215 protein-coding genes, 9 tRNA genes, 1 other RNA gene and 1 pseudogene (2 of these 226 cut by a window edge) are annotated in these 222,677 nt (G+C 69.9%); 113 read left to right on the top strand and 113 right to left on the bottom strand.

The annotated features are described in order from the left end of the window. On the top strand, positions 1-261 hold the end of the coding sequence (locus ABD169_RS10860; protein WP_052961515.1) for a hypothetical protein. Its footprint begins 309 nt before the window's first position; only the last 261 of its 570 coding nucleotides appear in the window; its start codon lies beyond the left edge, outside the window; its stop codon occupies positions 259-261. Positions 262-276: 15 nt separating this feature from the next. Here the strand turns inward: ABD169_RS10860 and ABD169_RS10855 are convergent, their stop codons facing one another. Beyond that, positions 277-1,254, bottom strand: a complete 978-nt coding sequence (locus ABD169_RS10855; RefSeq protein WP_344032165.1) for an RNA polymerase sigma factor — start codon at positions 1,252-1,254, stop codon at positions 277-279. Continuing rightward, on the bottom strand, positions 1,224-2,201 hold the full coding sequence (locus ABD169_RS10850) for a TIGR00730 family Rossman fold protein (RefSeq protein ID WP_344032163.1): 978 nt from the start codon (positions 2,199-2,201) through the stop codon (positions 1,224-1,226). Before ABD169_RS10850 ends, ABD169_RS10855 begins: the two co-directional genes overlap by 31 nt. A gap of 74 nt (positions 2,202-2,275) precedes the next feature. Here ABD169_RS10850 and ABD169_RS10845 point away from each other — a divergent pair, with 74 nt between their 5' ends. Further along, a complete protein-coding gene (locus ABD169_RS10845) occupies positions 2,276-3,079 on the top strand; it encodes an aspartate dehydrogenase domain-containing protein (protein WP_344032161.1) in 804 nt (267 codons plus the stop codon). 20 nt (positions 3,080-3,099) lie between these two features. Here ABD169_RS10845 and ABD169_RS10840 read toward each other — a convergent pair whose 3' ends face one another. Both ABD169_RS10840 and ABD169_RS10835 read right to left on the bottom strand, forming a co-directional pair. Then, entirely contained in the window at positions 3,100-4,554 is a 1,455-nt protein-coding gene (locus ABD169_RS10840) for an MFS transporter (RefSeq protein ID WP_344032159.1), read from the bottom strand. Then, complete coding sequence (locus tag ABD169_RS10835) at positions 4,551-5,894, bottom strand: M20/M25/M40 family metallo-hydrolase (RefSeq protein ID WP_344032157.1); 1,344 nt, start codon at positions 5,892-5,894, stop codon at positions 4,551-4,553. The genes ABD169_RS10840 and ABD169_RS10835 overlap by 4 nt, the downstream gene beginning before the upstream one ends. 104 nt (positions 5,895-5,998) lie before the next feature. Between ABD169_RS10835 and ABD169_RS10830 the strand changes: the two genes are divergently transcribed. Next, positions 5,999-6,709: a hypothetical protein gene (locus ABD169_RS10830; RefSeq protein ID WP_344032155.1), complete on the top strand. Its 711-nt coding sequence runs from the start codon at positions 5,999-6,001 to the stop codon at positions 6,707-6,709. Positions 6,710-6,749: 40 nt separating this feature from the next. Here ABD169_RS10830 and ABD169_RS10825 read toward each other — a convergent pair whose 3' ends face one another. Genes ABD169_RS10825 through ABD169_RS10815 form a run of 3 tightly spaced genes read right to left on the bottom strand, consistent with a single transcriptional unit; the run spans position 6,750 to position 10,075 of the window. Further along, on the bottom strand, positions 6,750-7,733 hold the full coding sequence (locus ABD169_RS10825) for an epimerase (RefSeq protein ID WP_344032153.1): 984 nt from the start codon (positions 7,731-7,733) through the stop codon (positions 6,750-6,752). Beyond that, positions 7,730-8,590 (bottom strand): universal stress protein, encoded by an 861-nt coding sequence (locus ABD169_RS10820; protein ID WP_344032151.1) that lies wholly within the window; start codon positions 8,588-8,590, stop codon positions 7,730-7,732. The genes ABD169_RS10825 and ABD169_RS10820 overlap by 4 nt, the downstream gene beginning before the upstream one ends. Positions 8,591-8,635: 45 nt before the next feature. Then, positions 8,636-10,075, bottom strand: a complete 1,440-nt coding sequence (locus ABD169_RS10815) for a glyceraldehyde-3-phosphate dehydrogenase (RefSeq protein WP_344032149.1) — start codon at positions 10,073-10,075, stop codon at positions 8,636-8,638. A gap of 230 nt (positions 10,076-10,305) precedes the next feature. Between ABD169_RS10815 and ABD169_RS10810 the strand changes: the two genes are divergently transcribed. The 5 genes from ABD169_RS10810 to ABD169_RS10790 all read left to right on the top strand — a co-directional run bounded on the left by ABD169_RS10810 (position 10,306) and on the right by ABD169_RS10790 (position 14,653). Next, a complete protein-coding gene (locus tag ABD169_RS10810; protein ID WP_046456328.1) occupies positions 10,306-11,220 on the top strand; it encodes a MetQ/NlpA family ABC transporter substrate-binding protein in 915 nt (304 codons plus the stop codon). A 127-nt stretch (positions 11,221-11,347) separates the two neighbouring features. After that, positions 11,348-12,376: a methionine ABC transporter ATP-binding protein gene (locus ABD169_RS10805; RefSeq protein ID WP_344032146.1), complete on the top strand. Its 1,029-nt coding sequence runs from the start codon at positions 11,348-11,350 to the stop codon at positions 12,374-12,376. Next, positions 12,376-13,041, top strand: a complete 666-nt coding sequence (locus ABD169_RS10800) for a methionine ABC transporter permease (protein WP_344032144.1) — start codon at positions 12,376-12,378, stop codon at positions 13,039-13,041. Before ABD169_RS10805 ends, ABD169_RS10800 begins: the two co-directional genes overlap by 1 nt. A 2-nt stretch (positions 13,042-13,043) precedes the next feature. Next, entirely contained in the window at positions 13,044-13,913 is an 870-nt protein-coding gene (locus tag ABD169_RS10795; protein WP_344032142.1) for a Nif3-like dinuclear metal center hexameric protein, read from the top strand. An 11-nt stretch (positions 13,914-13,924) separates the two neighbouring features. After that, positions 13,925-14,653 (top strand): zinc ribbon domain-containing protein, encoded by a 729-nt coding sequence (locus ABD169_RS10790; RefSeq protein WP_344032141.1) that lies wholly within the window; start codon positions 13,925-13,927, stop codon positions 14,651-14,653. A gap of 7 nt (positions 14,654-14,660) precedes the next feature. Here ABD169_RS10790 and ABD169_RS10785 read toward each other — a convergent pair whose 3' ends face one another. Continuing rightward, a complete protein-coding gene (locus ABD169_RS10785; protein ID WP_344032139.1) occupies positions 14,661-15,350 on the bottom strand; it encodes an ArsR/SmtB family transcription factor in 690 nt (229 codons plus the stop codon). Between the two features lie 65 nt (positions 15,351-15,415). Here ABD169_RS10785 and ABD169_RS10780 point away from each other — a divergent pair, with 65 nt between their 5' ends. Beyond that, positions 15,416-16,048, top strand: coding sequence for a flavin reductase family protein (locus tag ABD169_RS10780; protein WP_344032137.1), 633 nt, complete (start codon positions 15,416-15,418; stop codon positions 16,046-16,048). A gap of 15 nt (positions 16,049-16,063) precedes the next feature. Then, an RNA gene (gene rnpB, locus ABD169_RS10775) (RNase P RNA component class A) lies at positions 16,064-16,440 on the top strand. Positions 16,441-16,634: 194 nt separating this feature from the next. On the opposite strand, the gene map is transcribed toward rnpB, so the two are convergent. Then, positions 16,635-17,507: a type I methionyl aminopeptidase gene (gene map, locus ABD169_RS10770; protein WP_344032135.1), complete on the bottom strand. Its 873-nt coding sequence runs from the start codon at positions 17,505-17,507 to the stop codon at positions 16,635-16,637. Positions 17,508-17,525: 18 nt separating this feature from the next. Between map and ABD169_RS10765 the strand changes: the two genes are divergently transcribed. The 3 genes from ABD169_RS10765 to ABD169_RS10755 all read left to right on the top strand — a co-directional run bounded on the left by ABD169_RS10765 (position 17,526) and on the right by ABD169_RS10755 (position 22,294). Continuing rightward, a complete protein-coding gene (locus ABD169_RS10765; protein WP_046456320.1) occupies positions 17,526-17,729 on the top strand; it encodes a hypothetical protein in 204 nt (67 codons plus the stop codon). Between the two features lie 82 nt (positions 17,730-17,811). Beyond that, the gene (gene glnA / locus ABD169_RS10760) at positions 17,812-19,149 is read left to right on the top strand and encodes a type I glutamate--ammonia ligase (protein ID WP_046456319.1); all 1,338 of its coding nucleotides are present in this window, start codon (positions 17,812-17,814) and stop codon (positions 19,147-19,149) included. Positions 19,150-19,156: 7 nt separating this feature from the next. Beyond that, positions 19,157-22,294 (top strand): bifunctional [glutamine synthetase] adenylyltransferase/[glutamine synthetase]-adenylyl-L-tyrosine phosphorylase, encoded by a 3,138-nt coding sequence (locus ABD169_RS10755; protein WP_344032133.1) that lies wholly within the window; start codon positions 19,157-19,159, stop codon positions 22,292-22,294. Between the two features lie 32 nt (positions 22,295-22,326). Here the strand turns inward: ABD169_RS10755 and ABD169_RS10750 are convergent, their stop codons facing one another. Both ABD169_RS10750 and ABD169_RS10745 read right to left on the bottom strand, forming a co-directional pair. Beyond that, on the bottom strand, positions 22,327-22,749 hold the full coding sequence (locus ABD169_RS10750) for a hypothetical protein (RefSeq protein WP_344032131.1): 423 nt from the start codon (positions 22,747-22,749) through the stop codon (positions 22,327-22,329). A 25-nt stretch (positions 22,750-22,774) separates the two neighbouring features. Next, positions 22,775-23,242 carry a hypothetical protein gene (locus ABD169_RS10745; protein ID WP_344032129.1) on the bottom strand — a complete coding sequence of 156 codons (468 nt, stop codon included), beginning with the start codon at positions 23,240-23,242 and terminating at the stop codon, positions 22,775-22,777. 263 nt (positions 23,243-23,505) lie between these two features. On the opposite strand from ABD169_RS10745, the gene ABD169_RS10740 reads away from it, so the two are divergent. Both ABD169_RS10740 and ABD169_RS10735 read left to right on the top strand, forming a co-directional pair. Beyond that, complete coding sequence (locus tag ABD169_RS10740; protein WP_344032126.1) at positions 23,506-23,676, top strand: hypothetical protein; 171 nt, start codon at positions 23,506-23,508, stop codon at positions 23,674-23,676. A gap of 602 nt (positions 23,677-24,278) precedes the next feature. Then, positions 24,279-26,360 (top strand): KAP family P-loop NTPase fold protein, encoded by a 2,082-nt coding sequence (locus ABD169_RS10735; RefSeq protein WP_344032124.1) that lies wholly within the window; start codon positions 24,279-24,281, stop codon positions 26,358-26,360. Positions 26,361-26,378: 18 nt separating this feature from the next. Here ABD169_RS10735 and ABD169_RS16190 read toward each other — a convergent pair whose 3' ends face one another. From ABD169_RS16190 to glnA (ABD169_RS10725), 3 genes are all read right to left on the bottom strand, one after another. Further along, positions 26,379-26,690: an IS3 family transposase gene (locus tag ABD169_RS16190; protein ID WP_425560969.1), complete on the bottom strand. Its 312-nt coding sequence runs from the start codon at positions 26,688-26,690 to the stop codon at positions 26,379-26,381. 212 nt (positions 26,691-26,902) lie between these two features. Then, positions 26,903-27,130, bottom strand: a complete 228-nt coding sequence (locus tag ABD169_RS10730) for a transposase (protein WP_344032122.1) — start codon at positions 27,128-27,130, stop codon at positions 26,903-26,905. Positions 27,131-27,412: 282 nt separating this feature from the next. After that, the gene (gene glnA, locus ABD169_RS10725) at positions 27,413-28,837 is read right to left on the bottom strand and encodes a type I glutamate--ammonia ligase (protein ID WP_046453825.1); all 1,425 of its coding nucleotides are present in this window, start codon (positions 28,835-28,837) and stop codon (positions 27,413-27,415) included. 163 nt (positions 28,838-29,000) lie between these two features. Between glnA (ABD169_RS10725) and ABD169_RS10720 the strand changes: the two genes are divergently transcribed. Then, positions 29,001-29,432: an RDD family protein gene (locus ABD169_RS10720; RefSeq protein ID WP_046453826.1), complete on the top strand. Its 432-nt coding sequence runs from the start codon at positions 29,001-29,003 to the stop codon at positions 29,430-29,432. 199 nt (positions 29,433-29,631) lie between these two features. Here ABD169_RS10720 and ABD169_RS10715 read toward each other — a convergent pair whose 3' ends face one another. From ABD169_RS10715 to lpdA, 3 genes are all read right to left on the bottom strand, one after another. Beyond that, the gene (locus ABD169_RS10715) at positions 29,632-30,333 is read right to left on the bottom strand and encodes a DUF4191 domain-containing protein (protein ID WP_046453827.1); all 702 of its coding nucleotides are present in this window, start codon (positions 30,331-30,333) and stop codon (positions 29,632-29,634) included. A gap of 900 nt (positions 30,334-31,233) precedes the next feature. Next, positions 31,234-32,982 carry a 2-oxoglutarate dehydrogenase, E2 component, dihydrolipoamide succinyltransferase gene (gene sucB, locus ABD169_RS10710; protein WP_344032118.1) on the bottom strand — a complete coding sequence of 583 codons (1,749 nt, stop codon included), beginning with the start codon at positions 32,980-32,982 and terminating at the stop codon, positions 31,234-31,236. Between the two features lie 39 nt (positions 32,983-33,021). Next, positions 33,022-34,395, bottom strand: coding sequence for a dihydrolipoyl dehydrogenase (lpdA, locus tag ABD169_RS10705; RefSeq protein WP_046455088.1), 1,374 nt, complete (start codon positions 34,393-34,395; stop codon positions 33,022-33,024). 175 nt (positions 34,396-34,570) lie between these two features. On the opposite strand from lpdA, the gene ABD169_RS10700 reads away from it, so the two are divergent. Both ABD169_RS10700 and ABD169_RS10695 read left to right on the top strand, forming a co-directional pair. Beyond that, positions 34,571-35,527, top strand: a complete 957-nt coding sequence (locus tag ABD169_RS10700; protein ID WP_046455087.1) for a proteasome assembly chaperone family protein — start codon at positions 34,571-34,573, stop codon at positions 35,525-35,527. A 225-nt stretch (positions 35,528-35,752) separates the two neighbouring features. Then, entirely contained in the window at positions 35,753-37,060 is a 1,308-nt protein-coding gene (locus ABD169_RS10695) for an RNA polymerase sigma factor (RefSeq protein ID WP_344032115.1), read from the top strand. 86 nt (positions 37,061-37,146) lie between these two features. On the opposite strand, the gene ABD169_RS10690 is transcribed toward ABD169_RS10695, so the two are convergent. Beyond that, positions 37,147-37,368 carry a DUF7455 domain-containing protein gene (locus ABD169_RS10690; protein ID WP_046455085.1) on the bottom strand — a complete coding sequence of 74 codons (222 nt, stop codon included), beginning with the start codon at positions 37,366-37,368 and terminating at the stop codon, positions 37,147-37,149. Positions 37,369-37,591: 223 nt separating this feature from the next. On the opposite strand from ABD169_RS10690, the gene ABD169_RS10685 reads away from it, so the two are divergent. Both ABD169_RS10685 and ABD169_RS10680 read left to right on the top strand, forming a co-directional pair. Continuing rightward, positions 37,592-39,685: a DNA gyrase/topoisomerase IV subunit B gene (locus ABD169_RS10685; protein WP_046455084.1), complete on the top strand. Its 2,094-nt coding sequence runs from the start codon at positions 37,592-37,594 to the stop codon at positions 39,683-39,685. 300 nt (positions 39,686-39,985) lie between these two features. Continuing rightward, positions 39,986-40,879, top strand: a complete 894-nt coding sequence (locus ABD169_RS10680) for an EamA family transporter (RefSeq protein WP_344032113.1) — start codon at positions 39,986-39,988, stop codon at positions 40,877-40,879. A 7-nt stretch (positions 40,880-40,886) separates the two neighbouring features. Here the strand turns inward: ABD169_RS10680 and ABD169_RS10675 are convergent, their stop codons facing one another. Next, the gene (locus ABD169_RS10675; protein WP_344032111.1) at positions 40,887-43,337 is read right to left on the bottom strand and encodes a DNA gyrase/topoisomerase IV subunit A; all 2,451 of its coding nucleotides are present in this window, start codon (positions 43,335-43,337) and stop codon (positions 40,887-40,889) included. Positions 43,338-43,430: 93 nt separating this feature from the next. Here ABD169_RS10675 and ABD169_RS10670 point away from each other — a divergent pair, with 93 nt between their 5' ends. Further along, positions 43,431-44,654: an alkaline phosphatase family protein gene (locus tag ABD169_RS10670; protein WP_344032109.1), complete on the top strand. Its 1,224-nt coding sequence runs from the start codon at positions 43,431-43,433 to the stop codon at positions 44,652-44,654. 58 nt (positions 44,655-44,712) lie between these two features. On the opposite strand, the gene sepH is transcribed toward ABD169_RS10670, so the two are convergent. Then, the gene (sepH, locus tag ABD169_RS10665; RefSeq protein WP_344032107.1) at positions 44,713-45,885 is read right to left on the bottom strand and encodes a septation protein SepH; all 1,173 of its coding nucleotides are present in this window, start codon (positions 45,883-45,885) and stop codon (positions 44,713-44,715) included. A gap of 254 nt (positions 45,886-46,139) precedes the next feature. On the opposite strand from sepH, the gene ABD169_RS10660 reads away from it, so the two are divergent. Beyond that, a complete protein-coding gene (locus tag ABD169_RS10660; RefSeq protein ID WP_046455082.1) occupies positions 46,140-46,430 on the top strand; it encodes a DUF4193 domain-containing protein in 291 nt (96 codons plus the stop codon). 75 nt (positions 46,431-46,505) lie between these two features. Here the strand turns inward: ABD169_RS10660 and ABD169_RS10655 are convergent, their stop codons facing one another. Continuing rightward, complete coding sequence (locus ABD169_RS10655) at positions 46,506-46,958, bottom strand: DUF3093 domain-containing protein (protein WP_231580830.1); 453 nt, start codon at positions 46,956-46,958, stop codon at positions 46,506-46,508. 42 nt (positions 46,959-47,000) lie between these two features. On the opposite strand from ABD169_RS10655, the gene dut reads away from it, so the two are divergent. The 5 genes from dut to dxs all read left to right on the top strand — a co-directional run bounded on the left by dut (position 47,001) and on the right by dxs (position 53,811). Continuing rightward, on the top strand, positions 47,001-47,441 hold the full coding sequence (gene dut, locus ABD169_RS10650; protein WP_046455080.1) for a dUTP diphosphatase: 441 nt from the start codon (positions 47,001-47,003) through the stop codon (positions 47,439-47,441). Between the two features lie 70 nt (positions 47,442-47,511). Continuing rightward, a complete protein-coding gene (locus ABD169_RS10645; RefSeq protein ID WP_046455079.1) occupies positions 47,512-48,177 on the top strand; it encodes a DUF3710 domain-containing protein in 666 nt (221 codons plus the stop codon). Further along, positions 48,174-48,959 (top strand): DUF3159 domain-containing protein, encoded by a 786-nt coding sequence (locus ABD169_RS10640; RefSeq protein ID WP_344032104.1) that lies wholly within the window; start codon positions 48,174-48,176, stop codon positions 48,957-48,959. The genes ABD169_RS10645 and ABD169_RS10640 overlap by 4 nt, the downstream gene beginning before the upstream one ends. A 152-nt stretch (positions 48,960-49,111) precedes the next feature. Further along, positions 49,112-51,784, top strand: a complete 2,673-nt coding sequence (gene acnA, locus ABD169_RS10635; protein ID WP_344032102.1) for an aconitate hydratase AcnA — start codon at positions 49,112-49,114, stop codon at positions 51,782-51,784. A gap of 110 nt (positions 51,785-51,894) precedes the next feature. Continuing rightward, a complete protein-coding gene (dxs, locus tag ABD169_RS10630) occupies positions 51,895-53,811 on the top strand; it encodes a 1-deoxy-D-xylulose-5-phosphate synthase (protein WP_344032100.1) in 1,917 nt (638 codons plus the stop codon). 190 nt (positions 53,812-54,001) lie between these two features. Here dxs and ABD169_RS10625 read toward each other — a convergent pair whose 3' ends face one another. The 4 genes from ABD169_RS10625 to ABD169_RS10610 form a co-directional block, all read right to left on the bottom strand. Continuing rightward, positions 54,002-56,137, bottom strand: coding sequence for a 3-hydroxyacyl-CoA dehydrogenase NAD-binding domain-containing protein (locus tag ABD169_RS10625; RefSeq protein ID WP_344032098.1), 2,136 nt, complete (start codon positions 56,135-56,137; stop codon positions 54,002-54,004). Between the two features lie 6 nt (positions 56,138-56,143). After that, positions 56,144-57,346: a thiolase family protein gene (locus tag ABD169_RS10620; protein ID WP_046455074.1), complete on the bottom strand. Its 1,203-nt coding sequence runs from the start codon at positions 57,344-57,346 to the stop codon at positions 56,144-56,146. Positions 57,347-57,457: 111 nt separating this feature from the next. Continuing rightward, a complete protein-coding gene (locus tag ABD169_RS10615) occupies positions 57,458-58,633 on the bottom strand; it encodes an HRDC domain-containing protein (protein WP_344032382.1) in 1,176 nt (391 codons plus the stop codon). Positions 58,634-58,672: 39 nt separating this feature from the next. Next, on the bottom strand, positions 58,673-59,290 hold the full coding sequence (locus ABD169_RS10610; RefSeq protein WP_344032095.1) for a DUF3000 domain-containing protein: 618 nt from the start codon (positions 59,288-59,290) through the stop codon (positions 58,673-58,675). Positions 59,291-59,365: 75 nt separating this feature from the next. On the opposite strand from ABD169_RS10610, the gene ABD169_RS10605 reads away from it, so the two are divergent. The 3 genes from ABD169_RS10605 to ABD169_RS10595 are packed head-to-tail and all read left to right on the top strand — an operon-like array spanning position 59,366 to position 62,251. After that, on the top strand, positions 59,366-60,607 hold the full coding sequence (locus ABD169_RS10605; RefSeq protein WP_344032093.1) for an alpha/beta hydrolase family protein: 1,242 nt from the start codon (positions 59,366-59,368) through the stop codon (positions 60,605-60,607). Positions 60,608-60,617: 10 nt separating this feature from the next. Then, positions 60,618-61,685 carry a cell division protein ZapE gene (zapE, locus tag ABD169_RS10600; RefSeq protein WP_046455096.1) on the top strand — a complete coding sequence of 356 codons (1,068 nt, stop codon included), beginning with the start codon at positions 60,618-60,620 and terminating at the stop codon, positions 61,683-61,685. Beyond that, positions 61,682-62,251, top strand: coding sequence for a type II toxin-antitoxin system PemK/MazF family toxin (locus tag ABD169_RS10595; RefSeq protein WP_344032090.1), 570 nt, complete (start codon positions 61,682-61,684; stop codon positions 62,249-62,251). Before zapE ends, ABD169_RS10595 begins: the two co-directional genes overlap by 4 nt. A 37-nt stretch (positions 62,252-62,288) precedes the next feature. Here ABD169_RS10595 and ABD169_RS10590 read toward each other — a convergent pair whose 3' ends face one another. Beyond that, the gene (locus ABD169_RS10590; RefSeq protein WP_344032088.1) at positions 62,289-62,645 is read right to left on the bottom strand and encodes a VOC family protein; all 357 of its coding nucleotides are present in this window, start codon (positions 62,643-62,645) and stop codon (positions 62,289-62,291) included. 196 nt (positions 62,646-62,841) lie between these two features. Between ABD169_RS10590 and ABD169_RS10585 the strand changes: the two genes are divergently transcribed. Beyond that, positions 62,842-63,561 carry a PASTA domain-containing protein gene (locus tag ABD169_RS10585; RefSeq protein WP_344032087.1) on the top strand — a complete coding sequence of 240 codons (720 nt, stop codon included), beginning with the start codon at positions 62,842-62,844 and terminating at the stop codon, positions 63,559-63,561. 61 nt (positions 63,562-63,622) lie between these two features. Here the strand turns inward: ABD169_RS10585 and ABD169_RS10580 are convergent, their stop codons facing one another. Next, the gene (locus ABD169_RS10580; protein WP_344032085.1) at positions 63,623-64,414 is read right to left on the bottom strand and encodes a class I SAM-dependent methyltransferase; all 792 of its coding nucleotides are present in this window, start codon (positions 64,412-64,414) and stop codon (positions 63,623-63,625) included. Between the two features lie 385 nt (positions 64,415-64,799). On the opposite strand from ABD169_RS10580, the gene ABD169_RS10575 reads away from it, so the two are divergent. Next, positions 64,800-65,342, top strand: coding sequence for a GNAT family N-acetyltransferase (locus ABD169_RS10575; RefSeq protein ID WP_344032083.1), 543 nt, complete (start codon positions 64,800-64,802; stop codon positions 65,340-65,342). Next, positions 65,339-65,827: pseudogene (locus tag ABD169_RS10570) on the top strand (DUF1990 domain-containing protein). Before ABD169_RS10575 ends, ABD169_RS10570 begins: the two are co-directional and overlap by 4 nt. On the opposite strand, the gene ABD169_RS10565 reads toward ABD169_RS10570, so the two are convergent. The 3 genes from ABD169_RS10565 to ABD169_RS10555 form a co-directional block, all read right to left on the bottom strand. After that, the gene (locus tag ABD169_RS10565) at positions 65,824-66,720 is read right to left on the bottom strand and encodes a phosphodiesterase (protein ID WP_344032082.1); all 897 of its coding nucleotides are present in this window, start codon (positions 66,718-66,720) and stop codon (positions 65,824-65,826) included. The pseudogene ABD169_RS10570 and the gene ABD169_RS10565 sit on opposite strands and share 4 nt — an antisense overlap. Positions 66,721-66,790: 70 nt before the next feature. Then, a complete protein-coding gene (gene msrA, locus ABD169_RS10560; RefSeq protein ID WP_046455066.1) occupies positions 66,791-67,339 on the bottom strand; it encodes a peptide-methionine (S)-S-oxide reductase MsrA in 549 nt (182 codons plus the stop codon). Next, positions 67,336-68,439 carry a helix-turn-helix transcriptional regulator gene (locus ABD169_RS10555; RefSeq protein WP_344032080.1) on the bottom strand — a complete coding sequence of 368 codons (1,104 nt, stop codon included), beginning with the start codon at positions 68,437-68,439 and terminating at the stop codon, positions 67,336-67,338. Before ABD169_RS10555 ends, msrA begins: the two co-directional genes overlap by 4 nt. A 102-nt stretch (positions 68,440-68,541) precedes the next feature. Between ABD169_RS10555 and ABD169_RS10550 the strand changes: the two genes are divergently transcribed. Further along, positions 68,542-68,904 carry a VOC family protein gene (locus tag ABD169_RS10550; RefSeq protein ID WP_344032078.1) on the top strand — a complete coding sequence of 121 codons (363 nt, stop codon included), beginning with the start codon at positions 68,542-68,544 and terminating at the stop codon, positions 68,902-68,904. Positions 68,905-68,968: 64 nt separating this feature from the next. Here the strand turns inward: ABD169_RS10550 and ABD169_RS10545 are convergent. Continuing rightward, positions 68,969-69,041 (bottom strand) — tRNA-Val (locus ABD169_RS10545). 106 nt (positions 69,042-69,147) lie between these two features. Further along, positions 69,148-70,164 (bottom strand): hypothetical protein, encoded by a 1,017-nt coding sequence (locus ABD169_RS10540; protein ID WP_052961345.1) that lies wholly within the window; start codon positions 70,162-70,164, stop codon positions 69,148-69,150. 178 nt (positions 70,165-70,342) lie between these two features. On the opposite strand from ABD169_RS10540, the gene ABD169_RS10535 reads away from it, so the two are divergent. From ABD169_RS10535 to ABD169_RS10520, 4 genes are all read left to right on the top strand, one after another. Beyond that, positions 70,343-70,418: transfer RNA gene (locus ABD169_RS10535), tRNA-Gly, on the top strand. Between the two features lie 45 nt (positions 70,419-70,463). Further along, a tRNA-Cys gene (locus tag ABD169_RS10530) sits at positions 70,464-70,534 on the top strand. Positions 70,535-70,565: 31 nt separating this feature from the next. Further along, a tRNA-Val gene (locus ABD169_RS10525) sits at positions 70,566-70,637 on the top strand. 121 nt (positions 70,638-70,758) lie between these two features. Further along, positions 70,759-71,457, top strand: a complete 699-nt coding sequence (locus ABD169_RS10520; RefSeq protein ID WP_344032076.1) for a hypothetical protein — start codon at positions 70,759-70,761, stop codon at positions 71,455-71,457. A gap of 97 nt (positions 71,458-71,554) precedes the next feature. Here the strand turns inward: ABD169_RS10520 and ABD169_RS10515 are convergent, their stop codons facing one another. Next, entirely contained in the window at positions 71,555-72,694 is a 1,140-nt protein-coding gene (locus tag ABD169_RS10515; protein ID WP_344032074.1) for an epoxide hydrolase family protein, read from the bottom strand. Between the two features lie 62 nt (positions 72,695-72,756). On the opposite strand from ABD169_RS10515, the gene ABD169_RS10510 reads away from it, so the two are divergent. Then, on the top strand, positions 72,757-73,710 hold the full coding sequence (locus ABD169_RS10510) for a helix-turn-helix transcriptional regulator (protein WP_344032072.1): 954 nt from the start codon (positions 72,757-72,759) through the stop codon (positions 73,708-73,710). 48 nt (positions 73,711-73,758) lie between these two features. On the opposite strand, the gene ABD169_RS10505 is transcribed toward ABD169_RS10510, so the two are convergent. After that, positions 73,759-74,520 (bottom strand): SDR family NAD(P)-dependent oxidoreductase, encoded by a 762-nt coding sequence (locus ABD169_RS10505; RefSeq protein WP_344032070.1) that lies wholly within the window; start codon positions 74,518-74,520, stop codon positions 73,759-73,761. 91 nt (positions 74,521-74,611) lie between these two features. Here ABD169_RS10505 and ABD169_RS10500 point away from each other — a divergent pair, with 91 nt between their 5' ends. Continuing rightward, a complete protein-coding gene (locus ABD169_RS10500; protein ID WP_344032068.1) occupies positions 74,612-75,028 on the top strand; it encodes a VOC family protein in 417 nt (138 codons plus the stop codon). Between the two features lie 19 nt (positions 75,029-75,047). Here the strand turns inward: ABD169_RS10500 and ABD169_RS10495 are convergent, their stop codons facing one another. Further along, the gene (locus ABD169_RS10495) at positions 75,048-75,716 is read right to left on the bottom strand and encodes a peptidylprolyl isomerase (protein WP_344032066.1); all 669 of its coding nucleotides are present in this window, start codon (positions 75,714-75,716) and stop codon (positions 75,048-75,050) included. 165 nt (positions 75,717-75,881) lie between these two features. Between ABD169_RS10495 and ABD169_RS10490 the strand changes: the two genes are divergently transcribed. Continuing rightward, positions 75,882-76,349: a PaaI family thioesterase gene (locus ABD169_RS10490; RefSeq protein ID WP_344032064.1), complete on the top strand. Its 468-nt coding sequence runs from the start codon at positions 75,882-75,884 to the stop codon at positions 76,347-76,349. Between the two features lie 25 nt (positions 76,350-76,374). Here ABD169_RS10490 and ABD169_RS10485 read toward each other — a convergent pair whose 3' ends face one another. After that, the gene (locus ABD169_RS10485) at positions 76,375-76,941 is read right to left on the bottom strand and encodes a TetR/AcrR family transcriptional regulator (RefSeq protein ID WP_344032063.1); all 567 of its coding nucleotides are present in this window, start codon (positions 76,939-76,941) and stop codon (positions 76,375-76,377) included. Next, entirely contained in the window at positions 76,934-77,749 is an 816-nt protein-coding gene (locus ABD169_RS10480) for an alpha/beta fold hydrolase (RefSeq protein WP_344032061.1), read from the bottom strand. The genes ABD169_RS10485 and ABD169_RS10480 overlap by 8 nt, the downstream gene beginning before the upstream one ends. A gap of 88 nt (positions 77,750-77,837) precedes the next feature. On the opposite strand from ABD169_RS10480, the gene ABD169_RS10475 reads away from it, so the two are divergent. The 5 genes from ABD169_RS10475 (at position 77,838) to ruvC (ending at position 82,231) form a co-directional block, all read left to right on the top strand. Next, positions 77,838-78,122: a hypothetical protein gene (locus ABD169_RS10475; RefSeq protein WP_344032059.1), complete on the top strand. Its 285-nt coding sequence runs from the start codon at positions 77,838-77,840 to the stop codon at positions 78,120-78,122. Between the two features lie 104 nt (positions 78,123-78,226). Next, a complete protein-coding gene (thrS, locus tag ABD169_RS10470; RefSeq protein WP_344032057.1) occupies positions 78,227-80,191 on the top strand; it encodes a threonine--tRNA ligase in 1,965 nt (654 codons plus the stop codon). Then, positions 80,179-80,736 carry an HIT family protein gene (locus ABD169_RS10465; RefSeq protein ID WP_344032055.1) on the top strand — a complete coding sequence of 186 codons (558 nt, stop codon included), beginning with the start codon at positions 80,179-80,181 and terminating at the stop codon, positions 80,734-80,736. Before thrS ends, ABD169_RS10465 begins: the two co-directional genes overlap by 13 nt. Before the next feature lie 68 nt (positions 80,737-80,804). Beyond that, positions 80,805-81,569, top strand: coding sequence for a YebC/PmpR family DNA-binding transcriptional regulator (locus tag ABD169_RS10460; RefSeq protein ID WP_046456729.1), 765 nt, complete (start codon positions 80,805-80,807; stop codon positions 81,567-81,569). 65 nt (positions 81,570-81,634) lie between these two features. Further along, positions 81,635-82,231, top strand: coding sequence for a crossover junction endodeoxyribonuclease RuvC (gene ruvC, locus ABD169_RS10455; RefSeq protein ID WP_046456728.1), 597 nt, complete (start codon positions 81,635-81,637; stop codon positions 82,229-82,231). 13 nt (positions 82,232-82,244) lie between these two features. Here the strand turns inward: ruvC and ABD169_RS10450 are convergent, their stop codons facing one another. Continuing rightward, positions 82,245-84,185, bottom strand: a complete 1,941-nt coding sequence (locus ABD169_RS10450) for a primary-amine oxidase (RefSeq protein WP_344032053.1) — start codon at positions 84,183-84,185, stop codon at positions 82,245-82,247. Positions 84,186-84,245: 60 nt separating this feature from the next. Further along, positions 84,246-84,995, bottom strand: coding sequence for a trimeric intracellular cation channel family protein (locus ABD169_RS10445; protein WP_046456726.1), 750 nt, complete (start codon positions 84,993-84,995; stop codon positions 84,246-84,248). A 47-nt stretch (positions 84,996-85,042) separates the two neighbouring features. Between ABD169_RS10445 and recO the strand changes: the two genes are divergently transcribed. The 14 genes from recO (at position 85,043) to clpX (ending at position 97,606) form a co-directional block, all read left to right on the top strand. Beyond that, the gene (gene recO / locus ABD169_RS10440) at positions 85,043-85,777 is read left to right on the top strand and encodes a DNA repair protein RecO (RefSeq protein WP_046456725.1); all 735 of its coding nucleotides are present in this window, start codon (positions 85,043-85,045) and stop codon (positions 85,775-85,777) included. Positions 85,778-85,798: 21 nt separating this feature from the next. Beyond that, positions 85,799-86,584 carry an isoprenyl transferase gene (locus ABD169_RS10435; RefSeq protein WP_344032051.1) on the top strand — a complete coding sequence of 262 codons (786 nt, stop codon included), beginning with the start codon at positions 85,799-85,801 and terminating at the stop codon, positions 86,582-86,584. 38 nt (positions 86,585-86,622) lie between these two features. Further along, positions 86,623-87,813 carry a tRNA dihydrouridine synthase DusB gene (gene dusB, locus ABD169_RS10430; protein ID WP_344032049.1) on the top strand — a complete coding sequence of 397 codons (1,191 nt, stop codon included), beginning with the start codon at positions 86,623-86,625 and terminating at the stop codon, positions 87,811-87,813. Beyond that, entirely contained in the window at positions 87,806-89,059 is a 1,254-nt protein-coding gene (locus ABD169_RS10425) for a deoxyguanosinetriphosphate triphosphohydrolase (protein ID WP_344032047.1), read from the top strand. Before dusB ends, ABD169_RS10425 begins: the two co-directional genes overlap by 8 nt. Positions 89,060-89,089: 30 nt before the next feature. Beyond that, complete coding sequence (gene dnaG / locus ABD169_RS10420) at positions 89,090-90,973, top strand: DNA primase (RefSeq protein ID WP_344032045.1); 1,884 nt, start codon at positions 89,090-89,092, stop codon at positions 90,971-90,973. A gap of 68 nt (positions 90,974-91,041) precedes the next feature. Beyond that, a complete protein-coding gene (locus ABD169_RS10415) occupies positions 91,042-91,890 on the top strand; it encodes an ATP-binding cassette domain-containing protein (RefSeq protein ID WP_344032044.1) in 849 nt (282 codons plus the stop codon). A 91-nt stretch (positions 91,891-91,981) separates the two neighbouring features. Next, a tRNA-Asn gene (locus ABD169_RS10410) sits at positions 91,982-92,054 on the top strand. A gap of 152 nt (positions 92,055-92,206) precedes the next feature. Further along, positions 92,207-92,788, top strand: a complete 582-nt coding sequence (locus ABD169_RS10405; RefSeq protein ID WP_344032043.1) for a gamma carbonic anhydrase family protein — start codon at positions 92,207-92,209, stop codon at positions 92,786-92,788. 89 nt (positions 92,789-92,877) lie between these two features. Beyond that, positions 92,878-92,948: transfer RNA gene (locus ABD169_RS10400), tRNA-Gly, on the top strand. Positions 92,949-93,138: 190 nt separating this feature from the next. Continuing rightward, positions 93,139-93,213: transfer RNA gene (locus ABD169_RS10395), tRNA-Pro, on the top strand. Positions 93,214-93,279: 66 nt separating this feature from the next. Further along, positions 93,280-94,776 (top strand): trigger factor, encoded by a 1,497-nt coding sequence (gene tig, locus ABD169_RS10390; protein ID WP_344032041.1) that lies wholly within the window; start codon positions 93,280-93,282, stop codon positions 94,774-94,776. Between the two features lie 134 nt (positions 94,777-94,910). Further along, positions 94,911-95,507, top strand: coding sequence for an ATP-dependent Clp protease proteolytic subunit (locus ABD169_RS10385; RefSeq protein ID WP_255350876.1), 597 nt, complete (start codon positions 94,911-94,913; stop codon positions 95,505-95,507). Between the two features lie 25 nt (positions 95,508-95,532). Beyond that, entirely contained in the window at positions 95,533-96,213 is a 681-nt protein-coding gene (locus ABD169_RS10380) for an ATP-dependent Clp protease proteolytic subunit (RefSeq protein ID WP_344032039.1), read from the top strand. Between the two features lie 118 nt (positions 96,214-96,331). Continuing rightward, a complete protein-coding gene (clpX, locus tag ABD169_RS10375) occupies positions 96,332-97,606 on the top strand; it encodes an ATP-dependent Clp protease ATP-binding subunit ClpX (RefSeq protein ID WP_046456716.1) in 1,275 nt (424 codons plus the stop codon). A 21-nt stretch (positions 97,607-97,627) separates the two neighbouring features. Here the strand turns inward: clpX and ABD169_RS10370 are convergent, their stop codons facing one another. Genes ABD169_RS10370 through valS form a run of 3 tightly spaced genes read right to left on the bottom strand, consistent with a single transcriptional unit; the run spans position 97,628 to position 101,054 of the window. Beyond that, positions 97,628-98,179 (bottom strand): hypothetical protein, encoded by a 552-nt coding sequence (locus ABD169_RS10370; RefSeq protein ID WP_344032037.1) that lies wholly within the window; start codon positions 98,177-98,179, stop codon positions 97,628-97,630. A gap of 7 nt (positions 98,180-98,186) precedes the next feature. Then, positions 98,187-98,432 carry a Fe-S oxidoreductase gene (locus ABD169_RS10365; protein WP_344032035.1) on the bottom strand — a complete coding sequence of 82 codons (246 nt, stop codon included), beginning with the start codon at positions 98,430-98,432 and terminating at the stop codon, positions 98,187-98,189. A 30-nt stretch (positions 98,433-98,462) separates the two neighbouring features. Further along, entirely contained in the window at positions 98,463-101,054 is a 2,592-nt protein-coding gene (valS, locus tag ABD169_RS10360; protein WP_344032033.1) for a valine--tRNA ligase, read from the bottom strand. 165 nt (positions 101,055-101,219) lie between these two features. On the opposite strand from valS, the gene ABD169_RS10355 reads away from it, so the two are divergent. Then, positions 101,220-101,966, top strand: a complete 747-nt coding sequence (locus ABD169_RS10355; RefSeq protein ID WP_344032031.1) for a hypothetical protein — start codon at positions 101,220-101,222, stop codon at positions 101,964-101,966. On the opposite strand, the gene ABD169_RS10350 is transcribed toward ABD169_RS10355, so the two are convergent. The 3 genes from ABD169_RS10350 to ABD169_RS10340 form a co-directional block, all read right to left on the bottom strand. Further along, positions 101,963-102,580 (bottom strand): TetR family transcriptional regulator, encoded by a 618-nt coding sequence (locus ABD169_RS10350; RefSeq protein ID WP_344032029.1) that lies wholly within the window; start codon positions 102,578-102,580, stop codon positions 101,963-101,965. The two genes, ABD169_RS10355 and ABD169_RS10350, sit on opposite strands and share 4 nt — an antisense overlap. Positions 102,581-102,615: 35 nt before the next feature. Continuing rightward, entirely contained in the window at positions 102,616-103,785 is a 1,170-nt protein-coding gene (locus ABD169_RS10345; RefSeq protein ID WP_344032027.1) for an RtcB family protein, read from the bottom strand. A gap of 318 nt (positions 103,786-104,103) precedes the next feature. After that, a complete protein-coding gene (locus ABD169_RS10340; RefSeq protein WP_344032025.1) occupies positions 104,104-104,577 on the bottom strand; it encodes a GyrI-like domain-containing protein in 474 nt (157 codons plus the stop codon). A 339-nt stretch (positions 104,578-104,916) separates the two neighbouring features. On the opposite strand from ABD169_RS10340, the gene ileS reads away from it, so the two are divergent. From ileS to ndk, 4 genes are read left to right on the top strand one after another with little or no spacing between them, the layout of a single operon-like run. Beyond that, a complete protein-coding gene (gene ileS, locus ABD169_RS10335; RefSeq protein ID WP_344032023.1) occupies positions 104,917-108,297 on the top strand; it encodes an isoleucine--tRNA ligase in 3,381 nt (1,126 codons plus the stop codon). Continuing rightward, entirely contained in the window at positions 108,294-109,643 is a 1,350-nt protein-coding gene (locus ABD169_RS10330) for a bifunctional folylpolyglutamate synthase/dihydrofolate synthase (protein WP_344032021.1), read from the top strand. The genes ileS and ABD169_RS10330 overlap by 4 nt, the downstream gene beginning before the upstream one ends. Continuing rightward, a complete protein-coding gene (locus tag ABD169_RS10325; RefSeq protein ID WP_344032019.1) occupies positions 109,640-110,116 on the top strand; it encodes a DUF4233 domain-containing protein in 477 nt (158 codons plus the stop codon). The genes ABD169_RS10330 and ABD169_RS10325 overlap by 4 nt, the downstream gene beginning before the upstream one ends. A gap of 55 nt (positions 110,117-110,171) precedes the next feature. Beyond that, a complete protein-coding gene (ndk, locus tag ABD169_RS10320) occupies positions 110,172-110,588 on the top strand; it encodes a nucleoside-diphosphate kinase (protein ID WP_046456706.1) in 417 nt (138 codons plus the stop codon). 152 nt (positions 110,589-110,740) lie between these two features. Here the strand turns inward: ndk and murG are convergent, their stop codons facing one another. After that, entirely contained in the window at positions 110,741-111,817 is a 1,077-nt protein-coding gene (gene murG / locus ABD169_RS10315) for an undecaprenyldiphospho-muramoylpentapeptide beta-N-acetylglucosaminyltransferase (RefSeq protein WP_344032017.1), read from the bottom strand. Between the two features lie 87 nt (positions 111,818-111,904). Between murG and alr the strand changes: the two genes are divergently transcribed. Both alr and ABD169_RS10305 read left to right on the top strand, forming a co-directional pair. Then, entirely contained in the window at positions 111,905-113,044 is a 1,140-nt protein-coding gene (gene alr, locus ABD169_RS10310; RefSeq protein WP_344032015.1) for an alanine racemase, read from the top strand. Beyond that, on the top strand, positions 113,041-114,027 hold the full coding sequence (locus tag ABD169_RS10305) for a D-alanine--D-alanine ligase family protein (RefSeq protein WP_344032013.1): 987 nt from the start codon (positions 113,041-113,043) through the stop codon (positions 114,025-114,027). The genes alr and ABD169_RS10305 overlap by 4 nt, the downstream gene beginning before the upstream one ends. 67 nt (positions 114,028-114,094) lie before the next feature. Here ABD169_RS10305 and ABD169_RS10300 read toward each other — a convergent pair whose 3' ends face one another. Then, on the bottom strand, positions 114,095-115,219 hold the full coding sequence (locus tag ABD169_RS10300; protein ID WP_344032011.1) for a serine hydrolase domain-containing protein: 1,125 nt from the start codon (positions 115,217-115,219) through the stop codon (positions 114,095-114,097). Between the two features lie 153 nt (positions 115,220-115,372). Between ABD169_RS10300 and ABD169_RS10295 the strand changes: the two genes are divergently transcribed. Together ABD169_RS10295 and ABD169_RS10290 are read left to right on the top strand one after the other, a co-directional pair. Beyond that, entirely contained in the window at positions 115,373-116,392 is a 1,020-nt protein-coding gene (locus ABD169_RS10295; protein WP_344032009.1) for an ATP-binding cassette domain-containing protein, read from the top strand. Continuing rightward, entirely contained in the window at positions 116,389-117,213 is an 825-nt protein-coding gene (locus ABD169_RS10290) for an ABC transporter permease (protein WP_046456700.1), read from the top strand. The genes ABD169_RS10295 and ABD169_RS10290 overlap by 4 nt, the downstream gene beginning before the upstream one ends. 34 nt (positions 117,214-117,247) lie before the next feature. Here ABD169_RS10290 and ABD169_RS10285 read toward each other — a convergent pair whose 3' ends face one another. Next, entirely contained in the window at positions 117,248-120,604 is a 3,357-nt protein-coding gene (locus ABD169_RS10285; RefSeq protein ID WP_344032007.1) for an AfsR/SARP family transcriptional regulator, read from the bottom strand. Between the two features lie 55 nt (positions 120,605-120,659). Here ABD169_RS10285 and uvrB point away from each other — a divergent pair, with 55 nt between their 5' ends. Both uvrB and ABD169_RS10275 read left to right on the top strand, forming a co-directional pair. Beyond that, positions 120,660-122,750, top strand: coding sequence for an excinuclease ABC subunit UvrB (gene uvrB, locus ABD169_RS10280; RefSeq protein WP_344032005.1), 2,091 nt, complete (start codon positions 120,660-120,662; stop codon positions 122,748-122,750). 15 nt (positions 122,751-122,765) lie between these two features. Continuing rightward, positions 122,766-123,560: a helix-turn-helix domain-containing protein gene (locus tag ABD169_RS10275; RefSeq protein ID WP_344032003.1), complete on the top strand. Its 795-nt coding sequence runs from the start codon at positions 122,766-122,768 to the stop codon at positions 123,558-123,560. Here the strand turns inward: ABD169_RS10275 and ABD169_RS10270 are convergent. Next, entirely contained in the window at positions 123,527-123,937 is a 411-nt protein-coding gene (locus ABD169_RS10270; RefSeq protein WP_344032001.1) for a VOC family protein, read from the bottom strand. The genes ABD169_RS10275 and ABD169_RS10270 overlap by 34 nt on opposite strands. 129 nt (positions 123,938-124,066) lie before the next feature. Here ABD169_RS10270 and uvrA point away from each other — a divergent pair, with 129 nt between their 5' ends. The 10 genes from uvrA (at position 124,067) to ABD169_RS10220 (ending at position 135,681) form a co-directional block, all read left to right on the top strand. After that, positions 124,067-126,961 (top strand): excinuclease ABC subunit UvrA, encoded by a 2,895-nt coding sequence (gene uvrA / locus ABD169_RS10265; protein ID WP_046456696.1) that lies wholly within the window; start codon positions 124,067-124,069, stop codon positions 126,959-126,961. After that, complete coding sequence (gene uvrC, locus ABD169_RS10260; RefSeq protein WP_046456695.1) at positions 126,961-128,883, top strand: excinuclease ABC subunit UvrC; 1,923 nt, start codon at positions 126,961-126,963, stop codon at positions 128,881-128,883. Before uvrA ends, uvrC begins: the two co-directional genes overlap by 1 nt. Beyond that, positions 128,880-129,755, top strand: coding sequence for an RNase adapter RapZ (rapZ, locus tag ABD169_RS10255; protein ID WP_046456694.1), 876 nt, complete (start codon positions 128,880-128,882; stop codon positions 129,753-129,755). Before uvrC ends, rapZ begins: the two co-directional genes overlap by 4 nt. Positions 129,756-129,820: 65 nt before the next feature. After that, complete coding sequence (gene whiA, locus ABD169_RS10250; RefSeq protein WP_099724998.1) at positions 129,821-130,801, top strand: DNA-binding protein WhiA; 981 nt, start codon at positions 129,821-129,823, stop codon at positions 130,799-130,801. A gap of 102 nt (positions 130,802-130,903) precedes the next feature. Next, complete coding sequence (locus tag ABD169_RS10245; RefSeq protein WP_046456692.1) at positions 130,904-131,533, top strand: superoxide dismutase; 630 nt, start codon at positions 130,904-130,906, stop codon at positions 131,531-131,533. Between the two features lie 154 nt (positions 131,534-131,687). Beyond that, positions 131,688-132,695 (top strand): type I glyceraldehyde-3-phosphate dehydrogenase, encoded by a 1,008-nt coding sequence (gene gap / locus ABD169_RS10240; RefSeq protein WP_046456691.1) that lies wholly within the window; start codon positions 131,688-131,690, stop codon positions 132,693-132,695. Positions 132,696-132,766: 71 nt separating this feature from the next. After that, complete coding sequence (locus ABD169_RS10235; RefSeq protein ID WP_344031997.1) at positions 132,767-133,969, top strand: phosphoglycerate kinase; 1,203 nt, start codon at positions 132,767-132,769, stop codon at positions 133,967-133,969. Continuing rightward, positions 133,966-134,901, top strand: coding sequence for a triose-phosphate isomerase (tpiA, locus tag ABD169_RS10230; RefSeq protein WP_344031996.1), 936 nt, complete (start codon positions 133,966-133,968; stop codon positions 134,899-134,901). The genes ABD169_RS10235 and tpiA overlap by 4 nt, the downstream gene beginning before the upstream one ends. A gap of 97 nt (positions 134,902-134,998) precedes the next feature. Then, on the top strand, positions 134,999-135,247 hold the full coding sequence (secG, locus tag ABD169_RS10225) for a preprotein translocase subunit SecG (protein WP_046456770.1): 249 nt from the start codon (positions 134,999-135,001) through the stop codon (positions 135,245-135,247). A 68-nt stretch (positions 135,248-135,315) separates the two neighbouring features. Then, a complete protein-coding gene (locus tag ABD169_RS10220) occupies positions 135,316-135,681 on the top strand; it encodes an RNA polymerase-binding protein RbpA (protein ID WP_344031994.1) in 366 nt (121 codons plus the stop codon). Between the two features lie 49 nt (positions 135,682-135,730). Here ABD169_RS10220 and pgl read toward each other — a convergent pair whose 3' ends face one another. The 6 genes from pgl to tkt are packed head-to-tail and all read right to left on the bottom strand — an operon-like array spanning position 135,731 to position 143,963. Beyond that, the gene (gene pgl, locus ABD169_RS10215) at positions 135,731-136,462 is read right to left on the bottom strand and encodes a 6-phosphogluconolactonase (protein WP_344031992.1); all 732 of its coding nucleotides are present in this window, start codon (positions 136,460-136,462) and stop codon (positions 135,731-135,733) included. Continuing rightward, positions 136,459-137,478 (bottom strand): glucose-6-phosphate dehydrogenase assembly protein OpcA, encoded by a 1,020-nt coding sequence (locus ABD169_RS10210; protein ID WP_344031990.1) that lies wholly within the window; start codon positions 137,476-137,478, stop codon positions 136,459-136,461. Before ABD169_RS10210 ends, pgl begins: the two co-directional genes overlap by 4 nt. Beyond that, positions 137,475-138,986: a glucose-6-phosphate dehydrogenase gene (gene zwf, locus ABD169_RS10205; protein WP_046456686.1), complete on the bottom strand. Its 1,512-nt coding sequence runs from the start codon at positions 138,984-138,986 to the stop codon at positions 137,475-137,477. Before zwf ends, ABD169_RS10210 begins: the two co-directional genes overlap by 4 nt. Further along, positions 138,983-140,734 carry a glucose-6-phosphate isomerase gene (locus ABD169_RS10200; RefSeq protein WP_344031988.1) on the bottom strand — a complete coding sequence of 584 codons (1,752 nt, stop codon included), beginning with the start codon at positions 140,732-140,734 and terminating at the stop codon, positions 138,983-138,985. The genes zwf and ABD169_RS10200 overlap by 4 nt, the downstream gene beginning before the upstream one ends. Continuing rightward, complete coding sequence (tal, locus tag ABD169_RS10195) at positions 140,731-141,852, bottom strand: transaldolase (protein WP_344031986.1); 1,122 nt, start codon at positions 141,850-141,852, stop codon at positions 140,731-140,733. Before tal ends, ABD169_RS10200 begins: the two co-directional genes overlap by 4 nt. Positions 141,853-141,872: 20 nt before the next feature. Beyond that, the gene (gene tkt / locus ABD169_RS10190; protein ID WP_344031983.1) at positions 141,873-143,963 is read right to left on the bottom strand and encodes a transketolase; all 2,091 of its coding nucleotides are present in this window, start codon (positions 143,961-143,963) and stop codon (positions 141,873-141,875) included. An 86-nt stretch (positions 143,964-144,049) separates the two neighbouring features. Between tkt and ABD169_RS10185 the strand changes: the two genes are divergently transcribed. After that, a complete protein-coding gene (locus ABD169_RS10185) occupies positions 144,050-144,982 on the top strand; it encodes a heme o synthase (protein ID WP_046456683.1) in 933 nt (310 codons plus the stop codon). A gap of 109 nt (positions 144,983-145,091) precedes the next feature. Next, complete coding sequence (locus ABD169_RS10180) at positions 145,092-147,104, top strand: KAP family P-loop NTPase fold protein (RefSeq protein WP_344031981.1); 2,013 nt, start codon at positions 145,092-145,094, stop codon at positions 147,102-147,104. Positions 147,105-147,117: 13 nt separating this feature from the next. On the opposite strand, the gene ABD169_RS10175 is transcribed toward ABD169_RS10180, so the two are convergent. The 5 genes from ABD169_RS10175 to ABD169_RS10155 form a co-directional block, all read right to left on the bottom strand. Beyond that, positions 147,118-148,359 (bottom strand): FAD-dependent oxidoreductase, encoded by a 1,242-nt coding sequence (locus tag ABD169_RS10175; protein ID WP_344031979.1) that lies wholly within the window; start codon positions 148,357-148,359, stop codon positions 147,118-147,120. After that, on the bottom strand, positions 148,356-149,075 hold the full coding sequence (locus tag ABD169_RS10170) for a methyltransferase domain-containing protein (protein WP_344031977.1): 720 nt from the start codon (positions 149,073-149,075) through the stop codon (positions 148,356-148,358). Before ABD169_RS10170 ends, ABD169_RS10175 begins: the two co-directional genes overlap by 4 nt. Then, complete coding sequence (locus ABD169_RS10165) at positions 149,072-150,184, bottom strand: type III polyketide synthase (RefSeq protein WP_344031975.1); 1,113 nt, start codon at positions 150,182-150,184, stop codon at positions 149,072-149,074. The genes ABD169_RS10170 and ABD169_RS10165 overlap by 4 nt, the downstream gene beginning before the upstream one ends. 70 nt (positions 150,185-150,254) lie before the next feature. After that, complete coding sequence (locus ABD169_RS10160) at positions 150,255-150,767, bottom strand: hypothetical protein (protein ID WP_344031973.1); 513 nt, start codon at positions 150,765-150,767, stop codon at positions 150,255-150,257. 2 nt (positions 150,768-150,769) lie between these two features. Then, positions 150,770-151,702 (bottom strand): COX15/CtaA family protein, encoded by a 933-nt coding sequence (locus ABD169_RS10155; RefSeq protein WP_344031970.1) that lies wholly within the window; start codon positions 151,700-151,702, stop codon positions 150,770-150,772. A gap of 281 nt (positions 151,703-151,983) precedes the next feature. Here ABD169_RS10155 and sufB point away from each other — a divergent pair, with 281 nt between their 5' ends. The 7 genes from sufB (at position 151,984) to ABD169_RS10120 (ending at position 158,496) form a co-directional block, all read left to right on the top strand. Then, entirely contained in the window at positions 151,984-153,402 is a 1,419-nt protein-coding gene (gene sufB, locus ABD169_RS10150; RefSeq protein WP_046456766.1) for a Fe-S cluster assembly protein SufB, read from the top strand. Continuing rightward, on the top strand, positions 153,402-154,592 hold the full coding sequence (gene sufD, locus ABD169_RS10145) for a Fe-S cluster assembly protein SufD (protein WP_344031968.1): 1,191 nt from the start codon (positions 153,402-153,404) through the stop codon (positions 154,590-154,592). The genes sufB and sufD overlap by 1 nt, the downstream gene beginning before the upstream one ends. Next, on the top strand, positions 154,589-154,915 hold the full coding sequence (locus ABD169_RS10140) for a non-heme iron oxygenase ferredoxin subunit (protein WP_046456673.1): 327 nt from the start codon (positions 154,589-154,591) through the stop codon (positions 154,913-154,915). Before sufD ends, ABD169_RS10140 begins: the two co-directional genes overlap by 4 nt. Before the next feature lie 3 nt (positions 154,916-154,918). Continuing rightward, entirely contained in the window at positions 154,919-155,680 is a 762-nt protein-coding gene (sufC, locus tag ABD169_RS10135) for a Fe-S cluster assembly ATPase SufC (protein WP_046456672.1), read from the top strand. Between the two features lie 9 nt (positions 155,681-155,689). Next, positions 155,690-156,034 carry a metal-sulfur cluster assembly factor gene (locus ABD169_RS10130; protein WP_046456671.1) on the top strand — a complete coding sequence of 115 codons (345 nt, stop codon included), beginning with the start codon at positions 155,690-155,692 and terminating at the stop codon, positions 156,032-156,034. 87 nt (positions 156,035-156,121) lie between these two features. Next, the gene (locus ABD169_RS10125) at positions 156,122-157,720 is read left to right on the top strand and encodes an ABC-F family ATP-binding cassette domain-containing protein (RefSeq protein ID WP_046456670.1); all 1,599 of its coding nucleotides are present in this window, start codon (positions 156,122-156,124) and stop codon (positions 157,718-157,720) included. A 20-nt stretch (positions 157,721-157,740) separates the two neighbouring features. Next, positions 157,741-158,496 carry a hypothetical protein gene (locus ABD169_RS10120; protein WP_344031965.1) on the top strand — a complete coding sequence of 252 codons (756 nt, stop codon included), beginning with the start codon at positions 157,741-157,743 and terminating at the stop codon, positions 158,494-158,496. On the opposite strand, the gene ABD169_RS10115 is transcribed toward ABD169_RS10120, so the two are convergent. From ABD169_RS10115 to ABD169_RS10100, 4 genes are read right to left on the bottom strand one after another with little or no spacing between them, the layout of a single operon-like run. Then, positions 158,493-159,371 (bottom strand): cutinase family protein, encoded by an 879-nt coding sequence (locus ABD169_RS10115; RefSeq protein WP_344031964.1) that lies wholly within the window; start codon positions 159,369-159,371, stop codon positions 158,493-158,495. The two genes, ABD169_RS10120 and ABD169_RS10115, sit on opposite strands and share 4 nt — an antisense overlap. Continuing rightward, positions 159,364-160,212: an SURF1 family cytochrome oxidase biogenesis protein gene (locus ABD169_RS10110; protein WP_344031962.1), complete on the bottom strand. Its 849-nt coding sequence runs from the start codon at positions 160,210-160,212 to the stop codon at positions 159,364-159,366. Before ABD169_RS10110 ends, ABD169_RS10115 begins: the two co-directional genes overlap by 8 nt. After that, positions 160,209-160,424, bottom strand: coding sequence for a hypothetical protein (locus ABD169_RS10105; RefSeq protein ID WP_046456667.1), 216 nt, complete (start codon positions 160,422-160,424; stop codon positions 160,209-160,211). Before ABD169_RS10105 ends, ABD169_RS10110 begins: the two co-directional genes overlap by 4 nt. Positions 160,425-160,462: 38 nt before the next feature. Continuing rightward, positions 160,463-160,870 carry a DUF3099 domain-containing protein gene (locus tag ABD169_RS10100; protein ID WP_046456764.1) on the bottom strand — a complete coding sequence of 136 codons (408 nt, stop codon included), beginning with the start codon at positions 160,868-160,870 and terminating at the stop codon, positions 160,463-160,465. A gap of 105 nt (positions 160,871-160,975) precedes the next feature. Between ABD169_RS10100 and fabG the strand changes: the two genes are divergently transcribed. Both fabG and ABD169_RS10090 read left to right on the top strand, forming a co-directional pair. Next, positions 160,976-161,689, top strand: coding sequence for a 3-oxoacyl-ACP reductase FabG (fabG, locus tag ABD169_RS10095; protein WP_344031958.1), 714 nt, complete (start codon positions 160,976-160,978; stop codon positions 161,687-161,689). Between the two features lie 76 nt (positions 161,690-161,765). Continuing rightward, on the top strand, positions 161,766-162,575 hold the full coding sequence (locus ABD169_RS10090) for an isocitrate lyase/PEP mutase family protein (protein ID WP_344031956.1): 810 nt from the start codon (positions 161,766-161,768) through the stop codon (positions 162,573-162,575). A gap of 91 nt (positions 162,576-162,666) precedes the next feature. Here the strand turns inward: ABD169_RS10090 and serB are convergent, their stop codons facing one another. Next, the gene (gene serB, locus ABD169_RS10085) at positions 162,667-163,317 is read right to left on the bottom strand and encodes a phosphoserine phosphatase SerB (RefSeq protein ID WP_344031954.1); all 651 of its coding nucleotides are present in this window, start codon (positions 163,315-163,317) and stop codon (positions 162,667-162,669) included. Between the two features lie 41 nt (positions 163,318-163,358). Here serB and ABD169_RS10080 point away from each other — a divergent pair, with 41 nt between their 5' ends. Further along, complete coding sequence (locus ABD169_RS10080; protein WP_344031949.1) at positions 163,359-164,144, top strand: ABC transporter ATP-binding protein; 786 nt, start codon at positions 163,359-163,361, stop codon at positions 164,142-164,144. Between the two features lie 141 nt (positions 164,145-164,285). Further along, on the top strand, positions 164,286-164,534 hold the full coding sequence (locus ABD169_RS10075; protein ID WP_046456662.1) for a type B 50S ribosomal protein L31: 249 nt from the start codon (positions 164,286-164,288) through the stop codon (positions 164,532-164,534). An 828-nt stretch (positions 164,535-165,362) separates the two neighbouring features. Here the strand turns inward: ABD169_RS10075 and ABD169_RS10070 are convergent. After that, complete coding sequence (locus ABD169_RS10070; RefSeq protein WP_046456661.1) at positions 165,363-166,073, bottom strand: exonuclease domain-containing protein; 711 nt, start codon at positions 166,071-166,073, stop codon at positions 165,363-165,365. Between the two features lie 147 nt (positions 166,074-166,220). Between ABD169_RS10070 and ABD169_RS10065 the strand changes: the two genes are divergently transcribed. The 3 genes from ABD169_RS10065 to ABD169_RS10055 are packed head-to-tail and all read left to right on the top strand — an operon-like array spanning position 166,221 to position 168,720. Beyond that, on the top strand, positions 166,221-167,102 hold the full coding sequence (locus ABD169_RS10065) for an alpha/beta fold hydrolase (RefSeq protein ID WP_344031946.1): 882 nt from the start codon (positions 166,221-166,223) through the stop codon (positions 167,100-167,102). Beyond that, a complete protein-coding gene (locus ABD169_RS10060) occupies positions 167,099-167,938 on the top strand; it encodes a TrmH family RNA methyltransferase (protein ID WP_046456659.1) in 840 nt (279 codons plus the stop codon). Before ABD169_RS10065 ends, ABD169_RS10060 begins: the two co-directional genes overlap by 4 nt. Then, a complete protein-coding gene (locus tag ABD169_RS10055) occupies positions 167,935-168,720 on the top strand; it encodes a phosphatase PAP2 family protein (RefSeq protein ID WP_231580914.1) in 786 nt (261 codons plus the stop codon). Before ABD169_RS10060 ends, ABD169_RS10055 begins: the two co-directional genes overlap by 4 nt. A 35-nt stretch (positions 168,721-168,755) precedes the next feature. Here ABD169_RS10055 and ABD169_RS10050 read toward each other — a convergent pair whose 3' ends face one another. The 3 genes from ABD169_RS10050 to ABD169_RS10040 all read right to left on the bottom strand — a co-directional run bounded on the left by ABD169_RS10050 (position 168,756) and on the right by ABD169_RS10040 (position 171,102). Continuing rightward, on the bottom strand, positions 168,756-169,430 hold the full coding sequence (locus tag ABD169_RS10050; RefSeq protein WP_344031943.1) for a cation efflux transmembrane domain-containing protein: 675 nt from the start codon (positions 169,428-169,430) through the stop codon (positions 168,756-168,758). Continuing rightward, a complete protein-coding gene (gene cmtR, locus ABD169_RS10045; protein ID WP_344031941.1) occupies positions 169,430-169,783 on the bottom strand; it encodes a Cd(II)/Pb(II)-sensing metalloregulatory transcriptional regulator CmtR in 354 nt (117 codons plus the stop codon). Before cmtR ends, ABD169_RS10050 begins: the two co-directional genes overlap by 1 nt. Positions 169,784-170,712: 929 nt before the next feature. After that, the gene (locus ABD169_RS10040) at positions 170,713-171,102 is read right to left on the bottom strand and encodes a VOC family protein (RefSeq protein WP_344031939.1); all 390 of its coding nucleotides are present in this window, start codon (positions 171,100-171,102) and stop codon (positions 170,713-170,715) included. Positions 171,103-171,359: 257 nt separating this feature from the next. On the opposite strand from ABD169_RS10040, the gene ABD169_RS10035 reads away from it, so the two are divergent. Together ABD169_RS10035 and ABD169_RS10030 are read left to right on the top strand one after the other, a co-directional pair. Continuing rightward, positions 171,360-172,217, top strand: coding sequence for a tyrosine-type recombinase/integrase (locus ABD169_RS10035; RefSeq protein ID WP_344031937.1), 858 nt, complete (start codon positions 171,360-171,362; stop codon positions 172,215-172,217). After that, positions 172,214-172,636, top strand: a complete 423-nt coding sequence (locus ABD169_RS10030; protein WP_344031935.1) for a hypothetical protein — start codon at positions 172,214-172,216, stop codon at positions 172,634-172,636. The genes ABD169_RS10035 and ABD169_RS10030 overlap by 4 nt, the downstream gene beginning before the upstream one ends. Here the strand turns inward: ABD169_RS10030 and ABD169_RS10025 are convergent. The 22 genes from ABD169_RS10025 to ABD169_RS09920 form a co-directional block, all read right to left on the bottom strand. After that, the gene (locus ABD169_RS10025; RefSeq protein ID WP_344031934.1) at positions 172,633-172,851 is read right to left on the bottom strand and encodes a phage holin; all 219 of its coding nucleotides are present in this window, start codon (positions 172,849-172,851) and stop codon (positions 172,633-172,635) included. The genes ABD169_RS10030 and ABD169_RS10025 overlap by 4 nt on opposite strands. Next, on the bottom strand, positions 172,848-173,087 hold the full coding sequence (locus ABD169_RS10020; RefSeq protein WP_344031933.1) for a hypothetical protein: 240 nt from the start codon (positions 173,085-173,087) through the stop codon (positions 172,848-172,850). The genes ABD169_RS10025 and ABD169_RS10020 overlap by 4 nt, the downstream gene beginning before the upstream one ends. Then, positions 173,084-173,749 carry a hypothetical protein gene (locus ABD169_RS10015; RefSeq protein WP_344031931.1) on the bottom strand — a complete coding sequence of 222 codons (666 nt, stop codon included), beginning with the start codon at positions 173,747-173,749 and terminating at the stop codon, positions 173,084-173,086. Before ABD169_RS10015 ends, ABD169_RS10020 begins: the two co-directional genes overlap by 4 nt. Next, positions 173,746-174,213: a hypothetical protein gene (locus ABD169_RS10010; RefSeq protein ID WP_344031929.1), complete on the bottom strand. Its 468-nt coding sequence runs from the start codon at positions 174,211-174,213 to the stop codon at positions 173,746-173,748. Before ABD169_RS10010 ends, ABD169_RS10015 begins: the two co-directional genes overlap by 4 nt. Positions 174,214-174,223: 10 nt before the next feature. Beyond that, entirely contained in the window at positions 174,224-175,648 is a 1,425-nt protein-coding gene (locus tag ABD169_RS10005) for a hypothetical protein (RefSeq protein ID WP_344031927.1), read from the bottom strand. Further along, positions 175,645-177,555, bottom strand: a complete 1,911-nt coding sequence (locus tag ABD169_RS10000; RefSeq protein WP_344031925.1) for a phage tail tape measure protein — start codon at positions 177,553-177,555, stop codon at positions 175,645-175,647. Before ABD169_RS10000 ends, ABD169_RS10005 begins: the two co-directional genes overlap by 4 nt. Before the next feature lie 77 nt (positions 177,556-177,632). Beyond that, entirely contained in the window at positions 177,633-178,034 is a 402-nt protein-coding gene (locus ABD169_RS09995; protein ID WP_344031923.1) for a hypothetical protein, read from the bottom strand. Between the two features lie 3 nt (positions 178,035-178,037). Then, the gene (locus ABD169_RS09990) at positions 178,038-178,445 is read right to left on the bottom strand and encodes an HK97 gp10 family phage protein (RefSeq protein ID WP_344031921.1); all 408 of its coding nucleotides are present in this window, start codon (positions 178,443-178,445) and stop codon (positions 178,038-178,040) included. Positions 178,446-178,454: 9 nt separating this feature from the next. Further along, positions 178,455-178,856 (bottom strand): hypothetical protein, encoded by a 402-nt coding sequence (locus ABD169_RS09985; protein ID WP_344031919.1) that lies wholly within the window; start codon positions 178,854-178,856, stop codon positions 178,455-178,457. An 8-nt stretch (positions 178,857-178,864) separates the two neighbouring features. Beyond that, on the bottom strand, positions 178,865-179,239 hold the full coding sequence (locus ABD169_RS09980) for a hypothetical protein (RefSeq protein ID WP_344031917.1): 375 nt from the start codon (positions 179,237-179,239) through the stop codon (positions 178,865-178,867). 2 nt (positions 179,240-179,241) lie between these two features. Next, positions 179,242-179,580, bottom strand: coding sequence for a hypothetical protein (locus tag ABD169_RS09975; protein ID WP_344031916.1), 339 nt, complete (start codon positions 179,578-179,580; stop codon positions 179,242-179,244). Between the two features lie 3 nt (positions 179,581-179,583). Next, on the bottom strand, positions 179,584-181,164 hold the full coding sequence (locus ABD169_RS09970; RefSeq protein WP_344031914.1) for a phage major capsid protein: 1,581 nt from the start codon (positions 181,162-181,164) through the stop codon (positions 179,584-179,586). Continuing rightward, positions 181,161-182,396 (bottom strand): phage portal protein, encoded by a 1,236-nt coding sequence (locus tag ABD169_RS09965; RefSeq protein ID WP_344031912.1) that lies wholly within the window; start codon positions 182,394-182,396, stop codon positions 181,161-181,163. Before ABD169_RS09965 ends, ABD169_RS09970 begins: the two co-directional genes overlap by 4 nt. 91 nt (positions 182,397-182,487) lie before the next feature. Next, a complete protein-coding gene (locus ABD169_RS09960; protein ID WP_344031910.1) occupies positions 182,488-183,909 on the bottom strand; it encodes a hypothetical protein in 1,422 nt (473 codons plus the stop codon). Then, complete coding sequence (locus ABD169_RS09955) at positions 183,872-184,246, bottom strand: hypothetical protein (RefSeq protein WP_344031908.1); 375 nt, start codon at positions 184,244-184,246, stop codon at positions 183,872-183,874. Before ABD169_RS09955 ends, ABD169_RS09960 begins: the two co-directional genes overlap by 38 nt. Positions 184,247-184,347: 101 nt before the next feature. Then, positions 184,348-185,076 (bottom strand): HNH endonuclease, encoded by a 729-nt coding sequence (locus tag ABD169_RS09950; RefSeq protein ID WP_344031906.1) that lies wholly within the window; start codon positions 185,074-185,076, stop codon positions 184,348-184,350. Further along, a complete protein-coding gene (locus ABD169_RS09945) occupies positions 185,066-185,272 on the bottom strand; it encodes a hypothetical protein (RefSeq protein WP_344031904.1) in 207 nt (68 codons plus the stop codon). The genes ABD169_RS09950 and ABD169_RS09945 overlap by 11 nt, the downstream gene beginning before the upstream one ends. Before the next feature lie 82 nt (positions 185,273-185,354). Continuing rightward, complete coding sequence (locus ABD169_RS09940) at positions 185,355-185,681, bottom strand: hypothetical protein (protein ID WP_344031902.1); 327 nt, start codon at positions 185,679-185,681, stop codon at positions 185,355-185,357. Further along, a complete protein-coding gene (locus ABD169_RS09935) occupies positions 185,678-186,118 on the bottom strand; it encodes a hypothetical protein (RefSeq protein ID WP_344031900.1) in 441 nt (146 codons plus the stop codon). Before ABD169_RS09935 ends, ABD169_RS09940 begins: the two co-directional genes overlap by 4 nt. Next, a complete protein-coding gene (locus ABD169_RS09930) occupies positions 186,115-186,441 on the bottom strand; it encodes a hypothetical protein (protein ID WP_344031898.1) in 327 nt (108 codons plus the stop codon). Before ABD169_RS09930 ends, ABD169_RS09935 begins: the two co-directional genes overlap by 4 nt. Before the next feature lie 82 nt (positions 186,442-186,523). Then, positions 186,524-187,411 (bottom strand): hypothetical protein, encoded by an 888-nt coding sequence (locus ABD169_RS09925; protein WP_344031896.1) that lies wholly within the window; start codon positions 187,409-187,411, stop codon positions 186,524-186,526. 59 nt (positions 187,412-187,470) lie between these two features. Next, positions 187,471-187,680, bottom strand: a complete 210-nt coding sequence (locus tag ABD169_RS09920) for a helix-turn-helix domain-containing protein (RefSeq protein WP_344031894.1) — start codon at positions 187,678-187,680, stop codon at positions 187,471-187,473. Positions 187,681-187,694: 14 nt separating this feature from the next. Between ABD169_RS09920 and ABD169_RS16185 the strand changes: the two genes are divergently transcribed. Continuing rightward, a complete protein-coding gene (locus tag ABD169_RS16185; RefSeq protein WP_425560968.1) occupies positions 187,695-188,051 on the top strand; it encodes a helix-turn-helix domain-containing protein in 357 nt (118 codons plus the stop codon). Here the strand turns inward: ABD169_RS16185 and ABD169_RS09915 are convergent. Both ABD169_RS09915 and ABD169_RS09910 read right to left on the bottom strand, forming a co-directional pair. Next, positions 188,008-188,083 (bottom strand) — tRNA-Val (locus ABD169_RS09915). The genes ABD169_RS16185 and ABD169_RS09915 overlap by 44 nt on opposite strands. Before the next feature lie 65 nt (positions 188,084-188,148). After that, on the bottom strand, positions 188,149-188,613 hold the full coding sequence (locus tag ABD169_RS09910) for a peroxiredoxin (RefSeq protein ID WP_344031892.1): 465 nt from the start codon (positions 188,611-188,613) through the stop codon (positions 188,149-188,151). 280 nt (positions 188,614-188,893) lie between these two features. On the opposite strand from ABD169_RS09910, the gene aceE reads away from it, so the two are divergent. The 6 genes from aceE to ABD169_RS09880 all read left to right on the top strand — a co-directional run bounded on the left by aceE (position 188,894) and on the right by ABD169_RS09880 (position 196,549). Continuing rightward, a complete protein-coding gene (aceE, locus tag ABD169_RS09905) occupies positions 188,894-191,620 on the top strand; it encodes a pyruvate dehydrogenase (acetyl-transferring), homodimeric type (protein ID WP_344031890.1) in 2,727 nt (908 codons plus the stop codon). Between the two features lie 14 nt (positions 191,621-191,634). Then, positions 191,635-192,831, top strand: a complete 1,197-nt coding sequence (locus tag ABD169_RS09900) for a PucR family transcriptional regulator (RefSeq protein WP_344031889.1) — start codon at positions 191,635-191,637, stop codon at positions 192,829-192,831. A 79-nt stretch (positions 192,832-192,910) separates the two neighbouring features. Then, entirely contained in the window at positions 192,911-193,828 is a 918-nt protein-coding gene (locus ABD169_RS09895) for an ACP S-malonyltransferase (RefSeq protein WP_344031887.1), read from the top strand. A 17-nt stretch (positions 193,829-193,845) separates the two neighbouring features. Further along, complete coding sequence (locus ABD169_RS09890) at positions 193,846-194,850, top strand: beta-ketoacyl-ACP synthase III (protein WP_344031885.1); 1,005 nt, start codon at positions 193,846-193,848, stop codon at positions 194,848-194,850. A gap of 58 nt (positions 194,851-194,908) precedes the next feature. Next, on the top strand, positions 194,909-195,157 hold the full coding sequence (locus ABD169_RS09885) for an acyl carrier protein (protein WP_017794148.1): 249 nt from the start codon (positions 194,909-194,911) through the stop codon (positions 195,155-195,157). A 150-nt stretch (positions 195,158-195,307) separates the two neighbouring features. Then, positions 195,308-196,549 carry a beta-ketoacyl-[acyl-carrier-protein] synthase family protein gene (locus ABD169_RS09880; protein ID WP_046456650.1) on the top strand — a complete coding sequence of 414 codons (1,242 nt, stop codon included), beginning with the start codon at positions 195,308-195,310 and terminating at the stop codon, positions 196,547-196,549. 169 nt (positions 196,550-196,718) lie between these two features. On the opposite strand, the gene ABD169_RS09875 is transcribed toward ABD169_RS09880, so the two are convergent. Continuing rightward, on the bottom strand, positions 196,719-197,237 hold the full coding sequence (locus tag ABD169_RS09875) for a DUF3145 family protein (RefSeq protein WP_099725064.1): 519 nt from the start codon (positions 197,235-197,237) through the stop codon (positions 196,719-196,721). Between the two features lie 146 nt (positions 197,238-197,383). After that, on the bottom strand, positions 197,384-197,839 hold the full coding sequence (locus tag ABD169_RS09870; protein WP_344031882.1) for a VOC family protein: 456 nt from the start codon (positions 197,837-197,839) through the stop codon (positions 197,384-197,386). Between the two features lie 127 nt (positions 197,840-197,966). On the opposite strand from ABD169_RS09870, the gene ABD169_RS09865 reads away from it, so the two are divergent. Further along, positions 197,967-198,824 carry a glutamine amidotransferase gene (locus ABD169_RS09865; RefSeq protein WP_344031880.1) on the top strand — a complete coding sequence of 286 codons (858 nt, stop codon included), beginning with the start codon at positions 197,967-197,969 and terminating at the stop codon, positions 198,822-198,824. A gap of 2 nt (positions 198,825-198,826) precedes the next feature. Then, entirely contained in the window at positions 198,827-199,567 is a 741-nt protein-coding gene (locus ABD169_RS09860) for an alpha/beta fold hydrolase (protein WP_344031878.1), read from the top strand. Here ABD169_RS09860 and ABD169_RS09855 read toward each other — a convergent pair. From ABD169_RS09855 to ABD169_RS09820, 8 genes are all read right to left on the bottom strand, one after another. Continuing rightward, positions 199,564-200,706: an FAD-dependent oxidoreductase gene (locus ABD169_RS09855; protein WP_344031876.1), complete on the bottom strand. Its 1,143-nt coding sequence runs from the start codon at positions 200,704-200,706 to the stop codon at positions 199,564-199,566. The genes ABD169_RS09860 and ABD169_RS09855 overlap by 4 nt on opposite strands. A 90-nt stretch (positions 200,707-200,796) precedes the next feature. Then, on the bottom strand, positions 200,797-202,536 hold the full coding sequence (locus ABD169_RS09850; RefSeq protein ID WP_344031874.1) for an MDR family MFS transporter: 1,740 nt from the start codon (positions 202,534-202,536) through the stop codon (positions 200,797-200,799). 159 nt (positions 202,537-202,695) lie between these two features. Continuing rightward, complete coding sequence (locus ABD169_RS09845) at positions 202,696-203,358, bottom strand: TetR/AcrR family transcriptional regulator (RefSeq protein ID WP_344031872.1); 663 nt, start codon at positions 203,356-203,358, stop codon at positions 202,696-202,698. Positions 203,359-203,535: 177 nt separating this feature from the next. Continuing rightward, positions 203,536-203,814, bottom strand: coding sequence for a hypothetical protein (locus ABD169_RS09840; protein WP_344031871.1), 279 nt, complete (start codon positions 203,812-203,814; stop codon positions 203,536-203,538). A 287-nt stretch (positions 203,815-204,101) separates the two neighbouring features. Next, positions 204,102-205,055: a cytochrome c oxidase assembly protein gene (locus tag ABD169_RS09835; protein WP_344031869.1), complete on the bottom strand. Its 954-nt coding sequence runs from the start codon at positions 205,053-205,055 to the stop codon at positions 204,102-204,104. Between the two features lie 136 nt (positions 205,056-205,191). After that, positions 205,192-205,629: a hypothetical protein gene (locus tag ABD169_RS09830; protein ID WP_344031867.1), complete on the bottom strand. Its 438-nt coding sequence runs from the start codon at positions 205,627-205,629 to the stop codon at positions 205,192-205,194. A gap of 78 nt (positions 205,630-205,707) precedes the next feature. Further along, positions 205,708-206,367 carry a hypothetical protein gene (locus ABD169_RS09825; RefSeq protein WP_344031865.1) on the bottom strand — a complete coding sequence of 220 codons (660 nt, stop codon included), beginning with the start codon at positions 206,365-206,367 and terminating at the stop codon, positions 205,708-205,710. Positions 206,368-206,466: 99 nt separating this feature from the next. Then, complete coding sequence (locus ABD169_RS09820; protein ID WP_344031863.1) at positions 206,467-207,006, bottom strand: AAA family ATPase; 540 nt, start codon at positions 207,004-207,006, stop codon at positions 206,467-206,469. A 104-nt stretch (positions 207,007-207,110) separates the two neighbouring features. Here ABD169_RS09820 and ABD169_RS09815 point away from each other — a divergent pair, with 104 nt between their 5' ends. Continuing rightward, entirely contained in the window at positions 207,111-207,731 is a 621-nt protein-coding gene (locus ABD169_RS09815; RefSeq protein ID WP_344031861.1) for a hypothetical protein, read from the top strand. Between the two features lie 525 nt (positions 207,732-208,256). On the opposite strand, the gene ABD169_RS09810 is transcribed toward ABD169_RS09815, so the two are convergent. Continuing rightward, positions 208,257-208,490 (bottom strand): hypothetical protein, encoded by a 234-nt coding sequence (locus tag ABD169_RS09810; RefSeq protein ID WP_344031859.1) that lies wholly within the window; start codon positions 208,488-208,490, stop codon positions 208,257-208,259. A gap of 130 nt (positions 208,491-208,620) precedes the next feature. Continuing rightward, positions 208,621-209,073 (bottom strand): AAA family ATPase, encoded by a 453-nt coding sequence (locus ABD169_RS09805; RefSeq protein ID WP_344031857.1) that lies wholly within the window; start codon positions 209,071-209,073, stop codon positions 208,621-208,623. Between the two features lie 1,660 nt (positions 209,074-210,733). Here ABD169_RS09805 and ABD169_RS09800 point away from each other — a divergent pair. After that, complete coding sequence (locus tag ABD169_RS09800; RefSeq protein ID WP_344031856.1) at positions 210,734-211,024, top strand: hypothetical protein; 291 nt, start codon at positions 210,734-210,736, stop codon at positions 211,022-211,024. A gap of 393 nt (positions 211,025-211,417) precedes the next feature. Here ABD169_RS09800 and ABD169_RS09795 read toward each other — a convergent pair. Beyond that, a tRNA-Ile gene (locus ABD169_RS09795) sits at positions 211,418-211,491 on the bottom strand. A gap of 17 nt (positions 211,492-211,508) precedes the next feature. Next, positions 211,509-211,874, bottom strand: coding sequence for a hypothetical protein (locus tag ABD169_RS09790; RefSeq protein WP_046456642.1), 366 nt, complete (start codon positions 211,872-211,874; stop codon positions 211,509-211,511). A gap of 64 nt (positions 211,875-211,938) precedes the next feature. On the opposite strand from ABD169_RS09790, the gene ABD169_RS09785 reads away from it, so the two are divergent. Further along, positions 211,939-212,619, top strand: coding sequence for a DNA-3-methyladenine glycosylase (locus ABD169_RS09785; protein ID WP_344031854.1), 681 nt, complete (start codon positions 211,939-211,941; stop codon positions 212,617-212,619). 38 nt (positions 212,620-212,657) lie between these two features. Here ABD169_RS09785 and ABD169_RS09780 read toward each other — a convergent pair whose 3' ends face one another. Both ABD169_RS09780 and ABD169_RS09775 read right to left on the bottom strand, forming a co-directional pair. Next, positions 212,658-213,326, bottom strand: a complete 669-nt coding sequence (locus tag ABD169_RS09780) for a response regulator (RefSeq protein ID WP_344031852.1) — start codon at positions 213,324-213,326, stop codon at positions 212,658-212,660. After that, positions 213,323-214,582 carry a sensor histidine kinase gene (locus ABD169_RS09775; protein WP_344031851.1) on the bottom strand — a complete coding sequence of 420 codons (1,260 nt, stop codon included), beginning with the start codon at positions 214,580-214,582 and terminating at the stop codon, positions 213,323-213,325. The genes ABD169_RS09780 and ABD169_RS09775 overlap by 4 nt, the downstream gene beginning before the upstream one ends. 160 nt (positions 214,583-214,742) lie before the next feature. On the opposite strand from ABD169_RS09775, the gene ABD169_RS09770 reads away from it, so the two are divergent. Together ABD169_RS09770 and ABD169_RS09765 are read left to right on the top strand one after the other, a co-directional pair. Further along, positions 214,743-216,221, top strand: a complete 1,479-nt coding sequence (locus ABD169_RS09770) for an ABC transporter permease (protein WP_344031849.1) — start codon at positions 214,743-214,745, stop codon at positions 216,219-216,221. Positions 216,222-216,367: 146 nt separating this feature from the next. Then, positions 216,368-217,039: an ABC transporter ATP-binding protein gene (locus ABD169_RS09765; protein WP_046456756.1), complete on the top strand. Its 672-nt coding sequence runs from the start codon at positions 216,368-216,370 to the stop codon at positions 217,037-217,039. Here the strand turns inward: ABD169_RS09765 and ABD169_RS09760 are convergent. The 4 genes in view from ABD169_RS09760 to carB are tightly spaced (at most 32 nt apart) and all read right to left on the bottom strand, a layout consistent with a single transcriptional unit that may run on beyond the window. Beyond that, positions 217,036-218,058 (bottom strand): DMT family transporter, encoded by a 1,023-nt coding sequence (locus ABD169_RS09760; RefSeq protein ID WP_344031845.1) that lies wholly within the window; start codon positions 218,056-218,058, stop codon positions 217,036-217,038. The genes ABD169_RS09765 and ABD169_RS09760 overlap by 4 nt on opposite strands. Positions 218,059-218,067: 9 nt before the next feature. Next, positions 218,068-218,964 carry a guanylate kinase gene (gene gmk, locus ABD169_RS09755; RefSeq protein WP_231580910.1) on the bottom strand — a complete coding sequence of 299 codons (897 nt, stop codon included), beginning with the start codon at positions 218,962-218,964 and terminating at the stop codon, positions 218,068-218,070. 32 nt (positions 218,965-218,996) lie between these two features. Continuing rightward, on the bottom strand, positions 218,997-219,857 hold the full coding sequence (gene pyrF / locus ABD169_RS09750) for an orotidine-5'-phosphate decarboxylase (protein ID WP_344031844.1): 861 nt from the start codon (positions 219,855-219,857) through the stop codon (positions 218,997-218,999). Beyond that, positions 219,854-222,677, bottom strand: partial view of a carbamoyl-phosphate synthase large subunit gene (carB, locus tag ABD169_RS09745; protein ID WP_344031842.1) — the 3' portion only. Its footprint extends 473 nt past the window's final position; 2,824 of the gene's 3,297 nt are visible here — the last part of the coding sequence; the start codon falls outside the window, past its right edge; the stop codon is at positions 219,854-219,856. The genes pyrF and carB overlap by 4 nt, the downstream gene beginning before the upstream one ends.

Here is a 222,677-nt window from a genome sequence, read left to right as displayed (position 1 = left end):
GCGCAGTTCATGTTCAGCGGCGCGGTCGAGTGGGGCGGCTACAAGTTCACCTACTACAGCCAGCAGGTGCTGCCGGGTCAGGGACTCGAGGTGCCCGGACGGCACGTCAACGAGGACGGCTACGTGAGCGACGGCGACGGCTTCATCGTGCTCGCGGGTTCGGCGCCGAAGGGCACCGTGTTCCCGACCCCGTTCGGGTACCAGGGCAAGATCTACGACCGCGGCACCGTCGGCAACCACCTCGACGTCTACATCCGCTGACCGGTCGGACCCGGACTACCTCGGTTCCGCGTCCAGCCGCCGCATCCTCTGCTCCAACCGCGTCCGCTCGGCGGCGTCCTCGGCGAGCAGCAGCGCTTCTTCGAACGCCGTGCGCGCCTCGTCCCGGCGGCCCAGCTGCACGAGGAGGTCGGCGCGGGCCGCGGCGAGGCCCTCAGCCGCGGCGAGCTCCGGATCCCCTGCGAGCCGATCGAGCTCGGTCAGTCCGGCGGCGGGGCCTCGCAGGAAGCCGAGCGCGATGGCGCGGTGCAGCAGGATCGTGGGGGACGGCCGAGCCTCGGCGAGCACCTCGTACAGGCCGTGGATCTGCGCCCAGTCGGTGTCCGCGAACGTCTCGGCGTCGTCGTGCACCGCCGCGATGGCGGCCGTGAGCGCGAATCGGCCCGGCGCGCCGCCGCCGAGCTCGCTCAGCGCGCGATCGAGGAGGCGGGTGCCCTCCGCGATCCGGGAACGATCCCACCGGCGGCGATCCTGCGCATCGAGCGGGACCGGAAGCCCCTCGTGGTCGGTGCGGGCCGGGCGCCGCGCATCGATCAGCAGCAGGAGCGCCAGCAGGGCCACGGCCTCGGACTCGCCGGGCAGCAGCTCGACGAGCATCCGTGCCAGGTCGATCCCGCGCTCGGCGAGCTCGGGCCGGACCTGTTCCGCATCGAGGGGCGCCGTGCGCCCGGACGTGAAGACGAGATGCACGACCGCGAGGACCGGTTCGAGCCGATCCTGCAGCTCGGTCGGATCCGGATCCCGTTCGGGGAGCCCGGTCTCCGCGATCCGCTGAGCGGCGCGCGTGATCCGATCGGCCATCGTCGTCTCGGAGACCCGCAGCGAATCCGCGATCTCGGAAACGGGAAGACCGCAGACGAGACGCAGCGTCAGGGCGAGCTGCTCCTCCTCCGACAGGGTGGGATCGCAGCAGGCGAAGAGGAGCCGCAGGCGGTCGTCCACGCTCAGCCCCACTTCGCCGGGGGCGGCGTCCACTCCGAGAGTCGGCGCAGCAGCGCTTCCGGGTCGCTCTCGACGATCAGCGAGTCGAGGTACCGCTGGGCGAGGAACCCGCGCTCGACCATGTCGCCGAGCGCCGTGAGCATCGGCTGCCAGTATCTGTCGACGTCGACGAGCGCGACGGGACGGTTGTGCAGCCCGAGGTTCATCCAGGTGAAAGCCTCGAAGAACTCCTCCAGGGTTCCCGGTCCGCCCGGGAGCGCGACCAGCGCGTCGGCGAGTGCGATCATGCGCCGCTTGCGCGCGTGCATGTCGGGGACCACCTCGAGCCGGGTGAGCCCGGCATGACCGATCTCGCCGTCGACGAGCCGCTGCGGGATCACCCCGAACGCCTCGCCGCCGTCCGCCAGCACCGCATCGGCGACCACACCCATCAGACCGACCTTGCCGCCGCCGTACACCAGGTCGATGCCCCGAGCGGCGAGCACTGCCCCGAACTCCTCGGCGGCTCGCGCGAAGCGGGGATCCGCGCCCATCGCCGATCCCGTGTACACGGCGATCCGCTGCGGTGCGAGACGCGCGAGCGGTGTGCGATCGATCAGGCCGGGGAAGACGTGCTCGGAGTTGAGCGGAGCCATGCTCCCGCGCGCTGCCGAGGGATCCACCCACTCCAGGTGCTCGATCTCGGCGCGGGGCGCATCCACCGCCCGGAACGGATGCTCGAACACATCGGCCACCAGGGAGTGCCCCGGCTCGTTCGCCGCCGCCGTCGTGAACCGGCCGATCCCGCGCAGCAGGAGCGGATCCAGCTCGACACCCAGCTCCTCGGCGAACTCCCGCACTGCCGTGTCGCGGGGATCCTCGCCGACCTCCGGCTTGCCGCCGGGCAGCATCAGCATCGAGGTGCCGCGCTTGCGCACGTTCAGCACCCGCCCCGACTCGTCCCGCATCACGACCGCACCGACCCGAATGGTTCTGCTCACCGCAGCAGCCTATCGAGCCGCACCCGCGCGACCCCCGATTGGAAGCGGCGTCGCACGGCACCTAGGCTGGCCCCATGCCCCAGCAGCCCCCGATCCGCGTCGCCCTCCTCGGGCTCGGCGCGATCGGCGCGCGCGTGGCCGACGGACTGCGGAACGGGGCAGCGCCCGGCGCCGTCCTGGCCGGCGCGGTCGTCCGCACCCCGGGAGCCGCGACCGCGCGGGGGATCGCCGAACTCGATCTCGACGACGCCATCGCCTCCAGCGGCCTGGTCGTCGAGTGCGCGGGAGTCCCCGCCGCCCGCGAACTCGGTCCGCGGGTCATCGCCGCGGGGCGCGACCTGCTGCTCGTCTCGATCGGCGCCCTCGCCGACCCCGCGGATCGTGCCCGGTTGCTCGACGGCCCCGGCGTCTGCCGTCTCTCCTCCGGAGCGATCGGCGGCCTCGACCTCCTGCGCGCCGCGACGCGCGACGGCGGACTCGCCCGGGCCTCGCTCACCACCACCAAGCGTCCCGCAGCCCTCGTGCAGCCCTGGATGACCGAGACCGAGCGGGCCGCCCTGCTCGGCCTCACCGAACCGACCCGGATCCTCACCGGCACCGTGCAGGACGCGATCGCACGGTTCCCGAGCTCGCTCAACGTCGCCGTGGCGCTCGCCGCCGCCACCGGACTCTGGCACGAGACCGAGGTGCGACTGGTCGCGGACCCCCGTGCCCCGCGTACCGAGCACGTGATCGAAGCCTCGGGCCCCGCAGGGGAGTACCGCTTCGCCGCTGCGAACGCTCCGCTGCCCGAACGGCCCGCATCGAGCGGGATCGTGTCGCAGGCGGTGCTGTGCGGCATCGCGGACCTCGCACGGCCCGGGGGCGCGTTCGTCTAGCCGCCGCCGATGCGGCGCCGCTACGCGTTCGCCGCGGCGATCGACTCGCGATCCTGGAACGCGGTGCGCGGGACGAAGCACAGCAGCACGGCCGAGCAGAGCGCGCTCGCACCGCACACGATCCAGACGATCATGTACCCGGACAGCGACCCCGCCGTAGCCGTCTCGCCAGCCGCCGCACCCGTCGCACCGTGCAGCAGCGCGATCCCGAACACGCAGGAAGCCAGCGCCCCGCCGACGGTCTTCACCGAATTGGTGAGACCCGTCGCGACGCCCGTCTGCGTCTCGGGCGCCGCCGACGCCGCGGCCGCAGGGAGCGCCGCGACGAGCGCCCCGGACCCGAGCCCCGCGACGACCATGTTCGCGACCACCTGGCCGTACCCGTCGTGGAAGGGCAGGAAGAGCAGGTACCCCACGCCGATGCAGGTCGACGCCACCACGAGCGCCAACCGCGGCGTGATCCGACGCGCCAGCTTCGGGAACAGCAGCGCCCCCGTGATCATCGCGATCAGGTAGAAGCCGATCAGGAGCGACGCGCCGAACCCCGACGCACCGAGCCCGTAGCCGTAGCGCTCGGGATCGGTGCGCGCGAAGGTCGACAGCGGAGCCTGCGCCCCCAGCACGCTCATCCCGAAGAGGCCGGCGGTCAGGAAGATCGGCAGCAGCGCCGGCGACCGGAACATGCGCACATCGATCAGCGGATCCGGATGACGCAGCTCCCACAGGGCGAAGGGAACGATGAGCAGGAGGCCGAGCCCCAGCGCCACCCAGGGCAGCGGTTCACCCGCACCCTGCAGACGGAGCAGACTGAAACCGCCCGTCAGCGCCAGCAGCGCGAGGGAGATGAGCGACGCACCGACCCAGTCGAACTCGCCCCGGTTCGGGATCCCGACGTCGGACACCCCGAACCGGACGACGAAGAAGCAGATCACCACGCACACCGCGGGGACCGAGAGCACGACGGGCAGGGGCAGCACATCGATGAGCGCCCCACCGCCCAACGCACCCAGGATCGCGCCCAGCTCGAGCGCCGCCACCAGGATGCCCGCGGCGCGCGTCGTCAGCACCGAACGCCCATCGCTGCCCCGGGTCCGCGACCAGATGATCGCGATCTCGAGGGGGAGCCAGACCACGTAGAAGCCCTGCAACGCCCACGCCGCCAGGAACACCCCGAAGTTGTCGGTGAACGGCAGCACCGCGCTCGCCGCAGCGGTCACCGCGGTCGAGACGAGCAGGATCCGCTTGTGCCCGATCATGTCGCCGAGCTTCGCGAGCGCGGGCACGATGAGCGCGGACAGCATCAGCTGCGATCCCTCGAGCCAGTTCACGTCGGCGTCGCGCACGTCGAGGTGGCGCGCGATGTCGGTGAGCATCGGCGTGTAGTAGCCCTGCAGGATCCCGCTCGTGAACTCCACGAAGGCGAGCAGGCCCACGATTCCCGCGACGCTGCGGAGCGTGATGCGCGACACGGTCACAGCCCCATCAGCAGTGCACGGTGGAAGCGCTCGCCGCGTTCCAGCTCGGAGACGGAGACGCGCTCGTCGACGCCGTGGATCGTGGCGCGGAGCTCGGCCGACATGGCGAGCGGAGCGAAGCGGTAGACCGCCGGACAGAATCGATGGAAGTACCGGGAGTCGGTCGCGGCCATCATCACGTAGGGGACCGTCGCCGCCTCGGGGTGGGACGTTCCGACCGAGCGGGCGATGAGCGCGAACTGCGCGTTGTCGGTGCGCGACTCGGCCGAGGGCTCGCTGCCCTCGAGCAGCTCGACCCGTACCCCGCGATCCCCGATCCGGCGCGTCACCCGACGGGTCGCCGAGGCGACGCTCTCTCCCAGCGCGATACGCAGGTTCAGAGTCGCAGTCGCCTGCGACGGCAGCACGTTCGCCGCGGTGCCGCCCGACTGCATGGTCGCGGCGATCGTGGTGCGCACGAGTGCCGCGGGCTCGCCGCCGAGCCGCGCGAAGAGCCGCGCGGTGACCGGAGGCATCGCCGCGAGCGCGCGGAGCAGGAGGCCTGCGGGGCGGTTCGCGCGCGCGGAGAAGAGCCGCAGCATGCGCGAGATCCCGGCGGGCGTGCGCGGGCGGAACGTCGTGGGACCGAGCCGGTCGACCGCCCGGGCGATCCGGCCGACCGCGGTGCGGGTCGGCGGAGCGGACGCGTGGCCGCCGTCGCCGCGGGCGCTGAGCTGCAGGGTCGCGATGCCCTTCTCGCCGACGCCGACCATGGCGGCGGCGCCTCGGACGAAGGGCAGCGGCGCGTCGACGACGGCGCCGCCCTCGTCGATCACCATCCAGGGCACGATGCCCCGCTGCCGCAGGGCCTGCGCGATCGCCTCCGCCGCGTCGCCGAACGTCTCCTCGTTCCCGCCGAACGAGAGGTAGACCTCGCGGGCCGGTGCGAAGCCCGCGGCGAGCAGGTTCTCGACGGCCTCCAGCACCACCAGCAGCGGCCCCTTGTCGTCGAGCGCGCCGCGCCCGAAGACGAAGCCGTCGGCCACGACGCCGGCGAACGGCGGATGCGTCCAGTCGTCGCTCTCGTCGACGGGGACGACGTCGAAGTGCGCCATCAGCACGAGCGGCTCGCGCTCGTGCGCCGCGCCGTGCCAGCGGTAGAGCAGGCCGAGCGTGCCGACGCGCTCCAGCTCGAGGCGCTCGTGCACGAGCGGGTAGAGCTCGCGCAACAGCTCGACGAAGGCCTCGAAGGGGGCATCACCGCGCGTCTCGTGCTCGGCCGAGACGGTGGGCAGCTGGATCATGCGCGAGAGGCGCTCGGCCGCGCCGCCGCGCGCCGCAACATCGATGTCACTGGGCATGGCAAAACCCTAGTGGGTCGGACTCCTGTTTCCTTACTCGTATCGCGATATGATCGCTCCGACCATGGTGCGACGCACCGTGCGCGAAGGAGCGAGGGGATCCGATGCCGCGAACGACCGACCTCACACGAACCGGGATCGCGCTCGCGATCGGAACCGCGGCCTGCGCGGTCGCGGCGCTCTCCGCCTGCGCACCGGCTTCCACGACCTCGACGCCGAGCTCCTCGCCGAGCGTCTCGCAGTCGCCCCGGGCGAGCACGGACCCCATCGAGCACGAGGCGCCCGTCGATCCGACGGTGGTCGGAACCGGCCTGTCCGTCGTCTCGCTGGCCGAAGCCGACACCGCGGGAACGCACGAGGCGTCGCCCTGGTCCGCAGGGGATCCGCTGCCGGACTACCTGGAGCGAGCGCTGAGTCACGAGGCCCCGGTCGTCGATCCCGCGTCGCTGTCCCGGATCGTCGCGACGCACGGAGTCGAAGCCTGGATCGGTACCGGCGTCGAGCAGCTCGCCGGGAAGACCTGCATCGTCGAGGCCCAGTCGCAGATCCCCGTGGTCGAGACCAGCTGCGTCGATCCGGCCGAGTTCGAAGCGAAGGGCGCTGCGGCGCTGCTGCGGCTTCCGAATGGCACGCAGGCGCTCGAGGCGCGCGTGCTCCCGGAGCGGGCGCGCGGGACCGGGATCGTCGCGGGGATGTGGGAGGCACCGAACGATCGGATCCTGCTGCTCGCGAAGCCGCCGACGGTGGACAGCCCGGAGGTCCGCGTCCCCACCGGGGACGGTTCGGCGCCGATCATCGTCGGGACGATGGGCTGAGCAGCGGCGCCACGCCGGTCGGCGAAGCTGAACGCGCGGGTCAGGCGAAGGATTCGCGCAGCGCCGGTTCGAGCTGCGGGTAGGCGAAGCGGAATCCCGCCTCCTGGAGTCGCTCGGGCAGGACCCAGCGGCTCTTCAGCACGAGCTCGGTCTCGGTGCGGATCGCGGCGGCCCCGATCTCGAGCATCCACCGCGGCATCGGCACGCCGAACGGGATCCCCAGCACGCGGCGCACGGTCGCCTGCAGCTCCCGATTGGTCGACGGGTTCGGCGAAGCGACGTTGATCGGTCCGTCGAGCTCCGGACGGGACTCGATGAACCCGACGATGCGCGCGACGTCCTCGACGTGGATCCAGCTGAAACGCTGCGCGCCCCAACGGGCGCCGAAGCGGTGCGCGGTGCCCGCCCTGCGGCGGCTCGCGGGGATCGGCCAGCGGCCGTCCCACTGCGCTCCGCCGAGGCCCAGGCGGGCCAGCGCGCCGATGGGACCGAGCACTCCACCGTGGCCGAGCACGATCGCCGTGCGCAGCGCGACGCGGCGGGTGCCGGGCAGTTCGCCCGAGAAGAACTCGCGCTCCCAAGCGCGGGCGATGCCGACCGAGAACCCCTCGCCGAGCTCGCCCGCGCGCTCCGTCATGGGGCGGTCCTCCGCGTGCCGGTAGATGGTCGCGGTGGACGCGTTGATCCACAGCGGGGGCGGTGCATCCGCGGCGCGGATCGCGCGTCCCAGCGCTGCGGTGGTGCCGACGCGCGAGCGGAGGATCTCGGCGCGGTTCGCGGGGGTGTAGCGGCAGTTGACGCTCTTGCCGGCGAGGCCGAGCACCAGCGACGCGCCGTCGACGGCGCGGGCGAGGCCCGCATCGTCGTCCCAGCGCAGATCGGCTCCGCGTCGGCCGACCGTGAGGACCTGCCGACCGGACTCGCGCAGACGCTGCACGAGCACGCCGCCCATGAAACCCCCGGCTCCACCGACGACCACGCGGCCGGTCGGCTGAGCCGGGGACTCCGAGGAACCGGTGGTCACTCGGCGCGGGTCACGAGGGTCGGGCAGGGCAGTTCCTGCAGCACGCCGTGGCTGACCGAGCCGAGCAGCAGGCGGGAGAATCCGCCGTGACCGCGGCTGCCGACCACGAGCAGGTCGGCGCCCGTCGCGGCCTCGACCAGAGCGGTCACCGGGGGAGCCTGCACGAGCTTGCGCTGCAGCTCGAGATCGGGGTAGCGCTCGGCGAGGCCGGCGGTGCCGATCGCGATGGCCTCCTCGGCCGCCGAACGCTGCGCGGCGATGAGGTCCTCGCTCCAGAGGTACTCGAGGCCGGGCGTGAGGGGCGGCATCCAGGCATAGACCGCGATGAGCGGCACGCCGGCCCGGGACGCCTCGGCTGCGGCGACGGCAATCGCGCGCTTCGAGGGCTCGGATCCGTCGACGCCGACCACGATGCCGGGGACGCGCTCGACCTCCTCCGCGGTGCGCGGCTTCGGGATCACGGCGACCGGGCAGTGCGCAACCGCGGCGACCTTGACGGCGCGAGTGCCGAAGAAGGTGCCGGCGAAGCGGCTGCCCGAGTGGGCGCCCAGCACGAGGAGATCCGCGCGCTTCGACGCCTGCTCGAGCTCGGTGACGGGGTGGCCCACCACGGCGGTGCCGGTGACCGAGCCCGCGAAGCCGCTGCGCTTGGCGTAGGCGCACTCGGCGGCCAGCATCTCGTCGGATGCCTTCTGCGCCTCGGAGACGAAGGCGACGCTCTCGGAGAGGAAGGTGTCGTCGGTGACGTACATCAACTCCACCGACGCGCCGCGTTCGCCGGCCCGCCTCAACCCCCAATCGAGCGCTGCTCGACTCTGCTCGGAACCGTCTACTCCGATGATGAACTTCTCGGACATGGTGCTCCTTTCGGGGGCTGAGGCGGGTGGGGCCGGGCCGGGCTGCTAGGCCTCCAGCGCCGGGAGGTGAGCCGGGTGGCTGCCGGCGAGCTGCTCGATGATGCGGACCACCTGGCAGCTGTAGCCGTACTCGTTGTCGTACCAGACGTAGACCACGGCGCTGTCGCCGGTCACGATGGTCGCGAGGCCGTCCACGATGCCGGCGCGGTTCGAACCGACGAAGTCGGTCGAGACGATCTCGGCGGACTCGACGTAGTCGATCTGCGTGCGCAGCGCGCCCGTGAGCGAGACCTGCTCGAGGAGCGAGTTGAGCTCCTCGCGGGTGGTCTCGCGCTCGAGCTGCAGGTTGAGCACGGCCATCGAGACGTCGGGGGTGGGAACGCGGATCGCGTTGCCGGTGAGCTTGCCCTCGAACTCGGGGAGCGCCTTCGACACGGCCTTCGCGGCACCGGTCTCGGTCAGCACCATGTTGAGCGCCGCCGAGCGGCCGCGACGGTCGCCCTTGTGGAAGTTGTCGATCAGGTTCTGATCGTTGGTGTACGAGTGCACGGTCTCGACGTGCCCGCGCTTGACGCCGAAGTGGTCGTTCATGACCTTGAGCACCGGCGTGATGGCGTTCGTGGTGCAGGAGGCCGCGCTGAGGATGGTGTGCTCGTCGGTGATCTTCGAGCTGTTCACGCCGTACACGACGTTGAGCATGTCGCCCTTGCCGGGAGCGGTGAGCAGCACGCGCGAGATGCCCTGGTTCTGCAGGTGCTGGCCCAGGCCCTCGGCATCGCGCCAGCGGCCCGTGTTGTCGACGAGGATCGCGTCCTCGATGCCGTACTGCGTGTAGTCGACGCTCGCGGGGTCGTTCGAGTAGATGACCTGGATGCGCACGCCGTTGGCGAGGATCGCGTCCTCGTCCTCGAGCACCTTGATGGTGCCGTTGAAGGGGCCGTGCACCGAATCGCGCTTGAGCAGGTTGGCGCGCTTCGCGAGATCGTTCTCGGAGCCCTTGCGCACGACGATCGCGCGCAGGTTCAGGCCGTTGCCGCTGCCCGAGTGATCGATGATGATGCGGGCGAGCAGGCGGCCGATGCGGCCGAAGCCGTAGAGCACGACGTCGGTGCCGTTGCCACGCTCGGCCTCGAGCGCGGGAGCGAGCTCGGCGCGCAGGTAGGCCTCGAGGTCGTTCTGGCCCGACGCGCGGAAGCCGTTGGCGAGCAGCGCGAGGTCGACCGAGACGGGGCCGGGCTGGATCTTCGCCAGCGCTTCGACGACCGCCGACGACTCGTCGAGCGGCAGCTCGACGTCGTCGATCTTGCGCGCGAAGCTGTGCGCCCGGATGATGTCGATCGGGGAGCGGCCCACCAGGCTGCGCCCGTGCACCGACATGACCACGTCGTGATCCCGATACAGCTGACCGATGAGCGGGATCATCCGCTCGGCGAGCTCCTGCTTGGCCTTCCAAGCTTCGAGGTGTGCATCCGCGCGCTGGATCATGTGAACGGTGGGTTCCTTCCGTGGAATGTCGAGGACTCCCGGCCTGCCCGCCGGCGCCGTCTGAGGCGTCGTACCTCAGTATCCCATGCGCGTGCCCGCCGCGCGTCCGCGGCGCTCCGATTTCGCAGGATCCTCGGCTCCGTCATGAAACGTCACGCAGTTCGCGTCGGCCCCGCGGCATCGCCCAGACTCGTGGGGACCGAGCCAGATCGTCACGAAACGAGGAATCCATGGCACTCAGCAAGAAGCGCGGCATCATCGCCGCTTCGATCACCGCCCTGGCGCTCGTGGCTACCACCGCGCTCGCCGGCTGCGCGACCTCGAACGACTCCGCGGACTCCGGGTCGTCCGATGCGAAGCACGTCAAGATCGGCGTGGTGGGCGCCAGCGACCCGTACTGGAAGACCTTCGTCGATGCCGCCAAGAAGGAGGGCATCGACGTCGAGCTGAAGGACTTCACCGACTACAACCAGCCGAACCCCGCGCTCAGCGCCGGTGAGCTCGACCTGAACCAGTTCCAGCACATCGTCTACCTCGCGGACTACAACGTGCAGAACAACGACGACCTCGTGCCGGTGGGCTCGACGGCGATCTACCCGCTCGCCGTGTTCTCGACCAAGCACAAGAAGCTCGACGAGATCCCCAAGGGCGGCACCGTCGCGATCCCGTCGGATCCGACGAACCGCGCCCGCGGCCTGAACGTGCTGCAGTCGGCGGGTCTGCTGAAGCTCAAGGACGGCGGCACGCTGTTCTCGACCCCGAAGGACATCGACGAGGGCGCCTCGAAGGTGAAGGTCAAGGAGATGGACGCGTCGTTCACCGCGACCTCGCTCGCCGACGTCGACGGCGCGGTCGTGAACAACGACTTCGTCACGAAGGCCGGCCTGAAGTTCTCGGACGCCCTCTACCAGGACGACCCCAAGGACGCCGGCGCGAAGTACTTCATCAACATCTTCGCCGCGAAGAAGAAGGACGCCGACAACCCGACCTTCAAGAAGCTCATCGACCTCTACCAGAGCGACGAGGCCGTGCAGAAGGGCGTGCTCGAGAACTCGGGCGGCAGCGCGATCCTGCTGAAGACCCCCGTGTCGGAGCTGCAGGATATTCTGAAGGACGCCGAGAAGCAGGTGAAGGAGCACAAGTAAGCGCTCCCGCCGTTCGAACGATCGAGCGAGCGCGACGAGTCGGAACCGAGGATCTCGTGATTCCGATGCGTCGCGCTCGCTCGATCGGCGTTTCCGGCACCACCATCCACTCAGAAGTGAGGGAACGATGACCCGTGTCCAACTGATCGGGGTCGGCAAGCAGTACCCCGGCCGAGGCAAGGCGAGCGACCCGATCGTCGCCGTCGACGACGTCTCGATCGACGTCGCCTCCGGCGAGATCCACGCCGTCATCGGCTACTCCGGTGCGGGCAAGAGCACGCTGCTCCGGCTCGTGAACGGACTCGAGCGCGCCACCAGCGGCACGATCCTGGTGGGCGACGACGAGATCACCGCACTGCCCGAGCGGGCGCTCCGCGGGGTGCGCGAGCGCATCGGCATGATCTTCCAGCAGTTCAACCTGTTCCACTCGCGCACCGTCGCGAAGAACGTCGAGTACCCGCTCGTCGTCGCGGGCGTCCCGGCAGAGGAGCGCCGCGCGCGCGTCGCCGAGCTGCTCGACTTCGTCGGCCTCGGCGACCGGGCGGGCGCCTACGTCGAACAGCTCTCGGGCGGGCAGAAGCAGCGCGTCGGCATCGCACGCGCCCTCGCCACCAACCCGGGCGTGATCCTGGCCGACGAGGCCACGAGCGCGCTCGACCCCGAGACCTCGCAGGAGGTGCTCGCGCTGCTCCGCCGCATCAACCAGGAGCTCGGCGTCACGATCCTGCTGATCACCCACGAGATGGACGTCGTGCGCGAGCTCGCGCACCGCGTCACCGTCATGGACGGCGGCCGCGCCGTCGAGCAGGGCGGCGTCTTCGAAGTCTTCTCGAGCCCGAAGACCGAGACCACGCGCCGCTTCGTGTCGACCGCGCTGCCGACCGAACCGAATCCCGAGCACCTCGCCGAGCTGCGCGAGCGGCACCGCGGCACGCTCGTCACCCTCACGCTCAAGGACGGCGGCGTCGACCAGCCCGTCGTGTTCCAGACCCTCGCCGATCGCGGCGTCGGCGTCAGCATCATCCACGGCGGCATCACCGACGTCGGCGGCCGCAGCTTCGGCCGCCTCACCCTCGAACTCATCGGCAACGACCTGCAGGTCGAGCACGCGGTCGCGGCGCTCGGGCAGCAGGCCGAACTGGAGGTGCTCCGCTGATGGACGGACTGATCAGACTCATCCAGGACGGCTCGTTCATCGAGGCGACGCTTCAGACCTTGCTCTACGTTGTCGTCGCCCTGGCGATCGGCGGCGTGCTCGGGCTCGTCATCGGGGTCGCGCTCACCGTGACCCGGGCGGGCGGGCTGCTCGAGAGCCGGCCGGTGTTCGTCGTCCTGAACTTCCTCGTGAACTTCTTCCGGCCGATCCCCTTCATCCTGCTCGCCTTCGCGCTGCAGCCGCTCGCGCGAGTGGTCGTGGGCACGGGAATCGGGGACCCGGCCTTCATGTTCGCACTCTCCTTCGCGGCGACCTTCGGCATCGCCCGACTCGTCGAGCAGAACCTCCTCACCGTGTCCCCGGGAGTGATCGAAGCGGCCCGTGCGATGGGCGCGGGACCGATCCGCACGATCATCACCGTCCTCATCCCCGAGGGCGCTGGTCCCGTGATCCTCGGCTACACCTTCGCGTTCATCGCGGTCGTCGACATGACGGCGATGGCCGGCATGATCGCCGGCGGCGGTCTCGGCAACCTCGCGCTCCAGTACGGATACCGCCAGTTCAACCCGTGGGTCACCTGGTCGGCGGTGCTCATCATCATCCTGATCGTGCAGCTCGTGCAGCTGCTCGGCAACGGCATCGCCCGCAAGCTGCTCCGGAGGTAGTCATGACGCAGGACGCACCGCGCACCCTCGGCGATCTGCGCCGCACGGCCGAGCGCTTCTGGCCCGAGGCCACCGCCGAGAGCTGGGATCGCGTCGGCCTCGTCACCGGCCGCGCAGCGGCTCCGCTGCGGCGGGTGTTGCTCGCGGTTGACGCGGTCGACGCCACGGTCGAGGAGGCGCTCGACTGGGACGCCGACGCGCTGCTCACGCACCACCCCCTGCTGCTGCGCGGCATCAACTCGATCGCCGAGGACACCGCCAAGGGATCGCTGCTCGCGCGTCTGATCCGCGGCGAGTGCGCGCTGCTCGCCGCGCACACCAACGCCGATCAGCCCGAGGGCGGGGTCTCCGACGTGATCGCACGACGGCTCGGCCTGGCGGATGCGCAGCCCATCGTGCCGATGGCGAGCGATCCGAGCGCCGGGATCGGCCGGGTGGGGGAGCTGCCCGCACCCGAAACGCTCCGCGCGTTCGCGGAGCGGGTCGCCGGGATCATGCCGGCCACGGTCAGCGGAGTCCGCGTCGCGGGGGATCCGGAGCGGCCGGTCCAGCGCATCGCGCTGCTCGGCGGTGCCGGTGACAGCCTGCTCGACCACCCGCTCGTGCGCGGAGCGGACGTCTACCTCACCTCCGACCTGCGGCACCACCCCGCGCAGGAGTCGCTCGAGCAGTCGGCGGTCGCCGGCGGCCCGGCGCTCGTCGACGTGGCGCACTGGGCGAGCGAATCGCTCTGGCTCGAGGGCGCCGCCGAGCGCCTCGCCGCCGAACTGCCCGGCGTCGAGTTCCGGGTGAGCGCGCGCCGCACCGATCCGTGGGCCTTCTCGGTCGGCGCGAACGACGGCCGCGCATCCGGTGCGGGCTCCGGGCGCTAGTCTTGGGTGCTATGAAGGCCAGTCCCCGCCAGCAGCGACTGCTGCTCGACCTGCAAGAGCTCGATACGACCGCGGCTCGGCTGCGGCGCAAACGCGAGCAGATCCCGCAGCGCGCCGAGCTGGCGTCGCTGCAGGGCGAGCTGTCTGCGGCGAAGGAGCGCTTCATGGGGCTCCAGCGCGAACTCGACGGCCAGCAGGCCGAGATCGATCGCCTCGAGTCCGACACCCAGATGGTGCGGGACCGCAAGGCGCGCGACGAGCAGCTGATCGCCGCGAGCACCTCGCCCAAGGAAGCGCAAGCCCTGCAGAACGAGCTCGACACCCTGGCGCGCCGCACCGGCGAGCTCGAGGAGCGCGAACTCGAGCTCATGGAGGTCGCTGAGCAGACGAAGGCGCGCTTCGACGAGGCGGCCGCCGCGCTCAGCGGTGTCGATGGTCGTCGCGCGGCCCTCGAGGCCGCGATCGGCGAGGCCGAAGCTGCCATCGCCCGCGAGGCCGCCGCCGCTGCCGAGGAGCGTACCGGTGTGGCCGCCGAGATCCAGCGCGACCTGCTCGGTCTCTACGAGGAGACCCGCTCCCGCAACGGCATCGGCGCAGCTCGCCTGCGGGGCAACGTCTCCGAGGGATCCAACATGGCTCTCGCGCCGGCCGAGCTCATGACGATCCGCGAGACCGCACCCGACGAGATCGTGTTCTGCCCGGGCAGTGGCGCGATCCTCGTGCGCGTCGACGAGGCGTAGGCTCCGCTCAATCGAAGAGGCCGAGCCGACGAGCCAGTTCGGCGCGGCCCTGTTCGGTGACGCGCACCGCTCGGGGTACCGAACCGCGAGCCAGCCATCCGAGAACCAGGAACCGCTCGAATACGGCGGCGCCGAGGCTCCCCGCCAGGTGGTCCCGGCGTTCGGTCCAGTCCAGGCAGCGCCGGACGAGCGGGCGGCGCGACCGTTCAGCGGACTCGAGTTCGATACCGAGTTCGACGCACCACCGCTCGCCGGCGGGCGTGAGCCCGGTTCCCGGACCGATCAGTTCCCGCTCCTCCATCGTCCGCAGCAGCGCCACCCCTGCGGCGCCCGCGAGGTGGTCGTAGCAGCTGCGCGCTTCCCGAAGCGCCCGGTCCGCCGCGATCCCGCGGAGCGACGGCTTCGGCGGAGACGGCGCCGTCGACAGCGAGAGGCTCTCGACCAGTGTGGCCGCGCGCGAATCGGCGAGGCTCAGGTAGCGGTGGCGTCCGGCCCGACGCTCCACGACCAGTCCGCTGTCGACGAGCACGTGCAGGTGCTCGGAGGCGGTCGAGCGGGCGATCCCGGCATGCGCGGCGAGCTCGGTCGCGGTCCAGGCGCGACCGTCGAGCAGGATGAGCAGCATGGTGGCTCGGCTGGTGTCCGAGAGCACCGAGGCTGCCCGCGCCAGAGCGGCTCCGTTTTCGCGCGCGTCCATGCGGCTATTCTTCCCGATCGATGCTTCGGCGCGCGCCGAAACGTCACGCGATCACACTGTTCCGCATGCTCGAAACGAATCCCTCGACCATCGATCCCTCCGGCGTGCATCGCACCATCACTCCATCCGTGCTCTACTTCGGGACGCCGGTCGGGGTGCTGTCCACGGCGAACGCGGACGGCACATCGAACCTCGCGCCGATCTCCTCCTACTGGGCGCTCGACGATCTCCTGGTGATCGGGCTGGGCGCGTCGGGGCACAGCATCGCCAACCTGCGGAGGAGGCCCGAGCTGGTGCTGAACCTCGTCGACGAGGGCCGATGGGAGCCCGTCGAACGGCTCGGGCGGACGACCGGTGCTGACCCGATTCCCGAGGGCAAGCGCGAGGGCACCCGCTTCGTCGCGGACAAGTTCCGCATGGTGGGCTGGCATCCGTTGCGCTCGAGCTCCGTCGCGCCCGATCGGGTCGCCGAGCTCCCCGTCCACCTGGAGGCTCGGGTCACCGGGATCCACGAGGAGCCGGACGGGATCGCCAGCGTGCACGCGCGGGTGCGCGCGGTGCACGTCGCGGACGAACTCACCGTTCCGGGAACCTCGCACGTGAACCCGGAGCGATGGCGGCCCCTGATCTACAACTTCCGGCACTACTACGGGCTGGGCGACCGTCGCGGCATCGCCGGCATCGCCGAAGTTCAGTAGACTGTTCACCGAGAATGGGTCGGTGAGACGGTCGCGTCGCGTTCGCTTCGGCGGGCGCGCCGAGGAACGTCCGGGCTGCACAGAGGAGAACGGTGGGTAACGCCCACCCGGGGCAACCCGCGAGAAAGTGCAACAGAAAGCAGACCGACCGCTGCGGGCGACCGCGGCGGCACGGGTGAAACGGTGGTGTAAGAGACCACCGGCGTCCGTGGTGACACGGGCGGCCAGGTAAACCTCGTTCGCAGCAAGGCCAGACAGCAGGCGTTGAAGCTCCTCGCCGAGTCTGCGGGTAGGCCGCTAGAGGGTGTCGGCGACGGCACTCCGAGAGAGATGACCGTCACCGCCGGTTTCGGCCGGCGGGACAGAACCCGGCGTATGATCCGGCCCATTCTCCTTTTGCCCCTGTCTGCCGCATGATCATGCGGTCGGCGGGGGCATCTTGCTGCCGCGGGTCGGGTCCAGATGGGCTTCCACCGTTGGACCGCTTATCCGCCGGTGGACGGCGTGTCGGGCGCAACCGAGACGTCCAATCGTCGGTTCGACGTCCACTGGTCGATGCTGGGAGGCGCGAACGCGGACGCGCGCCTCAGTCGTCCGACAGCGTGAGGATCTCGACGCCCTGCTCGCGCACCACGAGCGTGTGCTCGAACTGCGCGGTCAGCGAGCGGTCGCGGGTGGTCACGGTCCAGCCGTCCTCCCACTGATCCCACTCGTGGGTGCCGAGCGTCAGCATCGGCTCGATCGTGAACACCATGCCGGGCACGATCACATCGTCGAACCGGGGTGCCGAGTCGTAGTGGGGGATGATGAGCCCCGTGTGGAACGCGGCGCCGACGCCGTGCCCGGTGAAGTCGCGCACCACGCCGTAGCCGAAGCGCTTCGCGTAGGTCTCGATGACCCGGCCGATCACGTTCACCTCGCGGCCGGGCGCGACCGCCTTGATCCCGCGCATGAGCGCCTGCTCGGTGCGCTGGATCAGCAGGTCGGCCTCCTCGGAGACCTCGCCGACGCGGAACGTGCGGTTGAGGTCGCCGTGGTAGCCGTCGAGGTACGCGGTGACGTCGATGTTGACGAGGTCGCCCTCGCGCAGCACGGTGTCGTCGGGGATGCCGTGGCAAATGACCTCGTTGACCGAGGTGCAGCTCGACTTCGGGAACCCGCGGTAGCCGAGCGTCGACGGGTAGGCGCCGTGCGAGACCACGTACTCGTGCGCGATCCGGTCGAGCTCCTCGGTGGTGACGCCCGGGCGGATCGCCGCCGCGGCCGCGTCGATGGATCGCGACGCGATGCGGCCCGCGGCGCGGATCTTCGCGATCTCGTCCTCGGTGTAGGTGTTGTCGCCCGTGTAGGGCGGCGGCGCGTCGAGTCCGACGTACGGCGGTCGCTGGATCTGCTTGGGGACGACCCGCACGGGGCTGACACGACCGGGGACCAGGTGACCTGCGGAATCGAACGGCATGCGTCTAGTCTATGGAACATGAGCAAGCGGGATTGGGGGATCGACGATCCCCAGGAGACGTACTGGTACAACACGCGCACCGGCGAGGTCGAGGACGGGCCGCAGTCGCTCTCGGTCGACCGCATCGGTCCGTTCGCGACGCGCGAGGAGGCCGCCCGAGGCCCCGAGATCGTCGCGGAACGCGCCAGGAAGTGGGCCGAGGAAGACGCGCAGGACGACTGAGCCGCGCGGGGGCTCCGCGCCGGTAGTCTGAGAGCAGTCCTCGCGCAGCGCGGGGAGGATCATCGACCCGATCGGAGCCGGCGTGAGCAAGCAGCGGGATTTCGTCCTCCGCACCATCGAGGAGCGCGGCGTCAAGTTCGTGCGCCTCTGGTTCACCGACGTCGCGGGGACGCTCAAATCGGTGGCGCTCGCGCCCGCCGAGGTCGAGGGCGCCTTCGGCGAGGGCATCGGTTTCGACGGGTCCGCGATCGAGGGCCTGACGCGCGCCTACGAGTCGGACCTGCTCGCGGTCCCGGATCCCTCGACGTTCCAGCTGCTGCCGTGGCGCAGCGAGACCGACCCGACGGCGCGCATGTTCTGCGACATCCGCACGCCCAACGGCGAGCCGGCGGTCGCCGACCCGCGCAACGTGCTGAAGCGCGGTCTCGCCCGCGCGGCGGAGCGCGGCTTCACGTTCTACACGCACCCCGAGATCGAGTTCTATCTGCTGAAGTCGAAGGAGTTCGGCGCCGAGGGCCCCGTCCCTGTCGACCGTGCGGGCTACTTCGACAACGTCCCCGGGGGCACCGCGCACGACTTCCGGCGCGACAGCGTCAACATGCTCGAGGATCTCGGCATCTCGGTCGAGTTCAGCCACCACGAGGCGGGTCCGGGGCAGAACGAGATCGACCTGCGGTACGCCGACGCGCTCACCATGGCCGACAACATCATGACCTTCCGCACGGTCGTGAAGGAGGTCGCCATCGCCCAGGGCGTGCACGCGACCTTCATGCCGAAGCCGCTCGCCGGGCAGCCGGGATCGGGCATGCATACGCACCTCTCGCTGTTCGAGGGCGACGCCAACGCGTTCTACGACCCGGCGGCGAAGTACCAGCTCTCGCAGACGGGCCGCCGGTTCGTCGCGGGCCTGCTGCGGCACGCGCCCGAAATCACGGCGATCACCAACCAGTACATCAACTCGTACAAGCGGCTGTGGGGCGGCGACGAGGCGCCCTCGTTCGTGAGCTGGGGCCACAACAACCGCTCCGCCCTCGTGCGCGTGCCGAGCTACAAGCCGAGCAAGGGCGGCAGCGCCCGCGTCGAGTACCGCGCGCTCGACAGCGCGGCCAACCCCTACCTCGCCTTCTCGGTGCTGCTGGCAGCCGGCCTCAAGGGCATCGAGGAGGAGTACGAGCTCCCGCCCGAGGCGGAGGAGAACCTGTGGGCGCTGAGCGACGGCGAGCGTCGTGCGCTCGGCTTCGATCCGCTGCCCACCAGCCTGGATCATGCGCTCGCGGTGATGGAGCGCTCCGAGCTCGTCGCGGAGGCGCTGGGCGAGCAGGTGTTCGCCTACCTGATCCGCGAGAAGCGTCGCGAGGTCGACGAGTACCGCAGCCAGGTGACGCCGTTCGAGCTGTCCTCGATGCTCGGCACGATCTGATCGGCCGATGGCTCCGGGATCCCGCCCTTCCACGCTCGGCCGCGTCGCGCGCGCCGGGTTCCAAGAGCTGAGCGAAGCTCGTGACCGCATCGACGGTCTCGCGGCGCTGCTCGTCGAGCAGGCGGGCGGCGCCGCGAACGCGGGCGTCGCACCGGTCGACGCCGAGACCCTGCTCGACGCCTTCGCCGGGGCGGCCGATCCCGACACCGCGCTCGCGCGGCTGAGCGAGCTCGCCGAGCGGTGTCCGGATCTCTGCGCGGGTCTCGGCGCGAGCGAGTGGGCGCGGCTGTGCCGCCTCGCGGGCGCCTCGCCCGCGCTCGCCGAGTTCTTCACGCGGAACCCCCGCGACCTCGCGCGCCTGCTGCGGGACGGCGGGCGCGTGCCCGATGCTGCGGAGGCGCGGCACGAGCTGCTCGCCGCGGTCGGGGCTGCGGATCCGATCCCGGGGACGGTGGTCGCGGATCCGGCCGTCGCCGACGACCCGGCCGTCGCCGCGGGTCAGCGCGTGCCGATCGCGTCGTCGTCCGACGAGTCCGCCTGGAACGCGCTCCGGACGCGCTACCGCGAACTGCTCGCCGAGCTGATGGTCGCGGACCTCGAACGCGGCGCGGCCGCGGGGGAGCCCGCGCCATTCGCCGAGGTCGCGGCCGCGCTCTCCGACCTGGCCTCGGCCGCGCTCGAGGCCGGTCTCGCGGTCGCGCGACGGCGCCTGCTCGACGGCGAGGGCGGACCCGCGGTCCCCGTCGAACGCGTCGCGGCCGCGCGCCTCGCCGTGGTGGCGATGGGCAAGTGCGGCGCTCGCGAACTGAACGTCGTCTCGGACGTCGATGTCGTGTTCGTCGTCGGCAGCACCGACGACGACGTGCTCGACGGGGACGCGCTCATCCGCGTGACCACCCGGCTCGCCGGCGAGCTCATGCGCGCGATCCACGATCCCGCGCATGAGCCCCCGCTCTGGCAGGTCGACGCGAACCTGCGGCCCGAAGGGCGCCAGGGCGCACTGGTGCGCAGCCTCGCGTCGATGCTCAGCTACTACGAGCGCTGGGCCAAGGCCTGGGAGTTCCAGGCGCTGCTGAAGGCGCGGCCCGTCGCCGGTGACCTCGCGCTCGGCGAGGAGTTCGTCGAGCGCACCCGGCCGATGGTCTGGGCGAGCGGGTCGCGCGAGGACTTCGTCGGCTCCGTGCAGCGGATGCGCCGGCGCGTGACCGAGCACATCGCCGAGGAGGACATCCACCACCAGCTCAAGCTCGGCCCGGGCGGGCTGCGCGACATCGAGTTCAGCGTGCAGCTGCTGCAGCTCGTGCACGGGCAGTACGACGAACGGCTGCGGCTCCGCGGCACGCTCGAGTCCCTCGACGCGCTGGTCGCCGGCGGATACGTCGCCCGCGAGGACGGCGAGCGCCTCGAAGCGGACTACGCGCGGCTCCGGCTGCTCGAACACCGGCTGCAGCTACGGGAGCTGCGGCGCACGGCGCTGATGCCGCGCGATCCCGACGGGCTGCGGGTGCTCGCGCGGGCCTCGGGGCTCGCCGCGACCGCCGAGGAGCTGCGGCGCCGGTGGGAGGCGATCAAGCACGAGGTGCGCGAACTGCACCTGAAGATCTTCTACGCGCCGCTGCTCAGCGCGGTCGCCGCGCTGCCCGACGCCGAGTTCGTGCTGGGCGGCGACGAGGCGCGGGCTCGGCTCGTCGGTATCGGCTTCCGCGATCCCGACGGCGCGATGCGGCACCTGACGGCCCTCACCTCGGGCGGGTCCCGCCGCGCGCGGATCCAGCGCAACCTGCTGCCGGTGCTGCTGCAGTGGCTCTCCTCAGGCACCGATCCCGATGCCGGGCTGCTCGCGTTCCGTCGGGTGAGCGAAGCGAACCGCGACACGCCCTGGTATCTGCGGCTGCTGCGCGACGGATCGGAGGCCGCCGAGCGGCTCACGCACGTGCTGTCGACCTCGCGCTTCGCCGCCGAACTGCTGGAGTCGATCCCCGAGGCCGTCGCCTGGCTGGAGCGCGACGAGCTGATGATGCCGACCTCCTTCGGTACGCTCCGCGCCGAGATGCGAGCGATGGCGTCGCGCCGAGCGACGGTCGACGACGCCGCGGTCGCGCTGCGCGCCGCTCACCGACGAGAGATCCTGCGGCTCGCCCTCGGGCGGCTCGTCGGCGTGATCGACGATGAGGAGGTGGCCGGCGGGCTCGACGCCGCGCACGGCGCCCTGCTCGACGCGCTGCTGCTCGCCCTGCGCGAGAGCGCGCCCGAGACCGGGATCGAGCTCGCCCTGATCGGCATGGGGCGCTACGGCGGGCGGGAGCTCGGCTTCGCCTCAGACATCGACCTCGTCGCCGTGCACCGGGCGCTGCCCGGCACCGCTCCGGACGCCGCGACGCGCGAGGCGCTGCGCCTCGTGACGGAGCTGCGCCGGCTCGTCTCGGATCCGCGCTTCCCGGTCGACCTCGACTTCGACCTGCGCCCCGAGGGCAAGAACGGCCCGCTCGTGCGCAGCCTCGACGCCTATCGCGCTTACTACGAACGCTGGTCGCTCGCCTGGGAGGCGCAGGCGCTGCTGCGGGCCCGCGCCGTCGCGGGCGACGTGGATCTCGGCCGCGACTTCCTCGCGCTGGCCGACGAGATCCGCTTCCCGGAGCAGTTCGGCGAGAACGAGGTGCGCGAGGTGCGGCGGCTCAAGGCGCGCGTCGAGGCGGAACGGCTGCCGCGCGGCGCCGATCCCCGGCGGCACCTCAAGCTCGGTCCGGGCGGGCTCAGCGACGTCGAGTGGCTCGTGCAGCTGCTGCAGCTCGAGCACGGCGCGGGCATTCCCGCGTTCCGCACGGTGTCGACGCGCGAAGCCCTGCGCGCGGCCGTCGAGGCCGAACTCATCGACGGCGAGTCCGAGGAATCGCTCATGGACTCCTGGACGCTGGCGAGCACGCTGCGTTCGGCGCTGACCCTCTGGTCGGGACGCAGATCGGACAGCCTGCCGAACGACCGCACCGATCTCGAAGGCATCGCCGGCGTGCTCGGACTGCCGAGCGGCAGCACGGGCGAGATCGAGGAACGCTGGTTCGGCGCCGCGCGCCGCGCGCGGGCCGTGTTCGAACGCGAGTTCTTCGGCTACGAGGACGGCCCGGGCGTCTCGATGTTCCGACCGTAGGCCGCGACCGGCCGCTCCGGATCGGCCGTGGCTCAGCCGAGCATCAGCGCGTGCGGATCCGTCGGCGAGACCCGGAACGGCAGGACCTTGCCTGGCTGCCAGTTGTGCAGCGCGCCCGCCGCGATCACCGTCTGATACGTGGTGCGGTAGACCGGCGCCCCGTCCCGCTGCACGTCGAGCTCGACCGCGTAGATCGGCACATCGCCGAGCACCTGCCCGGTGGGCGCGAGCGCGACGACGGTGCCCGCCACGGGGATCGCCTGGCGCAAGAACTCGAGGTTGGTGAAGGGGTTCGCCGCGGCGGCGCCGTGGGTGCCCGCGGGCGCGGCGGGATCCGCACCGGCCATCGCCTCGGCGAGATCGGCGGACTGCCGCAGCGCCTCGGCGTAGTCGGTTCGCGCGCTCTCGCGTCCGCCGGCCTTGATCAGACGCCAGACGTCGTTCAGGACGCCCATGGCGACCCCAACGGGCGCGAACGCATCAGCTCGCCAGCGCGATCTTCTGCGGATCGGCGGGATCCACGCGAACCTCGTGCAGCGATCCGACCGCGTAGTTCGCCAGGGCGACGTCGGGCACCATCTCGATCTTCGAGACCCGGTAGGCGGCCTGCCCGGGAAGGGTGATGTCGTACTCCATCTGGAACCACGGCTGGCCGGCCGTGCGATCTCCGGTGTCGACGGCCGAGACGATGACGCAGGTGCCGGGCGCGCCGATCTGCAGGATCCGGTTCAGCTCCTGCCCGTAGGCGTTCAGCACGTCGTGGTCGGCCTGCATCTGCGCGCCGACCTCGGCGGCGTTCGCCATCGTCGGCATGCTGCCGTCGGTGTAGCCCGCCTGTCGGAGCTGCTCGGAGGCGAGCTGCTGCGCGGCCTGCGCCTGCGCGGCCCAGTCGCCACCCGCGGCTCCTGCGGCCCCGGCCGCCTTCTTCGCTCGGTCGAACAGTCCCATGGTCGCCTCCAGCCGGATCGGAGCACTCGCGCGATCGGTTCGACCGGCGGTGTCGGGCCCATCCCATCAGAAGCGGACGGCAGAACGCAAGGAAGCGCGAACCGACAACCAATCCAGTGGAATGGATGCCGATCCGCGCTTCGCGTGCGGCCCGCGGTCAGCGGGTTGTGCGGTGTGATATCGAGCAGGATTGGCGCCGCAACGCGTCCCATGCACGCAGGCGCCCCTTTCGCTCAGCGAACCCGGATCGATATCCTGGCGCCATGAACACTCCCGTCATGCCCGACACGACCCTCGGCTGGGTTCTCGGGATCGCCGTCTGGCTCTTTGTCACCATCATCTGGCTCTGGATCCTGTGGGCGATCATTCGTGGAGCAGTGCTCTCCGCGCTGCGGAAGCACTCGGACGAGATTGCGGAGCGTACGCGAAACTGAGCCGCAGGTCGCCTTCGGCCGACATCGGAGTACCGACCGCCCAAGACAGAAGGAAACCCACCCCGTGCCGCATTCGCGAGGGCGAATCGGGTCCGGGAGGCTTCTTCGGAAGTTGCACGGGGCCCGGAGCTGTGTTCGGCTCGCGATGCCTCGGCTCGGATCAGACCCCGTAATACAGTCGGATACCGCGTGGCGGGGGCCGAGGGTGGCGAAAAACACGAGGTAGAGCGCGAGCTGAATACTTGCAAGGTCGACCGACCGATCTTCGTCGATCGCGGAGTCACGGTCGCTGTGCTCATACGAGCGAATATGAACGCTACCGTTGGGACTATACAAGAGCGGGTCGCCACTCTTTTCGGCCGCTCACAGCGTCGGTCCATGAACGTGCTTCAGATGGGGGAGGCGGGTCGAAGTGGCCTAGTGTCGCAGACCGGACTCACGCGACCCCAGGTAGAATGCGCGCTGAAGAAGCTCATCAAACAGAACAAAGTCGTGATGCGTGGTGGTCGGGGCGGCCGCACGACACAATATCTAATTGCTGACGAGAAGGAGTGGTTATGCAGAACCTCGAATCCACCAAGCTGAGGGAAGCGGCGTAGAGAATGTCGGAACCAAAATCGACAGACAGTCCAATTGAGGCATCCTCAGAAGATCGTTTCGGGCGCGCAGTGCTCGCGCACGATTTTGCTACTGCCATACGTCAGCTGGACCCTTCAAGGGGCGTAGTTGTCAGTGTCTTGGGGCCTTGGGGGCATGGTAAAAGCTCTTTCATTAATCTAATGCGTGAACAGTTTGCGACCCAACCGACTATTCCGGTCGTTGACTTTAACCCCTGGATGTTCTCGGGAACCGAACAACTTGTTGACCACTTCTTCGCCGAGCTTGCATCTCAGTTCAAGGAGCTGCAAGATGATCGCTTAACGAAAGCCGCGGGGCTTCTCGAGAAGTATGGCGATTCGATCGGTTCGGTCGCGGGGAACTTCGGGTTGTGGGGAGGTTTGTTCAACGGTGGCCTTGCGCTAGCGCGTAGCGGAGCAAAGCGGCGAGTGGGACAGCGGGGAAGTGCTGGCGCGCGACGCGACCGAGTAGCGCAGAAGCTTGCTTTGCTTGAGCGGCCTGTCGTTGTGGTGATCGACGATCTAGACCGACTTACCACGGCAGAGATACGCGAAATCTTCAAGTTGGTGAGGCTTACGGCAAGTTTCCCGAACATCGTCTATCTGCTTGCATTCGATCGAAACCGAGTTGAGGCTGCACTTGAGGAAACGAACGTGCCGGGGCGCGAATACCTGGAGAAGATTATTCAGGTTTCATATGATCTGCCCGCAGTGCCAGATCAGATGCTGCAATCGGAGCTCTTGCGCGAGCTGGAGCCATTGGTTGATGGGATCGATGGACTACGGTTCGATGAGGCGCGCTGGGGGGACATCTTTGTTGAGGTGATCCGTCCTCTCGTTGGAAACATGCGCGATATTGTCCGTTACGTGCTGTCTGCCAGAGTAACTATGGATGCTCTGGCACGAGACATCGATGTCTCAGATTTGCTCGCCATGGAAGCTGTACGTGTGTTCCGGCCAGAGCTATTTCTGCAGCTGCGGGACATGAAGCTGGCCTTGACCGAGACCTCTTCGGATTTTGGTTCTTCGCGTAAGAATCCGGCGTATCAGGCTCAAATCGATGAGCTTATTCGCATCTCAGGTCCGGATGAATCGGTCGTTCGAGCGCTCCTAGGTCGGGTCTTCCCCGCGTCGATTAAGTACGTTGAGAATACGAGCTATGGAAGTTCATGGGTTGACTCCTGGAAGAAGCAACATCTCCTTGCAAGCAAGGATTTCCTTAGCAACTACTTCGATCGTGTGGCTCCTGCAGGGCTGCTGAGTTTTCGATTTGCCGAAGAACTCGTCCCAAAGATCGATACGCCAACAGACTTCGCGAAGGCACTGGCCACTGTGCCGATTGAGCTTCTCCCGGATGTGCTCGGGAGTATGGAAACTTTCAAGGGAGAATTCCCGGAGTCGGGCATGTCTAGCGCGATTGCTGCATTGCTCAATCTCATCCCAAGAGTGCCGGAGAGCGCTTCTCTTCTTGGTGGACTTATGGTTATGCGGCCGCAGATCATCGTTGCTCGTGTCATTCTGAGGATGCTCGAGCAACGCGAAGAACTTGAGCGAGCTGATGTGGTCCGAACAGCCCTGCCGCTCGTGCGCTCGTACTCATCAAAACTTGAGCTGCTGCACATGGTTGGCCATCGTGAAAACATCGGCTCGAAAGTTGTACCCGAGTCGGATGTGCAGCCTCTGGAGCGCGAACTTGCCGATGAGATCCTCCGTTTAGGGGTGACAGAACGGTTCGCTGAAGAGTGGGACCTCGCGCGTGTTTTTGGCTTTGCGCAGGAACTGAATGCTGGTGAGTCGGTCGTAGGGGAAGAACGTTCCCCTGACGTTACGCGTGCGGTCCTTGAGTCAGTTCACGGGGAGAATCGTGCACATTCGGGCAACTCTCGACACGTTCGAGTGACGCCGGTACTAGCTTGGGACTGGCTCGTGGATATCTATGGAGGAGAGGTGAACCTCCGGGAATCCTTCGAAGCGTTACGCGAAGCGGACGGTGACACTGACCTTGTGCTGCTGGCCTCCAAATATGCGCGAGGTTGGAGGCCAGAACAAGAAGATAGGTGGGGTTGAGAATGAGTCTCAGGCGCATTACGTGCGAGTTTGATGCCAGATAGTCGCTCGGTGAAGGCTGAAATGCTCCGCTAGGTGTTTCACACTGAGCCTGATCGCGCGCAGAGTTCTTGTTGAGGTCGGCTCCGTCTTCGTGGTGAAGACCTTCTTCGAACGCTTCTCCCCGCGGACCCCGGCCAGCCGCATAAGCTGGCCAGTCTGGTCACGGCCAAGGATCCAGTCTTGCCGGCGCAGCAGCGCATACATCTTCCGGACACCGTAGACGCAGGACTCCTCCGAATGCAGCCGACGAATCTCCGGGATCAGCAGCTCGTGCCACGACCGCTGCACAGATGCCGGGCGCTCTTTCGCGGCTCCGTATCCGCGGGCGGTGAGGAACCCCACCTAGGCTTGCCGCATCACACGGCAGACGAGCTCGACCCCTAAACGATCACGCATTATATCGACGAACGCGATCATCTCAACGAGGGGCGGCCGAGCTCCGTTGCGAGAAACATGGTCGCAGACCTCAGGATCTCGTTCGCCTTTTCCAACTCAGTGACCTACATCCTCAAGCGTTTGATCTTGGCCTGCGCCTCACTCGAGGTTCCCGGCTGATGGCCCTCGTCGACATCGAGGCGCTTCTTCCACAGCCGAAGCGTCTCGGGGTTAATGCCGAGATTCGCGGCGACGTGCTTGATCGCGGCGTGATCGGTCTTGTGATCGGGGTGAGCCTCGCTCAGCATTCGCAGCGCGCGCTGGCGGAACTCGTCCGGATACGGTCCTGGCATACCCCGATCCTCCAAAGGGAAAGGGCGGAACGAAACCCAGAACGAATCACGCGGAGCTGACCCTGACTGTGGCAGGGGCCCGAAGACAAGCCCCGGGAGCGGAGCCGTGCGAAACGGTCATTGAGGTCGCCTGGAAGCGTCCGAATTTCCGTCCGTTTACTCCCAGTAGACGTCCCTAAACGTCCGAATATTGACTGAGTCCCAGACGGCATTCGCCGTCTGGGACTCAGTCAATCACTGGGTTCACAGGCCACGAGACCGGCGCCGGAGAACTTCCCGGAATCAGACCCCGTAGTAGAGCTCGAACTCGTACGGGTGCGGGCGCACCGACATCGGACGGATCTCCAGGTCGTGCTTGAGGTCGATCCAGGTCTGGATCAGCTCCTCGGTGAACACGCCGCCCTCGAGCAGGTAGGCGTGGTCGGCCTCGAGGGCCTCGAGCGCTGCCTCGAGCGAGGTCGGCACCTGGGGGATGTTCTTGGCCTCCTCCGGGGGCAGCTCGTAGAGGTCCTTGTCGATCGGCGCGAGCGGCTCGATGCGGTTGCGGATCCCGTCGAGGCCCGCCATGAGCTGCGCGGCGAACGCGAGGTAGGGGTTGCCCGAGGCGTCGGGTGCGCGGAACTCGATGCGCTTCGCCTTCGGGTTCGAGCCGGTCAGCGGGATGCGCACGGCCGCCGAGCGGTTGCCCGCCGAGTAGGCGAGGTTGATCGGAGCCTCGTACCCCTTGACCAGGCGGCGGTAGCTGTTGATGGTCGGGTTCGTGAACGCGAGCAGCGACGGCGCGTGGTGCAGGATGCCGCCGATGTACCAGCGGGCGATGTCCGACAGACCCGCATAGCCGGCCTCGTCGTAGAACAGCGGCTCGCCGCCGCTCCAGAGCGACATGTGGGTGTGCATGCCCGAACCGTTGTCGCCGAAGACGGGCTTCGGCATGAAGGTCGCGGTCTTGCCCCAGAGCTCGGCCGTGTTCTTCACGATGTACTTGAACTTCAGCACGTCGTCGGCAGCGGAGACGAGGGTGTTGAAGCGGTAGTTGATCTCGGCCTGGCCGGGTGCGCCGACCTCGTGGTGGGAGCGCTCGAGCTGCAGGCCGGCGTCGATGAGGCGCAGCGAGATGTCGTCGCGCAGGTCGGCCTGCTTGTCGACGGGGGAGACGGGGAAGTAGCCGCCCTTGAGCGCGGTCGTGTTGCCGAGGTTGCCGCCCTCGACCTTGCGACCCGAGTTCCAGTGTGCCTCTTCCGAATCGATCTCGTAGAAGGTGCGCTGCGGGGTCGTCTCGTAGCGCACCGAGTCGAGGATGTAGAACTCGGCCTCCGGCGCGAAGAACGCGGTGTCGGCGATGCCGGTCGATGCGAGGTAGCGCTCGGCCTTCTTCGCGACCTGGCGGGGATCCTTCGAGTAGATCTCGCCCGTGCGCGGGTTGAAGATGTCGAACAGCATGATCAGCGTGCGCTCGGCGCGGAACTGATCGATGTACGAGGTGGTGACGTCGGGGATCAGCTGCAGATCGGATTCGGCGATGCCGGCGAACCCGCGGATCGAGGAGCCGTCGAACATCTGGCCGACCTCGAAGAAGTCGAGATCCACGGTCGCCGCGGGGATGTTGAAGTGCTGCTGCACCCCGGGGAGGTCGGTGAACCGGATGTCCAGGAATTTGACGTCCGTGTCTCGAATGAAGTCGATGACTTCCTGCGGGGTCTGAAACATGCTGCTCCTCAGAGTCGTGGCGGGCCGACGCCGTGCGGTCGGTCCGCGCTTCGCACGCGCGTTCTGCACCGTGCTCCCTCCACTTTAGAAGAGCATCGTTTCCGAAACATGTGTCCAATGTTTCCTGCGTGTTACGGTTCGGCGGCTCGATAGACTGGATCCCATGCCCGCTCCCACCGCCCCGCAACGTTTCGGCGACCTCGAACCGAGCAAGTGGCCGGGGGAGCGTCTCGGCCTTCCCGCCGAGGGGCAGCGCTCCGTCGGACGCATCGGTCGGCGCTTCGCCGCGATCGCCATCGATTGGGCCATCGCGACGCTGATCTCGCTGCTCTTCCCGCAGGGGCCCGCGACCTCCTTCATCACGCTCGGCATCTTCGGGCTCATGCAGATCCTGTTCATCCCCACCATCGGCGGGTCGATCGGGCACCGGATCATGGGGCTCCGCGTCGTACCGCTGACGGGCGGCTGGATCGGCGCATGGCGCCCGGTCGTGCGCACCGTCCTGCTGCTCCTCGTCATCCCCGTGCTCGTGTGGGATTCGGACCAGCGCGGCTTCCACGACAAGATCGCCGGAACGGTGCTCATCCGGGCGTAGCGGGTCATCCTGCTCCGCCCTGCGCCTCGGCGTGCGCGGTGGTGTCTCCGATTCCAAAGGAGATCCGGCGTCAGAAGGACGAATCCCGGCGGTCTCTCCTATTGAAGGCGGATCTCCTTCTGAACACCGGGCACCGTGCCCCGAATACGCGAATGGCGGCCCCGACCGAAGTCGGAGCCGCCATGCGAGAAGCGGTGGATCAGCGCGGACGCTGCGCGCGCACCTTGTTCGGATCGATGCCCTTCGGGATGCCGACGGGAGTGCCCTGCAGCGAGGAGAGGCGGTTGAACACGGCCTGCACCTCGTTGCGACGCAGGGTCGGCTTGATCTTGGCGAGCGACCGGTTCAGCTTCGACACGGGGATGCCGCCCTCGTCGGTACCGACGTAGAGCTGGGTGATCTTGACGTTGGGAAGCACGCGCTTCACCTTGCGCTCCTCGTCGATGAGGAGGCGCTTGGTGCGCTGAGCGGAGCCCTCGGCGATGAGCACGACGCCGCCGCGACCGATGACGCGATAGATCGCGTCCTGGCTGCGGGTGATCGCGATCGGCACCTCGGATCCACGCCACGAGCGACGCAGTGCGCCCTGCACGACCGCGCCGACCGCACCGGGCTTGCCCTCGATCTGACGGTAGGCGACCGCTTCGGCGCGGCGGCCCAGCACGATCATCGCGATCAGGAGGCCGACCAGGATGCCGGTGAGCGGCCACATGATCCAGCCGAAGATGCTGTTGTTCAGGAGGAACGCGAGCAGCACCGCGACGAGGATCGGCGCGATGAAGCAGAGCAGCATGATGTAGGGCAGGTTGCGATCCTGCACCTTGGTGGTGCGATAGATCTGCACCATCTGCCGGATGCGACCGGGCTCCTTCTTCGCTGGAGTTTTCTGCTCTTTGGCCATACCTCCCAGGATACCGTGCGCGGGCGTGTCCGATTCACCCCTCACAGCGTGCATTCACGGCCGAGTTACGCCCTGGGCGATCCGGGCACGGTGCGAAGCGCTTCGGAGCGTCCCGGCGCGCGGGATGATGAGCGTTCTTCACCGGCAGCGCCGGTCCGATTCCTCAGGAGGCACGCACATGGATCGTCCGTCGTCCCACTCGTCGTTCTCGGTGTTCCCGGAACAGCTGCTCCGCAGGTTTCGCGGCCGCGGGCGCCCTTCCGGCCCGCCGATTCGAGCTGCCGAGACGGCCTGGCGGGTGCTCCGCCTCTGCGCGGTGGCGATCGAGTCCCGAGCGGCGGGGTGGTGCCTCGGGCCGATCGGGCCGGCGGACCTGGAGTTCGTCGGGAGCGAGTGCCGGCGACTTCCGGCACGAGGAGCGCGGGCGCATCGTCGCGCGGTGCGGGCCGGCCTGCAGCACGAACGGGCCGGGCACGGAGCCTACTGCTCCCTGATCGGTATTCCGGAGCAGTCTCTGCGCAGCCTCATCGAGCAGTGGAGTCCGCCGGGGTGCGCCGAGTACCTCGCCGAGGCGGTTTCCGACGCGGTGACCGCGCTGCGGGAGTCGACCCGCACCTCGGGCTGGAGCCGGGCGATGGCGCGCGAAGCGGTCGAGAGCGCGCTCTCCGAGCGGATCAGTATCCGTCCACCGGCTCCGCCTGAAAGGGCGAGGCCGTGATTCCGGCGAAGGCGATGGCCGGGGTTCGGGCGTTGTGGAGCGGGATCGTTCGGGCTGCGCGGACAGCGCGGGAGCCGCGAGACCGCGCCGGAACGACTTCGGGCCGCGGCCTCCGAGGAGTGCCGCGGCCCGAAGCCGGTCATCGCGATGGGATCAGCCGGAGCGGATTTCGCGATGCGGGATCAGATCCCGAGGTTGCCCACGAAGTCGGCTGCCTCGAGGCGCTGCTTCATCTGGGTGAGGAAGCGGGCGGCGTCGGCGCCATCGATGGTGCGGTGATCGTAGGACAGCGCCAGGTAGACCGTCGAGCGGATCGCGATCGCGTCGCCCTCGGGGCCCGAGACCACCGCGGGCTTCTTGACGACCGCGCCGGTGCCGAGGATCGCCGACTGGGGCAGGAACACGAGCGGGGTGTCGAAGAGCGCTCCGCGCGAACCGGTGTTGGTCAGCGTGAAGGTGCCGCCCGAGAGCTCGTCCGGCGTCAGCTTGTTGTCGCGGGTACGCGCAGCAAGATCGGCGATGTCGAGAGCGAGCTGGGCGATGTTCTTCTCGCCGGCGTCGCGCACGACCGGGGTCAGCAGACCGCGCTCGGTGTCGACGGCGATGCTGATGTTCTCGTGGTCGGGGTAGACGATGCTGTCACCGTCGACCGTCGAGTTGACGATCGGGTAGGTGCGCAGCGCCTCGGCCGCGGCCAGGGCGAAGAACGGCAGGAAGGAGAGCTTCGCGCCGGTCTTGGCGAGGAACTCGTCCTTCTTGGCCTGGCGCAGCTGCGCCACACGGGTCACATCCACCTCGACCACGGTGGTCAGCTGAGCCGTCGACTGGAGCGAAGCGACCGCACGATCGGCGATCACCTTGCGCAGGCGGCTCATCTTCTGCGTGGTACCGCGCAGCGGGGACACCTCGGCGACCGGAGCCTGAACCGCGGGTGCGGCCTGCGCGGCGGGTGCCGCGGCAGCAGGCTTCGCAGCGGCGAGCACGTCCTCCTTGCGGATGCGTCCGCCCACGCCGGTGCCCGCGATCGTCGCGAGGTCGACACCGTGCTGGTGCGCGAGCTTGCGGACGATGGGGGTGACGTAGCCGGCCGCGGCGGGGTCAACCGCGGGTGCGGCCGGTGCTGCGGGAGCCGCCGGAGCCGGAGCTGCCGCCGGAGCGGCTGCGGGAGCGGGAGCGGCTGCGGGAGCGGGAGCCGCTGCGGGAGCGGGAGCCGCTGCGGGAGCGGGTGCCGCTGCGGGAGCGGGTGCGGGTGCGGCCGGAGCAGCAGCCGGAGCCGGTGCAGCCGCGGGAGCGGCCGGGGCCGCCGCGCCGGAGCCGATGCGCGCGAGCGCGCCGCCGACCTCCACGGTCTCGTCCTCCTGCACCAGGATCGCCTGCAGCACACCGGCCACGGGCGACGGGACCTCGGTGTCGACCTTGTCGGTGGAGACCTCGAGCAGCGGCTCGTCGACCTCGACCGAATCGCCGACGCTCTTCAGCCAGCGGGTCACGGTGCCCTCGGTGATGCTCTCGCCGAGCGAGGGGAGCACGACCTCCTGGCCATCGGCGGGCGCGGTGGGGGTCGAAGGAACCGCGACGTGCTCAGGGGCCGCCACGGGCTCGGCCGGAGCGGCGGGCGCCGCCACGGGCTCCGGAGCTGCGGGCGCCGCGACGGGCTCGGCCGCCGGGGCGGCCGGAGCCGCAGCGGAACCGCTCCCGTCTCCGATGCGTGCGAGCACCGCGCCGACCTCGGCCGTCTCGTCCTCCTGCACGAGGATCTCCTCGAGCACCCCCGCGATGGGGGAGGGGACCTCGGTGTCGACCTTGTCGGTGGACACCTCCAGCAGCGGCTCGTCGACTGCGACGGTGTCACCGACGTTCTTCAGCCAGCGGGTCACCGTCCCCTCGGTGACGCTCTCGCCCAGTGCGGGGAGGACGACCGATTCACTCATGACGTTGTCTCCGTTTCGTTCGTAATTCTCGTGCCGCGCTCAGATGGCGTGCAGCGGCTTGCCGGCGAGCTTCAGCATGGTCTCGCCGATGGTCTCGTTCTGCGTGGGGTGGCCGTGGATGAAGGGAGCGACATCCTCGGGGTAGGCCTCCCAGTTCACGATCAGCTGGGCCTCGCCGACGAGTTCGCCGACACGGGCGCCGATCATGTGCACGCCGACCACGGGGCCGTCGTTCACCCGGACCGCCTTGACGGTGCCGGCGGTGCCGAGGATCGAGCTCTTGGCGTTCCCGGCCAGGTTGTACTCGTACGCGGTGACGTTGTCGTCGCCGTACTGCTCCTTGGCCTTCGCCTCGGTGAGGCCGACCGATGCGATCTCGGGATCGCAGTAGGTGACCTTGGGGATGTTGACGTCCTGGACCACGACGGGGTTGAGACCCGCGATCTCCTCCGCGACGAAGATGCCCTGCTGGTAGCCGCGGTGCGCGAGCTGCAGGCCGGGCACGATGTCGCCGACGGCGTAGACGCCGGGCACGTTCGTCGCGAGACGCTCGTCGGTCAGGACGAAGCCGCGATCCATCGAGATGCCGACCTCTTCGTAGCCGATGCCCTGCGTGACGGGACCGCGGCCGACCGCGACCAGCAGGTAGTCGGCGGGGATGGTCGTGCCGTCCTCGAGGGTGACGGTGACGCCGTTCGCGTCCTGGGTGACGCCCTGGAAGCGGACGCCGAGCTTGAAATCGATGCCGCGCTTGCGGAATGCGCGCTCGAGCTGCTTCGAGACCGACTCCTCCTCGTTGGGAACGAGGTGGGGCAGGCCTTCCACGATGGTGACGTCGGCGCCGAACGAGCGCCAGACGCTCGCGAACTCGACGCCGATCACGCCGCCGCCGAGGATGACGACGCGCTTCGGGACCTCGGTGAGCTCGAGCGCCTGCTCGCTGGTGATCACACGGCCCGAGATCTCGAGGCCGGGGAGGCTCCGCGAGTAGGAGCCGGTCGCGAGCACGACGTTCTTGCCGATGATGCGGTCGGCGCCCACCTGCACGGTGTTCGCGGCGACCAGACGGCCCTCGCCCTCGATGACGGTGATGCCGTTGGCCTTGAGCAGGCCCTGCAGGCCCTTGTGCTTTCCGGCGACCAGGTTGGTGCGGAACTTCGTCACGCCGGCCATATCGATGCCGGCGACGCTCGACAGCACGCCGTACGCCTCGCCCTCGCGCGCCACATCGGCGATCTCGGCGGAGTGCAGCAGCGCCTTGGTCGGGACGCAGCCGCGATGGAGGCAGGTGCCGCCCAGCTTGTCCTTCTCGATGACTGCGGCGGTGAAGCCGAGCTGTCTCGCTCGGATGGCTGCAGCGTACCCGGCGCTGCCGCCTCCGAGAACGACGATGTCAAACTGCTGATCGGCCAAGTGGGATCTCCCTCGGGTCGCATTCGAAAGAGCGGGCCGACGCGTGATCGGTCCACGGCTCACCAGCCTACTACTCCTCCGTGCCCACCAGGCCATTCGGTGACGCCCGGGGACGTTCGCTCTGGGCATGCGCTCGGCCCGCCCGTCGCGGGGGCCCGCTCCGTAGGATGGAGCCGTGACCGATTCGATCTTCTCCGCAGAGTACGCAGAGCGCCGCGCGACCGTCCCCAAGGGCCTCCCGCTCCTGGTCGCCCTGCGCGGCATCAGCGACGCCGGGGGCGTGGTCGCGCAGCTCGAGGAGTACCTCTGGGAGCGCACCGAGCCGCAGGAGATCGTGCGCTTCGACGCCGACCTGCTGCTCGACTACCGCGCGCGCCGACCGGTCATCACCTTCGTCGAGGACCACCTGGTCGACTACGCGCCCGAGGAGCTCTCGCTCGCGCTCGCGCACGACGAGCTCGGCGCACCGTTCCTGCTGCTCAGCGGCTACGAGCCCGACTTCCGTTGGGAGCAGTTCATCGACGCCGTGCTCATGCTGGTGCACGAGTTCGAGGTCTCGACCACGGTCTGGACGCACGCGATCCCCATGCCCGTGCCTCACACCCGCCCGATCCGAGCCACCGTGAGCGGCAGCCGCGACGACCTGATCGAGGCGCGATCCGTCTGGAAGCCGACGACCAAGCTCGCCGCCTCGGCCGGCCACGTGCTCGAATACCGACTGCACTCGCTCGGCGAGGACGTCGTCGGATTCGCCTTCCTGGTACCGCACTACCTCGCGAACACCGAGAACCCCGACGTGCTGCTCGCCGCGCTCGACGGGATCATGGCCGCCAGCGGGCTGATCCTGCCGACCGACGAGGTCCGCGAGGCGGCCCGTGCGTTCAACATCCAGGTCGACACGCAGATCGCCGAGAACGAGGAGTCGACCGAGATGGTGCGGAACCTCGAGGTGCGCTACGACGAGTACATGGAGGATCAGACCACCCGCTCGCCGCTCGTGAGCGAGGACGGATCCCTCCCGACCGCGGACCAGCTCGCGAGCGAGCTGGAGCGGTTCCTGCGCGAGCAGCGGGATCCCGGAACCGGCGGAGCCCCGGGAGGCGGCGCTCCGGGAGGCCCCGGCCTCGTCTGAGCGGTCCCCGACACGGCGCGATGATTTCGCTGGGCGCTGAACTCGATCGGAATGGTCAGGAACCTGCCCGCGCGCGTGCAATAATTGCAGCACAGCCCATTCAATCCGGCTCTCGCGCGTGCGCGGGAATACGCCGGGCTTGACATGGGTTTTCACGCTGTGTGCATGTTTTGCGAAAATCGCACGATTCGCACACGGAGGATCTCGACACAGAGAGGCGGCTGCGTGGCCACTGCACCCACCACCAAGACTCGTGCCACTTCGGCTGAGGACGCGACCGAGACGGAAGCGCCGAAGAGCGCTGCCAAGAAGGCCGCGACCACGAAGGCGAGCGCGACCAAGAAGGCCGCTACGACGAAGGCTCCTGCCGAGAAGTCGACGGCCGCTGCCAAGACCGCTGCTGCGAAGAAGCCCGCGGCGAAGAAGCCGGCGACGCGCAAGCGCGCCCCGAAGGAGCCGGATCCCGTCGCGGAGGCCGCTCTCGCCCCCGACACCGACGAGGTCGTCTCCACCGACACCGCGGCGATCCCGGTCGTCCCGGCCGTGCAGCTGCCGACCGGCGCGATCCGGATCAAGGACTCCGACGATGAGGACGTGCCGACGGTCACGACCGCGATCCCCGGCGCCACCGCCGACCCGGTCAAGGACTACCTGAAGCAGATCGGCAAGGTCGCACTGCTGAACGCGGCCGAAGAGGTCGAGCTCGCGATGCGCATCGAGGCCGGTCTGTTCGCCGAGGAGAAGCTGGCGACCGAGAAGGGCCTGCCCAAGAAGCTCGAGCGCGAGCTGAAGTGGGTCGCACGCGACGGTCAGCGCGCGAAGAGCCACCTGCTCGGCGCCAACCTCCGCCTCGTCGTCTCGCTCGCGAAGCGCTACACCGGTCGCGGCATGCAGTTCCTGGATCTGATCCAGGAGGGCAACCTCGGCCTGATCCGTGCGGTCGAGAAGTTCGACTACACCAAGGGCTTCAAGTTCTCGACCTACGCCACCTGGTGGATCCGTCAGGCGATCACGCGAGCCATGGCCGACCAGGCGCGCACCATCCGCATCCCGGTGCACATGGTCGAGGTCATCAACAAGCTCGCCCGCGTGCAGCGCCAGATGCTGCAGGACCTGGGCCGCGAGCCCACTCCCGAGGAGCTGAGCCGCGAACTCGACATGACCCCCGAGAAGGTCGTCGAGGTGCAGAAGTACGGTCGCGAGCCCATCTCGCTGCACACCCCGCTCGGCGAGGACGGCGACAGCGAGTTCGGCGACCTCATCGAGGACACCGAGGCGGTCGTTCCGGCCGACGCGGTCGGCTTCACGATGCTGCAGCAGCAGCTCGAGCAGCTGCTCGATTCGCTCTCGGAGCGCGAGGCCGGCGTGATCCGCATGCGCTTCGGCCTGGGCGACGGCATGCCGAAGACCCTCGACCAGATCGGCGACACCTTCGGTGTGACGCGCGAGCGCATTCGCCAGATCGAGTCGAAGACCATGGCGAAGCTGCGCCACCCCTCGCGGTCGCAGCAGCTGCGCGACTACCTCGAGTAGGCCGCCAGACACGAGAAAAGCCCCGGCTCCGGCCGGGGCTTTTCCGTTGTCCGCCGATCCTCGCGGATGGCGGTCCGTGCGAACCGCTACGCGTTCAGGCGCGCGGTCTCGTCGTGCCAGACCTCGGCGATCGGGCGGAGCTTCTCCTCGTGCTTGCGGGCGTGATGCGCGCAGAACAGCAGCTCGCTGCCGTTCAGCATCGCGCGCACGTACGCCTGGGCGCCGCAGCTGTCGCAGCGGTCGAGCGCGTCGAGGGGACGATCCGCCCGGGCCTGGGCCTCGGTGCGATCCTGCTCGAGTGTCGTCATGGCTACCTCCCGTACGTGTTTGGTGCTCCCATCAAAGCACGCGAACCCCGGGAATCGGCCCGATTCGGTGACCGTTTCGCTGACCGCGTAGCCCGCGGGCGCCGCTGCAGCGTTCAGCGGCCGTTCAACGGCTCGTTTTCGGCACGCGCCGGGGGATCGGCGCCCCGGTGTCGGAGGTCTCGCCTACAGTAGATCCGTCCCCAGAGAAAGAGGTGCCGCAACCGTGGCCGAGTCGAGCTATTCCGCCCGCCATCTCACCGTGCTCGAAGGGCTCGAGGCCGTTCGCAAACGGCCGGGCATGTACATCGGCACGACCGATTCGCGCGGCCTCATGCACTGCCTCTGGGAGATCATCGACAACTCCGTCGACGAGGCCCTGGCCGGCCACGGCTCCGAGATCGGGGTCGTGCTGCACGCCGACGGCAGCGTGACGGTGAACGACCGTGGGCGTGGCGTACCCGTCGACATCGAGCCCCGCAGCGGGCTCACCGGCGTCGAGCTCGTCTACACGAAGCTGCACGCCGGCGGAAAGTTCGGCGGCGGCGGCTACGCCAGTTCCGGCGGCCTGCACGGCGTGGGCGCCTCCGTGGTCAACGCTCTCTCGTCCCGGCTCGACGTCGAGGTCGATCGCGACGGCAAGACTTGGGCGATGTCGTTCCGGCACGGCGAGCCGGGCATCTTCGACGGCGACAGCCCGTCGAGCCCGTTCACTCCGTTCGAGGACGCCTCGGAACTGCGCGTCGTCGGCAAGGTGAAGAAGGGCGTCACCGGCACCCGCGTGCGGTACTGGGCCGACCCGCAGATCTTCCTGAAGGAGGCGCGGTTCGAATCCGACGCCCTCGTGGCGCGCGCCCGGCAGACCGCGTTCCTGGTCCCCGGCCTCGGCATCGAGATCCGCGACGAGCGCGCCGAGGGTCTCGATGAATCGGGTGCGCCGCAGGTGCACCGCTTCGCCTACGACGGCGGTATCTCCGAGTTCGTCGACTTCCTCGCGGTCGACGCGGCGCTGACCGAGACCTGGCGGGTCACCGACTCCGGCACGTTCACCGAGACGGTACCGGTCATGGACGAGGCGAGCGGTGCGCTGGTCTCGCGCGAGGTGGAGCGCACCTGCGAGGTCGACGTCGCGCTGCGCTGGGGCACGGGCTACGACACCGAGATCCAGACCTTCGTGAACATCATCTCGACACCCAAGGGCGGCACGCACCTGGCCGGCTTCGAGCAGGGTCTCGTGCGGTTCTTCCGCAAGCAGATCGAGCAGAACGCGCGCAAGCTCAAGGCCGGCTCCGACAAGCCCGAGAAGGACGACATCCTCACCGGCCTCACCGCCGTGGTCACGGTCCGAGTGCCCGAACCTCAGTTCGAAGGGCAGACGAAGGAGGTGCTCGGCACGGCCGCCGTGCGCCAGATCGTCACGCGCGCGATGACGAAGGGCCTCGAGGAGCGCTTCGCCTCCACCCGACGGCAGGACAAGGCCGAGACGGGCACCCTGCTCGAGAAGATGGTCTCGGAGATGAAGTCCCGCATCTCGCTGCGCGCGCAGCGGGACACTGCGCGTCGCAAGTCCTCGCTCGAGAGCTCCTCGCTGCCGGCCAAGCTCATCGACTGCCGATCACGCGACATCGCCGACACCGAGCTCTTCATCGTCGAGGGCGACAGCGCGCTGGGCACGGCGCGCCCCGCTCGCGACAGCGAGTACCAGGCGCTGCTGCCCATCCGCGGCAAGATCCTCAACGTGCAGAAAGCCTCCGTGGCCGAGATGCTCAACAACGTCGAGTGCGGATCGATCATCAAGGTCATCGGGGCCGGCTCCGGTCGCGACTTCGACATCGATTCCGCCCGGTACGGCAAGGTGATCCTCATGAGCGACGCCGATGTCGACGGCGCGCACATCCGCACCCTGCTCCTCACCCTCTTCTTCCGCTACATGCGTCCGATGCTCGAAGCCGGTCGCGTCTACGCCGCCGTGCCGCCGCTGCATCGCGTCGTGGTGCAGAACGCCGGGCGCAAGCCGAACGACGTGATCTACACCTACAGCGAGAAGGAGCTGCAGACCCTGCTCTCCGATCTGCGCCGTCGGGGCAAGAAGTACCAGGAGCCGATCCAGCGGTACAAGGGCCTGGGCGAGATGGACGCGGATCAGCTGGCCGAGACGACCATGGATCGCGCGCACCGCACGCTGCGGCGTGTTCGGGTCGAGGACGCGCACTCGGCCGCGCAGGTGTTCGAGCTGCTCATGGGCAACGACGTCGCGCCGCGCAAGGAGTTCCTCGTCGAGAACGCCGACGACCTCGATCGCGAGCGCATCGACGCCTGATCCGCGGCCGCGTCGCCAGTCCCGGAGCCACCGTACCGCCGGTCCCGGAGCCACCGTACCGCCGGTCCCGGAGCCACCGTACCGCCGGTCCCGGAGCACCCTGCCGACTGATCCGACCCGGGATCCCGGCGATGCGCGCGCTGCTAGGCTGATCCCGACAGCACCTAGGGTTCCGAGGCCGCGCGCCTGCCTGGTCCGAGCGGTGCCACGCCGGGATCCGGATCTCGGCGTCATCTGAACGGACAAAAGCCTGGAGGAACCGAACCCGACGCACCAGCGCGCCGGGTGGAAGGTTCCGTCGTGTCCGCTTTCGCTATCGCCCTCGTCCTCTCGGCCGCCGTCTGCCACGCCGCCTGGAACATCGTCTCGCACGGATCCAGCGGCTCCGGCCTACCCTTCCTCTGGTGGGGCGCGGTCATCGCGAGCGGCCTCTGGGCGTTCGTCATCCCGTTCACGGGCGGCCTGCAGGGCGCGGACCCCTGGGCCTTCCTCGTCGGCGCAGCCGGTTCGGGAGTGCTCCACATCGGCTACATGCTCGCGCTGCAGCGCGGGTACGCCGCGGGGGACCTGACCACCGTGTACGCGACGGCCCGAGGCAGCGGACCCGTGCTCACCGGCGTATTCGCCCTGCTCGTGCTGGGGGAGCGTCCGGGCCCGCTCGCGCTCGTCGGCGCATTGGTGGTGGTGCTCGGCGTGATCGCGGTCGGCGTGATCGGCCGTCCGCGCACTGCGCTGCGCACCGGCCCGGCTCGGCGGCGCGGGATCCCGCCCGAGATCGTCTGGGGCGTGCTCACGGGTGTGGCGATCGCGGGCTACACGGTGTGGGACGCGATCTCGATGAACCGAGCGGGGCTGCCCGCCGTCGCCTACTTCGTCGGCTTCACCGTGACCGAGGTGCTGGGCTTCAGCGTGATGCTGCTGCTCGGACGGCGCGAGCGGCCGTCGCTCGGCTCGGTGATCCGGAGCCAGTGGGGTCGCCTGCTCGTCTTCGGAGTACTCTCGCCGCTGTCGTACATTCTCGTGCTCACCGCGACGAAGATCGCACCGATCGCGCTCATCGCCCCGATGCGGGAGGTGAGCGTGATCCTGGTCAGTCTCTACAGCGTCTGGCGGTTCAAGCAGGACCGCGCGGTGCTGCGCATCGGCGCGGCCGGCGTGGTGGTCGCCGGGATCGCGCTGATCGGGCTGTCCTGACGCGCGCCTAGGGCGCCGTGCCGACGAACGCGGCTGCGCCGTCGAGCGGGAGGCCCGAGCCGTCGCGCTTGCCGAGAGCGTCCGGCAGTTTGCGTGCCGCGCCGTCGGCGGCCAGTGCGCGGGGTTCGCCCGTGCCGACCCAGGCGCAGGCGATCTGATCCTCCCACTTGAGGAAGCGCTGCGCGCGGACGCCGCCGGTGCCGCGCCCCTTCGCGGGGAACTCGGCCCAGTCGGAGATCTTGGCGGTGCCCACGTCGGTCCCCGGGAGGGTCAGCGAGCTGTCGGCGATCGTGACGACCCGCGCATCGACCCCGGGCTCGACCGCGCCCGCGAACACGACCTTGGCGTCGGCGCCGAGGCGGATGCCGGCCATGCCGCCGGCCGGGCGGCCCTGCGGGCGCACCGCGGAGGCGGGGAAGCGCAGCAGCTGCGCGTCGGATGCCACGACGGCGAACTCGGAATCGTCGGGGGCCGGGAACGCAGCGATGAGCTCGTCGCCCGCCTTGAGACCGATGACCTCGAAGTCGGGCTTGGCCGGAAGCTCGGTGAGGACGACGCGCTTCACGGTGCCCTGAGCGGTGAAGAGCCCGATGGGCAGCTCGGTGTCGAGCGGCACGACGCCGACGACGCGGAGCTTCTTGTCGGTGACGCCGATGTAGTCCGTCAGCTTGACCCCGGCCGAGAATGCGATGGAGGCTGCGGGGACGAGCGGCAGATCGACCGGGGTGAACCGGTGCAGCGTTCCGTCGCTGAGCACCGCGCCGAGTTCGCCGCGCACGGTGGAATCGACGCGTACGAGCACCGCGCCGTGCTTGGTGGCGCGCGACGTGCTGCGCACCGTGTCGAGCGCCTCGGGGTCGCGGTCGACGCGCAGGGCGCGGCCGGTGACCGAGAGCAGGACCGTGCAGGGGGTGTCGGCGACCTGGAGCGCAGCGGCACCCGCTGCGGCTCGGGTCGGCCGGGCGACGGCACCGGTGAGGACCGTGCGTCGTGGGGTGCCGTAGGCCTCGGCCGCCGCGTCCATCTCGTTCGCGACGACGGCGTGCAGGCGTTCGGGGCTGCTCAGGATCTCGAGCAGCTGCTCGATCTCGGACTGGAGCTGGTCGCGTTCCGCCTCGAGCTCGACGCGCGAGAACTTGGTCAGGCGACGCAGGCGCAGCTCGAGGATGTACTCGGCCTGCGCCTCGGACAGGTCGAAGACCTGCATGAGGCGCCCGCGCGCGGTCTCGGCGTCGTCGCTGGTGCGGATGAGCTGGATGACCTCGTCGATGTCGAGGATCGCGATGAGCAGGCCCTCGACGAGGTGGAGGCGCTCGCGCCGCTTGCGCAGCCGGAACTCGGAGCGGCGCTTGACGACCGAGACGCGGTGGTCGAGGAATACGCGCAGCATCTCGCGCAGACCGAGGGTCTGCGGCTGCCCGCCGACGAGCGCGACCGAGTTGATGCTGAACGAGTCTTCGAGCGGCGTGTAGCGGTAGAGCTGCTCGAGCACGGCCTCGGGGGAGAACCCGGTCTTGAGCGTGATGACGAGGCGAAGCCCGTTCTTGCGGTCGGTGAAGTCCTGCACGTCGGAGATGCCCGAGAGCTTCTTGGACTCGACGCCCTGCTTGATCTTCTCGATGACGCGCTCGGGCCCGACGAGGTAGGGGAGCTCGGTCACGATGAGGCCGGTGCGGCGCGCCGTGAGCTGCTCGACGGAGACCTTGGCACGGGTGCGGAACGCGCCGCGGCCCGTGCGATAGGCGTCCTTGACGCCGTCGAGACCTACGATGATGCCGCCGCCGGGCAGGTCGGGGCCCGGCACGAACTCCATGAGCTCGTCGACGGTCGCCGAGGGGTTGAACAGCAGGTGCTTCGCTCCCTCGACGACCTCGAGGAGGTTGTGGGGGGCGAGGTTGGTCGCCATGCCGACGGCGATGCCGCTCGCACCGTTGACCAGCAGGTTCGGCACCGCGGCGGGCAGCACCTCCGGCTGCATGATCTGGTTGTCGTAGTTCGGGACGAAGTCGACCACGTCCTCGTCGAGCGACTCGGTCATGGCGAGGGCGGCGCCCGCGAGTCGGGCCTCCGTGTACCGGGAGGCGGCCGGGCCGTCGTCGAGCGAGCCGAAGTTGCCGTGCCCGTCGACCAGCGGCAGGCGCATCGCGAAGTTCTGCGCCATGCGCACGAGCGCGTCGTAGATGGAGGAATCGCCGTGGGGGTGCAGCTTGCCCATGACCTCGCCGACCACGCGGGCCGACTTGACGTGACCCTTCTCGGGGCGGAGCCCCATGTCGGTCATCATGAACAGGATGCGCCGCTGTACGGGCTTCATACCGTCGCGGGCGTCGGGGAGCGCGCGGGAGTAGATCACCGAGTAGGCGTACTCGAGGAACGAGGCCTCCATCTCGTTCGAGATGTCGATGTCCTCGATCCGTTCGACGCCGGATGCCGCGTCTGCTGGGGTCGTGTCGCTCACGGGGCCGATCACGTGCCTTTCGGTCTTCGGGGCGCACGATGGGCGTCGCGCAGCTGCAGGCTGGGCGCGCATCGCGCGGATACGATGGTGGTCATGCTACCGACGCCCACCGACAACGGCGCGAGGCTGGCCGCGATTCTCCCAACCGGGTTGGCCTGTCTGGCCCCCGCGCTGGGATCCACGGCCGCCGACGCGCTCGATCTCGCCTTCGCCGGGGCCCCGGTGCCCGACGGGGATCCCGCTCCGCTGCCGGGGCTTCCGGAGCTGCGCTCGCTGGTGCTGATCGTGGTCGACGGGCTCGGCCATGCCAACCTGCAGGAGCGGGCGGGGCACGCGCGCACGATCCTGTCGATGCCCGGTCGACGGATCGAGACGGTCGCGCCGTCGACCACGGGCGCCGCCCTCACCACGCTCACCACGGGGCGCCTGCCCGGGAGCCACGGGCTCATCGGATACCGGATCCGGCACCCCGAGCTCGGGCTGGTCACGACGCTCCGCGATTGGGACGGCATCGAGCCGATCCGATCCTGGCAGCGCGCCGAACCGCTGTTCGGCCTCGCCGGTCGGATGGGCGCGCGGCCGCTCGCGATCGGCCGGCCTGCGCACGCCGACGGCGGTCTCACGAGCGCGATCCTGTCGGACGCCGAGTACCTCGGCGGTCAGCGCATCGAGGACCGCTTCGCCCTCGCGTCCCAGGCGGTGCGCGGACCCGATCCGGTCCTCGCGTACCTCTACATCGACGAGCTCGACAAGGCCGGCCACGAGCAGGGCTGGGGGAGCGACGCCTGGTTGGCGCGCCTCGAACAGTTCGACGCCGCGCTCGATGGGTTCCTGCGCGGGCTCCCCGGCGGCGTCGGCGTCGTGCTCACCGCCGACCACGGCATGGTCGACGTGCCGCAGCACGGGCAGATCGTGCTCGACGAGGACCCGATCCCCGGGGTCGCGCTGATCGGCGGCGAACCGCGGTTCCGCTCCCTGTATCTCGAGGACGGCGCCGACCCGGAGTCCGTCGCCCGCGAGGTCGAGTCCCGGCTCGGCAAGCTGGCCTGGGTCGGCACGCGCGACGCGGCGATCGCCGACGGCTGGTTCGGCGAGACCGGCGCCGACGTCGTGCCGCGGCTCGGCGAGGTGCTGGTCGCGGCGCGCAAGCAGGTGGCGTTCACGCTGCGGGGCGACGATCCGCGCGCGCTCGCCATGGTCGGCCAGCACGGCAGCCTGAGCGCCGAGGAGCGGGGGATCCCGCTGCGGCTCGGCGGTGCGCTGGCGGGCAGCGGATTCGCGAGCGCGCTCGCGCGCGTCGCCGACCGGGTGCGCTGAGCCCTCCGGGGACTCCGAGGTCCTCTGCCGAGCCGGAGCGCCGGACGGGTCGCGGCCGCTAGGCCGGATCGTCCTCGCTGCGGGTACCGAACAGGATGTCGTCCCAGCTCGGGATCGATGCGCGGCGCTTGCGCGATCCCTGACGGCCCTGGTCGTCGGCGGATGCGGTTTCCGACGGGCTCGCCTCGGGGGCCTTCGGAGCCTCCGCGGGAGCGGAGGGCTCGCGATCCGTCACCGGAGTCAGCCCGCGCACCGTCGCGAGACGCTCCGTCGGGGCCGCGTCGCGGGGAGCCTCGGGCTCGTGCGCGGGAGCCGGGCCCGTCTCCTCGGCGGTGTCCGCGGCCTGCTGGGCGCTCTCGCGCAGGGCCTGGTCGCGCTCGCCCCGGCGGCGGCGCAGGGCATCGAGCAGGTCGGCGGTCTGCCCGAGGTCGGTCAGCTCCGGCTGCGGGGTGTTGATGGCGCGCTGGTCGATGCCGCGGCGGCGCTCGTACTCCGCCTCCGGATCCAGCGGGGCCTTCTCTGCTTCGACGGGCTGCTCGGGCTCGGCGGGCGACTCCGGCGCCTCGACCTGCTCGCCGGCGAAAGCCTCCGCGTCGAAGCGTCCGGTCGTCCCGGCCTCGCCGGAATCGACCGCGCGGAGCTTCGGGATCAGTCGGTCGCCCACGTCGCCCTGCTTCGAGAGCGACACGGCGTCGGGGGTGAGCGGGGCGAGGATCTGCTTGCGGTGCTCGAACGACCACACCGCGCGGTGCTCGACGTCGTGCGAGATGAACTCGAGGGCGATCATCCAGCCGGCCTCCTCGTCGCGCCAGGAGCTCCATTCGGGGATCTCCGCGCTCAGCGCGATGAGGCGTTCGCCGATGACCGCGCCGAAGCGTTCGGGCTCGTCGACGGACTCGTCCTGGCCGACGCGTACCGGGTCGGTGCGCACGGGAACCGCCTGGGCGCGCTCGAGGATGTAGCGGCGCTCGGCGAGGACGGGCTCCTCGTAGCGCTCGATGACCTCCTCTTCGACACCGACGGTCTCGGCGACCTCGGAGCGGGACTTGCCTGCTCGGATCAGCGACTGGATCTCGCGGGGGTTGACCCGGGGGCCGGAGCGGGCCTTGCGCCCGAGGTGACGGAGCTCGGCGAGCACGGTGTCGTCGACGACCAGGCGAAACTCCTCGCCGCTCTCGGACGCGACGACGAGCGACTGCTCGTCGCGTCGGACCAGGCGCAGTTCTTCCATCGGTTCTTCCTCCCGCTGATTCGCCCACCAGAGTGGCATGCTCCGGGCCGGGATACGCGGATTGACGCGGGCGGGTGGGAAATTCGCGGGCGAGTCGATGGGGTGGCGGCGGTCTCGGAGCGCTCCGGAGCGGTTCCGGATCAGCTTCCAGCGAACTCACGGGGGCCGCGGTTTGCGTTCCTTCGCCGTGTGGGGCAGACTATCGCCGCCGAATGGATCACACGTCGCGCAACCGACGGGAGTAGCAGGAGAGAATGGCCACCGATTACGACGCACCGCGCAAGTCCGAAGAAGAGTCCGATTCGATCGAGGCTCTGAAGGAACGCGGCCCGGCAAAGGGCGCGTCGGGTATCGACTCCGAGGACGCCGACAACCCCAGCTTCGACCTGGGCGGGTCCGATCTGTCCGATGTCGAGCTCGACGTGGTCGTGCTTCCTCAGCAGGACGACGAGTTCACCTGCGTGAACTGCTTCCTGGTGCGCCACCGCTCGCAGATGGATCACGAGACCGATCTCGGTCCGATCTGCGCGGAGTGCGCACGATAGACGCGCCAGCCGAACGAAAGAGAGCGCCGCTCCCGTCGAGGACGGGGGCGGCGCTCTCTTTCGTTCGCGCGGGGTTCAGGACTTGCCGAGCGCTTTCGCGAGTCGTTCGGGGTGGCGGGTGGTCAGGATCCACGAGGGGGCCGGATCCTGGGGGTCGGTGATCGCGATGCGCACGCCGCGGTGGATCCAGCCGCGGATGACGAGGTGCGTGCGCGCGTCCAGGCCGGGCCCGATGGCGGTGCGCAGCGCGTCGGCGCCGAGCGATTCGACGTCGCCGAGGAACTCGACGGGGATGCGCGCGCGACCCGCGGTGAGCATGCCGTCTCGGACCGTGATGGTGGGGCTCAGCAGCACGAGCGTGCCGGCGATGATCAGGTAGAGCAGGATCGCGACCGGCAGCGCCAGCGTCTTGTCGATGGGGGTGACGACGAGCGTCACCGCCGGGATCAGCAGCAGGAGGACCCCCAGGAGCGCCGGCGTGGGCCAGAGTCGTTCGTGGTAGCTGGGGGAGGCCTGCGTCTGCGTCATGCTCTCCATTATCGCGGGTCCGGATCCGGTAGCCTGTCCGGTGTGATCGATCCCCTTGAGATTCCCATCCGTGCCGAGCAGATTCCGAGCTACGCGATGCCCGGCGATGCGGGTGCCGACCTGCGCAGCACCGAGTCGGTGCTGCTGGCTCCCGGGGAGCGCAGGCTCGTGGGCACGGGCGTCTCGATCGCCCTCCCGGAGGGCTTCGCGGCGTTCGTGATGCCGCGCAGCGGACTCGCGGCCAAGCACGGCGTCACCGTCGTCAACGCGCCCGGAACGGTCGATGCCGGCTACCGCGGCGAGATCAAGGTGGCCCTGCTCAACACCGACCGCAGTTCGGCGTTCCAGGTCGAGTCGGGCGATCGGATCGCCCAGCTCGTCGTGATGCCGGTGGTCCGTGCGGAGTTCGTCGCGGTCGACGAGCTCCCCGAGAGTTCGCGCGGCGCGGGCGGCTTCGGCTCGACCGGCGTGCGCGACGCCTGACGGTTCCCGACCCGGCGCGTCCCGTGCGGCGCGCCGAACGTTCTTCCCCAACAGAAAGACCAGAGACACCATGAGCGACGAGACTCCCCAGAACGAGTCGAACCGGAACGCCGACGAGCTGGAGCTCCACGAACCGGCGGCACCGGAGGTCGACGACGCGAAGTCGGCGCCGGTCGACCGCGAGACCGCGGGGCCCTACGACGCCAGCGAGGTGCCGGCCATGCGCCCCTACGTGGATCTCGGCGGCATCAAGGTCGCTCCGCGCGAGGGCCTGCAGCTCCGGCTCGAGGTCGACGAGCGCGCGCAGCGCGTGGTCGCGGTGTCGCTCGAGTACGCCGATTCGCTCCTGCAGGTGCAGGCGTTCTCCGCGCCGAAGACGACCGGCCTGTGGCACGAGGTGCGTACCGAGATCGCTCAGCAGCTCGGCTCGCAGGGCGCTGAGGTCGCGCACGAGGACGGCGACCTCGGACCCGAGCTCCTCGTCCGCAGCGCGGGTACGAACGAGCAGGAGGTCCGGCTGGCCCGGTTCGTCGGTGTCGACGGCCCCCGTTGGTTGCTGCGCGGTGTGATCATGGGTCGCGCTGCGTCGGATGCCGAGGCGAAGGCGCAGATCGTCGAACTGTTCCGCGAGCTCGTGGTGGTGCGCGGCGACGATCCGATGCCCCCGAGTGAACTGCTCGAGCTCAAGGTTCCCGCGGGGCTCGCCCAGGGCGAGGCCGGGGTGCAGCAGGCGTGACCGAGCGCGATCCCCGCGAGGGCGCCGACGCGCCGGACGCGACCGGGGTTCCGGAGGCGACCGAGTCCGGTCCGGGGCGGCTGCGGGTCGGCGGTGCGCTGGGGCGCACGGTCGAGGCCGGGCTCAGCGGCGAGGCGGTCTCGGCGAGCGGTGTGCTCGCGGCGATCGGCGGCTGGCGCGGCATCGCGGAGGCGCTGCTGCCGGGGGTGCTGTTCCTCGCGATCTTCGTGTGGACTCGGGATCCGCGCCTCTCGGCGATCGCCCCCGCGTTGCTCGCGGTGATCGCGATCGTGGTCCGCCTGCTGCGCAAGGAGCCGCTCACCGCGGCGTTCTCGGGCGCGATCGGCGTCGCCATCTGCGTGGTCGTGACGCTCATCTCGGGCCGGGGGCAGGACTTCTTCCTCCCGGGCTTCTGGATCAACGGCGCGTGGTCCGTCGGGCTCACGATCTCGCTGCTCGTCGGGTGGCCGCTGCTCGGCTTCGCCGCGGGCGCGCTGACGGGGGATCTGACGGGCTGGCGCAAGCAGCGCGCTCTGCGGCGCGCGGCGACGCTCTGCACGCTGCTGTGGCTCGCGATGTTCGTGCTGCGCCTGGCCGTGCAGCTCCCGCTCTACGCGAGCGCCCAGGTCGAGGCGCTCGGTGCGGCGCGGCTGGTCATGGGGACCCCGCTGTTCGCCCTGGTCGTGCTGTTCTCCTGGCTCGTGCTGAGCCGGGTCACCCGTGCGACCCAATCATCCGATGAATCGCCCGCGATCGACACGCCGAACGCGTCGGGCCAATGACGGTTCCGCCCAGCAAAATCAGCTAGAATTATCTCGACGTCAAGACAAATCGCTGACGTTCACGCCGGCTGCGCCTCTCGAGATGCGAACCGCTCCGAAGGGGTGCAGACTGGTGGCAGCAGCAGCACCCTGACTCACGAAGGAGAGCGGCCATGGCAGCAGTCAACAGTTTCGGGGCCCAGAGCACCCTGACCGTCGGTGGCACGGATTACCAGATCTACCGCATCGACAAGGTTCCCGGACACGAGCGGCTGCCCTACAGCCTCAAGGTCCTCCTGGAGAACCTCCTCCGCACCGAGGACGGTGCGAACGTCACCAAGCAGCACGTCGAGGCGCTCGGCAGCTGGGACCCCAACGCCCAGCCCGACACCGAGATCCAGTTCACGCCCGCGCGCGTGATCATGCAGGACTTCACCGGCGTGCCCTGCATCGTCGACCTCGCCACCATGCGCGAGGCCATGGCCGACCTCGGCGGCGACCCGCAGCGCATCAACCCGCTCGCACCGGCCGAGCTCGTCATCGACCACTCGGTCATCTCCGACGTGTACGGCAGCGCCGGCGCCTTCGACAAGAACGTCGAGATCGAGTACCAGCGCAACGGCGAGCGCTACCAGTTCCTCCGCTGGGGCCAGGGCGCCTTCGACGACTTCAAGGTCGTCCCGCCCGGGACCGGCATCGTGCACCAGGTCAACATCGAGTACCTGGCGCGCGTCACCTTCACCCGCGAGATCGACGGCGTGCTCAACGCCTACCCCGACACCTGCGTCGGCACCGACTCGCACACCACCATGGAGAACGGTCTCGGCGTGCTCGGCTGGGGCGTCGGCGGCATCGAGGCCGAGGCCGCGATGCTCGGCCAGCCGATCTCGATGCTGATCCCGCGCGTCGTCGGGTTCAAGCTGTCGGGCCAGATCCCGGCGGGCGTCACCGCGACCGACGTGGTGCTGACCATCACCCAGATGCTGCGCAAGCACGGCGTCGTGGGCAAGTTCGTCGAGTTCTACGGCGAGGGTGTCGGCTCCGTGCCGCTCGCCAACCGCGCCACCATCGGCAACATGAGCCCCGAGTTCGGTTCGACCGCCGCGATCTTCCCGATCGACGACGTGACGCTCGACTACCTGCGCCTCACCGGCCGCCCGGACGAGCAGATCGACCTGGTCAAGGCGTACGCGCAGACCCAGGGCATGTGGCACGATCCGGCGCACGAGCCCGAGTTCAGCGAGTACCTCGAGCTCGACCTCTCGACCGTCGTCGCCTCGATCGCCGGCCCGAAGCGTCCCCAGGACCGCATCGAGCTGACCAGCGCCAAGGAGCAGTTCGAGCGCGACCTGCAGAACTACGCGCAGGCGGCCAACCCCGCCAAGGTGAAGGACGCGAACGGTACCGAGTACACGATCGATCACGGCGCGGTCACCCTCGCCTCGATCACCTCGTGCACCAACACCTCGAACCCTTCGGTCATGCTCGCCGCCGGCGTGCTGGCCCGCAACGCGAACGCGCGCGGCCTCAAGGCGAAGCCGTGGGTCAAGACCACGCTCGCACCGGGCTCGAAGGTCGTCACCGACTACTACGAGAAGTCCGGCCTCACCTCGCACCTCGAGGAGCTGGGCTTCTACCTGGTCGGCTACGGCTGCGTGACCTGCATCGGCAACTCGGGCCCCCTGAACGAAGAGGTCTCGGCCGCGGTCAACGAGAACGACCTCGCCGTCACCGCGGTGCTCTCGGGCAACCGCAACTTCGAGGGCCGCATCAACCCCGACATCAAGATGAACTACCTCGCGAGCCCGCCGCTCGTGATCGCGTACGCGCTCGCCGGTTCGATGGACTTCGACTTCGAGAACGAGCCCCTCGGGCAGGACGCCGACGGCAACGACGTCTACCTGCGCGAGATCTGGCCCGACCCGGTCGAGGTGCAGAAGATCGCCGACTCGTCGATCGACTCCGGCATGTTCACCGAGAAGTACGCGAGCGTCTTCGACGGCGACCAGCGCTGGACCTCGCTGCCGACGCCCGACGGCGACGTGTTCGAGTGGGACGCCAAGTCGACCTACGTGCGCAAGCCCCCGTACTTCGACGGCATGCCCGCGACCCCGGCTCCGGTCTCCGACATCTCAGGCGCCCGCGTGCTCGCCAAGCTGGGCGATTCGGTCACCACCGACCACATCAGCCCGGCCGGCAACATCAAGGCCGAGACCCCCGCCGGCAAGTACCTGCAGGAGAACGGGATCGCCCCGCGCGACTTCAACTCCTACGGCTCGCGCCGCGGCAACCACGAGGTCATGATCCGCGGCACCTTCGCGAACATCCGCCTGCGCAACCAGCTCCTCGACAACGTGGAGGGCGGCTTCACCCGCGACTTCACGCAGGAGGGCGCACCGCAGTCCTACATCTACGACGCGTCGCAGAACTACCAGGCGGCGGGAATCCCGCTCGTGGTGCTCGGCGGCAAGGAGTACGGTTCGGGCTCGTCGCGCGACTGGGCGGCGAAGGGCACCAGCCTCCTCGGCGTCAAGGCGGTCATCACCGAGAGCTTCGAGCGTATCCACCGGTCGAACCTCATCGGCATGGGCGTGCTGCCGCTGCAGTTCCCGGCCGGCGAGAACGCCGATTCGCTGGGTCTCGACGGCACCGAGTCCTTCGACATCTCGGGCGTCACCGAGCTGAACGAGGGCCGCACGCCGCGCACCGTCCACGTCACCGCGACGCACGAGAACGGCACCGTCACCGAGTTCGACGCGGTCGTCCGCATCGACACCCCGGGCGAGGCCGACTACTACCGCAACGGCGGCATCCTGCAGTACGTGCTGCGCTCGCTCGCAGCCTAAGGATCGCACGTCACCACGAGGGGCTCCGGCGCATGCCGGGGCCCCTCGCGGCGTTCAGTAGACTGATGGGATGCATCGGCCGCGCGCCGAGCGGATCGGAGGCGTGACGGGTGGCGATCCTGGATCGAATCGACGGCCCCGGCGATCTGGCCGGGCTGAGCCTCGAGGAGTGCAAGCAGCTCGCCGCCGAGATCCGTGAGTTCCTCATCGCAGAGGTCTCGAAGACCGGCGGGCACCTGGGGCCGAATCTCGGCGTCGTCGAGCTCACCATCGCCCTGCACCGCACCTTCGAATCGCCGAAGGATCCCATCGTCTTCGACACGGGCCATCAGAGCTACGTGCACAAACTGCTGACCGGTCGCAAGGACTTCTCGCGCCTGCGCAGCAGCGACGGCCTCGCCGGCTATCCGCAGCGCGGCGAATCCGAGCACGACATCGTCGAGAGCTCGCACGCGTCGAGCTCACTCAGCTGGGCCGACGGCATCTCGCGCGCCTTCGCGCGCACCGGGCAGCCGGACCGCTTCGTGATCGCCGTCGTCGGCGACGGGGCGCTCACGGGCGGCATGACCTGGGAAGCGCTCAACAACATCACCGACGACAACTCGCGCAACCTCGTCATCGTGATGAACGACAACGGGCGCTCCTACGCACCGACCATCGGCGGTATGGCCCGGTTCCTCAACTCCGTGCGCGTCACCGGCGGCTACCGCGATCTGCAGGAGGGCAGCGAGCGGCTGTTCGGGCGCTTCGGTGCGCCGGGCCGCACGGTCTACCGGGCGACTCGCGGCGCGATGCGCGGCTTCGTCAGCCGGGCATCGGGCAACCAGGATCTCTACAGCAACCTCGACATCAAGTACGTGGGCCCCGTCGACGGGCACGACCTGCCCGCACTCGAAGAGGCGATGCGGCAGGCGAAGGGCTACGGCCGTCCGACCCTCGTGCACGTGATCACCGAGAAGGGGCGCGGGTACGCTCCGGCCGAGAACGACGTAGCCGACCAGTTCCACTCGGTCGGGCAGATCGACCCGGGCAGCGGCGAGCCGCTCGAGGTCTCGTCCGGCCGCAGTTGGACGGGTGTGTTCCGGCAGCGGATCCTGCAGCTCGCGCGCGAGAACGATCGGATCATTGGGATCACGGCGGCCATGCTCAAGCCGACGGGCCTCGACGCGCTGGCCGAGGCGTTCCCGGAGCGGGTCATCGACGTCGGGATCGCCGAGCAGCACGCGGTGACGAGCGCCGCGGGGCTGGCCTACGGCGGCATGCACCCCGTCGTCGCGATCTACGCCACCTTCATGAACCGCGCCTTCGACCAGCTGCTGATGGACGTCGCGCTGCACCGGGCGGGCGTGACCTTCGTGCTCGATCGCGCGGGGATCACCGGACCCGACGGCGCGAGCCACAACGGGGTCTGGGATCTCGCCACCCTGCAGGTGGTCCCGGGCATCCGCATCTCGGCGCCGCGCGACGAGGAGCGGCTGAGCGAGCTGCTGGCCGAGGCGGTCGCCGTCGACGACGGTCCCACGGTGATCCGCTACCCGAAGGGCGCGGTCGGCGACGCGCTTCCGGCACTGCGACGCACCGAGGACGGCACCGACGTGCTGCGCGAGGATCCGGCGCGCGAGGACGGGACGCGCGACGTCCTGCTGGTGGGCGTCGGGCCGATGGCGCGCGTCGCCGGGGAAGCCGCAGAGCTGCTCGCCGCACAGGGCGTCTCGGCGACGGTGATCGATCCGCGCTGGGTGGTCCCCGTCGCCGAATCGGTGGTCGAGTTCGCGCGCGGGCATCGCCTGCTCGTCAGCATCGAGGACGGGATCCGCGTCGGCGGCATCGGCACCCGGATCCGGCAGGCGCTGCGCGACGCGGGCGTCGACACCGCGGTGAGCGAGCTCGGCACCCCGGACGAGTTCCCACCGCACGCGTCCCGCGGCGAACTGCTCGAAGCGGCGGGCCTCACGGCCGAGCGGATCGCGGCGGACGTCGTCGAGCAGGTCCGCGGCAATCGGATCCCGGTCGCACGCCCGGAGTAGGCACGCTTCGATCCCGTCATCCTGCGCGACGAAGGTCTGGTCCTCCTGCGCGACGAAGGTCTGGTCCTCCTGCGCGACGGAGGTCTGGTCCTCCTGCGCGACGGAGGAGTCGCAGGATCCCTACCGGGGTAGAGATCCTGCGACTCGCAAGCTCGCGCAGGATGACGGGGTCAGTCGGACTGCGGACGGCTCAGCGCGCGCCGGCGACCAGCGGGTCGTGGAAGGTCGCACCGAAGACGCGCTCGCTCGCACCCACCCGGTCGAGGTAGGGCGTCGCCCCGCCGGCCTGGAACGGCCAGCCGGCGCCCAGGATCAAGCACAGGTCGATGTCCTCCGCGGCGTGCACGACCTGCTCGTCGAGCATGATCTTGATCTCGCCGGCGAGCTCGTCCTCGACACGGCGCAGGATCTCCTCCTCGGAGACGGCGGTCTTGCCGAAGCTGAGCTGCTTCTTCGCCGCGCGGGAGAGGTCCTCGACCTTGCCGAATTTGTTCTTGACGAGCGGATCCTCGATGTCGGCCATCGCGTGCAGGTTCGGCGATGCGTAGAAGCGCTCGGGGAACGCCGCCACCATCGTGTCCTGCACGTGCGCCGCGACCTTCCAACCGACCAGGTCGATGAGCTCGAACGGACCCATCGGCAGACCGATCGGCGCGAGCGCCCGCTCGACGACGGGCAGCGGGGTGCCCTCGTCGAGCGCACGCGCAGCCTCGCCCATGACCTTGGCCAGGAGGCGGTTCACCACGAAGCCGGGGCGATCCGCGGTGATGACCGCGCTCTTGCCGAGCTTCTTCGCGACCGCCATCGCCGTGGCGAGGGTCTCGTCGTCGGTCGAGGGCACCTTCACGACCTCGACCAGGGGCATGACCGCGACCGGGTTGAAGAAGTGGAAGCCCACGAGGCGTTCGGGGTGCGCGAGGTTCGCGCCGATCTCCTCGACCGAGAGCGACGAGGTGTTGGTCGCGATGACCGCGGTCTCGGCGATGATCGGCTCGATCTCGGCGAACACCTGCTGCTTCACCGAGAGCTCCTCGAAGACAGCCTCGATGACCCAGTCGCAGTCCGCGAAGAGCGACTTGTCGGTCGTGCCGCTGACGAGCGCGCGCACCTGGTTCGCGTCGTCGGCGCCCAGGCGGCCCTTCTGCTCGAGCTTGTCGATCTCGCCGTTGATGTAGGCGAGCCCCTTGTCGACGCGCGACTGGTCGAGATCGGTGATGACGACGGGCACGCGCAGCTTGCGGGCGAAGAGCAGGGCGAACTGGCCGGCCATGAGGCCCGCGCCGATGACGCCGACCTTCTGCACCTTCTTGGCGAGCTCCTTCGGGGGAGCTCCCGCGGGCCGCTTCGCGCGCTTCTGCACGAGGTCGAACGCGTAGATGGACGCGTGGAACTGGTCGCCCGAGATGAGCTGCGCCAGCGCCTCGTCCTCGCGCTCGAATCCGCGCACCCGGTCGTTGTCCTTCGCCGCGCTGAGCAGGTCGAGCGCGATGTAGGGCGACTTCGCCGCGGTGCCGATGCGCGCCTTGAGCGTGTCGCGGGCGATCTTGATCGCCGCGGGCCACTTGGTGAGACGCTCGAGCTTGCCCGGCTCGTTCGGCCGCTCGACCTTCTCGGCGCCGGTGAGCACCGAGTCTGCCCAGAGGATCGACTGCTCGAGGAAGCTCGCGGGGCCGAACATGCGGTCGAAGAGTCCGGCCTCGAGCGCGTCCTTCGGCTTCATCATGCGGTTGTTCTTGAGCGGGTTCGAGACGATGATCTCGATCGCCTTCTCGATGCCGACGAGGTTGGGCACGATGGTCGCGCCGCCCCAACCGGGGATGATGCCGAGGAAGACCTCGGGGAAGGCGAGCGCCGCGGCGGACGAGTCGACGGTGCGGTAGTCGCAGTTGAGGGCGATCTCCATGGCGCCGCCGAGCGCGAGGCCGTTCACGAACGCGAACGAGGGCACGCCCACCTGGCCGAGCTTGCCGAGCACGTAGTGCCCGAACTGCGCCATGAGCCGTGCGTTCTGCTCGGTCGCGAGAGTGGAGACCTTCGAGAGGTCGGCGCCCGCCGCGAAGATGAACGGCTTGCCGGTCACGGCGACGGCCTGGATCTCGCCGGCCGCGGCGCGGGCCGCGAGGCCGTCGAGCACGGTGTTCAGCGCGTCCAGAGTCAGCGGCCCGAGCGTGTTGGGTCGGGTGTGGTCGCGTCCGTTGTCGAGCGTGATGAGCGCGAGGGCGCCGCCCGAGGGCAGCGCCACGTCGCGCACGAACGATTTGGTGACGACCTCGTCGGCCGAGGCCTCGAGGAGCGGGGAGAAGTCGATGGAGCGGTAATCGGTCATCTTCGGCTACTTGCCCTTCTTGCCGTCGTAGTTCGGGTTCTCCCAGATCGCGGTGCCGCCCTGGCCGAGGCCGACGCACATCGCGGTGACGCCGTAGCGCACATCGGGGCGCTGCTCGAACTGGCGGGCGAGCTGGATCATGAGGCGCACGCCGGACGCGGCGAGCGGGTGGCCGAGCGCGATCGCGCCGCCCCAGGGGTTCACGCGGGGATCGTCGTCGGCGATGCCGAAGTGGTCGGTGAACGAGAGCACCTGCACGGCGAAGGCCTCGTTCAGCTCGAACAGGCCGATGTCGTCGATGGTGAGGCCGGCGCGCTTCAGCGCCTTCTCGGTCGAGGGCACCGGGCCGAGACCCATGACCTCGGGCTGCACGCCCGCGAAGCCGAAGCCGACGAGCCGCATCTTGGCGGGGAGGCCGAGCTCCTTCGCGGTGTCGGCGCCCGCGAGCAGCGAGACGGTCGCGCCGTCGGTGAGGGGGGAGGCGTTGCCCGCGGTGACGCGCCCGTGCGGACGGAACGGCGTCTTGAGCGTGGCGAGACCCTCCATGGTGGTCGCGGGGCGGCGGCCCTCGTCCTCCGTGGCGAGACCCCAGCCGGCTGCGCTGCGCAGCGCGACGGGGATCAGGTCGGGCTGGATATCGCCGCGGTCGTAGGCGGCCTGCACCTTGTGCTGGCTCAGCATGCCGAAGCGATCCGCGCGCTCCTTGGTGAGCGCGGGGAACCGGTCGTGCAGGCGCTCGGCCGTGACGCCCATGTTCAGCGCGTCGGGGCTGACGAGTCGCTCCGAGACGAAGCGCGGGTTCGGATCGGCGTCGAGGCCGATCGGGTGCCGGCCCATGTGCTCCACGCCGCCGGCGATCGCCAGGTCGTACTGGCCCGAGCCGATCGCCGCGCCCATGAACGAGGCGACGGTGAGCGCGCCGGCGCACATGCGGTCGAGCGCGAAACCGGGCACCGTGACCGGGATCCCGGCGAGCATCGACACGGTGCGGCCGAGGGTGAGCCCCTGGTCGCCCTGCTGCGTGGTCGCGGCGATCCCCACGTCGTCGATGCGGTCGAGGGGGAGGTTCGGGTTCCGTGCGATCAGGCCCTGCAGCGCCTTGACCGCGAGGTCATCGGCCCGCGTACCCCAGTACATGCCCTTCTCGCCCGCGCGCCCGAACGGGGTGCGGACTCCGTCGACGAAAACAACGTCTCTCATTGCGGCCACTCTGCCTCCATCAAATGGGTGTGATGTGATCACTCACCATCCTAGGAAGTCGGCGGCACGGGGGACGAGTCGCCGTGCGGAACCCGCAGGAAACGCTTCGGGACCGCGGCGTCAGCTTTGTTTGGCCTCTACAAAAGCGACGGCGATGATTGGTGCGGAAATGACAGCCTGCCAGTGGCGGGCGCCGAGTTCCTCGAGCCGGTCGGAGATCTGCTCGGCGCTCGCGGACGAGGTGCCCTTCGCCGGCTTCGGCGGCGCCCAGGAGACGCGGCGGAGCAGCTCGGGGGTCAGCAGGTTCTCGAGCGGGATGCTGCGCTCCTCGGCCTCCGCGGTGAGCGCCTCCCGGGCGATCGACAGGCGCGCGGCAGCGTCGGGGTGGCGCTGGGCCCACCCGCGGTGGTGCGGCATCGCGTCGGGATCGCGCGGGCGCGGCTTCGGCAGCTGGTCGGTGGTCTTGCCGCGCAGGGCCGCCTCCCACCAGCGATCGAGCTCCGTCCGACTCGCGCGACCCGCGAAGGTCTTGAGCCGGGCCAGGTCGCCGCGGGACCGCGGCATCGCTCCGGCCGCGGCGACGATCGAGGAGTCCGGCAGCAGGCGGCCGGGGGCGGTGTCGCGTTCGCGGGCGAGCTCGTCGCGCGCGAGCCAGAGCTCGCGGACGATCGCGAGCTCGCGCGGAGAGCGCAGGCGGTGACCGCCCGAGACCTTGCGCCACGGATCCTCGACCGGCGGCTTCGGTGCGCGCTGGCGGACCGCCTCGAACTCCTCGTCCGCGAACTCCCGCTTGTGCTGCGCATCGAGCTCGTTCGCGATCGACTCGCGCAGATCGGGCAGCAGGGCGACGTCGAGCGCCGCGTACTCGAGCCACGATTCGGGCAGCGGACGGGTCGACCAGTCGGCCGCCGAGTGCGCCTTCTGCAGCGAGATGCCGAGCTGCGATTCGACGAGCGCTCCGAGGCCCACGCGCTCGAAGCCGAGCAGTCGTGCGGCGAGCTCCGTGTCGAAGAGCAGCGGCGGGTGCAGGCCGAGTTCGTCGAGGCAGGGGATGTCCTGGCTCGCGGCGTGCAGGATCCACTCGAGCCCGTCGAGCGCCTGCGCGAGCGGGGCGAACGAGGAGATCCCGGTGGGATCGAAGAGGAAGGTTCCCGAGTCCTCGCGGTACGCCTGCACGAGGTACGCCTCGCTGCCGTAGCGGAAGCCGGAGGCGCGCTCGGCGTCGACGCCGACCGGGCCGTGGCCGGCCGCGAGCGACTCCGCCGCGGCGCGCAGCCCGGCGTCGTCGGTGACCATGGTCCAGGTGGAGTGGAGGTCCGCTTGCTGGAGCACGGGTTACGCCCTCCGGCCTTCGCCGCGGTGCACGCGCTTCGCGCCGAGGGAGGCGACGCCCTCCTGGTGCGGGAGCCCGGCGAGCAGGCAGAGCAGCTCCGACCAGGCCTCCGCGTGGGCGCCGAAGTCGGTGCCGAGCGGGGTCCAGGAGGCGCGGATCTCGATCTGCGCCGCATCGCCCTGCTCCTCGAGCGTGCCGAAGCCGGTCGACAGCGTCTTCGTCGCGGTCCCGGACGCGAAGGTCACCTGCGCGCCGCGGGAATCGAGCGCGTCGACGAGCCACGACCACGCGACGTCGGCGATGAACGGATCCACGCCGATCTCGACCTCGAGGGGGGCCTGCGCGAAGCAGATGATGCGGAACGGGGAGCCCCACTCCGCGGCGGAATCGGGATCGTGCAGCAGGATCAGGCGGCCCGCCCCATAGGGGGAGTCGCCGCTCTCCTCGGCGGGGTGCGCCGAGCCTCGGGTGACGCCTGCGGCGAGCGCCACGGAGCGCGGCGCGATGCGTTCGGGGGCCGGGATCTCGCGCACCTGCAGCTCGCTGCGGAACCGTGCGTGGCGCAGCTGCTCGGCAGCGCGCTCGAACGCATCGGTATTCACTTCGTTCCCGGACTTCACACCTGGAACACTAAGGATTGCTGAGAGTATGGTGCGGATGCCACGCCGCGCTGCAGAAACATCCCGGAGGTGCCCATGAGCAGGCTTCGACCGATCCAGGCGGTCGTCGGTTTCGCCGCGATCGCGACGGCGACGGCGGCCGGATGCGGTCTGCTGGCCGGTGCGGTCGCGCGCCGGGTGGTGACGCCCGAGGCGCGACCGGACTCCTCGACACGGGTGCGTTCGGTCGTGCCCGCCGCGCGGGCGTCGCGCCGCTACGGGGTGGACGGTCCGGTGGTCCGGATCCGGGGCGGGTGGTCGGAGCTGCCGGGGAGCTACTCGCTGATCCTCGACGGCGGCGCCACGCACGCGAAGGTGGGGCCGGTGCTCGAGGCGCGCCGCGGGGGCGCGGTGCGCGAGATCCTCGCGACCGATCGCGGCCGCGTGCGGCGCGGGGCGACGGGGCGGGTGACCGGCTGGTGGTACGCGGATCCCGAGGAGCTCGCCGACGAGATCGGCGGGGGAGCCTCGGTCGAGCGGATCGTGCTGCCGCTGGAGGACGGGCCGGCGACGGCCTGGATCGTGCGCCCGGCCGATCCGGTGCCCGGTCGGTGGGCGGTGCACGTGCACGGCATGGGCGCGCTGCCGGCCGAGACGCTGCGCGGTGTGCCGCCGCTGGCGCGCGCCGGTCTGACGAGCCTCGTCATCTCCTACCGCAACGATCCGGGTGCTCCGCGCGGTGCGCACGGCCGCTACGGCCTGGGTTCCGCCGAGCAGCGCGACGTCGACGCGGCGATCGCCGAGGCGGTGCGCCGGGGCGCGACCCGGGTGACGCTGTTCGGGTGGTCGATGGGCGGTACGGCGAGCACGCTGGCGGCGACCCGGGGCGCGCACCGCGACGCGGTGGACGGGCTCGTGCTCGATTCGCCGGCGCTCGACTGGCACGGGCTGCTGCGGCACCAGGCGCGACGGGTCGGGATCCCGCGCCCGATCGCGGCGCTCGCCGTGCGGCTGCTCGAGGGCGGTCGTGTGCGCGGCGGCGATCCCGCGTCGCCGGGACTCGCCGCGCTCAGCGCGCCCGAGCTGGGGCGCGGGCTCGCGGTGCCGACGCTGATCCATGTCAGCGCGGGCGACACCTACGTGCCGGAGGACGGGGCGCTCGATTTCGCAGCCCGGCACAGCGACCTCGTCGTGCTGCGCCGGCAGCTGGTCGGCGAGCACGTGAAGCTCTGGAACGTGGATCCCGGGGCCTGGGAGGCCGCGACCGAGCGGTTCGTCCGCGCACTGCCGGATCCCGCGCCGCGATCGGATGCGGCCGACGGCGCCCCGCGCGGGTAAGCTGTCGGCGATGTCTCAGGATCCGCAGCACAGCTCCGCCCACCTCGTCGACCGCAGCCCGAGCATCTCGGGCGCCGAGCTGGTCGCGACCCTCGTCCCCCCGCGGCAGTTCGACGGGGCGAGCTTCGACTCGTACCGTCCGGACCCCGAGTACCCGTCGCAGGCGGAGGCCCGCGATACGCTGCGCGCCTTCTCGGAGCCCGAGGCCCCCATGGCCCGCGGCGGCTTCTTCGGCTTCGGCCGCAAGAAGGCGGCGGCCGAGCCCCGACCGAATACGCCGACCAAGCCGGGCGTCTACCTCGACGGCGGTTTCGGCGTCGGCAAGACCCACCTGCTCGCGGCGACGTGGCACGCGACGGCCGGACGCAAGTACTTCGGCACCTTCATCGAGTACACGGCGCTCGTGGGCGCGCTCGGCTACTCGGGCGCGCTCGGCGTGCTGCAGGGCGCCCGGCTCATCTGCATCGACGAGTTCGAGCTCGACGATCCGGGCGACACGATGCTCATGACCCGACTGATCGGCGACCTCGTGAAGACGGGCTCGCGCATCGTCGCGACCTCCAACACTCCGCCGAACGCGCTCGGCGAGGGCCGCTTCGCCGCGGCCGACTTCATGCGCGAGATCCAGGCGATGGCCGACAACTTCGTCACCATCCGGATCGACGGTACCGACTACCGTCAGCGCGACCTCGACGGCGATGCGGTCGCCCTGAGCGACGAGGCGTACCGCTTCGCGCTCGCGGACGCCGCGGCCGCGGGGGAGCGCACGACCGACGACGACTTCTCGACGCTCGTCGCGCACCTCGCGACGGTGCACCCGTCGAGCTACTTCGGCATGCTGACCGGGGTGCAGTGCATCGGCCTGCGCGACGTGCACGAGCTCACCGACCAGTCGGCCGCGCTGCGCTTCGTGGCGTTCATCGACCGGGTCTACGACGCCCAGATCCCGATTCGGGCCACGGGTGCCCCGCTCACCACGATCTTCGGCGGCGGCATGCTCGACGGCGGGTACCGCAAGAAGTACCTCCGCTGCATGTCCCGCTTGAACGCGCTGACGCAGGGCGAGATCGCCTCATGAGCTCCGGCGGCGGAGGCGGCCTGCTGCGCGCGATCCTCGACGCGCTGATCGAGGCGCTCCGCCGCGGCCTCCAGAGCCGCTCGGATCCGGCCGGGAAGCGGACCACCGCGGGCCCGCGCACGGGCTCCTCCGGTGCAGGCACGGAAGCGTCGCCGGGACAGACGGGCGACGGTGCGACCCGCGACCTGGGCGCGGCCGAGATCCGGCGCCTGCGCCCGAGCTACGCGCCCGCGGTGGACGGCACCCCCGATCCCGGCGAGGTCATCTGGACCTGGGTGCCCTACGCCGAGCACGACGGACGCGGCAAGGATCGCCCGGTGCTCATCATCGCGCGCATCGACGCCACCACGGTCGCCGGCTGCTACCTGTCGACCAAGCAGCACCGCGGCTTCATCAGCGTCGGCACGGGCGGCTGGGACGGTCAGGGGCGCGAGAGCTTCCTCTCGCCCGAGCGCGTGCTGCGCATCTCCGACTCCGGCATGCGCCGCGAGGGCCACGTGCTCGATCGCGCGCGGTTCGAGCGCGTCGTCGCCGAGCTGTCGCGGGAGCTCGGCATCGGTCGCTGACCTCGCGGTCGCAGGGGTCTCCGCGGGCGACGGGCGATCAGCTGCTGACGGTGCAGAACGGGTGCCCGACGGGGTCGAGGTAGACCCGGAACGTGTCGTGCGCCTCGAGGAATCGTGCCCCGAGCGCGAGCAGGGGTTCGTGCGCGGCTTCGAGGTCCGGCACGAGCACGTCGAGGTGCAGCTGCTGGTCCCCGTCATCGCCCGGCCAGACCGGCGGGACGTATCCGGGGGAACCTTGGAAGGCGAGCTTCGCCGGGCCCTCGGGCAGTTCGAGATCGACCCAGTCGCCGTCCTCGCCGGGCACGACCGTGCCGCCGAGGATCCCGCGATAGAACTCCGCGAGCGCCGCGGGATCCGGGCAGTCGAGGACGGTGCTGTGCAGGGTGCCGATCATCGGGACTCCTTCGTGCGATGCGCGGTGGGCGGGCCGACGGAGAATCCGCCGGCCCGCCCAGGCTACGCCCCGGGTTCGGACGGCGCGAGCGCGCGCCGACCGGGGCCGGCCCCTGTGTACGCTGTGAGGCGTGCGCGGCCGACATCCGTCGGCGCCCGCCCGCCGAACCCCGCGGGTGCTCGACCCGAGGAGGAACGTGACCGCCGCTCAGCCCGATCCGACGCCGACCCGCCGTGCTCCGATCTCGGGGATCGCCGCGCTCCTGGTGGGCATCGCCGCTTTCGTGTTCTGCTGGGTCCCGTTCCTCGGCCTCGGGCTCGGCGCCGGTTCGATCGTGCTCGGGATCCTGTCGGTCCGCGGCGGTCGAGCGCGGGGCGCCGGCATCGGCGGACTGGCGTTCGGCGCGGTCGCGGCAATCCCCGCGGTCGTGATGACCATCATGTTCATCGCGGCGTTCGTGATCGCCCTGCCCGCCGGCACCGGCACCGGCACCGGCGCGAGCGGGACGGCCGCACCCCCGGGCGCGACCGCGAGCCCGGCTCCGAGCGCGACTTCGACCCCGAGTCCGAGGACCGGCGCGGAGGAGAAGGCGCAGTACGAGGCGCGGGTCAAGGAGCGGCAGGAAGCGGAACGTGCGGCACGCGAGGAGGACGCGCGGAAGAACGGGGTCGAGCTGCCGGACCTCTCAGGGCTCGACGGCAAGACCGCGCAGTGGCGGTTGGAGGACCTCGGTCTGACGGTCCGGTTCGACGGGAAGAGCGGGACGGTGCTGGCCCCGGTCAACTGGACCGTCATCGGCAGTTCTCCCGGTGCGGGGAAGCGGGCGAAGCTCGGGAGCACCGTCGTGCTCCGGATGGAGAAGACCGCGGAGATGGCTCCGGCCTCACCCCGGCCCCAGACCCCGGTTCCGGAATGACCGTTCGCCGCCGTCGACCCGGCCGGGATCCGTCAGGCGAGGCGCTCCTGAAGCCCGCCGACTACGGGGCCCGGTGCGGACGCACCGCGCGCGTGGCGATGTAGGCGGAAAGATATCGAGCTGTGGCGTCGGCGTGATGCGGCGCCTCGCTGAGATGGGTGAGGGTGAACCCGGCGGCCAGCTGCCCGCCGATCTGCTCGGTCAGTGAATGGCTGTACATGATCGGGTCGTCGCCGTATATGCGTTGCCGTTCGGGTTCCGGAAGGTCGAGTGAGGAGAACGGAAGCTGATGCCGAACGATCAGGTCTCCCTGATCGAGTGCCGCCTCGTCGAAGATGAACACGTCTGGGTTCATGAATCCGCTCAGCAGGATCCCGCCATCACGCAGCACGCGAAACGACTCACTCCAGACGGAGGCGATATCGGGGCAGAAGACGTTCGAGACGGGGTGGATGATCACGTCGAAGCTGGCATCCTCGAAAGCGCTGAGATCGCGCATGTCACCGAGGACGGTGCGCAGCTGCAGGCCCTCGCGGCCGGCGACGGCTTCGTCCTGACCCAATTGCCGAGGGGAATTATCGAACACGGTCACTGCTGCACCAGCAGCCGCCAGTACGGGCCCCTGCTGGCCCCCGCCCGCCGCGAGCCCGAGGACACGGACCCCGGTGAGGTCGGAAGGGAGCCATGCGCGCGGAACCGGTTCGTGCCCGACGACGACGATCGACCAATCACCTTCGCGTGCGCGAGCGATCACGTCAGGGCTGACAGGTCGAGACCACTCGTCTTCGCGCTCCACGAGGCGATCCCACGCAGCACGGTTGTAGGTCACCGGGTCGAATTCTGATGCGGCCATGGCCGGATCATATCGTCGAATGTGCGCCGTGCTCGGGTGCGGGTGCGAGTGCGACTTCCGCGCGACACGAACGTGACGCCGACGTCGAAGGCCTGCGCCTCCGTACCGGGGCCTGGGTGGGCCCTCGCGTGCACACTTCGACGGGGTCTCCTCGGGCGTCGACCTGGCGCTCTCGCTGATCGAGGTCGATCACGGCCCGGATCTCGCACGTGAGGGAGCACAGCAGCTGGTCGTCCACATGCGGCGGCCGGGCAGCCAGTCTCAATTCTCGACGCTTCGCGACCACGACACCGGGCTGAGACGGGCGGAGGTCGAGTCCAGCGGAACGCGGAATGGGTGGTGGGCGATCGCAGCGATGCTGAGAATCGCGGGTAAGGTGTGTCCCATGTCGACGCCGCCGGTTGTTTCGCTCCGTTCCCGCACCGATGCCGATTGGGACGCGCTGTACGGGATCGCGTCGGATCTCGACACCTGGGAGGAGCGCAACCCGGGGCGGCCCGCAGCGCCGCGCCGCGAGGCCTGGCAGGCCCGGATCCAGGAGCGCGAGGCGAACCCGGACGGCAGCATGAGCTTCGTGATCGACGTCGACGGCGACGCGGTCGGCACCGTGGGCGTGTTCGACATCGACGAGGTCGCCAGGCACGGCGAGGTCGGGATCGCGCTGGCGCAGCACGCCCGCGGCCGGGGCTTCGGGAGCGAGGCCATGGCGCAGATGCTCGAGTTCGCGTTCCTCCGCGGCAACCTGCGCCGCATCCACCTCGAGGTGATCTCGTCGAACGCCGCGGCGATCCGCGTCTACGAGAAGCTCGGCTTCGTGATCGAGGGGCGCCAGCGCGAGCACGCGTGGGTGCGCGGGCGCTACGAGGACATCGTGCGCATGGGGCTGCTGCGCGCCGAGTGGGCCGAGTCGCGCGAATCGAACGGATGACCGATCTCATGTACCCGGAGGTGGGCGCGACCGGGGGCGAGCTGCCGGCAGGGTACCACCACGTGCGCGCCGAGCGCGTCATCGGGCGCGGCCGCGAGCGCTTCGAAGGCTGCTGCGACGCGCTCCTGTCGGGCGCCGTGCAACGGCGGGCCGGCGCCGACGTCAGCGCGTCCGACTAACCGTTCCGGACGGGGACCGAGGTGCGGATGCGCCTGCGGATCGGTCCGCTGAGCTTCATCGCGCCCTGCCGCGTCGTCTGGGCCGAGCGCAGCGCCGATCGCTGCGGTTTCGCCTACGGAACCCTGCCGGGGCATCCCGAACGCGGCGAGGAGCGGTTCGAGCTCCGCCTGGATCCCTCGGGCGACGTCGTGTTCCGGATCGTCGCGTTCTCCGCATCCGCCCGCTGGTTCACGCGCCTCGGCGGACCGGTCGGCCGTCTCGTGCAGGCGCGCATGACCCGCCGGTATCTCGCCGCGTTCGACTAGCGCTTCCGGCTGAACCGCTCCAGACGCTCCTCCGGGCCGAGCCGGGCCATCTCGGCGTACCACTCCGGCGTGAACGCTTCTGCGGGCTCGGCCGAGGCCACCGGCACCACGGCGTGCGTGATCGTGTCCTCCCACACGTGCACCAGGTGGAAGGACTGGCCCGCATCCATCCCGTTCACCCGCTCGACCGGCAGCGCCAGGTCCATGGTGTAGCAGGTCGCCGACGCGACGCTGACCGGGATCCCCGCGAAGGTCCCGCTCGTGGAGTAGTGCAGGTGTCCGGCGAGGATCGCGCGCACGTCGCTGCCGGCGACGACCTCGGCGAACGCCGGCTGGTCGCGCAGCTCCAGGATGTCGAAGAACGGGATGTGGCTCGGCAGCGGCGGATGGTGCAGCGCGAGGATCGTGCCCAGCGGAGCGGGTTCGGCCAGTTCGGCCCGCAGCCAGGCGAGCTGCTCGGGATCGAGCTCGCCGTGGTGCCAGCCCGGAACGGTGGAGTCCAGCGCGATGACGCGCAGGCCGTCCAGGTCGTGCACCGCGGTGATGGGTGCCTGGCTCCCCGGCTCGTCGAGCAGGTGCTCCCGCATCGCCGGGCGCTCGTCGTGGTTCCCGGCCACCCAGATCAGCGCGGCGCCGATCTCCTCGGCCAGCGGCTCGAGCACGCCCCGCAGTTCGCGGTACGCGGCGGGCTCCCCGAGATCGGTGAGGTCGCCCGTCACCACGATGGCGTCCGGGCGCGGTTCCATCGCACGGACCCGCTCGACGGTGCGTTCGAGGTTGCTGACGGTGTCGTAGCGGCCGCCGAGGGCGGCACCGTCGAGCAGGTGCGTGTCGCTGAGGTGCAGCAGCGTGCGGAGGGCCGGCGCGTGCGCACCGAAGCGGATCTCGGTCATGGCGCCAGCCTAGGGCCGGACTCCGTGCGATCCCGTGCGCCGCGGCGGGAGCGCCGCGGGGCGGTCGCGCCTACGCCTCCGAACGCCGGGGGAGCACCCAGTCGGCGCGGGGGAAGTGGCAGGTGTACCCGTTCGGGTAGCGCTGCAGGTAGTCCTGATGCTCAGGCTCGGCCTCCCAGAACGGCGCGGCGGGCTCGATCGTCGTGACCGCCGGCCCCGGCCACAGGCCGGAGGCGTCGACGTCGGCGATGGTCTCCTTCGCGGTCGTCTCCTGCTCGGGGGTGAGCGGGAAGATCGCCGATCGGTAGCTGGTGCCGATGTCGTTGCCCTGGCGGTTCAGCGTCGAGGGATCGTGGATCTGGAAGAAGAACGCCAAGAGATCGCGGTAGCTCGTCCGCGACGGGTCGAAGACGATCTCGACGGCCTCCGCGTGGCCGGGGTGGTCGCGGTAGGTGGCGTGATCGTTCTGCCCGCCGGTGTAGCCGGCGCGCGTGCTCAGCACGCCGGGCTGCGCGCGGATGAGGTCGTCGAGCCCCCAGAAGCAGCCGCCGGCCAGCACGGCCGTCTCGGTGCCGGGGGTGCGGGTGATGGATCCGGTGTCGGTGATCCCGCTGGTCATGGTGCGTGCTCCTCGGTCGTCGGGTGGTGCGTTCGTGTCGTGCCGACGTCGCCGGAAGGCGGCGTCAGGAGGGACAACGCGTTCGTGCTCTCATTTGGTCCCACCGATCTGGGAAGGGGCTGGGATCGGGCTCGCTCGCCGGAGTGTCGACGCGCGATCCCCTCTGCGAGCGCGGCGACGAGCCGCCGGGCCTCGGGCGGATCCACGACCTCGAGGTGGTCGCTGAACTGCAGGAGCTGCCGCACTGCGTCGAGCTGGTCGTAGCCCACGGTGATGCGCACCGTGTCCGGATCGCTCGTGGGATCCACCGCTTCGAGCCTGCTGCCGAGGATCCGGCGGGCCAGATCCTCAGTTCCCGCGTCCAGGAGCGCCGTCACGCGGAGGCTGCGGCGCTGTTCGAGCCCGGCCACGAGCGACGTCGCGAGCGCTTCGAGCGGGAGCTCGGATCGGAGCCGTCGGGTTTCGGGGAGGACGGTCCAGGTCTCGAGCCGCGCGAGCGCGAACATGCGCGGATCGCCGTCGGCTTCGGCGATCAGGTACCAGCGGCCTCCCCTCGAGAACAGGCCGTGCGGGTCGACGGTGCGCTCGCTCGCGGCGGGCCTGCCGCTCGAACGGTAAGTGATGCGGAGACGGGCGCCGAGGCGGAGATCCCGGACGAGCGCCGCCACGTCGGCGTGCTCCTCGGGGACGAACCAGCCGCCGCTGTCGATGGCGACCACCCGGGCGAGCGGGAGGCGCTGCGGATCCGTACCGGGCCGCTGCCAGCGCTTGCGCGCGGTGAGCTTCTGAGCGGCGCTGCGGGCGGCGGCCTCGAGACCGAGGCGTCGCGCCTGGGCGAGGTCGACGCCGACGAGCTCGAGCGCCTCCGATTCGCTGCTCGTGAAGCGGGACACGTCGACATCCGCGCCGGGCAGGAGCGAGATGCCGCCGTACCGGCCCCGTTCGGCGACGATCGGAACGTCCGCGGCGGCGAGAGCGTCGATGTCGCGCAGCACCGTCCGCCTCGACACCGCGAACTGCTCGGCGAGCTCGCCTGCCGTCATGCGCCGGTTGGCCTGCAGGGCGACCAGGATCGCGAGGAGGCGTTGCGGGCGTTCCATCGCGACCCTTCGTGAACTTTTTCAAAGATGACAAGGAGTGTCGTCTATCGGTGTCAGTGTAGGCCGTGTCCGAGGAATCGACCATCGCCGAAGGAGAGCGCGATGAGCGCCCCCAACCTGTTCCTGATCTACGTGACCGACGTGGAGCGCGCGACCGCGTTCTATCGCGAACTGTTCGCGATGGAACCCGTGGTGCGGACCCCGCGCTATGTGCCCTTCGAAGTGGCGCCCGGCGTGCTGTTCGCGCTGTGGAGCGGCGGCGGGGACGTCGACCACGCGACGCCGCGCACCTCCGAGGTCGGGTTCATGGTGCCGGGCTCGGCGGACGCCGTCGACGCGGTGTACGCGGAGTGGATCGCCAAGGGCGCCCGCGCGGTCGAAGAGCCCCACGATGACGTGTTCGGACGTACCTTCGTGGTCGCGGACCCGGACGGGAACCTCATCCGCGTCGCGCCCGTGGACTGAGCCCCGGCCTGATTCCCGCCCCTGAAACCCAAAGAACCCCCGGCTGAGCCGGGGGTTCTTGCTGTGGGCGATACCAGACTCGAACTGATGACCTCTTCCGTGTGAAGGAAGCGCGCTACCAACTGCGCCAATCGCCCGTTTCGCTCGCGATCTCCCGCGGGCCAACCTGATCGATAATACACACTTTCGGAATGGCCGTGCACATCGGGTCGCCGCCCGGGCGATTCCGCCGCATCGCGTGCCCTAGTTGGGGCGCGTCGCCGGCGGCGCGAGGTCGCTGTTCAGCTTCTGATCGAGCTCGTCGCTCGTCTTGGTGAGCTGCTGCAGCTCGGTGCGCATCGTCTCGTAGCTCGCGATGTCGCTCTCGAGCTGCTCGCGGTCCTTCGTGAGCTGCTGCTGGCGCGCGGTGAGCCCGTCGCGGATCCGGTTGAACTCATCGGGATCGTCGGCGAACTCGTAGGCGTTGTTGCGCTTGGTGAAGCTCTGCGCGTCCGTGTTGAACTGCGCGACGGCCGCGTTGTAGGCCTCGCGCCGCTGCTCGACGCTCGTCCGCAGCGTCGTCATCTGCTTCTCGAGCGTCTTCGCGCGATCCTGCAGCTGCGTGAAGACGCCGTGGTACCGGTCGAAGTCGTCGACGATCGCGCTGCGCTTCCCGAGCCACTTCGCATAGTGCTCCTCGAGCCACTTCGGCAGTGTGTGGACCTCGGTGCCGAGCACCGAGTGCAGTTCGTTCGCGAACGCGCTGGGGGAGAGCGCGTCGTACACCGACATTCGCTCCTTCAGTCCCGGATCGGTCTTGATCCGTTCGTCGTAGAAGGCGCGCAGCTTCTTGGACATCTGCGCCTGCTCGTCCCCGCTCATGCGCGCGTAGACCGCGTGCAGCAGTTCGTGCGCGGCGGTGACCTCGACGATCCCGTCGAGGCGCTTGTCGGTGACGCCGAAGAGATGGATCGTGCCCTTCGAGTAGCAGCCCAGCACGTGCCCCTGCTCGCCGTGGGAGACGTCGGAGCACTGGGTGCTGAAGTGCTGGCTCGCGTCGAGGGTCGGTTTCGACGCCAGGAACACGCGCTCGCCCGCGGGAGTGAGGTCGAGCCGGCCGATGAGCGAGGAGACCTGCTCGCTCGGCGTGAAGTTGCGCGCCTCGATCTCGTCGGAGATGAGCTGCTGGTTCGCGATCGCGAGCGCGCCGACGACGATCACCAGGATCGCGACGCACGCCCACGCGACCCGAGCGACCGTCTTGCGCGCACTCCGAGCCATGCGAACCAGTATCCGGGAGTGGGGTGCAGAAACGGCCCGCCGCGCCGAAAACCGCGGAAAATCAACGTTCTGAGACGCGCCACGCCCGGCTGTACTGGACTGATTTGCGGTGCCCCAGCAACTTCCCTATAGTTATTCGAGTCGCAAGGGCAACGCGGAAACGCAGAGCAAGCGATGTGCGGATGTAGCGCAGTTGGTAGCGCATCACCTTGCCAAGGTGAGGGTCGCGAGTTCGAGTCTCGTCATCCGCTCCAGTGGCCGAGTGCAACTCGGCCGCTTGTGGTGTAAACCACAACCACGGTGGCGTGGCCGAGAGGCGAGGCAGCGGCCTGCAAAGCCGTATACACGGGTTCGAATCCCGTCGCCACCTCGTTGGCATAACTGAATAGCCTGAAGTTTAGGCGCGATTGGCGCAGCGGTAGCGCGCTTCCCTGACACGGAAGAGGTCACTGGTTCGATCCCAGTATCGCGCACAGAAGAAAACCCCCGGTGAGAACCGGGGGTTTTCGCGTTTCCCCGTCCGGTCGGGCACGCGGTGATGAGAGCTGTGGTCGTCCCCCGCCGCGGCATCGCCGGCTGCACCATACTGATGTCATGCGCGCAGACGGCCCGGAGAAAGTCACCGCTCGCCCCTCGTGGATCCGTCGGCATCTCCGCGGAGCGATCATCGGCGTTCTCGTGCTCATCGTGCTCGTCGCGGGCGTGATCGGGCTCGTCCGGATCTCGAACGAGGTGAAGGGCAGCTACGCGATCGAGTACGGCGACGCGATCAGTGCGGAAGACTACTCGGCGATGGTCCGCGCGGTCGTCTCCGAGACCGGGAACAGCGACGTGTTCGCCGTCGCGATCGAGCACGTCGAGGCCGCGGCGTCCGACACGAAGATCCCCGAGCGCACCGTCTCCGTCACCACCGGACCGACCACGAGCCATCCGTTCGGAGCGTCGTGGGAATGGCGGGGCGGGGCGCTCCGGCTCGTCGGCGCCCTGGGCAGCGACGACGTACCGGCAGGCGATGGAGTCTTCGCGTTGGGAAGCGTCTCACCTGAAACGCTGAACGCGGTGGATCGTCGCGTCCGCGCCACGATGCCGCACGGCGTCACCCAGGCCACGCTGACCGTGCAGCGGCACGGCGACGCCCCCGTGATCCGCGTGTCCGCCCGCAACCGGGGCACGGACGACAAGGTCGACGCGCGCGCCACCGCCGCGGGCCGGATCATCGACGGCACCGTCTGCCTCGCGACGGATCATCCGCGCGGCCAACCCGTCCGGCACAGCTGCCGCGCGGTGGAGTAGCCCGTCGTCCGTCCCCGCGCCCCGGTACGCAACGAGGCGCCCCGTGATGCGGTTCCGATGACCGAAAACCCGAGCACGGAGCGCCTCGGAGAGCGGGTCAGCCGAGGCTGCGCACGAAATCGCGGATGTCCCGTGCGAGCAGCTCGGGCGCCTCCAGGGCGGGGAAGTGGCCGCCCTCGGCGAACTCCGTCCAGCGGCCGATCATCTGCAGCGGATCCATAACCCGGCGCACGAGCGGGTGCGCGTCGAACACGACCCATCCCGCGGGGACCGGTGCGCCCATCGCGGGCGGCATTCCGGAGTGCGCCGCCTCGTAATAGAACTGCGCGCTCGATTCACCGCTGTTGGTGAACCAGTAGAGGCTCACGTTCGCGAGCAGGTCGTCGCGGTCGACCGAGTCGCTCGGCGTGGGGTGACGATCGCCGCGGGTTTTGAACTTCTCCGCGATCCAGGCGAGCTGGCCCACGGGCGAGTCCGCGAGGGCGGCGCCGATGGTGTCGGGCTTGTGGTTCTGCATCTCGAGATATCCGCGTTCGGATGCGGCCTCCGCGCTCAGCGGGGCCAGCTCGGACTGCTCCTCGGGCGTGAGCCCGTCGGGCATCGGGAAGATCACCCCGACCAGGCCGAGCAGGCGCTGCTCGCACGCGAGGTGGGTGGCGATCACGCGCTCGGGATGCGCGGAGGCGAGCTGGGAGACGATGCCCGAGCCGAGGTCGCTGCCGTGGGCGACGAAGCGGTCGTAGCCGAGACGGGTCATGATCTCTCCGTACGCCTCCGCAGTGCGGCCGACCTCCCAGCCCGTCGACGACAGCGGGGTCGAGAACCCGAAGCCGGGCGGCGACGGGACGACGACGTGGAAGTCCTCGGTCAGCAGCGGGATCAGGTGCCGGTACTCGACGAAGGATCCGGGCCAGCCGTGGCACAGCAGCAGCGGTGTCGCATCCGGGTTCGGCGACGCGACGTGCACGGCGTGGAAGGTCTGCCCGTCGATCTCGGTCAGCAGCTGCGGGAAGGCGTTGAGGGCGGCCTCCTGGGCCCGCCAGTCGAAGCCGTCGCGCCAGTGCTCGACGAGTTCGCGGAGATAGGGCTGGGGGATGCCGCGGCTGAAGTCGGTGCGATCGTCGCGCCCGGGCGGGATGGCCGCCCACCGCGTGCGTGCGAGCCGTGCCTCGAGATCGTCGAGGGCCTTCTGGGGGATGTCGATGCGGAACGGGGTGATGGTGGTGTGTGCGTTCATGCCTCCACTCTCCCGAACAATGCGGAAGGTTTCGTTCCGCGATCCCTGAAATACTTAGAAGCATGTTGGGAACGTCGGCGCGATTGCTCGAACTGCTGGTGCTGCTCCAGCAGCGTCGCGACTGGACGAGCGGCGCCCTCGCTGAACGCCTGGGGGTGAGCACCCGCACGGTGCGCGCCGACATCGGCAAGCTGCGCTCCCTCGGATACCCGGTGGATGCGCGCCCGGGAGTCGCGGGCGGGTATCGGCTGAGCGCCGGCACGACGATGCCTCCGCTACTGCTCAACGACGACGAAGCCGTCGCCGTCGCCGTGGGCCTCAGCGCAGCCGCGGGCGGTCGCCTCGGCGTCGAGGAGACCTCGATCGCGGTTCTCGCGAAGCTCGAGGAGGTGATGCCGTCCCGCCTCCGGCATCGCGTCGAAGCGGTGCGCCGGGCGGCCGCCGTGGTCCCCGGTGCCGGGCCGGCGCTTGACCTCACCGTCGTCAGCGGCGTCGCCGCAGCGATCCACGGGCACGAGCGCCTGCGGTTCGGCTACACCAAACCGAAGGGCGCGGAGGAATCCCGCCATGTGGAACCGCAGCGCCTGGTCGGGTGGGGGTCGCTCTGGTACCTCCTGGCGTGGGATCTCGACCGCGACGACTGGCGCGTGTTCCGCGTCGACCGGATGCGACCCCGCGCCCCGACCGGGAAGCGGTTCCGCCCCCGTGCGATCCCCGAGCGCGACGAGGTCGAATTCGTCGTCGATCGCGTGCTCCATACGGGATGGGCGCACCGCGCCCGGATCCTCGTGCACGCTCCCGCGGACGTCGTCGCCGCCAAGATCGTCGTTCCGGTCCGGATCGAAGCCGTCGATACGGCCTCGTGCCGCGTCGAGCTCGGATCCGGCGACCCGGACCACCTCGCTCTGTGGGTGACGCAGATCGGCGTCGACTTCGAGGTGCTCGAGGGGGCCGGTCTCATCGCCGCGCTCGAGCGGCTCGCCGCCCGGTTGCAGCGGGCGGTCGGGGGCCGGTGATGCCGACGCGGAGGGTCGTCGGCCGGCGGGGACCCTTCGGTGCCCCGCTCAGCCCCGGCCGAGGAGCGCTCCGCCGTTGACCTGCAGGATCTGCCCCGTGGTCCAGCCGCCTTCGGGGCCCGCGAGATAGGCGACGGCCCCGGCGACCTCGTCCGGGGTGCCCGGCCGGTTCATCGGGATCTGCGCGAGCCGCGACGCGATCGTCTCGGGCGTGCGGCGACTGTCCCAGAAACCGGTGTCCGGCACGAACCCCGGGGCGATCGAGTTGACCGTGATGAGTTCCGGCGCCAGCTGCTCGGCCAGGCCCATCATCCATCCGTGGATCGCCGCTTTCGCAGCGCCGTAGCCGTTCGCGCCGCGCAGCGCGGCGATGGAGCTGATCGAGATGATCCGTCCTCCCGGCCGTGCGATGCGGGGGAGCAGCTCCTCGGTGAGCAGCACCGCGGTCAGCACGTTGAGCCGGAAGTTCGCCTCGAAGTGCTCGGCGATTCCCTCGAGACCCTCTCCGCGGTCGAGCACGTTGCCACCGGCGTTGTTCAACAGGACATCGACGCTTCCGTCGATCTCCGCGGCGGCCCGTGCGACCTGGGCGGGGTCCTGCAGGTCGGCGACGATGCACTGCACGCGAGCCTCGGGCGTCTGCTCGCGAATCCGATCCGCGGCCTGCCGGAGCACCTCCTCGCGACGGCCGAGGAGGCACAGGTCGAAACCGTCCCGCGCGAGCCTGAGCGCCGAGGCCAGGCCGATCCCGCTCCCTCCTCCGCTGATCACGGCTTGCGGACGAACGGAGGCCTCGGTGTGCGTCGTCATGACCTCACTCTATGCTCCGGAGCACCGCGGGTGATGGATCCCGAGTCGGACTGCCCGTACCCGTGCCGGGTCCGTCTGCCAGACTGCTCCCATGCCGCTCTTCGATCACCTCGGGCTCACCGTCGCCGACCTCGACCGCGCCTTCGCGCAGTGGGATCCGGTGCTCACCGCGCTGGGCTGCGTGTCCGACGGCAGCGAGATGGAGGGCGGCATGGCCTGGTCACGCGAGGGCGAGACCGAGCTGATCCTGTACCGCGCGCTCGAGCCCGCGGGCGAGCCGCACCGCTCCGGCCGGATCGGCTGGCAGCACCTCGCCTTCGCGCTGGACTCCCACGCGGACGTCGAGCGGCTGCACCGGATCGCGCTCGACGCCGGCTGGAGCACGGTGCGGGACCCGAAGATCTTCTCGCGTTTCTCCGACCGCTACTACGCCTCGTTCGTCGAGGACGACAACGGCATCCGGATCGAGTTCGTGCACAACCCGCCGTGCAGCGCCCGGGAGGAGTGACGCGCGGCGGTGCGGACGATCAGGAGGCCGACGCCGACAGGATCGTGACCTTCTCGGCGGGCGCGCCGTCGGGGCCGCCGCCCTCGACACCCTTCTTGGCGACCGCGCGGACCGCTGCGAGGCTCGCCTCGTCGAGGTGCCCGAACACGGTGTAGTTCGGCGGGAGGCTCGTGCTGTCGTCGTACACGAGGAAGAACTGCGAACCGTTGGTGTCGGGTCCGGCGTTCGCCATGGCGACGGTTCCCGCGGGGTAGCTCATGCCGGGTGCGGTCTCGTCGGCGAAGGTGTAGCCGGGGCCGCCGCGTCCGGTATCGGTCGGGTCGCCGCACTGGAGCACGTAGATGCCGCTCGTGGTGAGCCGGTGGCACGCGGTCCGGTCGAAGTACTGCTGCGAGATCAGCGAGACGAAGCTGCTCACCGTGCAGGGCGCGTGCTCGCCGTCGAGCGCGATGGTGAGATCTCCGGCGGAGGTCTTGAGCGTTGCGGCCTTCGCCGTCTTCGGTTCTGCGGGCGGCGGGGTCACCGGCTTCGCGGCCGAACCGTCGCTTGTGTAGGCGCAGGCGGATGCGGTGGTCGGTGCGGCCGGCTGCGAGGCGGCGGACGTCGATTCGTCGGGGGCTGCGCTGCAGGCGGCGAGTCCGACGAGCAGGGCCGCGATCGGGGGCAGGGCGGCGAGACGGAGACGCATGCGACTTCCTTCGGGGAGGGAACGGGATCCGCGCGACGATCCTCCGCCGCGCGGTCGGGCGTTCTCCAGTCTGGCCGATTCGAACGGTGGGCGCGAAGCGGGTGCACCGCGGGGTGCGGATAGGGTGGCCGGATCGGGACCCTCGACGCAGAGAGCAGGCTCAGGATGACGCACCGCACCGACGCGGGATCGACCCCGCCCGATCCCGCGACCATGACCGGCCTGGAGGTGCTGCGCGCGGTCCGCGATTCGCCGGAGCACGGTCCCAGCATCGGCCGGTTCCTCGGCATGGAGCTCGAGGCGGTCGAGGAGGGCCGGGCGACGTTCGTGATCGCCGCACGCCCCGAGTACGCGAACCCGCTCGGATCCCTGCACGGCGGCATCTACGCGACGGTCCTCGATTCCGCGATGGCGTGCGCCGTGCACTCCCGCCTCGGCGCCGGGGTCCGCTACGGAACGCTGGAGATGAAGATCAACTTCCTCAGAACCGTCCCCACCGACGGCAGCCTGCTCCGCGCGACCGGCACGGTGGTCCACCTCGGCCGCTCCACCGCGCTCGCCGAGGGGACGATCACCGACGAGCGGGGTCGCGTCGTGGCGCACGGGACCGAGACCTGCATGATCTACGGTTGAGCGCACCGCTCGGCGGGAGGCGGGATCAGCGGCCGCCCCACGAGCGCAGCGTGCCGTCGAGCGCGCCCACGATGCGATCGAAGGTGGCGTCGAGATCGCGGGCCTGCTTGAACCCGCCGCCGAGCTCCAGCGCGACGAAGCCGTGCACGGTGCTGCGGACGAATCGGATCGCGTCGGTCAGGTCGTCGCCCGCCAGCTCGTACTCGCGCAGGGCGTCGGCGATCGCGCGGACCAGTCGCTCCGCGGCCGCCTGCCCGTCCGCATCGCCCGGTTCGGGCGCGATCTGCAGTGCGGCGTGGCGTCCGGGGTGCTGCTCGGCCCAGCGGCGCAACCCGTCGGCGATCTCGTACAGGGCGGCCGAGCCGGAGCGACCGGACCCGGCCGCGGTGAGCACGACGGCGAGGTCGCGCGCCGCCAGCTGCGCGATGGCGCTGCGCAGATCGTCGAGGTCCGCGACGTGGCGGTAGACGCCGGGAGGGGCGATGCCGAGGGCGCGCCCGAGCTTGGTGATCGTGAGCGAATCGAGCCCGATCTCGTCGACGAGCTCCGAGGCGCGGGCGACGACGGCGCCGCGGTTGAGGCGCTCAGCCATGCGAGGCCTCCTTGCTCAGGAAGTCGCGCAGCTCGGCGAAGACGGCGTCCGCCTGCTCGGCCATCGGGTAGTGCCCGGCGCCCGGGATCATGCGGTGCTCGCCCTGGAGGGCGTCGGCGATCCACCGTGCTTCGGCCTCGGGATCGGGGAAATCGCGGTCCCGCGAGCCCATGATCACGAGTGCGGGCGCGTGGACGCGGGGGAGCGCCGCCTCCGCCGGAGCGTGGGTGACCTCGCGCACGGTGGACTGGAAGGCGCGCCAGCGCCCCGGTCGTCGGAGCAGCGCCATGGTGTGACCGAACTGCTCTTCGTGATCATCGGGGCGGATCCCTCCGAACAGCGAGCTCGCGTACCCGCGCCACACCGCCGGACCCCAGGGGCGCAGCAGCATCAGGCGCATGAGCGTGCGCAGGCCGGCCGGGCCGTGGTCGCGCACGAACGGGCCGATGAGGACCAGCTTCGCGATCGACTCGGGGCGATCCGCGGCGGCGATGACCGCGGCCGCGGCCCCCATGGAGTTGCCGATGATGGTGGCGGGCGCACCGCCGAGGGCGTCGACCACCGCGAGCAGATCGCCCGCGGTGGCGGGATCGTCGTAGCTCGAGAACTCGGCGGAGCTGTCGCCGTGCCCGCGGAGGTCCATGACGGCGACGCGGTACCCGGCGTCCGCGAGCAGCGGGACGAGGTGGCGGAACGAGGCGCGATTCTCGCCCATCCCGGGGACGCACAGCACCAACGGGCCGCGCCCGCCGACCTCGACGGCGATGCGTCCGTCGGGTCGCTCGACTTCGATGAGAGATCCATTCATGTTACGAAGCATAACACGCAGTTACGGGGCGTAGCAATGCGCTCCGTGGGAGCCGGAGCGCGGCGACGGGTGCCGTAGCCTGGAGGGTATGGATCCCGACTTCGTCTTCGAGCTGGTCTGGTGGACGGTCGTCATCGTGCACTTCATCGTCGCGCTGTTCGCGATCCGCTCGCTCGGTCAGTGCACCGCCGTGATCTCCATCATCAAGCTGTTCTTCTGGATCGCGTTCATCGCGCTCGTGCCGCTCGTCGGCAGCATCGTCTGGATGAAGGCGGGACGGAAGCGCGCCGACGCCGCAATGGAGCGGGCCGCGGAGGAGGAATCGCGCCGGGCCGAGGCGTCGACCGCGGGATCCCGGCGCGCGCGGGACTGAGGCCGCGATCGCCTGCGCCCAGCGGCGGACCCAGTAAGATCGTGGGGTGAACGGCGCCGCCGTTCGTTCCCGATCCGCACCCGCTTGCGAAGGAGTGTGCCCCAGTGGCAGATGGCTTCTCCCTGTTCACCGACCGTTCGATCGTCGCCATGCGCGTCAACGGCGAGCTCCGCGACCTCGCGACCGAGGTCACCGAGACGGACACCGTGGAGCCGATCACCGTCGAGAGCACCGACGGACTGAACATCCTCCGCCACTCCGCCGCGCACGTGCTCGCGCAGGCCGTGCAGCGCATCAACCCCGAGACCACGCTGGGCATCGGCCCGCCCATCACCGACGGGTTCTACTACGACTTCGATCCGAAGACGCCGTTCACCCCCGAAGATCTGAAGGCGATCTCGTCCGAGATGCAGAAGATCGTCAAGCAGGGGCAGCGCTTCGTGCGCCGCGTCGTCACCGAGGACGAGGCGCGGGCCGAGCTCGCGAACGAGCCCTACAAGCTCGAGCTCATCGGCCTCAAGGGCGGATCCACCGGCGACGACAATGAGAGCGTGGAGGTCGGCGGCGCCGAGCTCACCATCTACGACAACGTCGATCCCAAGACCGGCGAGCTCTGCTGGAAGGATCTCTGCCGCGGACCGCACGTGCCGAACACCCGCATGCTCGGCAACGGCTGGGCCCTCATGCGTTCGGCCGGCGCCTACTGGCGCGGCAGCGAGAAGAACCCGATGCTGCAGCGCATCTACGGCACCGCATGGCCGACCAAGGACGAGCTGCGCGCGTACCAGACCCGGCTCGAGGAGGCCGCGAAGCGCGACCACCGCAAGCTCGGCGTCGAGCTCGACCTCTTCAGCTTCCCCGACGAGATCGGATCGGGTCTCGCCGTGTTCCACCCCAAGGGTGGGATCATCCGGCACGAGATCGAGAACTTCATGCGCTCGGAGCTGCTGAAGAACGGCTACGAGGTGGTGAACACCCCGCACATCACCAAGGGCACGCTGTTCGAGACCAGCCAGCACCTCAACTGGTACAAGGACGGCATGTTCCCGGCGATGCACCTCGACGAGGTGGTCGACGACGACGGGCACGTGGTCAAGCAGGGTCAGGACTACTACCTGAAGCCCATGAATTGCCCGTTCCACAACCTGATCTTCCGCTCGCGCGCCCGCAGCTACCGCGAGCTGCCGCTGCGGCTCGCCGAGTTCGGCACCGTCTACCGCTACGAGAAGAGCGGCACGCTCTCGGGCCTGACCCGCGTGCGCGGCCTCACGCAGGACGACGCGCACATCTACGTCACCGAAGAGCAGGTGAAGGACGAGATCAAGCGTCAGCTGGAGTTCGTCTTCCAGACGCTGCGCGCATACGGTCTCAATGACTTCTACCTCGAGCTCTCGACCCGCGACCCCGAGAAGTCGGTGGGCTCCGACGAGCAGTGGGAGATCGCCACCGAGACCCTGCGCCAGGTGGGTGAGGAGTCGGGCCTCGAGCTCGTCGCCGACCCGGGCGGAGCCGCGTTCTACGGCCCCAAGATCTCCGTGCAGGCGCGCGATGCGATCGGCCGAACCTGGCAGCTCTCGACCGTGCAGCTCGACTTCAACCAGCCCGAGCTGTTCGAACTCGAGTACACGGCGGCCGACGGCACCCGGAAGCAGCCGGTCATGATCCACCGTGCGCTGCTCGGCTCGGTCGAGCGCTTCTTCGCGATCCTGCTCGAGCACTACGCCGGCGCGTTCCCGGTGTGGCTCGCCCCGCTGCAGGTGGTGGGCATCCCGGTCGCCGAGCAGTACGGCGAGTACCTCGACGGCATCGTCGCCCGACTCCGCGAGGAGGGCGTGCGCGCCGAGGTCGACCACAGCGACGACCGCATGCCGAAGAAGATCCGCACCCACACCAAGGAGAAGGTGCCCTTCCAGCTCATCGCGGGCGAGGAGGATCGCGCGGCCGGCGCCGTGAGCTTCCGCTTCCGCGACGGCACGCAGATGAACGGCGTGCCCGTCGACGAGGCGATCCAGCGGATCGTCGGCGCGATCCGGAGCCACGAGCAGGTGTCGACGGCGTGGACCGAGTAGAGGATCTGAGCTCGACCGCCGCGGTCGGCGATCCCGACGAGCTGCAGCGGCTCTGGGTCCCGCACCGCATGGTCTACGTGGCCGACCACCGTCAGCCCGATCGCACCGACTGCCCGTTCTGCGCGGCTCCCGCCCGCAGCGACGAGGACGCGCTGATCGTGGCGCGCGGGCGCACGGCCTACGTACTGCTCAACCTGTTCCCCTACAACACGGGCCACATGCTGGTCTGCCCCTACCGCCACGTGTCGGGCTACGACGAGGCGACGGCCGAGGAGGTCGCCGAGATCGGCGAGCTGACGCAGATCGCCATGCGCGTCGCGCGCGAGGTCATGGGTTGCGACGGGTTCAACATCGGCATGAACCAGGGCGAGATCGCGGGCGCCGGTGTGGCCGCGCACCTGCACCAGCACATCGTGCCGCGCTGGGCGTCCGACGCCAACTTCTTCCCGATCATCGCGAAGACGAAGGCCATGCCGCAGTTGCTCGGCGACGTGCGCGAGCGGGTCGCCGCGGCCTGGCCCGTGGACCCTGGACCACAGGCGTAGGCCGTCGCCCGGCGACGGCGGAACCCAGAACTCGACCCGTACAACCTCCAAGAACAGAAGGAGCTCCCGTGTCCGGACACTCCAAGTGGGCGACCACCAAGCACAAGAAGGCCATCATCGATTCGCGGCGCGCGAAGGCCTTCGCCAAGTACATCAAGAACATCGAGGTCGCCGCGCGCATCGGCGGCGCCGACCTCTCGGGCAACCCGACCCTCGTCGACGCCGTCCAGAAGGCGAAGAAGAACTCGGTCCCCGGTGACAACATCGATCGCGCGATCAAGCGCGGTGCCGGTCTCGACGGCGATGCCGTCGAGTACACGACGATCATGTACGAAGGCTACGGCCCCAACGGCGTCGCCCTCATGATCGAGTGCCTCACCGACAACAAGAACCGCGCCGCGGCCGAGGTGCGCACCGCGCTCAGCCGCAACGGCGGCACTCTCGCCGATCCCGGCAGCGTCGCGTACAACTTCGCACGCCGGGGCGTCATCGTGGTCCCCGCCGAGGGCACCACCGAGGACGACGTGCTGACCGCCGTGCTCGAGGCCGGTGCCGAGGAGGTCAACCCGACCCCCAACGGCGAGTCCTTCGAGGTACTGACGGACCCCTCCGACCTGGTGGGCGCCCGCACCGCGCTGGTCGACGCCGGCATCGACTACGACTCGGCCGACGCCGAGTTCGTGCCGAACCTCAAGGTCGAGATCGATGCCGACACCGCGCGCAAGGTGTTCCGTCTGATCGACGCGCTCGAGGACAGCGACGACGTGCAGAACGTCTTCTCGAACTTCGACCTGACCCCCGAGGTCCAGGCCGAGCTCGAAGCGGACGACTGATGATTCGGCGGTGCGCGGCGAACGGGAGTCCGCCGCGCACCGCCCGATCGTGAGGTGAAGAGGCGATGCGGATCATCGGGATCGACCCGGGCCTGACCCGGTGCGGCGTGGGCATCGTGACCGCCGGCGGCAACCGCCGGGTCGAGTTCGAGCACGTCGAGGTGCTGACGAGCGCCGCGGGCGACCCGTTGCCCGCCCGCCTGCACAAGCTCGGCTCCAGCCTGGAGCGGCTGCTCGACGGGGAGCGTCCCGACGCGATCGCCCTCGAGCGCGTGTTCGCGCAGGACAACGTCGCGAGCGTCATGGGCGTCGCGCAGATCAGCGGCGTCGTCATGTACCTGGCCGAGCAGCGGGGGATCCCGCTCGCCCTCTACACGCCGAACGAGGTCAAAGCCCAGGTGACGGGCTACGGCAGCGCCGACAAGGCGCAGGTCACCACGATGGTCACCCGGCTGCTGCGCCTGCAGGCGCCGCCGAAACCGGCCGACGCCGCCGATGCGCTGGCGCTCGCGATCACGCACGCCTGGCACCTCGGGCGGGGCGGATCTGCGAGCCGCGCCGAGAGCCAGCCCGGCGCGGGATCCGCCGAGACGCCGGCGCAGCGCGCGTGGCGCGAGGCCGAGTCCCGGCAGGGGCGCCGCCGCGGCCCGCGCGGCGGCTGATCCCGCCGGGATCTCAGTGCTCGCAGTGGCATTCGCCGTCCGCGCAGCAGCTCCCGCCGCCGTGCTTCGATGGTGACCGCGGCGCGTCGAGCGACGGGTTCCGGTCGAAGAACCCGAACGGCTTGAGCGTGAAGGCGACCTTGTCGACGGGCATGATCGGCCAGTCCTCGGCGCGGGTGATGTGGTGGATCCCGAAGACGTACCAGAGCACCACGTCGGTGTCGACGAGGTTCTCGTCGTCGGCGATCCACGCGCTCATGCCGTTGCCGAGGTCGTCGTGCGACTGGGTCGGGTAATCGCCGGCGGGCCACATCTCGAGGTCGTGCTGCCGCGTCACCCAGAGGGTGCTGCCGATCACCGGGTTGCGGCGCAGGATCGGCGACGACTCGTCGAACATCGCCGGGAACGACGCCGACGGCACCAGCTTGTACGCGGTCGGCGCACCCCAGGCGTTGAGGCGATTCGGGTTCTGCACCTTCCAGGAGCGCTGCGTCTCCCACCGGTAGTCGCGGCCGGCCTCGGCCTCCGACGCGATGACCGTGCCGCGCGTGTGCAGGTCGAGCCCGAGCGGATTCGCGTCGCCGATGGGCGCGGCCATCGAGTCGGACTCGACGACCGTGTTGTCCTCGCCGTCGATGTCGAGGTCGAGGCGCGCGACCAGGAAGTGCTGGTGGTAGGGCGCGTAGCTGCGACGGTCGATCACGGTGCCGGTGGGGAACGTCGCGGCCTCGTCCTCCATGGGCGTCGAGACCATGATTCCGGTCGCTCGGATCTCGCACTCGATGTTGCCGTCCGGGGTGAACCGCCAGTAGACGAGGTACTCGTAGTTGGCGACCGTCGCGTGCACCGAGACCACGAAGCGGCGCATGCGGCGCACCTCGGTGCCGGCGTCGGGGTCGACGTGCTTCCACAGCACGGCGTCGTCCTCCTCGTGCAAGCAGATCGCGTTCTTCGTGACCCGGGGGCGGCCCGCGGTGTCGGGCAGGACGCCGTCGAGATACGTGATCTCGCCGAGGCAATCGCATCCGAGCTCGAGCGAGGTGCACATGTAGCCGAGGCCCCACTCGCCGATGTCGAACGCGGTGCGGCGGTAGTGGTCGAAGCTCGAGTCGCGGTACGGCACGATCATCTCGGCGAGCGACATGCGGTAGGCGATGTCGCGGTACTCGTCGCCGTCCTTGAACCGCACCTGGTACAGCACGGGACCCTCGCGGTAGTTGAAGCCGATGCGGAACTCCCAGTCCTGCCAGCGCAGCAGGGATCCGTCGAGCGCGAAGGAGACGCCCTCGGGCTGCACGATGTCGAGCGGCTTCAGATCGGTGCGCTCGGGCTCGCCGCGCAGCTCGGGCGTGTACTCGGCGTCGACCTCGGGGAATCCCCGGTCGTGCGCCTCGTCGATCTGCAGCACCTCCATGCTGTTCACGTCGACGATCACCTTGAGCCCGCTCACGGGGTGCGCGTAGGGGTTGCCGCCGGTCGCCGCGCGCTTCCAGATGTCGACCCAGCCGAGCCGGCGATCCCGCCACTGCGGTGGCATGACCTCGTGCCCGTAGGTCCAGAGGTCGAAGAGGACGAGCTCGGGGTCGATGCCCCGCGCCTCGAGCGCCGCACGCACTTCGGGGTGGGCGCGCAGGGCGACGTCGCAGTCGTGGTACTCGTCGACGGTGAAGTTCGGGGTCACGCCCGGGCGATGCTCCCAGCTCTCGACGACGCCGGCGCCGAGGTCGACGATCGCCTCGAAGACCTCGTTGCTCGCCTTGTTCCAGAGCACGGCGAAGGATCGGCGCGCGATCGGGTCGCCCTCGCGCCAGGCGCGCACCTCGGCCTTGGGCGGTTCGCGGAGCGCGATCGAGGCGTAGCGCCAGCCCGCGTCGATCCCGCGCTCGCGGGCGAGCAGCTCGGAGGTCGCGGTGATCTCTTCGGCGGACAGGGAGTCGAGGGGATGAGGGCGCATCGCAGCTCCGTTCTCGGCGGGCGCTCCGTCGCGCCGTCCTGCGCGTCAGCCTACCCCGGCTCAGCGCGCGCTGGGACCCCTCAGATCGTCCGGGTTCGGCGGGATCTCGGGCAGCGGGATCGTGCCCGTCTTGAGCGCCTCGATGGTCTGCTCGACCTCGCGCTGGCGCCGCAGCCGCAGTCGGCTGAGCGCGCGTTGCTCGGGGAGGCTCCAGCCGAACCGGACGGCGAGCAGGCGCAGCACGGCGGTCACCGCGACGCAGGCGATCCCCGCGATGACGACGGGAACCCCGAACGCGAGCAGGACGACCAGCACGCCGACGCCGACGAGGCTCGCGACCGCGTAGAGGGATCCCACGTGCATGAGCGCGATGGGGATGTTGAGCATGAGGTCGCGCAGCACGCCGCCGCCGACCGCCGACACGGTGCCGATGAAGAGGGCAGGGACCACGGGCATGTCGAGCGACAGCGCCTTGGTCGTGCCGATCGCGCCGAACATGCCGATGCTGAGCGCGTCGAGCACGGTGATGACCGGATCGACGCGCTCGAAGAGGCGCGGCAGCAGCATGCCGATGAACGCGGCGCCGGTCGCGACGATCAGGTACCAGTTGATCGAGAACGCCGCCGGCGTCACGCCGAGCAGGATGTCGCGGAGGAAGCCGCCGCCGATGCCCGAGGCGATGCCGATGATCGCGACGCCGAGCAGGTCGATCCGTTTGAAGCCCGCGGCGAACAGGGCGCCCTGCAGGCTGCCGACGCCGACCGCGACGAGGTCTGCGGCGAGCGGGGTGTGGAAGGTCTGGTCGAGCACGCCTCTATTCTCGCCGATCGCGCATCCGGATCCGGGATACTTGAGGCATGCCCCTGTACCGCGAAGTCGGCGTCGTGCTGCGCACGCACAAGCTCGGCGAAGCCGATCGCATCGTGACGCTGCTCACGCGCGAGCGCGGCCTGCTGCGCGCCGTGGCGAAGGGGGTCCGGCGCACCTCGTCGAAGTTCGGGGCGCGGCTCGAGCCGTTCATGGTCGCCGATCTGCAGTGCTACGAGGGCCGCACGCTCGACACGATCACCCAGGCCGAGACGCTCGGCTCGTACGGGCCGCCGATCAGCAGCGACTACGAGCGGTACCGTGCGGGCAGCGTCATGGTCGAGACGGCCGAGCGCCTGAGCGAGGGCGGCCCCGCGCCGCAGCAGTACCGGCTGCTCGTCGGCGCGCTGCGCACGCTCGCGCAGGGCAAGGTGCCCACCGAGCTCGTGCGCGACGGCTACCTGCTGCGCGCCATGGCGATCGCCGGCTGGTCACCGGGCTTCGAGGAGTGCGTGCGCTGCGGTGCCGCGGGCCCGCACACCCTCGTCGTCGTGCAGTTGGGCGGCGTGGTCTGCGAGGACTGCCGCGTGCCCGGCGCGCCGCGGCTCGATCCCGGATCCATCCGTCTGCTCGCCGCGCTGCTCGCGGGGGACTGGGACACAGCGACCGCGTCGACCGAGCGCGAGCGCGGGCAGGCCGCCGGAATCGTCGCCGCGTACACGCAGTGGCACCTGGAGCGCGGTCTGCGCTCGCTGCGCGGCTCCGCCGCGCATCCCGTCGCCTGAACGCTCGATACACTGAACGCTATGCCGCGAGTGCCCGACGAGATCGTGCCGGTCGATTGGACCGGCGAGCAACCGCCCCGGTTCGCGGGACCCGTGCCCGAGCACGTCGCGATCGTCATGGACGGCAACGGGCGCTGGGCCAACCAGCGCGGCCTGCCCCGTGTCGAGGGGCACCGCATGGGCGAGCAGGCGCTGCTCGACGTGGTGGCCGGCGCGATCCAGGCCGGGGTCAAGCACCTGAGCGTCTACGCGTTCTCCACCGAGAACTGGCGGCGTTCGCCCGACGAGGTCAGGTTCCTCATGGGGTTCAACCGCGACGTGCTGCGGCGTCGGCGCGAGCAGCTGCACTCCTGGAACGTGCGCATGCGCTGGGCCGGGCGCCGGCCGCGGCTCTGGGGGTCCGTGCTCAGCGAGCTGAAGACCGCCGAACGGGTCACCGCGCACAACACCGGGCTGACGCTCACGATGTGCGTGAACTACGGCGGGCGCAACGAGCTCGTGGACGCGATGCGCCGCATCGGCGAGGACGTCGCCACCGGGCGGCTCTCGCCCCACGGGATCAGCGAGCGCACCATCGGGCGCTACCTCTACGTGCCCGAGCTGCCGGAGGTCGACCTGTTCCTGCGCTCGTCGGGGGAGCAGCGCACCAGCAACTTCATGCTCTGGCAGTCCGCGTACGCCGAGATGGTGTTCCTCGACACCCTGTGGCCCGACTTCGACCGGTCCGAGCTCTGGCGGGCGATCGGGATCTACCACGACCGGGATCGCCGCTTCGGCGGGGCGGTGGACGCCCCGAAGCCGGCCTAGCCGCCCGGCCGGGCGGCTCGTGAGAGAATGGAGGCGATATGACTTCCTCCTCTCTCGCAACCGATCAGCGGCTGCGCATCGGTCCGATCGCGCTCGACGTCCCGGTGGTGCTCGCACCCATGGCCGGGATCACCAACACCGCGTTCCGTCGACTCTGCCGCGAGTACGGCGCGGGGCTCTACGTGAGCGAGATGATCACGAGCCGGGCGCTCGTCGAACGCACCCCGGCCTCGATGCGCCTCATCAAGCACCACGAGAGCGAGACGCCGCGCTCGATCCAGCTCTACGGCGTGGATCCGAAGACGGTCTCCGAGGCCGTGAAGTTCCTCGTCGCCGAGGACCGCGCCGATCACATCGACCTGAACTTCGGCTGCCCAGTGCCCAAGGTGACCCGCAAGGGCGGCGGTTCCGCTCTGCCGTGGAAGCAGGACCTGTTCAAAGCGATCGTCGAGGGCGCTGTGAAGGCCGCCGGCGATATCCCGCTCACGGTGAAGATGCGCAAGGGCATCGACGCCGACCACCTGACGTTCCTCGACGCCGCGCGCACCGCCGAGGACGCCGGCGTCGCGGCGATCGCCCTGCACGGACGCACGGCGAACGAGTTCTACTCGGGGCACGCCGACTGGTCGGCCATCGCCGAGCTGAAGCAGGCGATCACGAGCGTTCCCGTGCTCGGCAACGGCGACATCTGGTCCGCCGAGGACGCGATTCGCATGGTGCGCGAGACCGGCTGCGACGGCGTCGTCGTCGGTCGCGGCTGCCTCGGCCGCCCCTGGCTGTTCGGCGACCTCGCAGCGGCGTTCCGCGCCGAGCAGGGCGAGATCTCGACCGAGGCCGCGGAGGCGGCGATCGCGAAGCCGCCGCTCGGCTTCGTCATGCAGGCGATGCGCCGGCACACCGAGCTGCTCGTCGAGTTCTTCGACGGCGAGGAGGATCGCGCCTGCCGCGACATCCGCAAGCACGTCGCCTGGTACTTCAAGGGCTACGGCGTCGGCGGCGACACCCGCCGCTCGCTCGCGGCGGTCGAGTCGCTCGAGCAGATGGACGAGATCTTCGCCACGATGGACGGCTCCATGCCGTACCCCGGCGAGGGCGCGGAGGGCCAGCGCGGCCGGGCCGGCAGCCCCAAGCGCGTCGTGCTGCCGGACCGCTGGCTCGAGAGCCGCACGAGCGACGGCATCGACTTCGCCGAGCTGGCCGAGGCCGAGCGGGACGATTCCGGTGGGTGAGCGGGCAAACGGGTACTCCGAGTTCGATGAGGAGCGCTTCGTCCCCGAGCAGCACAGCGGCGGACGCAGCGACTTCGCACGCGACCGCGCCCGAGTGCTGCACTCGAGCGGTTGGCGGCGCCTCGCCGCGAAGACCCAGGTGCTCAGCCCGACGGCCGGCGTCGACTTCGCCCGCAACCGTCTGACGCACTCGCTCGAGGTCGCCCAGATCGGCCGCGAGCTCGCGGTCTCGCTCGGCGTCTCGCAGGACGTGGTCGACACCGCGTGCCTGGCGCACGACCTCGGTCATCCGCCCTTCGGGCACAACGGGGAGCTCGCGCTGAACGAGTGGATGCGCGGTTTCGGCGGCTTCGAGGGCAACGCGCAGACGCTGCGGATCCTCACCCGCCTCGAACCGAAGCGCTTCGCACCCGACGGGTCGAGCGCGGGTCTGAACCTCACGCGCGCCACGCTCGATGCCAGCTGCAAGTACCCCTGGTCGCTGCAGGAGGCCGCGCCGGGCAGCGCCAAGTTCGGGTACTTCACCGACGACGCGCCGGTCTTCGACTGGCTCAGGAGCGGTGCACCCGAGCGGCGCAAGTGCGTCGAGGCCCAGATCATGGACTTCTCCGACGACGTCGCCTATTCGGTCCACGACTTCGAGGACGCGATCGTGTCGGAGCACATCGATCCGCAGTTCCTCACGGCCCGCTCGGGCCACGAGGCGCTGATCCGGACCGTCTCGGAGTGGGCCGGCGGCGACTTCGCGACGGACGAGCTCGGCGCGGCGTTCGACCGGATGGCCGAGAGCGGCAACTGGTTGCGCAGCTGGGACGGATCCCGCAGGGACCAGGCCCGGCTGAAGAACTTCACGAGCGACATGATCGGCCGGTTCGCGCGCGCCGCGATCCGCGACACGATCGACGAGGCGGACGGCCGCTCGCTCGCCCGCTACGGTGCGCGCATGGTCGTGCCGCGCGAGGTGAGCGCCGAGATCGCCGTGCTCAAGGGCGTGGTCGCCGCGTACGTGATGCAGAGCGGGCGACGCCAGCCGACGTACCGGCGCCAGCGGGCGCTGCTCACCGAGCTGCTGCACACGCTCTGGGAGTCGGGCGCGCACGAGCTGGAGCCCGCCTACGCCGCCGATTTCCGGGCCGCCGCCGACGAGTCCGCGGCGCGGCGCGCGATCGTGGATCAGGTGGCGTCGCTCACCGACCAGTCGGCGATCGCCTGGTACGAGCGGCTCTGCACGGCGCCGCTCGTCTAGCCCGAGCGACGACGACTAGACTGGGCAGCTATGGCAGGCCGGATCCGCGCGAGCGACGTCGAAGAGGTGAAGCGCCGCACGAACCTGGCCGACCTCGTCGGCGACTACGTCGCGCTCAAGAACGGCGGCATCGACTCGATGAAGGGGCTCTGCCCGTTCCACGACGAGCGCAGTCCCAGCTTCCACGTGCGTCCGGCGCTCGGCTACTACCACTGCTTCGGCTGCGGCGAATCGGGCGACGCCATCACGTTCCTGCAGCGCATGGACCACCTCACCTTCACCGAGTCGGTCGAGCGTCTGGCCGCACGGATTCACTACGCGCTCACCTACGAGGAGGGCAGCGGCCGTCGCGAGGAGGGCCCGAACCGGGCCCGCCTGCTCGCCGCAAACCAGGCCGCCGCGGCGTACTTCGTCGAGCAGCTGGCGAGCGAGGAGGGCAAGGCCGGCCGCGACTTCCTCGACGGACGCGGGTTCGATGCCGAGTCCGCGACCCGGTTCGGTGTCGGCTACGCGCCGCGCGGATGGGACGGGCTGACCGACCACCTGAAGGCGCAGGGCTACACCCCGGCGGAGCTCTCGCAGGCCGGCCTCGTCTCCGAGGGGCAGCGCGGCGTCTACGACCGCTTCCGCGGCCGCGTCATCTGGCCGATCCGCGACACGAGCGGCCAGGTGATCGGCTTCGGTGCCCGCAAGCTCTACGAGGACGACAACGGCCCGAAGTACCTCAACACCCCCGAGACCCCCGTGTACCGCAAGTCGCAGGTGCTCTATGGCCTCGACCTCGCGAAGCGCGCGATCTCGCGCGGGCACCGCGCGGTCGTCGTCGAGGGGTACACCGACGTGATGGCGTGCCACCTGGCCGGGATCGAGACGGCGGTCGCGACCTGCGGCACCGCCTTCGGGCGGGAGCACATCTCGGTGCTGCGCCGGGTCATGGGCGATGACGCGGCGGCCGAGGTGATCTTCACCTTCGACCCCGACGAGGCCGGGCAGAAGGCCGCGCTGCGCGCCTTCAGCGAGGAGAAGCGCTTCACCGCGCAGACCTACGTCGCGGTCGCGCCCGATGGACTCGACCCCTGCGACCTGCGGCTGCACCGCGGGGACGAGGCCGTGGTCTCGCTGTTCGACCGGAAGACCCCGCTGTTCGAGTTCGCGCTGCGGCAGGCGGTCTCCCGCTTCGACCTCAACAGCGTCGAGGGTCGGGTGTCGGCGCTCCGGGCGGCGGCCCCGATCGTGGCCGAGATCAAGGATCCCGCGATGCGACCGGGCTACGCGCGCGAGCTGGCGCGCATGCTCGGCTCCGACCTCGGCGAGGTGCAGCGCGCGGTGCGCACGGCCGAGTCCCGACCGCAGTCCCGCGGGAATGACCGCGAGGAGCCGCCGCGCGCGGGCCAGGATCCGAACGACCGCTTCGGCGCCCCGGCCGAGCCGGCGGCGCCCCGAATCTCCTTGGCGAGCCTGCCGAACGCGCCCGGCGTGTGGCTCGAGCGCGACGCGCTCATGGCGATGCTGCAGCAGGGCGAGGCCGTCGGCATCGACCTGCTGTCGCAGGCGGTCACCGCGCAGGTGGACGAACCGCGACTGCGCGGTGTCCGCGATGCGATCGCCGCTGCGCTGCCCGCGCTCGGCACCGACCGCTGGCTCGCCGAGGTGCTCGAGCAGACGCCGGAGGCCCTGCGCGATCTCGCTCGGGAGCTCGCGCTCGCGCCGATGCCGCAGCGCAAGGCCGAGCAGCTGGCCGCGTACGCGAAGGACGTGGTGGTGTCGCTGTTGGATCGCGACCTGCTGAACCTCAAGGGCGAGCTGGTCGCCCGCATGCAGCGCATCGGGGATTCGGCCGACGCCGGATCCCGCCGGATCCAGGAGCAGCTCGTCGCGCTCGAGGCGGCTCGGCGCAGTCTCCGCACGGAATGACGCGGCGCGGCGCGGCGGTGCCGTAGGCTGCTGCGAGTACCGACATCCACCGGTGGAAGGAGTCCTGCGTGGCAGGCGTCGACCTCGACGCGGATCCGGCGATCCACGTCTCCGATCTCTCGCTCAGCTATCCCGCTCACGGCGGAGGCCGCTCGTTCCACGCGGTCGAGGGGGTCAGCTTCGACGTGCAACGCGGCGAGGTGCTCGCGCTGCTCGGCGAGAGCGGATCGGGCAAGTCCACGCTCGCGCGCTTCCTCGCGGGGCGGGCGAAGGACACGGGGGACAAGTCGGCGCGGATCCGGGCGACGGGCGGCGACGCCCACGTCCTCGGCACCTCGATGCGGCGGCTCAACCGACGCGGTGCCGCGCGGCTGACCGCCTACGTGGGGCATCTCGCGCAGGACGCGGGCGCCACCCTGCCGCCCGAGCTGAACGTCGGAGACATCCTCTTCGGGCCGATCGTCGAGCGCACCAAGGACTTCGACCGGGACGAGCTCGGTGCCGTGATCGCCGAGATGATGGACATCGTCGGGCTGCCGCTGAGCAAGCTGCAGGAGTACCCGTACGAGCTTTCGAAGGGGCAGCGGCAGCGCGTTGCGGTGATGCGGTCGCTCATGCTGAACCCGCCCGTGCTCGTCGCGGACGAGCCGACGCTCGGCGTCGACGCGAACAGCCGGCCGCGGATCGTGGATCTGCTCCGCTGGTACCGCGAGCGCAGCAGCGCGACCCTCGTGCTGATCAGTCACGACATCGGCATGCTGGAGGCGCTCGTGCAGGACGTGCTCGTCATGCAGCAGGGGCGCGTGGTCGGCCACGACGACATCAACGCGATCTTCCGGCAGGCCGATCACGTCTACGTGCAGCAGCTCGCGCAGGCGCTGCGGGCGACCGCCTACGACGAGATCGCCGACGAATAGCGCGGGCGCGCCCGGGCGGCACGCGGAGATGGCCTGGATTTGCACTGCGCGCGAGACGCTGGGTAAGCTAGAGGGGTTGCTTCGGCAATGATCCCCTGTAGCTCAGTTGGCAGAGCGCTTGACTGTTAATCAGGATGTCGCTGGTTCGAGCCCAGCCGGGGGAGCAAGAGAAACCCCCACCCGCACCGGGTGGGGGTTTCGTCGTATCTGCGACCGGCCGCGGTCGGCGCCCGGTTTCTTCGAACCAGCTACCCACCGCGCGCCCGTAGGATCGAATCGCGCCGTCGCCGCCGACACGCGCAGAGAGGGATCACCCGTGAGCAGCGTCGAGCGAACCGGAACCGTCATCGCGCTGGATCCCGAGCGCGCACCGCGGATCCATGATTCCGCGTGGATCGCGCCGGGTGCGGTTGTCGTCGGCGCCGTCACCCTCGGGCCGGGCAGCAGCGTCTGGTACAACGCGGTGCTCCGCGGCGACTCCAACTCGATCTCGGTCGGACGCGACAGCAACTTCCAGGACGGCGTGGCGGTGCACACCGAGGCCGCGCACGGTGCGGTGATCGGGGATCGCGTCTCGGTGGGGCACAACGCGGTCGTGCACGCCGCGACCGTGGAGGACGGCTGCCTCATCGGCATGAACGCGACCGTGCTGAGCGGGGCGGTCGTGGGGGAGGGATCCCTGGTGGCGGCCGGTGCGCTCGTCCCGCAGGGCCGGATCATCCCGCCGAACTCCCTCGTCGCGGGGGTGCCGGCGCGGGTCGTCCGGGAACTCACCGCCGCCGAGCGCGAGAGCGTGCGGCGCAATGCGGAGATCTACATCGGGCACACGGCGGCGCACCGAGCGGCGGTCGATGCGCCGCTCGCCGCGCCCGGGAATCCGGCTGCGCGAGCCGAATGACACGCCACGGTTTCCGATCGGCGCCGGGAGTGCACTAGTATCGGTCGAGTGCTTCGGCACGCCCCGGTCGCGGTGAACGCCCCGACCACGGGGATGTAGCTCAATGGTAGAGCCTCAGTCTTCCAAACTGATTACGCGGGTTCGATTCCCGTCATCCCCTCTGTTCCGTCCGGTCGCCCGGGCCGCACGAGAGCCCCGCGAAAGCGGGGCTCTCGTCGTTTCGGTGCCGTTTCGGGCGATCCCGCACGCGTTTTCGGCTAGACTTGCCTGCGGTTGTCCGCACAGCCGTACTCGCGCACGCTCTCGCGTGCGCGAGAACTGGGCCGCGGTCACCCGGAACCCGCGGGTTTCGGGGCGTAGCTCAGCTTGGCTAGAGCGCCCGCTTTGGGAGCGGGAGGTCGCAGGTTCGAATCCTGTCGCCCCGACTCGGACCTGCACAGAGTCCGACCACGCCGCTAGCTGCGTACGAATCCGATCACTGAGAGGCCAAATTGCCGAAGACGAACGCTGAGAAGCTCACGCCGACCCGAGTCAAGCTGACGGTCGCGCTCACCATGGACGAGCTCGAGCCGCACCTCAAGGGCGCCTACAAGACCATCTCGGAGCAGGTGTCGATCCCCGGCTTCCGCAAGGGCAAGGTCCCCGCGCCGATCATCGACCAGCGCGTCGGCCGCGAGGCCGTCGTCGAGCAGGCCGTCAACTCGTCGCTCGACGAGTTCTACCAGGCCGCCGTCGCCGAGTCCGACGTGCGCCCCATGGGCCGCCCGACCGCCGACGTCGAGCAGTGGATCGACCTGAAGGACCCGAAGAGCGAGGTCGTGCTCGCGTTCGAGGTCGAGGTCCGCCCCGAGTTCACCGTCCCCAAGTACGACGGCCTCAAGCTGACCGTCGACAACGCCGAGGTCGGCGACGACGCGGTCGACGCCGAGCTGGACAAGCTCCGCGAGCGCTTCGGCACCCTCGAGACCGTCGAGCGCGCCGCTTCGAAGGGCGACTTCGTCGAGATCGACCTGACCGCCACCATCGACGGCACCGAGGTCGACCAGGCCCAGGGCGTCTCCTACGAGGTCGGCGCGGGCAACATGCTCGTCGGGCTCGACGAGGCGATCGACACCCTCACCGCCGGTGAGGCCACCACCTTCACCTCGCAGCTGCTCGGCGGCGAGTACGAGGGCCAGGACGCCGAGGTCGCCGTGACCGTCACCGCCGTCAAGGAGCGCAAGCTCGCCGAGGCGGACGACGATTTCGCGCAGCTCGCCAGCGAGTTCGACACCGTCGCGGAGCTCCGCGAGAGCCTCGCCGAGCAGGTCGCCCAGGCCGCCGTGTTCGCGCAGGGCCGCCAGGCACGCGACCTCTTCACCGAGACCCTCATCGAGCAGGCCGGGATCCCGATCTCGGAGGAGCTCGTCGAGGACGAGGTGCACCGTCACCTCGAGGGCGAAGGACGCCTCGAGGACGACGAGCACCGCGCAGAGGTCCGCGAGTCCTCGGAGAAGCAGCTCCAGCTGCAGCTCCTGCTCGACGCGATCGTCGAGGCGGAAGAGGTCACCCCGACCGAGGCCGAGCTCTCGCAGTACATCTTCCAGTCGGCTCAGCAGTACGGCATGGAGCCCGGCCAGTTCATCCAGGCGCTCAGCCAGGGCGGCCAGATGGGCATCATCGTCGCCGAGGTGACCCGCAACAAGGCGCTCGCGATCGCCCTCGCCAAGGCCGAGGTCGTCGACCAGGACGGCAAGGCCGTCGATCTGGCCGAGTTCACCGCGGTCGACAACGGCGAGGAGTCGGCCGAGGAGGCCGAGGCCCCCGCCGAGGAGAAGAAGCCGGCCGCCAAGAAGGCTCCGGCGAAGAAGGCTCCGGCCAAGAAGGCCGCCGAGGCTGCGGGCGATGACGACGAGGAGGCCAAGAAGGCCGCTCGTTCGGCAGCCGCCAAGAAGGCCGCCGCGACCCGCGCCGCCAAGAAGGCCGCTGCGGAGGCCGCCGCCGAGTAAGGCGACGCACTGCACGCTCAGAGGATCCCCGGTCTGCGGACCGGGGATCCTCTGCGTTTCCGCCTGTGTGCCCAGGGCGAACATGGGCGTCGAGGGGCCCGTGAGTCGGTAGCCTCGAATCACACCGAGATCGAATGGAGCCACGCATGGCAGAACAGACGACGCCGAACAGCGTGTTCGAGCGCCTGCTCAAGGATCGGATCATCTGGCTGGGATCCGAGGTCCGCGACGACAACGCGAACGAGATCTGCGCGAAGATCCTGCTGCTCGCCGCCGAGGACCCCGAGGCCGACATCTACCTCTACATCAACTCGCCCGGCGGTTCGATCACCGCAGGCATGGCGATCTACGACACGATGAGCTTCGTGCCGAACGACATCGTCACCGTCGGCATCGGCATGGCGGCGTCGATGGGCCAGTTCCTGCTGACCGCCGGCACCAAGGGCAAGCGCTACATCACGCCGAACGCCCGCGTGCTCCTGCACCAGCCGCACGGCGGCTTCGGCGGCACGGCGAGCGACATCCAGACCCAGGCGCAGCTCATCACCTCGATGAAGAACCGCCTGGCCGAGATCACCGCCTCCCAGACCGGCAAGACGGTCGAGCAGATCAACGCCGACGGCGACCGCGACCGCTGGTTCACCGCCGACGAGGCGCTCGAGTACGGCTTCGTCGACTTCATCCGCGACTCGGCCTCCGACGTGGTCGGCGGCGGCGGAACCAGCAAGTAGCCAGCGGAACCAGGAGAGAACTTCAATGAACACCCCGCAGATGCCTTCTCTGCCGCAGGCCGGCGGTTCCGGTCTGCTCATGCCCGAGTCCCGCTACGTGCTGCCCTCCTTCGAGGAGCGCACGGCCTACGGCTACAAGCGCCAGGACCCCTACGCCAAGCTGTTCGAGGATCGCATCATCTTCCTCGGCGTGCAGGTCGATGACGCGTCGGCCGACGACGTGATGGCGCAGCTCCTCGTCCTCGAGAGCCAGGACACCGAGCGCGACATCACCATGTACATCAACTCTCCCGGTGGCTCGTTCACCGCGATGACGGCGATCTACGACACGATGCAGTACATCCGCCCCCACGTGCAGACGGTGTGCCTCGGCCAGGCGGCCTCGGCAGCGGCGGTCCTGCTCGCGGGCGGCACGCCCGGCAAGCGCCTCGCACTGCCGAACGCCCGCGTGCTGATCCACCAGCCCTCGTCGGGCCAGGGCGGGCACGGCCAGGCCTCGGACATCGAGATCCAGGCGCGCGAGATCATGCGCATGCGCGAGTGGCTCGAGGACACGCTGTCGAAGCACTCCAACCGCACTCCCGAGCAGGTGCACCAGGACATCGATCGCGACAAGATCCTGAGCGCCGACGAGGCGCTCGAGTACGGTCTGGTCGACCAGGTGCTCACCAGTCGGAAGAACCCGCAGGCAGTGCTCGGATCCTGACCGTCCCCGCGGCCCGACGCCACCGGCGTCGGGCCGCGGCGTGCCGCCGGCGGCAATGTCGGTGGTGCGGGTTAGGCTCGAGAACATCGAACCACACCGATCCGAAAGGGGACGTCGCATGGCGAAGATCGGCGAGAGCAGCGACCTGCTGAAGTGCTCTTTCTGCGGGAAATCGCAGAAGCAGGTCCAACAGCTGATCGCGGGTCCGCAGATCTACATCTGCGACGAGTGCGTCGGTCTCTGCAACGAGATCATCGAGGAGCGCATGGCCGAGTCGGCCGCGCCCGAGTCGCCCGAGTTCACGCTGCACAAGCCGCGCGAGATCTCCGACTTCCTCGACCAGTACGTGATCGGTCAGGATCGCGCCAAGCAGTCGCTCGCGGTGGCGGTCTACAACCACTACAAGCGGGTGCGCGCGGCGCAGAAGCTCACGAGCGCCGAGGCCGCCGCCGAGCAGGTCGAGATCGCCAAGTCCAACATCCTCATGGTCGGTCCTACCGGCTGCGGCAAGACCTATCTCGCGCAGTCGCTCGCGCGCCAGCTCGGCGTGCCGTTCGCGGTGGCCGATGCCACCGCGCTGACCGAGGCGGGCTACGTCGGTGAGGACGTCGAGAACATCCTCCTCAAGCTGCTCCAGGCGGCGGACTTCGACGTGCAGCGCGCTGAGACGGGCATCATCTACATCGACGAGATCGACAAGATCGCGCGCAAGGCCGAGAACCCCTCGATCACGCGCGATGTTTCGGGCGAGGGCGTGCAGCAGGCGCTCCTCAAGATCCTCGAGGGCACGGTGGCATCGGTGCCGCCGCAGGGTGGCCGCAAGCACCCGAATCAAGAGTTCATCCAGATCGACACGACGAACGTGCTGTTCATCGTGGCGGGCGCCTTCGCCGGCCTCGAGGAGATCGTGGCGTCGCGTGTCGGCAAGGGCGGCATCGGCTTCGGCGCACCGCTGTCCAGCAAGCGCGACGACTCCGAACTGTTCGCCGAGCTGCTTCCCGAAGACCTGCACAAGTTCGGCCTCATCCCCGAGTTCATCGGTCGCCTGCCGGTCGTCGCCACCGTCGATCCGCTCGACGTGTCCGCGCTCACGCGCATCCTGACGGAGCCGAAGAACGCCCTGGTCAAGCAGTACCAGCGCATGTTCGAGCTCGACGGGGTCGGCCTCGAGTTCGAGGACGCCGCGCTCGAGGCGATCTCCGAGCTCGCGGTCGAGCGCAAGACGGGCGCGCGCGGCCTGCGCGCGATCCTCGAGGGCGTGCTCGGGCCGGTCATGTTCGACGCACCCTCGGACGAGTCGATCGCGAAGGTCGTCGTCACCCGGGAATCCGTCACGGGCGAAGCCGCTCCTCGAGTGCTGCGCGCCGCGACGAGCGGCGAGCGCACGGCCTGAGCCCCTGCCGCGGTCGGGTCCCTATTCGGACGGCGGCGGAGTCGAGAGGTCGTAGCTGAGCAGCGCGGCCCCGTCTTTGCCCGGCAGGGTGAGAGCCTGAACGGTCAGCCGCGTATTCGACAGGGTGGCTGAACGGCCGCCCTCCGGCGTCTCGGCCGCATCCTGCTCGGCGAAGCCATTCGTCGAGATCACCTCGGCCCACAGCGCATCCGCCGCAGCGCGATCCTTCGCCGACAGCACGACGAACCAGACACCGGGGCCGCGCTCGCCCGCATCGTCGATCGTCGCGCCCTTCGGCACCGCGAACGCATCCGTCGGGAACCCCTTCGGCAGGGTCTTCTGCTTGGTGATGTCTGGCTCGTGCCTCGGCTTCGACCAGCTCGAACCCGAAGAGTCCCCGCCACCGCCCTTGGTGCTGCTGTTCCCGGGCTTGTCCTGCGAGCCCGTGCCCGCACCGGGCTCGGGTGCGCACGCGGTGAGCGCGACGGACAGGCACAGCGCTGCCGCGACCGCCGCGGTCACGCGGCGGGGGCCGACCGGGCGGCCCGCTGCGGGAGGACTCGAATGCTTCATGCGATGCTCAGCTCAACCAATCGTCATCGTCCTCGTCGGGCGCGTCCGCGGAGGCGCGCAGCGACTCGGTGCCGTCGAGGGTGACGAGCAGCAGGTCGTCGAGGGCGCACCGGGGCCGTCCCTCGAGCCAGGTCAGCGTCCACGCGGACGCTTCGGGGTGCTGCTGCTCGGCCGCGGTGATCAGGGGCAGCAGGGCGCCCGGGACGCTGGCGTGCGGGGGCTGACCCACCCGCCAACGCGTCCCGAGCTGCATGCTGTCTTCTCCTCTGCCGGAAGCCCCGGCTCAGGCCTCGGCCGGAGCCTCGAGGCGGATCTCGGCGACGGTCGGAGCGTCGACCTCGGCCGCTTCGATGCGGAGCTCGGCGATGCGCCCGACCTTGCTGAGGTCGTCGGCGGCGAGCTGCAGGCGGTCGCGGTCGGCCGCGGGCGTCTGCACGACCGCGAGCTCGACCGGCGTCTTCTGCGAGGCTTTCGCGGCCGTCTTGGCACCGCGGATACCGACGAGCGCCGAGCCGACGAGCCCGAGCAGGCCGGGATCGGCGTCGGGACCCGCGGGCTCAGACGCTTCGGCGGACTGCGGCCACGCGGCGACGTGCACCGATCCCTCGTTGAACCAGGACCACGTCTCTTCGGTCGCGTAGGGGAGGAACGGAGCCAGCAGACGGATGAACGCCGAGAGCGCCAGGCGCAGCGCGGTGACCGCGGAGGCCTGCGGCTGGCCGCTGCCGGCGTGCGCGCGTTCCTTGACGAGCTCGAGGTAGTCGTCGCAGAAGGTCCAGAAGAACGACTCGGTGATCTCGAGCACGCGAGCGTGATCGTACGCCTCGAATGCGCGGGTCGCGTCCTCGATCACGGTCGCGAGCGACGCGAGCATCGAGCGGTCGAGGGCCTCGGTCACGGTGCCGGCGCCGGAGGCGTCGAACGAGAGCGTGAACTTCGCGGCGTTGAGCAGCTTGATCGCGAGGCGGCGGCCGATCTTGATCTGGGTCGGGTTCTGCGGGTCGAAGGCCGCGTCGGTGCCGAGCTTGGCGGATGACGCCCAGTAGCGGACCGCATCGGCACCGTGCTGCTCGAGCATGCCGAGCGGGGTGACGACGTTGCCCTTCGACTTCGACATCTTCTTGCGGTCGGGATCCAGGATCCAGCCCGAGATGCCGGCGTGCTGCCAGGGGAGCCGCCCCGACTCGAGCTCGGAGCGCAGCAGCGTCGAGAAGAGCCAGGTGCGGATGATGTCCTGGCCCTGCGGGCGCAGGCTGAACGGGAAGACGAGGTCGAAGAGCTCGGGATCGCGCTCCCAGCCGCCGGCGAGCTGCGGAGTGAGCGAGGAGGTCGCCCAGGTGTCCATGACGTCGACCTCGCCGACGAATCCGCCGGCCTGGCCGCGCTGCGCGGCGTCGTAGCCCGCGGGCACATCGCTCGACGGGTCGACGGGCAGCTGCTCCTTCGTCGCGACGATCGGCTGGTCGAAGACCGGGTTGCCCTCGGCGTCGAGCGGGTACCAGACCGGGATCGGCACGCCGAAGAAGCGCTGGCGTGAGATCAGCCAGTCGCCCGACAGCCCCTCGACCCAGTTCTCGTAGCGCACCCGCATGAAGTCGGGGTGCCACTCGAGCTCGCGACCGTGGGCGAGCAGGCGCTCGCGCAGGTCCTCGTCGCGCGCGCCGTTCGTGATGTACCACTGGCGGGTCGAGACGATCTCGAGCGGCTTGTCGCCCTTCTCGAAGAACTTGACGGGGTGGGAGATCTTGCGGATCTCGCCCTGCAGCTCGCCGGAGGCCTGCAGCAGCTCGACCATGGTCTGCTTGGCGCTGAACACGGTCTTGCCCGCGATCTGGGCGTAGGCGTCGAGCCCGGCCTCACTGGTGATCGCCTCGGGGGCCTCGGCGAGCACGCGGCCGTCGAAGCCGAGGATCGCGCGGTTCGGCAGGTTGAGCTCGCGCCACCAGACGACGTCGGTCACGTCGCCGAAGGTGCAGATCATGGCGATGCCGGTGCCCTTGTCCTGCTGGGCGAGGTGGTGCGCGACGATCGGCACCTCGACGCCGAAGATCGGGGTGCGAACGGTGGTGCCGAAGAGCGGCTTGAAGCGCTCGTCGTCGGGGTGTGCGACGAGCGCGACGCAGGCGGCGAGCAGCTCGGGGCGCGTGGTGTCGATGAGGATGTCGCCCGCGCCGTCCGTCCGGTGGAACGCGAGCGTGTGGTAGGCGCTGGGCTGCTCGCGGTCCTCGAGCTCGGCCTGCGCGACCGCGGTGCGGAAGGTGACGTCCCACAGGGTGGGAGCCTGGGCCTGGTAGGCCTCGCCGCGCTCGATGTTGCCGAGGAAGGCGAGCTGCGAAGCGCGGATCGAGTCGGCGCCGATGGTGCGGTAGGTCTGCGTCCAGTCGACCGAGAGGCCGAGCGTGCGCCAGAGATCCTCGAACTGCTTCTCGTCCTCGACCGTGAGGCGCTCGCACAGCTCGATGAAGTTGCGGCGCGAGATCGGCTGCTGGTCAGCGGCCTTCACGCTCTTGCCGTCGCCGCCCTCGTGCGGCGGGACGAAGTCCTCGACGTAGGGGAGCGAGGGATCGCAGCGCACGCCGTAGTAGTTCTGCACGCGGCGCTCGGTCGGCAGACCGTTGTCGTCCCAGCCCATCGGATAGAAGACGCGCTTGCCGCGCATGCGCTGGAAGCGCGCCACCGTGTCGGTGTGCGTGTAGGAGAACACGTGCCCGACGTGCAGGGAGCCCGACGCGGTGGGCGGCGGGGTGTCGATGCTGTAGACCTCGCTGCGCTCGGCCCCCTCGCGCGGGAAGCGGTAGGTGCCCTCGGCCTCCCAGCTCGTGCCCCACTTGGCTTCGAGGCCTTCGAGTGCCGGCTTGTCGGGGATCGCGCTCATGCGGTGGCTCCGTGTCTCGACGCGAGGTCGGGGTCGATGTGGGCGGCACCGTGTCTGCGCGCGATCGACGCGACCGCGCTGGTGCCTGAAGGTGTGTGCCCGCCAGTCTATCGAAGCGCGATGATCGGGGTGCGGTGGAACCGCCGCGCCGCCTACCATTGCGGCATGATGCGCGACAGGGTCCGGTTCGAGGTGGCCGACGCGAGCCGGGGCGACGGTGCGGATGACGACTTCGATCCCGTGGCGGGCGAGCTGCAGGTCCGGATCTTCTGCGTGCTCGCCGGCGAGGTCGATGAGATCGAGCTCACCGCTTGCGGAGCCGGGCTCGGAATGGGGCCGTTCGGCCTGCTCCTCCCGGAGAACCGTCTGGTGGCGGCGCACGAGGCGCGCACCGTGCCCGTCGCGAGGTGCATCTGCGGGACCTACGGCTGCGCCATGACCGACGCGGTCATCGTCCGCGACGGCGACGCGGTGCGCTGGGACTGGGAGCACGAGGCCCCGATGGACCGCCCGCTCGTGTTCGATGCGGCGCAGTACGACGCGGAGGTCGCCCGCATCGGCACGGATCGCTCCTGGGAACGTCGGGAGGACACCGCCGCGCGTCGGGTGCTGGAACTGGTCGATCACGAGCGGCTCGCCGCGTCCGGCATGCGGATCGAGTTCTCCGGCCCGCCGTGGGATCGGCCTGAGCGCTACGGGGTGTGCCTGCGGCTCGTCGAGTCGGGAGACTGCCAGTACCAGGTGTTCGTGTCCGTCCCGTGGAGCGGGGATCCGGAGCGCGCCGCGAGCGACGTGCGGGAGCTGCTCGCGGAGCCCCCGGCCGGTTGGGAGGCCGGCTATTCGGCGGTCACGATGAACGGGCCGGCACGCCCGGAGACCGCCGGACCCGCCTGGATCCAGGGCGGGTTCTAACGGACCGATCCGGTCGCACCGGCGTCGCCGCCCCGACGCATCGCCGCCACGAGCGCGAGATGCCCGTCGAGGCCTCCGCGGCTCGGTCCCGCCGCGATCCAGGATTGCACCGCGGAGAGCACGAGCGCGAGCGCGGTGTTGACGGTCAGGGCGACGCCGAGATCCTGCGGGTGGGCGTTCGTGCGTTCGGCGACGAAGGCGCGCAGCGACTCCGCGGCTCGGGTGACGCGGCGGGTGGCCGCGGCGAGGACCTCGTCGGGCGAGCCGATCGCCTCGAAGTGGTTGAGGATCCAGGGCACCCGGTCGGGGCCGAAGTTCCGTGCCATCTCGGTGAGCGCGGCCTCGACGGCACCGGCGGGATCGGAATCGGAGGCGCCGAGCAGATCGGGCAGTCGATCGAGCTGGGCGTCGACGTCGCCCCAGAACACGTCGGCCTTGCTCGCGAAGTAGTTGAAGAAGGTGCCTCGACTCACCCCGGCCCGGCGTGCGATCTGATCGACGCTCGTGCGTCCGTAGCCCTGCTCGAGGAACAGCTCGGACGCCGCCTCTTCGAGGACGGCGCGGCTGGAGGCTCGCGGCCGACCGCGAGCGGGGGTGCTGGGGGAGGCGTTCATCCCACCAGTATCCCGCCCGCGGCCGGCCGGTCGTCTCAGTCGCCCTTCACGTTGACGAGCTGGCGCAGCGTGTGCCGGATCTCGACGAGGTCCCCGGCGTCGGCCATCACCTGATCGATCGGCTTGTAGGCCTGCGGGATCTCGTCGATGAAGGCGTCGGTGTCGCGGTACTCGATGCCGACCATGGCCTCGCGCAGCTGCTCGTGGGTGAAGGTCCGCCGCGCCGCCGAGCGCGAGTACTCGCGTCCGGCGCCGTGCGGCGACGAGTTCAGCGCGGCCGGATCACCGAGCCCGCTGACCACGTAGGAGGCCGTGCCCATGGAGCCGGGGATCAGCCCGGGTCGCCCCGCATCGGCGAGGATCGCGCCCTTGCGCGACACCCACACCCGCTTGCCGAAGTGCATCTCGGACTCGGTGAAGTTGTGGTGGCAGTTGATCCGCTCCTGCTCCGTCACGGTCTCACCCATCACCTCGCCGAGCTGGCGAGCCACTCGATCCATCATCTCCTCGCGGTTGAGCAGTGCGAAGTGCTGCGCCCACCGCAGTTCGGCGATGTATCTCGTGAACTCGGGCGTCCCTTCGACCAGGTAGGCGAGGTCGGGGTCGGGCAGTTCGATCCACCACTGCTTCGCGAGGCGCTGGGCGACCTTGATGTGGTGCTGGGCGATGCGGTTGCCGATGCCTCGGGAGCCGGAGTGCAGGAACATCCAGACCCGGTCGAGCTCGTCGACCGACACCTCGATGAAGTGGTTGCCGGAGCCCAGGGAACCGAGCTGGAGCCGCCACTGCTTCAGATAGCGCTCGGGATCGAAGCCGCGCTGCTCGGCGAGCTCCTCGAGCTCCGCGATCCTCGGCGCGGCGGTCGCCACGATCTTGCGGTTCTGGTGCCCGGCCGACAGCGGGATCGCGCGTTCGATCTGCTCGCGCAGCTCGACGAGATCGGCCGACTCGAGTCGGGACCGGTCGAACTGGGTGCGTACTGCGATCATGCCGCAGCCGATGTCGACGCCGACGGCCGCCGGGATGATGGCCCCGAGCGTCGGGATCACCGATCCGACGGTCGCGCCCTTGCCCAGGTGGGCATCGGGCATGAGCGCCAGGTGCGGGTGGATGAACGGCAGCTTCGACGTGGTGATCGCCTGATCGAGGGTCTTCTCGTCGATCAGGGATGCCCAGTTGAGCAGCCGTTCGGTGATCTTCTCCATGGTTCCTTTCCTTCGGGTGTGGGCCCGAGGCGGAACGCGCGATGGTCTCCTCCGAGGAGGAGGGTGCACGAAAAAACGCCCCGGACCGTGAACGGTGCGGGGCGCCGGGGACTCCGTCGGCGACGGGGTCAGGCGGCTCGCGCCGAAAGGGTCGACTCGCTCGCGAACGCGAGGAACTCGCGCTGCAGCGGATGTTGATTCGCGAGTGATTCGCGCATGGTCGATTTCCCTTTCGGATGGTGCGATGCCGCTCGGCACCGCTCAGCAACCATATGAGCGCACGGGATCGAGGTCAAGATCCCGGGCGTGTCGCGTGGCTCAGTCGGCGAGCTGGATCGCGACGAGGGTCTCGTTCTCGGCCGGGTCCCCGCCCGGTTGCGGCTCCGTCAGGTACTGCTCCCACGCGAGGCCGGTCGCTTCGAGGCCCTGGGCTGCGGCCCACTCGAACAGGCGCTGATACGCCGGACCGATCTGCGAGTAATCGCCGCGCACCAGCAGCGTCGCGACCCGCCCGGCCGAGATGGTCTCGGCGGTGACCTCGCCGTCGCCGATGAAGGGCTCCGCGACCGGCACCGCGACCGAGAGATCGAGGGTGCCGTCGGGGGAGCCGTGCACGACCCCCATCGGGGGTGCGCTCGGGGCGATGCCCGCCGCGCCGAGCGCGCCGAAGATCGCCGGATACGCGCGATCGTAGAGCGCGGGGACGTCCGCGAACGCGACGCGATCCCGGACGACCGCGAGGTGCTGCTCGGGCTGTTCGACGACGTTGGGCTGATCGGCGGGTGCGGACACTGGCGGCCTCCTGGGAATCGGCATCGACCTGGATGCTGCGATGCTATCCCGGCTCATCGCGATCCGGTAGAATCGAAGGCACAGGCGTCGATCCGGCCATCACCGGGGAGCCTTCGGAAGAACGGTCGCGAGTGCTTCGGCGCGCGCGGTCCACTAGAACCGAACGGGAACGGCCCGTCACAGCCGAACGAAGAGGCCGAACCTCGCTGCTCGCAGCGCGGGTCGGCAAGCGGGGTGGTACCGCGGGAGCTGCGAAGCGCAGCGCTCGTCCCGGCGTCGGAACAGTGCACGTAGGCGACAGCAGCCGTACGTGCACGGACACGCACGAGGGCCCCGAACATGACGTATCCGAAGCAGTCGACCGGCGACGCCGCGCAGCAGCCGAACGGTGCAGCAGCCGAAGTATCGCCGTCCCCGCGACTTCCCGAGGTCGAGCAGCGCGTGCTCGCCTTCTGGAAGGCCGACGACACCTTCCGCGAGTCGATCCGGCGCCGCGAGGGCGAGGCCGAGTGGGTCTTCAACGACGGCCCGCCCTTCGCCAACGGTCTGCCGCACTACGGCCACCTGCTCACCGGCTACGCCAAGGACGTCTTCCCGCGTTTCCAGACGATGCGCGGCAAGAAGGTGGAGCGCCGCTTCGGATGGGACACCCACGGCCTGCCCGCCGAGCTCGAGGCGATGAAGCAGCTCGGCATCACCGAGAAGCGCGAGATCGAGGAGATGGGCATCGCCGCGTTCAACGCGAAGGCCCGCGACGCCGTGCTGCAGTACACCCGCGAGTGGGAGGACTACGTCACCCGCCAGGCGCGCTGGGTCGACTTCGAGCACGGGTACAAGACCCTCGACCTCGGCTACATGGAGAGCGTGCTCTGGGCGTTCAAGCAGCTGCACGAGAAGGGCCTCGCCTACGAGGGATCCCGGATCCTGCCCTACTGCTGGCGCGACGAGACCCCGCTCTCGAACCACGAGCTGCGCATGGACGACGACGTCTACCAGATGCGCCAGGACCCCTCGGTGACCGTGACCTTCCCCTTCACGGGAGACCGCGCGGCCGAGCTCGGTCTCGACGGCGTGCGCGCGCTCGCGTGGACGACGACGCCCTGGACCCTGCCCACCAACGCGGCCCTCGCGGTCGGACCCGAGATCTCCTACGCCGTCGTGCCCGCGGGCCCGGCGGGCGGCGCCGACGGCGGGGCGGCGGGCGAGGCCCGCTACCTGCTGGCGGTCGACCTCGTCGGCAACCACGCGAAGGATCTCGGCTACGAATCCGCCGAGGCCGTGAACGCGGCCGTCGAGCGCACCGTGCTCGGCGCGGAGCTCGCCGAGGTCGAATACGCGCGGCTCTTCGACTACTTCGCCGACGCCGAGGTGTGGGGCACCGAGCGTTACTGGCGCGTGCTCGTCGACGACTACGTCTCGACCAGCGACGGCACCGGCATCGTGCACCAGGCGCCCGCGTACGGCGAGGACGACCACCGCATCACCGCCGAAGCCGGCATGCCCGTCATCGTCTCCGTCGACGACGGGGGCCGCTTCATCAAGGCGGTCACCGACGTGGCCGGCGAGCTCTGGATGGACGCCAACCGCCCGCTGATCCGCCTGCTCAAGCAGGAGGGGCGCCTGCTGCGCGAGGCGAGCTACGAGCACTCCTACCCGCACTGCTGGCGCTGCCGGAACCCGCTGATCTACAAGGCGGTCTCCAGCTGGTTCGTGCGCGTGACCGACATCAAGCAGCGCATGCTGGAGGTCAACGAGGAGATCACCTGGGTCCCCGAGAACGTCAAGCACGGCCAGTTCGGCAAGTGGCTCGAGGGCGCCCGCGACTGGTCGATCAGCCGCAACCGCTACTGGGGCAGCCCGATCCCGGTGTGGAAGAGCGACGACCCCGAGTACCCGCGCGTCGACGTCTACGGCTCGCTCGCCGAGCTCGAGGCCGACTTCGGCGAGCTGCCGCGCAACGAGCAGGGCGAGGTCGACCTGCACCGCCCGTACATCGACTCCCTGACCCGGCCGAACCCCGACGATCCCACCGGCGCGAGCACCATGCGCCGGATCGAGGACGTGTTCGACGTCTGGTTCGACTCGGGCTCGATGCCGTTCGCGCAGGCGCACTACCCGTTCGAGAACCGCGAGTGGTTCGACACGCACCAGCCCGCCGACTTCATCGTCGAGTACATCGGGCAGACGCGCGGCTGGTTCTACCTGCAGCACGTGCTCGCGACCGCGCTCTTCGATCGCCCCGCGTTCAAGAACGTGATCAGCCACGGCATCGTGCTCGGCTCCGACGGCAACAAGATGTCGAAGTCGCTGCGCAACTACCCCGACGTGAACGAGGTCTTCGACCGCGACGGGTCCGACGCGATGCGCTGGTTCCTCATGGCCTCGCCCGTGGTCCGCGGCGGCAACCTCGTCGTGACCGAAGAGGGGATCCGCGAGGGCGTGCGCCAGTTCATCCTGCCGCTGTGGAACTCGTACTACTTCTTCAGCCTCTATGCGAACGCGGACGGGATCGAGGCGGAGCGCCGCACCGACTCGAGCGATCCGCTGGACCGCTACATCCTGGCCAAGACCGGACGCCTGGTGCGCGAGGTCGAGGCGCACCTCGACGGGCTCGACACGACGAGCGCGGCCGAGACCCTGCGCGACTTCGCCGAGACGCTGACCAACTGGTACGTGCGCCGCTCGCGCGACCGCTTCTGGGAGGGCACGAACGGCGAGAACGGCAAGGAGTCGAACCGCCAGGCCTTCGACACCCTGTTCACCGTGCTCGAGACCGTGGCACGCGTCGCGGCGCCGATGGCGCCCCTCGTCACCGAGGAGATCTGGCGCGGACTCACCGGCGGCCGCTCGGTGCACCTCGTGGACTGGCCGGACGCCGCGGAGTTCCCCGCGGACGACGAGCTGATCGTCGCGATGGACGAGGTCCGTCAGATCACCTCGCAGGCGCTCGCGCTGCGCAAGGCCCGTCGCCTGCGGGTCCGCCTGCCGCTCTCGGAGCTCACCGTCGTGAGCGCGCGGCCGGAGGCGCTTGAGCCGTTCGCGGAGATCCTGCGCGAGGAGCTCAACGTCAAGCGGGTCACGCTCGTCGAGCAGACCGCCGAGAGCGCGGCCGAGCACGGGATCGTGCACACGCTCGCCGTCAACGCCCGCGCCGCCGGCCCGCGCATCGGCAAGAACGTGCAGCAGGCGATCCGCGGTGCGAAGTCGGGCGACTGGTCCGAGACCGACGGCGTCGTCACCGCCGGCGGCATCGTGCTCGAGCCGGGGGAGTACGAGCTCACGCTCTCCGCCGGCGACGGCTCCGACGGGTCGACGGCGCTCGCGCTGCTCCAGGGCGGCGGCTTCGTGCTGCTGCGCACCGAGACGACGCCCGAGCTCGAGGCCGAGGGCATCGCCCGCGACGCGATCCGCGCCGTGCAGGAGGCGCGCAAGAACGCCGGTCTCGACGTGAGCGACCGCATCGTGCTCGCGCTGAACGCGGAGCCCGCTCACGTGGACGCGCTCCGGACGCACGGAGGACTGATCGCCGCGGAGACGCTCGCGGCCGGCTTCGCGGTGCAGGAGGCCATCGGGATCGACGCGATCGTCGACGACATCCCGTCTCCCGGCGACGGCGTCTTCGTGACCGGCGCGAAGGCCCTCGGCACCGACAAGGCTCCGCTCATCATCACGATCGACACGACCGGGCTCGACGCGCCCGAAGAGGAGGACGCCCGATGAGCACCGCAGAAGAGGTCTACGACGCGCTGCTCGGCCGCGTGGGCGAGGCGAACCCCCGCCCGCGCATCGAGCCGGTGCGCCGACTCGCCGAGCTCGCGGGCTCGCCCCAGCTCTCGTTCCCCGTCGTGCAGATCGCCGGCACCAACGGCAAGACCTCGACCAGCCGAGCCGTGGAGTCGCTGCTGCGCGCGCACGGGCTGCGGACCGGGCTCTTCACGAGCCCGCACCTGGTCGACTTCACGGAGCGCTTCCAGATCGACGGATCGCCGATCAGCGGACCTCGACTCGCCGAGGCGTGGAGCGAGCTGCAGCTGCCGCTCGAGGTCGTCGATGCCGAGCTCGAGGAGTCGGGTCAGGGGCCGATCACCTTCTTCGAGGCGCTCGCCGTGCTCGCGTTCACGGCCTTCGCAGACGCTCCGGTCGACGTCGCGGTGATCGAGGTCGGCATGGGCGGCGAGTGGGACGCGACGAACATCGTCGACGCGCAGGTCGCCGTGTTCACGCCGATCGCGCTCGACCACACCGCGATCCTGGGCCCGGACATCGCGACCATCGCGCGGACCAAGGCCGGTATCATCAAGCCGGGCAGCACGGTCGTCTCGGCCGCGCAGGATCCGGCCGCGCTGGCGGCGATCGAGGCCGCCGCGGAGCGCACCGGATCGCGCGTGCTCGTGCAGGGCCGCGACTTCCGCCTCGCCGACGACCGTCTCGCCGTCGGCGGACGTCAGATCGATGTCGTCGGTGCGACCGGCAATGCGTACGATCCGGCCTTCGTCCCGCTGTTCGGCGGACACCAGGCCGAGAACGTGGCGCTCGCCATCGCCGCCGTCGAGGCGTTCCTCGGCGGGGAGCGCCCGGTTCCCGAGGAGGTCCTCGACGAGGGGCTCGGCCAGCTGACCTCGCCCGGCCGCCTGCAGCTCATCGGCATCGACCCTTCGGTCGTGGTCGACGCGGCGCACAACCCGCACGGTGCGGAGGCGCTCGCACGCGCGTTCGTCGAGTCGTTCCGCTTCTCCGAGGTGGCGCTGGTCGTCGGCGTGCTCGGCGAGAAGGACGCCGCCGGCGTGCTCGCCGCGCTGGCCCCGCTCGCGTCCCGCGTGATCCTCACCACGGTGGATTCGCCCCGCGCCATCGACGCCGACCGGCTCGCCGAGCTGGCGGCGACCGCGCTGCCCGGCCTGCCGGTCGAGGTCGAGGAGCGCCTGCCCGACGCGCTCGACGCGGCTCGGGCCTGGGCATCGACCGTCGAGGAGGGCGAGTCGCGCGGCGTGCTCGTCACCGGGTCGGTCATGCTCGCCGGCGAGGCCATCGCGTACTCGCGCGACGAGGGCTGGGGGATCGCATGAGCCCGCGCAAGATCCGCGGCGCCTCCGCCGAGGACGGCGAGGAGCTCCAGCTGTCGCCGTCCGAGACGCTCGCGCACAATTCCGCCATGCGCGTCTCGGGGGCCCGCAGCGGTCGTCAGTCCACGCAGCGTGCGCTCGCCTCCATCGTGCTCGGCTTCGAGCTGATCATCGTGTTCCTTATGGGTATGACGGTGTTCGGGCTGTCGCTGCTGGAGCCGCGAGAGCTCGGCATCTATATCGGCATCGGGCTGTGCCTGGTGATCGTCGTCGCGCTCGCGTGCATGCGCGGCGGGCTCGGGATCAAGCTCGGCTGGGCGGTGCACGCGCTCATGCTCGCCGTCGCCTTCATCATGCCGATGAGCCTGTTCGTGAGCCTCGTGTTCCTGGCCCTGTGGATCTTCTGCATGGTGCGGGGCGCGCAGATCGACCGGGACCGCGCCGCCTGGCTCGCCTCCCAAGGCGCAACGGATTAGCCACCTCCGCTCACTACACTTGTTCCCCGTATTCCGTTCTGAACGAAGGAGACGCATGTCCGCAGAAGAGACCCTCATCCTGGTGAAGCCCGACGGGGTCGCCCGCGGCCTGACCGGCGAGATCCTGCGCCGCATCGAGGCGAAGGGGTACCGTCTGGTCGACCTCCGACTGGTGGACGCCGATCGCGAGCTGCTCGCCGCGCACTACGCCGAGCACGAGGGCAAGCCCTTCTACGAGCCCCTCATCGAGTTCATGAGCTCGGGCCCCACGGTCGCGATCCGCGCCGAGGGCCATCGGGTCATCGAGGGCTTCCGCTCGCTCGCGGGCACCACCGATCCGACCACGGCGGCACCCGGCACCATCCGCGGCGACCTCGGCCGCGACTGGGGCCTCAAGGTGCAGCAGAACCTCGTGCACGGGTCCGACTCGCCCGAGTCGGCCGCCCGCGAGCTCGCGCTCTGGTTCGCCTGAGCCGACCGCCGCTCCGCACGTCGAGCGCGCCCCTCTTCCTCCGTACGCGGAGCGGAGGCGGGCGCGCTTCGTCGTTCTCCGGCCGCGGTTCCGCGCTCGCGCGGGAGCGGCGGTCCGGTCCGCCGATGCCCGCGGCTCGGCGACGCCCCGGGTCAGCCGAGCGCACGCTCGGCGAGCGCGAGCATCCGGCCGGCGGCGTCCCGCACGCCAAGCACTGAGGCGGCCGCGCTCATGTGCCGGCGCCGATCCGCGTCGTGCAGCAGCGGCACGATCCGTTCGTCCACCGTGTCCGGAGTGAGATCCGCGTCGGCGAGCAGCACGGCGCCGCCCGCCTCGACCGCGGCGCGGGCGTTGAGCGCCTGCTCGCCGTTCCCGACGGCGTAGGGCACGTAGACCGCCGGGATACCGAGCGCGCTGATCTCGCTCACGGTCGCCGCGCCCGAGCGGCACACGACCAGGTCGGCGAGCGCGTACGCGAGGTCCATCCGATCGACATAGGGGACCACCGCGCGGGCGTCGGCGCTGCTCGCCTCCACCTCGTCGATCTTCTGCTCGCCGGTCACGTGCAGGAGCTGCCACCCCGCGGCGGCGATCGCGGGCCAGGACGCCGCGAAGGCGTCGTTGATCCGGCGTGCGCCGGTCGATCCGCCGAACACCAGCAGCACCGGGCGGTGCGGATCGAGTCCGAAGATCTCGGCGGCTTCCGCGCGGGAGGCCGCGCGGTCGAGCGACGCGATCTCGGCGCGCAGCGGCATGCCGACGACCTCGGCACCGCGCAGCGGAGTCCCGGGGAAGGCCGTGCCGACGGCCGCGGCGCGGTGGGCGCCCCAGACGTTGGCCAGCCCCGGCCGGACGTTCGCCTCGTGCACCGCGTAGGGCACGCGCTCCCGCCGGGCCGCGACGTAGGCCGGGGCCGAGACGTATCCGCCGAAGCCGATCAGCAGGTCGATGCGCTCCTCGCGCAGGAGCTCGCGCGTGAGTGCGACCGCGCGTCGGAATCGCGCCGGGAACCGTGCGGCGTGCAGATCGGGCCTGCGCGGGAAGGGTACCCGCGGGATCGTGCGGAGCTCGTGCCCGCGCTGCGGGACCAGACGGGCCTCGAGCCCCTCCTCGGTGCCGAGGACGAGGACCGTCGCCCCCGGATCCCGCTCGCGGATCCGGTCGGCGACCGCGAGCAGCGGTGAGACGTGGCCGGCGGTCCCGCCGCCGGCGAGCAGATAGCGGGTCATGGCGCCAGCCTATGAAGCGAGACGTACCGTCCGCGTATCGAAAGCGGCATAGGCTGCGGCAACATCGAACCCGCTTGACTGCTGCACATGCAGCCAACCGTCTCCGAACTCATCGTGCACGACGACGCGATCCGCGAGAACACCGCCGCGTTCGCGCGCCTGACCGGCGATCGGCTCATGGCCGTGCTGAAGGCCGACGCGTTCGGGCACGGCGCCATCGCGCACTCGGTGCTCGAGGCCGGCGCGAAGTCGATCGGCGTCACCTCGATCGATGAGGCCGTGGCGCTGCGCGATGGCGGCGTCGACGCGCCGATCCTCAGCTGGTTGAACACGCCCGAGGCGGACTTCGAGGAGGCGGTGCGGCGGCGTATCGACCTGGCGGTACCGAGCGTCGAACTGCTGGCGGCGGTGGTTCGCGGTGCGGTGCGCGCCGGGTTGCCCGCGCGGATCCACCTGCACATCGACGTCGGCATGGCCCGCGACGGCTGCGCCGCGGCCGACTGGGCACCGCTCTGCGCGCTCGCCCGCGAGGTCGAGGCGTCGGGCTCGGTGCGGGTGGTCGGGATCATGGGGCACATGTCGTGCGCCGACGACCCCGCGGACCCGCAGAACGCGCGCGAGCGGCTGGTGTTCGCGAACGCGATCCGGACCGCGTCGCGGCGCGGGCTGGCGCCGGCCGTGCCGCACCTCGCCGCGACGGCCGCGACGCTCACCGGTGCGGGCGGCGGGTTCGGCGTGCACCGGATCGGTGCGGGACTGTTCGGGATCGACCCGTCGGCGAGCACCGACCTCCTGAAGCCCGCGCTCACCCTCACCTCACGAGTGGTGTCCTCGCGCGAGGTGGGCGCCGGCACGGGTGTCGGCTACGGCCTCGACTTCGTCGCGTCGGATCGCACCCACCTCGCGCTGCTCCCCGTCGGCTACGGCGACGGGCTGCCCCGCGAGGCGTCCGGCCGTGCGGAGGTGCTCGTGCGCGGACGCCGGAGGCCGCTCGTCGGACGCTTCTCGATGGACATGGTCGTCGTCGACACGGGCGAGGATCAGCTGCAGCCGGGCGAGCAGGTGACCGTGTTCGGTCCCGGTGCGGAGGGCGAACCCACCGTCGCCGAGTGGGCCGCCTGGGCGCGCACGATCCCGCACGAGATCGTGACCCGGCTCGGGAGCCGGATCCCGCGGATCCATCGCACCATCGAACCCTCGAACCACACGCAAGGAGCAGCAGCATGACGCAGACCCCCACCACCCGAGTCGCCGTGATCGGCGGCGGGACCAGCGATGAGCACGAGGTGTCGATCGCCTCGGCGGCGTCCGTCGTCCGCGCTGTCGCGGCCCTCGGATTCGAAGCGGTTCCGCTCACGATCGCCCGGGACGGGCACTGGCTCGCCGAAGACGGGCAGCGGCTGCCGGCGCACGAGGCGCTCGGGCGCATCGCGGGCTGCGATCTCGCGTTCCCGGTGCTGCACGGCGTCGACGGAGAGGACGGCGCGATCGCCGGGCTGCTGCGCATGACCGGGATCCCCTTCGTCGGATCCCCGGTGCGGGCGGGCGCGCTCGGGATGGACAAGTGGGCGACGAAGCTCGTCGCGGACGACCTCGGCATCGCCACCTCCCGCGGCGCGCTGGCCGGCGGTTGGGCGGCGCCCGCCGGGGCGGCGTTCGCTTCGGAGCTCAGACCGCCGTTCGTCGTGAAGCCGACCACCGGGGGATCGAGCAACGGGGTCTTCGTCGTCGCGGACCGCGCCGACCTCGTCGCGACCGTCGAGCAGGCCCGCGCCTTCGGCGACACGGTGCTGGTCGAGGAATACGTGCGCGGCCGCGAGGTCGACATCGCCGTGTTCCGGGACGCGTCCGGTGGACTGCGGCTCGGATCGACGCTCGAGATCGGGGTGGTTCCCGGCGGGGTGTTCGACCGGGCCGAGAAATACGACGGAAGCGCGGAGTTCAGGATACCCGCGTCGCTCGATCCGCGCGAGGAGGGCGCGATCCGGCAGGCTGCCGTGCTGCTCTACGAGGCGCTCGGCTGCGCCGGAGTCGCGCGCTTCGACTTCTTCGCGACCGACGACGGGGTGGTGCTGAACGAGGTCAACACCTCGCCGGGCATGACCGAGCAGTCGCAGGTGCCGCGCATGTACGCCGCGCTGGGGCTCGACTACGCGGGGCTGGTGGGGGAGCTGATCGCGGTGGTTCTGGAGGAGATCCGGCTTCGATAGGAGAGTTCGGGGACGATCCGTCCTTCTGAACCCGGATCTCCTTCGGAACCCGGGCAGGGCACCCGGCCTAGAGAGTGCGCACCGCCTGGAACACGGTGACGGGGAGATCCGGGTTCTCGCCGGTGCCGTTGATCAGCACCGCGATGACGTGCTGCGTCGCGGGGTCGTACATGACGAGGCCCTGGAAGCCCAGTCCTGTGCCGGTGTGGCCGATCCAGCCCGAGATGCGGCCCATCGCGAAGCCGTAGTCGTCGTAGAGCGGGCTCGCCGGGTCGTCCGCGGTCGAGCCGAACTGCTCCAGGCGCCACCGCTGGGCGCCCTGCGAGACGAGCGACCCCGAACCCAGCGAACGCCCCCAGGCGGCGAGGTCGGCGGCGTTGCCGGTGAGTCCGCCCGCCGCGCCGAACCACCCGGGCGCGACCACGGGCAGCTGCTCGACGATCTTGCCGTCGGCGAGCTGGAATCCCGCCGCGTTCTCGCTCCCCGCGACGAAACCGGTGCGCACGCTCTCCAGCTTCAGCGGGCGCAGCAGACGCTGATCGACGGCCGTGGCCCAATCGTCCCCGGTGACTTTCCGGATCACCTCGCCGAGCAGCAGGGTGTTCGTGTTCGAGTACTCGTAGGCGGTGCCGGGCGCGACGGGCTTCACTGCGTAGGAGAGCGCGAGCAGCTCCGAGGTCTTCGGGTCGCGAGCCGGATCCTTGCTGAGCATCGCGCCGAGGCCGGGCCTCGCCGAGTAGTTCGCGAGCCCGGACCGCATGTCGCCGAGCTCGGCGATGGTGATCCGGTCGCCGTTCGGGACCCCGGCGACGTACTTCGACACCGGATCCTCGAGCGACAGCCGCTTCTCGTCGGCGAGCTGCAGGATCACCGTGCCCACGAACGACTTGGTGATGCTCCGGTAGGCGAAGCGCGTGTCCGCCGTCACCGGTTCGCCGGGGGCGCGTTCGCCGAAGATCGCGGTCGTCGAGCCGCCGTCGGCATCGGTGACGACGACTGCACCGCCGGGTACGCCCGAACCCGCCAGCGCGGACTCGAGCGCGGCCCGCAGCCGATCCTCGGTCGGCAGCACGCCGGATCCCGATGCGGAAGGCGCGGGTGGCGGATCGGCGGGCGCGCCGGAGCACGCGGCGAGCAGCAGGACGAGCACGAGCAGCGGAGTGCGTCCGAGACGCGAGGCGATCGACGTCATGGCCTCATCGAAGCACCCCGGCGCTCCGAGCGCCAGTCCGAGTTCTCCCGCGGCGTTCGGTCGGCGCGAAGCGCGGCCGAGCATGACCGTGCACGGCAGAGCATGACAGCGGCGCGACAGCGCGGTGACAGCGGCCCCCGCGAGGCTTGCCGCATGACATCACCACTGAACGAATGGGCCGTCGAGGCCGATGGGCTCGTCAAGGTGTTCGGCGACAACCGGGCGGTCGACGGCGTCGACCTCCGCGTGGCCGCGGGATCCATCTACGGCGTGCTCGGCCCGAACGGCGCCGGCAAGACCACCACCATCAGCATGCTCGCGACGCTGCTCCGTCCCGACGGCGGCAGCGCCCGGGTATTCGGACACGACGTCGTCCGCGAGCCGCAGGTCGTGCGGCAGCTGATCGGCGTGACCGGCCAGTACGCGTCGGTCGACGAGACGCTGTCGGCCACCGAGAACCTGATCATCTTCGGACGCCTGCTCGGCCTCTCGCGGCTCGAGGCCCGAGCGAAGGCCGTCGACCTGCTCGAGCGCTTCGGCCTGACCGAGGCGGCGAAGCGCCCCCTGAAGAAGTTCTCGGGGGGCATGCGCCGCCGGCTCGATCTCGCGGCCTCGCTCATCGCGCAGCCGCCGCTCATCTTCCTCGACGAACCCACCACCGGCCTCGACCCCCGCACCCGTGGGCAGATGTGGGACACGATCCGCGAGCTCGTCGCGACCGGATCGACCGTGCTGCTCACGACGCAGTACCTCGATGAGGCCGATCAGCTGGCCGACCGCATCGCCGTGATCGACCGCGGCCGTGTCGTCGCCGAGGGCACGCCGGACGAGCTGAAGAGCTCGGTCGGTACCTCATCGCTGCAGCTGCGCATCGGCGGACGCGACGGGGGAGCCGTGCTCGGATCCGACCTGGAGACCGCCGCGCGCGCGATCCAGCGGGTGCTCGGCGTCACCGCGGCACCGTCGCCTGAAGGATCCCGCCTCACCGCACCCATGGCCGACGCGGACCGCGTCGCCGATCTGCTGATCACCCTTCGCGAGGAGGGGATCCCCCTCGTCGAGATGAGCGTGCAGAAGCCGACCCTCGACGAGGTCTTCCTCGCCATCACCGGGCACGATGCCGCCGACCAGGCGGAATCGGCCGCCGCCGAACTCCAGGAGGTCCGAGCATGAGCACCGCCACCCTCGAACGCATCGTCCCCGCCGCCGAGCGGGATCTCAAGAACCACACCAGCCTGAGCCAGTCCATCGCGAACACGTTCACGATGGCCTACCGCGGGCTCGTCAAGATCCGCCGCACGCCGGAGCAGCTCGTCGACGTCACGGTCCAGCCGATCATCTTCACGCTGATGTTCGCGTACATCTTCGGCGGTGCGATCTCCGGCGACGTGCAGAAGTACCTGCCGCTGCTGATCCCCGGGATCCTGGTGCAGACCGTGATCACGGGTTCGGTCGTCACCGGCACCCAGCTGCGCGAGGACATGGACAAGGGCGTGTTCGACCGGTTCCGCTCGCTCCCGATCGCGCGCATCGCCCCGCTCTCGGGGGCGCTGCTCGCTGATACGGTCCGGTACACGATCGCCACGACCATGACCTTCTTCGTCGGCTTCCTCATGGGCTACCGGCCCGGCGGCGGCCTCGGCGGGGTCGTGCTCGCCGGTCTGCTCGTGATCGCCTGCTCCTGGGCGATCAGCTGGATCTTCGCCTTCTTCGGCGTGATCGCGCGCACCGCGTCGAGCGTGCAGGGCATCTCGATGCTGATCCTGTTCCCGCTGACGTTCCTGTCGAACGCCTTCGTGCCGGCGAACACCCTGCCCGACTGGCTGCGCTGGTTCGCCGACATCAACCCGGTGTCGCACCTCGTCACCGCGGTGCGCGACCTCGCGAACTCCGGCACGGTCGGCGCGGACCTCTGGGTGTCGCTGCTGGGAGCCGCGGTGATCGTCGTGATCTTCGCCCCGCTGACGGTGCGGGCCTACATGCGCAAGGCCTGAGTCGGGATCCGGCATTCGGGATCCGGGGGCCGGATCAGACCGACGGGACGGGTGCCCCGAGCACGGTGAATGCTCGGGGCACCCGTTCGTCCGCGCTCAGCGCGCGCGCCCGGGCGCGCGCCCGCTCGACCGCATCGGCCCCGACGAGGCGCGCGGCACGCGTGCGGTGCAGTTCGAGCGCGAGGCAGGGCTGATCCTGGCGCGCGCCCAGCAGCTCCGCGAGGGCGAGCGCCTCGAGGCCGCGCTCCCGCAACTCGGGGATCCCGATGGCCCAGGACGACCAGCCGGTGAGCGCGGTGCCGAGCACCGGGCGATCGACGTAGACGGAGCGCAGGCGCTGCAGCACGAGGAGCCGCTGCACCGCGATGGTTCGGGCGCGCAGTTTCGCAGCCAGCCGGGCCTGCTCGGCGGGCGGCAGCGAGCCGTCGATGCAGGCGGCCGAGACGTAGCCCGCCAGCGCGATCAGGTACCAGGGGGATGCGCGCTGATCGTTCTCGCGGAACTCGGAGATGGCACGGCCGAAGCTCACGATCGCGTCGTCGAACCGTCCGCGGGACCGCTCGATCTCGGCGATGCCGAACCAGCCGATCGACGCGAGGCCCATGCCGTCGTCGGTGCGCTCGACCGCGCCGGTGAGGTCGCGGAACATCGCCTCGGCCTCGTCCGCGCGTCCGAGCGAGATCAGCGCGAGGCCGCGGAGCCAGCCGCGCTCGCCCATCTCGTCCTCGGCCCCGAAGTCCTCGAATCCGGCGGTGCCGATGTCGAGCCAGTGCAGCGCTTCGGCCGGCCGAGCGGACTGGCTGGCGAGCTGCGCGAGCGAGTGGGCGGCCATGGCCGCGATCCACGGTTCGTCATCGGCCGTCGCGAGCCGCCAGGTGCGCTCGGCGGCGATGCGCGCGGTCTCCGGCTCGCCGTCGTTCTCCGCGAGCTGCGCGACGAGCATCTCGGCGAAGAGTCGGGCGTCGGCGTCCGGGCCGGACCGCAGCGCCTCGAGCTCCGTGCGGGTCGCGTCGGCATCGAGCCCGGACTCGAGCATGTGCGAGACGCCCTGCCACAGCGGGCTCAGCGCGGGATCGCGGCGGCGCAGCCGGCGCAGGAGCGCGATGGCGCGAACGGCGCGGCCGGGATCGGTGCTGCCGAGGCCGACCGCGCAGGTGGCCAGGCAGAGCGCGAGCGCGTCGCCCGGGACGTCGGCGCCGTCCGTCCGGCGTGCGGCGCGCGCGATGACGTCGAAGACCTCGGACGCGGTGCGGGTGAACTCGGTGAACGCTCCGCGAACCGTCCAGGACTGCGCCAGCACGCCGAGCAGCAGCACTGCCTCCCGGCGGCGGTCGTCGCGTACCGCGCGGCGCAGGGCCGCGAGCAGGTTGTCCTGCTCGGCCCGGATGACCCGGTAGGCCGGGGCTCCGAGCGATCCGGGCAGCGCGAAGATCCCCGGGGATCGTGCGTCCGCGAAACCGCGCCCCCAGCCGAGCACCGCGTCCCAGGCCGCGTCCTCGACACCGTCGAGCCGGAGCCGGGCGAGGCCGAACTCGCGGACCGTCTCGAGCATGCGGAAGCGGATCGTGCCGGATCCCGCGTCCTCGAACACCACGAGCAGCGATTGCGAGACGAGCCGGTCGAGAACCTCGTCGACCTCGGTCTCGCTCGCGCACACGCCGCCGGAGCGCAGGACGCCGATCGCGGTCTCGAGCGAGAGGCCGCCCGGCAGCACCGAGAGCATCGCCAGAGCACGGCGGTCGACGGGTTCGAGCAGCTCCCAGCTCCACTCGATCACGGCCTGGAGGGTCCGGTGCCGCTCGGGTGCCGCGCGGTCCCCGACGGTGAGCAGCGCGAAGCGATCCTCGAGCCGGGCCTCGATCTGCGCCGGGCTCATGGTCCTGATCCGCGCGGCCGCGAGCTCGATCGCGAGCGGGAGGCCGTCGAGGCGCGCGCAGAGGCGGGCGATGACGTCGAGCGGGAGATCCGCGCCCGGTCTGACGGCCCGGGCGCGCTCGACGAAGAGCCGGACCGCGGATCCGGTGACCTCGTCGTAGGCGAGCGGGTCGAGGGGACGGCAGACCTCGGATGCGAGCGCGAGCGGGGTGCGGCTCGTCGTGAGGATCCGCAGACCGGGCACCGTGGCGAGCGCGTCGGCCGCCCACGACGCGACGCCCGAGACGATCTGCTCGCAGTTGTCGAGGACGAGCAGGGTGTCGCGTTCGCCGAGTGCGGAGAGCACGCGCTGGCGGAGGTCCGGTTGCGTGCGGGCGTCGGCGAGCCGCGTGCTCGTGGTGGTCTCGCTGATGCCGAGCGCTCCGCCGATGGCGGGGAGCACGTCCGCGGATTCGCGTGCGCCCGCGAGCGGCACGAAGACGACGGACGGAGCGTCGGAGGCCGTGGCGACGGCTGCGGCGAGGCGGGTCTTGCCGAGGCCGCCGGCCCCGAGGACGGTGACGAGCCGGTGGGCGCGGAGCAGCGCGGAGGTCTCGTCGATATCGGAGTCGCGGCCGATGAGCGGGCTCAGGGCGACGGGGAGCCCGATCCTGATGGGATCCCTGCGGGCGGTGCCGCCCGCCGCGCCGCTCGCGGCTGCGGCGGAGGCGTTTCCGGGACGGTCGCGAGGCGCGTCGGGTCCACCCTCGCCGCGCAGGATCCGGGCGTTGAGCTCGGTGATCGCGGTGCTCGGCGAAGCTCCGAGCTCGTCGCGGAGACGCGTGCGGAACTCCGCGTGGACCGCGAGCGCGTCGGCGGCGCGTCCGGCGCGGACGAGCAGTTCCATGAGTTCGACGTGCCGCTGCTCGTCGAGCGGGTGCGCCGGGAGCAGCGCGCGAAGCTCGCGCGCTGCCGCGTCGAGGTCGTCGGTTCGCCCGGTCGTCGCGAGCGCTCGCGCCCGTTCGGTGCGCAGACGGTCGTGCAGACGGGCGGCTGCGACCCGGAGGTCCTCCGCGACGGGGGAGTCGGCGAGGTCATGGCCGGGTTCCCCGGTCCAGAGCATCAGCGCCGCGTCGAGGGCCCGCACCCGGTCGGCCGGATCGCGGACGCTGCGGTCGCCGCCGTCCGGGTGCTCCAGGACATCGCGGGCGAGGTCGAGATCGCTGCGCGCCCCGGGGATTCGCCGCGCGCCGTCGCTCCAGGAACGCTCGAGGGCGTATCCGCCCGGGAGGGTCGTGATGATGCCGCCGTCGCCGGCGGCTCGTGCTCGGGAGACGAGGCTCTGCAGCGATGCCTTCGGATTGTGCGGGAGGTCGTCGCCCCAGATATCGGCGGAGAGCGCATCGACCGAACGGGGAGCGCCGCCCGGTTCGAGGGCGAGGGCGACGAGGAGCGCCCGGATCATCGGGCCGCCGGGATCCCGGCCGTCGAGTCGAACGGGACCGAGCACCGCGAGACGGGGAGACTCGGAACGCATGGGGTCGAGTGTATCCAGGGCCTCGATGTCAGTGGTACGGAGTAGCCTCGAACGCATGGAACCGACACGTAGTGTGCGCCCGTTCGAGGTCATCAGCGAATACGAGCCGAGCGGCGATCAGCCGCAGGCCATCGCCGAGCTGGCGCAGCGCATCAACGCCGGCGAGACCGACGTCGTGCTGCTCGGCGCGACGGGCACGGGCAAGTCGGCGACCACGGCGTGGCTCATCGAAGAGGTGCAGCGTCCCACGCTGGTGCTCGCGCACAACAAGACCCTCGCGGCGCAGTTGGCGAACGAGTTCCGCAGCCTGCTGCCCAACAACGCGGTCGAGTACTTCGTCAGCTACTACGACTACTACCAGCCCGAGGCCTACGTGCCGCAGACCGACACCTTCATCGAGAAGGACTCGTCGGTCAACGCCGAGGTCGAGCGTCTGCGGCACTCGACCACGAACGCGCTGCTGAGCCGGCGCGACGTGGTCGTGGTCTCCACCGTCTCCTGCATCTACGGTCTCGGCAAGCCCGAGGAGTACTACGAGGCGATGGTGCCGCTGGTCGTCGGCGACCGCCTCGACCGCGACGTGTTGCTGCGGCGTTTCGTCGACATGCAGTACCAGCGCAACGACATCGAGTTCGTGCGCGGCAACTTCCGCGTGCGCGGCGACACGGTCGAGATCATCCCCATGTACGAGGAGAACGCGATCCGCATCGAATTCTTCGGCGACGAAATCGAGGCGCTCTACTACCTGCACCCGCTCACGGGCGAGGTCATCCGCCAGGTCGACGCCGTGTCGGTGTTCCCGGGATCCCACTACGTCGCCAGCCGTCAGGTCATGAACCGCGCCATGGGCACCATCACCGAAGAACTCGACTGGCGCACCCGCGAGCTGAAGGAGCAGACGAAGCTCGTCGAGGAGCAGCGCCTGCGCATGCGCACCACCTTCGACCTCGAGATGATGGAGCAGATCGGATTCTGCTCGGGCATCGAGAACTACTCGCGTCACATCGACGGCCGGCAGCCCGGCGAGGCGCCGCACTGCCTGCTCGACTACTTCCCCGACGACTTCCTCGTCGTCATCGACGAGTCGCACGTCACGGTGCCGCAGATCGGCGCGATGTACGAGGGCGATGCCTCGCGCAAGCGGACCCTGGTCGAGCACGGCTTCCGCCTGCCGAGCGCGCTCGACAACCGGCCGCTCAAGTTCTCCGAGTTCCAGGAACGGGTCGGCCAGGTCGTCTACCTCTCGGCGACCCCCGGCAAGTACGAGATGGAACGCGCGGACGGCATCGTCGAGCAGATCATCCGCCCGACCGGGCTCATCGATCCGCGCATCGTCGTGAAGCCGAGCGAAGGCCAGATCGACGACCTGCTGGAGCAGGTCCGCATCCGCGCCGAGCGCGACGAGCGCGTGCTCGTCACCACCCTCACCAAGAAGATGGCCGAGCAGCTGACCACCTTCATGGAAGAGGCCGGCATCCGGGTCCGCTACCTGCACTCCGACGTCGACACCCTTCGACGCGTCGAGCTGCTCACCGAACTGCGCGCGGGCATCTTCGACGTGCTCGTCGGCATCAACCTGCTGCGCGAGGGCCTCGACCTGCCCGAGGTGTCGCTCGTCTCGATCCTCGATGCCGACAAGGAGGGCTTCCTCCGATCCTCGACCTCGCTCATCCAGACCATCGGCCGCGCCGCCCGAAACGTTTCGGGCGAGGTGCACATGTACGCCGACAAGATCACCCGCTCCATGCGCGAGGCCATCGACGAGACCGACCGCCGCCGCGAGAAGCAGCTCGCCTACAACGCCGAGCACGGCATCGACCCGACCCCGCTGCGCAAGAAGATCGGCGACATCACCGAGCTCCTCGCGCGCGAGGCGGCCGACACCGAGGACGTGCTCTCGCGCACCGGCGCCCACGCGCAGCGCAAGGCGGTCTCGCCGCAGCGGGCGAAGGGCAAGGCTGCGGCGCGGGCCGGAGCGATCGCGGGCGAGGGTGCGGCCCAGCTCGAGGAGCTCATCGCCGACCTCACCCAGCAGATGCTCACCGCCGCCGAGGAGCTCAAGTTCGAGCTCGCGGCGCGCCTCCGCGACGAGGTGTCCGAACTCAAGCGCGAACTGCGCAGCATGGACCAGGCCGGGCACCGCTAGAGCAGAGGCGCCGCCGTGTACCGCGAAGTCGAGCTCCCCGGGCTCGGAGTGCTCTGGCGCTCCGAGCGCTCGGTCGGCGTCGGTGCGCCCACGGTGATCCCCGCCGACGGCAGCGCCGACATCATCCTGCGGGACGACGAACTCGTGGTCGCCGGCCCATCGACGCGCTGGCTCCTCGGCAGAGGCAGCATCCACGGCGCAACGATCGGGCTCCGCTTCGCACCCGGACTCGCCGGCCGGGCGCTCGAACTCGATGCGTCCGAACTGCGCGACAGCCTGGTACCCGCAGCCGACGCGCTGGCGCCCGAGGTGCGACGTCGTGGCGAACGACTCCTGCGCGCACTCGGTGATTCCGTCAGAACCGCAGCGGGGGAGCGGCCCGGCACGGACCCGCGCATCGCGCTCCGCGCCCGCTCCGCGCAACCGTTCGAACTCGGCGCACTCGACTGGACCGCCGAGGCGCTCCGCATGGCCCGACGAGGTGCGACCGTCACCGAAGCGGCCGCGCGCCTCGGCTACTCCGAACGGCAGCTGCAGCGCCGTATGCTGCTGCACTTCGGCTACGGCTACACGGCGCTGCGCAGAGTGCTGCGCGCCGAACGCGCGCGCGGTCTGCTCGGTGCCGGGATCGCCGTCGAGGCCGCGGCGACCCGCACCGGCTACAGCGACCAGGCCCACCTCACGCGCGAGTTCGGCCGCATCGTCGGAACCACGCCGGCGCGATTCGTCGCGGCGAACGTCGGTGCGGCTCCGTCCCGGAACCGCACCGACGGGGGTCAGGCCGCGGGCTCGGCGGCGAGCGGCGCGTAGATGTCGATCGAGTTGCCGTCGGGATCGAGCACCGTCGAGTAGCGCTGCCCCCACGGGGCATCCCACGGAGCCATCGACGCCGCGGCGGGGAACCGGTCCACGATCTCGGCATAGACGCGATCCACCTCGGCCGGCGTGGCCGCGCTGAACGCGAAGCCGATCCGGTTCTCGCCGGTCGGCAGCTCGAAGTCCGGGCGGAACGACCGCACGGTCGAGACCGGGTCCCAGGCGAGCGTCATGCCGCCGGGCAGCACCGTCTCGACGTGGGGCGCATCGTCCTGCCCATCCGGGATGTCGAGGCCGAGCGTTCGGTAGAAACTGAGGGACGCCGGGAGGTCCGCCGTCACGATGCCGATGAAGTCGAATGCGAGTGTCATGCGCTCAGCCTATGAGCGTCGACCCGGTCCCGTCTTGAACGAATCGGACACGGGGCGGAAGCGCGGGGGCGCACGCTTCTGTTCGTACATGTATTCGAATATCTGGCTCGGATTCGATAAGATAGTCGGGTGACCTCGAAGCGCGAAACCACCCCAGTCCGCTCCAGCTCGGCCCATGCGCACATCAGTGTGCAGGGCGCGCGGGTGCACAACCTGCGCAACGTCGATCTGGCGATTCCCCGCGACTCGATGGTGGTCTTCACCGGCCTCTCGGGCAGCGGCAAGTCGAGCCTCGCATTCGACACGATCTTCGCCGAGGGCCAGCGCCGCTACGTCGAGAGCCTGAGCGCCTACGCCCGTCAGTTCCTCGGGCAGGTCGACCGCCCCGACGTCGATTTCATCGAGGGTCTGAGCCCCGCGGTCTCCATCGACCAGAAGTCGACCAACCGCAATCCGCGCTCGACCGTCGGCACCATCACCGAGATCTACGACTACATGCGTCTGCTCTGGGCGCGCGTCGGCGTGCCTCACTGCGCCGTGTGCGGTGAGCGCATCGCGTCGCAGACCGTGCAGCAGATCGCCGACACGCTCATGGAGCTGCCCGAGCGCACCCGCTACCAGGTGCTCGCGCCGATCGTCAGCAAGAAGAAGGGCGAATTCGTCGACCTCTTCCAGGACCTCGCGGCGGGCGGGTACTCCCGTGCGCTGGTCGATGGCGAGATGGTGCAGCTCTCCGACCCGCCGACCCTCAAGAAGCAGGTCAAGCACGACATCTCGGTCGTGATCGACCGCCTCGTGGCCAGCCCCGACGGGCTCGGTCGCCTCACCGACTCGCTCGAGACGGCGCTCAAGCTCGCGGACGGACTCGTCACCATCGACTACGTCGACCGCGAGGCGGGCGCCGCCGACCGCAGCCGCACGTTCAGCGAGAAGCTGAGCTGCCCCAACGGGCACCCCGTCTCCCTCACCGAGATCGAGCCCCGCACCTTCTCGTTCAACGCGCCCTTCGGCGCCTGCCCCACCTGCTCGGGGCTCGGCACCAGCATGTCGGTCGACGAGGACCTGGTGCTCGGCGATCCCGACCTGTCGATCGAGGAGGGCGTGATCGTCCCCTGGACCAGCCAGGGCAAGAGCCTCTACCAGTACTACGAGAAGCTGCTCATCGGGCTGGCCCGCGACCTGGGCTTCACGCTCGACACGCCCTGGCGCCTGCTGCCCGAAGAGGTGCGCGACGCCGTGCTCTACGGCAATAACTTCAAGGTCAACGTGCGCTGGAAGAACCGCTTCGGTCGCGAGGTGAAGTACAGCTCGGGCTTCGAAGGCGTCATCCCGTTCATCGAGCGCCAGTACGCCGAGGCGGAATCCGACAACCGCCGCGAACGCTGGGCCGAGTTCCTCCGCGAAGTGCCCTGCCACGCCTGCAACGGCCAGCGGCTCAAGCCCGAGGTCCTCGCGGTCACCATCGACGGCGAGTCCATCGCGAGCGTCGGCGACTACAGCCTGAGCGATGCGCAGCGCTTCTTCCAGCAGGTCGAGCTCACCGAGCGCGAGGCCAAGATCGCGGCCCAGGTGCTGCGGGAGATCCGGCTCCGCTTCGACTTCCTCATCGAGGTCGGGCTGGGGTACCTCACCCTCGCGCGCGCCGCGGGCACCCTGTCGGGCGGCGAAGCCCAGCGCATCCGCCTCGCGACCCAGATCGGCTCCGGCCTCACCGGTGTGCTGTACGTGCTCGACGAGCCGTCGATCGGCCTGCACCAGCGCGACAACCGGCGCCTCATCGAGACGCTGGTCAAGCTCCGCAACCTGGGCAACACGCTCATCGTGGTCGAGCACGACGAGGAGACGATCGAGGCGGCCGACTGGATCGTCGACATCGGGCCCGGCGCGGGCGTCGAGGGCGGCACCGTCGTGCACTCGGGCGACTACGCCTCGCTGCTCGACAACCGGGAATCGATCACGGGCGACTTCCTCGCGGGTCGGCGCGCCATCGGGACCCCCAAGAAGCGGCGCAAGCGCGAGCGCGGCCGCGAGCTCAAGGTCGTCGGGGCCCGCTCCAACAACCTGCAGAACGTCGACGCGACCTTCCCGCTCGGCATCATGACCGCGGTCACGGGCGTCAGCGGCTCGGGCAAGTCGACCCTCGTCAACGACATCCTCTACCGGGTGCTCGCCAACCAGCTCAACGGCGCCCGCATGGTGCCCGGCAAGCACACCCGCGTCACCGGACTCGAGCACCTCGACAAGGTCGTCCACGTCGACCAGGCGCCCATCGGGCGCACCCCGCGCTCCAACCCGGCCACCTACACGGGCGTCTTCGACAAGATCCGTACGCTCTTCGCCGACACGCCCGAGGCCAAGACCCGCGGATACCTCGCCGGCCGATTCAGCTTCAACGTCAAGGGCGGCCGCTGCGAGGCCTGCTCGGGCGACGGCACGATCAAGATCGAGATGAACTTCCTGCCCGACGTCTACGTCGCGTGCGAGGTCTGCGGCGGATCCCGCTACAACCGCGAGACCCTGCAGGTCCGCTACAAGGGCAAGAACATCTCGGAGGTCCTCGAGATGCCGATCGCCGAGGCCGCCGAGTTCTTCGAACCGATCTCGAGCATTCATCGCTACCTCAAGACCCTCGTCGACGTCGGACTCGGCTACGTGCGGCTCGGCCAGAGCGCGACCACCCTCTCGGGCGGCGAGGCGCAGCGCGTGAAGCTCGCGACCGAGCTGCAGAAGCGCTCCAACGGGCGCAGCATCTACGTGCTCGACGAGCCCACCACCGGTCTGCACTTCGAGGACGTGCGCAAGCTGCTGCTCGTGCTCAACGGCCTGGTCGACAAGGGCAACACGGTCATCACGATCGAGCACAACCTCGACGTGATCCGCAGCGCCGACTGGATCATCGACCTCGGACCCGAGGGCGGCTCCGGCGGCGGCACGATCCTCGCGACCGGCACGCCCGAGCAGATCGCGAAGGTCGAGGAGAGCTACACGGGGCAGTTCCTCGCCGAGATGCTGGCGAAGCACTGATGATCGAGGGCGATCACCGCGCGGCGTTCCGACCGGCGCAGGGTGAGATCCCCACCACGCCCGGCGTCTACCGGTTCTCGGACCGGCACGGGCGCGTGCTCTACATCGGTAAGGCGAAGAACCTGCGGGCCCGTCTCGCGAACTACTTCCAGCCGATGCACGCGCTCATGCCGCGGACCCAGCGCATGCTCACCCTCGCGGCGCAGCTCGACTGGACGGTCGTCGCGACCGACACCGAGTCGCTCGTGCTCGAGCACACCTGGATCACCGAGTACAAGCCGCCGTTCAACGTCCAGTTCAAGGACGACAAGACCTACCCCTACCTCGCGGTCACACTGCGCGAGGACGCTCCGCGCCTGATCATCACGCGCAACGAGAAGATCCGCGGCGCCCGGTACTTCGGGCCCTATCCGAAGGTCTGGGCGCTCCGCGAGACCACGACCCTGCTGCAGCAGGCGTTCCCGATCCGCACCTGCAACGACGCCGACTACAAGCGGGCGATGGACTCGGGTCGACCCTGCCTCGCCGGGCAGATCGGCCGCTGCAACGGACCCTGCTCGGGCAAGATCACGATGGAAGCGCACCGGGAACGGGTCGACGAACTCGTCGCGTTCCTCGCCGGCGGCGACACCAGCCACCTCAAGCAGCTGCAGCACGCCATGCGCGACGCGGCCGCCGAGCAGCGCTACGAGGACGCCGCGCGCCTGCGCGACCAGGTGCACGCGGTCGAGCACGTGCTCGAGAAGAACGCGATCGTGCTCGGCCTCGACGTCGAGCTCGACGTGTTCGGGCTGAAGTCCGACGAGCTCTCGGCCGCGGCGCATCAGTTCATCATCCGCGGCGGACGCATTCGCGGCGAGCGGAGCTGGATCGTCGACGTCGAACTGGACGACTCGCCCGGGACGCTCCTCGAGCAGGTGATTCAGTCCGCCTACGACGACGGTCACGAAGCCCCCGCGACGATTCTCGTGTCGACCATGCCCGCCGACCTGCCCGCGCTCGAAGAGGCGCTCCGGGCGAATCGCCCGCGCCGCGGCAAGGTGCGGATCCAGGTGCCCGAGCGGGGCGACAAGGCGCAGCTCATGAATCGCGCACTGCTGAACGCGGGCGAGAACCTGCTGCGCCACAAGCTCAAGCGCGCGGCCGACATCACCGCGCGCACCGATGCGCTCGCCGAGCTGCAGGAGGGGCTCGACATGGGCGAGGCGCCGCTGCGCATCGAGTGCATCGACGTCTCGCACCTGCAGGGCACCGGCGTCGTCGCCTCGCTCGTGGTGTTCGAGGACGGCCTTCCCGCGAAGGGCGCCTACCGCAAGTACCGCATCGAGCAGACGACCGACGACACCGATTCGATCTACCAGGTCGTCTCGCGCCGAGCCGCTCAGCTCAACGCCGCGGCCGAGGCGGGGGAGCCGCCCAGCGGGAGGTACCGGGACCGGCCCCAGCTCCTGATCGTCGACGGCGGCGAGCCGCAGGTCGCGGCCGCGCAGCGCGCCCTGCGCGAGGCCGGCATCACCGACGTGGCGCTCTGCGGGGTCGCCAAACGGCTCGAGGAGCTGTGGCTGCCCGACGATCCGTTCCCGGTGATCCTGCCCCGCACCAGCGAATCCCTGTTCCTCGTGCAGCGCATCAGAGACGAAGCCCACCGCTTCGCGATCACCTTCCAGCGGCAGCGGCGCAGCACCGCCATCAGCAGCCAGCTCAGCGAGATCCCGGGGCTCGGGCCCAAGCGGGTGCAGGCGCTGCTCAAGCATTTCGGGTCGGTCGCGCGGCTCCGCGCCGCGAGCCCGGAGGAGATCGCGAGCGCCCCCGGAGTGGGGGATCAGCTCGCCGAGCAGATCCATCGGCACGTGCATGCCCCAGCAGCCGGTAAGCTGGTGGGCGGAGAATCGGCTGAGACATCGGAGGAGGACGGCGAGTGAGCGAGCACGCACCCGGACAAGAGATCCTCATCGTCACCGGAATGTCGGGGGCCGGCCGGTCCACGGTCGCGAACGCCCTGGAAGACCTCGGCTGGTACGTGGTCGACAACCTCCCGCTCCCCATGCTCAAGACGCTGGCCGACATGGCCGATCGATCGGGCGGCGCACTGCCCAAGATCGTCGCCGTGATCGACGTGCGCGGGCGCGACCTGTTCGACGACATCCAGCAGACCGTCGCCGAGCTCCGCGAGCACGCGACCGTCCGCGTCGTGTTCCTCGACGCCACGGACGACATCCTGGTGCGTCGCTACGAGGCGGTGCGACGCCCGCACCCGCTCCAGGCCGAAGGCAGCCTGCTCGACGGCATCCGGCTCGAGCGCGAGCGGCTGCAGGAGCTGCGCGCCTCCAGCGACGTCGTCATCGACACCTCGCGCTACAACGTGCACGACCTGTCGACGGCCACGCGAGAGATGTTCTCAGCAGAGGACACACCCGGCCTGCAGCTGTCGGTGCAGAGCTTCGGCTTCAAGTACGGGGCTCCGACCGACGTCGACCTGATGGTCGACATGCGCTTCATCCCCAATCCGTTCTGGGAGCCCGAGCTCCGCCCCCTCACCGGCGTCGATGCCGAGGTGAAGGACTACGTACTCAGCCGCGAGGGGGCGGCCGAGTTCCTCGAGCACTACGTCGCCGCGCTGCAACCGGTCCTCGCCGGATTCCAGCGCGAGAACAAGCGACATGTGTCGCTCGCGGTCGGCTGCACGGGCGGTAAGCACCGCTCGGTCGCCATGGCCCGCGAGCTCGCAGACCGCCTCGCCGGGGTGCCCGGCGTGAGCGTGAGTCTGCGCCACCGCGACCTCGGTCGCGAGTAGTCCGCCGGCCGTTCCCGGCCAGCAGTCTGTCATCTCATCCGCATCCCTTCGAGAGGATCCTTTTCGTGCCATCGACCCCCGACGTCAAAACCGAGCTCGTCCGCGTTGTCCCGCAGCGCACCAGCGAGCGTGTATCGGAGCTGGCGACGATCCTGCGGCTCTCCGGGGGACTCCACACCATCTCGGGGCGCATCGCCCTCGAGGCCGAACTGCACACCCCCGCGATCGTGCAGCGCGTCCGCAAGGACCTGGCCGAGATCTACGGCGTCCGCTCGGACGCCATGCAGCTCCCCGCATCGAGCACCCGCCCCGGCGCCCCGCAGTTCCTCGTCCGCGTGCTCGACGGCGAGACCATCGCCCGCCAGCTGGGCCTCATGGATCCCCGCCGCCGTCCCATCCGTGGCCTGCCCAACCGCCTGACCACCGGTTCGCAGCCCGAGCTCGCCGCCATCTGGCGCGGTGCGTTCCTGGCGCGCGGTTCGGTCACCCCGCCCGGCCGCTCGGCGAGCCTCGAGGTCGTGTGCCCGACGAACGAGACGACCATGGCGCTCGTGGGCGCCGCGGGCCGCCTCGGCATCGCCGCCAAGAGCCGCGACATCCGCGGCCAGCACAAGGTGCTCGTGCGCGACGGCGAGGCGATCGGCGAGATGCTGAGCGCCATGGGCGCCGTCGACGCCCGCGCCGCCTGGGACGAGCTGCGCAAGGCGCGCGAGACCCGGGCCACCGCCAACCGCCTCGTCAACTTCGACGATGCCAACCTCCGCCGCTCCGCCCAGGCCTCCGTAGCCGCGTGCGCCCGCGTCGAGCGCGCGCTCGAGATCCTCGGCGACGAGACCCCCGAGCACCTGCGCTACGCCGGTGCGCTCCGCCTGAGCCACCGCGAGGCCAGCCTCGACGAGCTCGGCGCCCGGGCCGATCCGCCCCTCACCAAGGACGCGATCGCCGGCCGGATCCGCCGTCTGCTCGCGATGGCCGACAAGGAGGCCGAGTCGCGCGGCATCCCCGGCACCGAGGCGAGCCTGCCCGAAGAGCTCGACGCACTCTGAAGTCGCTGCGAACACCGGTCATCTCGCGGAATATCTCGCGGTCGGGTCCGGTTGTCGGCATAGACTGAAGTCACATCAACGAAGAATTCGAAGGAGCGCCACATGGCCGCATACACCCTGCCCGAGCTTCCCTACGATTACGCCGCCCTCGAGCCGCACATCAGCGGCAAGATCATGCAGCTGCACCACGACAAGCACCACCAGGCCTACGTGACCGGTGCGAACAACGCGGTCGATCAGCTGGCTGAGGCGCGCGAGAGCGGCAACCTGGCCACGGTCAACAAGCTCGAGAAGGACCTCGCCTTCAACCTCGGCGGTCACGTCAACCACACCATCTTCTGGAACAACCTGTCGCCCGAGGGCGGAGAGCGCCCCGAGGGCGAGCTCGCCGCGGCGATCGACGAGTACTTCGGCTCGTTCGAGAAGTTCCAGGCGCAGTTCACCGCGACCGCGCTGGGCGTGCAGGGCTCCGGCTGGGCGCTCCTCGCGTGGGACACGCTCGGCCAGCGTCCGCACATCCAGCAGCTGTTCGACCAGCAGGGCAACCTGCCGGCCGGCCAGATCCCGCTGCTGATGCTCGACGTCTGGGAGCACGCGTACTACCTCGACTACCTGAACGTGCGAGCGGACTACGTCTCCGCGTTCTGGAACATCGCGAACTGGCAGGACGTCGCGAAGCGTTTCGACGCGGCGCGCACGCAGACCAGCGGGCTGATCCAGCTCGGCGAGTGAGTCGGCTCGGGCCGGTCCCTTCGGGGACCGGCCCGTTCGTCTCTCGGCGGGACCCGCGGGTCGCCGTCGAGTGGTGCGGATCGCTCACCCGAGCGGTCCGTGCACCGGGGCGGGGAGTCCGTCTCGGCCATCTCAACAGTTGAAAGGCACGTGAATGGGCACACGGATCGCTATCAACGGTTTCGGTCGAATCGGCCGGAACTTCCTTCGTGCGGCGCTGAGCCAGGGGTCGGATCTCGACCTCGTCGCGGTGAATGATCTCACCGACACGGCGACGCTCGCACACCTCCTCAAGTACGACTCCGTCGGCGGGATCCTCGATGCAGAGGTCACGCACGACGACACGTCGATCACGGTGAACGGCGACACCTTCCGGGTGGTCTCCGAGCGCGATCCCGGCAAGCTGCCGTGGGCGGAGCTCGGCGTCGACATCGTCATCGAGTCCACCGGACACTTCACCAAGGTGAGCGATGCCGAGGCGCACCGCACCGCCGGAGCGCGCAAGGTGATCATCTCCGCGCCGGCCACGGGCCCGGCTCCCACCTTCGTCATGGGCATCAACCAGGATCAGTACGACGCGGCCAACGACCACGTCATCTCGAACGCGTCCTGCACCACGAACTGCCTCGCGCCCGTCGCGAGCGTGTTCGACGAGGCCTTCGGCATCGAGCGCGGCTTCATGATGACCGCGCACGCGTACACGGCCGATCAGGTCCTGCAGGACAGCCCGCACCGCGACCTCCGTCGCGCCCGCGCTGCCGCGATCAACATCGTCCCGACCTCGACCGGCGCGGCGAAGGCCATCGGCCTCGTCCTGCCGAAGCTCGCGGGCAAGCTCGACGGATCCTCCTACCGCGTTCCCGTCCCGACCGGCTCGATCGTCGACCTGACGCTGGTCACGCGCGACGGCCTCACGGTCGACGAGATCAACTCGGCGTTCCGCGCGGCGGCCGAGGGCCCGCTCGCCGGGTACCTCCAGTACTCGACGGATCCGCTGGTCTCCAGCGACATCCAGCAGAACCCGCACTCGGCGATCTTCGATTCGGAGCTCACCGCGGTCTCGGGCAACCTGGCGAAGGTCTCGGCCTGGTACGACAACGAGTGGGGTTACTCCAACCGTCTCGTCGACCTGACCCGCTTCGTCGGATCCCAGCTCTCCTGAGCGCGAAGTCGGACGCCGGCCGACTCCAGCCCCCGGCACCCACATCCCCCTGAAGGAGGACCCAAGCCGCCATGCGCACCATCGAATCCCTCGGCCAGCTCCGGTCGAAGACGGTGATCGTCCGCTGCGATCTGAACGTTCCGCTCGCCGACGGCGAGATCACCGACGACGGACGGATCCGCGCTTCGCTCACCACGATCCGCGAGCTCCGCGAGGCCGGTGCACGGATCGTGCTCATCAGCCACCTCGGCCGTCCGGCCGGTGCGCCTGAGGAGCGCTACTCGCTGCGCCCGGTCGCGGTGCGCATGGCGGAACTGCTCGGGGCCCCCGTCGCGTTCGTCGGCGAGACCGTCGGGACCGAGGCCTCGGCCGCGGTCTCGGCGCTCGGCGACGGCGATGTGGTGCTCCTCGAGAATCTGCGGTTCAACCCGGGCGAGACGAGCAAGGACGCGGAGGAGCGCCGCGCGTTCGCCGCGAGCCTCGCCGAATTCGGCGACGCGTTCGTGTCGGACGGCTTCGGCGTCGTGCACCGCCGCCAGGCCAGCGTGACCGAACTGGCCGAGGCGCTCCCGAGCGCCGCGGGCCGCCTGGTCGAGGCCGAGCTGCGCGTGCTCGAGCGTCTGACCGTCACCCCCGAGCGGCCGTACGCGGTCGTGCTCGGCGGGTCGAAGGTCTCCGACAAGCTCGGCGTCATCTCGCATCTCATCGAACGGGTCGACACCCTGCTCATCGGCGGGGGGATGGTCTTCACCTTCCTCGCCGCGCAGGGGCACGCGGTGGCCTCCAGCCTCCTCGAGGCGGATCAGCTCGACACCGTGCGCGGGTATCTCGCCGACGCCGAGAAGCGCGGCGTGCGCATCGTGCTGCCGACCGACATCGTCGTGGCGGAGCGGTTCGCCGCCGACGCCGCACACGAGGTGGTCGCCGCCGACGCCATCGACGGGAGCTCCTTCGGAGCGGCCGGCATCGGCCTCGACATCGGCCCGGCGTCGGCCGCGGCGTTCGCCGCGGTCATCGCCGAGGCCAAGACCGTCTTCTGGAACGGGCCCATGGGCGTGTTCGAGATGGCGGCGTTCGCGGAGGGCACCCGCACCGTGGCGCGGGCGCTGACCGAGACCGACGGGTTCACCGTGGTCGGCGGCGGCGACTCCGCCGCGGCCGTGCGCGCGCTCGGCTTCCGCGACGACCAGTTCGGACACATCTCGACTGGCGGCGGCGCCAGCCTCGAGTTCCTTGAGGGGAAGACCCTTCCCGGTTTGGAGGTGCTCGCATGAGCAACGAATCGCAGAACGACGCGCAGGACGCCGAGCTCGTCACCGACGACACGGTCGAGGTGGCGCCGCTCGCGGAGCAGGACGCAGCGCCCGCGGCCGATGAGGCCCCCGCAGCCGGGACGGCCGAACCCGTCGAGCTGCCGCAGGTCGAGCGCACCCCGCTCATCGCCGGCAACTGGAAGATGAACCTCGACCACCTGCAGGCGATCGCGTTCGTGCAGAAGCTCTCGTGGGCGCTGAAGGACGCGCGCCACGACTACGCGGATGTCGAGGTCGCGGTGTTCCCGCCGTTCACCGACTTGCGTTCGGTGCAGACGCTGCTCGCCGCCGACAAGCTCTCGCTGAAGCTCGGCGCGCAGGACGTCTCCCCGCACGAGTCGGGCGCCTACACGGGCGATATCTCGGCGCAGTTCCTCGCCAAGCTCGAGGCCGCCTACGTCATCGTCGGGCACTCCGAGCGCCGTCACGGGCACGGCGAGGACGACGCGACCGTCGGGGCCAAGGCCCGCGCGGCCGCGGCTGCCGGGGTCACCCCGGTCATCTGCGTCGGCGAGACCGCCGAGGACCTCGCCGAGCACGGTGCGGCGGCGATCCCCGTCGCGCAGCTCGAGGCCGCGCTCGCCGAGCTCCCGAAGGGCGCCGAGTTCGTGCTCGCCTACGAGCCGGTCTGGGCGATCGGCAGCGGCCAGGCCGCCACGCCCGAGCAGGCCGAGGCGGTCGCCCGCGCCCTGCGCGAGGCGATCCTGCGCGCGCGCGGCGAAGAGGCGGCCGGTTCCACCCGGATCCTCTACGGCGGCTCGGTGACGAGCCAGAACATCGCGGGCTTCATGCGGCAGCCGAACGTCGACGGCGCGCTCGTCGGCGGGGCCAGCCTCAAGTCCGACGAGTTCTCCCGAATCATCCAGTTCAAGAAGCACGTCACCGGCGCGTAGTCGGCGACGCACCGTGCCGTCCCGGGGGAGGCCCCGGGACGGCACGGTATACTGGTCGATGGCGCGCTGCGCCTCGACCCCTCGAAAGGTGGCCCGCGTGGGTATCCTCAAGATCGTTCTGCTCGTCTTCCTGGTGATCACCAGCCTGCTGTTGACGCTCTTCATCCTGCTGCACAAGGGTCGCGGCGGAGGTCTGTCCGACATGTTCGGCGGCGGCGTCACTTCGAGCCTCGGTTCGTCGGGGGTTGCGGAGCGCAACCTCAACCGCATCACCATCGGCGTTTCGCTGGTGTGGTTCGCCTCGATCGTGGGCCTCGGCCTGGTCGAGCGCTTCGCGACGGTCTGACCGTCCGACGCCGTCCGGCGCACCACTGACCAGCCGCAGCCCCGGCTGCATCGCAAGAAAGGCAACACGTGTCCGGTAGCAACGCTATCCGCGGCGCTCGAGTCGGATCCGGCCCCATGGGCGAGATGGATCACGGCGTTCGCGCTGACCGCAAAGAGGTCTCGTACTGGGACGCACTCGGCAACGAGACCGTCCGCTACTTCTCGGCGGACGTCGCCGAAGAGGAGATCCCCGAGCAGATCGATTCCCCGCACAGCGGTCTGCCCGCCGGCCGGGATCAGAACAATCCGCCGGAGCTCCTCAAGAACGAGCCCTACAAGACGCACCTCGCATACGTGAAGGAGCGTCGCACGCCCGAGGAAGCCGAAGAGCTGCTGGAGGAGGCGCTGCAGAAGCTGCGCGCCCGCCGCGGTTCCGCGCGCTCCAAGGCGTAATCGCACCCCGCCCGCGAACAGCGGGCACCGAGCGGCGCTCGGCCCGGATTCAGTTCCGGCCGAGCGCCGCTTCGTCTGCCCAGAGCACCGTTTCGACGGTGCCGCGCGCGCGACCGGCCGGCAGCGGCTCGGGATCGTCTGCGGAGCGCACTCGTGCGATCGCCGGAGCCTTCTCGGCGCCCGCGGCGAGCAGCCACAGGCGCTCGACCCGGTCCAGTGCTCGGAAGCTCAGGCTGACCCGCTCGGGCGGCGGTTTCGGCGATTCGCGCACCGCGATCGCGAGCGGCTGCGCGTCGTCGTCGCGGAGCAGGTCGTCACGGCCGGGGAAGAGCGAGCAGAGGTGCCCGTCGGGGCCGACGCCGTTCAGCGCGAGGTCGATGCGGTCGAGCTCGGCGATCAGTTCGGCGTACGCCGCTGCCGCATCGTCCAGGCTCAGGCCGGCATCGGCGGCCGCGACGCGGTGCACGAGCGCGGGATCGAAGTCCACCGAGCCGAAGAGCAGGTCGTCGGCGAGCTGGTCGTTGCGCTCCGCGTCGCCGGCGGGGAGCCAGCGCTCGTCGCCCCAGAGCACGCGCACCCGTCGCCAGTCGACGAGACCGCGGTCGCGGTGGGCGGCTATGCCCGCGAGGGACGCCTTGCCCATGCTTCCGCCGGTGAGCACGAGCACCGGGATCCGACCGTCCTCCTGAGCGCGCCGCAGCACGCCGATGAGGCGTTCGACGATCCGCTCGGTGAGCGCTGCGGCGTCGGGTGCGGACTCGACGCGGAGCCCGGCGCTCATCGCTCGCCCTCCGGCTGATCGGCGAGCAGCAGGGGAACGCCCGCGGTGAGGACGCGGCCGAAGAGCTGGTCGGCCTGCAGCAGACGCAGATCCTCGACCAGGCACTGCGCGCGACCGCGCCGGGGGATCGGGACCTCGAGGCGCGGGTGTCCGGGCTGCGTGATCGCGGCGAAGGTCCCCCGCGAGCGCTCGATAACGGTGTCGGCGTCGTCGGAGTGGATCGTGACGGACTGGATGCCCCACTCGATACCCGCCGACTCCGGAAGGTCGAGCAGGCGCACCGGCACGCCGAGCTGCAGGCGCAGCCAGGCGCCGAGCAGCATGGTCGACGAGGAGTCGGGGGTGCCGCACACGGTGGCGCCCGTGATGCGCCGCTCGGGCGCGTTGTCGAGCGCGGCCGCGAGCTGCGCGCGCCAGAGCGTCACGCGGGACCAGGCGAGGTCGGTGTCGCCCGCGCGGTAGCCCGAGGCGAGCTCCGTGAGGTGCGCGGCGGGATCCCGGAAGCCGCCGCTGTCGCTGATGCGCCGCTGTGCGAGCCGGCCGAGCGGCGTGTCGATGGTGCGGCTGGGCCACACGTCGGACCACCATACGACCACGGGTGCATCGGCGAGCAGCAGACCGCTGACGAGGCGTTCGGGATCCACGGCGACGGCACCGCGAGGGCGCAGGACGATGACCTCTCCCGCGCCGGCGTCGCGACCCACGCGGATCTCGGCGTCGAGCCCGCTGACCGGGACGTCGCCGATGCCGAGCTCGCGTTGCCGTGCGTCGCGGCTGACCTCGCCGACCCAGGTCGGGCGGTCCTCGCCCTCGGGCAGCGCGATCGCGATGATGCGCATGGGGTGCTCGCGGGACGCGAAGTTCGCGGCCGCGACCGCTTCTTCGAGCCCCTCGGAGGTGCTGAAGATCAGCAGCGTGAGCACGCGGCTGAGCGTGGTCGCTCCGCCCTCGGCGCGCAGCAGCACGAGACGCTTGCTGATCCCGCTGACGGTGGTGTCGGGCAGGGTCTCGATCACGGCATCCTCCAAGCGCGGCCGCTGCGACCGAGCATCCGCTCGGCGCTCGTCGGGCCCCATCCGCCCGGATGGTAGGGCTCGGGCGCTCCGCTCGTGCTCCAGGCCTCCTCGATCGGATCGAGGATCCGCCAGGAGAGCTCCACTTCCCGCTGGCCGGGGAAGAGCGGGGGCTCGCCCAGGAGCACGTCGAGGATCAGCCGCTCGTACGCTTCCGGACTGGCCTCGGTGAAGGCGTGGCTGTAGCCGAAGTCCATGGTGACGTCGCGGATCTGCAGGCCGGGGCCGGGCACCTTGGACGAGAACCGGGTGGTCACGCCCTCGTCGGGCTGCACCCGGATCACGAGGGCGTTGTTGCCGAGCATCTCGGGAGCGACCAGCGGATCGACGGCCTTCTTGAAGACGATGGCGATCTCGGTGACGCGCTTGGCCAAGCGCTTGCCGGTGCGCAGGTAGAACGGCACTCCGCGCCAGCGGGGCGTATCGATCCCGAGGGTGATCGCCGCGAAGGTCTCGGTCGTGGAGTGCGGGGCCATGCCCTCCTCCTCGAGGAACCCGGTGACGCTCGCGCCGCCCTGCCAGCCGCCGAGGTATTGGCCTCGCGCGGTGGTCTCGACGAGATCGTCGGGCAGCACCACCGACTCGAGCACCCGCTCCTTCGCCGCCCGCAGATCGTCGGCGCCGAGGCTCGCGGGCCGATCCATCGCGGTCAGCGCGAGCAGCTGCAGCAGGTGGTTCTGGATCACATCGCGCGCCGCACCGATGCCGTCGTAGTAGCCGGCGCGGCCGGCGACGCCGATGTCCTCCGCCATCGTGATCTGCACGTGGTCGACGTGCTCGGCGTTCCAGATCGGTTCGTAGAACACGTTCGCGAAGCGGAGCGCGAGCAGGTTCTGCACCGTCTCCTTGCCGAGGTAGTGGTCGATGCGGAAGACGTGCTCGGGCGGGAACACCGCGTCGATGGCGCGGCCGAGCTCCTGCGAACTCTCGAGGTCGTGCCCGAACGGCTTCTCGATGACGACCCGGCGCCAGCTGTTCGACGGGGATTCGGCGAGGCCGACGTCGCGCAGCTGCGTGCTCACGGTCTGGAACGTCTTGGGCGGGATCGACAGGTAGAACGCGGTGTTGCCCCCGGTGCCGCGATCCCGCTCGAGTTCGCCGAGCACCTCCGCGAGGCGCTCGTAGGCCGCGGCCTCATCGAAGGCGCCGGTGACGAAGCGGATCCCGGTGCAGAACTGCTCCCAGGTGTCCGGATCGAACGGGGTGCGTGCGTGCGCGTCGACGGCCTCGCGCACGACCTGCGTGAACTCCTCGTCGCTCCACTCGCGTCGGCCGAACCCGACGAGGGCGAAGCCAGGGGGCAGCAGGCCGCGGTTCGCGAGGTCGTAGATCGCGGGCAGCAGCTTCTTGCGGGCGAGGTCGCCGGTCACACCGAAGAGCACGATGGCGCAGGGGCCGGCGACGCGGTCGAGTCGGAGGTCGTCGGGGGAGCGGAGCGGATTCCCGATCACGCAGAGGCCTCCTCGGTGCCCCGCGACGGCGCATCGGAGAACGCGGCCGCGATCGTGCGCGCGGCGGCGGCCGGGTCGGCGCAGCGCAGCGCGAACACCGGACGTCCACGCTCGACGAGCACGTCGCGATCTCCGCGGGCCTGCGCGGCGATGAGTTCGCCGAAACCGGAGTCCGACTCGGCGATGGCCAGCTCGGGCTCCGCCGCGTCGAGGATCTGCAGGAAGACGCCCACCGCAGGGCCGCCCTTGTGCAGCTGCCCCGTGGAGTGCAGGAACCGGGGACCCCAGCCGAAGGTGACGGGGGCCAGGAGCCGCTCCGCCGCGGCGGCCCGGAGCGCGTGCAGCGCCTCGGAGGTGCCGCCCTCGCGGTCGAGATAGGCCTGGATCGCGAGGTAGCCGGCCGGGCCGACGGCGGTGCGGAGCGACGCGACGAGCTCGGCGATCGTGGCCGGGAGGGCGCCCGGAGGTGCGGTGAGCACCTCGATGCCGAGAGCGGCGGTGCCGGAGGCGTCGCCGATCGCACCGATCGCCGGGATCGTTCCGTGCGCATCGTCGAGGGCGGCCCGCGCGGCGACCTTCGCCGACTCGACGTCCGGCTGGTCGAACGGGTCGATCCCCATGAGGAAACCGAGGGCGGCCGTCGCGACCTCCCAGGTGAGCATCTGGGCTCCGAGGGGACCGGACACCGAGAGGTCGAGCCGCGGCGCGGACGGGACCTCGCCGTGATCGACGGCGCCGACGGTGACGCCGAGCGCGGTCGTCGGGAGGCCTTCGACGAGCTCCGGGGCGGCGGGATCCAGCACGACGGGGAGCACGCCCCGTCCCGACTTGCCGGTCGATTCGGCCACGAGCTGCTCGATCCAATCGCCGAGCCCCCAGCGGGCGTCGGCGGCCTCGGCGATGGCCAGCGCGAACCGCTCGGGAAGCCCCGCAGCGATCGTGGCGGCGAGCTGCAGCGCGGGGTTCTCGGGTGCATCGGTCGCGAGCGCCTCGCGCACGCCCTCCGCCTCGGCGACGAGCGCGGCGACATCGGCGCCGGCGAGTCCCGAGGGGACGAGCCCGAATGCGGTCAGCGCGGAGTACCGGCCGCCCACGTTCGGGTCGGCGAGGAACACTCGCTGCCCCGCGTCGCGCGCGGAGGCCTCGAGGGGGGAGCCGGGATCCGTCACCACGACGATGCGATCCGCGGGATCGATGCCCGCGTCGCGGAACGCCCGGGCGAAGGTCGCGCGGTGGCTCCGGGTCTCGATGGTGGATCCGGACTTGGAGCTCACGACGACCGCGGTCCGCGCGAGGTCGCCCGAGAGCGCGCGTCGCACCTGGTCCGGGTGCGTCGAGTCGAGCACGACGAGCCCGACGCCGTCGTGCCGGGTGATGACCTCGGGGGCGAGGCTCGAACCGCCCATGCCGCACAGCACGATCCGGTCGATGCCGCGCGAGGCGAAGTCGCTCCGCAGCTCGGCGATGCCGCTGAGCAGCTCCGCGGCCCGAGCCGAGGCATCGGTCCATCCCAGACGGATCCGTGCCTCGGCCTCGGCCGCGGGCCCCCAGATCGCGGCGTCGTGCGCCGCGATCCGGCTCGCGATGCGGCCGGAGACGAGGCGCTCCAGGAGCGCCTCGACCGAACCGTCGGCGGCAGCACTCGAGGTGCCGCCGGGTTGGTCAGCCAGTGGGCTGCCGTTCGGCTCGTCGGCCGAACGCTCGCGCGTCAGAGGTTGCCCGTTCCCCATCCGCACGACCGGGTTCACCGCACGTCCTCCCGAGCGGCGCTCAGCGCGCCTCTGACGGTCTCGACGAGCTCCGCCCAGGACACGTCGAACTTCTGCAGGCCCTCGACCTCGAGCAGCTCGGTCACCTCCGCGTAGTCGACGCCCTGCGCATCGATCGCGTTGAGCACCTGATCCGCCTCGCGGTAGGTGCCGCTGACGGTGTCGCCGCGGACCTCGCCGTGGTCGGCGACCGCTTCGAGCGTCGCCTCCGGCATCGTGTTGACGACGCCGGGCGCGACCAGGTCGATCACGTAGAGCGTGTCGGGCAGCGCGGGATCCTTGACGCCCGTGGACGCCCAGAGCGGACGCTGGGGGTTCGCACCCGCCGCGCGCAGCAGCGCGGCGCGCTCGGAGGCGAAGGACTGCTCGAAGACCTCGTAGGCGAGGCGTGCGTTCGCGACGCCGGCGGCGCCGGTGAGCGCCAGGGCCTCGTCGGTGCCGGCGGCACGCAGCCGCGCATCGATCTCGGTGTCGACGCGCGACACGAAGAACGACGCGACCGAGTGGATCGTCGACAGGTCGATGCCGGCCTCGCGGGCTCGCTCGAGCCCGGTCAGGTACGCGTTGATCACCTGGCGGTAGCGCTCCAGACTGAAGATCAGGGTCACGTTGACGCTGATGCCGGCCGCGATGGTCTCGGTGATGGCTTCGAGGCCCTCGACCGTCGCGGGGATCTTGATCATCGCGTTCGGTTTGCCGACGCGCTCCCAGAGCTGCTTCGCCTGCGCCGCGGTGCCGGCGGTGTCGCGGGCGAGACCCGGCTCGACCTCGATCGAGACCCGGCCGTCGAGGCCGTTCGATGCGGCGTAGACGTCGGCGAAGATGTCGCAGGCGTCGGCCACGTCGGCGGTGGTCAGCTCGAAGATGGTCTCGGTGACGTCGAGTCCGCGCCTCGCGCAGTCGGCGATGCGGGAATCGTACCCGTGGCCCTTGGCGAGCGCGTTCGCGAAGATCGTCGGATTCGTGGTCACGCCGACCACGTTGCGCGAGCCGATCAGCTCGACCAGGTTGCCGCTCTCGATGCGTGAGCGCGAGAGGTCATCGAGCCAGATGCTGACGCCGGCGGCGCTGAGCTCGGCGGTGGGTGATGCGTTCATCGTTCGGTCCTTTCAGCGGGTCAGACGGCGGCGACGGTCTCGCGCGCGGCGGAGACGACGGCCTCGGTGGTGATCCCGAACTCGCGGAACAGGGTCTGGTAGTCGGCGGAGGCTCCGAAGTGCTCGATCGAGACGGAGCGGCCGCGGTCGCCCACGGTGCGCTCCCAGCCGAGCGAGAGGCCGGCCTCGACGCTGACGCGCGCGGTGACGGCCGCGGGCAGCACGCTCTCGCGGTACTCGGCGGTCTGCTCGGCGAACCACTCGAGGCAGGGAGCGCTGACGACGCGCGCGCCGACGCCCTCGGCCGCGAGGATCTCGCGCGCCTCGACGGCGAGCTGCACCTCGGAGCCCGTCGCGATGAGCAGCACGTCGACGGTGCCCGTGGGAGAGTCCGCGAGCACGTAGGCGCCGCGACGAACGCCCTCCGCAGCCTGCTCCGCAGTCGCGAAGTCGCCACCGCGCGGCAGCACGGGGACGTTCTGGCGGGTCAGCGCGATGCCGGTGGGGCCCGCGTGGCGGGTGAGGATCTCGTGCCACGCGACCGAGACCTCGTTGGCGTCGGCGGGGCGCACCATCGCGAGGTTCGGGATCGCGCGGAGCGTGGCGAGCTGCTCGATCGGCTGGTGCGTCGGGCCGTCCTCGCCGAGGGCGATCGAATCGTGGGTCCAGACGAAGACGCTCGGCACGTTCATGAGCGCCGCGAGACGGACCGCGGGACGCATGTAGTCGCTGAAGATGAGGAAGGTTCCGCCGTAGCTGCGGGTCTTGCCGTGCAGCTGGATCCCGTTGAGGATCGAGCCCATGGCGTGCTCGCGGATGCCGAAGTGCAGCACACGACCGTAGTCGTTGCCGGTCCAGGCGCCGGTCGAGTGGTGGGCGGGCACGAAGGACGCCGCGCCGGCGATGGTCGTATTGTTGGAGCCCGCGAGGTCGGCCGAACCGCCCCACAGCTCGGGCATCACGGGGCCGAGCGCGTTCAGCACCTTGCCGCTCGCCGCACGCGTCGCGATGCTCGTGCCGGGTTCGAACACGGGCAGCACCTCGGCGGCCTCGGCGGGGAGCTCCTGCGCCTCGACACGGTCGAACAGCGCCTTGCGCTCGGGGTTGGCCGCGGCCCAGGCGTCGAAGTCGGCCTGCCAGGCGGCCCGCTTCTCAGCGCCGCGGGCGACGGCCTCGCGGGTGTGCGAGATGACCTCGGGGGCGACGGCGAAGCGCTGTTCGGGATCGAAGCCGAGTACGGTCTTGAGTCCGGCGAGCTCCTCCGCGCCGAGCGCGGAACCGTGGATCCCGCCCGTGTTCTGCTTGCCGGGCGAGGGCCAGCCGATGATGGTCTTGAGGATGATGAGGCTCGGCTTTCCGGTCTCGGCCTTGGCGGCCTCGATGGCGGTGTAGAGCTCGGCGACGTCCTCGACGTAGGATCCGGTCTTCTTCCAATCGACCTCGATGACCTGCCAGCCGTAGGACTCGTAGCGCTTCGCCACGTCCTCGGAGAAGGAGATGTCTGTGTCGTCCTCGATCGAGATCTGGTTGGAGTCGTAGATCGCGATCAGGTTGCCGAGCTCCTGGTGGCCCGCGAGCGACGACGCCTCGCTGGTCACGCCCTCCTGCAGGTCGCCATCGCCGGCGACGACGTAGATGAAGTGGTCGAAGGGGCTGGTGCCCGGCGCGGCCTCGGGATCGAAGAGCCCGCGCTCGTAGCGCGCCGCGTAGGCGAAGCCGACGGCGGAGGCGAGGCCCTGGCCGAGCGGGCCGGTGGTGATCTCGACGCCCTTGGTGTGCCCGTACTCGGGGTGGCCGGGGGTCTTCGAGCCCCAGGTGCGCAGCGACTCGAGATCCTCGAGCTCGAGGCCGTAGCCGCCGAGGTAGAGCTGCACGTACTGGGTCAGGGACGAGTGCCCCACCGAGAGGATGAAGCGGTCGCGGCCCACCCAGTCGGCGTCGGCCGGATCGTGCCGCATCACCTTCTGGTGCAGCAGATACGAGACCGGGGCGAGGCTGATCGCGGTGCCGGGATGGCCGTTGCCCACCTTCTCGACCGCGTCCGCGGCCAGCACACGAGCGGTGTCCACCGCGCGATCGTCGAGTTCATCCCACTGCAGTTCGTTTGCCAATGCCCAGCCTCTCGGAACCGTTGATTGCGCGAAGGCCGCGCAGACCGGGTCCCAGCTTACCGCGGCTCGGGATATCATTGAGAGCGATGTCCACCGAGATCGCAGCCCCCGAACAGCTCCACGAGCCGCGTCAGCGGCCGGGATTCCGCCGTACCGTGAAGGCATACGTGTCGCTGACCAAGCCTCGCGTCATGGAGCTGCTGCTGGTGGTGACAATCCCGGCGATGTTCCTCGCGCAGCGCGGAGTGCCGAACCTCTGGCTGGTGCTGGCGACGCTCATCGGCGGCGCCATGAGCGCCGGCTCGGCGGGCGCGTTCAACTGCTACATCGACCGCGACATGGATCGCAAGATGAAGCGCACCAAGAACCGTCCGCTCGTCACCGGCGAGATCTCGGACCGCGGCGCGCTGATCTTCTCCTGGGTGCTCGGCATCCTGTCGGTCGCGTGGCTCTGGGCCACGACCAACTGGCTGGCGGCGGCGCTGTCCGCCGCCGCGATCTTCTTCTACGTCGTGATCTACACCATCGTGCTCAAGCGCCACAGCGAGCAGAACATCGTGTGGGGCGGCATCGCCGGCTGCTTCCCGGTGCTCATCGGCTGGGCCGCCGTCACCGGTTCGCTCGACTGGCCGGCGTGGGTCTTCTTCCTCGTCATCTTCCTCTGGACCCCGGCCCACTACTGGCCGCTGTCCATGCGCTACCGCGAGGACTACGCCGCCGCCGGCGTGCCGATGCTCGGCGTGGTGCGCGGCCGGGTCACCGTCGGCCTCCAGGTGATCCTCTACACCTGGGCGACCGTCGTCGCGAGCCTGCTGCTCATCCCCGTCGCGGACATGGGCCTGCTCTACTCGATCGCGGCGACCGCGTTCGGCGCCTACTTCATCGTGCAGGCGCACCGCCTCTACGCGCAGGCGATCCGCGGCAAGGAGGGCAAGCCGATGCAGGTCTTCCACACGGCGAACCTCTACCTCTCGGTGCTCTCGCTCCTCATCGCGGTCGACGCGCTGCTGCCGTTCTGAATCTTCTTCGGATTCTCTCCGCCGTTCACTGATTTTCTTTCCTTTTTCGCTTTCACGACAATTTCCTTGCTAGGCTCCGGGAACGCTCGAGGAGCAGGAGGAGACGTCTGTGAGCTTTTTTGGACGACTGACGAAAGGTGTCGTTGATACCCCGCCTGAGGCGGGCAGTGACCATTTGAACATCGCACCTTTTGTTGCGGGGCTCTCGAACTTCATCGTCGAGTGCCAGACGCCCATGACTATTGCTGTTCAAGGCGACTGGGGCACTGGTAAGACGAATACGATGCTGCTCACCGAACGGGCGATCGCCGACGATTCCCATTACCGACTCTCCGACGCTCCCGCTGATCCGAAGACAGAGGTTGGGCCGGCTCCGGTATATACGATCCGGTTCAATACCTGGCAGTACTCCCAGTTCGACTTGGGTGAGCGATTGGTCGGGAGTCTGCTGGAGAACATCGGTGCGCACCTGATGTTGGCGAACCCTGGAGGAAGGTCCGCGGCCAAGCGGCAGGCGTTCATGCAGACCCTGCTCCCGATCGCTTCGAATGCCGGAATGGGAATTCTCAAGGCGGCGCTGAACGTCAGTGGGCTCAGCGCTATCAGCGGCGCCATCGAGGAAGTGAAGGATTCGTACAACTCGGTACGCGCTGCATCGGCGACCCGGCGCAATGAGGACGCCGCAGCTGTGCTGGTCAATGTGCGGGATGCCTTCGAGGCGGCCGTGAGCGAACTGGTGAGCACAGCTAGCGAGACCGTGGATGATTCCGGACGTCTCGTCGTCTTCATCGACGACCTCGACCGGCTGGAACCTCGCAAGGCAGTGGAACTCATGGAGGCCCTAAAGCTCTTCCTCGATGTTCCCCACTGCGTGTTCATTCTGGCGATCGATTTCTCGGTCGTGCATCAAGGGGTCATCGAGAAGTACGGTGAGCGCATGGGGCGTGGGAAGTCCCGCGCGTTCTTCGACAAGATCATCCAGGTTCCGTTTCAGATGCCAGTGGGAGCCTTTGATACGGAGCGGTTCTTCACGCAGCTCATCTCGGACACCGGGTTTCCTTTGGCACCGGACGAGCAGCCGCAGGTTCTGAGACTTATCGGTGCTTCCGTGGGAAGCAATCCCAGAGCGATCAAACGCCTGATCAATACGGCTCTATTGCAGAGGAGCATTACTGATATCCAGCATTCGTCTCGAACCATGGATGATGGCACCGGGGATGCAGTCGCCACTTCCAGCACCGAGCTGTTCGCGATCCTGTGCTTTCAAACTGCATATCCGGACACCTATGCCGAGATACTGAAGCGCGGAGTGCTGAGCTCCCAGCTGGTCAAGAACTTCTTCGCCGATGCGGAGGAGGTCGTATCTGAGACCGATGAAGATTCGTCCGCATCGTTCGAAGCCGGATCCGGTGAATCCGATACCGGGACCGGCGGCGATGCTCGCACTGAGAACGAGGCGCTGCGGCTGGAACTGGCGAATGCGCAGATCGAGGACATGGATCATTTTCAATCGCTAGTTTCCGAAGTTCGCCGGGTCTTCTCTCCGGGGGAGACCTTCGACGACCTGCGATTCGCAGATGTGTTCCGTCAAGCGGTCGCCACGAGTTCCGGTACTGAACGGATGCAAGATGATGCCGAGCCACGGAAGCGTGGCCAGAAAGCATACGGTCGGGAGAATCGGCGGCAGCGGATACTCGAGGAACTGCGCTGGTCGCGGGCGGAGGAGAAGATGCGGCTGGCGGAGGAGTTCGCTGGCGTGCTCGAGCGTCTGGACGGCGTAGAGATCGGAGCGGAGGCGGCGAACCCGAGCCGATGGGTCATCGAAGTCCACGGGAAGCGCGTCGGCCAGGTTCTGCTTCACCAGCGCTTCTTCCACGTGGTTCTTGAACCGCGCTGGTTCTCCGGAGAGGAAGACACGCTCGCATTCCTGCGGAAGTTCCGAGCTGCGTTCCCTGATTGGGACCCAGATCGATTCGATAGGAACGACGAGACAGGATGGTTCGGGGTGCTGAGGCTCGGTCAGGAGGACACTGCGTTCGTCGCGGATCTCGCAGGCTTCTGGAGTGAGCTTCTGAGTGACGAGGTCTCGTTCCGGAACCGAACGGGCGTCCGCGAAGCATGAACGCCCGGGAGTATCAACGGGCGCGATCGAAGCCCATCGTGTAGGCCTTCGCCGCGGTCCGGCTCAGCGGCGTCCGCATCGTCGTCCCGATCGAGGCCCGCAGCGCCGTGTGCTCGAGGCGGCCGCGCGGGCGGCCCAGCGCGGTGTTGAGGCCCGCGATGCGGGCCGCGGTCCTCGCCGAGGCCAGGCGCTGCCGCTCCCACCGGACCAGCTCACGATCCTGATCGGCGTCCAGGCGCAGACGCGCGGCCAGGATCGGGGCGAGTCCGGCCGCGTCGAGCAGACCGAGGTTCATTCCCTGCCCGCCGATCGGGCTGATCTCGTGCGCCGCGTCGCCGATCGCGAAGAGCCTGCCGCCCGCGTCGAGTCGCATCCGGTCCAGCAGCGCGCGGCGGATCCGGAACGCGGAGACCGCCTCGAACGCTGGAACCGACGCGGCGTCGCCCGAACGCTCCGCGACGGCCCGCCGCAACCGCTCCGAGGCACGGTCGGCGTGCCCGGGTCGCCCGTTCCCCGAGTCCTCGAGCCCGGCACCGCCCACGTCATCGGGTCCTGCTCCGAATCCGGCCACGAATCGTCGACCGCCTCCTGCCAGCGGGAAGGATTCGAGCACCCCGCGAGGATCGAGCGCGATGACGGCCGTGCGGTCGTCGCCGCGCCGATCGAACGCTTCCGCGGAGTCTGACATCAGGAAGCGGTCGGGGTACTCGCGGGTGGCGAGGCGCGCGTACGGCAGCGCGAGCACCCGACCGGGGGCGCCGGTCGCGAGCACGACGGCGCGCGCGGTGAGTTCCTGCTCCTGCTCGTTCCGTACGATCTCCAGGACGACCCGGTCGGGGTACGGCGCGACCGATCGCACCTCCGCGTCGAAGCTCGGCTCCGGAGCATCGAGCGACACGGCGTGCTCGGTCGCGGACTGGGGGACCGAGACCGCGAAGGGGAATCGCCGTCCGGGCCTCGCGAAGTCGAGGACCGCGAGCCGGCGGGGTCCGTCGTAGGCGAGACCCCGTTCGACCCGCGCGGCGAGCGCCAGCAGGAGCTCGGTGGCGCCGGACGGCTCGAGCGCGGCGAGCGCGGGCGGGTGCAGACCGATCGCGCGGCCCCCCGGAGGCGGTTTCACGCCGGCCTCCGCGGGTGCGCTCCGGCGCTCGACCAGTAGCACGTCGATGCCCTGCCGGGCGAGCTCCGAGGCCAGGAAACGCCCGCTCGGGCCCGCGCCGACGACGATCGCCTCGTGATCGACGCGGGCGGTCATCGGGGCGCCTCGGAGAAGCGGCGCACCGCGAGCAGGCGGAACCGGCCGACGGTCTCCACCCACCACTCGGCGGGGAGCCGCGCGGTGAGCTCGGCGGGGGTGTAACTTCTTCGGATGCTCCGCAGTCCGTCGACCCGGAGGAACGTGCCGGGGGCGACGGGGAGCGCCGCGACCGAGAACGCCGCGTAGGCGAGCCGCCCGCGGGCGATGTCCGAGTGGACGCAGGCACGCTCGGCGAGCGCGCTCGAGTCGTCGATCAGCGCGTCGAAGGATGCCTCGTCGAGGTGGTGCAGCACGTGGTTCGAGACGACGAGGTCGAAAGTATCGCCCGAACCGCGGATCTCCGAGCTCGTCGCGCACGTGAAGCGGACGCCGGGGGTGCGCGGCCCCCGATCCGCCGCGTCGAGTGCGCGCGGATCGGGATCCACACCGAGCCCGTCGATCGCGAAGCCGTCGCGTCGGGCGAGCCGCGCCAACCGCCGGAGCACATCGCCGCCGCCCGAGCCGATGTCGAGCACGCGCGCGGGCGCCTCCGACGCGGCGAGGATCGGTCTGAGCAGCGTGCGGTAGACCGCGCCCCAGCGCGACACGGCGCCGTTGACGAGGCCGAAGCCGCGCAGCGTCCGTTGCAGGCGGCGGGGATCGCAATCCGGGTCGTCCATCAGCTCCGTCAGCGCCTCGTCCCGCTGCGCGAGGCCGGGGCCGGGCGGCTTCATGCCCGCTGATCCGCGCGAGTGCGCCGCACGAAGCGCGCCGTCTCGACGGTCAGCCCCGGCCCGAAGCACAGACCGGCGATCCGAGCGCCGTCGGCGATCTCCGGATCCGCGAGGATCCGCTGCAGGATGAACAGAATCGTCGCGCTCGACATGTTGCCGAAGTCGCGCAGGACGGCGCGGGAGTGCGCCAGCGCCCCGTCGCCGAGACCGACACCATCCTGCACGCGGTCGAGCACGCTCCGACCTCCCGGGTGCACGGCCCAGACGTCGATCTCGGTCAGCGGATCGGCGTCCGCGCCGATCATCGCCTCGACGACGCCGGCGATCTCGCGCCCGATGATCCGGGGCACGTTCGCGGTCAGGCGCATCTCGAATCCGCGGTCCCCGATCGTCCAGTCCATGTCGGCCTCGCCCTCGGAGGTGATCGCCGTGGAGAAATCGCCCACCTCCAGCGATTCGCCTCGTCTCGCCGGAGCCGACGAGACGATCGCAGCGCCCGCACCGTCGCCGAACACGGCGGACGCGACGATCTGCTCCGGATCGCTCGACGACCGGATGTGCAGCGAGCAGAGCTCCGTGCAGACCACGAGCACGACGGATCCGGGTTGCGCGGCGCAGATACGGGCGGCCGCGCGGAGCGCCGGGAACGCCGCGGCGCAGCCCATGAACCCGATGTGCGTGCGCTCGGCGCTCGTGGGGATCCCCAGCTGACGCACCAGAAGATAGTCGGGGCCGGGCGCGAAGAACCCGGTGCAGGAGGCGGTGACGACGTGCGTGACCTCCGCGGCCGCGTAGCCGGAGCGTTCGAGGGCCTCGCGCGAGGCGGCGGCGCTGAGCAGCGGGGCCTCCCGCCGGTAGAGCTCGTTGCGGGCCCCGGTCGACGGCGCGCGCAAGGTCGCCCCGTCCTCGGTGAACAGGTTCTCGCCGGCTCCGAAACCGCCGATCACGGAGTAGCGGTTGTCGATGGCGGAGGAGTCGAAGGCCGCGCCGATCAGTCGGGCGGTCAGGCGGCCGACCCCCGGTTGCGCCGCGAAGAAGTCGCGGGTGCTCGGCTGCGGCAGCCGGGATTCGGGGACTGCGGTGCCGATGGCGAGGATCTGAGTGCTCATGGACTCATGAAACGCCCGATCGCTCCGGATGGGAAGTGTCCGGAGCTGTGGAATTCCTCGTGTGGGGTGTTCAGGCTCGCGGAATCGGAGCGCTGCGGCGAACGAGTACCCGCACGACGAGCACGGAGGCGGCGACGATCCCGACTGCGAGGGCGATGCCGCTCGCAAGATAGAAACGATCCGCGATCGCGATCGCGGCCTCCGAATCCCAGTCCGGGAAGGTGTCACCGACCGACATCATGTTGCCGAATGAGAACCAGAAGTAGGCGGGCGCTCCAAAAGCGATGATCGCAGCCCAGCCGACGATGCTGGCGAAGATGGAGAGGCGCTTCGCCAGCAGCAGACTGGCCCAGGCCACCGCCAGTGATATTCCGGTCGCCGCGAACAACAGCCCTGGGATCGCGCTCACCGGTTGCTCGGCCGCACGCATGTGGGCGACGGTCTGGTCGAGGGGCAGATGACTCGCCGCGGTCATCTCCCAGTCGTTCATCGAGGCGGCGCCGAGAATCGCATAGCCGGAGACTGCCAGCGCGCCGGCGATGATGACCAGGACCCGGAACCGGGAGTCCGTCGAGAGGGACATGCTCAGCCCTGGGCGGCCACCGGCCGCTTCAGCCGCAGCACGACGATGGTCATGGTCGCCGCCGTGAGCGAGGCGAGCACCATGTGCACGCCGACGGCCAGCGGGGGGAGGCCCGAGCGCGACTGGTAGACGCCGACGATGATCTGCACGATGAGGAGGCCGAGCAGCGCGGCGGTCCAGCGGCGGGGACGGAGCTCGCGGGTGATCGCCCAGCCGAAGAGCACGGCCACGAGGGCGAACGAGATGTAGCCGGGCCACGCGTGGACGTGCGCGAGGATCGAGGCGTCGAGTCCGTGGCGCTGGATGTCGGCGTCGCCCGAGTGCGGGCCGGCACCGGTGGTGAGCACGCCGACGACCACGAGGATCGCCATGACGAAGGTGGTGATGTGCGTGAGGATTGCGAAGGGCTTCGGCACGGCGCGCTCGCGAGCACCGGGCGCCTCGTACATGCGCGCGATGTACGCGGCGGTGAGGCAGACGAGCACGAGCGAGACGATGTAGTGGAAGCTGACGAGGTTCGCGTTCAGGTGCAGCCAGACGATGACGCCGCCGACGAGGGCCTGCAGCAGGACCAGCGTGAGCACCACGAGGGACATCGTGAAGAGGTCGCGGCGCACCGCGCGGATGCGCCAGCTGAGGATCGCGACGAGGATCGCGAAGACGAGCAGCGGGCCCGAGATGGTGCGGTTGCCGAACTCGATGAGCGAGTGGTAGCTCAGCTCGTCGGTGGGCACCAGCGACCCGGCGGTGCAGAGCGGCCAGGTCGGGCAACCGAGGCCGGAGCCGGTGAGACGGACCGCACCGCCGGTCGCGATGATCGTCGCGTTCAGCACGAAGGACACCCACGCGGCGATGCGCAGGAAGCGCGAGGCGCGGAAGGTCGGACCCGCAGCGGGCGAATCGGATGCGGGGGAGACGGTGCTCGCGCTCGACACGGTTGAATTCCTCTCGATGCTGGGAACGAGCGGACCGGGTTCGTCGAACCGCGGCGCACCTCTCCCGTTTTCACAGCGAGTCTGTAGAATGGTGAGTTGAGGTTGCGTGCGGCGACCCGGAGCGCGGTGCCCAGCACCTGCGGTCTCGGGGTCACGGCCGCTCACGGCCCAGACTACTGCACCGCTGCAGGGAACTCGCAGGGCGCGGTCGCGCTCCGAGGGCCGGATCCCTCCGGTCTCGCGTCGGGTTCCCGCGCGGAGACGATCGAGGGATGGAAGCCATGCCAGAGGTGCTGATTGACCGGCCCGAGCTCGAGGGCTTGGGCGTATACGAGTTCGGCTGGCACGACGCCGATGAAGCCGGCGCTGCGGCGCAGCGCGGCCTCAGCGAAGCCGTCGTGCGGAATATCTCGGCGCTCAAGAACGAGCCCGAATGGATGCTGCAGCGACGCCTGAAGGCCCTGCAGATCTTCGACCGGAAGCCGATGCCGGGCTGGGGCGCCGACCTCTCCGAGATCGACTTCGACAACATCAAGTACTTCGTGCGCTCCACCGAGAAGCAGGCGACCTCCTGGGAAGAGCTTCCCGAGGAGATCAAGGAGACCTACGAGCGCCTCGGCATCCCCGAGGCCGAGCGCCAGCGCCTCGTCGCGGGCGTCGCCGCCCAGTACGAGTCCGAGGTCGTCTACCACCAGATCCGCGAAGATCTGGAAGAGCAGGGCGTCATCTTCCTCGACACCGATACCGCGCTGCGCGAGCACCCCGAGATCTTCGAGGAGTACTTCGGCACCGTCATCCCGTCGGGCGACAACAAGTTCGCCGCGCTGAACACGGCCGTCTGGTCGGGCGGCTCCTTCGTCTACGTCCCCAAGGGCGTGCACGTCGAGATCCCACTGCAGGCCTACTTCCGCATCAACACGGAGAACATGGGCCAGTTCGAGCGCACGCTCATCATCGCCGACGAGGACAGCTACGTCCACTACATCGAGGGCTGCACCGCTCCCATCTACAAGAGCGATTCGCTGCACTCGGCCGTCGTCGAGATCATCGTGAAGAAGAACGCCCGCGTGCGCTACACGACGATCCAGAACTGGTCGAACAACGTCTACAACCTGGTCACCAAGCGCGCCGTCGCCGAGGCGGGCGCGACCATGGAGTGGGTCGACGGCAACATCGGCTCCAAGGTCACCATGAAGTACCCGTCGATCTACCTGACCGGCGAGCACGCGAAGGGCGAGACCCTCTCGGTCGCCTTCGCCGGCCCCGGCCAGCACCAGGACACGGGCGCGAAGATGATCCACCTCGCACCCCACACCAAGTCGTCGATCCTCGCGAAGTCGATCGCGCGCGGCGGCGGCCGCACCGGCTACCGCGGCGAGGTCCGCGTCGAGGCGAGCGCCCACCACGCCGCCAACTCGGTCGTCTGCGACGCGCTGCTCGTCGACACGATCTCGCGCAGCGACACCTACCCGGCCATCGACATCCGCACGGACGATGCCGAGCTCGGCCACGAGGCGACCGTCTCCCGCGTGAGCGAGGAGCAGCTGTTCTACCTCATGAGCCGCGGCCTCGCCGAAGAGGAGGCCATGGCCATGATCGTCCGCGGCTTCATCGAGCCGATCGCCCGAGAGCTGCCCATGGAGTATGCGCTCGAACTGAACAAGCTCATCGAGATGGGCATGGAAGGATCCGTCGGATAATGACGAACGCTGCAGCAACGATGGACCCCGCTCAGCACGGCGCAGTGGCGCACTCGGACGGCGGCTGGGACCGCAAGATCCCGGTGCAGACCCGCTCCGATCGGTTCACCTCGACCGATGTCGCCGATTTCCCGCAGGTCACCGGCCGCGAGGCGACCTGGAAGTTCGCACCCATCGCGAAGTTCCAGGGCCTGCTCGACGGTGCGCTCGACGGTTCGCGCCTCCCGGTGTCCGTGACCGAGGTCGCCGGCGTCTCGAGCGAGTGGATCGCCCGCGACGACGCGCGCATCGGCCGCGCGGGCACCCCCGAGGAGCGCGGTGCGGCGAACGCCTGGACCGCGTTCGACGAGGCGCACCTCGTGACCATCTCGGGCGACGAGACGGTCACCGCGATCGTCCGCCGCGACGCGCTCGATCACGCGGAGCGCGCCGCGCACACCGTGATCGAGGCCGCCCCGCAGTCGCAGGGCCTCGTGATCCTCGAGAACGCGGGCGACGCGAACCTCACCGAGAACGTCGAGATCGTCGTCGGCGACGGCGCGAAGCTGACCGTGGTCAGCGTCCAGCAGTGGGACGACGAGGCGATCCACCTCGCCAGCCACTACGCCACCGTGGGCCGCGATGCGTCGCTCACCCACATCGTGGTGTCGCTCGGCGGCTCCGTGGTGCGCCTCAACCCGTCGATCCACCTCGACCACGAGGGCGCCAACGGCGAGGCGCTCGGCGCCTACTTCGCCGATGCGGGCCAGCACCTCGAGCACCAGGTCTACATGGATCACGACGCTCCCCACACCCGCAGCCGCGTCACCTACAAGGGTGCGCTGCAGGGCGAGGGCGCGCACACCGTGTGGATCGGCGACGTGCTCATCCGGCAGAACGCCGACGGCACCGACAGCTACGAGCAGAACCGCAACCTCGTGCTCACCGAGGGCACGCGCGCGGACTCGATCCCGAACCTCGAGATCGAGACCGGCAACATCGAGGGTGCGGGCCACGCCTCCGCGACGGGCCGCTTCGACGACGAGCACATCTTCTACCTCCAGAGCCGGGGCATCTCGGCCGAGGAGGCGCGCAAGCTCGTCGTCCGCGGGTTCCTGTTCGAGGTGATCGCTCAGATCGGCGATGCGGCGACCGAGGAGCGCCTCCACGAAGCCGTCGAAGCGGAGCTCGCCGCGAGCGTGCGCTCGTGACCCGACAGAAGGCCCTGGCGCTCGCCGATCTCACGCAGGACCAAGCAGTCCGCGTCGAGATCGACGGCGTGCCGATGGCGGTCGTGCTCGACGGTCAGGGTGAGGTGCACGCCATCGGCGATACCTGCACCCACGGCCAGATCAGCCTCTCCGAGGGGTTCGTCGAGGACGACACGCTCGAATGCTGGGCTCACGGCTCGGCCTTCTCGCTCCGCACCGGCGCCCCGCAGAACCTCCCGGCCTACGAGCCGGTTCCCGTCTTCGTCGTCGAAATCGAAGACGGTGACGTGTACATCGATCCCACTGTTACGAAAGAGATTTGAACCATGGCCTCCATTCTTGAGATCAAGGACCTCCACGTCAGCGTCGAGACCGACCAGGGCGCGAAGCAGATCCTGAAGGGCGTCGACCTGACCATCCGCCAGGGCGAGACCCACGCCATCATGGGCCCCAACGGCTCGGGCAAGTCCACCCTCGCCTACGCGATCGCGGGCCACCCCCGCTACGAGGTCACGAGCGGCTCGATCCTGCTCGACGGCGAAGAGGTGCTCGAGATGAGCGTCGACGAGCGCGCGCAGGCGGGCCTGTTCCTCGCCATGCAGTACCCCGTCGAGATCCCGGGCGTCACCAACGCCAACTTCCTCCGCACCGCGAAGACCGCCATCGACGGCGAGGCGCCCGCCATCCGCACCTGGATGAAGGACGTCAAGGCCGCGATGAAGGACCTCCGCATGGACTCCTCGTTCGCCGAGCGCAACGTCAACGAGGGCTTCTCGGGCGGCGAGAAGAAGCGCAACGAGATCCTCCAGCTCGAGCTGCTCAAGCCGAAGTTCGCCGTGCTCGACGAGACCGACTCCGGTCTCGACGTCGACGCGCTGAAGATCGTCTCCGAGGGCGTCAACCGCGCCAAGGAGAACACCGGCCTCGGCGTGCTGCTCATCACGCACTACACCCGCATCCTGCGCTACATCAAGCCCGACTTCGTGCACGTCTTCGTCGACGGCCGCGTCGCCGAGCAGGGCGGCCCGGAGCTCGCGAACCGTCTCGAGGAAGAGGGCTACGACCGCTTCCTCACCGTCGAGGCGTAAGCTGCGAGCATGAGCGATACCGCCACCACCACGTCGATCGACCCGGAGTTCCGTGAGCAGGCGCTCGAAGCGCTGAAGGACGTCTCGGACCCCGAGCTCGGCGTCAACATCGTCGACCTGGGCCTGATCTACGACCTGGCCTTCGACGACGAGCACGACGCGCTGGTCATCAGCATGACGCTGACGAGCGCCGGTTGCCCGCTGACCGACGTGATCGAGAACGACATCGCCGAAGCGCTCGACGGCCTCGTCACGGCCTTCCGCATCAACTGGGTGTGGATGCCGCCGTGGACGCCGGAGCGGATCACCGACGACGGTCGAGATATGATGAGAGCTTTGGGCTTCGCGATCTGATTCGCGAGCCGGCTCAGTGCGGAGGCCCGGGACGAGGAGACTCGTCCCGGGCCTCCGCACGCAGATTCCAGTTCAGGAGAGAACAGCATGATCACCGTCGAGGATCTCGCGATCGACGTCGGCGCCCGACGCCTCATGTCGGGAGTGACGTTCCGGGTGAACCCGGGCGACAAGATCGGCCTGGTCGGACGCAACGGCGCCGGCAAGACGACGCTCACCCGCACCCTGTCGGGTGAGCTGCAGCCCGCCGAGGGCAAGATCACCATCTCGGGGGAGCTCGGCTTCCTGCCGCAGGACCCCCGCACCGGCGATCCCGAGCAGATCGCACGGCACCGGATCCTCGACGCCCGCGGGCTCGGCACGCTGCAGCAGAACATCGAGAAGGCCACCGAGGACATGGCTTCCGACGATCCGGCCGTCGCCGAGAAGGCGATGAAGCGCTTCGGCAACCTGACCGACCGCTTCCAGGCGCTCGGCGGGTACGCCGCCGAGTCCGAGGCCGCCTCGATCTCGCACAACCTCGGTCTGCCCGACCGGATCCTCGACCAGCAGCTCAAGACGCTGTCGGGCGGTCAGCGCCGCCGTATCGAGCTCGCGCGCATCCTCTTCTCGGACGCGGACACGATGATCCTCGACGAGCCGACGAACCACCTCGACGCCGATTCGATCGTGTGGCTGCGCGAGTTCCTCAAGAACTCGAAGGCCGGTGTCATCGTCATCTCGCACGACATCGACCTCGTGGGCGAGACAGTGAACCGTGTCTTCTACCTCGACGCGAACCGCCAGGTCATCGACATCTACAACATGAACTGGAAGCTCTACCTGCGCCAGCGCGCCGCCGACGAGGAGCGCCGCCGCAAGGAGCGCGCCAACGTCGAGAAGAAGGCCACCGCGCTGAAAGATCAGGCGGCGAAGTTCGGCGCGAAGGCGTCGAAGGCCGCGGCCGCGCACCAGATGGTCGCGCGCGCCGAGCGGATGCTCTCGGGCCTCGATGAGGTCCGCCAGGTCGAGCGCGTCGCGAAGCTCCGGTTCCCGGATCCCGCGCCCTGCGGCAAGACCCCGCTCATGGCCGAGGGGCTGTCGAAGTCCTACGGCTCGCTCGAGATCTTCGCCGGCGTCGACCTCGCGATCGACCGCGGTTCGAAGGTCGTCGTGCTGGGACTCAACGGCGCGGGCAAGACCACGCTGCTGCGCCTGCTCGCGGGCGTCGACGAGCCCGACACGGGCGAACTCGTCGCGGGGCACGGCCTGAAGGTCGGCTACTACGCGCAGGAGCACGAGACGCTCGACGTCAAGGCGAGCGTGCTGCAGAACATGATCTCCGTGTCGCAGCACCTCACCGAGACCGAGGCGCGACGCGTGCTCGGCTCGTTCCTGTTCACCGGCGACGACGTGCACAAGCCCGCCGGCGTGCTGTCCGGCGGTGAGAAGACCCGACTCGCGCTCGCGATGCTCGTGGTGTCCAGCGCGAACGTGCTGCTGCTCGACGAGCCCACCAACAACCTCGACCCGGCCAGCCGAGAGGAAGTGCTCGATGCGCTCGCGCACTTCTCGGGCGCGGTCGTGCTGGTCTCGCACGATCCGGGCGCCGTCGAGGCGCTCAACCCCGAGCGCGTGCTGATCATGCCCGACGCGACCGAGGACCACTGGTCGAAGGAGTACCTGGAGCTCATCGAGCTGGCGTAGGGGCATACTAGGCTCGCGGTGTGGAAAGTACGCAGGAAGCATCGCGAGCGGCCCCGGTCGCCGCGACGGCGCGGAGTACCATCGGCGTCGCGGTCTACTGGACGGCCCTGGTCGGCGTCGGCGCGGCCACGGTCTTCCTCGTGTACTCCTTCTACGCAGTGCCTGAGGATCGCTGGGGGATCGGGTGGGGCTTCGGCCTCGTCTGGTTCCCGGCGCTGCTCGGTTCGCTGCTGCTGGGTATTCTCATCGGGCTGATCTGCTGGCTCGGCTCACCTGCGCGTCGCGTCGGTCGAGGCGATACGGCGGCGGGGAGCGCGGAGCAGCCGCTCGCGATCCGCACGGGCCTCTGGTCCGGTGGCGGCGTACTCGCCATCTCCTGCGGCCCGCTGCTCGTCGAGCAGCTCCTGCAGCCGAGTACCGCATACGGGAACCACGTCGGCGCCTTCGCGCCGTTCTTCCTCGCGGCGGTCGGAGCCGGCCTGGTCGGCGGGATCGGAACGTTCGCCCTGCTCCCGCTCATCCCGCTCATCCCGGTCGGCGCGGGAGGGTCGGAACGGATCCGGTCGGTGGCCGCCCTCGGGGCCGGCCTCGGAACCGCGATCATCGGAGGGATGCCGACGGCGCTCGCCCTCTCGCGCTGGTCCTCAGCCGGGCTCGATCTCGCCTTCGGGCTGGGATTCCCGCTCGTCGTTCTCGCCCTGTTCCTCCTGAGCGCGGGCTTCGTTCGGGTGCAGACCCGACGGAAACCCCCGGTTTCCGCACCCCGGACCCGCTAGCGCCGTTCGCGCGGGCCGAGCCGCCCGATGACGAATGCGGCACCCTCCGCCTGCATGCCGTTGCGGTAGTAGGACACGTGGCCCTTCTCGTCCAACGAATCGCTGGCCTGGCAGACGAAGTCGTTCTTGACGCAGTAGTCGCGGATGCGGTCTGCGAACGGCGCGAGCACGCCGGCACGACGGGGGAGGATCCCGCCGACCTTCTCGGTGAAGGTGCCGACGTCGTAGGGCTCGCCGCCCGCGAAGCGGGGATCCCCGTAGAGGACCACCGCGAGGATCCGATCCTTCGCGGCCGCATCGAGCTCGCCGACCGTCTCGCCGATCAGCCGGTCCTTCGGATCCGCGAGCGCGTCCCCGATGACGAAGGCGCCCTGCGAATACCCGAGCAGGATCGTCCGCTGATCGGGGCAGTGCTCCGCCTGCACGTTGAGCTGATCGATCAGCCGGCGCACGCCCTCGGTGCCGCCCTCGTTGATGTCGGTGTCCGCCGGGTAGAACAGGTCGACCGTGAGCATCTCGCCGGGGCGCGCCTCGGCGATGCGACGAGCGACCGGGGTGACGAGCTGGTTGCCCACGGGCTCGCCGGTGCCGCGCGCGGTGATCACGAGGTACGCGGTGCAGTACTCGGGCTGGGCGACGGGCTCCGGGTGCTTCTTCGCGTCGAACTTCTCGGCGGCCTTCGGGGGAGCGGCGGGCTCCGTCACCTTCGACAGCGAACTCCGGGTCGCCTGCGCGTCGGGCTCGGGCGCGCAGGCCGAGAGCGCCGGCGGCAGCAGCACGGCCAGTCCCAGTACCGCGGCGAGCGCCGCGCGGCGGCTGCGGACAGGCCGCACCCGGCGGCCGCGCACGGTCGAATCCATCGCGCGGTCACGCATCGAGCATCGCGTCTTCCTCATCGGCGTCGCTGGGACCGCGTCGCTGCTTGCGTCGTGCACTGCGTTCGTCCTGGCGGCGCACGGTCTCGCCGTCGGCGTTCAGCGTGCGGTACTCCTGCCGCGCGGCGTAGCCGACGCCGATCAGGGCGATCAGGATGAAGACGTACCACTGGAGCGCGTAGGAGAGGTGCGGGCCCTCGTCGCGCTCGGGCTTCGGCGGAAGGGTTCCGGTCTTCGCGCTCGGGTTCTCCGAGATGAGCTGGCCGTAGGACGCGGAGTAGACCTCCCCGGTCACTCCCGCGAGCTCGACCAGCTCGGGCACGTCGATGCTCGCGACGGTGTGGCCCGTGCTGCTGCGGCCGGCGATCGAGGGCTCGCTCGCGCGGAGCCGCGCCTGCACCTCGATCTCGCCCTCGGGTCCGCGCGGCAGGTCCTTCGGAACGGCCTGGTTGCCGTCGACCGGCACCCAGCCCCGGTCGATGAAGAAGACGCGGCCGTCGTCGAGCTTGAACGCCTGGATCAGGTCGGAACCGACGCGACCCTCGCCCGGGCGGTTGCGCGCGAGGTAGGTCTCGCCGATGTACTCGCCGCGCAGCTCGACCGGGTGCCACTTCATGCGGTCCTCGTCGAACTTCGCGGGATCGGTGACGATCTCGTCGATCGGAACCGCGGTGGCGGCGTAGTTCGCGTCGAGCCGGTTGATCTCGGCACGGGCCTCGGCCCGTCGCTCGAACTGCCAGTTGCCGAGCAGCACGCAGGCGACGGCGAAGATCACGAACAGCGCGAAGTAGCCCAGCCAGCGGCGGCTGCGGAGGAAGCTCCACCCGATTTCGGCGGTCATCGGTCGCGGTCCTCCGCATCGTCGAGCTCGCTCACCGGCACGACCGCGAGCGGGAAGTCGCGCGCGGCGAGGAAGTCGCGCAGCACCTCCAGGTGCGCATCGCAGGCCAGCCAGGTCTTGCGGCGGTCTTCGGAATGGATCTTGGGGTTGCGCCAGCGGATCGCGCTCGTCGCGGCGTCGGCGCAGCCGGCGCGCGAGCAGGTGAAACGCATGGCGGGTTCCTCGCCGAACGCGAGGGGGAGTCCGATGCTCACGCGGTCGCGCCCGTCTGATCGCCGCCGTCGGTGGTCGAAGCGGATGACGGCCGAGCGGAGCGTCGTTCCGCCGGCGCGTCGATCACGATCAGCGTCTCCGCGGGATCCTCGTCCGCCGCCTCGTCGGTCTCGGCGGGCGGCTCGGCGCTCTCGAGCTGCAGCGGGCTCGGCGCGTCGGGACGCTCGCCGTCGGTGGTCGAGACGGCGTTGGCGATGAGCACGGCGAAGTACGGGAGGATGATGGCGCCCGCTGCGGACAGCAGCACCCACCAGCCATGCACGAAGAAGAGCGAGGCGACGCAGGCGATCCTGATCGTCATCATGATGAAGTACGCGCGCATGCGGTGCGCACGGTCCTCGGCCGGGGCCGCCCCCACCGAAGTCACACGATACTGCTCGGCCATCTTCACCTGTCCTTCCACTCAAGCCTACGCGCTCCGGGCGCGTGCAAACTGACCGTGAACCGCGATCCTCTAGGCTGGGAACCCACTCCCACGGAAGGATCCTCGATGACCACTCCTCGTACTGTGCTCGTGACCGGCGGAAACCGCGGCATCGGCTTCGCCATCGCGGAGCGCATGATCGCCGACGGGCATCGCGTGGCCGTGACCTCCCGTTCCGGCGAGGGCGGTCCCGAGGGCGCGCTCACCGTGAGCGCGGACGTGGGCGACGCGGCGTCGATCGACGCCGCGTTCTCCGAGATCGAGGCCGAGCTGGGTGCGGTCGAGGTCGTCGTCGCGAACGCCGGGATCACCAAGGACACCCTGCTGCTCCGCATGACGGAGGAGGAGTTCACGAGCGTCATCGACACGAACCTGACCGGCACCTTCCGCGTGGTCAAGCGCGCAGCCAAGGGACTGCTCAAGGGTCGCTTCGGTCGCGTCATCCTCATCTCGAGCGTGGTCGGGCTCTACGGCTCGCCCGGGCAGATCAACTACTCCTCCTCGAAGGCCGCGCTCGTCGGCTTCGCCCGTTCGCTCACCCGCGAGCTCGGCGCGCGCAACATCACCGCGAACGTCATCGCCCCGGGCTTCATCGAGACCGACATGACGGCGGAACTGCCCGAGGCCCAGCAGCAGCAGTACCGCGCGTCCATTCCCGCCGGCCGATTCGGCCAGGTCTCCGAGATCGCGGGCGCCGCCTCGTTCCTCGCGGGCGATGACGCGGCCTACATCTCGGGTGCCGTGATCCCCGTCGACGGCGGCATGGGCATGGGTCACTGACCCCATCCTGACGACTGGCCGGGAAGGGGCGCCGAGCCCCTGGCCCGGCCGGTCGACCGGGGTCTAGATTGGCCCCATGAACGCAGAGACGAGTCCCCGTTCCCTCGACCGAGTCGCCGCGGACGCGGCGCAGCTGACGCAGGCCTACCGGGCCCCCGAGATCCTGCGGGTGGTGAACGTCTGGGACGCGGTCAGCGCGCGCGTCGTCGCCGAGCTGCCTGGCACCGCGGCGATCGCCACCGCCGGGCACGCCATCGCCGCGAGCCACGGGTACGGTGACGGGGAGCAGATCCCGCTCGACCTGATGATCGCGGCGATCGAGCGAATCGTGCGCGCCGTCGACCTGCCGGTGACCGCCGACCTCGACGGCGGCTTCGCGGACGCGGGGGAGACGGTGCGGCGCGCGATCGGCGCCGGAGCCTCCGGCGCGAACGTCGAGGATCGGCTGCGGCCGTTCGACGAATCGGTCGCGCTCATGCGCGCGGCGGTCGAGGCCGGCGAACGCGAGGGCGTGCCGTTCGCGCTGAACGCGCGCACCGACGCTCTGATCCGCGGCGGCGACCGCCCCCGGAGCGAGAGCATCGCCGATGCGATCGAGCGCGGCCGCGCCTACCTGGATGCCGGCGCCACCGCCGTGTTCGTCCCGGCGATCCTGAACGCCGAGGAGACCGCGCAGCTGGTCGCGGGCATCGGCGAGCAGCGGGTCAGCGTCATCGGCCTGCCCGGCGCGCTCCGCGCCGCGGAGTACGAAGCGCTCGGCGTCGCCCGCATCTCGTACGGTCCGATGCCGCAGAACGTCGCGCTGGGCGCGCTGAAAGCGCTCGGAGCGGACCTGCTCGCCGACGGCGTGCTGCCGGCGGGCGTGGAGCAGCTCAACAACTTCTGAGCGTCCGGGCGAGCGCGAGGGGCCGCCGCCGATCGGATCGGCGGCGGCCCCTCGTCCGTCCAGGCGGTCGGCTGCTCAGCCGATCAGCTGCTCAGGAGAGCCGGTCGAGCAGCGGGATCGTCAGCGAGAGGTCGTCCTCGATGGTCACATTGGCGCGCTCGCGCACCACGGGCTTGGCGTTGAACCCGACGGAGACCGCCGCGACGGCCATCATCTCGAGATCGTTGGCACCGTCGCCGATGGCGACGGTGGCCGAGAGCGGGATCTCCGCCTCATCGGCCCACTCGCGCAGCGCCTCGGCCTTGGCCGCGGCATCGATGATCGGGCCGGTGACGCGTCCGGTGAGCACACCGTCCGCGACCTCGAGCCGATTGGCGCGCCAGCGGTCGAGGCGCAGGTCGGCGGCGAGGGGATCGAGCACCTCGTGGAAGCCGCCCGAGACCACGCCGACCACGCCGCCGCGCGCGTGCACCTCGGCGACGAGCTCGTGGATGCCGCGGCTCGGACGCACCCGGGCGTACGCGTCGGCGAACACCGACTCCGGGGTGCCCGCGAGCGTCGCCACCCGCTCGCGCAGGCTCTCGGCGAAGTCGAGCTCGCCGCGCATGGCGCGCTCCGTCACCTCGGCCACGAGTTCGCGCGTGCCGGCGACCTCGGCGAGCAGCTCGATCACCTCGTCCTGGATGGTGGTGGAGTCGCAGTCGAGCACGACGAGCGGGCGAACACGAGAATCGGCGGTCATGCGCACCAGTCTGGCACGCGGGCGGGGCTAGGCTTGACCGCATGGTGAATGTGCTCCGACTCTCCGATGTGTCCTACGTGCGCGACCGCCGGCCGATCCTCGACGGGGTCGACTGGGCCGTGGAGAGCGATCAGCGCTGGGTGGTGCTCGGACCCAACGGCGCGGGCAAGACCACCCTGCTGAAGCTCGCGACCGCGAACGACTACCCGACGCGCGGCACCGTCGAGGTCCTCGACGAGACGCTCGGTCGTGTCGACATCTTCGAACTGCGCAACCGGCTCGGCTTCGCGTCCTCGGCGACCGCCCGCCGGATCCCGAACGATGAGACGGTGCGCAATCTGGTGCTGACCGCCGCGTACTCGGTCGAGGGCCGCTGGAACGAGGAGTACGACGACTACGATCTGCGGCGCACCGACCGCGTGCTCGCCGAGTGGGACCTGCTCGCACTCGCCGACAACGCCTTCGGCACGCTGAGCGACGGCGAGCGCAAGCGCGCAATGATCGCCCGGTCGGTCATGACGGATCCGGAGCTGCTGCTGCTCGACGAGCCGAGCGCGAGTCTCGACCTCGGTGCGCGCGAGCGCCTGCTGCAGATGCTGTCGGGCTTCGCTCAGTCGCCCAGCTCGCCCGCGATGGTCATGGTGACCCACCACGTCGAAGAGATCCCGCCGGGGTTCACCCACCTCCTGATGCTCCGCGACGGGCGTGTGCAGGCCGCGGGCCCGCTGGCCGAGACCCTGACCGAGCAGAACCTCGAGGCGACGTTCGGCCTGCCGTTCGAGCTCTCGGTGCGCGACGGCCGCTACGCCGCGATCGCGCGTCCGTAGCGAAACGCCTCGTCGCGACCCGGTGCCCGCGGCTTCGCTCGTGATAGAATCGATCCTCGGTGCGGGTAACCGTGCCGCTCCCAAGACCTCTGGGCGTGCTGTTACACGCTCTTTCCAGGCGCACATCTTAAGGACCACTCCATGAAGAACGACATCCACCCCGAGTACAACGCCATCGTGTTCCGCGACCTGGCCTCGGGCGAGACCTTCCTCACCCGTTCGACGCTGACCAGCGAGAAGACCATCGAGCTCGACGGCGCGACCTACCCGGTCATCGACGTCGAGATCTCGAGCGCCTCGCACCCGTTCTACACGGGCAAGCAGCGCATCATGGACTCGGCCGGCCGCGTCGAGAAGTTCAACCAGCGCTTCAAGGGCTTCGGCGCCTAAGCAGCTGCAGCCAGACTGGCTCCCGGCGGGGCGGCGATCTTCGGATCGCCGCCCCGCCGTCGTTTTTCGGGAAGGTTCCGGGCGTGCTCGGTGTGCGAGGGGACTGAATACGCCAGCTCTGACGTGTGCGGTCTCGGATGCGAGCCCGGCTCCGACGAGTGGACGGGTTCCCGACGAGTGGACGCCTTTTCACGCATCAATTGGGCATCCACTCGTCGGAGGCCCGTCCACTGGTCAACGTCCCCTCTGCTGGCTCGACCTTTCCATCGCCCGCGTGGGCTCGCCCAACCGCGGGAACACAGGCCGCTCGTCGGTACCCGGTCCTTTCCTCGGAACCCGATCCGTTCGTCGGGAAGTACCGCCGACGGTCGAAAACCCATCCACCCGCCGGGCACCCGTCCACCCGTGAAACGGCCAGACGGATGCCCGGCAAGTAGCGGCACCGTGCCTGCACCTCCCGCGCCTGTGCCGCGCCAGACGCTGGCGCGCACTCGACGGGTGCACGGCAGTCCGGCGATCGGGGTGAGCGAGCCCGATCTCCGACGAGTGGACGGGTTCCCGACGAGTGGACGCCTTTTCACATGTCGATTGGGCATCCATTCGTCGGAAACTCGCACACTCGTCAATGTCCCGTCCGCTGGCGCACCACCGCGGCAGCGGCGCAGCAGCAACGATGCTGCGGCGCCATCCCGCCGCGGGCACGCAAAACCGCGCGTGCTCGATCGAGCACGCGCGGTCAGGTCGCGTTCGGCGTACGGCGCCGCCGCTCGCGCGGTACAGCCGGGCAGATCAGACTTGCAGCTCAGACTTGCAGGTCAGCCGGGCGGTTCAGCCGTTCGTGCGCAGAGGCCAGCCGCCATCGGCGACGAACTGCGGGTCGCGAGCGCGGCGCATGTAGTCCTGGAAGCTCGCCGCCTGTGCGGCCGCCCAGCCGATCTGCGCCTGGTGGAGCTCGGGGAGTTCGCCCGGCAGCGAAGCGGCGTACTTTCGGGCGATCGCCTGCAGCACCCGGCCCGTCGCGATCGCGTCCTCGCCGGCGTCGTGCGCCGCGGTGCCCAGCTCGACGCCGTAGTGCTCGGCCACCGCGACGAGCGTGCGCTTGCCCTTGCGGTACCGGTCGAACTGCTTGTCGAGGATGAGCGGGTCGAGCACGGGGGAGAGGGGCTCGAGCCAGGTCACGCCGTGGCGCGCGGCTTCGGCACGCAGCAGCGAGAGATCGAACGGGGCGTTGTACGCCACGATCGGGAACCCGCGCTCGATCATGGCGGCGAGCTGCTCGATGATCTGCGCGACGCCCACCGCCGGGTCGACGCCGCTCGCGCGGGCCACCTCGGTGCTGATGCCGTGCACGCGCACGGCGGGCTCGGGGATCTCGACGCCCGGGTCGATCAGCCAGTCGTAGCGCTCGGTCACCTCGCCGCCGGGGCCGACGAGCGCGATGGTCGAGGTCACGATGCGTGCGCTCGCGGTCTCCACGCCGGTGGTCTCGGTATCGAACACCGCGAGGTGCTCGGCCCAGAGGGGGAGTCGTTCGGTCATTCGCTGATCCTTCCTTCGGCTCGATGCTATCGGCGACCGCCGACAACGGCTGCGGCACCGTGTTCGGATCGGATGCCCAGGCCTTCCCGGGGTTCTGCACACTCGCGGCTCCGCGTTCGCACAGGGCCGCCCGGATACACTCGGACTGTGAACGACGCACCTCCCGACCTCATCGTGCCGACCCTCGGGATCGGCACGCGCACTTGGCAGTACGGCAACCCTGACGGCGCCGCGCTGATCCTCGTGCACGGGTTCCGCGGCGACCACCACGGGCTCGAGGGGCTCGCTCTGCGCATCGCCGAGCTGCAGCCAGATCTGCGCGTTCTCGTTCCCGACCTGCCCGGCTTCGGCGAGAGCCCGGCGGTGCCCGACCGCGAGCACGGCATCGCGCTCTACGGCGAGTGGCTGCGCGCCTTCGCCGCGGAGGCGGCACCCGAAGGCCACGCGATCCTCGGGCACTCGTTCGGCACGCTCGTCGTCTCGAACGCCGTCTCCACGGGTCTCGATCCGCGCCTCGCGATCCTCATCAACCCGATCTCGGCGCCGGCGCTCGAGGGCCCGCAGGCCCTGCTCACGCAGCTGGCGATCGCGTACTACCGCGCGGCCGACGTGCTGCCGGAGCGCGCGGCCCGCGGACTGCTCGGGCATCCGGCGATCGTGCGCACCATGAGCATCGTCATGGCGAAGACTCCCGACCCCGAGGAACGCGCCTGGATCCACGGTCAGCACGATCGCTACTTCAGCCGGTTCTCCGACACGACCACGCTGCTGCAGGCGTTCCGCGCTTCCGTGTCGCACACCGTCACCGCATCGGCCCCCGACTACTCCATGCCGACGCTCATCATCGCCGGCGACGTCGACGACATCACTCCGATCACCGATCAGCTGTCGCTGCACCGCAAGATCGAGGGTTCGGGGCTCCGGATCCTGCCGGGCGTCGGGCACCTCGTGCACTACGAGGCGGTCGAGGACGCCGCGGCGATGATCACGGCATTCCTGCGGGAGCACGCGGGGGAGCGGGTCGCGTGAGGATCCACCGCATTGACGATCTCTCCGCCCCCGAACTCGCCGACTACACGCAGCTGACCGATGTCGCGCTGCGCCGGGTCCGGGAGCCCGAAGAGGGGCTCTACCTCGCCGAGTCGCCGAAGGTCATCGATCGGGCGCTGCGCGCCGGTCATCGACCGCGCTCGGTGCTGCTCCTGGAGGAGTGGATCCCGAAGCTCGAGGCTGTGCTCGCCGAGCACCCCGATGTGCCGGTCTACGTCGGTTCCTCCGAGCAGTTGGCGCAGCTGACCGGCTTCCACATGCACCGCGGCGCGCTCGCGTCGATGCACCGCCCGGCACCGCGCGACCCGGGGGAGCTGCTCCGCTCCTCCCGCCGCGTCGTCGTGCTCGAGGATCTCGCCGACCACACCAACGTCGGCGCGATCTTCCGCTCGGTCGCCGCACTCGGCGCCGACGCGGTGCTGCTGACCCCCGCGTGCGCGGATCCGCTCTACCGTCGGGCCGTCCGCGTGAGCATGGGCGCCGTGCTGCAGGTACCGTGGGCGCGCCTGCCCGATTGGCGCGACGCGGGCCCGCTGATCCGCGACGCGGGCTACGAGCTGGCGGCCTTCGCCCTCAGTGACGACGCGGTCGACCTCGCCGACTACGTCGGTGCGCTGCCGGATCGTCTCGCGCTCATGTTCGGCACTGAGGGTGACGGGCTCACCCGCCGAGCCCTCGCCTCGTCGACCCGCGTGGTGACGATCCCGATGGAGCACGGGGTCGACTCCCTGAACGTCTCCACGGCCGCGGCGCTCGCGCTGTGGGCCGTGCGCACCGCCGACCGCGCGACGGGTGCGGGGGAGCTCGCGCAGTGACCGACGTCGCGAGGGTGAGCCGGGGCCGGGCGATCGCGATCGCGATCTGCGCGGCCGTGATCGGCGTGCTGTCGTACGTGCTCGGCGTCGGCAGCACGACGGGGCAGCAGGCCGAGGCCAGTGTGCTGGACGCGGCGACCTTCACGATGGACCCGCCGGCGCCGCTCAATCTCGTCTCGGTATCATCCGTCGCGCTCGCCCTGGCGCTGATCGGCGGCCTGACGATCGCGGCCCACGGCTTCCGCCGCGCGTTCGTGATCGTCTTCACGGCGGGCTTCGCGATCCTCGCGTCGCAACTGCTCAAGCAGCAGCTGCTGACCAGGCCGGGCCTGTTCGAGTTCGACGCGCCGAACACCTTCCCGAGCGGTCATATGACCGTCTTCACGGCTCTCCTCGCGGCGGTCATCTGGGCCGTGCCCCCGCGAGTCCGCGCGGTGGTGGGTCTGGTCGGCGCCCTCGTGATCGGCGCCGCCGCCTGGCAGCTGCTCGCATTCGGCTGGCACCGCCCGAGCGACGTGCTCGGTGCGCAGGCGCTCGTGCTCCTCATCTTCGCGCTGCTGACCGTGTTCCATCCGCCGCGTCTCGGCGCACCGGCGGCGCTCGGCGCGACCGCGCGCGTGATCCTGACCGTGCTCGGCGTGATCGCCGTGCTCGTCGCGCTCGCGATCGCGGCGTTCGCGGCTCTCGACTCGGCGAGTTCCCTGCTGCTCATCGCGGGGGAGCTGGGCGTGCTCGGCACCGGGCTGCTCACCACCCGCTGCCTGCTCGCGCTGGCCGGCTAGCTCGGCGCAGAGTCGGCCCTGCGGGCTGGAGCGGGCTACTCGCCGCGCGGGGGAGCAGCGGGGAGCGGATCCTCCTCGGCCAATTCCTCGAGCACCTCGAACGGCGATTCGACGTCGCCGCGCCAGGCTTCCACGCCCTCGCGGATCGCGAGCGCGGCGACGACCAGTGCGGCGACCGAGTCCGCCCAGGCCCAGCCGAACAGCGAGTTCAGCAGCAGCCCGACGAGGACGGCACCGGACAGGAGGATGCAGAGCACGAGCTGCCGGGCATCGGCCATCACGCTCGCCGAACCGAGTTCGCGCCCGGTGCGGAACTCGAACCAGGCCAGTATCGGCATGATGATGAGGCTGAGCGTCGCGAGGCCGAGGCCGAGCGGGCTGTGCTCGGCCTCCGATACTCCGGTCAGTGCGAGTGCCGAATCTACGATGACGTACGCGGCGAGTGCGAAGAACGCGATGCCGATGGCACGGACGGTCGGCTTCTCCCATCGCTCGGGATCCTTTCGCGTGAACTGCCAGGCGACCGCCGCCGCCGAAAGCACCTCGACCACCGAGTCGAGACCGAAGCCGACCAGCGCCGCGGACGACGCCAGGGTTCCGGCCCAGATGGCGACGATCGCCTCCAGCACGTTGTAGGCGATGGTGAACGCGACGATGAACCGGACGCGGCGATGCAGCACGCTTCGGCGGGCATCGGTGAGCTCCGGCATCAAGCGCTCGCCTTGCAGCATCCCGGAACCGGGCATGCCGGATCGATGCACGGCGCGTCCGTGTCGACGGAGAGGGTCGTGTCGACGAGCGCGTTCAGCGCTCGGGCCAGGTGCGGATCGGCGATTTCGTAGCGCGTCCGGCGGCCCTCGAGTTCGGCGGTGACGATGCCGCAGTCGCGCAGGCAGGTGAGGTGGTTCGAGACGTTCGACCGAGTGAGCGACAGGTCCCGGGACAGCGCACCCGGATACGCTGGCCCGTCGAGCAGCGTCATGAGAATGCGCGACCGTGTCGGATCGGCCATCGCCCGACCGAGCCGGTTCATCACGTCCAAGCGCGGAGAGGTTGTCAGCATATACTGAACTGTACAGCATTCACTGACATGTTGAACTGGTCGACGAGCTCCCGATAGGCCTCGGGGGAGAATCGGGGGAATCGGACCCATGAAGATTCAGGTGCTCTGCATCGATGACTGCCCGAACTCGGCGGAGGCCGTGGCGTTGGCGCGTCGCGCGCTCGACACCGCCGGGCATTCCGACACGCAGGTGGAGGTCGTCGTGCTCGACTCGGATACCGAGGCGGCCCGTGCCGATTTCGGGGGATCGCCCACGTTCCTAATCGATGGCGTGGATCCTTTTCCTGCTCGGCGGACCCGCACGCTGGCCTGCCGGGTGTACGCCACGACGGATGGGTTCAGGGGGCGTTCCGAGCGAAGCCGAGCTGGTGGGCGCGATTCTGGAGCGTGCGTAGCACTCGGGCTCGGCGCGACGAATGGCGGCGGGCCTTGTTATGTCAGCTTTGATGCAGCGGGCGGCGCCGACAGTCGCGGTCGCGGCTCGACCGGTCCTCGTGCGCGGCGATTCCGAGGCAACTCACCAGCGGTGCCGCCGGCGGAACTGCGCAGGAACTCTTCCGCACGATCGGCCTGCAGTCACGCGCAGTCGGCGCACGCGGCGCACGCCTGGCGCACCTCGCCACGCGTGTTCGGGCCGAATGAGCCCGATCGGATCGAACTGGATCCACCGCTGCGCCGTGTGTCGATAATCTATATTATGTCAGTTGGTATCCGGCGCAGTGTCCCCTGGTGCTGCCCAGGTGTGAGATGCCGCGCTCCATGAGCGCTTTGGAGATCGCGTCGACGATCGCAGGTGTGCCGACCGAGGGCGCTTGCTCGTCAGGCGCCGTGCACTCAGTCTGATCTGAGCGCTCAGCCGGACCAGATCCCGCGGAACGATCCGGCTGAATGAGTGCACCGGCATCAAACAGCACCCGGGCTCTCCGGGTTCAGCCCGCCTGCTTCGCCGCCGCGTAGTCGGGCAGCTCCTGCAGGGTCCAGGTGTTGCCGTCGGGGTCGTCGAACCAGACGAATCTCCCCCAACCGAGATCCTCGATGCCGCGAGTGGCGACGCCCTGCGCTTCGAGCATGGCCTTCGCCTCGTCGGCGTCCGGAACGACCACCTGGATCGTCTTCTGTTGACCGGGTTCGAGCGGAATGTCGAGTCCGGTACCGAACGCGATCGAGCAGGCCGAGCCCGGCGGGGTCATCTGCACGAAACGGAGCCCCTCGGTGGGCGTCTGATCGTGATCGGGGTTGAAACCGATCTTCTCGTAGAAGTCCTTCGCGCGATCCACGTCCGTGACGGGGACGAAGATCAGCTCGATTTTCCAGGTCATGCCGCACCTCCAGCGCGGGTCCGTCCCGCTTGCCCACAGCGTACGTGCAGCCACCGACATGCGGAAGAGTGCGCCGCCGCGCTTGGAGGATCCCGCGGAGCGGAGCCCCGAGGAGGGGTGATTACGGTGGGCCCGGCCGGGATCGAACCGACGACATCCACGGTGAAAGCGCCGCGGTTGGCGGTGGTCACTCCCCTGCGCAGAACCGCATGATATCAGCGGAAATCCGGGCCTCGCGGCGCTGGCACGCTTCGAGCATGGAAACTTTGCTTGAAGCGTTTAGCGTCTATCAGCGCGCCCAAAACCTCGCAGACACGACCATACGTAACCGCGAATCAATCGTCCGGTCATTCGGACGGCGTGTCGCCACTCCCCTGCTGGACGTTGGCACTCGAGAGCTGCGCCAGTACATCGGCCGCGCCGGCGTGACCGCGGGCACCAGGCGCACCGAGCGCGGCGCGCTCATCGCGTTCTACGCCTGCATGGTTGCAGACGGATACCTCCATTCGAACCCTGCCGAGGGTCTGCCCGTCGTGCGGGTGCCCAAGGGCCAGCCGCGGCCGTTCAGCGCTGAACAGGTCGCCGTGATGCTCGAGAGCGGTGCGTATCGTCGCACGCGGGCGATGATCATGCTCGGTTATCACCAAGGCTTCCGCGTATCCCAGATCGCGCGAGTGCGCGGCGACGACATCGACCTCGCCGAGCGCACGTTTTCAACCGTCTCGAAAGGTGGAAAGCCGGGGCTACTCCCCCTCCATCCCGAAGTCGCCGAACTCGCGCTCGAAATGCCACGCACGGGCTGGTGGTTCCCGGCGCGCGATGGCAGCGACCGCCCGATAAGGGGCAGCTCAGTAACGGACCTGATAACAAAAGCCATTCGCCGTTCCGGGATCACTGATCCTCGCCTCACGCCGCATTCTCTCCGCCACGGCTTCGGCAGCGGCCTCGTTGAGCAGGGCGTCGATATCCGCGTAGTGCAGGAACTTATGCTGCACGAGGATCTATCGACCACGCAGATTTACACTCAGGTGTCGCGAAAACGGAAGCACGAGGGAATCCAAGCGCTGCCGCCCGTGCGCCCCCCTGCGCGCTCAGGCCGTAGGATCGCTGCATGAATAAGCCAATCGCAGCCATTGCCCTTTCTTTGTCGTGCCTTTTCCTCGCGGGGTGCTCAGCAGCTCCCGCCGGCGACGGGCGCGCGTGCATCGAGGTGCCGGCAGCGGTCAAGTCTGCAATCGCCGAAGGCGCCAATGGCGCGGCCATCACTCCCGGCGCCGCCGGCGCGGTGAAGAGCAAGGCGATGAACGATGTAACCATCGTCGCAATGGAGTTCACCACGCCGGACGGCGAGACGTCCAAGGGCGTGTGGGGCGTCGGCGGCGACCTCGCGAGCGCGGCCGAGGCCGGCGGGACCATTGTCGCCATCGACGGTTTCGCCGGCCAGTTCACGGACTGGCCGAAGCAGATCAACGGCCACACGTTCGACGTGACCGAGGACGGCGCCGACGAGGCTCTCGCCTGCCTCGCGGCTTAGTCCGGGGTCGGGTTCGCCAGGGCCGTCCCCGTGACCCCGAACAGCGCGCCGCCGAGCACGAGCCACGCGGCGAGCTGTTCGGGGGTCACGAGCGCGTAGACGAGCGCGACGCCGCCGGCGCCGGCGAGGATGCCGTAGAGCCATCGCCGGCGGGCCAGCGTCAGCCGTTTCGTGCGCTCACGCCGGGCTCGACGCGTGGGGGTCTGCTGGGTCATGGTGCGTCCTCCTTCGAGGGGTAGAGCTTGCGAATGTACTGGGGCGGATCCGTCGGCTGCCCGCCGAGGCGATACACCTGGTCGATGAGGCTGCGGGTGTAGGCCCAAAGCGCATCGTTCGTGCGCTCGGCCGCGCCGAGGTCGCGCTGCATCCGCGCCTGAGCGGCGGTCACGTAGGTGAGCAGCGCCGCGACCACCACGCCGAACGCGGTGATCGCGGCGACTTCGACGGTCATCGGGCCGCTGCTGCCTTGTGCTGCGCCCACCGGGCATCGGACACGAGCGCGGCCGGCGCCGATCCCCCGCTGAGCTGCTTGTTGATCGCGGATGCCTCGGTCTGCGTCGGCACCTCGAGGAAGAATCCGGGGCCGACGACGGCCCACGCGATACCGTCGCGGCCGATCTTGCGGTAGATCATGAACATGTTGGTGCCCTTCTGATGGGTCGGGGCCGGCGGGGCCGGCTTGGTCTTGGTGATGGGGCGGAGCACGCCGAGCACGCCGCGGCGGCTGAGGTGCTCGCGGTGTACGGGGCCGGGGTTCTGCGTGAGGCACTCGACGGTCGTCGGGCCGGCGTCGGCGAGGGCGACCGCGACGTGCGGCAGGCCGGCGCCGTCGTAAGCGGACCAGAACACCACGTCGCCGCGCCGGATCCCGCTCGGGCCGTGCCGGGTGAACAGCTTGGCGAGGTTGGGCCGGTGCGTCGGGTACTGCTTCCACACCTCGGATGTCCAGCCGGCCGCGCCGGGCGCGTGCCCGTCGCCGGGCTTGCCGCCGAGCGCGTAGAGGTAGCTGAGCCACACGTCATGGCACTGGGCCGGCTGCTGCGCCGGCGCCGCGTCGAGGTCGAGCAGCCGGCCGTCGATGCCGTCCGCCCAGGCGTCAAGGTTGAACGTCATGCGGGGACCCCCACTACTGACCAGATGGCGCCGAAGTTGCGGCCGATGTTGCCGGCCACGCCCAGGCGGACCCTGACCCCGGTGGCAGTCTCGGAGCCGTTGACGATGAGCACCTGCCCGTCTCGCGCGTCGGCGCCGACAATCTCGAGCGCGAGCGCCGGCTTCGACTTGAACGGTCGCGGGTAGGTGATGATGATTTCCGGCGTGAATCCGCCGGCCGGCACGGACTGCGTGCCCGTCCATCCCGTCTGAACGACGGGGGTCGCGGCCTCGGCCGCGGTGACCCGCGCCTCGAGGGCGGCGAGCCGCGACAGCACGAGTCCGGGGTCGGCGCCGTTGTAATCGAAACTCGCGAGCGTGTTGTCGATGCCGAGCAGCATCGCTTGCAGCTCGGCGCCGAGCTTGCGGAACTCGGAGGTCGCTGATGGGCCGGTGATTCTGAACTTGGGTGAGGTATATGGCATAGTGAGCGTCCTAACGCACGTAGGTGATCTTGCTGTAGTCGGCGACGGTGTAGCCGGCGGCGAGCTGCCCGATCAGGCGGGTGGAGGTGACTTCGCCGAGGGTCCGCGGGCCGCTCGGGCCGGTGACGGGGACGGGCGCCGGGTTGAGCTGGGCTCGCCATCCCTGCGGGCCATAGGTCAGCTCGCCGCCGACGATAGAGAACGGTCCGGTGCCGGGCGCCCAGTTGGTGAGTGAGTTCTTGAGCATGTAGACCACGGGCCGGCCGTTCGCGTCGAGCGGGGGCGCCGGGTTGAGGAACTGCTGCGCGTAGCCGCCGGGGTACGTCTCGACGTCCTCGCGCGGGCGCCAGATCAGCGGCCCCGTGTTCTGCCGGCCGTAGATCCCGGTGATGGTGGCGAATAGGTTGATATCCCACGCCGGCCAGTAGTCGTATCCCCACGAGTGATCGGTGGTCATCTGCACGGTCATCGCGCTCGGCGCCGACGGAACATAGTTTCGTTCCTCGGAGGTCTCCGTCATCGTCATATAGGTCGGCGTATCCGACTTCTGCCGGGTCTCCGCGCGGCGCGTCAGCTCCACGCGGGTGACCTGCTCGCGCGCGGTCGATGCTGCCGTGATCCCGTTCTTGGGGCTGAACTTCGTGCCCTCGAGCATGACGCCGTCGCCGGCGCTGAGCCTCAGCTCGCCGGTCGCGTAGAGGTCAACGGAGCGGTTGTCCGCGGGGCCGATGAACCGGATCAGGTTCGCCCGCGGATCGTAGTAGACGCGGTTCTGCACCTCGCTGATGCGGGCCGTGTTCTGCAGCACGGTGAGCACGCTCACGTTCTGCTGCGTCTCGTACGCGGCGACCGGGTAGACGAGCAGCATCGCCGCGTCGTCGTACTGGTCGAGGCGCGTCGGCTGCCAGTCGATGGGGACCGGGCTTCTGACGCTCAGGTACTGCCGGCGCTCAACCATTTTCCCCGGACCCCAGTGCAGGCGCTTCTGCTGCTCCTCGCGGGCGGGCCACTTGGGGCCGTGCCGGCGGTCGGCGGCGAGCTGCCCGAGCGGGTCACGCGCCACGATGTCGATGAACCAGACTTCGCGTTTCTTCCCGGTGCCGGGATGCGTGACCGTGCCGTACTTCGCGGTGATGGTCTCGATCTGGCCGACGAACACGGTGCTTTCGCCGGACCCCGCCATGACGTCCTTGCGGCGGATCTGGATCGGTAGCGCGCGGTCGGTGGCCGCGGTGTAGTCGAGCAGCTCGCCGAACGGGTCAATCAGTCTCAGCTTCAGCTCGGCAGGATCGACCGGTGTCCACCAGTCGTTCGCGCCCCACGAGATAGAAAAGTCGGCGATGGCGGTGGTGCGCTCGGAGCGCCCCGAGGCGACGAGCTTGCCGTCGATGTAGACGCGCGGGCGGTGGTTCTCGATGGTCGCGGTCGCGGTCATGCGTGGATCAGCCTGTCTCGGTTGATCTGGTCATCCGCAAGCGCTTCGCGGATCATGGCCACGAGCTCATCGCGGTCGCCCACGTAGGCCGGGAAATGGAACTCCTGCTTGCGGTTGTCGATGATGGTGGTGCCGGCCTCGGCCTTCCCCGGCGTCGGGACCCGGGGCGCCTCGAACGCGAGCGCATATCCGGCGGCTCGCGCGGTGTCGGCGAGCGGCGCCGAGTAGCCGGCGACGGCCGAGTACTCGGGCGTGCTGAACGCGGCAACCTCGGGGGCGACGAGCATCCGGGCCGAGTACATCGGCATATCGAACGCGGCCACCTCGGGCTGCACCCGCGCCGCGAACGACGACATGCCGAGCAGATCCTTCGCCCAACCGGGGATCGCGTTGCTCGCGAGGTTCGCGATCCAGTCGATCGCGTTCTTCACCCAGTCGATGATGGCCTGGAACACGCCCACGGCGGTGTCGCGCAGATTGGTGAACATGTCGCCGACAGCGCGGATCGGGGCCATGACTCGCTCGCCGAGCCAGCCGACGGCCTGCTGGATCCACTGAATGATGGCCTGCCACACGAGCACGGCCGTGTTCTTCAGATTGGTCCACCAGGCGACGACAGCGGCGATGGCCTCGCCGATTCGGTCGCCGAGCCACCGCGCGGCCTGGTTGATCCAGTCGATCACGGACTGCCACACAGCGGCCGCGACTTCGGCGATTTTGTCCCAGTTTTGGATGACGATCACGATGATGGCGACGAGCAGCGCGATGGCCGCGATCACGGCCAGGATGATCCACGTGATGGGCGAGGCGAGCCACGCGGCGTTGTTCGCCCACTGCGCGGCGGTCTGCACGGCCTGGATCGCGGCCCACGCCTTCATCGCACCATTGATGACGACGATGCCGGCCGCGAACGCTGCGAACGCGCCAACGAGCGGAGTGATCCACTCGCTGTTCTGCTGGAAGTACTTGGCCAGCTCCGAGAGCTTCGTCGCCGCGTCCGCGACGATGGGCAGCAGCGACTCACCGAGCGCGGCCTTCGCGTTCTCGAAGTTCGCTGCGGCCTTCTGCGCGGCGCCGGCTACGGTGTCCTGCTCGCGCGCGAACTGGCCTTGGGCATCGCCGGTCTGCTTGGAGAGCAGCGAGAGCGTGGCCTGAGCCTTCGCCTGAGCGGTCATCTCGCCGGTCGAGCCGGCGGTGGCCTTCTCTAGCGCCGAGTTCGCGCTGGTGAGCGAGGCGTGCGCGCTGACGGCCTGCGTGCTTTCGGCGCCGAACTTCGCCACGGCGTCGTTGTACTTGGTCTGCGCGACGGATGCGCGGTCCTGCGCCGCGCTCACCTTCGACACGTCCACGCTCGACTTGATGAGGCCGAGAGACATGGCCTCGGCCTTCACCATGGCTTCATTCATCGTGACGCCGTAGCGCTCGATGGGGTCACGCTCGCCGCGGAGCAGCGAGCCGAGCGCTTCGACGGCCTCGGCGGTCGTGCCGCCGTAGGTCGCGGCGAGGTCGGAGCCGAGCCCAATCAGGTCGTTCGTCTTGGTGGCGGCGTCGCCCATCTCGAAACCCATGCCCTTGAGCTGGGCGCCGAGGACGGACGCCATGTTGCCGTAGGCGGACGCGGAGAGCCCCACGGCGTCGGCCGCGTCCGCGCCGTACTTCTTCATGGTGTCGGCGTATTCACCGAACACGGATTCGACGGCGCCGCCGGCCTGCTGTAGCTCGCTCGCGGACGAGACACAGTCAGCGGCGGCGACGCCGATCCCGACGAGCGCGCCGGCCGCCCACTTCGCCGCGGTATTCATGCGCTGGCCGAAGGCGTCGCTCTTCCCCGCGGCGTCGTCCATCGCCTTCACGGCGCTCGAGGCGTCGCCGATGATCTTGACTGCGAGGATGAGACTCTTGCCCACGGCCAGCTCCTTTCAGGTTCGGGATTCGATTTCGTCGTTGGCCACCTCGGTGATGTGTACCGCGGTGGCGTAGTCCTCTAGTCGTGGGCCGGCTTCGCCGCGCCAGCTCCACGGCGTGCCGCCGTAGTCGCGCGCGAGGACGACGGAGAGGTACTCGAGGGTTCCGTCGGGGTATCTTTTCCCAGGCCGGGCACCTCGAGGTCGGCGTCGGCGTCCTCGGCCTCATCGGCGGGCGGCTCGACGCTCAGCGCCGCGGTGTCGCCGCTCGTGAACTCGGCCCACGAGAGTTCGGTCTTGCCGGTGCGGCGGGCGGCGTTCCACGCGAGGAACGGCATCATCTTCATCGCGTTGTCCTCGAGCTTCCCCCACCCGCGGTTCTTGCGCAGAGCGGACTCGAACGCCAGACGGTCCTCGAGGGTGGTCTGCACGGTCTCGGTGCTGCCGTCGGCGAACGTGATGGTGAGCTGGTTGGTGGACATAGGTCAGGCTCCTTGGATTCGTGAAATGGCCTTCGCCACGAGGTCGTCGTAGATCCGGCCCCACTGGGATTCGGTGGCCTTCGCCGCGTCGGCGGCGAACGGCCGGGGGGTGATGTGTCGGGCCGGCCATCCCCAATGGATGACGCCGGCGTACGGTATGGACTTGCGGCCAGCGCGGATGACGCCGGCGGTCTTGGTGCCCGATGAGCGGATGCTGCCAGCCAGCCGGCCGGTCGCGCCGCGGGGCACCCGGCGGCGGGTCTCGCCTTCGACGATTCCCGCCGCCTTGGCGTGGGCTTCCTTCATGTCCTCGAGGTCGTCGCCGGCCGCTCGGAGCGTCTTGCGGAACTTGGCGGCGCCGCGCTGCTCGATGCGGAGGTACTCGGATCCCGAGCTGACGGTGGAGCCCACGGGGCGCGCCTAGACGGTCGGCCAGGTGGGAGCGCCGATCAGCGGCCACTCGAAGTCGTTGCTGTTCTTCTTCTTGACGTCGCCGCCGAGCCCGATGGGTCGCACCTTCACGACGCCGCCGTACTCGGCGCCGGTGTCGGCGTTCGGGACGAACACGAACGGCAGCTCCTTGCCGGCGTTCTCCGCGGCCCACTGCGCCAAGCTGTCCTTGGTGTACTGGTCGAGCGAGGTGCCGGAGAGTGCCCACGTGGTCGAGTCGGCGCCGGACTCGTTGCTGCCGTCGAGCAGCGGGATATCGTCCTCGCTGTCGGTCGATGGCGTGAGGCTGATCTTGGTGAGGTCGGCGGCGAGCTGCCGGGGTGATCCGACGGCGCCCACGGTGAGGCTGCCGGGGCCGAGAATGCGAGACATGATGCTCCTTAGCTGGGGATGATGAGGGTGTAGGCGGAGAGGGCGCCGCCGGTCGCCGGCTGGTAGGTGGCCGGCGTCGCCCGGGTGATCGGGAGGGTGGAGTGCTCGAGCGCGTCGAGCATGGCGTCGAGCTTCTGCCAGGCCTGAGTCATCGCGCCCGTGGGGCCGGCGATCAGGTGTACCTCCCAGTCGGCGGACCATTCCTCGGCGGTCGGGAAGGTCAGGGCCGGCGGCGTCACGAGCGCGACGCCGTGGCGCGCGGCCGAGGCCACGGCGGAGTCGTGCACGGTGGCGGTCGCCTTCGCGGTGTCGGGCGCGGCCTTGAGGATCGCGGCGATGCGCTCGGCGAGCCGGTCGGCGGCGTCGATGCGGGGCGTGGGCATGGTCAGAGTCCAGACACGAGGAACGGGCGGAGGAACGGATAGGCGGCGGTCATCGGATCGCGGTTCAGGCGCATCGGCTGCGGGGCCATGTCGCCCTCGAACGAGGTGATTCCGTTGCGGGCGAGCCGGCGATAGTAGAGGTCCGCACCGACCTCGAGCACCGCCCGCTCGACGGCCGCGACCGGCACGCCGAACGGGTTGTTCTCGCCGCCGATGAATCCATGCACGAGCGTCTCGGCTTCGTGCTTGGAGCGCTCTGCATAGGGCGCGTCATCGTCAATCGCATCGACGTACCACGCGAGGTCGGTAGCCGGCGGCGGTGTGGTGCTCGAGGTCGCCATGACTTACGCCAGGAACTCGATGGGGAGCAGCGCCTGCGGGTGCTGGCACGCCTGCGCGATGTAGCCGTACTTCGACACGTCCTTGGTCAGGGTGACGGTGTTCTCCTGGTCGAGCTGCCACGGGGCGCCGGCCGATTCCCACGTGGTGATCGCGAGGGGATCATAGAACGTGCCGGTGTTCGCGCCGGCGCCGGCAAGCAGCTCGAACTTGATCGGGCCGAGCTTGCCGGTGATGCTCGAGAGGTCGAGCGTTCCCACCTGGTTGACCCCGGTGCCGCTCACGAGCATGAGGCGGTTGCCGGCGGTGTCCTCGAGGCGGTGGAGTCGCTTGAACACGTCCGCGGAAACCTTCGCGGCGGCGATGGTGTAGCCACGATCTTCGTACTCGATCACGGCGTCGATGAGCAGATCGAGCCACTCGTCAACGCCGGCGCCGGCGGGCAGGGCGATCTTGTTTCCGTCGGCCATCTGCGCGATGATGGCTGCCTTGAGCAGAGCGCGCGTAGCGGCCTCGGTGGCGCGGGCGTACTCGAGGTCCATCGCGCTGAACGCGGTGTTCACGTACTGGGCGTTGGTGCGCTCGATGACCTGGCGGGTGAGGGTGGTGTAGCCGCCATAGGTCTCGACCTTGGCGGTGTCGCTGCCGAGCTGGATCTTGCCGAACTTGAGCGGCTCGCCCTCGCCGGACTGCTTCTCCACGGTCATGGAGTTCGACTTGAGCTTCAGGTACTCGAGCGTCAGACCCTTCGCGGGCAGAGGCTCGCGGTGGAAGCTGTTGAGCGTCTTGCGGTTCTGCTCCACGAGGCGCACGGTGTCGGCCACCCAGGTGTTGGGCTGGTGCGCGTCCGGGGTCGCGGCGCCTTCGTAGGCGAGGCGCTGCGCGTAGTCGCGGGCGGTTTCGTCGCCGGCGGCGACGGCGAGGATCAGGTCGCCGTAGCTGGCGAACGTCGGCGCGACCTCGGGCTCGGCGTCGCCGAGCTGGGCCAGGCGTTCCTCGAGGCGGCGGTCGGAGTCGGTGCCGAAGGCGTCGAGCGCGGCGTCGAGATCCTCGCGGGTCAGGGTGTCGGTCATGATGGGTTCCTTTCGGGGGCGGTCGATGGTGGCGGCAACGTCGGTGACGCCGGCGCCGGCGAGAGCGGGGATCGCGCACAGTGAGGTCTCGAGCAGCTCGGCCGCGTAGACGTGGTTCGTGTCGTCGGCTTCGTCGTACATGAGGGCGCCGGGCACATCGCGGAGGATGTTGATTCCGACGCTGAGGCCGTCGCGCAGACCGTTCTCGGCCTCGGCGAGGGCGCGGTCGCCGTTCTCGCCCTCGGGGACGCTGAACGTTGCGGTGTCGCCGCCGTCGTAGCTGAGCATGAATCCCACGGGGTCGCGGTCGTCGTGGTCGCGGAGCAGCTTCACGGCCTTGAGCGGCTGGCGCGGCGTGAGCGCGCCGGGCTCGATGACGATGCGGCGGTAGTCAGACGACGGGACGCCGAACACGACGATCTTGCCGGTGATGGTGCGCTTGGCGCGGTCGAGGGTCAGGGGGCCATCGCTCGCGATGGTGAGCGTGGTCAGGCTCGCGGTGAGGTCGGTCATGCGGTGGGCTCCGTTTCGGGCGCGGGATCGGTGGCGGGCTCGGCGGACGCCGGCTCGGGCTGGTCGTCAATGCCGTCGATGGGCATGAGCCCTTCATCGGCGCGGACCTCGGCGCGCGTCTTCCACCGGCCGGCAAGGGCGAGGTTGTGCGCTTCGTACCGGGTCTTGGTGTCGGTGCGGAGCAGCGCGTCAACGTTGAACCGGGCGCGCTGGCCGGCGGGCAGCAGCTCCGAGAGCGCCTCTTCGATTTCGCGTAGCGGCTTCATGAGCGAGAACCGGACATAGCCGATCCAGTCCTGCTCGACGTTGCTGTACGTCTGCGAGTTGCCTTCGACGGCGGCGAGCAGCAGCGAGGCCGGCGTGCCGAGCAGCCGGGCCACCTGCGTGGTGGTGAACTGCTGCGTCTCGAGGAACTGCACGTCGCTCGGCTTGAGCATGAGGGGCTGGTAGCGGAGCCCGGAGCCCATGACGCGGAGCCGCTCGCTGGTGCCGAACGCGACGGCGCCCTCGGCGGCGGTGCGCTTGCTGCCGTCCGGGTTCCGGCCGTACCAGACGTGCTTGTACTTGTCGGCGTCGCCCGGCGCGAGCACCTGGTCGGTGGTGAGCACGCCGTCGGGCATCGACTGGTCCGAGAGCCACATGGCGCCGTAGTCGCGGGCGTCGAGCGCGCCGCGGAGCTCCATCTGCGCGGACTGGATCGGGCCGAGCCCGCGGTCGAGGCCGGGGACGCGGAGCAGCTGCAAGTGCTTGACCTCGCCGGTGATCTTCCGGCCGAGGTGGTAGTAGGTGATCCGCTTGCGGCCGAGGGGCAGCCGCTCAACCTTGACCGTCACCTCGTTGGGATCGAGAACGGTGATGTTCGACACGGTGCCGGGCCGGCGGGTGCCGGGTCCGAACCGGTCGATCACCCAGAACGCGTTGCCGTCGAGGTAGAGCGACGTGATGTTGTACTCGATCCAGGCCGGCCGGTGCATTTCCATGCACGGCCGTTCGATGATCGAGGGCGTCGGGATCCGCACGTCATCGCGCTCGGCGCGGATCGAGAGCTGCATGCCGGCGGTCGCATGGATCTGCACGCCGCGGTAGACGGTCGAGAGCGACAGCGCGGCCTCGGGGCTCACGTTCGTGATCCGGTCGGAGCGCACCGGCAGCTCGGGAGCTGCGGCGGTGAGCTTCGTGGCGCGGGTCATCGGTGCGGTGAGCCACTCGAGCGCCGTGGTGAGGATCGACATGGCCACGAGCTTGGGGCCGGCTGCCTGCCGGCCCCAAGGTTCGATGCCCGCTCGGGGACTCTCGGGGACTTTCGAGGACTTTCGAGGACTTTCAGCCGAGCTGGAAGCCGACGGTCTTGGGCATGTTGTCGAGGCCGAACGCGGCGAGCGTGGCGGACTCGAGCGCGCTGATCGACCCCACCGAGGCGCGCCGGCCCCAGACCCATGCGCCGTCGCTGATCCATCGCCGCGTGGCCAGCTCCACCGCGCCGTCGAGCGCGTGGTGCTGCTTGAACCGGAGCGTCGGTCCGTTCGGGTTCGTGATGCCGCCGAGGGTGCGCTGGCACGCGGCGCTCACCTTCGCGGAGTCGAGGTCCACGAGGGTGAGGCCGGCGGCTTGCGCCTCGAGGTAGAGCGACGCGGACGGCCCCACGCGGTCGATGGCGACCGGGGCGCCGTACTTGGCGCTCAGCTCCTTGAGGCGGTCGAGCGCCCACCATGTGCCGTTGTCGTGTCCACCCTTGACGACGGCCACGCGCACGTAGGGCTGCCCGACTGCCGGCGTGACGCGCTGCGCGACGGTGATGGTCGTATCGACGCCATCGACGCCGACGGCCGCGCCGAAGCACACTGGGCCGGCGGGCTCGAGGTCCAGGTCGCCGGCGCCGGCCCACGCCTCGGCCGTGATGACGCGCTCGGTGGCGCCGGTGCGGCGGTTGCCGTAGGCGCGGGCGAACTCCCCCGGCGGGAGCTGGCCGGCCGCGGTGACGAGCGTCTCCATGTCGAGCAGCGTGCCGTAGCCGGGATGCCATCGCGCGATGTTCTCGAGGTCGGTGGGGTCGGATCCGTCGGGAATGCCGAAGTCGAACACGGCCGTTCGCGGGTTCTCCATCGCTCGCGCGGCGTCGATCCGCGGGTTCCAGAACGTCGATTCGATTGTGCCCTCGGCGCTGATGATCCAGAGCTGAGGTTGCTGGCCGACGAGCATTCGGCGGGTCGCGGTCGTCGGCTGGATCGCGGCGAGTAGTTGCGTGCCTTGCAGCTCGGAGAACGCCCACGCCTCATCGACGCTGTTGGTGTCGGACTGCTTGGAGTGCAGCGAGTCCTCGGTCGGCGGGTGCGGGCGGAACTCGGAGCCGTTGCGGAACTTGAGCACCTCGGAGCCGTTCGTGAGGCGCCGGCGGGCGGCTCGTTTGAGCTTCGACTCCACGAACACGTCGCTCATCTCGCGCCACTTCGCGGAGGCGTGCTGACCGGATTGGGCGGTGTACCACGCGCGACGGTTCGGCCCCATGAGGCACGATTGCAGGTTGCGGCCGAGGTCGAACTGCGTCTTGCCGGCCTGGCGCGGGAGCGTCAGGAACACGGTGTTGTAGTAGAGCATCCCCTTCTCATCGACCTCGCCGGCCACGTCGGCGACGTAGCGCTGCCAGGGGATGAACGGGGCGCCGAGCCGTGCGGCGACGGCGGCTTGGTGTCCGCCGTAGGTGGGCCGGCTAAAGTTCCTCGGCGTAGCCGTTCGCGGGGTCACCATTCCGGGTGGGTACAGAAGCAAGGCCATCGAACAATCTCTTCTCGGCGGGGGTCAGGTCGTCGTCCTCATCGCCGAGGTCGTCGGTGTCGGTCTTGGTGAGGGTGGCCATCGTGGCCATGAGCCGCTCGACGTCGCTGGCGACGCTGCGGCCCTTCGCGTTGCCGGCCGCGATGGACTTCGCGAGCGCCAGGCACATGCGTCCGGTGACGCGCTCGGCGGGCGTCAGCTCGCGCTCGGCGCCGAGCGCCTCGAGGAACGCGCGAACCTCCGCTTCCTCGGCGGATTCGGGCGCGGTCGGGCCTGGTGGGGCGTCGAATAGTGCGAGCTGATCGGTCATTTCTCGGTCCTGCCGGAGGGGCTTTTTTTCTTACGTTGTTGTGGGAGGGAAGGGAGGTGGAGCGCGGGACTGCCGTCGAGTCAGCGCCAGAAAAACCGGGGTTACCAGTCGGCGCCGGCTGCCACGGGTTCCGCGGTTCTCGGCTGTTCGGCTGTTGGCTGTTCGCGGCGCTCGAGGGGCGGCACGATGCTCGAGCAGCCGGTCGGGTAGGTCGCGTACCACTTGGCTACGGTCGGCCAGACGTAGCGCGGTCTCATCGTGCGTGCTCGCTGCTCGACTACCTCGCGGCCTGGGTCGATGGTGATGATCTGGTACCTGAGTGCGCGGTACTCGGCGAGCACGTTGGGCGGCGGGATGCTGTGGATGATCCAGACCGTGCACCTGTAGGCGATGCGGGTGGCTCGGTCGATCGCTGCCTTGCGGGCGCCGATGGCCACGTGCCGCACGTGCTCGGGGTAGACGTGCGTGGTGGCCGGCGGGGCCGGCATGAGCGACCTGGTGATGGCGTCGAGGTCGATGACGATATCCTCCGGCTTCGCGTGCTCGGCGATGTACGTGGTCTTGCCGGCAGCCGGCGGGCCGGTCACAACCTTGATGATCGCGCCGTAGCCGGACAGCACGCGGTTCTGCCGCTTCGAGTTGCACCGCTTGCACGCCGGCCGGAGGTTCTCGAGGGTGTCGGTGCCGCCGTGCGACCACGGGATGAGGTGATCCTTGGTCGTCGCGACGCCGAGGCACCCGGGCATCCGAAGATGGCACCGGGTGCCGTACGTCTCGAGCACGAGCCGCGTGAGGCCGGACTGAGCCCGTCCGCCGCGCTTACTCGCCATCGTCGGGATCCCTGAGCTGCTTCGCCCATGCGTGCACGTCGGGCCACGCGAACCGGCGTTCGGTGCGGCTGAGGTTGATCGCTCGCGGCCCCTTCCGGCGCTTCATCATGAGTTTGAACTGCTCGGGGTCGATCTGGAGCCATTCGCAGACCTGGGCCTCGGTGGCGAGGGGCTGCGGGGCGCGCGTGCCGCTCATCGCCGGCGCCCCAGCCACCAGAGCCGCCCGAACACGAACAGCGAGCCGATGGCGAGCGGGAGCGTAGTGAAGAGCCCGCTGTTCACGAGCCCGCGCCTTCCCCGGCCGCTGCGGCCTCGCGCTCGGCGAGCCGGGCGGTATGGATGCCGATGGCGCCCTCGAGCGCGCGGATCAGGCCGGCGATCTCTTCGCCTATCTGGCCGAGGGGCTGGAACGGCTGGATCTTGCCGATGGTGACGCCGTAGGCCATGCCGGCGGAAGCGAACACGAGCGCGGCGGTGTCGTCGGGCAGCAGCACACCGGATGCCTCGGCCAATGCGGCCTGCTCGAGCAGCGCGTCAACGCTGGCCAGCAGCGCCTCGCCCTCGAGCGTGGTCGTGATATTCAGGGTGACGGTGGGAGTGGTCATGCGGTGGCGTCCTTGTCGGTCTCGGCCTGGTCGGCCTGGTGGGCGAGCTGGCGGATGTTGTCGGCGAGTAGCACGTACATGTACTCGAGCGCCGCGTCGGGCGCTTCCTCGAGCTTGATGAACTCGGCCGGGCCGCCGTCGGTGTTGACCGCGAGGATGAACGCCAGGGCGCGCTCGAGGCGCTCCTTCTCGGCCTTGTTGCTCGGGGCTCGTGTTGCCGTGACGGGGATCTGGCCGGCGTTCACGATGAGGGTCATGTAGGCGTGCATCGCGCCGACGAGGCCGGTGGCGAGCGAGTAGCCGGTCGCACGGTTGGTCGCGGTCTTGATGATCGCGGTAGCGGCCTTGGTGAACTCGGCGTCGTCCCTCGAGGTGAGCCCCTCGAGGTTCTCGGTGAACACGGCGGTCTGCTGATCGGGGGTCATGTGATCGGTCATGCGGTGGGCTCCATTTCGGGTCCGATGACGACGGGCTGTCGTCGCTTGGTGGTGGTCTCGGCGGCGAGCTGCGCGGCCCGCTCGGTGCGGCGTGCGGCGAGGCTGGCGTGCATCTCGTCCATGAGCAGCCGGTCAAGCTCGGCGCGGAGGACTTGCGCCTCCTGCATCGCTTCCGGCCAGGACGGCCGATAGACCATGCGGGTGCACGAGGTCCGGTCGGGCTCGTCGGGGTCTTCGATCCAGGCGAGGGTGATCCAGGTGCAGCAAGAATCGACGCTGCGGCGGGTGTCGCGGTGAACAAGTGCACGGATTCTTGCGGTCACGGGGTACCTCCGAAGATGACGAGCGAGACGGCCGCGAGCACGAGCGCTGCGGCCACGAGGGACTCGAGGAACAGGAAGCGGGTCACAAGGTCACGCCCTCGGCGGTGAGGATCGCCTGCGCGGTCTGGTTGCAGCGCACGCACTCGCTCGAGGTGTTCGGGCACCAGTGCCACGCGGTGCGGGCGGTGGGCGGTCCGAAGCCGGCGGGGCACGGGTAGCGCTCGGCCTCGGCGTTCGCGTGCTGCTGCTCGGGCGAGACGGTCTCGGGGCGCTGGCGGGCCTCGGGCTCGAACCGGGGGAAGCGCGGGGCCGGCGCGGGGCGCTGGGGCCGGCTATCGCCTGCGGAGAGGTTCGGGCGCTTCACTTGATCGGTCCAGTGCGACTCATCGCCGGCGGGCTCGGCGTCGGCATCGGGGGGCAGCAGCTCGAACTCTTCGGACGGGGTTTCGTGCGCGCTCGCGTCTACACCCGGTGTTTCAGGTACATGTCCTTGAGGTGTTTGGTGGTTAGTTGAAGATTCGGGGGGTGAGCTGACCCGGACCCCCCGGGCAGGTTGACCCTCCCCGGGTGAATCTGCCCGGGGGTCTGTTTCGGAGATATCCACAGGCTTGATGCCGGCGAGGATCGCCTTGCCAGCATCGCGCTTCCGGTGCTGCGCGGATCCGTCGCAATCGGGCGGGCACGCGAGCAGCACGGTGTAGAGGTTCGGGCGCATGTGGTCCGGACGGTTGCGGGTGCCGCCGGCGTTCTGCTCGGTGCGAATCTCGCCGAGCTCCTCGAGCTTCCGGATCTGCCGGCGGGCCGCTCGCGCAGCACTCTCACGCTTTGCGCGGGCTGCTGAGCGGGCTTCCTTGGTGTCGTCCTCGGGCTCGGCGTTCCATCCCTCGAAGCCGGCGTAGCGTGCGAGCGTGAGCAGACCGGGGAACGCTTCGCCCTCATCGTTCGCGTGCGATGCGATGCCGGCGAGCACGAGCTTGGCCGAGCCCGTGGCTTGGCTGTGGTTCATCGCGATGGCGTGGTGCTCGAAGCTCATCGCTCGCCAGACCTGATCGCCGGTGCGTTGAGCGCCTGAATCTCCCCGCGCAGGTAGCGCCGGTGATTTCCGCCGGGGCGCGTTGCGTTCAGACGACCGCTGTCAGCCATCTTCGCCAGACCGCCAGGGGTCAGCCCGCTGATGCGGGCGGCCTCGGCCGGGGTGATCCGTTCATTCGGATCGCGTTCGTCATCGCGATTTGCCATGACGCCGAGCATACATGGCGAATCGCGATAGTCAGCGCACTTGGAACGACTATCGCGATTATCGCGCTATGTGCTACGTTTCTGGCATGAGCATGACGAACCCCAACGTTGCAGGGCAGAGCGCAGATGAGATCATCGGCGAGCGTGTGCATCAGCTGATGTGGCGCGCGAAGGTCTCTCAGACCGCGTTCGCGCCCGTTCTGGGCCTCACCCAGTCGGGCCTCTCGCCCAAGCTTCGCGGGAAGCGCGGATGGAGCGCCGACGAGCTTCGCGCCGTTGCGAGCTACTTCGGCGTTTCGATCGACTACCTGTTCGGCATCGACAATGTGGTGGGCCCGGCCGGGATCGAACCGACGACATCCACGGTGTAAACGTGGCGCTCTACCAGCTGAGCTACAGGCCCTCTCGCCCGCGAACGGGCTCCCCCAAGCTTAGGGGAACCCGCTCGCGGGCACGAATCTCGCGGAGTTACGCGGCGAGCCCCTCGATGGCCTCGCGGTACGCACCGAAGTCGCGGGCCTCGCCCGGCGAGGTCTCGAACGAGGCGAGCACCTTACGGCCCTCCCCGATCACGATCGTGGCGCGGGTCGCGATGCCCGCCTCCTCGACGAACGCACCGAACTGCTGCGCGACGGCGCCGTGCGGCCAGAAGTCCGACAGGATCGAGAACTCGTACTTCTCCTGCTCGGCCCACGCCTTGAGCGCGTACACGGAGTCGACCGAGATGCCGACGAGGCGCACGCGCGAGTCGGCGAAGATCGACAGGTTGTCGCGGAGCTCGCACAGCTCCCCCGTGCAGATGCCGGAGAACGCGAGCGGGAAGAAGACCAGCGCGACGGGCCCCTCCGCGACGAGCTCCGTGAGATTCAGCTCCTCGCCGTGCTGATCCGACAGGGTGAAATCAGGCGCGATCGCTCCGACCTCGAGCACCATTGCGAACTCCTCTCTCGGCGCGGACGCGCCACCATGATGGGAAACGTCTCAATGCTAGCGAGCGGAACACCGCCGGATGTCATCGGGCGACACGCGGCGGAGCCGCTCAGAACCCCGCGAAGACGCCGAATTTTGTGCGGATCGGACACGGCACCCACCGAATTACGCGGGAACCGTCGGAGGATGCCGCTAGTCTGGACGGTGGTCCGCGCATCCGCGGAACCCTCCTCGCCTCCCCCGCACCTGGGTGGAGCGCGACGCTTGGTGAAGGAGCAATATCTTGGCCGTGAACACTGAGGATCCGTACGCACCGGATCAGGATGATCTGGACCCCCAGGAGACCGCCGAATGGCGCGAGTCCCTGGACGCGGTGGTCGAGGCGCGAGGCGCCGGCCGCGGTCGCGAGATCATGACGAGCCTGCTGGCACGTTCGCGCCAGCTGCACCTCAACGTGCCCCAGGTCCCCACGACCGACTACGTGAACACGATCGCGTCCGAGGACGAGCCCGAGTTCCCCGGCGATGAGGAGCTCGAGCGCAAGTACCGCTCGTGGATCCGCTGGAACGCGGCCATGACCGTGCAGCGCGCGCAGAAGCCGGGCATCGGCGTCGGCGGGCACATCTCGACCTACGCGTCGGCCGCCTCGCTCTACGAGGTCGGCTTCAACCACTTCTTCCGCGGCCAGGATCACCCGGGCGGCGGCGACCAGATCTTCGTGCAGGGCCACGCCTCCCCCGGCATGTACTCCCGCGCGTTCCTCGAGGGCCGCCTCACCGCGGATCAGCTCGACGGCTTCCGCCAGGAGCACTCGCACCGCGGCGGCGGGCTGCCGAGCTACCCGCACCCGCGCCTCATGCCCGATTTCTGGCAGTTCCCCACGGTCTCGATGGGCATCGGCCCGATCAACGCGATCTACCAGGCGCAGTTCAACAAGTACCTGACCAACCGCGGCATCAAGGATGCCTCCGACCAGCACGTCTGGGCGTTCCTCGGCGACGGCGAGATGGACGAGGTCGAGAGCCGCGGCCAGCTCCAGGTCGCGGCGAACGAGGGCCTCGACAACCTGACCTTCGTGATCAACTGCAACCTGCAGCGTCTCGACGGCCCGGTGCGCGGCAACGGCAAGATCATCCAGGAGCTCGAGAGCTACTTCCGCGGCGCGGGCTGGAACGTCATCAAGGTCGTCTGGGGTCGCGAGTGGGACTCGCTCCTCGAGAACGACACCGACGGCGCCCTGCTCAACCTCATGAACGTCACCCCCGACGGCGACTTCCAGACCTACAAGGCCGAGAACGGCGCCTACGTGCGCGAGCACTTCTTCGGTCGCGACGAGCGCGCGCTGCACTTGGTCGACGGCTACACCGACGAGGAGGTCTGGGGCCTCCGCCGCGGCGGCCACGACTACCGCAAGGTCTACGCCGCGTTCAAGGCCGCGACCGAGCACAAGGGCCGCCCGACCGTCATCCTCGCGAAGACGATCAAGGGCTACGGCCTCGGTCCGCACTTCGAGGGCCGCAACGCGACCCACCAGATGAAGAAGCTGACGCTGGAGGACCTGAAGCTCTTCCGCGACACCATGCACATCCCGATCTCGGACCGCGAGCTCGAGGCCGACGTCTACAACGCGCCCTACTACCACCCGGGCGAGCAGGACGAGGCGATCCAGTACATCCACGAGCGCCGTCGTTCGCTCGGCGGGTACCTGCCGGAGCGCCGCACGAAGCACACCGCGGTCACCCTCCCGGAGGACAAGAGCTACGCGATCGCCGCGAAGGGCACCGGTCAGCAGGAGGCGGCGACCACCATGGTGTTCGTGCGCATGCTCAAGGACCTCATGCGCGACAAGGGCTTCGGATCGCGCCTCGTGCCGATCATCCCCGACGAGGCGCGCACCTTCGGCATGGACTCCTACTTCCCCACGTCGAAGATCTACAACCCGAACGGGCAGAACTACGTCTCGGTGGATCGCGAGCTGCTGCTCGCCTACAAGGAGAGCCCGCAGGGCGTTCTGATCCACGTCGGCATCAACGAGGCCGGCGCGACCGCCGCGTACACCGCGGTGGGCACGTCGTACTCGACGCACGGCGAGCCGATGATCCCGATCTACATCTTCTACTCGATGTTCGGCTTCCAGCGCACCGGCGACGCGATCTGGGCCGCCGGCGACCAGATGGCGCGCGGCTTCATGATCGGTGCGACCGCCGGCCGCACCACGCTGACCGGCGAGGGCCTGCAGCACGCCGACGGCCACTCGCTCGTGCTCGCCTCGACCAACCCGGCCGTCGTGTCCTACGACCCGGCGTACGGCTACGAGATCGGCCACATCGTGCGCTCCGGCATCGAGCGGATGTACGGCGGCACCCACCCGGACCCGAACGTCACGTACTACCTCACGGTCTACAACGAGCCGTTCAAGCACCCGGCCGAGCCCGAGAACGTGGACGTCGACGGCATCATCCGCGGTATCCACCGCGTCAGCGCCGCGGCCGGCGCCGGGATCCCCGCGCAGATCCTCGCCTCCGGCGTGGCGGTGCCGTGGGCCATCGAGGCTCAGGAACTGCTCGCGAAGGACTGGGGCGTCGCCGCCGACGTGTGGAGCGTCACCAGCTGGGGCGAGCTCCGTCGCGACGGCATCGACGCGGACCGCCACAACTTCCTGCACCCGGAAGAGACCCCCCGCACGTCCTACCTGGAGCAGAAGCTGCAGGGTGCCGAGGGCCCCGTGGTCGCGGTCAGCGACTGGGCGACCGAGGTCCCCGACCTCATCCGCCAGTTCGTGCCGGGCGACTACTCGGTGCTCGGCGCCGACGGCTTCGGCTTCTCCGACACCCGCGCCGCCGCGCGCCGCTACTTCGCCATCGACCGCGAGGCGGTCGTGGTCAAGGTGCTGCAGCGCCTGGCCGCGCAGGGCAAGATCGACGCCTCCATCCCCCTCCGCGCGGCCGAGCAGTACCGTCTGCTCGATGTCAACGCGGGTACGACGGGCGGCGCCGGCGGCGAGGCGTAAGCGGCCGAATCCCGATGGATCGATCGAAGGAACAGGAGCTCGCCTGGCTGCGCACCATCGCAGGCGAGCTCGCCACCCAGACGATCACGCGGCTCGAGGAGACGCTGCCCTGGTACGGCGATATGCCGCCGTCCAGGCGCAGCGCCGTCGGGCTCGTGGCGCAGACGGGCATCAGCTCGTTCATCCAGTGGTACGAGGACCCCTCCTCGACGCCGTGGATCGCGTCCGACGTGTTCGGCTCCGCGCCGCGCGAGCTGCTGCGCTCGATCAGCCTGCAGGAGACCCTGCAGCTGATCCGCGTGGTCGTCTCGGTGGTCGAGGAGCGCGTGGCGAGTCGCAGCGAGGCGCTGCGGGAGTCGATCCTGCACTACTCGCGCGACGTCGCCTTCGCGGCCGCCGACGTGTATGCGCGTGCCGCCGAGGCCCGCGGACTCTGGGACGCCCGCCTCGAGGCGCTCGTCGTCGACTCGATCCTCACCGGTGAGAGCGACGATGAACTGCCGAGCCGCATCGCGGCCCTCGGCTGGCACGGCGACGGCGAGGCCGCGGTGCTGGTCGGCACGTCCGACCGCGTCGTCGACGTCGACCAGATCCGCCGCACCGCCCGGCACGCCGGCGCCGACGTGCTCATCGGCCTGCAGGGCACCCGCCTGGTGCTCGTGCTCGGACGCATGAACCCCGAGGTCAAGGAGGGGCGCACCTCCCCCGCTCCCCTACCCTTCATCGACATCGCCGCACGGCTCGCCGACGGCTTCTCCGACGGCCCGATCGTGCTCGGTCCGCCCGTCGAGAACCTCGTCGAGGCGTCCCGCAGCGCCCGCGCCGCCCTCGCCGGCGTCGCAGTGGCGCGCTCCTGGCGCGGCGCGAGCCGACCGGTCTCGGCCGACGACCTGCTCCCCGAGCGCGCGCTGGCCGGCGACGGCCTCGCGCGTCGCACCCTCATCGAGCAGATCTACGAGCCCCTCGTCGCGCAGTCCGGTGAACTGCTCGAAACGCTCTGGTGCTACCTCGACAACGGCCGCTCGCTCGAGGCGACCGCCCGCGAGCTGTTCGTGCACCCCAACACGGTGCGCTACCGGCTCAAGAAGGTGACCGAGCTGATCGGCTGGAACGCCACGGGAGCCCGTGAGGCGCTGATCCTGCAGTCGGCGCTCATCGTCGGTTCGATCGCCCAGCACGGCGGAAGGCGCGCCGGGCGCTCCAAAAAATAGCGGACTTCCACAACGGAACCGCGAAACACTGGTTGAATACATGCACTCCCTGCATGCCCGATCTGAGAAACTAGGACCCGTGATCATCATCGCCTGCCCCGGACAGGGCTCCCAGACCCCCGGCTTCCTCTCCGAATGGCTCGAGGCACCCGGCGCCCGCGAGTTCCTCACCGCCGCCTCCGAGCGCAGCGGCGTCGATCTGATCGCGCACGGCACCGAGAGCGACGCCGACACGATCCGCGACACCGCGATCGCCCAGCCGCTCATCGTCGCTGCTTCCCTGCTCGCCTGGCGCGCGCTCGAGGCGCGCACCTCGCTCGACGGCGTCGGCGTGGCCGGCCACTCGGTCGGCGAGTTCGCCGCGGCGGCAGCGGCCGGCGTGCTCGACGCCGGAGACGCCCTCGCACTCGTCGGCACCCGCGGTCGCGCGATGGCCGCCGCGGCCACCCGCGCCGAGACCGGCATGGCCGCGGTCGTCGGCGGCGTCGAAGCCGACGTGCTCGCCGCGATCGAGGCGCAGGGCCTGACCCCCGCCAACCGCAACGGCGGCGGCCAGATCGTCGCCGCGGGCACCCGCGAGGCGCTCGCCGCGCTCGGCGAGAACGCTCCGCGAGCAGCACGCGTCATCCCGCTCCAGGTCGCCGGCGCGTTCCACACCGAGTTCATGGCCGAGGCGGTGCCCGTGCTCTCCGAGGCCGCAGCGGCGATCACCCCGAGCGATCCGGTGCGCCCCCTCTGGACCAATGCCGACGGCAGCCGCGTCGAGAGCGGCGCCCGGTACCTCGAGCTGCTCGTCTCGCAGATCGCGAACCCCGTCCGCTGGGACGCCTGCATGACCTCGTTCCAGGACGCCGGCATCACCGGCCTCATCGAGCTCACACCGGCCGGGGCGCTCACCGGCATCGCGAAGCGCGCGCTCAAGGGTGTGCCGACCGTGGCCGTGAAGACCCCCGCCGACCTCGACGACGCGATCGCGCTGATCGCCGACGCCGCCTGATCCGGAAGGACCCACCGATGGCACAGCTCGTCCAGCCCACCGGACCCGCTCACACCCGCATCCTCTCGGTCGGTGCCGCCCGCGGCGACCTCGACGTGCCGAACGACGACATCGTCGGCCCGATCGATTCCTCCGACGAGTGGATCCGCCAGCGCACCGGCATCGTGCAGCGCCGCCGCGCCAGCGCCGAGATCGGCGCGGTCGACCTCGCGGTGCAGGCCGGCGAAGAGGCGATCCTCCGCTCGGGCCTCGACCGGTCCGAGATCGACGGCGTGATCATCTCGACCATCTCGAACGTCGCGGTGACCCCCTCGATGGCGTCCCTCGCGGCGCACCGCCTGGGCCTCACCCCCGCGGCCGCGTTCGACATCTCGGCCGCGTGCGCCGGCTACACCTACGGCGTGGGCCAGGGCGACGCGCTCGTGCGTGCCGGCATCTGCAGGAACGTGCTCGTGATCGGTGCCGAGAAGCTGTCCGACATCATCGATCCCACCGACCGCTCGATCTCGTTCCTGCTCGCCGACGGCGCCGGCGCCGTGGTCATCGGCGCGAGCGACCACCCCGGCATCGGCCCGACCAGCTGGGGCTCCGACGGCGAGAAGTGGGACACGATCCGCGTCACCTCCACCTTCGAGGAGTACCGCGCGAACCCGACCGAGGTCCCCTGGCCGACCCTGCGCCAGGACGGCCAGACCGTGTTCCGCTGGGCCGTCTGGGAGATGGCGAAGGTCGCACGGCAGACCCTCGAGGCCTCGGGCATCGAGCCCGGCGACCTCGCCGCGTTCATCCCGCACCAGGCCAACATGCGCATCGTCGACGAGTTCGCGAAGCAGCTGAAGCTGCCCGAGTCCGTCGCGATCGCCCGCGACATCGAGATGCAGGGCAACACGTCCGCCGCCTCGATCCCCCTCGCCATGCACGCCCTGCTCGAGGAGCGTCCGGAGCTGTCGGGCGGTCTCGCCCTGCAGATCGGCTTCGGCGCCGGCCTCGTCTACGGTGCGCAGGTCGTCGAGCTGCCCTAGTCTCGACCCACACGCTTTACCGACCGTCCATACCCACCGATACAAGGAGAATCCGCACATGGCATTCAGCAACGAAGAGGTCCTCGCAGGTCTCGCCGAGCTCATCAACGACGAGACCGGGATCGCGGCCGACGTCGTCGCGCTCGACAAGTCGTTCACCGACGACCTCGACATCGACTCGATCTCGATGATGACCATCGTGGTCAACGCCGAGGAGAAGTTCGACGTCAAGATCCCCGACGAGGAAGTCAAGAACCTCAAGACCGTCGGCGACGCCGTCGACTTCATCGTCAAGGCTCAGGCCTGAGACGGCGGTCCCCGCACGACGGGGACCGCAACGGAGCCGCCGCGGGGCGGGCACCCCTTCGGGTGCCCTCCCGCGAGGCCTTCCCCACAGTTTTCACCCGCCGGGCGGATCAGCCCGGCCAGCCACGATTGGACTCGCGGAGCACCCAACATGAGTAAGAAGATCGTCGTCACCGGCATCGGCGCCTCCTCACCCCTCGGCGGCACGGCCTCCGAGAGCTGGGAAGCGCTCCTCGCCGGCGAGTCCGGCATTCGCACGCTCGAGCATGAGTGGGTCGCGAAGTACGAGCTGCCCGTCACCTTCGCGGGTCAGGCGCGCGTCTCCCCCTCCGAGGTGCTCGACCGTCCGGTCGCCAAGCGTCTCGACCCCTCGAGCCAGTTCGCGCTCGTCGCGGCCATGGAGGCGTTCGCCGACGCCGGCAGCCCCGAGGTCCCCTCCGAGCGCCTCGGCGTCGATTGGGCGACCGGCATCGGCGGCGTCTGGTCGCTGCTCGACGCCTGGGACACGCTGCGCGAGAAGGGCCCGCGACGGGTCATGCCGCTCACCGTGCCGATGCTCATGCCCAACGCTCCCTCCGCGGCGGTGTCGATGCACTTCGAGGCCCGCGCCTACGCGCGCACCGTCGCCTCGGCCTGCGCGTCCAGCACCGAGTCGATCGTGAACGCCTACGAGCACCTGCAGGCGGGTCTCGCGGACGTCGTGATCGCGGGCGGGTCCGAGGCCGCGATCCACCCGGTCACCGTCGCCTCGTTCGCCTCGATGCAGGCGCTCTCGAAGCGCAACGACGATCCGGCGAGCGCATCGCGCCCCTACAACACCGACCGCGACGGCTTCGTCATGGGCGAGGGCGCCGCGGCGCTCGTGCTCGAAACGGAGGAGCACGCGCTCGCCCGCGGCGCGAAGATCTACGCCGAGATCGCGGGCGGCGGCGTGACCGCCGACTCGTACCACATCACGGCCAACGACCCCGAGGGCAAGGGCGCGATCCGCGCGATGCGCATGGCGCTCGAGCAGGCCGGCGCGACCCCCGAGGACGTGACGCACATCAACGCGCACGCCACCTCGACCCCGGTCGGCGACATCAACGAGTACCGTGCCCTGCAGGCCGTCTTCGGCGAGCGTGCGGACACCATCCCGGTGTCGGGCACCAAGGCCGCGACGGGTCACCTGCTCGGCGGCACCGGTGCGCTCGAGGCCATGTTCTCGGTGTTCGCGGTGCAGAACCGCGTCGCTCCCCCGACCATCAACCTGGTCGATCAGGATCCCGAGATCCCGGTCAACGTCTCGGTGCAGCCGCAGCCGCTCGGCGACGGCCCCCAGCTCGCCATCTCGAACTCCTTCGGGTTCGGCGGGCACAACGCGGTCGTGGCGATCCGCTCGTACGACGCCTAGTCGAGACGGCGAAGCCGCAGCGCCAGCACGCAGCAGAGGCCCGGATCCCCTCAGGAGCCGGGCCTCTCTCGTTGGCGTGCCGACCGACCCCGGTACTCCGATGGCTCCGTCGGCACAGTTTGTCGGGCGGCGGTTCCGGCGCACAGTGCGCCCCGGCCGCCGCCCAGCTCTATCCGACCCTGTGCAGTGGCACCACGATCGCGTCGCCCGGTTCCGCACCGCGGAACGGCTCGAGTTCCTCGTCCCAGGACTGCCCCAGCGCGAGCCGCAGCTCGCGCGCGAGGACATCGGGATCACCGGCGGCACCGATGATGGCGGCGTGGATCGCGTGCTCGGTGAGCACCCCGTTGCCGGCGCGGTCGGTCTGCATGTGGAAGATCCCGAGCGACGGGGTGTGCATCCAGCGGCCGCCGTCGCCGATGCGGCTGGCGTTCTCGGTGATCTCGAAGCGCAGCTGCTGCCAGCCGAACAGCGAGGACGCCACCGCGGGCGCCGTTCCCGCCGGCCCGCGCCAGTTCGCCGTGGCGCGCACGAAGCCGGGCATGAGCGGCTGCGGGGTCCACTCGAGTTTGACCGTCCGCCCGATCTCGCGGGCGAGCGCCCACTCGACATGCGGAGCCAGCGCCTTCGGGCAGGAGTGCACGAAAAGCACCCCCGTGGCGGTTGCCGACGTGGTTTCAGACGACATCGCGATCTCCTCCTCCGACTCGAAACGTCTTCCCCAACGTCGATTCGGTGCGGATCGGATCCGTCACTGGCGATCCTGCCATACGATTTCAGCTCGCGCAACGACCTCTCAGCCGTTGCCCGGTCCCGGCGCCCGGCCGCGAGGGCTCAGCCGGCTGCGCAGAACTCGTTGCCCTCGGGGTCGCGCATGACCCACCAGTGACCGGCGGGTCCCCGGTCGACCTCGGTGACGCGTACGGCGCCGAGCGACTCCAGCCGGCCCAGCAGCACGTCGAGTCCCGGCTCCCCCGCGTGCACGTCGAGGTGCAGGCGGTTCTTGCCCTGCTTCTCCTCGGGCACCCGCTGGAACAGGATCCGGCGACCCTGCCCGGTGCCGCTGAACGGATCGAACGCATCGTCGGGGTGCCGGATCGCCGCGAGGGTCGCGAAGCGCCGGGAGCCTCCGTGCTCGGTGGTGGCCGCTTCCGGCAGCTGCCCCGCCGCGAGCAGGTGCGCGACGAGCACACCGGGATCCTCGACCGCGTACTCCAGCGCTCCGGCCCAGAAATCGGCCAGGATGTGCGGATCACGGCAGTCGATGACGAGCTTCCAGTGCAGAGCCATGTCCCTGTTCTACCCGGTCCGGAGACGCCGTCGCAAGGTTCAGAACGGGGCGTGGAAGGGGCCGGTCGCGTGACGCCGCATAACGCGCTGGCGCGCATTCCCATCCGGGCGGAGTACCGTTGAGGGTATGAAACCGTTCCTGCTGATCAGCACCCGAGGCGAAGACGAGCTCGCCGCGCAGGAGCACGCCTCGTACTGCCACCTGACCGGGCTGCTGCCCGAGGATCTGGAGTGGCGTCGGGTGGAGCGCGAACCCCTCGGGCCGATCGATCTCGACCACTACTCGGGCATCATCCTCGCGGGCAGTCCGTTCACGGTGAGCGAGCCCGTCGAGTCCAAGTCGGAGACCGAGCTGCGGGTCGAGCGGGAGCTCTCCGCGCTGCTCGACGAGGTGATCCGCCGCGATGTGCCGTTCCTCGGCATCTGCTACGGCGTCGGCACCATCGGAGCGCACCAGGGCGCGATCGTGGACCGCGCCTACGGCGAACCGGTCGAGGCGGTGCGCGTCTCGCTCACGGAGGCCGGCCGCACCGATCCGCTCATGCGGGAGCTCCCGAACGAGTTCGACGCGTTCGTCGGCCACAAAGAGGGCATCAGCCGCCTGCCCGAGCACATCGCGGTGCTGGCGAGCTCCCCCGGGTGCCCCGTGCAGGCGTTCCGCGTCGGACGCAACGTCTACGCGACCCAGTTCCACCCCGAGCTCGACGGAGCGACCTTCGCGTCGCGCATCCGCATCTACGCCGACCACGGCTACTTCGACCCGGTCGAGCTCGACGCGGTCGTCGAGCGCGTCGAGAACGCCGACGTCCGCGCGTCGCAGCTCGTGCTCGGCCGCTTCGTCGAGGAGTACGCCCGGGCGCTCCCCGATTTCGTCGAGCCGACCGACGATGCGGGCTCGGCGGACCTCGCCGAGGCGACGGTCGTCGACTTCCCCGCGCCCGGCATCGCCGCGGCCGACGCGCCGCGACTCGTCTCGAATCACTGATCGTGCACGCCGAGGTCCACGGCGAGGGCACTCCGGTGCTGTTCCTGCACGGTGCGGGCGTCGCCGGGTGGATCTGGCGGCAGGCGGCCTCCGAAGTGCGCGACGCGCGCGACGGTCTGCAGACGATCGCGGTGGATCTTCCGGGGTTCGGCCGCTCGGCGGAATCGACGTACCCGGGCGCCGACGCGACGGTCGCCGAGCTCTCCGAGCTGATCCGCGATCGGGGCCCCGCCGTGGTGGTGGGCTTCTCGCTCGGATCGCAGCTCGCGCTGCGCCTCGCGTCGCTCGCTCCCGATCTCGTGCGCGGGCTCGTCTGGATCAGCGGCGAGACGCGTCCGACGCCGTTCCCCTGGGTCACCGGTGTCGGCGCGGGCGCCGCTGCCGCCCTCGGCCGGGTGCCGGCGCTGGCGAGCCGTCAGGCGACGCAGGCCGGGGTGCCCGTCCCGCTGCGTTCGGAGTACCTCTCGGACCTGCGATCCATGCGCGTCGACTCGGTGCGCCGCAGCGTCGATGAGAATCAGCGCTTCCGCGCGCCCGTCACCATCGATCGGTACCACGGACCCGCCGTCGCGCTCGCCGGATCCCTCGAGCGCCGGATCGTCCGGGAGTCCGCCGACCGCCTGCCGGAGCTCATTCCGGGCGCCGCGGTCGAAGTGGTGGCCGGCGCCAAGCACCACATCCCGTACCGGTTCCCCGAGCGGGTCGCGGCCGCGACGCTCGGCGTGCTCGACGCGGATCGCTAGCGGCGGTCGCCCCGTCGTCCCCCGAGGCGGAACTCATCGGGTACGCGCGGCCCGCCGTCGAGCTCGTCGGCGACGAGCGCACCCAGCAGCGGCGCGAACTTCGCGCCGTGCCCCGAGCACGCCGAGAGGATCGTGATGCCGTCGTCGCCGTCGATCACGAAGTCCTCGCTCGGCGTCATGGTGAAGAGGCAGGTCGTCTCGGCGTAGGGCTCGGGATCGAGGCCGGGGTAGTCGGACACGATCCGTTCGATCATGGCGCGGCGGGAGGCATCGGAGATCCGACCGTCCTGCTCGGCCGCCGACGCCAGCGGCCGGCCCGCGTGGTATTCGGCGATCTTGAGCCCGCGGAAGCCGGCGTCTCGTCCGCCCGGCAGCGCGTAGCTGCGCGAGGATCGATCCTGCCGGATCACCGTCGGCCAGTTCGCGCCGGCGAACGCGCTCGCGTATGGGAAGTGGAAGGCCTCCTCCTGCGTGACCTCGAACGCCGGCAGGGCTGCGCGGAACGCATCGCTCAGCGGCAGCTTCGGCAGCAGCTCGGGCAGCCACCCGCCGGCCGCGATCACGATCCGGGCGGCGTGCACCGACTCCCCAGCCCCGTCGTGCACCAGATACCCGTCGCCGACGCGCTCGACCGCGTCGACGGTCCAGTCGGTGCGGAGCTCCGCCCCATGGCTCTGCGCCGCACCGACCATCGCCCCCACGGTGCCTTCCGCGTCCAGCACACCCGCGTCGGGCTGATGCAGCACCCGGGTGTCGAAGCGGAACTGCGGCCAGCGCTCCCGGGCGGCTTCGGCTTCGAGCACCTCGTGCGGGATCCCCCGCTGCTCGAGCACGCGCGCGAGCGCGGCGGCCGGCACGAGGTCCCCGTGGTCGAGCCCGCCGGTGCGCGTGATGAGCGGTTCGCCGCAGATCGCCGAGAGCTCCTCCCAGAGCGGTGCGGCGCGCTGCACGAGGCCGGTGTAGAGCGGGTTCGCGTAGGGATAGCGGAAGATGCGCGCCGAGCCGTGCGAACTCCCCCGAGCGGAGGCCGGGCGATCCCGTTCGAGCAGCAGCACCTCGTGTCCTCGGCGCGCGAGGTGCCAGGCGGTCGAAGCACCGGCGATACCCGCGCCGATGACGAGGTGGGAGACGGAGTCCATGCCGACAGTCTGCCAGAGTGCTCACGGACGCCGAGGGGGCGAAACGACTCCTCGGTCGCTTCGCCCCCTCGGTGAGCGGCACTCGCGCGATCAGTCCCGCACGTCGGCGGGACCGCCGTCGGAGCGCGGCCCCGATCCGGCGGAGCCACCGGATCCACCGGACCCACCGGACACGTTCGCGGCGCTGCTGCCCGCGGCCTCCGACGCGGTCAGCTCGCGCAGCTCCGCCTCGAGCGCCTCGGCCTCGGCGCCGCCGACGGCCTCACCGCGCGCGACCATGCCCGACTGATCCGACAGCGGGATCTGCTTGAGGAACAGCGCCAGCACGAACGAGGCCAGGATGAACGGCAGCACGTACCAGAACACCGGCGCGAGCGAGTCGGCGTAGGCGTTCACGATCCCGTCACGGATCGGCTCGGGCAGCTCGCTCATGCGCTGCGGGTCGAGCGTCGCGGTGGCCTGGCCGGGATCGGCGACCCCTGCGCCCGCGAACACCTTGCCCAGCTGCTCGCTGAGCCGCGAGGTGAACAGCGCACCGAAGATCGCGACGCCGAGCGACGCACCGACCTCGCGGAAGTAGTTGTTCGTGCTCGTCGCCGTGCCGATCACCTCGGGCGGAACCGAGTTCTGCGCCACCAGCACGATCACCTGCATGATCAGGCCGAGACCCGCACCGAAGAAGAACAGGTAGACGCAGATCAGCCAGATGGGGGTGTCCGCCGAGAGCGACGTCATCGCGACCATCGCCGCCGCCGTCACGAGCGTGCCCACGATCGGATAGATCTTGTACTTGCCGGTCTTGGTGATCACGATGCCCGAGGCGATCGAGGTGCCCATCATGCCCACCATCATCGGGATCATGAGCAGGCCGGAGGCCGCGGCCGACGTGCCCGACGACATCTGGAGGAAGGTCGGCACGAACGCGATCGCCGAGAACATGCCGATGCCGAGCGTCAGCCCGATCGCCGTGGTGTTGATGAAGATCGGGTTGCGGAAGAGCGACAGCGGGATGATCGGATCCTCGGCCTTCGACTCGACCCACACGAACAGGCACGCGGCGACCAGCAGGCCGGCGCCCCACATCCAGGTCTCGGGGGCGTCCCAGCCGTGCAGCTTGGCGTTGCCGCCGAAGTCGGTGAAGAAGATGAGGCAGACGGTCGCCGCCGAGAGCAGCATGACGCCGAGCACGTCGATCTTCTTCTCGGCCTTCTTGTTGGGCAGCGTGAGGGTGAACCAGGCGATGGCGAACGCCGCGATGCCGACCGGGATGTTGATGTAGAACGCCCACTCCCAGGTGAGGTGGTCGACGAAGTACCCGCCGAGCAGCGGGCCGGCTACCGCGGAGATGCCGAAGATGGCGCCGAGCGGGCCCATGTACTTGCCGCGCTCGGACGCGGGCACGATGTCGGCGATGATCGCCTGCGAGAGGATCATCAACCCGCCGCCGCCGAGACCCTGGATGGCGCGGAAGACGACGAACATCCAGAAGTCGGTCGCGAAAGCGGCGCCGACGGACGCGAGCGTGAAGAGCGCGATCGCGATGAGGAAGAGGTTGCGGCGGCCCAGCACGTCGCCGAACTTGCCGTAGATCGGCATCACGATGGTCGTGGCGAGCAGGTAGGCGGTCGTGATCCACGCCTGGTGCTCGACGCCGCCGAGCTTGCCGACGATCGTGGGCATCGCCGTCGAGACGATGGTCTGGTCGAGGCTGGACAGCATCATGCCGGCGATGAGCGCCGAGAAGATGATCCAGATGCGCTTCTGGGTCAGGAGGAGCGGCGCGTCAGCGGTGGCCGAACGGCCGGAGGCTGCGCGAGCGGGGGAACTCATGCGGATCCTTACTGTGTGTGGAGGGGGGATGTGGTGTCGGTGAGGTGGGGAGTTCGCGGGTGCGCAGGGGTGCGCAGAGGCACGCCGATGGCGCGGGGCGTCGTCGCCGTGCGGAGCGGGAACGTCCGCGGGGTGGGTGTCGGGTGCGCGCAGGCGAGGTCAGTCGTTCGAGGAAGCGTCGCCTGCCGGAGCGTCGGGATCCCGGAAGAGCCTGCGGGCCTGGGCCAGCGTCTCCTCCATCACCCCGCGCATGCTCACGGGCTCGGCGCCCGACCCGACGGTCGCGAAGTAGTGGCTGATCGCGGCGTGCGCGATCGGCATGAGCGACATCAGTGCGAGCTGCACCCTCGGATCTTCGGGTTCGAGTCCCTCGCGCTGCGCGATGAGGGCGCGGACCATCTCGTGCTGCGCCTTGTTCTCGCGGATCAGGCGCGTCATGAACTCGGGTTCCTTCTCGAGCAGGGCGTGCATGTCGGTGAGGCTGCCCGTGATCTGCAGCATCTCGTCGAAGCTGCGCCAGGCGACCTCGACCAGATCGTTCAGCAGGGCGGGCCCGAGTTCGGCGTCACCGGTGCCGCGGGCGACGAACCACTCGGCGAGCTCGGCGCTGATGGCGTCGCTGGGACGCCCGATGATCGCGTCCTCCTTCGTGTGGAAGTAGTTGAAGAAGGTGCGACGCGAGATGCCGACGATCTCGCACAGCTCCTCGACCGTGAAGCCGTTCATTCCGTGCTTCGCGGTGAGGCGTCGGGCGTTCTCGGTGAGGCTCAGGCGCGTGTGGCGCATGCGCCGTTCGCGCGAAGATTCTGCACTCTTGGTCACAGAGTGCAATTATGCACCATTCGCCTGAGAGTGCAAGTTTGCTTCGGGGTCCCTGGGTCCCGGCGTCCCGGGGTCCCTGGTTCCCGGTTTCTCGAGCCGGCGCAGGGGCCGAGGACCCGGAGACGCGAGGAGGCCCCGACCCGCGTGTGCGGATCGGGGCCTCCTCGTGAGCGCGGCTCAGACTCGCTTGAGCTCGACCGTGACGGTGTTGCCCATCGCGCTCGCCTCGTAGGAGAGCACGCCGTCCCAGTAGGTGATCTTCTTGATCGGCTCGCTCGAAGCCAGCATGGCGCCGGCGGTCTTGCCGGCGTCGTTCTTCGAGTCCCAGGCGAAGGACTGGCTGGCGTCCTGCGGCACCTCGAGCGATCCCGCCCAGTACAGGCTCTTCGTGCTGCCACCGTTGGTGACCCAGTTGATCTCGATCGTCGAGCCGGCGATGGTCGCGACCTGGTACATCTCCGCGCTCTGCGAATTGCTCTGCTTCCACTCCCCCGACAGATCGACCGGCTTCGGAGCCTCGGTCTTCGTCGGAGTCGGGCTCTCGCTCGGGCTCGGGTTCGCCTCGCTCTTCTGCGAGGTGGTGGCGGGCGTATCGGTGGGTGCGGATCCCGCGACCGAACGCGAGCAGTGCGGCGACGGCAGTGGTGACGGCGAGGGTCTTGGGCGAGAACGACACGGAGGCTCCAAATGGAAGTCGAGGGCGGGATGAACCCGGACGAGCGAATCGATATCACTGTATCGGGTCAGGAAATGCGGCGAGGATCGCTGCGGTTCCGCGCTGCGAGCTGCGCGTTGTAGCGTTCGAGCTCCGCATCCTCCTCCGCCTCCCGGTGCCGAGCCGAACGCATCTCGCTCCTGCGCCACTTCGACAGGGTCACGATCAGCACGATGAGCAGCGGGAGTTCTCCGTACGACCACGCGAGCCCGCCGGCGATCGCCTGGTCGAGCGGGCGCGGGATCCCCCAGCCGGCCGGATCGTCGGCGTAAGCGCGGAACAGCGGTGCGGTGCTCAGCAGCATCACGAGCCCGAACACCGCGTGGATCTGGATCTCGATCACGACGTCGGCGAGCCGAGCCCCGTACGAGGGTGCGCGCGGCAGCGGGTCGAGCGACCAGAGGGGCGCCGCGGCGATGATGCCGAGCAGGAGGAACAGGGCGAGCAGCACCCCGTGGCCACCCGGGATCGCGAGGATCGCACTCACCGCATCCGTGAAGTAGAGCGCCGGGAACGCGAGGGCGGCGATGACGATGGCGGCCGCGGGGTGCAGGAGCATCCTCGCGAAGGACGAACGGGCGCCGCCGATCGCCCCGCGCAGGATCGGCCGACCGATCCCGCGGTGCGGGACCGCGCGCAGCAGCAGTCTGCCCGGGCTGCCCATGAGCAGCAGGGGCGGCGCGACGACCATCAGGGTGATCTGCTGGAACAGCAGCGCGGACACGAGCGTCTCGGCCTGCGCGTTGACGCCGAGCCCGGTGGCGCCGAACCAGAGCGCGCAGCCGAGCGCGAAGGACAGCGCGCGGACCGGCGACCAGCGCCTCCCCCTGCGCCACAGGGAGATCGCGCCGGTCAAGTAGGCCGCGCAGATGATCAGCGCGACCCAGGCGAGCGGCGAGGCGCGGAGCGGGTCGAGGACGAACAGGTCGGCGAGGCCGAACGGTCCAGGTTCGATCGGGCTGGTGACTGGGCGGGCGGGCATGGCTGCTCCTCGGTCGATGCGTCTCGGGGCGCGCGTCCGTGCTCCCCTGCTCCGGCGCATCGGAGGTCGTCGAGGGGGGCGCGGTGCGCAGCGCGCTGCACGCGTCGGGCGAGCAGCGGCGGGGAACCGAGAGGAATCAGGTTCGACTGATGGCGAGGACCGCCGGCGAGGTGCGGAGTGCGGGCGGCCAGGTCGGCCGGCGGCGAGCATGTGGCCGGGTGCTGCCGGCGGTGAACCGTGCGAGAAGTCGGCGGCCAGATGCGAGCAGCAGGACGGCGGTCAGCAGCAGGGCGAGGACGCACGCCGCGATCAGGTCGGCATGTTCGCCGCCCTGCGGCGAGAGCAGGGCTCTCGGGGCCGCAACGGGGACGTCCGCTGGGGAGGCCGGCGCCGGTGCCACTGCGGAGGATCCGAGGACGTCGCTCGCCGCAGCCGCTGCTGCGGGCGCGGATCCGTGGTTCGCCGGGTCGGCGAGCGGCAGGGAGTGCATGCCGATGAGCCCGAGGAGGATCGCGCCGACGGCGAGGAACCTGCCGAGGCTCCCCCGCAGTGCCCGCTCATACCCCTTGCTCACCCGGGTCACGCTAGCAGTCCATGCAGAGCGGTGGCCGGGCGGGTTGTTCAGCTCGGCGGCGGCGGGCAGCCGAACCGTTCAGCGCAGGAACAGGATCCAGAGCGGCAGGCTGACGATCAGCCCGGCGACGAACGCGATGATGACCGCGAGGCCGCCCTGCCGCAGGAAGCGGCCCGGCACGCGCACCGTCGCCCACCGGGGATCGGCGGCGATCGCGGCCAGCACCGCCGCGTCGACGCGATCGTCAAGCACGGCGACATCCGGGTTCGTGGGGTCGAGCACGACCGACGCGGGAGCGTTCCGCTGAATCCCGTAGCGGGTGGGGAGCAGCACGTAGGCCGTGCGCGGCGGGCCGCTGTTCGGCAGGACCTTCACGAGCGCGAGGCGAGCGGATTCCGGGGACGCCGGGAAACGCATCGTCGCTGCGAGGCGCTGCTCCCGGCCGAACACCTGTCCGATCCGCGCGGGGGCCGTCTCCCCCGGAGCCGCGCCGGTGGCGAGGAGTTGCGAGCGCTGCGCGATGAGGGTCACCAGGCGATCGATCATGCGCAGACCGATACCGAGGTTCACGAAGATCACGATGAGGAGCGTCGGCAGCACGATCAGTTGCGGCGTGATGCCCCTCGGGTGGAATCCCTCGGCCGCGAGGACGATCGACTGCGCGATCATCAGCCCGAACAGCGCGCCGAGGATGGCCCCGGCCGCGATCCCGAAATTGCGCTGCAGAGACCAGTCCATGCCCTCAGTATGCAGTATCCCGGTACGCTGTGGCGATTGCGGCCGGGATGCCGGCGTCTGCGTGCCTCACCCGCGGTTGGATCGGCATTCGCCGACGGCCTATGCCTCGGCTGAACCCGGCTGCGGGAGGCGCTCTGCGATCTCGCGTGCGACGGCGGCCGCGGGTTTCGCGGTCGTATCGATGACGGTCGCCTGCTCGTGCAGCCAGGAGTGTGCAGCGGCGACGTAGGGACGGACGTGATCGTGCCGGAAGGTCGACGGTCCCATGTCGGCGTCGTCATCGATGCGGCGCCGCAGCGTAGTCTCGTCCGCGTGCAGGACGAAGTGGTGAACGGTGATCTCGTGCCGCTGGAGGTCGGCAGTGATCTCCTGCCAGTACTGTTCGGTGAGCACGGTCATCGGGATGATGAGGGTTCCGCCCACGTAGTCGAGGACCCGTCTGGCGGTTTCGGCGACGAGCGGTCTCCAGGGCGGCCAGTGCTGGAAGTTGCCCGTCTCGGGCAGGGCGGGCTCGATGTCCATGAGCACCTCGCCGACCTTCTCGGCGTCGAAGATCCGGGACCGGGGCACCAGCGGTTGCAGGAGGCGACTGGTCGTCGTCTTCCCTGCCCCGTGCGTGCCGTTGAGCCAGATGATCACGATCCCCACAGTAACTCTGCCCGTCGCGGACGTCGTGCTCGCCTCTGGTTCGATCCAGGGATGGCTACGCTGATTCCGAAGCCGATGCCGTCGAACGAGGAGTCATGATGTGGAAAGTCGGACCGGTCCGATCCGCCCGAGAAGGGACCGCGTTCCGGAACGCGGACATCCTCGATGTGCAGCTCGTCGGCGAAACGGACCGGCCGCGCGCCGTCTCGGAGGCCACGTTTGCGGAGATCCGCGAAGCCTCGGACGCGCTGATCTCGGTGCGCGTGGATCCGCTGCGGTTCGATCCGGCGCAGATCGCCCGGCTCGTTCCCGACTTCCTCGAGTTCACTCCTGCGGATCCTGAGAAGCCGGGCCGGCTCGCGGAACAGCTGGCGGCGGTCGACTCGCTCGGTATCCCGTTGATCTGCACCGGCCTCACGATCGCCCGGGATGATCTGTCGCTGCTCGCCGACGAGTCCCACCTGCAGCGGCTGGTCGACGCCGGTGCGCGGTACGTTCAGATCGAGATCCAGTCGTTCGTGGATCCCGATTTTCGCATTCGTGCAGCCGCTCGAGAACAGACCGTGGATCTTCTCTCCCGATTCCCGATCCTCATCGCGGACTCCTGGACCGACCTGGGCACGCAGACCGGGATCGGCGAGGCCGGTCTCTTCTTCGATCTTCTCCAGGAGGGGATCACTCCGGCCGGCGTCGCGCGCCTGATGCGGGGCCGCTGACCGACGGATTTCCGAGCACGCAAAGATGCCCGGCCAAGAAACGATTCCTGACCGGGCACTATTCGAAGCGTGGTTGGTAGGGCGTGCGGGGCTTGAACCCGCGACCGACGGATTATGAGTCCCGCACGCCACGCTGACGGGATCCCGCACTCTGGTGGAACGGAATTATTCTTCGCCCGCATCTAGAGCCTGAAACCGCTGTCTACCCCCGCAATAGAATGCATCAAAAGGGTGCACAAGCAGTGCGCTAGCACTCAAACCGCAACTAGAAAGTTCGACCTCGGGAGTACAAGGGCGAGGCCTGGAACTCACACAATACGCCCCCGAACGAGCCGTCGGGGACCAGGACGACGCGCAGATGCGGGTGAGACACCACCGCCATCGCGGGTGAGACCCGGATCTGCTCTACCGAGGACGTCTGCGAGGACGAGATCCTATTGAACGTCGCCCCGGCTCGTTGAAACCGAAGCCCCGGTCCGGGAACTCTACACGCCTCAGCACGCCGGCCTTCCGCTTGTCGATCGCTTAGATCTTTCCGGCCAGTTCCGCGTACTGCTCGGCAAACTTCGCAATGCGCCCCGCTTTCCACCGGTTCGCGGTATTCGTCCGGATCCGCATGTTGCGCCCGTCGATGCCCTGCAACCGGTTGCGCATCGTCAACTCGTCGGCAGGCTTCGCGGAGCCGTTTGCGAGTGCACGGGCATACTCCATGCGCAGCGATTTGAGCTGCTGCTCAAGATCAGTGATGCAGTCGCGCATGTTCTCGCGCGTCGCAGATGGTGCTGTTGCAATAGGTCGCAGCCCGCAAGTCACCCCGGAGCGCGATAGCGGACTCCTCCTCGAGTTAGGAGAGCCGGGCGATCCAGGCATCCAAGCCAAGCTGCGCTCTTCATCCGGCTGACGTCGGTGCACTCCGCAAAGAGGCGTGCGCAACCGCGTCGAGATCGACGAGCGTCAGCAGCGCGCGCTTCTGCTCGCGACCGCGCAGCCGTGTGAGCGCCACCGAATCGAACGCGATCCGGTCGAGCATCACTTGCGGCGACCTGTGCTCGGAGCCCTCCTTCGACTCGGCCCTCACTGCGGCAGTGCGGTTGCACCAAGTCCTCGTCACCATCACCTTGCCGGGGTCAAGTCTGACTCGCGCTGACTCAGCGCCGTCGCGGATCGACTTCGCCGCCTTGTTGCCATCGTGGCCACCGAACACCACCCTTATCGCGCTGAGCGCGGACGACTTACCCTGCCCGTTTTTCGCCGAGATGACCGTCGAACCGGACTTGTCAGGTTCGATGCGGCCTGCGCGGATGCGCTTGAAACTCTCGACCTCGAGACTGATATCACGCACGCCTTCTCTTTCATGAGGCGGTAATATGCCAGGCCGGGCCGCCCGGCCTTCGTGCCCGTGCGCCGACCTGCGAGCGTACGTATGGCCTTCCCTTCGGGCATGCAGTAGCTCAGGCCCCTCTTTCTTGCGGGGCTGAGATGCTGCGGACTGGTTAGAGTCGTGGGATGGACGCGTGGACACTCATAGGTGCCGTAGCTGCGGTGGTTTCCGCAATCGGTGTAGCGATTCAGCTTACGATTACTGCCATGACGCGGCGCCACGGAACAGTGGGGGTAACCATCACTCCACTCCCCAGTTCACGTGACGAGCAGAGAACCTTCATGGTCGTCTTGCGGCCAATGGGAGCTACTGTTTGCAGCGACATCAGGATCACGGGCAACCCGTTAATAACGATCGATGACGAAGCGCCTGTGGCACATCTCGATGCGAGCTCTGAGCCACTAGCAAGAGTCCTTACTTTTCCGGCTTGCCGAACCGAGCAGCTTCCCTATGAGCCAAGGGTTGTGTGTTCCTGGCTCTCGCACACCGGGCTCCGTCCACGACCGCGTGGCCTCCTCATACTGCCGGAATCTCAGCGAGTTTTTGATCTTCGCCGATCCGCGATCTTTCTGTGGCATCACTTCTGGCTAGAACGAAAGCCCGTTCGTCTTCCACTAATCGTTAAATCCACCGCGAATACTACGCAGCCTTTGCGCGTCGTAGATAGATCATGATCCAGTGCAATACGCCACCCTCCGGATCATCTTCTCAGATTTCGTGTACTTCCATTGAGACCCCAGGCAGGGCCCTCGGCGGGACTCGAACCAGATTCTCCAGCTAAACACTGGACTATGCCGTTGAGCTACTCGACCGCCGAGCGTGGTGCAGCCGCTCCGATGTGACTCGCTAGAGTGTTTATGTGGGCACCTGTGAAGATCTCGTTTGTTGGATGAACCAGAACGACGGCTTCATCGTCGGAATCGGCACCCTGGTCAGTGCGATATTCGCCGCGACAGCTGCGATCGTTGCTTGGGTTGCGCTTGAGCGATCCAAGCAACGTCTCTCTCCGCGCTTGTACCTTGCGGCTGGGAGCGTCGCTGACCGAGTCGACTTCCAGGTCACGAACCTCGGCCTTGCACCGCCTGTGATGCTTTTTCATCATGTTTCGACTGACGGCGAGCCCCAACAAGGCGCGAAGTCAAGTTTGGATGTCCCGCAGCCCGGCGAAACGGTATCGTTCCCAGTACCCATTTCTATGGCTGAGGTGGGCATCTGGATTGAAATCTCGTGGATAGATCAAAATGGCCGCACGAAGACCTTCAAGCGTTGGTACCAGCTGGAGGAAGAACCAGATGGCGCATGGATCCGAAGAACCGACCTAGTGCTGCCAGGGAAGATACAAACACCGCTCGGTCATGCCCGGAGGTTCGATAGAAGACGACCGGGCCAAATCCATCGGATCCAACATTGGACATCCCAAATAAGATCTCGCTTGGCCGCGTGGATCGCGCCCTAAACGCCCCGGCGCAACCTCCACCATGCATTCACCCCGAGAAGTCGCTCTACGAGCTTTATCCTTCCAGTTCAGTAGCCACATTCCTTCTTTGCTGTAGCCGAGCCAGGGTCGGAACTGTGGCGTTGGATGGATGCCAATTGCCTCGAGGGAAGTAGGATCGTGTGTATGGAAGTTGCCGCTGCTGTACGTGCGATCGAGTCGACTGTCATCGCTTCTCAGGGTGCGATCGCGAGGTATTTCGATGGTCCGATCGCGAACGCACAGCTCCGCGCCGAGCTCGAGGGAATCTGGCAAGCACTCAAGGTCATCTCGTCCGCGATCGACGCTGACGGAGTGAACGTTCGAGGCCCTATCTATCTCCCATCACGGGAGACCTTGGAAGGAATCGTTGCGCGAGCCGCTCAACTTGCCGCGGAGGAAGCAGCCTCCCGGACCAGCAAGCGCCGCAAGAAATAGCCATCGCGTCACGCCAGCACCAAAAGACACATTCCTTACAGCTGCCTTGTCGCGACCGTGCCTTCGGGATGGATCTTCAAGGTGTGCAACGCTTCACCCTTAAACCGAGGAAATTCGTGGACTGATGCCAGAGTGGCGTAGCGCGTGTTGCCCACGTATGCGCTGTACTGCGTTTGCGGCGCCTTTCGACCCTCCGTGTCCGCTCATCGGGACGAGCGATCCGCAAAGATCCAACGCCGCTTTAGCAGATCCGTGCGCGGCTCACTAGAGGCCATCCCGAGCGGCTTCGCCATTCAGGAGCCTCAGCTAGGGCTCGCGTCGAAGAAGACCAGGTTCGAACCAGTCGGGGTCCGGGAGCGACCCCGAACAGGCTGTCTTGGCCTTCAGGAGTAGTAGGGCGTGCGGGGCTTGAACCCGCGACCGACGGATTATGAGTCCGCTGCTCTAACCGGCTGAGCTAACGCCCCTGGGCAACTCCCCCAGTCTATGACCCCGCCGAGGATCTCCTGGCCGCGGCCGCCGCGCGGCGCGCGCGAAACACGCGGATTCTGGGATCCAGGAAGCGCCACGCGAAGAGCAGCACGATGACGGCGAACAGCAGCATGGCGATCGCCCCGTCCGAGGTCGACAGGAACCCCGTGAGCATCGGATGCTCGGCGCGCGTCGCCGCGTCGAACTCCCACCAGTGGTCCTGGCCGCGCACCGAAGCACCCATCGAACGCGGGGTACCGCCGAGCTGCTGTCCGAGCCACGGGCGCACCACCGCGTTGAGCAGGACCCCGACGACGAGCGGCAGCACGAGGGCCATCATGAAGCTCGGCGGGCGCACACGGAAACGGGACTCGGTCACCCGACGATCCTACGACCGCCGGCTGCGGGCGGCGCGCAGGCGGCCTCCCTGCCAGACTGGAGCGATGCCGCACCGCCTGTTCGACGCACCCGCGCTCGAGGTCGCGCCGCGCCTGCTCGGCACCCGCGTCTCGGTGCACCACCCGGACGGCACCGTCACGATCCGCATCACCGAGGTCGAGGCTTACCACGGCGTCGGGGTCCCCGGCCCCTACGACGCGGGCTCGCACTCGAAGGATCGCCGCACCGAACGAAACGCCTCGATGTTCGGCCCGCCGGGCCACGCCTACGTCTACTTCAGCTACGGCATGCACTTCGCGCTGAACCTGGTCTGCTCGCCCGAAGGATCCGCCTCGGGCGTCCTGCTCCGCGCTGGCGAGGTCGTCGCGGGCGAGGCGCTGGCGCGATCCTTCCGCGCGCGGAAGCGCGGCATCCCCGCCCCGGGTGGATCAGACGCATCGGGCACCCCGGGCGCACCGGAGATCCCGCACCGCGCCCTGGCCCGCGGCCCCGGCAACCTCGCGGCCGCGCTCGGCGTGACCCGCCAGGCGCACGACGGCCGCGACCTCCTCACCACCCCGTTCGCGTTCGAGCCGGCGCCGATGCTCGCCACCGAGATCGCGCGGGGACCGCGCGTCGGTGTGGCGGGCGAAGCGGGCGGTCCCGCGTTCCCGTGGCGATTCTGGCTGCCGGGCGATCCGACGGTGTCGGCGTTCCGACCCGGCCGCGGGGCGCCGCGCGGCTGAGCACCGACAGGCCCGCAGCACCCGCCGAACGGCGTGCCCTACTCTCCCGGGGCGAGCAGCCCGCTCTCGTAGGCGAGGATCACGAGCTGCGCGCGATCGTGCGCGCCGACCTTGCTCATGATTCGGTTGACGTGCGTCTTCGCGGTGTGCGGCGAGATGAAGAGCTGCTCGGCGAGCTCCTGGTTGGATCGGCCGCGGGCGACGAGGAGGAGCACCTCGACCTCCCGCTCGGTGAGTCCCGAGAGCTCCGCGGGAACGCCGGCGGCGCGGAGGCCGGACGCGGGCATCACGTAGCGGCTGATGAGCGCCCGGGTCGCCACGGGCGAGAGCAGGGTGTCGCCGGCGTGCACCGCGCGCACCGCCCGGGCGATGTCGTCGGGCTCCGCACCCTTGCCGATGAAGCCGCTCGCGCCGGCGCGCAGCGCCGACACCACGTACTCCTCCTCCTCGAAGGTCGTGAGCACGAGCACCCGCATCTCGTCCGACCCGGGGTCCGCGCAGATCACCTCGGTCGCGCGGATCCCGTCGACCTCGGGCATGCGGATGTCCATGAGCACGACATCGGGGCGCAGCCGCGAGGCCTCCGCGATCGCCTCCCGACCGTCGGCGGCGGTGCCGATCACGTCGAGGTCGTCGTGCACCGCGAGAATGTCGGCCACCGCCTGCCGGATCAGAGGCTGATCGTCGACCACGAGCACGCGGATCATCGGACGCCCTCCTCGGGGATCGGGAGCACGGCGCTCAGGTGGAACACTCCGGCGATCCGTCCCGTGGTCACGGAGCCGCCGAGCGCGGCGACGCGCTCCCGGATCCCGACGAGCCCCAGACCCGCGGATGACGCCGGATCCTCCGCGACGCCCGCGCCGACCGGATTGGAGAGCTCGATGCGCAGCTCGTGCAGGTCGACGTCGAGCCGCAGCGCCGCCCGACGCTCCGACCCGTGCTTGAGCGCGTTGGTCAGACCCTCCTGCACCAGGCGGTACGCCGCCCGGTCGGTCGCGCCCGTGATCCGCGCGGGATCCCCGTCGACGCGGAGCTCGACCGCGAGGCCCGCCTCGCGCACCCCGGCCAGGAGCGACTCGAGCCGGTCCAGGCCGGGCTGCGGCGCGGTCCCGGGATCGCTCGTCTCGCCGGCGCGCAGGTAGTGCAGCAGCTCTCCGATCTCGCCGATGCCGCCGCGCGCGGCCTCCCGGATCGTGCTGAGCGCCTCACGGGCGCGCTCGGGCCGCTCCTCGAGCAGGCCGGCCGCGACGCCCGCGTTCAGGTTGATCACCGCCAGCTGGTGCGCCACGGTGTCGTGCAGCTCCCGCGCGATGCGCAGCCGCTCCTCGGCGACCCGCTGCAGCGCCTCGCTCTCCCGCGTCTCCTCCGCCCGCTCGGCGCGCTCAGTCATCGCCGCCAGGTACTCGCGTCGCGAACGGGCACTGTCGCCGAGGGCGGCCGCGATCGACAGCGCCGCACCGATCTGGAACACCCGGGGCGAGAACGAGGTCCAGTCGGTCACGGCGATGCTGAGCAGCAGGATCAGCCCGGTGGCGACGGCCGCCGCAATCAGCGCAAGTCGCCGAGGCGCCCGGTTCGCGAGCGTGAACGCGGCGATCGTGAGTCCGATCCCCGGCCCGATCGACGGCGACGACCCGAGCGCGGCGAGGAAGAACACCGCGAAGGTCGCGACGAAGACCGCGAGCGGCCAGCGCCGTCGGACGAACATGAGGCCGGCGGGGATCACGAGCAGCAGCACGCTCCAGAACTGATGCAGCGCGCTCGGCTCCCCCATCGGCGGCTCCGGCGGACGCCCCCAGGCGCCGGCGCCGGGCATGCCCCCGAACCCCATGCCCAGGCCGCTGCCCACCAGGATCCCGCCGCCCAGCAGCACGACGAGCGCGGCGGTCAGATCCGCCGCCCATCCGGGCCAGCGCTCGTGTTCCTCCGGCTCCGTCGCAGCCGCCCGTGCATCGCTCATGCCCCCAGTCTGCCCGCCTTCGCCCGAACGCGCGTCGCCCGAATGCGGCATCCGGGATACCGCGATCGCGGTACGGGGTGTACCCGCAGGGGTGACGCGCCTCCGGAGCCGAGTCGGAAGACTCGGAACAGTTCTCGATCGAAGGACGAAAGGACCCCCGATGTACTGGACCATGCTGCGGCGCGAGCTGCTCGGACGGAAACGGCAGACGATCATCGTCGCAGCCGGACTCGCGATCGCCATCGCGCTCGTCATCGTCGTGTCGGCGCTCTCCGCCGGCGTCAAACAGGCGCAGACCCGCGCGCTCGAGGGCGTTTACGGCGTCGGCACCGACCTCACCGTCACCGGCGCCGCCACCCAGCCCGGCCAGGGCGGCGGCCCGCGCTTCGAATTCGGCCAGAACGACGGCCAGAGCCAGGACGGCACCACGACGCTCGCGAAGTCGCGCCTGATGTCGAACCCGCGCCAGGGCACCCTCGATGCCAGCACCGTCACCGCGGTCGGCAAGCTCGACGGCGTCGCGAAGGCCACCGGAGCGCTCAGCCTCACCAACACCACCTTCACGGGCGAGATGCCCGACCGCTCCCAGTTGCAGTCGCAGGGCGGCGGCATGAGCGGACCGCCCGAGAGCGGCGCAGGAGGCGCGGGCGGCTCCGGCGGCAGCTCCTTCGGCATCGAGAGCTTCACCGTGCTCGGCATCGATCCCTCGGCCACGGGCGTCGGCCCGCTCTCGGCGACGAAGGTGAGCTCGGGCCGCGCGCTCGCCGCATCCGATGCCGGCCAGAAGGTCGCCGTGGTCGACTCCCGCTACGCGAAGACCGAGAGCATCGCGGTCGGCGACTCGGTCGAGGTCGGCGGCAGCACGGTCGAGGTGGTCGGCATCGTGGCATCGACCGGTGACGAGGCGGAGACCGCCGCGAACGTGTTCCTGCCCATCGACACGGCGCGCACCCTCGCGGGCGTGAAGGACGTCGTCTCGACGGTGTACGTGAGCGCCGACTCCGCGAGCGGCATCGACGCCCTGCAGCAGAAGATCGAGAAGCAGGTCCCGGACGCCACCGTGAGCTCGCAGGCGGATCTCGCCGCGCAGGTCTCGGGATCCCTCTCGAGCGCCTCCTCGCTGATCACGAATCTCGGAACCTGGCTCTCGATCATCGTCCTCGCGGTCGCCCTGGTCATCGCCATGCTGCTGACCAGCTCGGGCGTCTCTCGGCGCACCCGGGAGTTCGGCACGCTGAAGGCCATCGGCTGGTCGAACCGGCGCGTGGTCGGACAGCTCGCCGGCGAATCCGGCGTCCAGGCCCTGATCGGTGGCGTCGTGGGTCTCGTGCTCGGCTTGGGCACGGTCGGGATCATCAACCTGATCGCCCCGAAGATCGGCGGCGGCTCCACGGCCACCGCGGGTCGCGCGGCGGCCGAGGGCGCGATGCCCGGCGGCGGGAGCGGGGGCGGAATGCCCGGCGGCTTCGGACGCGCGGCGCAGCAGGCGACCGAGATCGTGCTGCACGCTCCCGTGACGCCCTGGATCGTGGCGGCCGCGATCCTGCTCGCCCTGCTGGGCGGTCTGGTCGCCGGCAGCTTCGGGGCCTGGCGCGCCGCACGGCTCAGCCCGGTCGAGGCGCTGAGAGCCGTCGCATGAGCCCCCTCGACGCGGCGCAGCCGGATCCCCGGCTCACCACCGATTCAGAACGGAACGAGACGCAGATGAACCCCACGGCCCAGGCGGTCCCCGAGACCGCCGTCTCCCCCGAACCCACGCCCGCGGCCCGGTCGCGCATCGAACCGATCTACGTGCTGGAGGGCGTCACCAAGAGCTACCGCATGCAGGGGCGCACCCTCACCCCGCTCACCGGAGTGGACATCAGCATCATGCCCGGCGAGTTCGCGACGATCCAGGGCCCCACCGGCGGCGGCAAGTCGACGCTGCTGCAGCTGCTCGGCGCGCTCGACCGGCCGAGCAGCGGGGTGCTCCGGCTGGACGGCATCGACCTCGCCGCGGCGCGCGACGGGGTGCTCACCCGGATGCGCGCCGCACAGATCGGCTTCGTGTTCCAGTCGTTCAACCTGATCCCCACGCTCACCGCCAACGAGAACGTGAACGTGGCGCTCGAGGGACGCGGCATGACCGCGTCCACCCGGACCGAGCGCGTCGCCGAGGCGCTCGCGAAGGTCGGGCTGGCGGATCGCGGCGGCCACCGCCCGAGCGAGCTGTCGGGCGGGCAGCAGCAGCGCGTCGCGATCGCGCGCGCCATCGTCGCGGGACCCAAGGTGCTGCTCGCCGACGAGCCGACGGGCAACCTCGACGAGTCGATGCGCGACGAGATCCTCGAACTGCTGGAGGGGCTGAACCGCGAGGGCCTCACCATCGTCGCGGTCACCCACGACTCCGCGGTCGCGAAGCGGGCGCACCGGCGGCTCCGCCTCGACGGCGGCCGCCTGCACGAGGTGCGGCGCTAGTCGCGGCTCGGGGCGGTGCCCGGCTCGGCCTGGGAGCCGACGCCGGGCGCTGCCTCGTCGAGCACGTTCGCACCGTTCTGCGGGTGGAAGCGGGCCAGCATGATCACACCCGCGACCGCGATGAGGCCGCCGATCACGAAGCCGAGGATCTGGAGTCCGTTCGCGCCGGACGCCTCACCGAGCACGAGGATGCCGATGAGCACCGCGACGAGCGGGTCGATGACCGTGAGCCCGGCCACCACGAGGTCGGGCGGGCCCGAGGAGTAGGCGTTCTGCACGAACACCATGCCGAGCAGGGCGCCGAGCACGAGCAGCGCCGCGCAGGCCCAGGTGAGCCATTCCACGTCGCCCTGCTGGAAGCGGACGATGATGGTCTTCGCGAGCGTCGCGACGAAGCCGTAGAGCACGCCGGCGCCGACGATGTAGAGCAGCGCGATCCGCTTGTGCCGCAGGGTGAGGAACGCGACGACCGCGAGCACGAGCACGACCGCGTAGGTGATCAGGATCACGAGCAGCTTGTCGTTGCCGATCGGCCGTTCGACCGCCGCGAAGGCGGCGACGGTGACGTAGGTGACGATGCCGCCGACGCACATGGCGATCGCGGTCTTCGCCCGCTTGCCGAGTCGGACCCCCGAGAGACGGGAGTTGAGGATCGAGGTGATCACCAGGCCGACGACGCCGATGGGCTGCACGACGATGATCGGGGCGACCGTCAGCGACAGCAGCTGGAACACGACCGCGAGGCCGAGGCACAGCGTGCCGACGACCCAGGAGGGCCGCCGCATCAGGCTGAGCACGTGCCGGAAGGAGAGCCCGGATCCGGCGCTCTCGCCCGTGATCCGCTCGACCTTGTTGAGGCCCCGCGACTGGTACTGGGCGCCGAACGCGAGCAGGGCCGCGCCGACGAGCGCGGCGAGGATGCCGAGGAGCTGCTTGGGCGAGAACTCGACCTCGCTCGCGATCTCGGCGGTCTCGACCAGGAACGGCGCAGTGCCGACGGAGAGGAGGCTCGAGATCACTCCTCCAACCTACCCGTTCGCGGAGCGGGGTGTGCCGCGCATGATGTCGATGAGTCGCGCAGCGGCCCGCGGCACCTCGTCGTTGATGATGATCTCGTCGAACTCGTCGGCGGCGGCGAGCTCGACCTTGGCGGTCTCGAGCCGGCGCGCGCGCTCCTCGCTGTCCTCGGTCCCGCGCCCCACGAGGCGGTTGACCAGTTCGTCCCAGCTGGGCGGGGCGAGGAACACGAGGCGGGCGTCGGGCATCGAGGCGCGCACCTGGCGCGCGCCCTGCAGATCGATCTCGAGCAGCACGAGCTCGCCGCGCTCGGAGGCCTCCTGCACGGGACCGCGCGGCGTGCCGTAGCGGTACTTGTTGTGCACGGTCGCCCACTCGAGCAGCTCGCCCGCGGCGAGCATGCGGTCGAACTGCTCGTCGCTCGTGAAGAAGTAGTGCGTGCCGTCGACCTCGCCCGGGCGCGGGGCCCGGGTGGTCGCCGAGACCGAGAGGCTCACCTCCGGGTAGTGCTCGCGGATGTAGGTCGCCACGGTGCCCTTGCCGACCGCGGTCGGGCCGGCCAGCACGGTGAGCGGCGGGCGCGTGCCCGCCGCCTCGGCACCGACGCGCTCGCGGACGAAGCCCTCGAGCCGCTCGCGCTGCTGACGGCCGAGGCCGCCGAGGCGCTTGCGCTCCGAGATGCTGAGCTCCTCGAGGATCCGGCTGAGCTTCACCTGGCCGATCGCGGGGAACGAGAGCAGGAAGTCGGTGACGCGGAGCGACGCGGCCGGGGTCTCGGGGACCCGTGCCTGCTCGAGCACGCGCAGGGGCGACGCCTCGCCGCTGCGCAGCCGGCGCTTCACCTCGGCCCGCGCGCGCCGCGCGGCGACCGCCGCCCGGCTCGCAGCCGTCCGATCCACGTCGGGCATTGCCCGATCCGATGCCCGCTCCTCGGCCATCCCTACCCCTTCAGTGCTTCTGCGATCGCATTCGCCCGGTCCCGCACTCGCGCGGCGAGGCCGTCGGCTCCCCCGGCGAGGACGCTGCGCGATTCGTTCGCGAGGATCGCGTCGCCGAGACCACCAAAGATATCGCGTGCGCGTTCGATCTGCGCGCCCTGGAACCCGAAGCCGGGTGCCAGCACCGGCAGCGCGGGACCGGCCGGCCGCACCGAGGGATCGATGCCGAACTCGTCGAGCACGAGCGTCGCCCCCAGAACGACGCCGATCGAGCCCACCGGAGCCGTCGCGTCGTGCGCCAGATTCCACGCCGCCGAATCGCCGACCATGGCGTTCGCCACGGTCGATCCATCGGTGCGCACCGCGGTCTGCACCGGGCGCGCCTCGGGGTTCGAGGTCGCGGCGAGCACGAACAGGCCCTTGCCGTGCTCGCGCACGTGGCCGAAGGCTCCGTCGAGCGTGCCGAAGCCCTGGTAGGCCACCACGGTCATGGCATCGACTTCGAGCGGCGAGCCGGGCGTGAGCCAGGCGTCGGCGTACGCGGCGAAGCTCGATCCGATGTCGCCGCGCTTCACGTCGGCGACCACGGCGAGCCCGGCGGCGCGAGCGTCGGCGAGCACCCGCTCGAGAGCGACGAATCCCGCCGAGCCGAAGCGCTCGAAGAAGGCGATCTGCGGCTTCACGCACGCCGCGACGCCGGCGGCGGCCGCGACGACGTCGCGGCCCATCCGCTCGGCTCCGGCCGCGTCGTCGGAGAGTCCCCAGTCGGCCAGCAGCGGCGCGTGGGGATCGATCCCCGCGCACAGGTGCCGGCCCGCCGCGAACTCCGCGGCGAGCCGGTTCCCGAAGGTGACCGTGGTCATCGAGCGGCCTCCGCGCGGGCCGCGACGCGGTCGGCCTCGTACTCCTGCAACGACTTCACGTCGAAGCCGCGCTGCTGGGCCGAGATCGCGCCCACGGCCGCCGAGAGCTCGGAGATCGTCGTGAAGATCGGCTTGTCGGCCGCGACGGCCGCCGCACGGATCTCGTAGCCGTCGGCGCGAGCCGAGCTGCCCGAGGGCGTGTTGATGATCATGTCGATCTCGCCGCGGTTGATCAGGTCGACGATGGTGTCGCCCTCGGCCTGGGCCGAGTGCTTGCGCACCGTCTCGCTCTCGATGCCGTTGCGGCCGAGCACCACCTGGGTGCCGGGCGTCGCGAGGATCCGGTAGCCGAGCTCCTGCAGCCGGAGCGCGGGCAGCACGACCGCGCGCTTGTCGCGGTCGGCGACCGAGAGGAACACGGTGCCCGACGTGGGCAGCTCGCTCCCCGCGGCCGACTGGCTCTTCGCGAAGGCGACCGGGAAGGTGCGGTCCATGCCCATGACCTCGCCCGTCGAACGCATCTCGGGTCCGAGCAGCGAATCGACCACGAGGCCCTCGTGCGTGCGGAAGCGCTTGAACGGCAGCACGGCCTCCTTGACCGCGATCGGCGCGTCGATCGGGGCGCGCGAGCCGTCGCGCTCGGGCAGCAGGCCCGAGTCGATGAGCTGCTGGATCGACTCGCCGGCCATCAGGCGCGACGCGGCCTTCGCCAGCGGGATCCCGAGCGCCTTCGAGACGAACGGCACCGTGCGCGACGCGCGCGGGTTCGCCTCGAGCACGTAGAGCACGCCCTGGCCGATCGCGAACTGCACGTTGAGCAGGCCGCGCACGCCGATGCCCTCGGCGATGCCCAGCGTCGCCTCGCGCACCGCCGCGATCTGGTCGTGGCCGAGCGTGACGGGCGGCAGGGTGCAGCTCGAGTCGCCCGAGTGCACGCCCGCCTCCTCGATGTGCTCCATCACGCCACCGACGTACAGCTGCTCGCCGTCGTAGAGGGCGTCGACGTCGATCTCGATCGCGTCGTCGAGGAACCGGTCGACGAGCAGCGGGTGGCCGGGGCCCACGAGGGCGTGGCCCTCGATGCGCTCGAAGTAGCCGCGCAGCGAGGCCGTGTCGTAGACGATCTCCATGCCGCGGCCGCCGAGCACGAACGACGGGCGCACGAGCACCGGGTAGCCGATCTCCTCGGCGACGCGGACCGCGCCCTCCTCGTCGATCGCCGTACCGTTGCGCGGGGCCAGCAGGCCGGCGCGCTCGAGGATGTTCGAGAACGCACCGCGCTCCTCGGCGAGGTCGATCGCCTCGGGGGTGGTGCCGAGGATCGGGACGCCCGCGTCCTTGAGGGGCTGCGCGAGGCCCAGGGCGGTCTGGCCGCCGAGCTGCACGACGACGCCCAGCAGCTCGCCCGACGCCTGCTCGGCGTGGATGACCTCGAGCACGTCCTCGAGCGTGAGCGGCTCGAAGTAGAGGCGGTCCGAGGTGTCGTAGTCGGTGGAGACCGTCTCGGGGTTGCAGTTGATCATGATCGTCTCGTAGCCCGCCTCCGAGAGCGCGAACGAGGCGTGCACGCAGGAGTAGTCGAACTCGACGCCCTGGCCGATGCGGTTGGGGCCGGAGCCCAGGATCACGACCTTCTTGCGATCGCTCGGGATGACCTCGGTCTCGAGGTCGTACGACGAGTAGTGGTAGGGGGTGAGCGCCGGGAACTCGCCCGCGCAGGTGTCCACCGTCTTGTACACGGGGCGCAGGCCGAGCCCGTGGCGCAGGCCGCGGATCTCGGACTCCGAGACCCCGCGGATCGCGGCGATCTGAGCGTCGGAGAAGCCGTGGTCCTTCGCCTCGCGGAGCACGTCGAGCGTGAGCTGCGGGGCCGCCTTGACGGTCTCGGCCACTTCGTTGATCAGCTGGATCTGGTCGAGGAACCACGGGTCGATCGCGGTCGACTCGAAGACCTGCTCGATGGTCGCGCCGAGGCGCAGCGCCTGCTGCACGTCGACGATCCGGCCGTCGGTCGGACGCTTGATGGTCTCGAGGATCTCGGCGACCGGACGCGTCTCCTCACCCCAGTGGAACGAGGTGCCGCGCTTCTCGAGCGAGCGCAGCGACTTCTGCAGCGCGGTCGTGAAGTTGCGGCCGATCGCCATCGCCTCGCCCACCGACTTCATGGTGGTGGTGAGCGTGTCGTCGGCGGCCGGGAACTTCTCGAACGCGAAGCGGGGGGCCTTCACCACGACGTAGTCGATGGTCGGCTCGAAGCTCGCGGGAGTCTTCTGCGTGATGTCGTTCGGGATCTCGTCGAGGCGGTAGCCGAGCGCGAGCTTCGCGGCGATCTTGGCGATCGGGAAGCCGGTCGCCTTCGACGCGAGCGCCGACGAGCGCGAGACGCGAGGGTTCATCTCGATGACGATGACGCGGCCGGTCTTGGGGTCGATCGCGTACTGGATGTTGCAGCCGCCCGTGTCGACGCCCACGCGGCGGATGATGTCGATGCCGATGTCGCGGAGCTTCTGGAACTCGCGGTCGGTGAGGGTGAGCGCCGGTGCGACGGTGATCGAATCGCCCGTGTGCACGCCGACGGCGTCGACGTTCTCGATCGAGCAGACGACCACCGTGTTGTCGGCGGTGTCGCGCATGAGTTCGAGCTCGTACTCCTTCCAGCCGAGGATCGACTCCTCGAGGAGCACCTCGGTGGTCGGGCTGTAGTGCAGGCCGTCGCCCGCGATGCGGACGAGGTCCTCCTCGGTGTAGGCGAAGCCCGATCCGAGGCCGCCCATGGTGAACGAGGGGCGCACTACGAGGGGGTAGCCGAGGTCCTTGGCG

Origin of the sequence: Leucobacter iarius, assembly GCF_039530105.1 — a bacterium.
Taxonomy (GTDB): Bacteria; Actinomycetota; Actinomycetes; order Actinomycetales; family Microbacteriaceae; genus Leucobacter; species Leucobacter iarius.
The sequence above is the reverse complement of the archived record's forward strand: the minus strand, read 5'-3'. Positions and strand labels throughout refer to the sequence as shown.

Excerpts from the sequence above, each read along its gene's own strand:
- ABD169_RS10845 (WP_344032161.1), top strand. The coding sequence starts at position 2,276 with ATGCCCCAGCAGCCCCCGATCCGCGTCGCCCTCCTCGGGCTCGGCGCG.
- ABD169_RS10835 (WP_344032157.1), bottom strand. The coding sequence starts at position 5,894 with ATGCCCAGTGACATCGATGTTGCGGCGCGCGGCGGCGCGGCCGAGCGC.
- ABD169_RS10830 (WP_344032155.1), top strand. The coding sequence starts at position 5,999 with ATGCCGCGAACGACCGACCTCACACGAACCGGGATCGCGCTCGCGATC.
- ABD169_RS10820 (WP_344032151.1), bottom strand. The coding sequence starts at position 8,590 with ATGTCCGAGAAGTTCATCATCGGAGTAGACGGTTCCGAGCAGAGTCGA.
- ABD169_RS10815 (WP_344032149.1), bottom strand. The coding sequence starts at position 10,075 with ATGATCCAGCGCGCGGATGCACACCTCGAAGCTTGGAAGGCCAAGCAG.
- ABD169_RS10810 (WP_046456328.1), top strand. The coding sequence starts at position 10,306 with ATGGCACTCAGCAAGAAGCGCGGCATCATCGCCGCTTCGATCACCGCC.
- ABD169_RS10805 (WP_344032146.1), top strand. The coding sequence starts at position 11,348 with ATGACCCGTGTCCAACTGATCGGGGTCGGCAAGCAGTACCCCGGCCGA.
- ABD169_RS10800 (WP_344032144.1), top strand. The coding sequence starts at position 12,376 with ATGGACGGACTGATCAGACTCATCCAGGACGGCTCGTTCATCGAGGCG.
- ABD169_RS10795 (WP_344032142.1), top strand. The coding sequence starts at position 13,044 with ATGACGCAGGACGCACCGCGCACCCTCGGCGATCTGCGCCGCACGGCC.
- ABD169_RS10790 (WP_344032141.1), top strand. The coding sequence starts at position 13,925 with ATGAAGGCCAGTCCCCGCCAGCAGCGACTGCTGCTCGACCTGCAAGAG.
- ABD169_RS10785 (WP_344032139.1), bottom strand. The coding sequence starts at position 15,350 with ATGGACGCGCGCGAAAACGGAGCCGCTCTGGCGCGGGCAGCCTCGGTG.
- ABD169_RS10780 (WP_344032137.1), top strand. The coding sequence starts at position 15,416 with ATGCTCGAAACGAATCCCTCGACCATCGATCCCTCCGGCGTGCATCGC.
- map (WP_344032135.1), bottom strand. The coding sequence starts at position 17,507 with ATGCCGTTCGATTCCGCAGGTCACCTGGTCCCCGGTCGTGTCAGCCCC.
- ABD169_RS10765 (WP_046456320.1), top strand. The coding sequence starts at position 17,526 with ATGAGCAAGCGGGATTGGGGGATCGACGATCCCCAGGAGACGTACTGG.
- ABD169_RS10755 (WP_344032133.1), top strand. The coding sequence starts at position 19,157 with ATGGCTCCGGGATCCCGCCCTTCCACGCTCGGCCGCGTCGCGCGCGCC.
- ABD169_RS10750 (WP_344032131.1), bottom strand. The coding sequence starts at position 22,749 with ATGGGCGTCCTGAACGACGTCTGGCGTCTGATCAAGGCCGGCGGACGC.
- ABD169_RS10745 (WP_344032129.1), bottom strand. The coding sequence starts at position 23,242 with ATGGGACTGTTCGACCGAGCGAAGAAGGCGGCCGGGGCCGCAGGAGCC.
- ABD169_RS10740 (WP_344032126.1), top strand. The coding sequence starts at position 23,506 with ATGAACACTCCCGTCATGCCCGACACGACCCTCGGCTGGGTTCTCGGG.
- ABD169_RS10735 (WP_344032124.1), top strand. The coding sequence starts at position 24,279 with ATGTCGGAACCAAAATCGACAGACAGTCCAATTGAGGCATCCTCAGAA.
- ABD169_RS10730 (WP_344032122.1), bottom strand. The coding sequence starts at position 27,130 with ATGCCAGGACCGTATCCGGACGAGTTCCGCCAGCGCGCGCTGCGAATG.
- glnA (WP_046453825.1), bottom strand. The coding sequence starts at position 28,837 with ATGTTTCAGACCCCGCAGGAAGTCATCGACTTCATTCGAGACACGGAC.
- ABD169_RS10720 (WP_046453826.1), top strand. The coding sequence starts at position 29,001 with ATGCCCGCTCCCACCGCCCCGCAACGTTTCGGCGACCTCGAACCGAGC.
- ABD169_RS10715 (WP_046453827.1), bottom strand. The coding sequence starts at position 30,333 with ATGGCCAAAGAGCAGAAAACTCCAGCGAAGAAGGAGCCCGGTCGCATC.
- sucB (WP_344032118.1), bottom strand. The coding sequence starts at position 32,982 with ATGAGTGAATCGGTCGTCCTCCCCGCACTGGGCGAGAGCGTCACCGAG.
- ABD169_RS10690 (WP_046455085.1), bottom strand. The coding sequence starts at position 37,368 with ATGACGACACTCGAGCAGGATCGCACCGAGGCCCAGGCCCGGGCGGAT.
- ABD169_RS10670 (WP_344032109.1), top strand. The coding sequence starts at position 43,431 with ATGCTACCGACGCCCACCGACAACGGCGCGAGGCTGGCCGCGATTCTC.
- sepH (WP_344032107.1), bottom strand. The coding sequence starts at position 45,885 with ATGGAAGAACTGCGCCTGGTCCGACGCGACGAGCAGTCGCTCGTCGTC.
- ABD169_RS10660 (WP_046455082.1), top strand. The coding sequence starts at position 46,140 with ATGGCCACCGATTACGACGCACCGCGCAAGTCCGAAGAAGAGTCCGAT.
- ABD169_RS10655 (WP_231580830.1), bottom strand. The coding sequence starts at position 46,958 with ATGACGCAGACGCAGGCCTCCCCCAGCTACCACGAACGACTCTGGCCC.
- ABD169_RS10645 (WP_046455079.1), top strand. The coding sequence starts at position 47,512 with ATGAGCGACGAGACTCCCCAGAACGAGTCGAACCGGAACGCCGACGAG.
- acnA (WP_344032102.1), top strand. The coding sequence starts at position 49,112 with ATGGCAGCAGTCAACAGTTTCGGGGCCCAGAGCACCCTGACCGTCGGT.
- ABD169_RS10625 (WP_344032098.1), bottom strand. The coding sequence starts at position 56,137 with ATGACCGATTACCGCTCCATCGACTTCTCCCCGCTCCTCGAGGCCTCG.
- ABD169_RS10615 (WP_344032382.1), bottom strand. The coding sequence starts at position 58,633 with ATGGTCACCGACGACGCCGGGCTGCGCGCCGCGGCGGAGTCGCTCGCG.
- ABD169_RS10605 (WP_344032093.1), top strand. The coding sequence starts at position 59,366 with ATGAGCAGGCTTCGACCGATCCAGGCGGTCGTCGGTTTCGCCGCGATC.
- zapE (WP_046455096.1), top strand. The coding sequence starts at position 60,618 with ATGTCTCAGGATCCGCAGCACAGCTCCGCCCACCTCGTCGACCGCAGC.
- ABD169_RS10595 (WP_344032090.1), top strand. The coding sequence starts at position 61,682 with ATGAGCTCCGGCGGCGGAGGCGGCCTGCTGCGCGCGATCCTCGACGCG.
- ABD169_RS10590 (WP_344032088.1), bottom strand. The coding sequence starts at position 62,645 with ATGATCGGCACCCTGCACAGCACCGTCCTCGACTGCCCGGATCCCGCG.
- ABD169_RS10580 (WP_344032085.1), bottom strand. The coding sequence starts at position 64,414 with ATGGCCGCATCAGAATTCGACCCGGTGACCTACAACCGTGCTGCGTGG.
- ABD169_RS10575 (WP_344032083.1), top strand. The coding sequence starts at position 64,800 with ATGTCGACGCCGCCGGTTGTTTCGCTCCGTTCCCGCACCGATGCCGAT.
- ABD169_RS10565 (WP_344032082.1), bottom strand. The coding sequence starts at position 66,720 with ATGACCGAGATCCGCTTCGGTGCGCACGCGCCGGCCCTCCGCACGCTG.
- msrA (WP_046455066.1), bottom strand. The coding sequence starts at position 67,339 with ATGACCAGCGGGATCACCGACACCGGATCCATCACCCGCACCCCCGGC.
- ABD169_RS10555 (WP_344032080.1), bottom strand. The coding sequence starts at position 68,439 with ATGGAACGCCCGCAACGCCTCCTCGCGATCCTGGTCGCCCTGCAGGCC.
- ABD169_RS10550 (WP_344032078.1), top strand. The coding sequence starts at position 68,542 with ATGAGCGCCCCCAACCTGTTCCTGATCTACGTGACCGACGTGGAGCGC.
- ABD169_RS10540 (WP_052961345.1), bottom strand. The coding sequence starts at position 70,164 with ATGGCTCGGAGTGCGCGCAAGACGGTCGCTCGGGTCGCGTGGGCGTGC.
- ABD169_RS10520 (WP_344032076.1), top strand. The coding sequence starts at position 70,759 with ATGCGCGCAGACGGCCCGGAGAAAGTCACCGCTCGCCCCTCGTGGATC.
- ABD169_RS10515 (WP_344032074.1), bottom strand. The coding sequence starts at position 72,694 with ATGAACGCACACACCACCATCACCCCGTTCCGCATCGACATCCCCCAG.
- ABD169_RS10510 (WP_344032072.1), top strand. The coding sequence starts at position 72,757 with ATGTTGGGAACGTCGGCGCGATTGCTCGAACTGCTGGTGCTGCTCCAG.
- ABD169_RS10505 (WP_344032070.1), bottom strand. The coding sequence starts at position 74,520 with ATGACGACGCACACCGAGGCCTCCGTTCGTCCGCAAGCCGTGATCAGC.
- ABD169_RS10500 (WP_344032068.1), top strand. The coding sequence starts at position 74,612 with ATGCCGCTCTTCGATCACCTCGGGCTCACCGTCGCCGACCTCGACCGC.
- ABD169_RS10495 (WP_344032066.1), bottom strand. The coding sequence starts at position 75,716 with ATGCGTCTCCGTCTCGCCGCCCTGCCCCCGATCGCGGCCCTGCTCGTC.
- ABD169_RS10490 (WP_344032064.1), top strand. The coding sequence starts at position 75,882 with ATGACGCACCGCACCGACGCGGGATCGACCCCGCCCGATCCCGCGACC.
- ABD169_RS10485 (WP_344032063.1), bottom strand. The coding sequence starts at position 76,941 with ATGGCTGAGCGCCTCAACCGCGGCGCCGTCGTCGCCCGCGCCTCGGAG.
- ABD169_RS10480 (WP_344032061.1), bottom strand. The coding sequence starts at position 77,749 with ATGAATGGATCTCTCATCGAAGTCGAGCGACCCGACGGACGCATCGCC.
- ABD169_RS10475 (WP_344032059.1), top strand. The coding sequence starts at position 77,838 with ATGGATCCCGACTTCGTCTTCGAGCTGGTCTGGTGGACGGTCGTCATC.
- ruvC (WP_046456728.1), top strand. The coding sequence starts at position 81,635 with ATGCGGATCATCGGGATCGACCCGGGCCTGACCCGGTGCGGCGTGGGC.
- ABD169_RS10450 (WP_344032053.1), bottom strand. The coding sequence starts at position 84,185 with ATGCGCCCTCATCCCCTCGACTCCCTGTCCGCCGAAGAGATCACCGCG.
- recO (WP_046456725.1), top strand. The coding sequence starts at position 85,043 with ATGCCCCTGTACCGCGAAGTCGGCGTCGTGCTGCGCACGCACAAGCTC.
- ABD169_RS10435 (WP_344032051.1), top strand. The coding sequence starts at position 85,799 with ATGCCGCGAGTGCCCGACGAGATCGTGCCGGTCGATTGGACCGGCGAG.
- dusB (WP_344032049.1), top strand. The coding sequence starts at position 86,623 with ATGACTTCCTCCTCTCTCGCAACCGATCAGCGGCTGCGCATCGGTCCG.
- dnaG (WP_344032045.1), top strand. The coding sequence starts at position 89,090 with ATGGCAGGCCGGATCCGCGCGAGCGACGTCGAAGAGGTGAAGCGCCGC.
- ABD169_RS10385 (WP_255350876.1), top strand. The coding sequence starts at position 94,911 with ATGGAGCCACGCATGGCAGAACAGACGACGCCGAACAGCGTGTTCGAG.
- ABD169_RS10380 (WP_344032039.1), top strand. The coding sequence starts at position 95,533 with ATGAACACCCCGCAGATGCCTTCTCTGCCGCAGGCCGGCGGTTCCGGT.
- clpX (WP_046456716.1), top strand. The coding sequence starts at position 96,332 with ATGGCGAAGATCGGCGAGAGCAGCGACCTGCTGAAGTGCTCTTTCTGC.
- ABD169_RS10370 (WP_344032037.1), bottom strand. The coding sequence starts at position 98,179 with ATGAAGCATTCGAGTCCTCCCGCAGCGGGCCGCCCGGTCGGCCCCCGC.
- ABD169_RS10365 (WP_344032035.1), bottom strand. The coding sequence starts at position 98,432 with ATGCAGCTCGGGACGCGTTGGCGGGTGGGTCAGCCCCCGCACGCCAGC.
- valS (WP_344032033.1), bottom strand. The coding sequence starts at position 101,054 with ATGAGCGCGATCCCCGACAAGCCGGCACTCGAAGGCCTCGAAGCCAAG.
- ABD169_RS10355 (WP_344032031.1), top strand. The coding sequence starts at position 101,220 with ATGATGCGCGACAGGGTCCGGTTCGAGGTGGCCGACGCGAGCCGGGGC.
- ABD169_RS10350 (WP_344032029.1), bottom strand. The coding sequence starts at position 102,580 with ATGAACGCCTCCCCCAGCACCCCCGCTCGCGGTCGGCCGCGAGCCTCC.
- ABD169_RS10345 (WP_344032027.1), bottom strand. The coding sequence starts at position 103,785 with ATGGAGAAGATCACCGAACGGCTGCTCAACTGGGCATCCCTGATCGAC.
- ileS (WP_344032023.1), top strand. The coding sequence starts at position 104,917 with ATGACGTATCCGAAGCAGTCGACCGGCGACGCCGCGCAGCAGCCGAAC.
- ABD169_RS10330 (WP_344032021.1), top strand. The coding sequence starts at position 108,294 with ATGAGCACCGCAGAAGAGGTCTACGACGCGCTGCTCGGCCGCGTGGGC.
- ABD169_RS10325 (WP_344032019.1), top strand. The coding sequence starts at position 109,640 with ATGAGCCCGCGCAAGATCCGCGGCGCCTCCGCCGAGGACGGCGAGGAG.
- ndk (WP_046456706.1), top strand. The coding sequence starts at position 110,172 with ATGTCCGCAGAAGAGACCCTCATCCTGGTGAAGCCCGACGGGGTCGCC.
- murG (WP_344032017.1), bottom strand. The coding sequence starts at position 111,817 with ATGACCCGCTATCTGCTCGCCGGCGGCGGGACCGCCGGCCACGTCTCA.
- alr (WP_344032015.1), top strand. The coding sequence starts at position 111,905 with ATGCAGCCAACCGTCTCCGAACTCATCGTGCACGACGACGCGATCCGC.
- ABD169_RS10305 (WP_344032013.1), top strand. The coding sequence starts at position 113,041 with ATGACGCAGACCCCCACCACCCGAGTCGCCGTGATCGGCGGCGGGACC.
- ABD169_RS10300 (WP_344032011.1), bottom strand. The coding sequence starts at position 115,219 with ATGACGTCGATCGCCTCGCGTCTCGGACGCACTCCGCTGCTCGTGCTC.
- ABD169_RS10295 (WP_344032009.1), top strand. The coding sequence starts at position 115,373 with ATGACATCACCACTGAACGAATGGGCCGTCGAGGCCGATGGGCTCGTC.
- ABD169_RS10290 (WP_046456700.1), top strand. The coding sequence starts at position 116,389 with ATGAGCACCGCCACCCTCGAACGCATCGTCCCCGCCGCCGAGCGGGAT.
- ABD169_RS10285 (WP_344032007.1), bottom strand. The coding sequence starts at position 120,604 with ATGCGTTCCGAGTCTCCCCGTCTCGCGGTGCTCGGTCCCGTTCGACTC.
- uvrB (WP_344032005.1), top strand. The coding sequence starts at position 120,660 with ATGGAACCGACACGTAGTGTGCGCCCGTTCGAGGTCATCAGCGAATAC.
- ABD169_RS10270 (WP_344032001.1), bottom strand. The coding sequence starts at position 123,937 with ATGACACTCGCATTCGACTTCATCGGCATCGTGACGGCGGACCTCCCG.
- uvrC (WP_046456695.1), top strand. The coding sequence starts at position 126,961 with ATGATCGAGGGCGATCACCGCGCGGCGTTCCGACCGGCGCAGGGTGAG.
- ABD169_RS10245 (WP_046456692.1), top strand. The coding sequence starts at position 130,904 with ATGGCCGCATACACCCTGCCCGAGCTTCCCTACGATTACGCCGCCCTC.
- gap (WP_046456691.1), top strand. The coding sequence starts at position 131,688 with ATGGGCACACGGATCGCTATCAACGGTTTCGGTCGAATCGGCCGGAAC.
- ABD169_RS10235 (WP_344031997.1), top strand. The coding sequence starts at position 132,767 with ATGCGCACCATCGAATCCCTCGGCCAGCTCCGGTCGAAGACGGTGATC.
- tpiA (WP_344031996.1), top strand. The coding sequence starts at position 133,966 with ATGAGCAACGAATCGCAGAACGACGCGCAGGACGCCGAGCTCGTCACC.
- pgl (WP_344031992.1), bottom strand. The coding sequence starts at position 136,462 with ATGAGCGCCGGGCTCCGCGTCGAGTCCGCACCCGACGCCGCAGCGCTC.
- tal (WP_344031986.1), bottom strand. The coding sequence starts at position 141,852 with ATGAACGCATCACCCACCGCCGAGCTCAGCGCCGCCGGCGTCAGCATC.
- ABD169_RS10185 (WP_046456683.1), top strand. The coding sequence starts at position 144,050 with ATGTCCACCGAGATCGCAGCCCCCGAACAGCTCCACGAGCCGCGTCAG.
- ABD169_RS10175 (WP_344031979.1), bottom strand. The coding sequence starts at position 148,359 with ATGACCGCCCGCGTCGATCACGAGGCGATCGTCGTCGGCGCGGGCCCG.
- ABD169_RS10170 (WP_344031977.1), bottom strand. The coding sequence starts at position 149,075 with ATGAAGCCGCCCGGCCCCGGCCTCGCGCAGCGGGACGAGGCGCTGACG.
- ABD169_RS10165 (WP_344031975.1), bottom strand. The coding sequence starts at position 150,184 with ATGAGCACTCAGATCCTCGCCATCGGCACCGCAGTCCCCGAATCCCGG.
- ABD169_RS10160 (WP_344031973.1), bottom strand. The coding sequence starts at position 150,767 with ATGTCCCTCTCGACGGACTCCCGGTTCCGGGTCCTGGTCATCATCGCC.
- sufB (WP_046456766.1), top strand. The coding sequence starts at position 151,984 with ATGCCAGAGGTGCTGATTGACCGGCCCGAGCTCGAGGGCTTGGGCGTA.
- sufD (WP_344031968.1), top strand. The coding sequence starts at position 153,402 with ATGACGAACGCTGCAGCAACGATGGACCCCGCTCAGCACGGCGCAGTG.
- sufC (WP_046456672.1), top strand. The coding sequence starts at position 154,919 with ATGGCCTCCATTCTTGAGATCAAGGACCTCCACGTCAGCGTCGAGACC.
- ABD169_RS10130 (WP_046456671.1), top strand. The coding sequence starts at position 155,690 with ATGAGCGATACCGCCACCACCACGTCGATCGACCCGGAGTTCCGTGAG.
- ABD169_RS10125 (WP_046456670.1), top strand. The coding sequence starts at position 156,122 with ATGATCACCGTCGAGGATCTCGCGATCGACGTCGGCGCCCGACGCCTC.
- ABD169_RS10115 (WP_344031964.1), bottom strand. The coding sequence starts at position 159,371 with ATGCGTGACCGCGCGATGGATTCGACCGTGCGCGGCCGCCGGGTGCGG.
- ABD169_RS10110 (WP_344031962.1), bottom strand. The coding sequence starts at position 160,212 with ATGACCGCCGAAATCGGGTGGAGCTTCCTCCGCAGCCGCCGCTGGCTG.
- ABD169_RS10105 (WP_046456667.1), bottom strand. The coding sequence starts at position 160,424 with ATGCGTTTCACCTGCTCGCGCGCCGGCTGCGCCGACGCCGCGACGAGC.
- ABD169_RS10100 (WP_046456764.1), bottom strand. The coding sequence starts at position 160,870 with ATGGCCGAGCAGTATCGTGTGACTTCGGTGGGGGCGGCCCCGGCCGAG.
- fabG (WP_344031958.1), top strand. The coding sequence starts at position 160,976 with ATGACCACTCCTCGTACTGTGCTCGTGACCGGCGGAAACCGCGGCATC.
- ABD169_RS10090 (WP_344031956.1), top strand. The coding sequence starts at position 161,766 with ATGAACGCAGAGACGAGTCCCCGTTCCCTCGACCGAGTCGCCGCGGAC.
- serB (WP_344031954.1), bottom strand. The coding sequence starts at position 163,317 with ATGACCGCCGATTCTCGTGTTCGCCCGCTCGTCGTGCTCGACTGCGAC.
- ABD169_RS10080 (WP_344031949.1), top strand. The coding sequence starts at position 163,359 with ATGGTGAATGTGCTCCGACTCTCCGATGTGTCCTACGTGCGCGACCGC.
- ABD169_RS10075 (WP_046456662.1), top strand. The coding sequence starts at position 164,286 with ATGAAGAACGACATCCACCCCGAGTACAACGCCATCGTGTTCCGCGAC.
- ABD169_RS10070 (WP_046456661.1), bottom strand. The coding sequence starts at position 166,073 with ATGACCGAACGACTCCCCCTCTGGGCCGAGCACCTCGCGGTGTTCGAT.
- ABD169_RS10050 (WP_344031943.1), bottom strand. The coding sequence starts at position 169,430 with ATGCCGGAGCTCACCGATGCCCGCCGAAGCGTGCTGCATCGCCGCGTC.
- cmtR (WP_344031941.1), bottom strand. The coding sequence starts at position 169,783 with ATGCTGACAACCTCTCCGCGCTTGGACGTGATGAACCGGCTCGGTCGG.
- ABD169_RS10040 (WP_344031939.1), bottom strand. The coding sequence starts at position 171,102 with ATGACCTGGAAAATCGAGCTGATCTTCGTCCCCGTCACGGACGTGGAT.
- ABD169_RS10035 (WP_344031937.1), top strand. The coding sequence starts at position 171,360 with ATGGAAACTTTGCTTGAAGCGTTTAGCGTCTATCAGCGCGCCCAAAAC.
- ABD169_RS10030 (WP_344031935.1), top strand. The coding sequence starts at position 172,214 with ATGAATAAGCCAATCGCAGCCATTGCCCTTTCTTTGTCGTGCCTTTTC.
- ABD169_RS10025 (WP_344031934.1), bottom strand. The coding sequence starts at position 172,851 with ATGACCCAGCAGACCCCCACGCGTCGAGCCCGGCGTGAGCGCACGAAA.
- ABD169_RS10020 (WP_344031933.1), bottom strand. The coding sequence starts at position 173,087 with ATGACCGTCGAAGTCGCCGCGATCACCGCGTTCGGCGTGGTGGTCGCG.
- ABD169_RS10015 (WP_344031931.1), bottom strand. The coding sequence starts at position 173,749 with ATGACGTTCAACCTTGACGCCTGGGCGGACGGCATCGACGGCCGGCTG.
- ABD169_RS10010 (WP_344031929.1), bottom strand. The coding sequence starts at position 174,213 with ATGCCATATACCTCACCCAAGTTCAGAATCACCGGCCCATCAGCGACC.
- ABD169_RS10005 (WP_344031927.1), bottom strand. The coding sequence starts at position 175,648 with ATGACCGCGACCGCGACCATCGAGAACCACCGCCCGCGCGTCTACATC.
- ABD169_RS09995 (WP_344031923.1), bottom strand. The coding sequence starts at position 178,034 with ATGTCCACCAACCAGCTCACCATCACGTTCGCCGACGGCAGCACCGAG.
- ABD169_RS09985 (WP_344031919.1), bottom strand. The coding sequence starts at position 178,856 with ATGTCTCGCATTCTCGGCCCCGGCAGCCTCACCGTGGGCGCCGTCGGA.
- ABD169_RS09980 (WP_344031917.1), bottom strand. The coding sequence starts at position 179,239 with ATGCCCACGCCCCGCATCGACGCCGCCGACCGGCTCGCCGAGCGCATC.
- ABD169_RS09975 (WP_344031916.1), bottom strand. The coding sequence starts at position 179,580 with ATGGCGACCTCGAGCACCACACCGCCGCCGGCTACCGACCTCGCGTGG.
- ABD169_RS09970 (WP_344031914.1), bottom strand. The coding sequence starts at position 181,164 with ATGACCGACCTCACCGCGAGCCTGACCACGCTCACCATCGCGAGCGAT.
- ABD169_RS09965 (WP_344031912.1), bottom strand. The coding sequence starts at position 182,396 with ATGTCGATCCTCACCACGGCGCTCGAGTGGCTCACCGCACCGATGACC.
- ABD169_RS09960 (WP_344031910.1), bottom strand. The coding sequence starts at position 183,909 with ATGGTGACCCCGCGAACGGCTACGCCGAGGAACTTTAGCCGGCCCACC.
- ABD169_RS09955 (WP_344031908.1), bottom strand. The coding sequence starts at position 184,246 with ATGACCGATCAGCTCGCACTATTCGACGCCCCACCAGGCCCGACCGCG.
- ABD169_RS09950 (WP_344031906.1), bottom strand. The coding sequence starts at position 185,076 with ATGGCGAGTAAGCGCGGCGGACGGGCTCAGTCCGGCCTCACGCGGCTC.
- ABD169_RS09945 (WP_344031904.1), bottom strand. The coding sequence starts at position 185,272 with ATGAGCGGCACGCGCGCCCCGCAGCCCCTCGCCACCGAGGCCCAGGTC.
- ABD169_RS09940 (WP_344031902.1), bottom strand. The coding sequence starts at position 185,681 with ATGACCACTCCCACCGTCACCCTGAATATCACGACCACGCTCGAGGGC.
- ABD169_RS09935 (WP_344031900.1), bottom strand. The coding sequence starts at position 186,118 with ATGACCGATCACATGACCCCCGATCAGCAGACCGCCGTGTTCACCGAG.
- ABD169_RS09920 (WP_344031894.1), bottom strand. The coding sequence starts at position 187,680 with ATGGCAAATCGCGATGACGAACGCGATCCGAATGAACGGATCACCCCG.
- ABD169_RS16185 (WP_425560968.1), top strand. The coding sequence starts at position 187,695 with ATGGCGAATCGCGATAGTCAGCGCACTTGGAACGACTATCGCGATTAT.
- ABD169_RS09910 (WP_344031892.1), bottom strand. The coding sequence starts at position 188,613 with ATGGTGCTCGAGGTCGGAGCGATCGCGCCTGATTTCACCCTGTCGGAT.
- ABD169_RS09900 (WP_344031889.1), top strand. The coding sequence starts at position 191,635 with ATGGATCGATCGAAGGAACAGGAGCTCGCCTGGCTGCGCACCATCGCA.
- ABD169_RS09890 (WP_344031885.1), top strand. The coding sequence starts at position 193,846 with ATGGCACAGCTCGTCCAGCCCACCGGACCCGCTCACACCCGCATCCTC.
- ABD169_RS09885 (WP_017794148.1), top strand. The coding sequence starts at position 194,909 with ATGGCATTCAGCAACGAAGAGGTCCTCGCAGGTCTCGCCGAGCTCATC.
- ABD169_RS09880 (WP_046456650.1), top strand. The coding sequence starts at position 195,308 with ATGAGTAAGAAGATCGTCGTCACCGGCATCGGCGCCTCCTCACCCCTC.
- ABD169_RS09875 (WP_099725064.1), bottom strand. The coding sequence starts at position 197,237 with ATGTCGTCTGAAACCACGTCGGCAACCGCCACGGGGGTGCTTTTCGTG.
- ABD169_RS09870 (WP_344031882.1), bottom strand. The coding sequence starts at position 197,839 with ATGGCTCTGCACTGGAAGCTCGTCATCGACTGCCGTGATCCGCACATC.
- ABD169_RS09865 (WP_344031880.1), top strand. The coding sequence starts at position 197,967 with ATGAAACCGTTCCTGCTGATCAGCACCCGAGGCGAAGACGAGCTCGCC.
- ABD169_RS09855 (WP_344031876.1), bottom strand. The coding sequence starts at position 200,706 with ATGGACTCCGTCTCCCACCTCGTCATCGGCGCGGGTATCGCCGGTGCT.
- ABD169_RS09850 (WP_344031874.1), bottom strand. The coding sequence starts at position 202,536 with ATGAGTTCCCCCGCTCGCGCAGCCTCCGGCCGTTCGGCCACCGCTGAC.
- ABD169_RS09840 (WP_344031871.1), bottom strand. The coding sequence starts at position 203,814 with ATGTACCAGGTCGCGACCATCGCCGGCTCGACGATCGAGATCAACTGG.
- ABD169_RS09835 (WP_344031869.1), bottom strand. The coding sequence starts at position 205,055 with ATGCCCGCCCGCCCAGTCACCAGCCCGATCGAACCTGGACCGTTCGGC.
- ABD169_RS09825 (WP_344031865.1), bottom strand. The coding sequence starts at position 206,367 with ATGGACTGGTCTCTGCAGCGCAATTTCGGGATCGCGGCCGGGGCCATC.
- ABD169_RS09815 (WP_344031861.1), top strand. The coding sequence starts at position 207,111 with ATGATGTGGAAAGTCGGACCGGTCCGATCCGCCCGAGAAGGGACCGCG.
- ABD169_RS09810 (WP_344031859.1), bottom strand. The coding sequence starts at position 208,490 with ATGCGCGACTGCATCACTGATCTTGAGCAGCAGCTCAAATCGCTGCGC.
- ABD169_RS09800 (WP_344031856.1), top strand. The coding sequence starts at position 210,734 with ATGGAAGTTGCCGCTGCTGTACGTGCGATCGAGTCGACTGTCATCGCT.
- ABD169_RS09785 (WP_344031854.1), top strand. The coding sequence starts at position 211,939 with ATGCCGCACCGCCTGTTCGACGCACCCGCGCTCGAGGTCGCGCCGCGC.
- ABD169_RS09780 (WP_344031852.1), bottom strand. The coding sequence starts at position 213,326 with ATGATCCGCGTGCTCGTGGTCGACGATCAGCCTCTGATCCGGCAGGCG.
- ABD169_RS09775 (WP_344031851.1), bottom strand. The coding sequence starts at position 214,582 with ATGAGCGATGCACGGGCGGCTGCGACGGAGCCGGAGGAACACGAGCGC.
- ABD169_RS09770 (WP_344031849.1), top strand. The coding sequence starts at position 214,743 with ATGTACTGGACCATGCTGCGGCGCGAGCTGCTCGGACGGAAACGGCAG.
- gmk (WP_231580910.1), bottom strand. The coding sequence starts at position 218,964 with ATGCCCGACGTGGATCGGACGGCTGCGAGCCGGGCGGCGGTCGCCGCG.
- pyrF (WP_344031844.1), bottom strand. The coding sequence starts at position 219,857 with ATGACCACGGTCACCTTCGGGAACCGGCTCGCCGCGGAGTTCGCGGCG.